Origin of the sequence: Aeromonas veronii bv. veronii, assembly GCF_000820225.1 — a bacterium.
Taxonomy (GTDB): Bacteria; Pseudomonadota; Gammaproteobacteria; order Enterobacterales; family Aeromonadaceae; genus Aeromonas; species Aeromonas veronii.
This window is the reverse complement of the sequence record NZ_CDDK01000018.1, coordinates 1-230686: the sequence shown is the minus strand read 5'-3', so window position 1 is coordinate 230686 and position 230686 is coordinate 1. Positions and strand designations below refer to the sequence as shown.

Here is a 230686-nt window from a genome sequence, read left to right as displayed (position 1 = left end):
CGCGCCAGCGCCTTCCCGGCGGAAGATCCCATGAACCTCAAGACTCCGGCCGACCTGATGCCGCTCTACCTCTACCTGATGGGGTCGGACAGCCGCGGCAAAACCGGCCAGACCTTTGTGGCTCAGCCAAAATAAACAGGCGGCTCAGCCCAAATAAATCAATAAAATACCCAGAGTGTTGTGCGGCAGGGGTTAAATTGAATAGGGAGCACAGGCTCCCTGTTCGAACCACTGACCATCCTATCTCCAATCAGGTTGAACTATGTTTCGTCCCAAGAGCACGTTTGAGCAATGGCGGATCTTTCAGGCGGTGGTCGACTGCGGCGGCTACGCCCAGGCGGCCGAGGCGCTGAACAAGAGCCAGTCCTCCCTCAATCATGCGGTTGCGAAGTTGCAGCAAAGTCTGGGGGTGCCCTTGCTGGAGGTGCGCGGCCGCAAGGCGGTGCTGACACCGGCGGGCGAGATCTTCCTCAAGCGGGCCCGTCAGTTGAGCCAGCAGGTGGAGGAGCTGGAGAATCTGGCCAACAACCTGGAGCGGCAGTGGGAGCCGCAGATCAACCTCTATGTCTCGGCGCTGCAGCCAAGGGATCGCCTCTATCGGGCCTTGGCCAGCTTCTACCCCCGCAGCCGGGGTTGCCGGGTCAACCTGCACGAACGCATTCACTGCCACTTCAACGCCCTGCAACCGGGGGATCTGATGCTCTCCGAGCACCTGCCCGGCGATCGCACCGGCCTGTTGCTGGACGAGGTGTGCCTGCTGCCCCTCTGCGCCGCCAGCCATCCGCTGGCGCAAGAGGAGGGGCCCATCCGCAGCGATGTGCTGACCAGCCACAACCAGATCAGCCTTCATCCCCCCATTCACCGTTCGGTGGACTGGAACGATGCGGATGACACCGGCTGGAAGGCAACCCACTACCACGAAGTGCTCGCCATGCTGCGCCTTGGCCTCGGCTATGCCTGGCTGCCGCGCCATCTGGTAGAGCGGGAGCTGGCGGAAGGGTCACTCATACAGCTGGATCTGGAGAGCGGCAACGAGCGCCACCTCTACACCTATCTGCTGACCCTCTCCCCCGAATCTCTCGGCCCTGCGACCGAGCTGCTGCTGCGCTGCCTGCGCAACGAATATCAGGGCGAATCATCGCAGCTCCCGCACGCCCAGCCCAGGCACGACAAATAACAGCCAGATCCCCCGTCAGACGTTGGGCACCCGCCAGCTGGCGGCCAGTGCCACCAGTGCCAATCCCAGCGCCACCATAAAGACCCCGTGGAAACTCCACACCTCCGCCACCACACCGGCGATGGCCCCCGCCATGATGGAGCCGGTGCGGATGCTGTTGGCAAACAGGGTGGTCGCCACCCCAGCTCGCCCCGGCATCAGATCCTGAAAGTAGGACATGCCGATCCCCGCCACGATACCGATGAAGATGGCGTTGAACAGCTGCAAGGCGATCAGGGCGTATTGGTCGGTGAGGGTCACCAGACCGGTGTAAAAGGCCGCGCCAGCCAGCACCGCCAGCAACATCATGGGGCGCTTGCCAAAGCGAGCCGTGTAATAACCAGCCAGCAGCATGAAGGGGATCTCCAGCGCAGCTGCCGTGCCCATCAGGATACCGGCAAGCTTCTCATCCATCCCGAGCTCTCGGGTGATGTAAAGCGGCATATTGATGAGGTACATGCTGTTGCAGGTCCACATCAGGGTTGAGGCGATAAAGAGTGCCCGCACCGCCGGATCCCGCCAGCTGCTGACCCGCTCTGTCTCTTCAGCCATCTTGGGCAAAGGCAGAGAGGGGAGCCAGCGCCACACCACCAGAGCGCAGAGCAGGTAGGCCAGTGCCGAGGCCAGGTACATCAGCTCGAAACCGTAGCCGATGGCCAGCGCGAAGGCGATGGGCGGGCCGATGACCCAGGCCAGCGAAAACTGGGCCCGCATCACCGAGCTGAACATATCCGCCCGCCGGTTGCGGCTGTCGGAGTACTCCCGCGCCAGCGCAAACAGCTGGGGGCTGGCAGTGGCCGCCAGCGCCGCCAGCATCACCCCCAGACTCGCCAGCAGCCAGTAGTTGCGGTTCCAGGCAAACAGCAAGGAGAGCGCCACCCCGGCAAAGCAGCAGCGCAGGATCAGTCGCTTGCGATCCCCCTTGTTGTCGGAGCGATGGCCCAACCACTGACTGACCAGAATGCCCACTACCGCATTGATGGTATAGAAGAGCCCTACCAGAAAGGGGCGCACCTGCACCTCTTCGGCCAGAAACAGACTTAAGGTAGGCACCTGCAGTGCCACCGCGACGCCGGTCATAAAGGTCACGGCAAGAAACGAAAGAGAGACGGGGTCCGGGCGTTTGACCGCCGCTATCGACAAGCTCATAGGGTTACCACTGGTTGGAGGGACGATACGGGCTAACGGGCGGCAGCCGTATGAAAATTCGGCGCCTATCTTATGTCACTATCAAGAGCGGGCTCAAGGATGCATAAGCAGGTGTGCGCCTTGCGAGGGAGGCCGCGACCCCGTAGAGTGAAAGCCCATCCTGCCAGCACAAGGAGTTCGCATGTTTGATTTTGATCAGGAAGTAGACCGCAGTGGCACCATGAGCCTGAAATGGGACAAGTACAAGGGTCAGGATGTGCTGCCCATGTGGGTTGCCGATACCGACTTTGTCTCCCCCCCGTCCGTGATCGAGGCGTTGACCAAACGGGTCGCCCACGGCATTTTCGGCTATTCACGCCCCTCGCCGCGCCTGATCGAACTCATTATCGAACGGATGGCGACCCGCTATGGCTGGGCCATCGAGCCCGAATGGCTGGTGTTCCTGCCCGGCGTGGTGCCGGGGCTCAACCTTGCCTGCAAGGCGTGGAGCCAGCATGGCCGCGGTATCATCACCCCCAAGCCGGTCTACTACCCCTTCCTGCAGGCGCCGGGCTTCAATGATCGTCCCCTGCTCACCGTGCCGATGATTGAAGAGGCGGGTCGTTGGGTGCTGGATCTGGCAGAGCTGGAGCGTCAGGCTCCCGCCGCAGATCTGCTGCTGCTCTGCAACCCCCACAACCCGGGCGGCACCATCTTCACCCGTGACGAGCTGCTGGCCATCGATGCCATCGCCGCGCGCCACAATCTGGTGATCTGCTCCGATGAAATCCACTGCGATCTGCTGCTGGATAAAAACGCCCGCCACATTCCCTACGGCGCCATCAGTGCGCAAGCGGCCGAGCGCTGCGCGGTGATGATGGCCCCGAGCAAGACCTTCAATATCGCCGGTCTCTGCTGCTCCTTCGCCATTATCCCCAACGCCCGTCTGCGCTTCAGGCTGCAACAGGCGATGCGCGGCATCAGCGCAGACGTCAACCTGCTGGGTTTTGTCGCCGCCGAAGCGGCCTATGAGGGTGGCGAACAGTGGCTGACCGAGCAGCTCGACTATCTGGCGGCCAATCTGGCCCTGATCCAGCAGGCGGTTGCCCGCTGGCCCGGCGTCAAGCTGGCCAACCATCAGGCGACGTATCTGGCCTGGATCGATGTGAGCGCCCTTGGCCTTGCCGATCCCATCGCCTTCTTCGAGCAGGCCGGCGTTGGTCTCTCTCCCGGCGCCCAGTTTGGCGACGGTCAGTTCGTGCGGCTCAACTTCGGCTGCACCAGGGCACGGCTGACCGATGCGCTGGCGCGGATGGAGCGGGCAATCCTCAACAACAAGCCCTGATCAGCCAGCAACGGGATGGGCAAGCCCCATCCCTTTTTCCCTGTGTCATTAGCCAGCGGTCAACTCAGTCAACGGTCAATTATGTCTCTACGGATCTTGCATCACCTTCTGCTTCCCCTCTGTGCACTCTCTGCGCTGCTCCCCTTTGGCAGCCAGGCGCTGACTATCGGAACAGGCCCGCTCAATGGGGTCTACTACCCGACCGGTGGCGCCATCTGCCGGGTGCTCAATGCCGGCCATGCCCTGCATGGGGACAGCTGCTCCGTGCAGAGCACCCGTGGCTCGATGGCCAACCTCAAGGCACTCGACGAGGGGGACGTACAGCTGGCACTGGTACAATCCGATGTATTGCACCACGCCCTGCACGGCACCGGTCCCTTCAGTGGGCAGGGGGCCAACCATGAGCTGCGCAGCCTGTTTCGCCTCTATCAGGAGTCGCTGACCCTGCTGGCCGCCCCCAATAGCGGCATCACCACCCTGGCAGATATCGAAGGGAAGCGGGTCTATCCGGGCAACAAGGGCGCCGGTGAGCAGATCACCAGCCAGGCCCTGATGGCAGCCATGGGATGGCAACCCGGGCAGTTTGCTGCCTATCAACTCAAGTCGGACAGCGAACCGCTGGAAGGGCTGTGCGATGGCTCGCTGGATGCCGCGTTTGTGGTAGCCGGTCACCCCAGTCTGGCGGTCGGCGATCTGATCAGCCGCTGCAAGGTGCGCCTCATCCCCATCGAAGGGGAGCAGATCGACAGGCTGCTCAAACAACACCCCTACTACCAGCGCAGCCGCATCGCCGCCAACCTCTATCCGGGGCAGACCACCGCCATCAACAACATCGGGATGAGTGCCGAACTGGTGGCGCTGGCCAGCCTGCCGGACCCCATCGTCCGTACCGTGCGCGATACCCTGCTGGCCCGGGTCAAACAGTTCAGTCGGCTGCATCCTGCCCTGAGCAAGGTGACGCCCGAGCAGTTGCAAGCGCAAACCGAGCTGCCCCTCCATGCGGGAATGTCGGATCAACCGCCAGCTCCCTTGTCACTGACTCCCGAGCAGTTAACAGCGGAACAGCTGACACCGGAGCCGTTAACACCAGCACCATCGACCTCGGAAGCGGTGCCCACGACAGAGCAGGTGAGTGCCGCCGACGGGACGACTGCCCCCCTTGAAGCGCCCTCTGACGCGACCGCCACCAGCAGTGCCGCAGTGGCAACAGAAGCCACAGAGGTTAATCCCTTGCCCGAAGAGGCGCTCGAGGTCACCCCCGAACTCACTGCTACGCCGACCACCGAGGAGGAAAGAGTGGCTCCCTCTGCCGCAGCGTCAACGGTTCCATCACCATCGGCTGCCGTGTCGACTCAGTTGCCACAGAGCGCCTCTGCGGCCACTGCGCCGCAAGAGCAGGCAACCCAGCCTGCCAGCAGCGCGGTGACTGGCGAAACCCTGCAGCAGGATAAAACCGACACGCCTCCCGCCCCTGCCACCAGCGCAGCCACACCGCCGCAGCACTGAGTGGTCAGCACCCACAAACGCATCAGGGCAGCCTCGGCTGCCCTGATTGTTTACGCGCGTTCAATAGTGACAATTGATGGCGGCGCAGTCACCCCGATAGGCCTGCTCACCTTGCCGCCCCGCTACGGCTCCATCACCCGGGTCAGATAGGGGTTGGGCTTCTGGATCTCCTCCTCCACCCAGTGCAGCAACTGCTTGATGGCCCGCGACAACACCTGATTCTGGCGCACCACATAACCCAGACTGGTACCGGGAAAGTCGCCGAGGCTGGTGACCGGCGCGGTGAGGTTGAGGCGCGGATGCAGGGAGAAGTCCGGCACGATGGCGACACCAAAGCCCGCCTCGGCCCAATCCAGCTGGGCGTCCACGCTGCCCACCTCCATGATGCGACAGGGGGGCAAGGCCAGCAGCGGCAGGGACGGGTCGATCAGCGCCCGGGTGCGGGTGTCGTGACCGAGCAGGATCAGGGTCGGCTCGTCGAGGGGGTCGCTCTCTCCCGCCACCGCCCGTGCCTGCCAGCGGGCAAGGCCGTGGCCCAGCGCGCACCAGGTTACCTGTTGCAGCTCGGTATAGAAGAGCGGCTCGCTGCGCTTTTGCGCCATCACGAAACCCAGATCCGCCTTGCCCGCCTTGACCAGCTCGGCCGCCTGATCCGAAGTGGTGTTGAACAGGGTAAGGTCGATGCCGGGGAACTCCCGCTTGAAGCGCTGGAACGGCTGGATCAGCAGCAGGCGGGAGATGATGTCGCTGGCGGCGATGGCCAGCGTCCCCTGACTCAGCTGGTTGAGGGCATTGAGATCGGACTGGCAGAGCTGCAACTCGGCAATGGTGCGCTCGGCGCTTTGCAGCAGCCGCTCCCCCGCCTGCGTCAGGCGAAACGGGCTGCGCTCGATCAGCCGCACCCGGGTCGCCTGCTCCAGCCGCTTGATATGCAGGCTGACATTGGGCTGGGTCATGTGCAGCTCGGTGGCGGTCTGGCCAAAATGTTGCAATCGGGCCAGGGTGACAAAGGTTTGCAGCCAGTGAATATCCAGCATAAGAGTCCCTCAACCCGCGAGGTGCGGGGCTTGCCAGGCAAAATCGGACGGTTTGCCGTTTAATTGGCCATAATTATATGGTTCTCTTATCGGAATTATAAAGATAATTAATTTTTCTAATCCGCATCAGGCTCCTAGGATGGACGCCTAACGTCTTAGGAGAAAGAGTCATGTCGTCTATCGTAGTCGTAGGTGCTAACTGGGGTGATGAAGGCAAAGGCCGCATCGTGGATTATCTGGCAGGTCAAGCTGGCGCCAGCATTCGCTTCCAGGGCGGCAACAACGCTGGCCACACCGTGGTCAACGACCTTGGCACCTTCAAGCTGCACCAGGTTCCGAGTGGCGTATTCAACCCGGATTGCCTGGTTGTCCTCGGCCCGGGCATGGTGATCAGCCCCGAGAAACTGACCGTCGAGCTCGACGAAGTCAAAGCCTCCGGCGTGACTCCGAAGCTGGCCATCTCTGACCGCGCAACCCTCTGCCTGCCGCTGCACGCGCTGGAAGATACCCTAGAAGAGCAACGTCTGGGTGATGGCGCCTATGGCTCCACCCGTCAGGGCATCGCCCCTGCCTACGGCGATCGCGTCATGAAGAAAGCGATCCTGGTCGGCTGGCTGAAACAGCCGGACGTACTGGTCGAGCGCATCCAGTTCATGCTGGACTGGAAACTGCCGCAGATGAAGGCTATCTACCCCTCCTTCGAATTCACCCAGACTGCCCAGGAGATGGCCGACTGGCTGCTGGAAGTCTCTGCACCCTGGATCGACGCCGTGTGCAACGTCAGCATGCCGCTCAAAGCGCTGCAGGCCGAAGGCAAGACCCTGCTGTTCGAAGCCCAGCTGGGCGCTGGCCGTGACCTGATCTACGGCGAATACCCCTGGGTGACCTCCTCCCACGTATCTGGCGCCTACGCCGGTATCGGTGGCGGTCTGCCGGGTCTGCGTCCGGAGCGCGTCATCGCTGTGGCCAAGGCATTCAGCTCCTCTGTCGGTACCGGCACCCTGCTGACCGCCATGGAGAACCAGGACGAGTTCCGCAAGATCACCAACGAGTTCGGCGCCACCACTGGCCGTCCCCGTGATGTCGGTTACTTCGATGCCGTCGCCACAAAGAACGGTGTCGAGCTGCAAGCCGCCACCGAAGTGGCACTGACCAAGCTGGACTGCCTGACCGGTCTGCCGGATCTGAAGATCTGCGTGGCTTACGAAGGTGCCCACACCGAAAACCCGATTTGGCCGCAAACCGCTGCCCTGAAGCCGGTTTACGAGCAGATGGAAAGCTGGAGCGAAGACATCACCGGTTGCCGCACTTTCGAAGAGCTGCCGCGCGCTGCCCAGCAGTACGTGCTGCGTATCGAAGAGCTGCTCGGCGTACCGGTTCCGATGGTTTCCGTCGGCCCGGGCCGTGACGAGATGATCCTGCGCTAAGCCGCATTTCTCATCGTCAAACAAAAAACCGGCATCCCTGATGCCGGTTTTTTTATGGCTGCCGTTTACCTTCTTGCCATAAAACCACCAAAAGGCTCAATTAACTCACCAATCGACCTCACATTGAGCCGTTCTGCAACAACATTCTACCCTGCCCTCGTTAAAGTGAATCCGTTACCACACGAGGAGTCACCCGATGAAATTGCTCAAACAGAGTGCCCTGTTGCCACTGCTCTGCCTGACGGCCATGCCAGCCTTTGCCATGACCCTGAAGAGCACAGATATTCACGAAGGCCAGTTGATGGACAAACAGTTCAGCTTCAACGGCTTTGGCTGCAGCGGCGACAACCACTCGCCCCAACTTAGCTGGCAGGATCTGCCGGCAGGCACCAAGAGTGTTGCCATTACCGCCTATGACCCCGATGCCCCTACCGGCAGCGGTTGGTGGCACTGGCTGGTGGTTAACCTGCCTGCAACCCAGAGCGAACTGGCCAGCAATGCCTCAGGCAAGCTCAAGCAGGGATTGGAGATCCGCACCGACTTTGGCAGCCAGGGTTACGGCGGCCCCTGCCCGCCCGCAGGTCACGGCATGCACCGCTATCAGTTCACCGCCTGGGCCCTGCCCCATGATCTAGAGGTAAAGGCCGATACCCCGCCGGCTATGGTAGGCTACATGCTCAATAGCATGGCGCTCGGCAAAGCCACCCTGACCGCCACCTTCGTCACCCCCTAGGAGCCAACCGGATGAGCACTCCCCTGCTGCAACAGAGCCACTATCTCGGGATCCGCCGGCAGCCCCTTCACCGGGTGCTCATCTACGCCCCGACCCTCATCTGGGTCACCCAGGGGAGCAAGCAACTGTGGTGGCGCGAGCGGCGTCTGTCATTTGACAGGGAGCACTGGCTGCTGATCCCGGCAGGCCACCAGCTCACCTTCGTCAATCAGCCGGAGCAGGGCAAATTTCGCTCCCACGCCATCACGCTGCTGACTCCACCACCGCAGGAGTGGCTGGCCGAGTCAGCCCCTTCCCACGCCGATCTGGAGGAACCCGCCGTCAAGGTCACCCCCGGGCTCGCCTTCTGCTTTGAGCTCATCAGCACCATGGCCGAACGGGGACTGAGCGAGGCGACCCAGGCCGAACTGCTTCGCGGCTTCTATGCCGAGCTGCGGGCCGCCAACGCCCTCGGGTTGCTCTTTCCCGCCAGCACCATGACCCTCGCAGAGCGGCTGGCCCGATACCTGGCGGTGGAACCCGGCATCGACCACACCCTGGAGGCGGTGGCCCCCCACTTCTCCATGAGCCGCGCCTCCATGGTGCGCAAGCTGGCCGCCGAAGGTCGCAGCTTTCGCCAGTTGCTGGCTCAGGTACGCATGAGCCACGCCCTCAACCTGTTGCAGCAGGGCCTGACCCCGCTGGAGGTCGCCCTCGCCTGCGGTTATGACTCCCCCAGCCGTTTTGCCGCCCGCTTCAAACAGGAGTTCGGCCTGACGCCCCACCAATACCTGCACACCTGCCCTGCCAGATTGGCGAGCAATGGCAAGTAAAATATTACTTAAATCCAATCTTATGTAACCTGATGTAACCCGGTGTTCCCGCTCACATTGCCGCCTCTTCAGAGTGTGATCTCGCGCCAACGCTCCCTTTTCTCTTGCCATACAATGGCTACCGAACACCTTTTCACTAAAAATAAGCGTAAAAAATCTTCCTTTTAACCTACATAAACGGAATTGGAGCGAGAAATGTTTCGTAAAACTTTACTCTCGGTAGCCCTAGGCTCCGCCCTGTTCGGACTGACTGCCTGCAACGATAACCAGACAGAGAGCAGCACAGTCGCCAAACCGGAGCAGGCCATCCAGTACAAGGACGTGATCGACCGTCGGGGAACACCGACCCAATTCCGCGACTTTGACAGCTACTCCAACCTCAAATACAACCCGCTGCTCGATCTGGGGGCCTGGCACGGTTTCCTGCTGCCTGCCAGCGACAAAGAGTGGGGGGGCTTTACCGGCCCCATGGTCATCTCGGAGGAGTACAGCCTCTTCTTTGCCAGCGAGCTGGACAAGCTCACCCTGAGCGATGCGAGCGGCCGCCCGTTCCCGCTCACCAGCGCCCGCAAGCAGGAGGTGTACGCCATTCCCGGAGCGCTGGTGCAACGCTTCGAGTTCGAGCCCTTTACGCTGGAGCTGGAGCTGCGTTATGGCGATGCCCGCACCGCTCTTATCCGCACCCGACTCATCAATCAGACCGATGCACCGCTCACCCTCAACCTCAACTGGCAGGGCGAGTTGCTCAATCAATGGGATGCCAAAGATACGATTGCCAGCAAATATCCAGGCTGGACTCGCACCATCAGCGAGAGCGACAAAGGAATCGAATTCCAGTTCGGCAAACTGCGCAGCACCTGGAACATCATGCAGAGCGGCAGCGCCCGCTATCGCATCGACCGCACCCTGCCAAGTCGCACCACCCTCGACCAGAAGACACTGGGCTACCAAAGTGACGCCAGCATTACTCTGGCCGCCAAGGGGAGCGAGGATATCTACACCCTGCAGAGCTATCTCCACTCCGAAGATGACGCCAGCCGCCATCAGCAGAGCCGTCAGGCCCTGCTGGCCAACCCGGCCAGCTATTTTGCCGACTCCATCCGCCGCTGGGAGGGCTACCTTGCCAAGGGTCTCTCCAATCAGGGGATCCCCGAGTCGGAGCGTCGCATCGCCGTCAAGGCGATGGAGACCCTCAACGGCAACTGGCGCTCCCCGGCTGGCGCCATCCTCCACGACGGGGTGACCCCCTCCAATACCGCCCGCTGGTTCGACGGCGTCTGGGCCTGGGACAGCTGGAAGCACGCCTATGCCATGGCACACTTCAACCCGGAGGTCGCCAAGAACAACGTGCGCGCCATGTATGACTATCAGGTGCAGCCGGATGATCCGGTGCGACCGCAGGATGCGGGCATGGTGATCGATGCCGTCTTCTACAACAAGCTGGCGGATCGCGGTGGCGATGGCGGCAACTGGAACGAGCGCGATACCAAGCCGCCCCTCTCCGCCTGGGCCATCTGGGAAATCTACAGCGCCACCAAGGACAAGGCCTTTATCGCCGAGATGTATCCCAAGCTGCAGGCCTACCACGACTGGTGGTACCGCGCGCGGGACAACAACCGCAACGGCATCATCGAATATGGCGCCACCAAGCATGTGGAGCACAACGACGAGTACGGCAATATCACCTTCATGGTGCAGTACTCCAACGGTATTCCCGCCGGGCTGGATCTCTCCAGCTGTACCAGTGAGGGGGATGGCTGGTATGCCTGCGCCGGAATGCCGCTCTATCAACAGGTGTTGAACGTGGGCGGTTACAGCGACATGGATATCGGTGCCCAGCACGGCGCCGGTTGGGAGTCCGGCATGGACAACGCCGCCCGCTTCGGCTTTATCGAACCGGGCCAGCTGCAACGCTATGCCGACAAGACTTATGGCGGAGATTTGGCCAAGGCACGTCAGGACTGGAACGTCACCTTCTTTGAAAACCATCAGGACAATGGCGATTTGATCGGCTTCTCCATCGATCAGGAGTCAGTGGAGCTCAACGCCTTCCTCGCCAAAGAGAAACGCATTCTGGCAGACATGGCCGACCTGCTTGGCAAGCCGGACGACGCGAGCCGCTACCGCGATGGCGCGACCCAGCTGGCTGGTTACATCAACAGCTGCATGTTCGATGAGGCATCAGGCTTCTATTACGATCGTCAGATTGCTCAGGGGGATGTTGCTGACGGCAACGGCTGCGTCGGCAAATTGCTGACCGCCCGCGGCCGTGGCCCGGAAGGGTGGAGCCCGCTCTGGGCAGAAGTCGCCGACAAGGAGAAAGCGGCACGGGTGCGCGAGGTGATGCTCAACGCTCAGGAGTTCAACACAAAGATCCCGCTGGGCACAGCCGCACTCACCAACCCGGCCTACGACCCCAATATCTACTGGCGCGGCCGGGTATGGCTCGATCAGTTCTACTTCGGGGTGAAGGGGCTGGAGAACTACGGCTACCGCAGCGATGCCGAGGCTCTGGTCAACAAGCTGTTCAACAACGCAGAGGGCTTGGCGGGCAGCGGCCCCATCCGCGAAAACTACAATCCGGAGACCGGCGCCATGCAGGGGGCCAGCAACTTCAGCTGGAGCTCGGCCCACCTCTACATGCTCTATCGCAACTTCCTGAAACCACAGGCGTAAGCTTGCTCCACCATGCAAAAGGCCTCCGGATGGAGGCCTTTCTGTTTTCACTCAAGTTGCACTCACACAATACCTGCCACGCTGCGGGTACGGGCTCGTCTTAGCCGGTCGTGAGCGGCAGAGAGAGGCGTTTAGCCAGTGCCTGGAAGTGCTGGCTCACCTCAGCCCCGAACAGGGGGTCGCCAATGGCGCGATTCTGCCAGTTTTGCTCCAGATGACGCCAGTCATCCTCGGTCAGGGAGTCACGCAGATGGGGGAAGATCACCCCCTCTTCATAGTTCATGTGTGCCTCTTGCAGCTCCACGAAGCGTTCCAGCTTGGTGGTGAACTGATCGAGGGGGATCACCGCATCCATCAGGATCATCTCCACCATCTCCTTGAGATCGGCCCCGGCCTCCAGCAGCTTGACGTGCTCCTCCTGCAGGCGGTTGGCGACCTCACCCTCCACCACCCGATATTTCAGGTAGTAGTCATAGATGAGGTCTTCCTTGGGATGGTGGTACTTGTCAGAGACCTCCCGCAGGTAGTCGATGACATCGCGCACCAGAAAATAGCTGATGGGCTCTTCGGCACGGATGGCTGCCAGCTTGTGCTTGAGCAGCTCCAAAAGTCGGGCGATGTTGAGATGGTCCTTGTGCAGACTGGATAACATGGGCACTCCTTGGCTCTGAATTAATCTTATGTCCCTGAGTATACGGTCATTTGTCGCCCGAACTTTGCACTCAATCAAGTGGGATGCAGACAGATTTCCACTCTATCGGACTCTTGCCCTGTTGTTCCAGCAAGCGATTGGTCTCGCTAAAGTGACCGCAACCGATGAAACCGCGGTGGGCAGAGAGTGGGCTCGGGTGCGGCGCGGTCAGCACATAGTGGCGCTGGCGGTCGATGAAACGTCCCTTCTTCTGGGCGTGGGCGCCCCACAGCAGGAACACCACGCCCTGACAGCTGGCATTGATCTGCTCGATGACCCGATCGGTAAAGGTCTCCCATCCCAGATGGGCGTGGGAATGGGCCTGACCGGCCTGCACCGTCAGCACTGTGTTGAGCAGCAAGACACCTTGTTTGGCCCAGGATTCGAGAAAGCCGTGATTGGGTGTGACGAAACCTGGCAGGTCACGCTGCATCTCTTTATAGATGTTGACCAGTGAGGGGGGCGTACGCACGCCGGGCAGAACGGAGAAGCAGAGCCCGTGCGCCTGATTGGGGCCGTGGTAGGGGTCCTGGCCCAGGATCACCACCTTGACCTGATCCAGCTCGGTCAGCTTGAAGGCATTGAACACATCGGTGGCTGGCGGGTAGATCACCTTGCCCGCTTCCCGCTCGGCTCTGACGGTTGCCAGCGTACTCTTGAAATAGTCCTGCTCTTTCTCAGAGCCAATCACATCACTCCAGGTCAGCACCCCGGCCTCCTCACTTGATACGGCGAAGGGCTCAGGATAGGGGGCCAGCCCGCAAGACGCAACCGTGGCTCACGCTTTCCAGAGCCTGGCGAGGCACCCCGAGCGCTCCAGCTTGCGCAGGCCGGTATTGAACAGCAGCATCAGAGGGCGCGCCTCGGGATCGGCCTTGCGCATCAGCAGGTATCCAGGTTGCGACCAGATGGGGTCGGCCGCACCGGTCAGTGACAGCGATTGGGGATGACGAACGAGCGCCTGCTGGAACAGAGTCTGTGCCACCTGCTCATCCATCACCAGATAGTGGATCCGCCCGTCAAGCAGCTTGCCCATACTCTCCTCATCGGAATCTGACCACTCGAGGGTGAGCCCGGCTTGGCGGGCGGCAAAACCATCGCCATAGAAATAGCCACGGGTCACCCCGACCGGCTCGTGTTTCAGCTCACCCAGATTGACCGCGGGCGTACCGGTCAGCGTCATCAGGCGAGTGGTGAAATGGCCGAGCGAGGCGGAGAGATAGAAAAGCTGCTCGCGGGAGCGAAACCAGGGCATGGTGACCACATAGCGCCCCTCCAGAGTCAGTCGGTAAGCCTCGGCCCAAGAATAGAAGTGAAAGCTGACATCTAGCCCCTCCTCGGCAAAGGCCTGGCGCACCACCTCACAGAGAAAGCCCTGATTGGGCTGCGCCTCACTGATATAAGGTGGCCACTCGCCCACAGCAATACGCACCGTCTCGGCCCGTACCGCAACACTGCTTGCCCAGCAACAGAACAGGGCGAGCCATGCCCACTTTCGCCACCCATTATTCACCCGGCACTCTCCTCGTTTTTTTCTGAGTGTAGCCAACCCCTCAATTAACCTCAGAAAAAGCCGAAAAGATGTAGTTAAATTACTAGATTAACGAGATAAAAGATGCATAATTTGGATATCTTACAAAATCAGAAAAATGACCTATTTTTGATTCAACTCAAGAATTTAATCCCATTGAAATGGCGTTTTGTCGGATTTTCTTGATCCAGATCAATTTTGGTAATATTACCACCATGGTATATATGACCCCATCAAAGAAAAGGTGTAAGGCAAGGGCCCTTTAAGTCATCGCCATCGACGGTAGCTTAAATACATCAGGGTAATTTCCTTACAGTTGGATTCGCGTTCCCATTGAGGAGTCATACCATGATCAAAGGCATTCAAATCACCCAGGCCGCCAACACCGCTCTGCTGAACTCTTTCTGGCTGCTGGACGAAGAGAAGCAACAAGCTCGCTGCATCTGCGTCAAAGGCGATGCTTTCGCTGCCGATCAAGAAGTGCAACTGGCTGACCTGGGTCAGTTCGAATACCGCGAACTGCCGGTTCAGGCTGAACCTGCTGTTGAAGGTGGCCAGCACCTGAACGTCAACGTGCTGCGTCGCGAAACTCTGGAAGATGCTATCGAAAACCCGGAGAAGTACCCGCAGCTGACCATCCGTGTATCTGGCTACGCAGTGCGTTTCAACGCCCTGACCCCGGAACAGCAGCGTGACGTGGTTACCCGTACTTTCACCCAGAGCCTGTAATCAGCGCCCTGCAGTGAGGAGCTGATACTTGCGGTATCAGCACAAAAAAACGGCCTATCGGCCGTTTTTTTTATTGCCCCCGCACCAGCCAACGCGGTCGTGCGGGGGCAAACAGCGCTTACGCCCTGTCCGCTTCCAGTTGCCCGACCTTGCCGCCGAGCACTGCATCCATTTTCTTCTCGTCCAGCTGCTTGCAGTATTTGGCGACCACCACAGTGGCAACCCCGTTACCGATCAGGTTGGTCAACGCCCGCGCTTCGGACATAAAACGGTCGATCCCCAGGATCAGCGCCAAACCAGCCAGTGGCAGATGGCCCACCGCCGAAATAGTCGCCGCCAGCACGATAAAGCCACTACCGGTCACCCCTGCCGCCCCTTTCGAGGAGATCAGCAGTACCACCAGCAGGGTGATCTGTTGGAACAGATCGAGCGGCGTATTGGTAGCTTGGGCGATAAAAATCGCCGCCATAGTCAGATAGATGGAGGTGCCATCCAGGTTAAAGGAGTACCCAGTCGGAATGACCAGCCCCACCACCGATTTCTGGCAACCCAGCTTCTCCATCTTATCCAGCATCCGCGGCAGTACCGACTCTGAAGAGGAGGTCCCCAGCACGATCAGCAGCTCCTCGCGAATGTAGGAGATGAAACGCAGGATGCTAAAACCTGAGGCTTTAGCGATGCTGCCCAGCACAATGAAGATAAAGAAGAGGCAGGTGAGATAGAAGCAGGCAATAAGCTGGCCCAGCTGTACCAGTGAACCTACTCCATATTTGCCGATGGTAAATGCCATTGCCCCGAATGCACCGACCGGCGCCAGTCTCATTATCATATTGATAATGCCAAATATGACTTTGGAGAAACTGTCGATGACGCCGAAAATAACCTGTCCCTTTTCACCGATATGATGCAGGGAGAAGCCGAACAGCACCGCAAACAGTAACACCTGCAAGATATTACCGCTGGCAAAGGCACCGATCACACTGCCCGGAATAATATCCAGCAAAAAGGCGATAATGCCCTGGGACTTGGCCTGCTCCGCATAGGCGGAGATGGCGCTGGCATCCAGCGCAGCCGGATCGACGTTCATACCGGCACCCGGTTGCAGCAGGTTGACCACGCACAGCCCGATGATCAAGGCGATGGTGCTGACCACCTCGAAGTAGAGCAAAGCAATGGCGCCGGTCTTGCCGACCGCCTTCATGCTCTCCATCCCGGCAATGCCGGTAACCACGGTACAGAAAATAACGGGGGCGATGATCATCTTGATCAATTTGACGAAGCCATCACCGAGGGGCTTCATATCGGCGCCCAGTTCCGGATAGACATGCCCCAGAAATACCCCGAGGGTAATCGCGAGCAATACCTGAAAATAGAGGCTGCTAAATAGTTTCTTTCGCATTATTAACGTCCTGTTAATTTAATTGCACATTGTTATGGCAGCAATAAACATGCAGATAGCCGGACGAGATATCTGCGTACCTCACCCGATCCATGCTGTTTCTGCATTACTACGGGGACCACTTTACATGTAATAAAAAACAATTAAGAGACATCAATCACACAACAAAATTAACACCATTAACACCACAGCAACCAACAATTGTTTGCTCGTAGATTAATTTGAGTCTTCAACTAAATATGGCAGATATAAAAATACCCCGCATTGCGGGGCATTTTCATCAGGCATGACAGCGTCGGGATCAGGCCGAGGTATCGAGAGGTTCGAAGCCCTTGATCAGGTCATCGATGGCCTTCATCTGTTTGAGGAAGCCTTCCAGCTTCTCCAGCGGCAGGGCACTCGGGCCATCACAACGGGCAATCTTCGGATCCGGGTGGGATTCGATAAAGAGACCGGCCAGACCGACTGCCATACCGGCGCGCGCCAGCTCGGTCACCTGCTCGCGACGACCACCGGAGGCCGCCCCCAGCGGATCACGGCACTGCAGGGAGTGGGTCACGTCAAAGATCACCGGATAGCCACCGGTGCTCTTCTTCATCACGCCCAGACCCAGCATGTCCACCACCAGGTTGTCGTAGCCGAAGTTGGCACCGCGCTCGCACAGGATCAGCTGGTCGTTGCCGCACTCCTCGAACTTGTCGGTGATGTTCTTCATCTGGCTTGGGCTCAGGAACTGCGGCTTCTTGATGTTGATAACGTTGCCGGTGCGGGCCATGGCTTCCACCAGATCGGTCTGGCGTGCCAGGAAAGCGGGCAGCTGGATAACGTCAACCACCTCGGCGACCGGCTTGGCCTGATGGGGTTCGTGCAGATCGGAGATGACCGGCATGCCGAAAGTCGCTTTCAGCTCCTGGAAAATCTTCATCCCCTCTTCCAGACCCGGACCGCGGTAGGAGTGGATGGAGGAGCGGTTGGCCTTGTCCCAGCTCGCCTTGAAGACAAACGGGATGCCCAGCTTGCTGGTCACTTCCACGTACTTCTCGCACACCGCCATCGCCATGTCGCGGGATTCCAGCACATTCATGCCGCCAAACAGCACGAACGGTTTGTCATTGGCAACGTCGATCTGGTTGATCTTGATATTCTTCTGTTCCATCTAAGACATCCTTAATAAAAGGGCCTGAAGCCAAGTTACTCCGTTGCAGCCGAGCGAAGCGGCCTTGATATTCTTCTGTTTCAGTTTCAAGCCGCCCTTAATGGAGGGGCTTGGGGCTCAGATCCAGCGCGGCCAACTGCACTTTCAGCACATCGGCCACCGGATCGTCCGGGCATTGTTCAATAAAATATTCAAAATCGTCGGCGGCCTGGCGCGGGCAATCGAGCTGCTCGTAGATAAAGCCGCGATCCCGCGTCTCCAGCGGATCGCCGGGCTTCATCCGCAACAACAGCTCGCTGCAACGCAGCGCCTCGGGCATGCGGTCTTCCCGCAGCAGGGCCCCCTTGCTGACGTTGAGCAGCCGTTCGATGATCTCCCACTGGCCGGAGGGCTGCAGGTAGTCGGGAGTGAGGGTCGCCAAGTCCCCCAACGCACCGCGCAGCAGCAGCTCGATGCGGGCCAGACTCAGCTCGTCGCCGGTAAAGGGGTCGACATAGACCTCCCCCTCGCCACCGGCAAAGCTCACCAGGAAGTGGCCGGGGAAGCAGATCCCCTCTACATCGAGCCCGAGCTTGCGCCCAAGCTGGATAATGAGAATACCGAGGCTGACCGGGATCCCCTTGCGCTGAACCAGCACCTGATTGAGATCGCAGTTGTTGGCAGAGAAATAATCCTGCCAGTCGCCATGAAAACCGAGGCTGTGGTAGAAGCCTTGCAGCAACTGCTGGCGCACCTCGTCGCAGGTGCCCTCTTCGATCTGCTCGTCCAGCCACTCGTCCAGCAGGTTCAACTCGCGCATCCCCTCCTCGACCGAGCCATAAATCTCGTCGCTGACTGACAACGCCAGCTCGGTGATGTCGTGGGCTTCGAAATCGGTCCATTCGTCTATGTGTAACATTCTCTTCATGCCTTAGCCGAACACACTCGTCTGTTTGAGCACTGCCAACTTGGCAATAAAGTAGATCCAGCCGAGCGCCCCCAGAAAGGAGCACCAGCGCACCAGATTGCTTTTGGCCAGCCGCAGCGCCATCGCCGCCAGAAATACCAGCACCAGAATGGCCATCAGCTTCTCGCTGAGCCAGGGCGTTCCGTTATTGAGCGGGTTGAGATCCAGCACCATGCAGAGCAATACGCCGGAGAGCACCACCAGACCGTTGAGCCAGCCGCTGACCTTCATCACCGGCGCGCTATAGGCTCGGCCAGTGGCGGTCTGTACCCAGTAGAAGCGGAGCATAAACATCAGCACGGCCCCGGCAATCAGGGTGAGGTGCAGGTGTTTGAGCACAAAAACCATATTCAATCCTTGCATGGGGGCGCACAGGCAACCCGCCGTGTAACAGTGAGGAACCGTCAGCGCAGCGGGCAGAGGCCCAGCGTCACCCTGTCGTTATCCCCGTAATCACGCACCGTGGCTACCTCGCGGTAGCCGCCATCACGCAGCAACTGACGCACCGCCTCCCCCTGATCCCAGCCATGCTCCAGCAGCAACCAGCCATCGGCCAGCAGATAAGCGGGGGCATGGGCCACGATGTGGCGGATATCAGCCAGCCCGGCGTCATCGGCAACCAGCGCCGAGCGGGGTTCAAAGCGCACGTCACCCTGCTCGAGATGGGGATCGGCGCCATCAATATAGGGGGGATTGGAGACAATCACCGCAAATCGTGGCGTTTCGTCGCGATCCGGCTCGCCAAGGGGCTCGAACCAGCTGCCGTCGCGCACCTCGATGGGTAACCCCAGCGCGACGCTGTTCTCGCGGGCCAGCGCCGCGGCATCGGCCATCCGATCCACCGCCCACACATCGATTTCGGGCCGCTCGGACTTGAGCGCCAGCGCGATGGCGCCGGTGCCGGTGCCCAGATCCAGCACGGCGCACGGCCCCTGCGGGATTCTGGTCAGCGCCTGCTCGACCAGCACCTCGGTATCGGGGCGCGGGATCAGGGTCGCCGGGCTCACTTTCAGCGGCAGCGACCAGAACTCCCGCTCGCCCACCAGATGGGCGATGGGTTCGCCATTGAGACGACGGGCCAGCCACCCCTGCAGGGTGGCCTGCTGGGCGGCATCCAGCTCATGTTCGGGCCAGGTCATCAGATAGCTGCGACGACACCCGAGCAGATGACAGAGCAGTACATCGGCATCGGCGCGGGGGGACTCCCCCTCAGCCAGCACGGTCATGATATGGGCGCGGGCCTGCTGGATCTGCATCAGTGCCACTCAACCTTACGGGCACCACACTTAATGCGAGCTTGCCGGATCACCATTTGCATCAGTTGTTCTCGGCCAGCGAGGCGAGCTGATCGGCCTGATACTCCTGCACCAGCGGGGTGATGACGCAGTCCAGATCCCCTTCCAAAATTTCGGAGAGGCGATAGAGGGTCAGGTTGATGCGATGCTCGGAGAGGCGGCCCTGCGGGTAGTTGTAGGTACGGATGCGCTCGGAGCGATCACCGGAGCCCACCAGATTGCGGCGGGTGCTCTGCTCGGCGGCGCGGTGGCGCTCATCCTCGGCCGCTTGCAGGCGGGCGGAGAGCACCGACATCGCCTTGGCGCGGTTCTTGTGCTGGGAGCGCTCGTCCTGACACTCCACCACCAGACCGGTCGGCAGGTGGGTGATGCGAATGGCCGAGTCGGTCTTGTTGACGTGCTGACCGCCGGCACCGGAGGCGCGGAAGGTATCGATCTTCAAGTCGGAAGGGTTGATCTCTATCTGCTCGGCTTCCGGCACTTCCGGCAGCACGGCGACGGTACAGGCGGAGGTGTGCACCCGGCCCTGAGACTCGGTCTCCGGCACCCGCTGTACCCGGTGACCACCGGATTCAAACTTGAGGCGGCCATAGACGCGCTCGCCGTCGATCTTGGCGATCACCTCCTTGTAGCCACCATATTCACCGTCATTGCAGCTGACGATGGAGACGCGCCAGCCCTGACGCTCGGCAAACCGTGAATACATGCGGAACAGGTCACCGGCAAAGATGGCCGCTTCGTCGCCACCGGCACCGGCGCGGATCTCCAGATAGCAATTGTTGTCATCCTTGGGATCCTTGGGCAGCAACATCAGTTGCAGCTCCTGCTCCAGCGCCTCCAGATTGGCCTTGGCGAGCGGCAGCTCCTCCTGCGCCATCTCGCGCAGGTCGGCATCATCCTCCTCCAGCATCATCTGGGTGGTCTCAAGATCATCCTGAGCCTGACGGTAACGCTGGAAGGCGTGAACGATATCTTCCAGCTGGGCATATTCGCGGGTCAGGGCGCGGTAGCGATCCTGATCCGAGACCACGTCTGGCTCGCCGAGCATGGCCTGTACTTCTTCGTGGCGCTCGATGAGGCCTTCCAGCTTTCTGATCAGTGACGGATTCATAACTCTTGCATTCTCAATGGAGGACGGGACAACCGGCAGGTTGCCCGAAAATTATGGCTCTTGTGACAACCCCAGCGCCTGCCGCAAGCGGGAGAGCTCGCTCTGATCCCCCTGGGAGGCAGCCTGACGCAATGCTTGGGTCGGCGCGTGGATCAATTTGTTGGTGAGGCGATGGGCCATCGCCTTGAGCGCCTGTTCGGCACTCTCGCCCTGCGCCAATGCCAGCAGGGCCCGTTGCAACTCTTCATCAGCCACTTGCTGTGACTGATGGCGGTAATCGCGAATGAGGTCGACCGAGCTCTGGCCGCGATACCAGCCCATAAACTCGTCGCGCTCTTCCTGCACGATCACTTCCGCCTGTGCGGCAGCCCGTTTACGGGTTTCGAGGTTCTGCTCGATGATCCCCTGCAAATCATCCACCGTGTAGAGATAGGCATCGGAGAGCTCATCGACTTCGGCTTCGATGTCGCGCGGCACGGCAATATCCACCAGAAACATGGGTTTGAAGCGGCGGGCCTTCAGCGCGCGCTCCACCATCCCCTTGCCGATGATGGGCAGGGGGCTGGCGGTCGAGCTGATGACAATATCCGCTTCGTGCAGATAGTCGGGGATCTCTTCGAGCGTCATCACCTGGGCGCCGAATTCGGCCGCAAGGGTCTGGGCGCGCTGCAGGGTGCGGTTGGCCACCATCATCTTGGTGACGTTCTGCTCGCGCAGATGACGGGCCACCAGTTCAATGGTTTCGCCAGCACCGACCAGCAGCACCTTGGTCTGGGAGAGATCGGAGAAGATCCGCCGACCCAGGCTGACGGCGGCAAAGGCCACCGACACGGCACTGGCGCCAATCTCGGTATCGGTACGCACCCGTTTGGCCACCGAGAAGGATTTCTGGAACAGCCGCTCCAGCGCCCCCTTCACCGACTCCGCCTGCTGGGCATGGGCGTAGGATTGCTTGATCTGCCCCAGGATCTGCGGCTCCCCCAACACCAGCGAGTCGAGCCCGCACGCCACCCGCATCAGGTGGCGCACCGCCTCTTCATCGTGATGCTGATAGATGGCAGTGACCAGTTCGGCCGCGTCCAGCCCGTGGAACTGTTGCAGCCAGCACAGCACTTGTTCCTGCCGCTCCTCCTCCAGATTGCAATAGAGTTCGGTCCGGTTGCAGGTGGAGACGATCACCGCCTCGCTGACACCGGGTTGGCTCACCAGCTCACGCAAGGCGCGATCAATGCAGTCCGGGCCAAAGGCGACCCGTTCCCGCAAGGCGACACTGGCGGTGTTGTGGTTGATTCCGAGGGCAAGCAAACTCATGAGTGGGCGACGATCATTTCATACGCTGGGTGCAAAGGCTGCCAATTGTACGAGAAAGGGTAAGTCTTTAAAAGCAATACGGCCGCCCCGTATACTGTGGCAAATTCCTCTCTCTGGAGCCGTCTCTTGCTGCTACGTATTTTTACCCTCACCTGCCTGCTGTTGCTGGCCGGTTGTGCCACCACCCAGCCCCAGCGTGACCAGGTGAACTGGAACCAGGAGCGGACCCGCCTCGAGCAGCTGACCCACTGGCAGCTATCCGGCAAGATGGCCATCATCACGCCACAGCAAAAGGGCAGCGCCCGTCTCAACTGGCAGCAGGATGGGGAGGATTATCGCCTCAACCTCACCAGCCTGATCGGCACCAGCATTCTGGAGCTCTCCCGCAGCAAGGGGGAGATCACCCTGCTCGACAGCGACGGCAATCGCCACCAGAGCCAGGATGCCGAAGCGCTCATCTATCAACTGACTGGCTGGAATATTCCGGTTGCGGGATTGCCAGAGTGGATCAAGGGGCTGCCAGGTCAGGCGGAGTTTGAACTCAACCCCGACAGCAGTCTGGCCAGCGTGCGCGACGGCCAGTGGCAGATCGTCTATGGCGATTATCGGGATCAGGATGGCTACCGCCTGCCGCACCAGCTGACCATGACCGGCCAGAACAGCCGCCTCAAGCTTCAGATCAACCAATGGACTCTTGCACGTTAATGGCTTCCACACGCTGGCCGGCACCGGCCAAACTCAACCTGTTTTTACACGTCAATGGCCGTCGTCCCGATGGCTATCACGAGCTGCAGACCCTGTTTATCTTCCTCAACCACAGCGACTGGCTCGAGTTCGAGGTGATACCGAATAGCGACACACTCACCCTGAACCCGGCCATTCCCGGGGTGCCGGATGAGCAGAATCTGATTATCCGGGCGGCGCGGCTGCTGCAGGCAACCCTGCCGAGCCCGCAAGGTGCCCATATCCGGCTGGAGAAAGTGCTGCCCATGGGGGGCGGCATTGGCGGCGGTTCATCCGATGCAGCGACCACGCTGGTAGCGCTTAACCACCTCTGGCAAGCGGGTTTGAGTGAAGATGAACTGGCAGCGCTTGGCGTCCAGTTGGGGGCCGATGTGCCGGTGTTTGTCCGTGGCAAGGCGGCCTTTGCCGAAGGAGTGGGCGAGCGGCTGCAACCGGTCGAACTGCCCGATGCCTGGTATCTGGTTCTCAAGCCCGATTGCCATGTGGCGACCGCGGCCGTATTCCAGGATCCGGACCTGCCGAGAGCCACGCCGAAAATGGCGCTGGACAACCTGCTGGAAGGCGAGTGGAAAAACGATTGCGAATCACTGGTGAAAAAGCGCCACCCCGAGGTTGCCAATGCGCTCGGCTGGTTGCTAGAATACGCGCCGTCAAGAATGACGGGCACAGGAGCCTGCGTCTTTGCTCAATTTGAAGACGAAGTGACTGCTCGGGAAGTGTTGGCCTGCGTGCCGAAGGGACTTGATGGGTTTGTCGCCAAGGGCGAGAACATATCACCTCTCTTCTCCACATTGCAACAGTTCAAATGATTGGGGTATCGCCAAGCGGTAAGGCAGCGGGTTTTGATCTCGCCATTCCTAGGTTCGAATCCTAGTACCCCAGCCAATTCCCAAGTAGCAATGATGCGTTGTGATTAACGTGGCCGGTTTTGCACTCGGCCACGGATTCGGGTTACCGGTATCATCACAATCATTGGGCAGCAGACACCTTGTACGTTATCTTGATAAATCGTTTGCCCCAAAACGATAGGGTCTGATTTCAGACTCCCCCACATACTGGATGCAACCCCGAGGTTTCAAACCGTGCCTGACATGAAGCTGTTTGCTGGTAACGCAACGCCGGAACTAGCCCAGAAGATCGCAGATCGCCTGTTTATCAAACTCGGCAATGCTGCCGTAGGTCGCTTTAGCGACGGCGAGATCAGCGTACAGATCAATGAGAATGTACGTGGTGGCGATATCTTCATCATTCAATCCACCTGTGCCCCGACCAACGACAATTTGATGGAATTGATCGTCATGGTGGATGCTCTGCGTCGTGCTTCAGCTGGCCGTATCACTGCCGTTATCCCCTACTTTGGTTATGCCCGTCAGGACCGTCGCGTCCGCTCCGCCCGTGTACCCATCACCGCCAAGGTTGTCGCTGACTTCCTCTCCAGCGTCGGTGTGGATCGCGTGCTGACCGTTGACCTGCATGCCGAGCAAATTCAAGGTTTCTTCGACGTTCCGGTAGACAACGTGTTCGGTAGCCCAGTGCTGCTGGAAGACATGAAGTCCAAGAACCTCGAGTCTCCTGTCGTTGTCTCCCCGGACATAGGTGGCGTCGTGCGTGCCCGCGCCATCGCCAAGCTGCTGGATGACACCGACATCGCCATCATCGACAAGCGCCGTCCCCGCCCGAACGTCTCCCAGGTCATGCACCTGATAGGTGACGTTGCCGGCCGCGACTGCATCATCGTTGATGACATGATCGACACCGGCGGCACCCTGTGCAAAGCCGCAGAGGCCCTGAAAGAGCGCGGTGCCAAGCGTGTATTCGCTTACGCCACTCACCCGGTCTTCTCCGGTTCTGCCGTCGAGAACATCAAGAACTCCGTGATCGATGAACTGATCATTACCGACTCCATCCCGCTCACTGCGGAGATGAAAGCGGTAGGCAAGGTCAAGCAGCTGACGCTGTCAACTGTACTGGCCGAAGCCATTCGTCGCATCAGCAACGAAGAGTCCATCTCTGCCATGTTTGAGCATTGATAGATTCAGCAATAACGAAAACCGCCATCAGGCGGTTTTCGTCTTTCTGGACCTTCTCTTTCCAACTTTCTGCTATCTGGTACGACCCTGCCCCCGGCAGGCTTAAGGATTTACCCATGAATTGCTTGCGTCCCCTCCTGCTCGCGACCCTCACCTCCGCCCTGTTCGCCTGTCAGCCCGCCAAAGAGAACCCGCCCTTCGTGCTGACCCTGGCTCACATGAACGACACCCACTCCCAGTTTGATCCGGTCAATGCCGAGATCAAAGGGCAGATCTTTGCCCAGCAGGGGGAGACGGACACCCTCTATACCCGCTTTGGCGGTTATCCGCGCCTGCTGACCATGGCGAAAGCCTATCAGGCCGATGCGCTGGCCAAGAACCAGCCCTTGCTGCTGCTGCACGGCGGTGATGCCTGGCAGGGCAGCGGCTACTTCAAACTCAACGAGGGGATGGCCAACGCCGAGTTGCTGAGCCAGTTCGGCCTCGATGCCATGGCGCTGGGCAACCACGAGTTCGATCTGGATAACCAGAAGCTGGCCCGCTTCATCGAGGGGGTCAACTTCCCGGTGCTGGCCGCCAACCTCGACACCAAGGCCGATCCGGCCCTTAGCAAGGCTGACAACCTCAAGCCCTTCGTGGTCTACGCCTTTGACGGCAACCAGAAGAGCCCAGTCACCGATCTCGACAACCTGCCACAAGGCAAACAGCTGGTCGCCGTCATCGGTCTGGTGCTGGAAGACATGGGCAACATAGCCCCCAACGTCGGCAAGCTGCGCTTTGGCAAGGAGGTCGCCTCGGCTCAGGCCACGGTCGACATGCTGCAAGCCAAGGGGATCCACCAGATCGTGGCGCTGACCCACATCGGCAACGAGCGGGATCTGGCACTGGCGGCCAAGGTAAACGGCATCGATGCCATCGTCGGCGGCCACTCCCACAGCCTGCTCGGCGATTTTCGCAATATTGGCTGGGGCAAGACCGGCGACTACGCCAAGCTGGTGACCAATCCGGATGGCATCGGCAAAACCTGCGTGGTGCAGGCAGGCTCCTACGCCCAGGCCATCGGTCTGGCACAGGTGACCTTTGACAGCCAGGGTCAGGTGACCGACTGCCAGGGCCACAATAGCCTGCTGGCCAGCCGCGACTTCTTCGCCGATGCGGCGCGCAAGCAGGCGCTCGACGACGCCCGCAGCAAAGAGGCAAGCCAGTTTGTCGACAACCAGCCCAATATGGTGACCGTGGATGAAGATCCGCGCCTGCGCGGCATCATCGACAGCCACTACAAACCGGCGCTGGAGCAAGCCTACGGCCCGGTGATCGGCACCATCCCCGAGCAGCTGCAAAATGCCCGTCGCCCCGGCGACAACGGCAGCGACAGCCACGGCTCAGATGTAGCGCCGCTGGTTGCCGAAGGGGAGTTCTACTGGGCCAATACCCCAGCAGTGCAAGCCCTGACCGGCGGCCCGGTCGATTTTTCTTTGGTTGCGGTGGGCGGCGTGCGCGCCGACCTGCCCGCTGGCGAATGGCGCGAGGGGGATAGTGCCCTCACCCTGCTGCCGTTCAAGAACCAGCTCTCGGTGCTGACCCTGACTGGCGCCGAGGTGCGAGCCCTCTTGACCGAGACCATCACCGCGACCCTGCCCGCCAGCGCCCATGCCGGCAAGTTCCCCTATGGCGGCCACCTGCGTTACACCTTCAAGGAGACCGACGCAGGCAAAGCGGGTACTCTGACCCAATTGCAGCGCAAGACCGCAAGCGGCGAGTGGCAAGATCTGGTGGATAGCCAGCGCTATCGGGTGGTGATGAACGCCTACAGCGCCAACGGCAACGATGGCTGGCAAGCACTGGCCAATGCCCAGCGTCAGAAGAGCGAGCGGGTCGATATCGCCAGCGTCAACGGCAAGCTGACCGCCTTCCCGGTGCTGAAGGTGGCACAAAACGGCGAGCTGCTGAGCGCCGTCTATGCCCCGGGCCAGCCCCTCGATTGCAAGGCCAGCGGCATGGATTGCGGCACTGATGCAGCGTCTTTCGTGGAATATGTCCGCGATGCCCGTCCCACCCTGACCGCACTGGATGAAGAGACCGTCACCCTGCTGCGTACCAAATAACGACCGTAGTCAACCGGGCACAATCCATCGGTAAACTGAAACGGGCCTCTTGCAAGAGGCCCGTTTGCCCACCGTTAGCCACCCATTGGCCGCAATAATGCTGCAAATCCCGCCATAACATGCGCATTGGTTGAGTGATCGCCACTCGGCGGCTAGAATATTGCGTCCTATTGCCCTGGGTAGTGTGCCCACGGCAGCTGCGAGTGAAGACATCAAGCGTGACAAGCGAAATCAAACTGATCGTCGGACTGGGCAACCCCGGCCCGGAATATGCCAAGACCCGCCACAATGCGGGCGCCTGGTATGTGGAGCAACTGGCCCGCTGGCACAATGTCAGCCTGCGTGAAGAACCCAAGTTCTTCGGCCATACTGCCCGCATCCTGGTCGAGGGGCAGGATGTGCGGCTGCTCATCCCGAACACCTATATGAACCTCTCTGGCAAGGCGGTGGCCGCACTGGCGCGTTTTTATCAGATTGAGCCGGAAGCGATTCTGGTGGCCCATGACGAACTGGATCTGCCGCCTGGCATCGCCAAGTTCAAGCAGGGTGGTGGTCACGGTGGCCATAACGGCCTCAAGGACATCATCGCCAAGATGGGCAACAACAATAACTTCTTCCGGCTGCGTCTCGGGATCGGCCATCCCGGCAGCAAAGAGCTGGTGGCTGGCTTCGTCCTGACCAAGGCCCCCAGCAGTGAACAGAACCTGATCGACGCCGCGCTTGACGAGTCCCTGCGCGCCACCGACATCCTGTTCAAACAAGATATGACCAAGGCCATGAATCGCTTGCACAGCTTCAAGGCGGAAAAGGGTTAGGTCGGTTTGACCCTGTACGGGCATTGTGCCGGTACATGAGCAACGACCAGAACAAGCATGACATGGGCCGCCTGCGGGCGACCCCCAACAGCATCCATCAAGTAAGGTAACAATCCATGGGTTTTAAATGCGGTATCGTGGGCCTGCCCAATGTAGGCAAATCCACCCTGTTCAACGCGCTGACCAAGGCCGGTATCGAAGCCGCCAACTTCCCGTTCTGCACCATCGAGCCGAACACAGGTGTGGTGCCGATGCCGGATCCTCGCCTCGATCAGCTGGCTGCCATCATCAATCCGCAGCGTGTTGTGCCGACCACCATGGAATTTGTGGATATCGCCGGTCTGGTTGCCGGTGCCTCCAAGGGTGAAGGTCTGGGTAACCAGTTCCTGGCCAACATCCGTGAAACCGAAGCGATCGGCCACGTTGTGCGCTGCTTCGATGACGAGAACATCATTCACGTTGCCGGCAAGGTCTCTCCCGCTGACGATATCGAAGTGATCAACACCGAGCTGGCCCTGTCGGACCTGGACGCCTGCGAGCGCGCCATTCACCGTCAGTCCAAGCGCGCCAAAGGCGGCGACAAGGATGCCAAGCTGGAAGTGGAAGTGCTTGAGAAGATCAAGGTCGCACTGGAAAACGGCCAGATGATCCGCGGCATGAAGCTGGATAAAGAAGAGCTGGCCGCGGTCAGCCACCTCAACTTCCTGACCCTGAAACCCACCATGTATATCGCCAACGTGGCGGAAGATGGCTTCGAGAACAATCCCTATCTGGACAAGGTGCGTGAAATCGCCGCCGCCGAGAACGCGGTCGTGGTCGTGGTCTGCTGCGCCATCGAAGCAGACATCGCTGAGCTGGACGACGAAGATCGCGCCGAGTTCATGGCAGACCTTGGCATCGAAGAGCCGGGCCTGAACCGCGTTATCCGCTCCGGCTACCAGCTGCTCAACCTGCAGACCTACTTCACCGCCGGTGTGAAAGAGGTGCGCGCCTGGACTATTCCGGTCGGTGCTACTGCCCCGCAAGCGGCTGGCAAGATCCACACTGACTTTGAAAAAGGCTTTATTCGCGCCCAAACCATCGCCTTTGAAGACTTTATCAACTACAAGGGTGAGCAAGGCGCCAAGGAAGCGGGCAAGATGCGCGCTGAAGGGAAAGATTACATCGTCAAAGATGGCGATATCATGAATTTCCTGTTCAACGTCTAATCCCATGACAGGCCAGCATTTGCTGGCCTGTTTTTTATCTGCCATTGCCCGGGCAATAATGGCAATGTCTTAAAAAAAAGCAGATTGTTGGGCTTTTGCGCAACAGAGACCAATAACTGGTCAAACGCACTCAAATTGCGTTTTTCTGGCAAAAAAAGGGTTGACGCCCCAGAGCCAGATACGCATAATTCGGCCCGCACGGTGACGAGGTAACGACTCACCGGAAGCAAGGTTGGCTATGTAGCTCAGTTGGTTAGAGCATCGCACTCATAATGCGGGGGTCACAGGTTCGAATCCCGTCATAGCCACCATCTCTAGTTGGGGTATCGCCAAGCGGTAAGGCAGCGGGTTTTGATCTCGCCATCCCTAGGTTCGAATCCTAGTACCCCAGCCATTTTTAAAAGTTCTTTGCCAGTCTCGCGACTGTTGAGGAACGCTGTTGGGGTATCGCCAAGCGGTAAGGCAGCGGGTTTTGATCTCGCCATCCCTAGGTTCGAATCCTAGTACCCCAGCCATTTTTGAAAGGTGTTTGATAGTTTCTGTCAGGCATCACTGTTGGGGTATCGCCAAGCGGTAAGGCAGCGGGTTTTGATCTCGCCATCCCTAGGTTCGAATCCTAGTACCCCAGCCATTTTTCTGTTCTCTTCCACATCAGTGGTTGATAACAAACGGCTATGTAGCTCAGTTGGTTAGAGCATCGCACTCATAATGCGGGGGTCACAGGTTCGAATCCCGTCATAGCCACCATTATTTCTGTTGGGGTATCGCCAAGCGGTAAGGCAGCGGGTTTTGATCTCGCCATCCCTAGGTTCGAATCCTAGTACCCCAGCCATTTTTCTGTTCTCTTCCACATCAGTGGTCGATAACAAACGGCTATGTAGCTCAGTTGGTTAGAGCATCGCACTCATAATGCGGGGGTCACAGGTTCGAATCCCGTCATAGCCACCATTAATATTGCGGAAGTGGCGAAATTGGTAGACGCACCAGATTTAGGTTCTGGCGCCCTAGGCGTGAGAGTTCGAGTCTCTCCTTCCGCACCATTAATAGCAGTACCAAACAGACCAGCTCACGCTGGTTTTTTTGTATCTGAAATTTGCCTCTCCCCAGTTTTTCTCTCGCGCCTCTATTAACCCAGCTCCACGTTAATTCAGGTTCACGATACTCTTCACTGATTCCGATCACGCCTTGCCACTCTTGTCTCCCGGCCACAAAAAAGCGGCCGCAGGCCGCTGGTGCACACATTCATCATCCCGGTTATCAGAACGGGAAGAACCAGGGGATCGCTACCACGCTGACCGCCATCACCAACAGGGTGAATGGCACCCCGATACGGATAAAATCGGCAAACTTGTAGTTGCCCGGCCCTAGCACCAGAGTATTCACCGGTGACGAGACCGGCGTCATAAAGGCAGCCGAGGCGGCGATGGCAATGGTCATGGCAAACGGATAGGGCGAGACACCCATCTGCTGGGCCGTGCCCAGCGCAATAGGCGCCATCAATACCGCCGTCGCCGTGTTGGAGATAAAGAGCCCGATCACCGCGCAGAGGGCAAACAGGCTGGCCAGCATGACCCGCGGCCCCATCTCCCCTACCGCATTGATCAGACCACCGACGATCAGATCCACCCCGCCGGTTTTTTGCAACGCCAGCGCAAAGGGGAGCATGCCTACGATGAGGATCAGGGTCGGCCAGTGGATCGACTTGTAGGCACTCTCCATATCGATGCAGCGAAACTTGCCCATCAGCAGACAGGCGATCAGCGCCGCAATCACGTTGGGCACCGGATCGGTCACCATCAGCAGGATCATCACGCCAAGACAAAAGAGGGCATGGATCGCCTGGCTGCGGGCGGGGGCCATCTCGTCCACCTCGGCCGGCAGCCCCATCAGCAGAAAGTCGCGGCTATGGGTCTGCAACTGTCTGATGTGGCTCCAGTTCCCTACCACCAGCAGGGTATCCCCCATCTGCAGCGGCTCATCCACCAGCTTGCCTGCCAGTGCCTCACCGTCGCGGCGCAGCCCCACCACGCTCAGACCATAGCTGGAGCGGAAGGTCACCTCACGCACGCTTTTACCCAGCAGCTTGGACTCGGGGATCAGCGACACCTCGGCCATCCCCACCTCCCGCGCCTGATCGGAGAAGTATTCGCCGCGCAGGATCATCGGCTCAAGGCGCGCCTCGCTGCAAAACTCACGAATGTCGATCTCGGGATCGGACATATCGATCAGCAGCACATCCCTGGCCTGAAATTCACTGATCCCCGAGACCGGCACCATCACCCGACGAAACTTGCGCCAGCGCTCTACCCCGATAACGTGGGCGCCATAGCGGGCGCGCAGTTGCAACTCATCCAGGGTATGGCCAATCAGCGGTGAATCGGGCCGCAGCGCCAACCGGCGAGCCCGGCCGGTAAGTCGATAGTCGCGAATAAGGTCGCGAAAGGTGCGCCGTCCGCTCTGTTTGCCTTTGCCCTCTTCCCCCTCGCCCACCAAGGAGCCACGCACCAGCAGCATGTAGACAATCCCGCACAGCAGGATCAGGGTGCCGAGCGGTGTGAAGCTGAAAAAGGTGAAGCCGTGAATGCCATGGCGCATCAGTTCACTGTTGACCACCATGTTGGGCGGTGTAGCCACCAGCGTCATCATACCGCTGATAAGGCCGGCAAAGCCGAGGGGCATCATCAGGCGACCAGCCGGGATCCCCATCCGGTTCGCCACGCTCAGCACCACCGGGATAAAGATGGCCACCACTCCGGTGCTGCTCATCACCGCCCCCAGACTCGCCACCGCTACCATCAGCAACACCAGCAGCTTGGTCTCGCTGCTGCCCGCCACCTTCACCAACGCATCCCCCACCTGATAGGCGATACCCGTGCGCACCAACCCCTCCCCGACAACAAACAGGGCGGCTATCAGAATGACGTTGGGATCGCTAAAGCCCGCCAGCGCCTCCGGCAGGGTGAGGGTGCCGCTCAGCACAAACAAGATGACCACACCAAGGGCGACCACGTCCATGCGCACCTTGTTGGTCATAAAGAGATAGATGGCGCCAGCCAGCAGACAGAGCACCCAGACAAGCTCGGAATTCAATGCAACCTCCTTTTATCACGTGATTCTCCTCCCGGAGAGTGGACTCTATCAGACCACAGCCACGGCGCTATCATCTTGCTACATATCAATAAAGTCCGGCCCACCGGGGCCCCATAACTCATCACTGCTGGAATAACCGGGCAGCAGTGGCGATTTCTTTGATATGGGCCAAGTACGGGGCGGACAAAAGTCCTGCCCCTCCTCCCCCTCACCCCTTAAAATGGCGCCCTCGCATACTAACCCTCATGCCCAAGGATCAGAAAATGAGCATATTCGAGCTGTTCAGCATCAATAACACGCTAGTGACCATACCGCTGGGTGGCGGCTATGCCATGTCATGGATTGAAGCCATCGGCACCCTGTTCGGGCTGGCCTGCATCTGGTTCGCCAGTCAGGAGAAGACCATCAACTACCTGTTTGGCCTGATCAACGTCAGCCTGTTTGCCATCATCTTCTTCCAGATCCAGCTCTACGGACTGTTGATGCTGCAGCTGTTCTTCTTCTGCGCCAACGTCTACGGCTGGTACGCCTGGACCCGCCCGGCCAACGATCAGGGGGATACTCTGCAGATCCGCTGGCTCAGCAGATCCAAACTGATGGTGACCGCCGCCGTGAGCGTGCTGGCCATCGCTCTGCTGACCCGCTATATCGACCCGGTCTTCGCCACCCTGGCACGCACCTCGGTCTCCCTGCTCAACCTGTTTGGTGCCAACCTTGCCATCCCCGAGCCCTCCCCCGATGCCTTCCCGTTCTGGGATGCCAGCATGACGGTGCTCTCGGTCGTCGCTCAGATCCTGATGACCCGCAAATACGTGGAGAACTGGATCCTCTGGGTCGTCATCAACATCATCAGCATCGGTGTCTATGCCGCGCAGGGCGTCTACGCCATGTCGCTGGAGTACCTGATCCTGCTGTTCATCGCCGCCAACGGCACCCGCCTCTGGGTGATTGCCGCCAAGCGCCAGCCACAAGGTCTGTAAGCCATGAGTCTGTTACCCCATCTGCAGTGCCACCCCGACCAGATTGCCGAGCGGGTGGTGCTGTGCGGCGACCCGGCCCGGGTCGATCGCATCGCCAGCCAGCTCGAACAGTGTGAAGTGCTGGGGCAAAACCGGGAGTTTCGCCTCATCAACGGCCGCTATCAGGGGCTACCCATCACGGTCTGCAGCACCGGCATTGGCGGCGCCTCGGCCATCATCGCGCTGGAGGAGCTGGTGCAAGCCGGTGCTCGCTCGCTCATTCGGGTCGGCTCCGCCGGTGCCCTGCAACACGACATCGGCCTTGGCGACCTTATCGTGGTGGAAGGGGCGGTTCGCAATGAGGGGGCCTCACAGGCCTATCTGCCCGCCGAGTACCCCGCCTGCGCCGACATCTGGCTGCAAGCGGCCCTGCTCAACCATGTGGCAACCGGCAGCCAGCCTCATTGGCACGGGCTGGTGCGCTCCCACGACAGCTTCTATCGGGATGACGAGCAAGAGGTGTGCCGCTACTGGCATGCCCGTGGCGTGCTCGGCGCTGACATGGAGACAGCCTCCCTGCTGACCGTGGGGCGCCTGCGCAAGGTGCGGGTCGCCGCCGTGCTCTGCAACGTGGTGCTGTTCGAGCAGGATGTGCAACAAGGGGTGGCGGATTACGCCAGCGCCGAACAGGCGATGATGGCCGGTGAGCAGCACGCCATCGCCGCCGCCCTCTACGCCCTGGTGCAATAAACCGTAAACCGTTAACTGCGGCACATCCGCTACCGTGCGGGCTGGTATCCGGCCCGCACTCTTGCTAGCCTCATGGCCCTCGTCATCCGGTGCGACAGGCAAGTCATGCAGCAACAGCCCTACCCCCTCGGCCGTTTTCACGCCGAACTCCAGCAGCTTGAACCCCGCTTTGCCGCGGCGCTCGACGCCTGCACCCTGTTTCTGCGCCGTTACCTGCCGGGCGAATTGATCATGCGCCAGGGGGAGCAGAGCGAGCAGCTCTATCTGGTCGAACATGGTCGGGTCTCCCTCAATAGCACCGTCCACTCGGGCCGCATCTTCCAGCTCGGCGAGATTGAGTGTCACAGCCAGATCTTCGGCGAGATGGAGTTCTTCAGCGCCACCCCGGTGCAGTGGAACGTGGTGGCCGAGACCGAGCTGGATGCCCGGGTCATCTGCGCCGACAAGCTGGCCCAGCGGCTGCTGACCGAACCCGAGTTGACCCTCTTTTTCGCCGCCGCACTCGCCAGCGACTATCTCGATACGCTGGAGATCACCACCAGCCGCCTGCTCCACCCCATCGCCTACAACATCGCCTATGAGCTGTGGCGTGAGCGCCAGCGCACTCCGATGCTGGGGTCACGCAAGCGGGCCCATGAGGCGGCGCGCTTCGGCACTACAGAGCGGGTTTACCGCCGCGCCCTCAAGGAGCTGGTCGAGCAGGGCATAGTCGCCGACAGCAGCGACGGCCCTGTTATCGCCGATCTGGCCAAACTGCGCGCCTATCTCGATCTTTGATTTCCATTCATCCCATTTCGATTCACCCAGTCAGGAGTCACCATGTCTGCCCATCCCTATCCCGAATTCACCTTCTTCAGCCGCTTCGTTGCCGACATTCAGGCGGGCCGCAAGACCATCACCATCCGCGACGAGAGCGAAGCCAACTGGCAACCCGGCCAGCGGCTGGCGCTGTTCACCAACCCGGAGCGCCAGCCCTTTGGCACCATAGAGGTGCTCTCGGTCAAGGCGGTCGCCTTCGATGAACTGAACGACGAGCACGCCCGTCAGGAGAACATGACCCTCCCCAAGCTCAAACAGGTGATCCGCGATATCTACCCCGCTCTGCCGCCGCTCTATGTGATTGAATTCCAGCTGATTGAAGCCTGATTTTGTGAGCTGCCTCAGCTAACGCCGGTTGCGCTTTCTGGCTAAAAGCGCAAAATAACTGTTTTTATATACAGTCATTAGTGCGTTATGGAAACACAACTTGAACCGGCCATTGCGGCCATGGTGACAGAGTTCATTGCCGCAGGCCGCCCCAAGGCGAGCAGCCTGAGCTGGCAGGAGCGGCGTGAAGGCTATCTTGCTTCAGCCATATTGGGTGGTGAACAGGAGGAGGTTGGCGCTGCCGAAGAGTGGCAAAACGGCCATTATTCCGTTCGCCTTTATCAGCCAGCGTCCACCTCAAGTGCAAGCCGTCCGGCCCTGATCTACTTTCATGGCGGCTGTTTTGTCAGCGGTGAGTTCGACACTCACGACCGCCAGATGCGGATGCTGTGCAATCGCGCCGAGGCACTGGTGTTCGCGGTACATACCCGCCTTGCCCCTGAACACACCTATCCTGCAGCACATGACGATGCACTGGCAGCCACGCTCGCCATCATGGCCGATGTGGAGAAATGGCATGGGGATCCGGCAAGGATTGCCCTTGCGGGCGACAGTGCTGGCGGCCACCTAGCCCTGATCACCACCTTGCGACTCAAGGAGCGAGGCGCCCCCTTGCCCGCAGCCCAACTGCTCATCTATCCGATGCTCGATGCTGCTGGCGACAGTGACAGCTATCGGCAGCTAGGGGATGACTACCTCATCACCCGCGACATGCTGTTAAGCGGTTTTCACGCCTATCTGGGGGAGCAGCCCTTCACTCACCCCGAAGCCAGCCCGCTCCACCATCCCGCCCTGTCAGGATTGCCGTCGACCCATATCGTAACGGCGGAATATGATCCGCTGCGCGATGAGGGGGAAGCCTTCTATCGCAAACTGCTGCAAGCCGGGGTCACGGCAACCTGTCAGCGGCAACTGGGCGTTATACACGGCTTCTTCCAACTGGCCGGAGTCAGCCCCGCGGCGCGTCAGCTCATTGAACAGCTCTCACTGCTTATCAGGAGACTCTGATTTGGCCTTTGCCGAGCGATGTGTTAATAGTGTCCTCTTTTGAATCAGGGAGGTGACCCGAGTGTTTGAGATAGCGAGCCTGAAAGAGGGGATGATGCACGGGGTCGAGCTGTTCCAGCTGCTGCTGGAGATCATCTCCATCGCCTGTGTGGTGATAGGGCTTGGCAAAACCCTCTGGCTAGCGGCGCGGGTGCGGGATCACCAGCCCGGATTTCCGCGCATTCGCCTCTGCTTTGGCAGCTGGCTCATTCTGGCGCTGGAGTTTCAGCTCGCCGCCGATATCCTGGCCACCACGGTCGCACCGAGCAAGGAGGAGCTGATCCGCCTCGCCATCATCGCGGTGATCCGCACCTTCCTGAACTACTTCCTCGGCAAGGAGCTGGAGGCACAAGCGGAACACCAGCAGGAGCAGCGCAGCGAGCAGACCAAGGCTGCTCAATAACCAGTATTCCTGCATAACATCATCGCTGAGTGCCGTGCCATCCCGACCACCTACGTGGCTCGGGATGGCCCAGTTGTGACCCTTCCCTCACTTTTGGCAATCAGCCAACTATGGAACCCTTTTCAAGGTTTCCCCTGCCCTGTTGAGGGCCAGATCATCTGGGTAAGATAGGAATAACTCCCCCCCAACCGGCCAAGCTGATGAACCCGCAACCCCTCCACACGCCCGATATCGACCTCGAGAGCTGCGTCATCTACCAGATCTACCCCATGAGCTTTCAGGACAGCGATGGCGACGGCATGGGCGATATCAACGGCATCCGTCAGCGCCTCGGTTATCTGGCCACCCTGGGGGTCGATATGCTGTGGCTCACCCCCATCTATCGCTCCCCCAAGCGGGACAACGGCTACGACGTGGCGGACTACCGTGCCATCGACCCCGCCTTCGGCACCCTGACCGAGATGGAGCAGCTGATAGCCGAAGCGGCCGCTCACGGCATCGGCATCATGATGGATATCGTCGCCAACCACACCTCCACCGAACACGAGTGGTTTATGAAGGCGCTGGCCGGCGATCCTCGTTATCAGGGTTATTACGTATTCCGGGATCAAGCCTTTGTCGATGCCCACCCGGTCACCTCGATCTTTGGCGGCAGCGGCTGGCAGTATGTGCCGGAGCTTGATCGCTACTACCTGCACAACTTCGACGCGAGTCAGGCCGATCTGGACTGGGACAACCCGGCGGTGCGCGCCGAGATGGCAGCGGTGATCAACTTCTGGCTGGGCAAAGGGATCAAAGGATTTCGCTTCGATGTGATCGATATGGTGAGCAAGGAGTGGGACCGGCTGGCCATGAGCAACGGCCCGCACCTGCACGACTATATCCGCGAGCTCAATGCCGCCAGCTTCGGCGGCAAGGGGATCATCACGGTGGGGGAGACCTGGGGGGCCGATCTCGCCCATATGCAGAACTATTCGAACCACGACGGCAGCGAGTTCAGCATGGTGTTCAACTTCGAGCATCTGGGGCTGGGCAGTGACAAGTGGTCATCCCGCTTCGATCCCCTCGCCTTCAAACAAGCCATGGCCCGCCACCAGCAAGGGCTGCACGGTCAGGGCTGGAACAGCCTGTTTCTCGGCAACCACGACCTGCCCCGCGCCGTCTCCCGCTTTGGCGATGACAGGCCAGAGTGGCGGGAAACCAGCGCCAAGCTCTGGGCCATGGTGCTGCATATGATGCAGGGCACTCCCTTCATCTATCAGGGGGAGGAGCTCGCCATGACCAACCGCCACTGGCAGCCGGGCGAGCTGCGCGATGTGGAGGCGCTCAACTACCGCTCCAGCCACTCAGGGCTGGATCCTGCCGAGCTGAGTCGGCGGCTCGATGCCATCGGCCGCGACAACGCCCGCACCCCGATGCAGTGGAACGGCGGCCTCCACGCCGGTTTCAGCACCACCACGCCCTGGATTGCCCTCAATGCCAACCACGTCGAGATAAATGCTGACGAACAGCTGACACGCCCCGACTCGCCGTTTCACTGCTATCGCCAGCTCATCGCCCTGCGCAAGGCCCACCCTGTCATTCGCTACGGCAATTTCGAGCTGCTGGATGGGGACGACCTCGAGCGCATCAGCTATCGCCGCCACTGGCAGGATCCGGCCAGCGGAGAGCGGCACACCCTGCTGCTGCTCGCCAATCTCACGGCGAACCCCTTGCCGATGCCCCACTTCGACAAGGTGGCAGATGAGATGCGGTTGCTGCTGGCCAATTACCCAGGCGAACCGCTGCCACTCTTCGCCCCTTATCAGTGCGCCATCTGGCTGCAAGTGGATCAGGGTTAACCCCGTGCTGACGGGCCATACCAATGGCCCGTCAGCCACCTCCCGTCGGCTGTCAGCAGAAAATCACGTCCCCACGCGACAGGATTAAATTAACCACTATTACTGACTTATTAATTGATTATTTATCCCGTTTGATACGCTCTCATTGCCCCTCTTACTATGCCTGCGACCTATCCATTGCCGATGCAACTATCGGCCTTCAAACTGGCATAGCAAAGTGGAAAACAGATGATCACCACAGACGGGAATAACGCAGTCGCCTCGGTGGCGTACCGCACCAGCGAAGTCATCGCCATCTACCCCATCACCCCCAGCTCGGCCATGGCCGAGCAGTCGTCGGCCTGGTCGAGCGAGCGGGGCAAGAATCTCTGGGGGGATGTGCCCCGGGTTGTCGAGATGCAGTCGGAAGGGGGCGCCATTGCCGCCGTCCACGGCGCCCTGCAGACCGGCGCGCTGGCGACCTCGTTTACCTCGTCGCAGGGTTTGCTGCTGATGATCCCCAACCTCTACAAGCTGGCGGGTCAGCTCATCCCCTTTGTGCTGCATGTGGCGGCACGCACCGTGGCGACCCACGCGCTATCGATCTTTGGCGATCACTCGGACGTGATGGCGGTGCGCCAGACCGGCTGCGCCATGCTCTGTGCCAGCAATGTGCAGGAGGCGCAGGACTTTGCCCTGATTTCTCAAGTGGCCAGCCTCAACAGCCGCCTCCCCTTTATTCACTTCTTCGACGGCTTTCGTACCTCTCACGAGATCGCCAAGATAGCACCGCTCGCTGACGACACCCTGCGTGCCCTGCTGCCCGCAGATGCCATCCGTGCTCATCGTGACCGGGCGCTCACTCCCGACAAACCGGTCATTCGCGGCACCGCCGCCAACCCGGACACCTACTTCCAGTGCCGGGAGGCGAGCAATCCCTGGTATGACGCCGCCTATGGCCATGTGAGCGAAGCGATGCAGGCCTTTGGCGAGCAGACCGGCCGCTACTACCGGCCGTTTGAATATGTCGGCCACCCGCAGGCGGAGCGGATAGTGGTGCTGATGGGCTCGGCCATCGGCACCTGTGAAGAGGTGATCGAACGCCTGCTTGCCCAAGGGGAGAAGGTGGGGCTGGTGAAGGTGCGGCTGTTCCGTCCCTTCTCAGCCGGGCACCTGTTGGCCGCGATTCCCGAGAGTGCCCGCACCATCGCCGTGCTGGATCGCACCAAGGAGCCGGGCGCACAGGCCGAGCCCCTCTATCTCGACGTGATGACAGCGCTGGCCGAAGCGGTCAGCCGGGGCGAGCGGGCAAGCCTGCCGCGGGTGATCGGCGGTCGCTACGGCCTCTCCTCCAAGGAGTTCGGCCCCGCCTGCGCGCTGGCGGTGTTTGCCGAACTGGCGCAAGAGAACCCGCGCCCGCGCTTTACCGTCGGTATATTCGATGACATCACAGGTCTCTCGCTACCGCTGGCCGCGCTGGATTCGCAAACCCCCATCCACAGCCAGCAACACAAGCTGGAGGCGCTCTTCTACGGCCTTGGCAGCGATGGCACCGTCTCGGCGGCCAAGAACAGCATCAAGATCCTCGGCAACCACACCGGCCTCTATCCGCAGGGCTATTTCGTCTACGACTCCAAAAAGGCGGGCGGCCTCACCGTCTCTCACCTGCGGGTGGGCGAGCGGCCGCTGCAATCGGCCTATCTGGTGGAAGAGGCGGACTTTATCGGCTGCCATCAGTGGCAGTTTGTCGACAAGTACCATATGGCAGAGCGCTTGAAAGCGGGTGGCATCTTCCTGCTCAACACCCCCTACAGCGAAGCGGAGATCTGGCAGCGCCTCCCCAGCGAGGTACAGCACGCCCTGCGCGAGAAAGAGGCGCGCTTCTACATCATCAACGCCGCCAAAATTGCCCGCGACTGCCAGCTCGGCAACCGCATCAATACCGTGATGCAGATGGCCTTCTTCCAGCTCAGCGCCATCATTCCCCCCGCAGAGGCGACCAGCCTGCTGAAGCAGGCCATCGCCACCAGCTATGGTAGCAAGGGACAAGCGCTGGTCGAACGCAACTGGCAGGCACTGGAGGCAACCTGCGCCGCCCTGACCCGGGTGCCACTTGGCGAGCTGGATCCCGCCAGCCGCCCCCGCCCGCCGGTGGTTTCGGCCAAGGCCCCCGACTTTGTCCAGACCGTCACCGCCGCCATGCTGGCGGGACTGGGGGACAGCCTGCCGGTCTCCGCCTTCCCGCCGGATGGCACCTGGCCGGTCGGCACCACCCGCTGGGAGAAGCGCAATATCGCCAAGGAGATCCCCATCTGGGAGGCGGAGCTCTGCACCCAGTGCAACTACTGTGTCGCCGCCTGTCCCCACTCGGCCATTCGCGCCAAGGTGGTAGAACCGGATGCGCTGGCCGCTGCCCCCGCCACCCTGGATGCGCTGGATGTGAAATCCCGCGACATGCGCGGCCAGCAGTATGTGCTGCAGGTGGCGCCGGAGGATTGCACCGGCTGCAATCTCTGCGTCGAGGTGTGCCCGGCCAAGGATCGCAGCAACCCGGATCGCAAGGCGATCAATATGGCTTCACGCCTCGATCACCTCGACGAGCAGAAGGCCAACTACGACTTCTTCCTCGACCTGCCAGAGCGCAGCGCCGAGCAGCTGGAACGCATCGACATCCGCACCTCCCAGCTCATCTCGCCGCTATTTGAATACTCGGGCGCCTGCTCCGGCTGTGGCGAGACTCCCTATATCAAGTTGCTGACCCAGCTCTATGGCGATCGGCTACTGATTGCCAACGCCACCGGCTGCTCGTCCATTTATGGCGGCAACCTGCCTACCACCCCTTACACCACCAACGCCGACGGGCGCGGCCCAGCCTGGGCCAACTCGCTGTTTGAAGACAACGCCGAGTTCGGACTGGGCTTCCGTCTTACCGTCGATCAGCACAGGGAGCGGGTGCGCCGTCTGCTGGCGAGCCTGGTCGACACCATCCCGGCAGCGCTGCGCGAGGCGCTCGGCGATACCACCCTGCCGGTTTCCGAGCAGCGGGCCCATATCCAGCAGTTGCGAGCGCTGCTGCAGGGGAGCCAGACCCCGGCAGCCCAAGAGCTGGCTCGCGATGCGGACTATCTGGTGGAAAAATCGGTCTGGCTCATCGGCGGCGATGGCTGGGCCTACGACATCGGCTTTGGCGGGCTCGACCATGTGCTGAGTCTGGGGGAGAACATCAATGTGCTGGTGCTCGACACCCAGTGCTACTCCAACACCGGCGGCCAGCAGTCGAAGGCGACGCCACTCGGTGCCATTACCAAGTTTGGCGAGCAGGGCAAACGCAAGGCGCGCAAGGATCTCGGGGCCAGCGTGATGATGTATGGCCACGTCTATGTGGCGCAGATCTCCCTCGGCGCCCAGATGAACCAGACGGTGAAGGCAATTCAGGAGGCGGAAGCCTACCCGGGCCCCTCGCTCATCATCGCCTACAGCCCCTGCGAGGAGCATGGCTACGACATGGCCGAGAGCCACGAGCAGATGAAACAGCTGACCGCCACCGGCTTCTGGCCGCTCTACCGCTTCGATCCACGCCGCGCTGACGAGGGCAAACTGCCGCTGGCACTCGACTCGCGGGCACCCAATGCCTCGCTGGCCGAGACCTTGCGCCACGAGCCCCGCTTCCAGCGGCTGGAGCGCCAGCTGCCGGAGGTAGCCTGCCAACTCTATGAAGAGGCCGAACAGGAGGCGAATCGCAGATTCGCCTGGCTGAGCCAGCTGGCAGGCAAGGAGAGTCCGGCGCAGGAGTAACTCGCGCATGGCTTGATGGCAGCAGCCACTCTGTTCGCCAAATAACAATCAGGGCTCCCCGCGGGGAGCCCTGATGCTATCTATAGTGAGCCAATGTTAGCGCAGGCCAAATCAGGCGCTGATGGAGGCCAGCTCGTGGCGCTTCAACGCCAGCAGGGTGATGAGCAGCGCCACCGTGGCGATCAATGCCATGCCGATATAGGTCGCGCTGAAGCCCGGGGCCAGCAGATCGGGGGCAAGTCGGCTCAGATCGCCATCGCTGCCGGCTGGCAGGCGGAAATGAAACAGCATGGAGCAGATGGCCACGCCGACGGCACCGCCGAGCTCCCTCCCGAAGTTGAACAGCGACATGCCGATACCGCGATCCTGCCGTGGCAGGGCATTTTGCACTACTACCGAGAGGGCGGGCAGCACCAGACCGAGACCAATACCGGCAAACCCGAGCGCCAGCTTGACCCAGGCATCGAAGTGGATCTGCCACAGAGCCACCGCGGCCAGCGCAAACCCCACCGCAACAAAGCTCTTGTAGTGACCGGTACGGCCAATCAGCTTGCCACCGACAAAAGCGCCAGCGGTGATGCAGATCATGAAGATGACCATGATGGCACCGCTCTCGCTGGCACTCATCCCCTTCTGCCACTGCATCTGCAACGGCAGATATACCAGCACGGCAAACATCAGCAACTGGGATAGCATCACCAGCAGCACGCTCACCAGATAGCCGGGCAGCCGGGCCAGATGGGCAGGCAATATGGGGTCGTGGGCACGCCGCTCAATCAGAACGAGCAGCAGCAGTGCAACGCCCAGCGCCGCCGAAAGCCAGAGTGCGGGCAGCGCCGCCTCCGGCGAGAGCAGCAACAGGGTGAGCGTGGTGACGGTAATCAGCAGACCCGCCCCCTTCCAGTCGAAGCGACTGTGGCGACGTACGTTGAGCTGCTTGAGGTTGCGGTTGATGAGAAAGACCGCCAGCGCCCCGAGCGGCAGATTGATCCAGAAGATCCAGCGCCAGCTGAGCTGCTCGGTGAAATAACCGCCGAGCAAGGGGCCAGCGATGCTGGAGACCGCATAGACCGCCGAGATGTAGCCCTGATACTTGCCCACCTCCCGCGGTGGAATGGTGTCGGCAATCACGGTAAACGCGAGGGCAATCAGGCCGCCGCCTCCCAGCCCTTGCAGCACCCGGGCTGCCAGCAAGGTCGGCAGATCCTGGGAGAGCGCACAGGCCACCGAGCCCGCCAGAAACAGGCCGATACCGATATTGAGCATCCGCACCCGGCCAAAGAGATCGCTCAGCTTGCCGTAGAGGGGCAGCACGGCGGTAGCCGCCAGCAGGTAGGCGGTGACCACCCAGGTGAGGGCGGCCCCAGCGTGCAGCTCGGCGCCAATCATGGGCAGCGGGGTGGTGACTATGCTCTTTTCCAGTGAACCGAGCGCAATCACCAGCGCCACACTGGAGAAGATGGTTTTGGGGGATATTTTCGAGGTCATAAGCGGACTCGCTGATCTGATATGCCAAAGTATCCGGCAATGAACGGATTATTGTCTCACAAATCAGCAAGAGATAGAAAAAACGGCGGCCACAATATGCCCAACCATGAGGCCGATCCCACAAAACGCCGACCGTTTCTGCTAGCCTGCTCTATTTGATTCGAGGAGCCCCCATGAGCGAGCGTGAGCAGTACGGGTTTGATCACTACGATGCCCTGATTTTCGATATGGATGGCACTTTGGTAGATTCCATGCCCCTTCATCTGGATGCTTGGGAGCTTACCTGCGCCGAATTCGGCATCCCCTTCGAGCGGGAGCAGCTCTATCAATACGGCGGTATACCCACCCGCAAGATCATCGCCATGCTGGCCGAGCAGCAGGGGCTGACGGTGGATGTCGAGGCCTTTACCCGTCGCAAGATTGCCCTCTATATGGAACATATCGACAAGGCCAGCGTCTTTCCCAAGATGTGGGAGCTGGTCAGGCACTATCACGGCAAGGTGAAGATGGGGATTGGCACAGGATCACCGCGCAGCCAGGCGGACGCTATCCTGAAAAGCTCCGGACTCGACGCCTATATCTCGGTAGTAGTAAGTGCCGATGATGTCACCAACCACAAACCGCACCCCGACACCTTTTTGCGGGTGGCCGAGCTGCTCGGCGCCAATCCGACAAACTGTCTGGTGTTTGAAGATACCCGGATCGGGCTTGAGGCGGGCAAGGCGGCAGGGATGGATACCGTGCTGGTTATCGAAGGTGACCTGCACCCGCGCTAAACGGCTCAGGGGCAAGCAGGCAAACCGATAAAATGGTGCCATCACAGTGGCACCATTTTTTATTCATGTGAGCTTGGCGGCAGCGTCAGTGCCCGGACAGAGTTGCGATCGCAGCCGGAATAGTCGCAACCGTCAGACAAAGGGCGTTGGCGTTGGCCTCATCCTGTAGCGCCTGATGAGTGCGAAGCAGCTCAAGGGCTTCGGCCGGGGTATCTGCAAAGGTGGGGGCGGCGATGGCGGCAAATCCCTGTTCGACCAGTTGACGACGCTCATCGCTATAGCTGGGTGCATTGGCATCTAGATAGGTAAGCGCCTGACCCTGCTTGAAAAAGTGATAGTTAGGCATCGATTGGCCCCGCAAAAATAAAGCGCCATTCTACTCCTTTTTGCTCCGCCGCCAGCGTCAATCTGTGTCGTCTCAAGTGATCTCGTTCACATTTTTATCAACAAATTCTCACCTATTAGGCGCCGTCCAAATCCCCTCTTCACGCGGCGTCAGACAACACCCGATACCGTCACTCTGCGCCAAACAAAACGCCTCCACAAAGGAGGCGTTGCGACTGAAACAGGGTGGCTCCCGTTACATGGCATTCGTCGATTCAAAGATCTTGTCCGCCGAGGCCTCGACAAAGCCCGGATAGAGCACGCCATCGGCCTGCGGATAGCGCAGGGCAAACTCGTAGAAGCAGCTCGGGATGGTACGCACCCCATCGCTGAACGGAACCTCGGCTTTGTCCGCCATGGTGGAGGATTGCTCCAGCATCACCTGCGGATCCCCCTTCACCTCGCCACCCACACTGTTGAGGACAAAACCCGCAGCCTTCAGCGCCGCATTGACCTGATGGATGGTGTCGAAATCCTTCAACTTGTTGATATTGACCGTGAAGTGGTTGGCACGATAACCCCAGGCTGCCATCCAGGCCGCGTACTCGCTCTCCGCCAGCAGAGTCTGATAATCGGCATAGGAGACCTGCCAGGGGGCACCGGTGTAGAGAAATGCCGGGGTATCGGTCAGATGATCGGGCACCTGATCGGCCAGCTTGTGGATGATGGCCTGCGCCGCTAGGGAGAGTTCTTCCACCTTCAGCTCGCTGATAAACACCTTGGGAGCGTCCGGATCCTGATGCTCGAAGTGCTTGGCGTAGAGCTTCTTGGCCTTGAAAACGTACTCGCCCTTCTGCTCGTAACCGAGCGCCAGAAAGTGGGCGGCCAGCTTCTCCAGCCCCAGCTTGGGCAGGTTGTAGGTACGAAACGCCACGTGATCGTTGACGATGGGCTCGCCGCCACCCAGCAGGGTGTGCACCTTGAGGGCGCTCGGGGTCACCTTGATGTAGTTGTCCCACAGATGGCTGAACAGGGTGTCGATATCCTTTTGCATCTCTCTTTCCTTTGATTGCGGGTACAGATGGGGGCACCGCTGGATGCCCCGTGTCGTTATTAGAAGCGCAGGCCGGGCGACAGTTGATCCGGCATGGCGGCCTTGCTGTCTTCAACGGAGACGACTGGGGATATGACACAGTAGTCGGCGGCGTTGAGCCATCTCTGCTGCATTGGCATCCCCATTTTCTCTTAAAACGTCAAGCCGGGAGACAGCTGCTCCGGCATGGCTGCTTTGCTGTCTTCGACAGAGGCAACCGGATACGCACAGTAGTCAGCAGCGTAGTAGGCGCTCGCCCTGTGGTTGCCGGAAGCGCCGATACCACCAAACGGCGCGGCACTGGAGGCACCGGTGATAGGCTTGTTCCAGTTGACGATACCGGCGCGGATCCGCTTGAAGAAGTGATTCCAGTCCGCCTCATTGTCACCCAGTAGACCGGCCGAGAGACCGTAGCGGGTGGCGTTGCCCTGATCGATGGCGGCATCGAAATCGTCATAGCGAATGAGTTGCAGCAGCGGGCCGAAGTACTCTTCGTCAGGCAGCGCGCTCACTGAGGTCACGTCGATAATGCCCGGGGAGACAAAGCCTGTGCCCGCTTCCAGGTGCTTGAGGGTAAGCAGGCTCTCGCCACCGAGGCGCTGCAGGTTGGCTTGCGCCTCGACCATGCCCAGTGCAGCCTTCTCGCTTATCATCGAGCCCATGAACGGCTGCTCGGCGGCGTCATAGAGGCCGACCTTGATCTGGCTGACCACCTCGACCAGTCGATTGACCAGGGCATCGCCCCGCTCGCCGCGCTCGACAAACAGGCGGCGGGAGCAGGTGCAGCGCTGACCGGAAGTGATGAACGCCGACTGGACGATGGCATGCACAGCGCCGTCGATGTCGCTCACGTCTTTCACGATCAGCGGGTTGTTGCCGCCCATCTCCAGCGCCAGAATTTTGCCCGGCTGGCCGGCAAACTGCTGATGGAGGAAATGACCGGTGCGGGAGGAGCCGGTAAAGAAGAGACCGTCGATATCGGGGTTGCCAGCCAGCGCCTTGCCAGTCTCGACCTCCCCTTGCACCAGATTGAGCACTCCCTTGGGCAATCCGGCCTCCTGCCACACCTTGACCATGGTCTCGGCCACCATGGGGGTCAGCTCGGAGGGTTTGAACACCACGGCGTTACCCGCGATCAGTGCAGGTACGATATGGCCGTTGGGCAGATGACCCGGGAAGTTGTAAGGGCCGAACACCGCCACCACACCGTGGGGCTTGTGACGGACAAACGCCTTGGCGCCCGGCATGGCATTTTCAACGGTGCCGGTGCGCTCGTCGTGCGCACGAATGGAGATGGCAATCTTGCCCTGCATGGCGGCCACTTCGGTGCGGGTCTCCCACAGCGGTTTGCCTGTTTCGCGGGCGATAGTCAGGGCCAGCGCCTCTTTCTGCTCGCCGAGCAGGTCGGCATAACGACGCACTATGGTCAGACGATCCTCAAGGCTAATGTCCGCCCAGTGGTAGAAGGCGGCACGGGCGGCCTTGACAGCGGCATCCACTTGCGCCGCACTGGCGGCAGCCCCCTGCCAGATCACCTCGTTCTTGGCCGGATCCCGTGACTCGAACGGCTTGCCTTCACCGGCAAGCCACTGACCGTCGATAAATTGCACTAACTGGCTCATCCATTCACTCCCTGTCGCTGGCAGGCAGCCTCGGCTGCCTGTCTGATAATCGGTTTGCTTGTCCTGTTTGTCTCAGTCGAGGTCGACCACCCGCACCATGTCGCCATCCTGCACCTTGAGTGCCGCCGCCATCTTGGGCGGAATGATGGCTTCGTGCTTGTCGAGATCGACCCGGATATTGCCGTAGCAGGCGCGGTAATGCTCGAAACGGCTGTTGCAGATAAGGTGGGTCTTGCCACCGATGGGCTCGCCCACCAGCACTCGCAGCTTCTTGCTGCGGCGCACGCTGCGGATATTCTTCACGTCGCACTCGACGGTGGGGCCCGCATCGAAGATATCGACGTAGCCACGGTTCACGAAGCCCTCGTCCTGTAGCATCTTGATGGCCGGGCGGGTCTTCTCGTGGGTCTGACCGATAACGGCCCGCGCCTCTTTGCTCAGCAAATTGACGTAGATGGGATACTTGGGCATCAACTCGGCGATAAAGCGCTTCTTGCCGATGCCGGTCAGATAGTCGACGGTGGGAAAATCCATCGAGAAGAAATGAGTCTGCAGCCACTCATAGAAGGGGCTGTGACCGTTGGCATCGGAGACGCCGCGCATCTCGGCGAAGACGGTCTCGTCAAACAGCTCGGGGTGCTCGGCCATAAACAGAAAACGGTGCTTGGAGAGCAGGCGGCCGTTGAGCCCCTCGCGGGCACATTCGCGCAAGAACAGGGTGCAGAGCTCGGAGTTGCCGGTGTAGTCGTTGGAGAGGGTCAGGGTTTCTACGACGTTGTAGATGCCGAGCTTGGGAGAAGAGTGCACCACCTTGCCGATGTGGTAGTTGTAAAACGGCTGGGAGAGGCCAACCGCGGCATCGATGGCACAGGTGCCGACCATCTCGCCGGTCTCCAGATCCTCGGCCACGAAGAAGTAGAGGCAGTCCCCCTTGCCGGCGGGCTTGTCGGAAAAAGTCTGGGTAGAGGCGTCAATCTTGCGCTGCAGCAGCTCATCGTTGACGGGCAACGAGGTCATGCCGGTGCCGGACTCGATGGCGCAGGTCTTGAGCCCGGCAAAATCTTTTTGCTCGATGGGACGGATAACCAACATAAATGACAACTCCCTTTCATTGACGACAGGTGGGGTCCCGGCTCCTGCCGGGAGAGCTCCCCACCTCAATTTGGAATCAGGCGTTAACCACCTGGGCAACCGCCTTCTCGAAGCGGGCCAACCCTTCCTTGATGTCCGCTTCCGGGATCACCAGTGAAGGGGCAAAACGAACCACGTTGGTACCGGCCACCAGTGCCATCAGCCCCTGATCGATGGAGGCCAGCAGGAAGTCACGGGAACGTCCCTTGTACTCTTCGCTCAGGGCCGCGCCCAGCAGCAGACCCTTGCCGCGGATCTCGCTAAAGCAGTGGTATTTGGCATTGATGGCTTCAAGGCCATCGCGGAACAGCTGTTCGCGCTGCTTGATGCCAGCCAGCACCTCCGGAGTATTGATCACATCGATCACCGCCTCGGCGACCGCACAGGCCAGCGGGTTGCCGCCGTAGGTAGAGCCGTGAGTGCCCACTTTCAGGTAAGAGGCGATTTCGTTGGTAGTCAGCATGGCGCCGATGGGGAAACCGCCACCCAGCGCCTTGGCGCTGGTGAGGATGTCCGGCGTGACGCCCAGACCCATATAGGCATAGAGATCACCGGTCCGGCCAACCCCTGACTGCACTTCGTCATACACCAGCAGGGCATTGTGTTTGTCGCACAGCTCGCGCACCCCTTTGGCAAACTCGTCGGTAGGACGAATGATGCCCCCCTCCCCTTGCAGCGGCTCCATCACCACGGCGCAGGTGTTGTCGGAGATCACCTCGGCCAGCGCCGCCAGATCGTTGTAGGGTACGTGGGTAATGTCACCGGGCTTGGGACCGAAGCCATCGGAGTAGACTGCCTGGCCACCGACGCTGACGGTAAAGAAGGTACGACCGTGGAAACCCTGATTGAAGGCGATGATCTGGGTCTTCTGCTCGCCAAACTTCTCGATGGCGTAGCGGCGAGCCAGCTTGAGAGCGGCTTCGTTTGCTTCGGCGCCGGAGTTGCAGAAGTAGACCTTGTCCGCGAAGGTGGCGGCAACCAGCTTCCTGGCCAGACGCAGGGCCGGCTCGTTGGTCATGACGTTGGAGAGGTGCCACAGCTTCTCGCCCTGGGTTTTCAGGGCCTCGACCAGCTTGGGATGACAGTGACCCAAACCGTTGACGGCGATGCCACCGGCGAAGTCGACATACTCGCGCCCTTCCTGATCCCAGACACGTGACCCTTCACCACGCACCGGGATGATCTTGGCGGGCGCATAGTTGGGAACCATCACTTCATCAAACACTTCACGTGTCACTGCCAACAACTCTGACATATAGCTCTCCTTCGATTCGGCGACAGAATAATCCACCGCCCAAAAGTTAAATCCGTGTAAACGTGACGGGATTATCACAGAAATAAAGTAAAAAGTCTGTAACAAGACGGCCTATAAGGAACAATGTTCGATTGCTCTTGAGATTTTAGGCAACCGCATTGCATAACGACTCAGGGGGACTTGGCAAGAGATAATTTGGGCAGGAGAGGGGGTGAATAAAGTGTCAGGGAAATTTTTTTTGCCTTCTCTCGAACTTGAGAAGGCGATCACAACTTTTTATGAACGCGCCAGAAAGTTGGCCAGCAACTGATGGCCCTGCTCGCTCAAAATGCTCTCCGGATGGAACTGAACACCCTCGACAGGGAGCGTCTTGTGGCGCAGCCCCATGATCTCGTCAAACGAGCCATCGGCATGCTCGCTCCAGGCGGTGATGTCGAAGCAATCGGGCAGCGTGTCGCGCTCCACCACCAAGGAGTGGTAACGAGTCACCCGCAGCGGGTTGTTGAGCCCCTTGAACACCCCCTCATGGCGATGGCGGATGAGCGAGGTTTTGCCGTGCATTACCTGACGGGCACGGACTACGCGGGCACCGAAGGCCTGCGCCAGCGACTGATGACCGAGACAAACGCCGAGAATGGGCAGCTTGCCAGCAAAGTGGCTGATGGCATCGAGAGAGATCCCCGCCTCATTGGGCGTACAGGGACCGGGAGAGATCACCAGAAAACGGGGAGAGAGCTGCGCTATGGCATCAAGCGTCAGTTCATCATTGCGCTTGACCACAACCTCTTGTCCCAGGGCGCCGAAATATTGCACCAGGTTCCAGGTAAAAGAGTCGTAGTTATCGATCAACAACAGCATGAGATAACCAACAGCGGAGAATTAACGATCGAGATAACGACCCTGTTCCATTTCCCGTTCACGCTGACACTCGGCCAGATAGATGGCGGCAGCAACGGCAGGGGTTTTATGGTGCTTGTCGATGGCATTGGAGACCATCAACTGCAGGGTATTGAGGTTTTTCGCCTTGCGAAATTTACGTAGCCAGTGACCTTTGTCACTCAGCTCTTCAGCAGAAATAGTTGGTTGAACAGGCATGCTTTCTCTTGGGGATATTACCCAGGTTGAAATAAAGAAATTAAACAAAATAGCCGGGCAGAAAATAAAGAAAGCCAGGCAAATACCCAGCTCTCTTCTACTACACCTTCCCAGTATGTCAGGCTCGAGGAACGAAGCCGACTACATCATATACGCTGGTCAGGGTTTTTTCAGCTCTTTCGCGCGCCTTTTGTGCGCCTTCTGCCAGAATCGCGATCAGATGGGCCTCATCCTGACGCAACTCGTGGAAACGGGCCTGGATTGGTTCCAGCAGCGCAACCACGGCTTCGGCGGTTTCGGTCTTGAGGTGACCGTACATCTTGCCTTCGAAGTGCAGCTCCAGCTCGGGGATGGAGCGACCCGTCACCCCGGACATCAGGGTCAGCAGGTTGGAGACACCCGGTTTGTTTTCCGGGTCAAAACGCACCACCGCCGGCTCGTCGGAATCGGTCACCGCACGCTTGATCTTCTTGACGATCTGCTTTGGATCTTCCAGCAGGCCGATGAAGTTGGCCTCGTTGTCATCCGACTTGGACATCTTCTTGGTCGGATCCTGCAGGCTCATCACCCGTGCCCCTTCGGTCGGAATGAAGGGCTCCGGCATGGTGAACACGTCACCATAGAGGTTGTTGAAACGGGTGCAGATGTCGCGGGTCAGCTCCAGATGCTGCTTCTGGTCGTTGCCGACCGGTACCTGATTGGCCTGATAGAGCAGAATATCAGCGGCCATCAGCACCGGATAGCCGAACAGGCCGACGTTGACGTTGTTCTCGAAACGGGCGGACTTGTCCTTGAACTGGGTCATGCGCGACAACTCACCCATCTGGGTATAGCAGTTGAGGATCCAGCCCAGCTCGGCGTGCTGCGGCACGTGAGACTGGATGAAGACGGTGCTCTTCTTGGGATCGATACCGACCGCCAGATAGAGGGCGGCTGCGTCCAGACAAGCCTTGCGCAGGGCAGCCGGGTCCTGACGAGTGGTGATGGCGTGCAGGTCGACGATGCAGTAGAGGCAGTCGAACTCATCTTGCATGTTGACCCACTGACGCAGGGCCCCCATGTAGTTGCCGATGGTCAGTTGACCGGAGGGTTGCGCTCCGCTCAATACGATTGGTTTAGTCATGAGAGTGTTAATCCTTGTTATTCAGCCAGCCCAGCTGCGCTATTAGACCAAAAGTGCATCGAGCTGGGCAAACTGCTCGAATACCCAGTCTGGATGGGAGTCGGCGATGGGGCGGCCATAGTTGTAGCCGTATGTAAGACCCACCACCTTCATGCCAGCCGCCTTGGCCGCCAGCACGTCATTTTCTGAGTCGCCCACCATCAGGGTGCGAGCCGGGCTCACCCCCAACTCCTGGCAAGCGTGCAGCAAGGGCTCCGGGCTCGGCTTCTTGACCGGCACGCAGTTGCCGCCAAGCCAGAGTTCGAAACAATCGCTGATGCCAAGGGCATCGAGGATGGGAGCCACGAAGTCGCTCGGCTTGTTGGTGACGATCGCCTGCTTGTAGCCCAGGGTTTGCAAGCGACGCAGACTCTGCGCCACCCCGTCATACATCGCCAGCCCTTGAAGCAAGCAGGCGTTGTAGTGCTGGAAAAAGATCGGGCGGGCCTTGGCAAACAGCTCGGGATCGGCCTCGCGATAGGCGAGCGCCCGCTGGATCAGCTTGTCGGCACCATTGCCGACCCAGGTACGGATAACCGCTTCATCAGCTTGTTCCAGACCCAGATCAGCCAGAGTCAGATTGACCGCCAGCGCCAGCTGGGCGGCACTGTCAATCAGGGTGCCGTCCAGATCGAACAGCACCAAATCAAATGCGCGCTCAGCGTGTGACATGAGCCAGCTCCGCACGCATCTTGTCGATCACCGCCTTGTAGTCAGGCTGGCTGAAAATGGCAGAGCCGGCGACAAACATGTCGGCACCCGCTTCGGCGATCTCGCGAATGTTGTCGACCTTCACCCCACCATCGATCTCGAGACGGATATCGCGGCCACTCTCGTCGATCAGACGACGCACCTGACGCAGCTTGTCGAGGGTTCCGGGGATGAAGCTCTGGCCACCGAAGCCCGGGTTGACCGACATCAGCAGGATCACGTCCAGCTTGTCCATCACATACTCGAGGCAGGAGAGCGAGGTAGCCGGATTCAGCACCAGACCCGCCTGGCAGCCCATCTCCTTGATGAGGCCCAAAGAGCGATCAACGTGATCGGACGCTTCCGGATGGAAGGTGATGAGGGAAGCACCGGCCTTGGCAAAATCAGGAATGATGCGATCCACCGGCTTGACCATCAGGTGCACGTCGATGGGGGCCTCGATACCGTAGTCACGCAGCGCCTGACAGACCATGGGGCCAATGGTCAGGTTGGGGACATAGTGGTTGTCCATCACGTCGAAGTGAACCACGTCGGCACCGGCAGCCAGTACCTTGGCTACATCGTCACCCAGACGGGCAAAATCGGCAGAGAGGATCGAGGGGGCAATCAGAAAGTCTTTCATCAGCATCATCCATTGGCAGCCAGGGAGAAAAAGCGGCGCAATTTTAACGTAAAAGGCGGGCGAAAACGACTCGAATGCGGGGTAAATGGGGCAATCGCCTCCCCTCCCCCAACCACCCGGGTTTTGGGGCATCGGCACGGGCCCAGGCGCGCCCATAAAAAACGGCGCCCCTGGGCGCCGCATGGTCTGTTACGTCAGTGGCAGTAGTTCACTGTCGCTGGGATAGTAGCCCTGCTCCGGTTCGATTCCGGGCGGATAGAGCGCCAACAATTCGGCCACCTTGTTGCGGGTGCCGCCGTTGCGACTGATGGTGCGCTTGACCAGGATCTCGTCGAGGCGAGCACCGCGATAAAGCTCACGAGTCAGCTCGATATCGTGGTTGCTGATCAGCACCGGCACCCCTTTGTGAGCGGCTGTGTGACGTGCCAGTCGCGCCAGGATCGCCTGATCATCCAGGGTAAACCCGCCGGAGGCATAGGTGGTGAAGCTCGCCGTAGTGGAGAGCGGCGCATAGGGTGGATCACAATAGATAACCCAATCCTCTTCGGCACGCTTGATGGCGTCGGCGTAGCTCTCGCAGATAAAGGTCGCCTTCTGCGCCTTTTCGGCAAAGGCCCACAGCTCTTTTTCCGGGAAATAGGGTTTCTTGTAGGAGCCGAACGGCACGTTGAAGCCGCCCTTCTTGTTGTAGCGGCACAGTCCGTTGAAACCGTGACGGTTGAGAAACAGGAACAAGAGTGCCCGCTCGAAGGTGGTCTCGGTCTGATTGAACTGGGTACGCAGCCGGTAATAGGCCGCCTTGTGGTTGTGCTCTGCCACAAACAGCTTGCGCGCCTCGGCAATGAAACTGTCCGGCGTCAGCTTGAGGTGGTTGTACAGGCAGATCAGATCCGGATTGATGTCGTTGAGCACATACGCGTCGTAGTCGGTGTTGAGAAACACAGACCCGGCCCCGACGAAGGGCTCCAGCAACACACGCCCGGCCGGCAGGCGCTCGGCAATCTCTTCAACCAGGGAGTATTTTCCCCCGGCCCATTTTAAAAAAGCGCGTGTTTTTTTCATGGAAATCCGGTGTGTAAGAAGGCAAGACCCAAAAAGGGGGACGATTCTACCCCCTTATCCGGTATCAAGGCTATTGCTTCAGCTCTTTTTGTACCTGTGCAAACGACTTGGGCCAGGGCTGGCCTTTCAGCAAGGCTGGCGGAAGCTTGCGAATGGCACTCTTGGCCTGGGTCAGACCGGCATAATCCCCTTGCAGCACCACATACCAGGGGCTGCCACGGAATTTGGTCTGATAGACCCAGACCTTACCCGCCAAACCATGCTCGGCAACAAATTGATCCACCGCCTTGGTGTTGCTCGCCCCCATCAGCTGAACGCTGTAGTGGTTGCGCGGCTTCTTGTTCAAGGTGGCGACCGGTGTCAGGGCCACTTTGGGTGCTGGCGCGGCAACCGGCTCGCTGTTGGCGGTTTTGGTGGTGGCCGCAGGCGTTGCGGTTGTCACCGGATTCTGTGCCTTGGCGGTACTGGCTGGCGCCGTGGTTGCGATTGCACCACTGGGGGCTGTGCCACTCGGGTTCTTGCCGGTCAGCTCGTCCACCACGTCAGTAGGCAGAGCGCCGCTCACCTTGGGTTCGGTCATCAGCTTTTGCACGACCTCGTCAGAGATCACCACCCGACGCCCTTCGTAATTGGTTGATTCGGTGGTCACGGTTTCGCTCTCTACCGACTTGGGCAGCACTTTCGCCTCCGGCTGCCAATCCTTCACAACCCCGTTGGGATTGCTGGCTGCATCGCTGTTTTGCGCGCCTTGTGCAGCGGCATCGGTATTCGAACCGCCTGCGGTGAGGGGATCGCCTCCCGCTACCGGGATCGGCAATGCCGTGTTCTGCGCCGGATCCTGCAGCGCCGGTTTGCTTTCATTGTCAAACAGCGCAGGCAGCAGGTAGCTCAAAGCCAGCAGGCCGCCAGCGACCAGCGCGATAGCGGTGGCAATCTTCTTGACAGGCAGCTCCGCCTGACGCTTCTTGGGCCTTCTGTCGGTCATGATATCCTCCAGTAACTGCATGATGGTGGACGGATGTCCGTTCGCCGTTTTCAGGATCTCCTCCACTTGCTGCTTGGGCAAGAGGGTCGCCGGGATCTTGAGCTCTTTGGCTTTTTCATACAAGAAGATGCGCTGCTCGGGCGGGCTCAGGGGCGGCACTTCCAGCTCAAGGGCTGGCATGGCACGCCCTTTGAGCTGCGGCCGTTGGGTACGACACCAGACGTCACTGCCCGAGACAATAATGGCCAGCTGATGGGGCGCCGCCAGGGTATCGTTATGACGTATGATCGCCCACAACTCTCCCAACATCTCGGCCGGCAACTGGTCGGCCCGCTCTATCAGTAGCAACAGGGTGGCTGGCTTGCTCCCCTCCAGCATGCGAAAGAAGCTCTCCGCCAGCGCATCCTGTGGATTGAACAGCGGGCGCGCCACCACCTGTGGCAGCAACAGCTGGCGCACATCCACCATCTTCATGGCAGGCGTACCAATCAGGCTTACCACCCGCACTTTTTCCGGCAACACGCCGAGCAGGGATTCGCACAGCGTACCGCGACCACAACCGGGTTTACCGGAGAGAAAAATGAAAGGGTGATTGAATTCGATCAGATGCAGCAGCCGGTCAACCAGCTGCCGCTGGGAAGGAAGTTTTAGCAGTTTATTCGTCACGACCAGACTCGATCACCGCCAGCAACTCGGCATCGGACACATCCCCCACCACCTGCGCATGGCCGATACCAACCGGCAACACCAGACGCAGCTTGCCTTCCAGCACCTTCTTGTCACGGCGCATATGGCGAATAAAGGCGGAGAAATCCATCTCGGCAGGCGCATGAATGGGCAAATTGGCGGCCAGCAGCAGAGCGCGCACTCGCGCAACGTCCGCTTCACTCATATCGCCACGGGCCTGCGCAGTCCAGGCTGCCAGCATGGTGCCAGCGGATACCGCTTCACCATGCAGCCAGTTGCCATACCCCTGCTCGGCCTCGATGGCATGACCAAAGGTGTGACCCAGATTGAGCAGCGCACGGACGCCGTGCTCGGTCTCATCTTGACCGACCACATCGGCTTTGATCTCGCAGCAGCGTTTGATGGCGTAGGCCAGCGCGGCAGGTTCCAGCTGTTGCAGACGCACCATGTTCTGCTCCAGCCAGCTGAAGAAATCAGCATCCCAAATGATGCCGTACTTGATCACCTCGGCCATCCCTGCGGCAAATTCGCGGGCGGGCAAGGTACTCAGACATTCGGTATCGATAACAACTTGTTTGGGCTGATAAAAAGCCCCAATCATGTTCTTGCCGAGGGGGTGGTTGACCGCGGTTTTACCGCCGACAGAGGAGTCAACCTGGGAGAGCAGAGTGGTCGGGATCTGGATAAAAGGAATGCCACGTTGATAGCTTGCTGCCGCAAAGCCCACCACATCCCCGATCACGCCGCCCCCCAGAGCGATCAGTGTCGTATCGCGCCCATGGTTGGTTTCAAGCAGAGCAGACATGATCTGCTCAAAGGTCGCCAGGTTCTTGTACGCCTCGCCGTCAGGCAGGATCAGGTGTTCAACCTGAAAACCCGACAGCAGAGCGGTTACCTGTTCAAGATAAAGCGGAGCAACGACCGTGTTGGTCACTATCATCACCCGCTTGCCCTTGATGGTCGATACCAGCGCCTCGGGGCGCTGCAACAACCCGGCAGCTATCTCGATGGGATAGCTGCGTTCACCCAGTTCGACCTTCAACCGTTCCATGGACGTCCTCTAGATTACATACCGATCAGCTTTACAATTTGATTGGCAACGATTTTTGCGCTCTGGTCATCGGTGTGCACAACAAAGTCGGCAACCTCTTCATACAGGGCATTGCGCTCTTGTGCCAGACGTTCCAGCACTTCGCGTGCCGGTTCTTCGGTCTGTAGCAGAGGGCGGCGTTTGTCTCGTTGTGTGCGCGCCAGCTGCTTTTCGATAGTGGTTTCGAGGTAGACCACGATGCCACGAGCAGACAACTTGTTGCGGGTTTCGCGACTCTTGATGGCACCGCCACCCGTCGCCAGCACGATACCCTGCTGCTCTGACAATTCGCCGATCACCTTCTCTTCGCGAATCCGGAAACCTTCTTCGCCTTCAACATCGAACACCCAGCCGATATCAGCACCACTGCGGCGCTCAATCTCATGATCTGAGTCGAAAAACTCCATATGCAGTTGTTCTGCCAGATGTCTACCTATGGTGCTCTTGCCCGCACCCATGGGACCTATCAGGAAAATATTGCGTTTCTCAGCCATGTCTTTTCGTTAGTAATTACAAACTGTACGACCCCGATAAATACTGGATCGGGGTACCTATGAACCTTATCTTGCGATGGATCAGGAGGGGGATTATCTCAATAGATATCGGGACTGGCAACCGCAGCCCTTACGCCCCAGCCTCATTGGGGCGTAAGGTTATATGTGTTTTACCTTCACATGTAAAGCATTCAGAAGGCGTCGGTGACTATCTTGGGCGTCACGAAAATCAGCAACTCCCGCTTTTTGTTCTCGCTGGTGGTCTTGCGGAACAAAGCCCCCAATCCGGGAATGTCACCCAGCAGCGGCACCTTGGTCACATCGCTCTTGATGGTCTGCTGATAGATGCCACCCAGTACCAGCGTCTCACCATTGTTCACCAGTACCTGAGTGGTGATGGACTGGGCGTTGATGGAAACCGCATCACCGGTACCGGTCGGTACCGTTTCACCCTTGGTATCCTGGGTCACGGTCAGGTCGAGAATCACCCGATTGTCAGGGGTGATCTGCGGAGTAACCTTCAGGCTCAATACCGCCTTCTTGAAGGTAACCGAGGTAGCGCCACTGGAAGAGGACTCCACATAGGGGATCTCGGTACCCTGCTCGATCAGCGCCGGTTTCTGGTTCGCAGTGGTCACGCGCGGACTGGCGATAATCTCGGCCTTACTCTCTTTTTCCAGCGCCGACAACTCGAGATCCAGCAAGGTGCCATCAGCCAAACGGGCAACCTGGAAGGCCAAAGTACCGGCCGCATTGGTCACCGGCAGGTTGACGTTCAACCGATCGTCTGCTGTCGGTCTGGTAATTGTCGAGCCACCATTGTTGTTACCAGAGCCATCATTCCCCGCTATGGAACCGGACGTACTGTTGCCATGACCATCGTTTTTGGTCACTCCCCACCGCACCCCGAGCGCTTCATCAAAGCCGTCGTCAATGGTCACCATCCGCGCCTCGATAACCACCTGCTTGACCGGAATATCGAGGATATCGAGCATCCGTTTGATGCTGCTGATGACATCGGCGGTATCCTTAACCACCAGCACGTTGGTTCGCTCGTCAACGCTCACCGCACCACGGGGTGACAGCAACTTGGTACTTTCGGAAGAGAGCAGGGCAGCCACTTCCGAGGCCTTGGCATAGTTTATCTGCAGATATTCGGTATAGAGCTGCGCCAAATCAGCGACCTGATTGCGGCTCTCAAGTTGCTGCTTCTCGCGCGTTGCGATCTCTTCTGCAGGCGCTACCAGCAAGATGTTGTTATCCAACCGCTTATCCAGACCCCGAACCTTCAAAATAATGTCGAGCGCCTGCTCCCACGGCACCCCATCCAGACGCAGGGTAATATTGCCCGCCACCGAATCAGTAGTTACCAAGTTAAGGTTGTTGAAATCTGCGATCAGCTGCAACACGGTACGGACTGGAATATCCTGGAAGTTCAATGAGATGGGCTTGCCCTGATACTGCTTGGATGCCGTGGCCGTCGTCCGCTTTTTCACCTCGATAATGAAGAGCTTGTCTGCCTGATCGTAACGGTAATCAAACTGACCATTGATCGACAGTTCAAACAGGGTATCGCTCCCCTGCCGGGAGACTTCAACCTGAGAGACCGGCGTTGCAAAATCCTGCACGTTGATCAGATTAAGCAAACCATCCGGTACCCGAGTGCCATGAAACTTGGCCAGTACGGTCTGACCGCGGCTGCTCACATCAACAGCGGCCGAGCTGTTATCCAGCGTGACCAGGAACTCCCCCTGGCCATCTTTGCCACGACGAAAATCCACACCGGTAACCGAGTTGAAATAGGCGCCGCCCCCACTACTTTGATAGTTGTTGAGCACCGGCTTGCTGGCAGGCTGTGTTGCTACCGGCGTTGTCACGGGCGCAACAGGCATAGACCGAGCGACGACCTGAGGATTGAGCAGCGCCGAAGGAGAGGGTGTGGCCACCATCGCAGAGGGCGCTGGCACAGGAGTAGCCGAGGTTGCGGGTGCAATCAGGGCGCTCTCACCATTGATGAGCCCGGAAGAGGCCCCCTCGCCCAATGACACCAGTAATTTGTTCCCCTGTTGCTGCACCTGATAGGGAGCAAGCTGATCGAGTGCGATCTTGATATCCAGACCTGCGCCCTTACCCTCAACCTTGATATTATCTACCCCCAGGCGCTGGATCGGCAGCGGGTTCACTTTCAGCGCCCCTACCGCACCGGGAACATGCAACAACAGCTGATTGGGTTGGTAAGAGAGACGATCGGTAAAGCCCGTGACCGGCTCACTGAAACTGAGCTCCACCAGCAATTGATCGGCCAGCAGCGGATTGACCTTGATCTCCTGCAGGGTTGCCACTGCCCACGCCTGACTGAGGGCGCTGGCGCAAAACAGCAAAGCCACTTTGGATACACTCTCTATTGTTGTTCTCATTGCTGTTCGTCCCTGATTATTGTTTTTCTTGCACATTGGCCATTGCCAACTGGGTTTCTCTTGTTACCCAGCACCCCTTCCCGTCCGGAATGGTTTCCAGCAAATCCACGGCAGTGTCAGTGATCTTGATGACCCGGCCCTGATCAAGCCCCATATACTGGTTGAGCCCGACCCGCATCGATTTGCCATCCGGGGTGCTGATCAAGGCCCACAACTGACCCGCCTTACCCAAAGAGCCATGCATCGACAGACTGGCCAGCGAATAATTTTCCAGCACCTCTTTCTCACGCTCCATCAGGGTCTGTGCACAATCAGGCTGGGCCTTGGCAGTACTTGTACTTCCGACCGTCGCCTCAGGCTGGGGAACCATGAAGGGGCTGCGCAACTCGCGTTGCTGGTAGTGCATAGGGGCAAAAGGCTTCAGCTCGGGCAAGGGCTCGATAGGTATGGGTGGCCTTGCTTTGGTCTGGGCGACATAGCTATCCATATCCTCCTGGCCACCACAGGCCGCCAGCAAGAGAGCAGGCAACAACCAGCAGATGCGTCTCATTGTTTCGGCTCCACTGTTTTACCGTTGTACTTGTAGGTCTTAGCCAGCATCGACATCGAAATCAGCTCCCCTTCATCCTTGCTCTGACCCAGAGTGAAGGAGTCAAGAATGACGATACGGGGCAAAGCGGCCATGTCAGCGGTGAACTTGCCAATTTGATGGTAAGTGCCCACGACTTCGATACGCATCGGTAGCTCTGTCGAAAACTCGTGCTTGACCTCAGGTTCCCAGTTGATCCGGTTCAATTTCAATCCGTTGTCGGTAGCAATAAAGCTGATATCGTCCAGCAGCCCGGCGACCTCATGGGTATTGGGCAACTGCTTGAGCTGGGTATCAACCAGTTGCTCAAGCTGAACCATTTGCGCCTTGTATGCCCCCAGGTTGGCAGCCAGCATCGCCTTGCTTTCAAACTGGGCTTTCAGTTCGGTCTCCTTCCCCGCTTCCTGAGTCAAACTGGTCAGTGAGTTGGCAATCACGTAGTAGTAGATGGCGCCACCGGTCAACACGCAGCAGAAAAAGATGAAGACCCCTTTTGCCCATTTTGGCCAGCTTGCTATGTCATTGATATCCAGCTCGTTGAGTTGCTGAAGATTCATTGTTGCTCCTTGGCCACATTCCCTGCAGCCGCAGCATTGTTGGCGATCAGGAACATCATGGAAAACTGGCTCAATGACACTGGCGCAACATCAGCCGCAAAAATAGTGCTTATCTTTGCCTGACCCAACCAACCGGAACCATCAATACGCCGCATCATGCTGGCAACCCGACCATAGGCTTCGGTCTTGCCATTTACATCAATAATATTGTTCTGCATCGAGAGGGTGTTCAGGTAAACCCCGTTGGGCACCAGTGAAGGCAGCTGATTGAAGAGGCGGACGGGCACATTGCGTCGCATCTGCAACTGCTCGATGAGCTGCATCCGATCGATCAATTCCTTGCGACGCTCTTTGAGCAGACGGATCTCCCCCAGTTGGGCATCCAGAATAGTCATCTCCTGAACCAGCCGCTGGTTGCGCTGCTGCTGGGCGACGATCTGGCGATCAACCAGCCAGTTGGCAAAAAATCCCAGCGCGACCGTGGCCAGCACAAAAATCCCCAGCAAGGCCCCGAACTGTTTCTTTTGGCGCTGGGCTCGGGCTTCACGCCAGGGTAGAAGGTTTATATTTGACATGGTGTGAAACTCCTCAGAGCCAACCCGAATGCCGTCATATATTTAGCACCATGTACCAGCTCGGCCTCCCCTTTCGGTTTGCCAAACAGAGCGAACAGATCCGGGTGCAACACCTCGCAATTGACCTCTTCTTTTACCTGCACCAACAAACCGGGTAGCAGACTGCCTCCCCCCGTCAGCACCAGTTTTGCGATGTCACGATAACCGGATGAACTGCAAAAGAGCTGGATATTGCGCCGCACTTGCTGCAACAGCGAGTTGATGTGGGGCATCAGCACATCCAGCTCATGGTCAACAGGCAAGGTACCTTTGGTTTTAGCTTGCTCAGCCTCATCCAGCGTCATGCCATAAAAGGAGGAGAGCGCCTGGCTGTACTGATCGCCGCCGAAGTTTTGCAAGCGGGAGTAGATCACCTCTCCCTTGACCAGCGCCGCAAAGGTCATGGCACTGGCACCGATATCTATCACCCCGATCGGCCGTTCACTCTCCTGCAATTCGGGCAGACAGGCCACCACGGCACGGCCCAGCGCATGGGCGCCCACATCCACCACCTTGACGGCAATACCGGCTTCGGCAAGGGCGCTGACCCGGCCGTTGACACTCTCGGTGCGGGCTGCGCTCAGCAGCACATCTTGACGATCTTCGCTATTGTTGGTGCTCAGCACCTCAAAATCGAGACTCACTTCATCGAGAGGGAAGGGAATGATCTGCTCGGCCTCCAGCTGCACCTGATTCTCCAGCTCCTTGTCACTGAGGCGGGCATCAATCTGGATCACCTTGGTTATCACGTTGGAGCCGGTCACCGCAGTGGCGGCATAGTCGCTGTGAGCTGGGATCAGGCGCTTGAGGGTCTTGAGAGATTGGCTGACGCGCTCGATATCCTGCAATTGATAGTCAACCAGCGTCCCTTTCGGGGTGGCAATATCGGCGACAGATTCGAGATGAAGCTTGCCGGGTCGGCCACTGAGGGTAACGGCCTTGATGGTCTGGCTGCCAAAATCAATGCCCACCAGAGGGAGGAGGGATCCCTTGTTAAAAAGCCCAAACATATACACATCCATGCGTTATTTGGTTTTATTCCTGAACAGAGTGTAGGACACCCGATCAGAGGAGTGCTTCACTCATCCTAAATGCTCTAACTATCAATGTCATAAAGTTTATGCCGAAAAGTGACCCATCTCGCTTTCTTCATGGCAAGTGGCCCTCCTTGGTAATTGCTCCCTGTAGTGCTAACCTCTCGCATCCTTTTGAGGTGGGTGGCTCGCCACAGGAAAACCTCGAATTCCCGATGGCAAAAGGGCTATACTCTGCGCCCGTTGGCTAATTTTAAGACGATTGGTAGTTCTTCCATGCTGAAATGGCTCGTTCGCCTGTTTATTGTCATGATGCTGGGTGCAGTGCTGGGTGTTGCCAGCCTCATCGGTATCTACTTCTATATCAAACCCCAACTGCCCGATGTCACCGCACTGCGTGACGTCAAGCTGGCAACCCCGATGCGGGTTTACAGCCGGGATGGGGAGTTGATCGCCCAATATGGCGAAATTCGTCGCATTCCGCTGCGTCTGGACGAAATTCCGCAACCCATGATCGATGCCGTACTGGCGACCGAAGATGCACGTTTCTATGAGCACCCGGGCATTGACCCGATTGGTATCATTCGAGCTGCATCCGTCTGGGCTGTCTCCGGCCATGCCCGTCAGGGTGCCAGTACCATCACCCAGCAGGTTGCCCGCAACTTCTTCCTGAGCAATGAGAAGACCATCATCCGCAAGATCAAGGAGGTCTTCCTGGCCTGGCGGATCGAGCAGAATCTCTCAAAAGACGAGATCCTCGAACTCTACCTCAATAAAATCCCCCTCGGTTATCGCTCCTTCGGGATCGGTGCGGCGGCACAGGTTTACTTTGGTAAAGAGGTCAAGGATCTGGGACTGGACGAGATCGCCATCATTGCCGGTCTGCCGAAAGCCCCCTCCATGCTCAACCCCATCCGCTCCCCCGAGCGCGCCTTTGCGCGCCGCAACGTCGTGCTGGGCCGGATGCTGGAAACTGGCAAGATAACCCAGGCTCAGTTTGACGAAGCGTCCAAGATGCCGATCAAGGCCCGTTTTCACGGCGCCGAAGTGACCCTGCACGCCCCCTATCTGGGGGAAATGGTGCGCCAGAAGATGGTCGAGCAGTTCGGTGAAGATGCCTATACCATGGGCCTGCACGTCTACACGACCGTCTCTGCCGAACGTCAGCGGGCGGCAAGACAGGCGCTGCTGGATGGCGTCTTTGCCTATGATATGCGCCACGGCTATCGTGGCCCGACGGATCAGTTGTGGAAGGCAGGCGAGACAGCCTGGGATTACGAGCAGATTGTCGCTCACCTTGGCAAGCAGCCCACTTATGATCCGCTGATGGCGGCGGTCGTGACCAAGCTCGGTGATCGCAGCGCCACGCTGGTACTGAAGAATGGCAAGGAAGCAGAGCTCGGCTGGAACGGCATTAAATGGGCCCGCTCCTTTATTACCGACGACCGTCAGAGCTATGCCCCGAAATCGGCGCGCGATGTGCTGAAAGTCGGCGCCCAGATCTGGGTGCGGGAAGAGGGCGAAGAGTTGCTGCTGGCCCAAATCCCGGACGTCAACGCCGCGCTGGTTGCCATGAACCCGAAAAATGGGGCACTGGAAGCGCTGGTCGGTGGTTTCAGCTTCGAACTCTCCAAATTCAACCGGGTCGATCAGGCGCGTCGCCAGATCGGTTCCAATATCAAGCCTTTCCTCTATGCGACCGCGCTGGAGCACGGCTATACCCTGGCGTCGCTCATCAACGATGCGCCGATCAACCAGTGGGATCCGTCAAAAGGGCCCATGTGGCAGCCCAAGAACTCCCCGGCCGTTTATGATGGTCCCACTCCGCTGCGTCTGGGACTGGCCAAGTCCAAGAACGTGATGTCGGTTCGACTGATGCGCGCCATCGGTCTGGATACCTATATCGACGGTCTGACCCGCTTTGGCTTCCCCCGCGACTTCATCTCTCCCCATGAGTCGCTGGCGCTGGGCGCTGCCGAATTCACCCCCCTCGAAGTGGTACGTGGTTACTCGGTACTGGCCAACGGTGGCTTCCTGGTGACCCCATACTTCATCGACAAAGTGACCGACAGTCTGGAGAACACCCTCTATCAGGCCAATCCTGCTATTGCTTGCACCACCTGCGAACAGCAGGCCGCACCCGAGCAGAGCACACTGCCGGAGCCAACTGTTGATGGAGCCGCACAAGATGGCACGCAGACCCCTCTCGCGCCTATCATCGCCCCGCATACCATCAGTGCCCAGAGTGCGTTCCTGATCACCGACACCCTGAGCACAGCCATCTGGGGTGGCAACGGCTGGCGTGGTACAGGCTGGCGTGCAGCCCGCGACCTGAAACGTCACGATATCTCCGGTAAAACCGGTACAACCAACGAATCGCGGGATGCCTGGTTCTCCGGCTACACCCCGGACATCGTTGCCACCTCCTGGATCGGTTTTGACAACCACCAGCGTGGCCTTGGCCGTGCCGAGTTTGGTGGCGGCGCCGCGCAGCCTATCTGGATCGACTTCATGAAAGTCGCCCTCAAAAAGTTGCCGGAGCACAAAATGCCCGTTCCCGAAGGGATCATGACTGTGAAGATTGATAGCGAAACCGGCCTGCTGGCAACCAGTGGCGGCACCGACGAATACTTCAAGGAAGGGACCGAGCCGACCCGCTACGCAGCACCGAGCTCGGATGGCAATCAGGTCTACGGCGGTGACAACCCCGATGTTGAAGGGCCTGTCTCAACCGACGATATCTTCTAAGCTGCTCTTGCGGCAGAAGCAAAACCGGCAGCCTTGGCTGCCGGTTTTTTTATTGGGCCAACTGCTTGCTCATCAGCGTGGCAATCGAGGCGGCCAGCTCGTTGAAACAGGGGCGACGCACCGAGTAGTGGCGATAGAGCAGCGAGATGGTACGCCCCGGCACAGGGTCAACCACAGGTCGATAGCTCACCCCGCCCTCATCATGATCGGCAGGTACGGCCAACTTTGGCACCAAAGTCATGCCGCTACCGGCGGCCACCATGTTGCGCAGTGTCTCGAGACTGGTGCCCTTGAAGCGTTGATCCTCACCTATCCCGCCGGCGAAACAGAATCCCATCGCCTGATCCCGCAAACAGTGGCCATCGGCCAGCATCAGCAATTTCTTTCCCTTGAGATTGCCGAGTGGCACCTGCCTGGCCTGTGCTTCGGGGTGATGGCAAGGCACAGCCAACCACATCGGCTCATGATAGAGCTGGATTGAACCAAACCCCTCCATCCCCGGCATCTCGGCCAGAATGACGCAATCCAGCTCCCCCTCTTCCAACCGCTTGAGCAGGGTTTGGGTCTGCTCCTCATAGAGGTAGAACTCCAGCTGGGGAAAACGCTCACGCAGGGTCTGGATAATGCGGGGCAACAGGTAGGGGCCCACGGTCGGAATAAAACCGATATGGATCTCCCCGGACATCGGCTCGGAGAAGTGCTGACCGATGCTCTTGAGCTCGCGCACCTCCTTGAGCACCCGACGCGCCTGATGGGCCATGGCATCGCCAGCCGGAGTAAACAGCACCTTGCGCGAGGTACGTTCGATCAGAATGACCCCGAGTTCATCCTCCAGCTTGCGCAGCTGGCCGCTCAGGGTGGGTTGACTGACAAAGCAGCGTTCAGCGGCTTTGCGAAAATGTTTTTCCTCATCCAGCGCCACCAGATATTCGAGATCGCGAAGATTCATACAGCAAGAGTCCTGCCTGGAAAATGGGCCATCAGCATGCACAATATCGTCCGGCGGGACAAGTCATCCGCTCGCGGTGAACCTCTCTGGCTACCTCTCCAAAACAGAAAAGCCCGATCACCTTGCGGTAATCGGGCTGTTTGACTCGCCGAGGGATTACACCCTGAAACGGCGCACCATATCCTGCAACTGGGTTGCCAGATGGTTCAGCTCATTGCACGCCTGAGCCATCTGGGTGGCACCGGCGGCCACCTCTTCGGAAGCATGGCTGATATTGACCACGTTGCGGTTGAGCTCCTCGCTCACCGCCCCCTGCTCTTCGGTGGCTGTCGCAATCTGGATGTTCATGTGGGAGATACTGCTGACCGAGCCACTGATCTGGGAGATGGACTCGCCCGCTTCCCGCGCGGTAGCAACCGTGGTGTTCATCAGCTCCTGACTCTGTTGCATGGTACTGCCCGCCTGCTCGGCACGCTGCTGCAACTCGGCAATGATGGTATTGATCTGGGAGGTGGAGTCTTGGGTGCGCTTGGCCAGAGTACGCACCTCATCCGCCACCACAGCAAACCCCCGCCCTTGCTCACCGGCACGAGCCGCTTCAATCGCCGCATTCAATGCCAGCAGGTTGGTCTGTTCGGCAATGCCGCGGATCACCTCCAGCACCATACCGATATTGCGGCTGTCATCGCCCAGTTGGCGGATCACTACCGCAGTGCTCTCGATAGCACCGGCGACCCGTTCGATGCGCAGAATGGAGTCATTCACCGTTTGCGCACCAAGTTCGGCCGTCTCACTGGCCGAGGTGGCAGCACTGGCCGCATCGCTGGTGTTGCGAGAGACCTCCTGCACCGTAGCCTGCATCTCGTTCATCGCCGTTGCCAGCTGATTCAACTCATGTTGCTGAGCATTCATGTTGTTGGCTGACTGGCTGGCAACAGAGCTGATCTCCTCCGCGGCGGAACTCAGTTGCACCACAGAGCCCGACACTTCACTCACCAGAGTGCGCAGATTGGTCTGCATTTCACCAAACCCTTTGGCAAGGGTTCCCAGTTCATCATTGTTGAACTGCTGCATATCGATGCGGGAGGTGAGATCACCAGAGGAGACCCGCCGGGTCTGTTCCAGCAACGCCATCACCGGATTGCGGATCTGACCGGTCAGCAGCCAGGCAATTGCCACAACAAAACCCAGCGTCACCAGACTGACAATGACGCTCATGGTTCTGGCACTGCTGTAGAGCGCCTCCACATCTTTTGTCATCTGGGCCGCAATCTCGTTATTGATTTCCCGCAGGCGGAAGGATTTTGCTCCCACCTCCTCCAGCGCGACCCGGGTTTCGTTTTTGCGCAGACTTCTGACTCGCTCCAGATCGCCAGCAGCGAAGGCGCTCAACAGTTGGTCATGCACCGCAAAATACTTGGCCCCCGCCGCAACCACCTGCTCATAAACCTGTTTCTCTTCACCTGTAGTGAAAGCTAAAGCACCGTATTTTTGGGCTGCTTGCTCAAATTCCTGCCTGGCCTTATTGAAGGTCAGGGTGCGATCGCTTACCTCTTGATCATCCTTGTTCAGACCACCGATGACCTGGGCCAGCTCTGAGCGGCGCGCATCCAGAATGGCAACATGCATCTGGCTGGCATAGCGGGTTGACGGCAGCAGGTTGTCAGTGATGGTTTCGGTATCACCATAGAGCTTTGCCAACTGGCTGATGGAAAACCAGGCCAAGCCCAGTACCAGCAGTGCCAGGATGGCAAATCCGGCACTCAGTTTCTGGCCGATAGACATGTTTTTGAACATATGAGGGCTTCCTTGAAATGAGTCTGCACTCCCGCAACATCCGCCGGGAATGGTCACATAGAGCATAGTCTGCAAGCAGAAAGTCGAAGGCTTTCATATCGCTTCTGCATACAGGAATATCGGCCCGTTCACTTCACTTCTAAAGAGACCTTGTCCGTTCACATTCTAATAACTATTCCATCAACTCAAGAAGATGCTGACGCAACCCGGCAGGATCGCCCAAAAAGTCCGCCACTCGAACAGCACTCACCTTACCGTTGTGCATCAACCCAAGGGTGGGATAACCCTGACCGCCCAGCCATTTCATCCAGCCCTGGCTATCTGCCAGATGTTGCAGCAAGGGGGCCTGCAGATAAGCTTGTTGGAATTCCTCGGCTGAAATCCCCTGCTCTGCCGCCAGCGTGGCGAGAAATGCCGGCTCACCAATCCAGATCCCGTCCCGATAGTGGGATTGCTGGATCCGGTGCAACATGGCCAACCCATTCCCCCCCAAGGCCGTGACGGCCAAAACCGCACGGATCGGCGGCTCGGAGTCCAGCAGACAGCCTTCCCGCAGCAGCAGTTCGTTAAAGTAGCGTTCGCCAAAATGCTGGCCGGTCAGCGCTTCGATCCGCTGATCATGGGGGCGCACATAATCACGCAATGCCTCGCCCATCGGCTGACGGCGACTACCCAGCCATAGACCGCCCGCATGCAGCTCGATCTTGAGTCCGGCAATAGTTGCTGCCGCCTGCAACAGGGGGGCGGCACCGTAGCACCAGCCACAGAGGGGGTCATAGACATAATGGAGGGTGGTTTGTTGTTCGCTCATCTTCATTCTCACTTCGATCTCGGATAAAAAACCGGGCCCTTAGGCCCGGTAAAAAAACACAGGGAAAGCAGGCTCAGTGGCTTACCACTTCATCTCGCCGGTATTGACCTTGGCACCGATGGCCAGACCATCGTCAACCGGCAGTGCCGGATAGGCCTTCTTCAGAGCCTCAATCAGCTCACCGGAGTTTTTCGCCTTGGCCAGCTCCTGTTCGAAACGCTCTACATAGTCACGGGTAAAGCTCACAGCAGCAGTGCCTTTGGGAGCCGTGCCCAGGAAGTGGCCCGGTACCACGCGCTCGGGTTTCAGGGCCAGCAGGTTGTCCAGCGCCTTGACCCAGTTGCTGCGAGCCGCCTTGGTCTGGCTGTCCGCCATCCAGACATGCACCCCGTGGTAAACCGGCACACCACCAAAAGCAGTCTTGATGGAAGGGGCCCAGAGGTAGGCATTCGGGGTATTCATCTCTTTGATTTCAATCTTCTCGCCATCCAGCGTCAGGTGGCTGGCGGTCATCACTTGCGGCACGGTCAGGCTCTTCGGTGCACCCTTCCCGAGGATCGGGCTCCAGTAGCTCAGCTTGGCATCCTTGGTCTGGTTGATATGGTCAACCACATGCTGGTCGGCCAGCACTTTGACATCCGGGAACGCCGCCATGACTGGCTCCAGACCGAAGTAGAAGTCGGGGTCACCGGCACTGATATAGACAGTGGTCAGCTTCTTGCCGCTCTTCTTGATCATGTCGACCAGCGCCTGACCATTTTGCACGTCGAACTGGGCATCAATCAGGATGGCCTCTTTGTCACCGGTCACCAGTGAGGAGGAGACCGGGAAGATCGCCTTCTCGCCAGGGTTGTAGACGGTCACGCTCAGGGGGGCGGCCAGTACGGCGCCACTCAACAGGGTGGTCGCCAGAGTCAGGTTGCGGATCAGGGTGTTGTTCATCATCTATTCCTCATTAAGTATTCGGGGGTTCATTTGATGGACACAGTGTATTGGATCACTTAAGGTGCAAATACAGCATAAAAAGCGCATCACTGTTGCACATATCGAACATATAGAGAGCCGTACATGGATCGACTGACCGCCTTGCGGGTCTTTGTCAGCGTAGTCGAACAAGGGAGCCTGAGCGGCGCCGGAGAGAAACTGGATATGTCGCGCGCCATGGTGTCGCGCTATCTGGCCGAGCTGGAGAGCTGGATGGGCGCCCGCCTGCTGCACCGCACCACCCGTCGTTTGAGCCTGACAGGGCCAGGAGAGGAGGCGCTGAACCGGGCCCGCGCCATGCTGGCGCTCGGCGAAGAGATGGAGCAGATCGCCGTGAAGGGGGATGACGCCCCCAAGGGACAACTGCGGATCACCAGCAGCTACTCCCTGTCAGAAGCCTTGCTGGTCGGGGCTGCCAACGACTATCTGGCGCAATACCCGGGGACGGCCATCGACATTCTGCTGCTCGACAGAACCGTCAATCTGGTGGAGGAGCGGATCGATCTGGCGGTGCGCATCACCAACGACCTCGACCCCAATCTGGTGGCACGTCGTCTCGGCACCTGCCACTCGGTAGTCTGTGCCAGCCCGGCCTATCTGGCCCGTCATCCGATGCCACACAAGGTGCAGGATTTGGCGCTGCACAACTGCCTCACCTACACCTACTTTGGCAAGAGCCTGTGGGAGTTCAATGGACCGGACGGTCCCGAGTCAGTGCCGGTCAGCGGTAACCTGAGCGCCAATATCTCCAGCCTGCTGCTGGAAGCAACGCTGGAAGGCGCAGGGATCAGCCTGCAACCCCGCTACTCGGCACAACCCTATCTGGAGCACGGGGAACTGGTGCCCCTGCTGACCGACTGGCAGCCCAAGCGTCTCGGCGTCTACGGGGTGTATGCCACCCGCAAGCAGATGTCGCCGCTACTGCGCAGCTTCCTCGATTTTCTGCTGGCCCGCATGGCGGCGGATCCCATCTGGCAGGAGTAAGCACTCCGCACACCCAAACATAACGAAGGGGCCGCTGCGGGCCCCTTCTTCACTCTGATCCCTTGATCAGGCTTCAAATCCGAATGGTTCTGAGTGCGGCGCTTCCGGCTGCGCACTCTCGTCCAGGAAAATATCCCGATAAGCCACATAGATGGAGTAGTTGAGCGCCGGGATCACCACCAGCAGACCTACCAGCAACAGCACAGCGCCAAACATCAACAACATGGCTGAGAGCAGCCCCCACCAGAAGAAGGGAAAAATATTGCGCCAGCAGCCGAAGAAGCTCAGCCGTACCGCCTGAATGATGCCGATATCGTGGTGGTAGATCAGCGCAGGAGCAAAGGTGACACCCATCAGCACGGGAATGATGAGCAGCATCCCCACCAGCAATACCAGCAGCAGTTGTTGCAACTGGCTGGCTGAGACCACCATGCTCTCGGGATCCTGCGTCAGCAGCGGGAGCAGCCCCCACATGGAGAGCAGACCGAGACAGACGAGGCCAACCAGGCTGAACAGCAGCAACACCAGCAGACCGCCTAGCATCAGCGGGGTCAGCTTGTGGCGAAAACCGGCGAAGAGATCGGCAAACTGCAGCGGCTCCCCCCGATAACCCCGAGCGGCGACCGCCACCCAACCCGCGCCCCACACCATGTAGAGCAGCTGGGAGATAAGGCCACCCGCCGGCAGTTGCTCCAGCAGCATGCCCACCATAAACCAGACCAGCACCATGGCTACGCTGACCCCCATCCCCTTGTTGAAGATATCGAACCCGCTGCGAACCCAGAGCCAGCCACGACCTGTCGTGTACCGGGCCGGTGTAGTGCGCAAAGGGGGTAATCCGTTCATATCGTCTCCTCGGAGTGTCGGTGGCATCAGTGCCGGAAGCCGATTCTAGAGCCAGGGCGGGGGCGACTCAATGGCGAAGCGGCCCGACCACGACATAAAACCTGACGCAGCTATGCACAAAAGGGGCGTCAGCCATGCCTCGCCTCTGGCTGCCCCGACTATAACGAGGCACAATCTGCCCCCTTCCCCAGCCGTGCCTGTCGTGGCCTACGTGTCGTGATCACCCTTTAGTGATCGATGAATGCCGGACAGGGGGTTGTCATCCCGCCATCCCGGGCGCTTTAACATCGAGTGGTATCGTCATGAGAGTTGTTTGTTGTCTGTTGTTGTTACTGGCCAGCCAGTCAGCCCTGGCCGAGGGTTTTATCAGTCGCCTGCTCAACCATCCGGTGCCGGGTGGCGTTGCGGTGATCCCTCTTGGCGCATCTGCCACTGCACCCACGGCCCGCTATCACGACAAACCCGTGCTGGTGGTGCGCGAAGACAACCAGTGGATCGCCATCGTCGGCATCTCTCTGAAAAGCACGCCCGGCGCCCAGCAACTGACCACAGGTGATGGCCGTACTCTCGACTTCACCGTCACCCCCAAGCACTACCGCGAGCAGCACATCAAGCTCAAGAACAGCCGTCAGGTCAATCCGCTCGCCGAAGATATGACCCGTATCAACCGCGAGCTGGCGGAGCAGACCCGGGCTTACCAGACCTTCAGCCCCAACCAGCCGAGCAACCTGATGTTCGACAAGCCGGTCAACGGCCCCCTCTCCAGCCCGTTTGGCCTGCGTCGCTTCTTCAATGGCGAGGAGCGCAACCCCCACTCCGGCCTCGACTTCGCCGTGGGCGCCGGCACCCCGATCAAGTCCCCCGCAGCTGGCAAGGTGATCCTGATCGGCAACTACTTCTTCAACGGCAATACCGTCTTTGTCGACCACGGTCAGGGGCTCATCAGCATGTTCTGCCACATGTCGAAGATCGATGTGAAGCTCGGCCAGAGCCTGCCGCGGGGCGGCATCGTCGGGCGAGTCGGTTCGACCGGTCGCGCCACCGGCCCCCATATGCACTGGAACGTCAGCCTCAACGACACCCGGGTCGATCCCGCCATCTTTATCGGTGCCTTCAAGCCCTGAATCGGCAGAGCCCGTTAACAAAACATCCTCTAACAAAACAGGCAGCCCATGGCTGCCTGTCTGCTAACTGCACCTCGAACCTGATTACCTATCCGGCCAGCGCGTGGGCGCCGGACTCCCGACGCATCGCCCGCCACATCACCAACACCAGCAATGAGCTGCACGTTGGCAATGCAAGCCAGACCCCGGGCACGCCCCACAGGGTCGAGAATCCCCACAAGAAACCGCCGATCAGCACCAGCTTGCCACCGGTGAGCAGGGAGGCGATGCGGGCCCGATTGATGGCCTGGAAGTAGGTGGCCCCCACCAGCAGCAAGCCCTCCATCGGCAGCCCCCAGAAGTAGAGCCAGATCCCGAGGCTCGCCACCGGCAGCAGGGTAGCGTTGTCCCCAGCAAACAGATAGACCGCCGCCTCCGGCCACAGATAAAGCGGGAACATGGCGCACAGGGCGATCCCCAACGTCACTCCGAGTGCCAGATTGCGGATCCGCAGCACCCGCCGCCAGTGACCGGCGCCCGCGTTAAAGCTGGCGATGGGCTGGATACCCATGGCGATCCCCTCGAACATCAGATAGAAGAAGGCCTCGGTGTAACTGATCACCCCGTAGGCCGCCACATGCAGCGAAGTGCCGACCGCCAGCAACGCCTTGTTGTGCAGTGCCAGCACCACAGAGAGATAGAGGTACATCAGAAAACTGGAGATCCCGAGGCGCACCGTTTCCCCCATCAGCCGCAGATCAGGGCGCAAGGTGTCCCAGCTTATCCGCAGCTGGCTGCGCGGCGTGAAGAAGTGCCACAGGCAGGCGAGGCCCGTCACTGCCTGGGAGAGCATGGTGGCCGTCGCCACCCCGGCCAGTCCAAACGGAAACACTACCATCAGCAGATAGTCGAGCAGCACGTTGAGCAGCCCCCCGACCACCATGATGAGGGTGACAAAGCCGGGGCGGCCATCGTTGCGCAGCAGGGAGCTGAACGCCATCGACAGCACTGCAAAGACGCCCAACCAAGCATAAGCCTGCAGGTAGGAGAGCCCGGCGGTGAAGATCTCCCCCTCCGCCCCCATCCAGGCCAGCATGGGCTCGCCATAGCGGATCCCGATAAAACTGAGCAGTGCCGAGGCCAGCAACACCATCACCAGGGCATTGCCGACGATATGGCGGGCTTTGGCCGGGTTGCCCTGCCCCAGATAGAAGGAGACCAGCGACGAGGCCCCCATGCCGATCAGCGCCCCCACCGCATAGAGCACGGCGCAGATGGGATAAGCCAGCATCAGACCGGCCATGCCATCCTGACCCAGCACATGGCCAACGAAGATGCCATCAATGGTGACATAGATGCCGGTGATCAGCATGGCCGCCACGGTCGGGGTTACGTAACGCCAGAAAAGGCGAGATAGCGGGGCTGTGCCCAGATCAACAGCTGACATATTCGACTCGGTGGAGAGAAAGCGGCCGGGATCATAGCGAAACGGCAGCACGACTTCCTGTTATTTGTGTTATGAATCATTAATATAGACTGCTTTACCCGCCTCCCTGCCCTGTTTTAGGCTAGGGCCACCTCTTCTGAACGGAAACGAGCCTCATGTTGCAACGCCTGCTCACCCTCTTGCTGCTCTCCCTTATCTTGTTGCCGCCAGCCGTGCGCGCCGACGATGCCATTGCCCAGGCCGAATCCCTGTTGCAGAGCGTGCCCAAGAGCGATACCCCGGAAAACCAGAAGCTGCGGGAGAGCTATCAGCAGGCGCTGCAATTTGCCAGAGAGGCCGAGCGCTACCGGGAACAGAGCAAAGCCTATCAGCAGATCCTCATCGATTACCCCAAGGAGTCGGCACGCCTCAAGGAGAGCCTGCACAATTATCAGCCCGCCGCTCGCCCGCCGCTGGCGAGCCTCAAGGAGGAGGCGCTGCGCCAGGCCATTGGCCTGAGCAGCAACCGCCAGCTTAACCTGCGCAAGGAGCGGCAGGGGGTGATGGACAGCCTCAACCAGCTGGAGAGCACCGGTCAGGAGTATCACCTGCGGGTGGACGATCTGCGCAAACAGCTGCAACTGACCCGCAGCCAGCTGGAGCGACTGAGCTTCAGCAGCGAATCGGATCGCCAGCAGGAGGCACAACTGCTGCTGACCAGAATGAAAGAGCAGAGCCTCTCCGACCGGATCCAGATGCTGGAGCTGGAGCAGCTCTCGGCCCAGCAGCGCAACGATCTCGGCAAGCTGAAGCTGCAGGAGCTCAATCTGGCCATCGCCGACGAGGATGAGTGGCAAGCCAGCCTGCTGACCCAGCAGAACCAGCTGCGGCGGGAGAAGACCGAGCAGGCGCTGGAGGAGAGCGAAAGGCTGCGCAAGCAACTCACCACCGACATGCCGCTGCTGCTGGAGCAGCAACAGCAGAATCAGGCGCTCTCCATCCAGCTCGGCACACTGGAAGATCAGATTGAGCGGGTGCAGGACGAGCAGCGCAGCGTCGACAAGAATCTGTTTGAACTGAATGAGCTGGTCAACTCGGTACGCGAGCAGCTGGAGTGGTTGCAGATCAGTAATGCCTACGGCGAGAACCTGCGCAGCAAACTCTCCGATCTGCCCCCCCAGTTCCCCCTCGACAAGCTGGAGTCCGCCATCGTCAGCGCCCGCATGGCCAAGTACCAGTACGAGAGCGAGCAGGATGGGCTCAAGGATACCCGCCAGCTGCGCGACAAGTTGATGGCCGAAGAGGAGGTGACGCTGGATCGGCCGCAGCAAGCGGTGCTCGACAACCTGCTCAAGGCCCGGCGCCAGCTGCTGACCCGGCTCAACGACGCCTCCGACACCCTCATTCAGGAGCAGACCCGCCTCAAACTGCTCTACAGCCGTCAGAACAGCAAGATCGACGAGATCCGTGAAATAAGCGCCAGCCACCTGTTCTGGATGCCGGATGTGCGCCCCTTTACCCCACAGGTGATGCTCGGTATTCCTGCCGCGCTGACGCTGGCCTTCAACCCTGACAACTGGTTGCAACTGCCCTATGCCATCGCCGAGAACAGCCCGCTGAGTCTCACGCTGGCCGGTATTGGGCTGCTGGTGCTGGCCTGGAGCTGGTTCAAACTGGCCCGTCACCTGAGCCTCTATTGCGACCATATTGCGCCACGGATCGGCAAGGTAACCCAGGACAAATTCAGCCTCACCAGCCGCTTGCTGCTGCGCTCCCTGCTTGCCGCCCTCCCCTTGCCCGCCATGGTGCTGATGGTGCGCGGCCTGCTCGAAGGGGCCTGGCAATACCCGTTTGCGGTGGCGGTGGCGCGCGGTCTTGGCGAGATCTGGTTTCTGCTGCTGGCGCTGGTGATGGCCCGCCATCTGACGCTGGAGCGGGGGATTTTGATCCACCACTTCCGCTGGCCTCGGGAACAGGTGCAAAAGGTGTGGGGGCAGTTTCGCACCCTGCTGCTGGTGCTGATCCCGAGTTTCTTCGTGCAGGGGATGGCCAACAGCTATCAGGAGCACGCCTTTTACGACTCCCTCGGCCGGATGGCCTTCATGATCGGTGCACTCTGGCTGCTGCTCTTCTTTGCCCGCCTCAACCGGGAGCGGCTGCCACTCACCTGGGGCCAGACCGACATGACCAAGCCCCATCTGCTGCACCACTTCATCTGGAACAGCCTGATGCTGGCGCCGCTGCTGGCGGTGATTGGCGCCCTGTTTGGCTACTTCTATACCTCGCGCACCCTGCTGCGCCAGCTGGAGCTTAGCCTGCTGATGGGGCTGGGTTGCCTGCTGGTCTACTATCTGGCCAGACGCTGGATGCTGATCCAGCGCCGCCGCCTCGCCTTCGAACGCGCCAAGAGCAAGCGGGCCGAGATCCTGGCCCAGCGCGGCCGGGAAGAGGGGCATGACGAGCTCAGCTCCGAGACCCCGGACGTGGTGGAAGAGACTGAGCTGGATCTCGATACCATCAGCGCCCAGTCGCTGGGGCTGGTGCGCACCCTGCTGATGCTGGGCTTTACCATGCTGGTGGTAGTGCAATGGTCGGATCTCAACTCCGCCTTCAGCTTCCTCAGCAATATCGAGGTGTGGCAGGTGAGCAGCAAGATTGGCGGCATCGAGCAGCTCTCGGCCATCACCTTGCAGGATCTGATGCTGACCGCCTTCGTCTTCATTCTGACCGTGGTGACTGCCCGCAACCTGCCGGGGCTGATGGAGCTGACTCTGCTGCAGCACCTCAGCCTCTCACCAGGTACCGGCTTTGCCCTCACGACCACCAGCAAGTATCTGGTGATCCTGATCGGTGCCCTCACCGGCTTCTCCATGCTCGGCATCGACTGGTCGAAGACCCAGTGGCTGGTCGCCGCCCTCTCGGTGGGGCTGGGTTTCGGTCTGCAGGAGATCTTCGCCAACTTTGTCTCCGGCCTCATTATCCTGTTTGAGAAGCCAATCCGGCTCGGTGACACCGTCACCATTCGCGATCTCACCGGCACCGTCACCAAGATCAAGACCCGGGCCACCACCATAGTGGATTGGGATCGCAAGGAGATCATCGTGCCCAACAAGGCCTTCATCACCGAACAGTTCATCAACTGGTCGCTCTCCGATGCCATCACCCGGGTCAAACTGCGGATCCGGATCGGCCTGACCCGGAATCCGAAACTGGTGCAGCGCATTCTGGAAGAGTCCATCCAGGCATCGACCCTGGTATTGGAGACGCCGACGCCAGAGGTGTTCCTGATCGAATTCACCGACTCGGCACTGATCTACGAGATCCGCCTCTACGTCAACAACATGGATCACCGGATGCCCATCACCCACGAGGTTCACTCGCTGGTGCTGGAGAAGATGCAGCAGCAGGGACTTACCCTGCCCCATCAACAGATCGACATTCACCTGAGCCGCGGCTGATCCGCGAGGTAAAAGGAGCAGAACATGCAGATTATTGCCCACCGTGGCGCCAGCGGCCTGGCCCCCGAAAACACTCTCAAGGCGATGGCCAAAGCGCTGGAGCTGGGAGCATCAGCCATCGAGATCGACGTGCAGGCGGCCGATGGCGAGTTGTGGGTCTTCCACGACCGGCGGCTGGAGCGCTGCACCAATGGCAAGGGGGTGCTGACCGAGCAATCCCGCTCCTATCTGGAGCAGCTCGATGCCGGTGAGGGAGAGGTGATCCCGACCCTGTGGCAGGTGATGGAGATCATCGCCGGACGCTGCGAGCTGCACATCGAACTCAAAGGCACCCATACCGCCGATGCGGTGACAGCCCTGACCCGACGGGCAGAGGCCGAGCTGGGCTTTACTCCCGGCCAGTGGGTGGTCTCCTCCTTCCATCACCCGGAGCTGGCCCGATTTGCCGCCTCGCGGCCCGATATCCGGCTCGGTGCCCTGACCGCCAACCTGCCGCTCAACCTGGCGCAGTTTGCCGACGAGCTGGGGGCCTGGTCACTCAACTGCGACGTGGATTTTGTGGATCAATCTCTGGTTGTAGATGCACATCGCCGGGGGCTCAAAGTTCTGGTTTATACCGTTGATTATCCAGAAGATTATGAAACGCTCTCTAGCATGGGGGTCGATGGAATCTTCACCAATCGACCAGATCGTTTTCTGACACAGTGAGGGGGCGATACGCGCATGGATAACCACTGATTTAGGCACTAACTTTAAATAGCTGACCGGGATACAAAGAGTTCAACTTCAGCCGATAAACAGAGGCTCATAACAATAACTAGATTCCACACACACTTCAGACTGACGCTCACAAGGATGTAACTATGAACTTATCCATTAAAAACAAGCTTGTTCTGGCTATCGGGGTCATCATTTTGGTGATCACCTGCCTGCAGGTCTGGTACAACACCTCGCAACTGCGCAGCGAGACCCAGCGACTGGTCTGGAACATCATCGACGAAAGCTCCATGGCCAACGTCAAGGGGATCTCCCGCTGGGTCGACTCCCGGATCAGCATGGTCAGCACTACCAAGGAAGCATTCGCCAAAGAAGACGAGCCCATCAGTCATCTGGCCCAGTCCATGAATGCCGGTGGCTTCGATCTGGTCTATGCCGGTACCGCAGACGGCAAGATGATCCAGAGCAAACCAACCGACCTGCCTGCCGGTTATGACCCCCGTCAACGCCCCTGGTACAAGGACGCGGCCGCCGCAGGCAAGCTGGTCATTACAGCCCCCTATGCCGACATCTCCACCGGCCAGCTGATTGTTACCATTGCCGAGCCGTTCCAGCGTGGCAATACCCAGGGGGTCATCGCCGGTGACGTCTCCATCAGCTCACTGATCTCGGACATTCTGGCGGTCACCACCGAGGGCACCTACGCCATGCTGGTGGACAGCAATGGCACCATCATCGCGCACCCCGATGCCTCCCTGAGCCTGAAATCCGCCACCGCTCTGGCACCGGAGCTGACTGCGGCCTACATCAATCAGGTCGCCCATGACGGCATGATCAACGAGCTGGTGATCAGCGGCAAGAAAGAGGTCTACGACTTCAATGCCATTCCCAATACCAACTGGTATTACGGCATGATGGTGGATGAAGAGATCGCCTACCAGTCGGTACGCCGCATGGTTACCTCCTCCCTCATTCAGGGGCTTATCACCATACTGATCGTGGCAGGCTTCTCCTATGTCGCCATCAACAGCTCGCTGGCCCCTCTGAAAACCCTGGGCGAAGCGATTGCCGATCTCTCCCGTGGCAACGGCGATCTGACCCGCCGCATCAAGATTGAACGTGAGGATGAAGTAGGCGCGGTTGCCAAACACGTCAACACCTTCATCGAGCGGATCCATGTGATGGTGCAGGATATCTCCAACTCCTCCGGCCAGCTCAACCAGCAGGCCAAGTCCTCCCACAGCATGGCGGAAAAAGCCAATCAGGGGCTGGCACGCCAGCAAAACGAGATCTCCCAGATCGCCACTGCGGTACACGAGATGTCAGCCACCGCAGTCGAGGTCGCCAGCAACGCCGAGCAGACCGCCGAAGCGGCCCGCAGCTCCTCCAGCAGCTGCGAGCATGGCAAGCAGGTGATCGCCCGCAACCAGCGCTCCATCACCGATCTGGCCACCCAGGTGGAACAGGCCTCCAACATCATTCAGGAGCTGGAGAAAAACGCTCAGGAGATCAACACCATCCTCTCCACCATTCAGGGCATCGCCGAGCAGACCAACCTGCTGGCACTCAACGCCGCCATCGAAGCGGCACGTGCCGGTGAACAGGGCCGCGGCTTTGCAGTGGTAGCCGACGAGGTGCGCGTCCTGTCACAGCGTACCCACAGCTCCACCGTCGAGATCCGCAATATGATCGAAACCCTGCAACGCAATACCCAGGGAGCGGTCAGTACCATGCACGAAGGCCAGCTGCTGGCCCAGAACAGCGTGGATGATGCCAACAACGCCACCCATGCGCTGGAACAGATCACCACCTCGATCAACCAGATCTCCGACATGGCGACCCAGATCTCCAGCGCGGCTGAAGAGCAGCGGGCCGTCACCGACGAAGTAAGTCGCAACATTCAGGCAGTGAAAGATGTCTCGGACGAACTGGCAGTGGATGCAGACAGCTCACGCCATCTCTCTGAACAACTTAAAAATATTTCGGGTGAACTGAGCAATCAGGTCGGCATGTTCCGCATTTGAGCATGAGCAAAAGGGGCCGTACAGGCCCCTTTTATTTTTCTAAATAGCGCTTAATTTTCAGTGAGTAATCTCACATTACCCGCCAAATACCCCGCCTTGAAATCCTTGTAATTCGTCTGGAATTATCAGATCACCGCCGTGGTCACTGCAGCATTTCGGATTACCTATTTCTATCCGAATAGATAAATGCCAATAATTCTCATTAAAAAATTACAATAAAAAACTTAAAATTTTTTTCGCGAGTACCTAAAAAGAGAGGTGATTCGCATTTTATTGAAAGAAAACTACGTACAATCCAGAAGTTAAAGTGCTCGTAGCTAGGTGTTCAACTGCTCAGTAACACCAAAAAATGACGATAATAACGACATTTTCATCCAGGGATTTGGGTGTTTTATAGAAAAATAACCAATAAAAAGGGAATAAAACCTAGCAGTTTGACTTGCATCAAGCCTGAATTTTTTTCATAGAGCAAAATCGTGCCCAGCAAATCTATCCCTAAGGAGGCAGATGTGGATATTATCAAGACCGATGTGGCCATCATCGGTGCTGGCGGTACCGGCTTACGCGCCGCTATCGCTATAGCCGAATCACAGCCAGACCTGGACATCGCCCTGATTTCCAAGGTTTACCCGATGCGCAGCCACACTGTTGCTGCCGAAGGCGGCGCCGCCGGTGTCGTCCGTGATGACGACTCCCTCGAAAACCACTTCAACGACACCGTCTCCGGTGGTGACTGGCTGTGCGAGCAGGACGTAGTGGAATACTTCGTCAACAACGCGACCAAAGAGATGATCCAGCTGGAGCACTGGGGTTGCCCCTGGAGCCGCAAGCCGGATGGCAAAGCCAACGTGCGTCCGTTTGGTGGCATGAAGGTTCCCCGTACCTGGTTCGCCGCAGACAAGTCCGGTTTCCATATTCTGCACACCCTGTTCCAGACCTCCGTCAAATACCCGAGCATCAAGCGCTTCGACGAGCATTTCTGCCTTGATCTGATCGTGGACGACGGCCGTGTCCAGGGCGTACTGACCTTCGACATCCAGAACGGTATCACCCGCTTCATCCAGGCCAAATCCGTGATCGTGGCAACCGGCGGCGCTGGCCGTGTCTATCGCTACAACACCAACGGTGGCATCGTCACCGGCGACGGCATGGCACTGGCCTACCGTCACGGCGTACCGCTGCGTGATATGGAATTCGTCCAGTATCACCCGACCGGTCTGCCGGGCACCGGCATCCTGATGACCGAAGGTTGTCGTGGTGAGGGGGGCGTCCTGCTGAACAAGGATGGCTACCGCTACCTGCAAGACTACGGCTTGGGCCCGGAAACCCCGATCGGCCAGCCGAAGAGCAAATACATGGAGCTGGGTCCGCGCGACCGCGTTTCCCAGGCATTCTGGCAAGAGCAGCAGAAAGGCCGCGTCATTCAGGGCCCGATGGGCGATGTGGTTCACCTTGACCTGCGTCACCTTGGCGAGAAGTACCTGAAAGAGCGTCTGCCGTTCATCTGTGAACTGGCCAAAGCCTACGTCAACGTGGATCCGGCCAAAGAGCCTATCCCGGTACGTCCGACTGCCCACTACACCATGGGTGGTATCGAGACTGACAACAAGTGTGCCACCCGTCTGCCCGGCCTCTACGCCGCGGGCGAATGTGCCTCCGTCGGTCTGCACGGTGCCAACCGTCTGGGTTCCAACTCCCTGTCCGAGATCGTGGTATTCGGCAAGCTGGCAGGTGAGCAGGCAGGTGAATTTGCCAAGACTCAGAAGCATGGCAATACCGAAGCGCTGGCCGCCAAGGCCGAGGCGCTCATCAAGCAGCACCTCTCCCTGATGGACGTAGACGGTACTGAAAACCCGGCAGACATCCGCAACGAACTGGGCATGTCCATGGAAGCCGGTGTCGGTATCTACCGTACCGAAGAGCTGATGCAGGGCACCATCGACAAGATCAACGAGCTGAAAGCCCGTTACAAGAAGGTCAAGATCAACGACAAGTCCTCTGTCTTCAACACCGATCTGCTGTACGCCATCGAACTGGGCTACATGCTGGACGTGGCTGAAGCCATGGCGCACTCCGCCATCAATCGTAAAGAGTCCCGCGGTTCCCACCAGCGTCTGGATGGTTACGAAGAGCGCGATGACGTGAACTTCCTCAAGCACACGCTCTCGTTCTACAAAAATGGCGAAACGCCCTCCATCGATTACTCCGATGTGAAGATCACTAAGTCCCAGCCGGCAAAACGCGTGTACGGCTCCGAGGGTGAGAAACAAGACGAGGCTAAGAAGAATGGCTGAGATGATTGAAATTGAGATCCTGCGCTACCGTCCGGAACAGGATAACGAGCCCTGGATGCAAACCTTCCAGGTGCCATACCAGAGAGAGATGTCTCTGCTGGACGCCCTGCAGTACATCAAGGATCACCTGGACTCTACCCTGAGCTTCCGCTGGTCCTGCCGAATGGCGATCTGCGGCTCCTGCGGCATGATGGTCAACGGTGTGCCCAAGCTGGGTTGCAAGGCGTTCCTGCGCGACTATCTGCCGGGCAAGATGACCGTCGAGCCGCTCAACAACTTCCCGATCGAGCGCGATCTGGTGGTCGACATGTCCGACTTCATCGAGAAGCTGGAGAGCATCAAGCCGTACATCATCCCGAGCGAGCCGCGCAGCCTGTGTGATGGCGAGTACATCCAGACTCCGGCCCAGATGGCGCAGTACAAGCAGTTCTCCCAGTGCATCAACTGTGGTCTCTGCTACGCGGCCTGCCCGCAGTACGGTATCAACAAGAAGTTCACCGGTCCGGCGGCACTGGCTCTGGCCTATCGCTACAACGTCGACAACCGTGATGCCGGCGCCAAAGAGCGTATGCGCATCATCAGCCAGGACGAAGGCGTCTGGGGCTGTACCTTCGTGGGCTACTGCTCCGAAGTGTGCCCGAAAGGCGTCGATCCGGCGGCGGCCATCCAGCTTGGCAAGGTCGAAAGCGCCAAGGACTACATGATCGCCATGTTCAAGCCAGATTGAGAGCAGGATTGAGACCATGAACAACACTGATAGCAAACGTAAACCTTACGTCCGCGAAATGAAGAAAGACTGGTGGCTGAAGAACGCCTTCTACACCGGTTACATGATCCGTGAAGGCACCAGTATCTTCGTCTCCATCTACGCCGTTGTGCTGATGTGGGGCCTGATGCGCCTGGTTCAGGGTCAGGAAGCGTTCAACGGCTGGCTGGAATCCCTGCAAAGCCCGATCGCCATCCTGTTCCATGTCGTCGCTCTGGCGGCATGCCTGTTCCATGCCAAAACCTGGTTCGCCCTGGCGCCGAAAGCCATGCGCATCTTCCGTGGTGAAGACCTGGTACCGGAGAAGCCGATCGTTCTCGCCCAGTATGTGGCGCTGGCGGTGGTGTCCCTGCTTGTCCTGATCATCGTGGCCTGAGGAGAAAACAATGAGACGTTCTGACGAACCAATTTACTGGGGTCTGTTTGGTGCGGGTGGCATGGTCGTTGCCATGCTGCTGCCGGTCATTGTCCTCATCACCGGTCTGCTGGTGCCCATGGGCATCATGGATGTGGAAACCATGAGCTATGACCGCGTGCACGCGTTCGCCAGCTCCTGGTGGGGTGCCTGCATCCTGCTGGTGATCATCGCCCTGCCAGTCTGGCACGGCATGCACCGTATCTACCACGGTCTGCACGATCTGGGGATCCACACCACCAAGCTGCACCACTATGTGTTCTATGGCTTTGCCTTCCTGGTATCTGCCATTAGCGTCGGCTTGCTGATGGTGCTGGTACTCCAGTAATCACATCTGACTGACTGACTGATTGATTGATTGAGCAAACCGGGCCTCGTGCCCGGTTTTTTTTTGCCCCGCTATCCCGCCCCTGCTTTTTATTCACTCAAACAATTCGATAAAAACCAGATTATCGTCCAATCATATGGCGATCACAGTCACATAACCCCAATACATTCGTCATTTGTAGCAAACCATTTTGACCACCATCAATTTAGTGACATCCATATCAATTATAATTATTCAGATTAAATAATTATTCATATGGAGCTAGCTAATGACAGACAAAACACGCTCGGTGAGCATAGGCAGTTACCTGGCACTGGCCTTCGCCGTGGTCTTCTTCTCCGGACTGTTGCAATCCGGCGAGTGGTACGGGGTATTCGATTTCACCACGCTGAACGGTTCGTTCGGTACCATGGTCCAGAGCGTCAGCGAGAATGGTGACGGCATCAAGACCGCCATGACCGACATGCGCGGCAAAGGGGGCAACGGGGCGAGAGACGGCTTTCTGTTCGCCCTGACCCTGATCCCCACCGTGATGTTTGCTCTCGGTATGATCAATGTGCTGGAACACTACGGCGCGCTGGAAGCGGCCCGCAAGTTACTGACCCCGCTGCTGCGTCCGCTGATGGGGATCCCGGGCAATACAGGTCTGGCACTGATCGCCTCCCTGCAGAGTACCGATGCCGGTGCCGCCATGACTCGTCAGCTCAAGGATGAAGGGCTCATCACCAAGCGTGAAACCGACGTGTTCACCATGTTCCAGTTCTCCGCAGGTGCCACCATCGTCAACTTCTTCTCCTCCGGCGCCGTACTGTTCACCCTGACGCTGGCAGATGGCAGCCCGGCGGTCAGCTCCTCCATCGGTCTGGCTGTCATCGTGATGTTCGCCTTCAAATTTGTCGGGGCCAACCTGTTCCGGGTCTACCTCAATATGAGCGAAGGCAAGCAGACCGATAACAACACCCAGCAGACTCTCAACACTCAGGAGCAAGCCAAATGAGCCAGGCCAACATCAAGAAACCCATCGTCACCGATATCTTCGTCGAAGGGGCCAAGAAGGGCTGGGTCATCGCCACCACCTCCACCGTACCCAACGTACTGATGGCCTTCGTCATCATCAAGGCGCTGCAGATCACCGGCGCGCTGGATGCTATGGGCGCCATCTTCTCCCCCGTCATGGCCATCTTCGGGTTGCCCGGTGAGGCGGCAGCCGTGCTGATCGGCGCCTGGATGTCGATGGGCGGTGCAGTCGGTGTGGTCATCACCCTGTTCGATCAGGGGATCCTCAACGGCACTCACATCGCCATTCTGGCGCCAGCCATCTACCTGATGGGCTCCCAGGTGCAGTACATGGGCCGCATCCTCGGCTGTATCGGCACCGAAGGGCGTTACATCCCCATCATGGTCGCCATCTCGGTACTCAACGCCTTCGGCGCCATGCTGGTGATGAACATCCTTCTCTGACCCGAACCTGATAGTGGAGCAAGCAATGACTTTTTCTCTGGATCAATATCTGGCCGAACTGGCCCCGCTGATCAATCTGGATTGCGGATCCCTCCACCAGCCGGGCATTGCGGCAGTGGCCGACCTGATGGCTGCCAAATATGAGGCCATGGGCGGCTGGCAGATCAAGCGGGTCGACTGTGGCGCCGCCGGGGTGGGGCTGGAGATCCGCAACCAGCCTGATGCGGCGCAGATCGATGTAATGCTGATCGGCCATATGGATACCGTCTTCCCCCTCGGCACCGCCGCCGCCCGCCCAATGAGCATCGATGGTGAGCGCGCTTACGGCCCCGGTGTCTCCGACATGAAATCCGGCCTGCTCAACATCGTCTATGCCCTGCGTGAACTGCCCCGCGAGGTGCGCGATCGCCTGAGCATCTGCGTCTGCATGAACCCGGACGAGGAGATTGGCTCCCTGCACTCCAGCGACTGGCTGGCAACGGTGGCCAAACAGGCAAAACAGGTGCTGGTGGCCGAAGCGGCCCGCGCCGATGGCTCGCTGGTCAAGGCGCGCAAGGGGATGGCCCGTTATCGCATCGACTTCACCGGCAAGGCGGCTCACGCGGGCAACGAACCGCAGAAGGGGCGCAGCGCCATCACCGAGCTGGGCCACTGGATCCTGGCCATCAACGCCCTGACCAACTTCGAGAGCGGCACCACCCTCAACATCGGCATTGTCGAGGGGGGCAACGGCGCCAACATAGTGCCGGCACATGCCAGCGCCGTGGTGGATGTCCGTTTCTGGGACAATCAGGAGTACCACCAGATCAACGATCATCTGCTGACCCTGGCCGAGCGGCCCCATCTGGACGGTGTCACCATCCAGCTGACCCGCGAGGCCCACAAACCGGCCATGGTGCCGTCAGAGGGCACCCAGGCACTGATACAGCTGGTGGAGGAGTGTGGCGCCGAACTGGGACTGCCAATCAGCTGGCAGGAGGTGGGGGGCGGCTCCGATGCCAACCTGACCGCCGCCCTCGGCATCCCCACTCTGGATGGTCTGGGCCCTATCGGTGCCGGTTTCCACAGTGACGAGGAGTATCTGGATCTGGCCAGCATTGCCCCGCGCATCGAGCTGCTGGTGAAGGTACTGACCCGTCTGGCAGCCTGACAAGCTCTCACGTAGAAAAGGGCCAGCCGGTTTGCACCGGCTGGCCCTCTGTTTATCTGCTCCCCCTGAATGACAGCAACCCTTCGCTATTACTCCATCGGTGGCAAGAAGCGGCGCATCACCTCATCCGTATGCCCCCCTTCCTGAAATGCCACCAGCGACTGATTGAGGATGTTCACCAGCTGGTGACCGCGGGGGGAGCCCTTGCTCACCAGCAGATAGAATCCCTTGCGGCTGGGCAGGGCGAGATTGAGCAACCCGCTCTCGCTGCGGTAGATGCCAAGGCTGATGCCTGCCACCATAGGTTCGATTTCGCTCGGCAGAAAGTCGCAGCGATCCCGTTCCAGCATATCGAGCGCCTGCTGCAACTGTTTGACCCGGCGTGGCTCCTGCGCAAGCCCGTAGGGGGTGTAGTTGTAGCCAATCACCCCGCACACCCGGGAACGATTGACCGTCTGCAGATCTGGCGGTTCAGGGTAGCGGCGCTTGAGATAGAAGAAACCGAGGTGGGTGTAATAGAGGGGAACGCTGTAGAAGGCAAACTCGGCCCGCTCCGGCTTGTAGCTGGCATCCCAGGTCAGCTCGCACAGACCATTCTGGCGATAATCCGCCAGCTCCTGCTGCACCCGCGCCCAAGGCAGATAGCGGATCTGGTGCGAGAGCCCGCTCTGTTGCAGGGCATCGAGCACCAGCGTCGTCGCCGAACCTGTCAGGCGGCTGGTATCGGGCACCCCGTCCTTGCGCTCCCAGTAGGTAAAGGGGGCCCACTCGTTGCCCTCCCCCAGACAGATCTTCACTGGCGGCTCTTTCCCCCATAGCGCGGGGGACAAGATGGCCATCGCCAATCCCGCCCACCATGTTGCCACTCGTCTCATCTCCCGCTCCCGGACTGTTTATCCCTCTTGCAGCTTAGCCCAGAAGGGATAGAGCTCACTTTGCAGGGGCGCTTTCATGCCACAACGCCAGCAAATTGGCCGGAATGGCACCATAACGAAGCTGCGGCGTCTGGTGCCAGTCAGCCAGCTTTTGCAGGGCTTTCGCCAGATCCTGTGCAAGCGTGCGGGTCACTCTCACACCAGCTTCCAGATAGAGGCTCTTGATCTCGAAGATCCCCTGCTGGCGATGGGCCTTGGCATCCATCCTGCCCACCAGCTTGCCACGATGCAGCAAGGGCAACACGAAGTAACCGTACTGACGCTTGGGGGCCGGGGTATAGCACTCGATGCGATAGTCAAAATTGAACAATTCACTGGCCCGTTTGCGATCCCACACCAGCGGGTCGAACGGCGACAAGGCGGTAGTATGGGTTGCCTTGAGACGGCCTTCCTCTGCCTGCACCAGCTCATCAGCCAGCGAGGCATGCACAAAGGCGCCGTGCTGCCATCCCTCGACACGTACCGGCAGCAGCTCCCCCTCGTCCGCCAGCTGATGGAGCAGGGCGTCATATTTGCCGCGCCGCAGCCGATAGTAGTCAGCGACCCAGCCAGTTTTGATCAGCCCCAATGCCCGGCAACTAGCGCACACCATATCCCGCTGCGCCTGCTCGACGCTCGGCAGATCCCGCTCGTCACGCCACTCGGGGATGACCCGCTCGGCCAGGTCATAGACCCGCTGAAAGTTGCGCCGCTCCCGCACCATCAGCTGACCGGTGGTAAACAATACCTCCAGATGGCGCTTCTCCGGTTTCCAGTCCCACCAGCCGTTCCCCTTGCCGGTTGTGCGTTCAAAGTCGGCTGCCCGCACCGGGCCGTGCTGGCGAATGCGCTCGATAAGCAAGTCGATCTCCTGCTGATGGGTGGCAAGCCAGTTGGCTGAAAACTTCCAGCCCATGGCGACGGGGTCGAGCATCCGGTGGCGCAGCAATCGGTAATCTTCGCGGGGCACAAAGCAGGCCTCGTGGGCCCAATATTCGAAGATCTCGCCGTCGGCCAGCAACTGCTCCAGCCAGCGAGGTTCATACTGGCCAAGGCGGCTAAAGAGCACCAGATAGGGGCTGCGCGCTACCACCGAGATGGTATCGATCTGAAGCAGCGCCATGCGGCGGATGGTAGCCAGCAGATCGGCCGGGGTCGCCTTGCTGCGACGGGGGGCGAGCAGCCCTTGCGCCGCCAGTTGCAGATGACGGGCATCTTGCAGTGACAAATGGGTAATCGACATCAACAACCGCTCCCTGGTATCTGACCATCGCGCGCCCGGCAGATGGCCAACAAAACCGGGGGAGGTCCCACGCTGGCATGCCTCCCCACCCTTTTTTGCCTGCGCCGCTATGAGTGGACCGGGGGCAAGACCAGCTGATTCACCACCAGCATGATCTCTTGATAAGTGGCCTCGACCGTCTCGGGGGTCGGCTCCAGAATCAGGTCATCGGCATAGCCGTTGATGAGGGCGGTGATCTGACGCGCCAGTCGCCGGGCATCGTCCGCCACAAACTCGCCGCTGTCGATCCCCTTTTGCAGGATCTGCTCCAGCACCTCGCGCCACGCCAGAATGATTTTGCGGTAGCTCTCGGCAAATACCGGGTCGCGCAGTGACTCGTTCCAGGCATCCAGATAGATGGCCCAGGAGGCATCCTGACTGGTCGGCAGGTTGTCCCGCACAAAGAGCGGCAACGCTTCGCGGGCCGGCAGCGGTAACAGCCACTCCCGCTGCTCGGCGATCTCCTGATAGGTGAAACGCTCCACGGCGCAGAGGCAGAGCTCCTTCCAATCCTTGAAATAGTGGTAGACGTGACTGCGCGCCAGACCGGTGCGCTCGGCAATATCACGGGTTGACGATGCCGCCATCCCCTTCTCTCGAAACAGGGCCAGTACGGCCTCGATGATCATCTCTTTGCGCTGTTCTGCTGATGGGCGTGCCATCTGACCTCCTGCAATATCCATCGTTCTGCTTGACTTTGAGCAGTCGCTCAAACAAACTTTGAGCACTCGCTCAAAATTAGCGTTTCCGACATCTTAGGAGATAACCCATGACAACACCAACCACTTCGGCAGCCAGTTGCGACGAGCAGGCCACGCCGTTGCCACACTCGGTCGGTCGTTCGCTGGGGGCGATTGCGCGGGCCAATCCCCTCAAGCTGGCGGGCACCTTCTCGCTGGTGGCCCTCGAAAACATCCTGCTGGTGGTCTATCCCCTGTTCGCCGGCTTTGCCATCGACGCCATCGTCAAGGGCCAGTGGCTGCAGGCCTCAAGCTACGCCCTCATCGTACTGCTGTTCTGGCTCATCGGCGCCCTGCGCCGGGCAGTCGATACCCGCACCTTTACCCATATCTATGCGGCACTGGCGGTGCCGGTGATCCTGACCCAGCGCCAGCAGCAGGAGGGGCAATCTACCATAGTGGCGCGGGTCACCCTGGCGCGGGAGTTTGTCGACTTCTTCGAGAAACATATCCCGATCCTGGCCACCAGCCTGATCTCCATCGTCGGGGCGGCCGTGATGCTGATGGTGATCGAGTTCTGGGTCGGCATCGCCTGCATGGGGATATTGCTGCTGTTCGGCCTGCTGCTGCCCGGCTTTTCGCGCAAGAACCAGCTGCTGCACGAGCGGCTCAACGATCGGCTGGAACACGAGGTCAAACTGGTCACCCATGCCCAATCAGCCAGCCTCTCCCGCCACTACCGCGCGCTGGCCTGGCTCCGCATCAGGATTTCGGATCGGGAGGCACTCGCCTTTCTGGCGGTCGGCATCAGCGCCTCCCTGCTGTTCCTGCTGGCCATCACCATGCTGATGGCCCAGCCCCAGGTCTCGGCAGGCCATGTCTATGCTGTGATGACCTACCTCTGGAACTTTGTCACCAGCCTGGATGAGGGGCCCGGTCTTGCCGATCAGCTGGCCCGGCTGAGAGACATAGGCCGCCGGGTCAATACCGCCCAACCCGATGAAATGATTTGATATTTTGTATCTGTAACCGGAGTAGAAGATGAATCCGACCACCCTTTGCCAACGAGCGTTGACCATGTGCATCAGCTGTTTTTTCCTCGCCGCCTGCGGCCCCAAGATGAGCGACTTTGAGCCCAACACCAGCTACTGGTTCAAGGAGAAACCGGCAGAGGAGAGCGCCCCGCTGGCGCAAGACCTGAAGGTGGATATCGCCATCATAGGTGGCGGCTACAGCGGCCTCTCCAGCGCCTGGCATCTGGCCAAAGCCAATCCGTCGCTCAAGATCGCCATCTTCGAAGCCAAGCAGGTGGGCAGTGGTGCCTCGGGCCGCAACGGCGGCATGGTGTTGCCGGGCTCCGAGGTGATGGACCTCTACGAAGAGGGGGATGCGAGCAAGCGTCACTACGATCTCACCGTCGCCAGCATGCGCAAGCTGCAGGCGCTGGTGGCCTCAACCGGCGTCGAGGCCAACCTCAAGCTCGATGGCTATGTGGAGGCGATCCTCGATGAGGAGGATATAGCCGAGTACCGCGACTATGTGAAAACCGCCAATCGCCTCGGCATCCCGCTCCTGTACTGGAACGCCGATACCACAGAGGAAAAACTCGGCACCGATCGCTACGTGGGGGCGGTCTACGACCCCAATGGCGGTCAGGTACACGCCATGAAACTGGTCAATGCCCTGTGCAAGGCGGTGGAGCAGGCGGGCGTTACCATCTACGAACAGAGCCCGGTAATGGGGATCAAGGAGGGCAAGCAGATCGAGCTAAATGTAGCCGACAAGTACAAGGTGACCGCCGACAGCATAGTGCTGGCGACCAATGGCTATACCTCAAAACTTGGCTACTTCAGCAGCCGGGTCTTTCCGGTACACGCCCAGAGCGCCGTCACCGAGCCGCTCACCAAAAAGCAGCTGGCCGCCATCCAGTGGCAGAGTCGGGTGCCCTACTACGACCCCCGCAACATCCTGTTCCATCTGGTATTGACCCCGGATAACCGCATCGTCATCGGTGGTGGCAATGCCGAGTACGTCTTCAACGACGGCCTCAACTACAAGGGCGATCTCAATCGGGTCAGCGAGATGATGATGACCGAGCTGGTGACCCTCTATCCGGCCCTCAAGGGGATCAAATTTGAACAGGTGTGGGACGGGGTACTCGGCATGACCGGCGACAGCACCGAAGCAGTGGGGGTAATGGGGGATCACAAGAACATCTACTACGCCCTCGGCTACAACGGCCACGGCATCAACCTCTCCTTCCTGTTTGGCGATATTGTGGCCAGCCTCTATCAGGGCAAGGAGCACCCCTGGTTCAACCACGCCGAGCAGACCCTGCCGATGTGGCTGCCGCCAGAGCCGTTCAAGTCAATCGGCGTCAAATCTGCCTTGATGTACTACCAGTGGCAGGACAAGGGCTACAAGGAGTAATGCCGGGCGAATCCGACGAGTAACAGACAAAGGCACGCCTCAGGGCGTGCCTTTCTGCAATACCGCCACATCGGCGTGGGGGAAACTGAGTTCGGCTTGCCAGCGAGCGGCCAACACCTGAAACGATGCCTCGGCAAAGAAGATTATGTGGGTCGGGTCGTGGCGATAGCGCCAGCTTTTAAACCGCTCGTCACTGAGTACCCGCTGGGTCTGCAACACCAACAGGCCACCAGGCTTGAGGCAATCCCACAACTGCGCCAGCACCGTGCGCGGCTCGGCGATATGCTCTATCACCTCGGTACTGGTGATGAAGTCATACTGACGCGTCAGCAACTCGGGAAAGTCGGCATAGAACTTGTCATATCCAACCATGTCGTAACCCGCCTCACGCCCCATCGCCACCAGCGCTGGGCCCGGGCCACAGCCAAAATCGAGGCCACTGGCAGGAGTTGGCACCCGACTCAGTACCTCACCAAATGCCCGCATCAGAAAGGTGCGATAACGGGGATCATCAACCTGGTTGTCGTGACCGTCATAGACCGCCTTCTCCGCAGCCTCATCCAGATGATCCGCCTCATCCAGCCAGACCAGCTCGCACGCGAGGCAGCGATGATAGCGCTTGCCAGCCACCGGCAGGGGATAACTGCGATGGCTGGCACACAGGGGGCAGCTGACGGTGGATGACATGGCGGTTCCTCTTGGGGGCTTCCTGTTGGATAACAGCGGCGCAGATTGCCTGCCCGCAGCCTCGCTGACAACTTTTTTTGCTCCTTAAGGGTTTCTTAAGTTTGCCCTTTTACTCTCAAACCATCGCAAGAGAAGGAGTCACCCATGACCATCGAGATCCAGGCCCCCTACCGATTGCTGCTAGCCAAGTCCCCGCAGCAGGTCATGGCGCTGCAAACCTATATCCAGGCCGCCTACACCCTCGAGTTCAACGCCCGCATCCCCCATTTTCTCCCCTGTCTGCTGGGGCTCTATCGGGCGGACGGGACGCTGGTCGGCGCCTGTGGTCTCAATCATGCCAATGAGGGGGCTCTCTATCTGGAACAGTATCTGGAGCAACCCATCGAGGCCGCCATCAACACCCGCCTCGGGGTCTATCCGGCACGCAACCGCATTATCGAAGTGGGCAATCTGGCCTGCAGCGAGCCGGGCAATGCCCGACTGATGTTCGCGGCCCTGTGTCGTCTGCTGTGTGAAAACGCCCTCGACTACGTGGTCTTTACCGGCACTGCCAAGCTGCGCAACAGCTTTGCCCGCCTGCAACTCAATCCGGTGGAGCTGGCTCCCGCCCAGGCCCATCAGGTGGGAGCCGACGCCGACGCCTGGGGTGAGTACTACCGTTGCCAACCCAAGGTGATGGTGGGCGACATAAATCAGGGGCGCGAGGTGCTGGCCCAGAGCAGCCTGCTGCTCAATCTGCTGGCCCCCATGCCAACCCTGTTTGACGATGCTGGCGAGAGCAGTGATAACCAGACCCATCAAAAAAGGTGCGCCCAATGAGCCTGTTCGACGCCATCGCCAAACATGCCCACGAGGATCCGCAATCCCCTGCGCTGCTGAACAGCCAGCAGCGTCTCGATTACCAGACCCTGTGGCAACAGATCCAGCGCCTGGCCAGCCAGCTGCAACAGCTCGACATCAGCCGTCTGGCGCTGCAACTGGACAACGGCCTGCCCTGGGCGCTGCTGGATCTCGCCTGCACCCGTGCCGGTATCGTGGTCATTCCGGTGCCCCACTTCTTCAGTCAGGCCCAGCAGGCCTGGTTGCTGGAGAGCAGCGGCGCCGATGCGCTGGTGGGCCCACATCATCAGGGGTGGCATGCCGCCGAGCCGCTCTCGCTGATCACCGGCGAGCTGCCGCTCTGGCGCTATATCCCGGCCAATCGACCGGCGCTGCCCAAGGGCACTGCCAAGATCACCTACACCTCCGGCACCACGGGCCAGCCCAAGGGCGTCTGCCTGTCACTGACCCAGATGATGGCGGTAAGCCATGCGCTGGCCGAGCGTGTCGCGCCAGCCAAGGTGGAAAAACACCTGACCCTGCTGCCGCTGGCCACCCTGCTTGAGAACATCACCGGCCTCTATGTGCCGCTGCTGACCGGCGCCTGCAGCCGCATTCCGTCCCTCGGGGAGCTCGGTTTCACCGGATCCAGTTCGCTCAATCCAGCCATGCTGGGGGAGGCCCTGCTGCGCTGGCCGACCCACAGTCTGGTGCTGGTCCCCGAACTGCTGCGCCTGCTGCTGGCGCTCTGCACCAGCACCCCGACGCTGGCCCAGCAGCTCAAGAGCCTGCGCTTTATTGCCGTCGGTGGCGGCAAGGTAGCACCCGACCTGATCAAACATGCCCGCCAGCTCGGCCTGCCGGTATACGAAGGGTATGGCCTCTCGGAGTGTGGCTCCGTTGTGGCGCTCAACAGCCCGGATGCTGACAAGCTCGGCAGCGTCGGCCGCCCCCTGCCCCACTGTCAGGTCACCATCGCCAGCGACGGCGAAATTATGGTGAGCGGCAGTGCCATGCTGGGCTATCTCGGCAGCAACGAACCAACTCCCGAACAGATCGCCACAGGCGAACCTTCTGCCATGCAGATCGCCACAGGCGATCAGGGCCACCTCGATGAAGAAGGCTACCTCCATATCACCGGGCGCAAGAAGAATGTCCAGATCACCGCCTTTGGCCGCAACTTCTCGCCAGAGTGGGTGGAGGCCGAGGCCCAGCTCTGCCCCGCCATCGCCCGCATCGTGGTGTTTGGCGATGGTCAGCCTGCCAACGTGGCGCTGATCCAGCCCCTTCCGGGCAAAGAGGCGGATCTGCCCCGCCAGATCGCCGGTCTGAACCAGCGGCTGCCCGATTATGCCCGCCTGCACCACTGGTTGCCGGTGGTACTCGACCAGCATCCCGGGCTGCTGACCGCCAACGGGCGCCCCCGTCGCAGCGAGATTTACCAACACTTTTCCCGGCAAATCAGCCAATGCCTTACAGGAGAATCGTCATGAGCTTCTATCAGACTCTGCAACAAGCCACTGCTCAGGAGCGTGAGCATCTGTTCAACGCCCCCATTATCGAAGCCTGTCGCCGTGGCGATATCAGCCGTGACACCTATCTCGCCTTTCTGGCGCAGGCTTACTACCACGTGCGCCACACAGTTCCGCTGCTGATGGCAACTGGCGGCAAGCTGGGTCAGGAGTACGAGTGGGTGCGCGGCGCCATTGCCGAGTACATCGACGAGGAGTATGGCCATCAGGAGTGGATCCTCAACGATATCCGCGCCTGTGGCGGTGATGCCGAGGCGGTGCGCCACGGCCAGCCGGGGCTGCCCATCGAGCTGATGGTCGCCTTCCTCTACGACCAGATCCAGCGCGGCAACCCCATGGGCTTCTTCGGCATGGTACAGGTGCTGGAAGGCACCAGCGTGGCCATCGCCCTCACCGTCGCCGACCAGCTGAAAAAGGGTCTCGGCCTGCCACCCCAGGCGATGAGTTACCTGAGCTCCCACGGCGCCCTGGATCAGGAGCACCTCAAGTTTTTTGAATCCTTGATGGATAAGGTCGAGAGCCCGGCAGATCAGGCCGCCATCATCCACGGGGCCAAGGTGGTCTATCGCCTCTACGGCGAGATGCTCTACAACCTCACCGCCACGCCGTAAGTCGGCAGCAGACAGCAAAAAGGGAACCCACACCATGAACCTTGAAGGGAAACTCGTGCTGCTCACCGGCGCCAGCGGTGGCATAGGTGAGGAGCTGGCGCAGGAGCTGGCCGCCCAGGGGGCACACCTGCTGCTGCACGGTCGTCGCGGTCCGGCACTGGAGCGGCTGTGCAAGTCACTGCCTCATCCCGAGCGCCATCAGGTGGTGCTCGCCGACCTCGGCTCTGCGCAGGAGCGGGCCAAGCTGTTGCAACACCCTGCGCTGGAGGATGGGATCGACATCCTGATCAACAACGCTGGCTGCAACCAGTTTGCCTGGCTGGAAGATCAGAGCTTCGAGCAGGTGGAGCGCCAGCTGCTGCTCAATATCGAGGCGCCCATCCAGCTCACCCGTGCCCTGCTGCCAACCATGCGCAAGCCGGGGATCATCATGAACATGGGGTCGAGCCTGGGCAGCATCGGCTACCCCGGTTACAGCGTCTACTGCGCCAGCAAATTTGCCCTGCGCGGCTTTAGCGAAGCGCTGGGACGGGAGCTGGAGGGGAGCGGCATCAAGGTGCTGCACTTTGCCCCCCGCGCCACCCGCACCAAGCTCAATTCTGAGGCCGCTTACGAGATGAATGCAGCGCTCGGCACCCAGACCGACAGCCCGCAGGAGGTGGCCGAAGAGGCGGTCATCGCCCTGTGCAACGAAACCCGCCGCAGCTGGCTCGGCTGGCCGGAAAAACTGTTCGTGCGGCTCAATGCCCTGCTGCCCAGCATCGTCGACAAGGCGCTGGCCAGACAGCTGCCGATCATCAAACGTTATGCCCGTCATCTTCAGCCAGGGACGGCTGATGCCGGCGCCAACAGTGCGCCACAACCAGACTTGTCCCGCCCGATCCCGACCAAGAAGGAGCATTAATATGAACTTTTTCCGTCAATCAGTGACCTCTTGTGCCATCGCCATCCTGCTGGGATCCACCTCAGTCATGGCCGCGGATGATGCCCTCATCCCCATCCAGCAACAGTGGGCCGTCTGCCAGTATCAACAGAGCGGCAAGGCGAAAGAGAGCTGCCTCGAAACCTTGAGCACCCAAGCCGAAGCGGCCAGCGCCAAGGAGCCTTTTCGCGCCGATCTGCTGATCTGGTCGGCCATCGTCAAGAGCACCTGGGCGGGGGCCAAAGGGGGGCTGGGGGCACTGGCTCTGGTGAAAGAGGCCAAGGCCAAGCTGGAGCTGGCACTCAAACAGGATCCCAAGGCGCTGGACGGCTCCGCCTATACCAGTCTGGGCTCCCTCTACTATCAGGTGCCCGGCTGGCCGGTCGGCTTTGGCGATGACGAGAAGGCGGAGCAACTGCTCAAGCAGGCGCTGGCCATCAATCCGGATGGCATCGACCCCAACTTCTTCTACGGTGACTTCCTGCTGGATCAGGGTCGCAAGGCCGAGGCCAAAACCTACCTCGACAAGGCGCTGGCCGCCCCGGCCCGCCCGGGTCGCGAAGTGGCCGACGAAGGGCGCAGAATGGAGATCCGCGATCGGCTGGCCAAGCTATAAAACCCTGATGGATCAAAGAACTATTTAAACTCTGCCCACCAGCTTGCATACTGGTGGGCAGGGTTGTTTATGCCACGGCACGCCCTGGCGCTGAGCCAGATCGCCACACCCAACAAACAGGGAGAAAAGAATGCGGATCCTGCTGGTGGAAGATGATGTGATGCTGGGGGATGGCATGCAGGATGCACTGCGCCATAGCGGCTACACGGTGGACTGGCTGCAACAGGGGTTGCCCGCTCTGGCAGCCCTCAAGAGCGACGAATTCGCCGCCCTGATCCTCGATCTCAACCTGCCCGACATCGATGGCCTCAGCCTGCTGCGCAAGTTGCGGCGTGAAGGACACCAACTGCCTGTGCTGATCCTCACCGCCCGCGATGCGCTGGACGATCGGGTGGTCGGTCTCGATGCCGGCTCCGACGACTACATGGTCAAGCCCTTCGCCCTGCAGGAGCTCAACGCCCGCCTGCGCGCCCTGGTTCGTCGCAGCAAGGGGCAGGCTCAGGCGGTACTGGAGTATGGCGACATCCTCATCTATCCCGAATCCCAGCAGGTCACCTATCAGGGGGAGGCGGTCAAACTCACCCCCCACGAATACAAGTTGCTGCAGGAGCTGATCAGCCAGAGCGGCCGGGTGCTGAGCAAGGATCAGCTGCAACAGAGTCTCTACGGCTGGGATGAAGGCGCCGAGAGCAACGCGGTAGAGGTGCATATCCACCATCTGCGCAAGAAGTTCTACAGCGACCTCATCCGCAACATTCGCGGGGTCGGCTACATCATTCCCCAGCTCGAACAGCCAAGCCGGACACCCGCACGATGAAACGCCCCCGCTCCATTCGCCGCTTTCTACTCACCGGTATCCTGACGCTGGTGAGTCTGAGCCTCACCATCAGCGCCTTTATCGGCTACATGGAGGCGAGCCACGAAATGGAGGAGCTGTTTGATGCCCGCCTCGCCCAGTCTGCCCGCATCACCAACCAACTGCTGGCCCGCTATATGGCCCAGCAGGGGCAACTGCCCGCCAACGGCACCGTCTATCAGGAGTGGGAGGCGCAGAACCCAGATGAGTGGCAAAAAGACCCCAGCCTCAACCTGACCGGCGAGGATCGGGAGATCACCCCCTACGGCCACGAGTTCGAACGCAATCTCTACTTCCAGCTGCTCGATGAAAAGGGCGGCTTGCTGCTGCGCGCCCCCAGCGCCCCGGATCAGCCGCTGGTCACCCTGGCCATCGGCTTTGACACGGTCGAAAAAGATAATCACCAATGGCGCACCTTCACCCTCTACAACCAGCAGGAGCAGACCTGGCTGGTGGTGGCAGAGCGGGACGACGAGCGCAGCGAACTGGCCAGCAAGATGGCCACCCTCACCATGCTGCCGCTGCTGATCACCCTGCCCTTTCTGCTGGCCCTGCTCTGGTGGCTCATCACCCGCGGGCTGGCCCCCCTTCGTCAGCTGGCCCAGGCCATCAGCGAACGTCACCCCGCCAACCTGAGCCCCCTCAGCCTCAAGATAAGCGCGCAGGAGCTGACGCCCCTCACCAACGAGATCAACCGGCTGATGCAGGCGCTGGCGGAGACCATAGAGCGGGAGAAACAGTTTACCAACGAGGCGGCCCACGAGCTGCGCACCCCGCTGGCGGTGCTGCGGATCCACAGTGAAAATGCCCTGGCTGCCGAAGATGAAGTGAGCCGCCAGCAATCCCTGCACAAGATGCTGCAGGCCCTCGACCGCAGCGATCGGCTGATCCGCCAACTGCTGACCCAGGCCCGTATCGACAACCAACAGGGGCTGGTATTGACCGAGCTGGAGGTGGGCCACCTGCTGCAAGGCACCCTGGCAACGCTTGCTCCCATCGCGCTCAAGAAGGATCAGCAGCTGTCGCTGGAGTGTGAATTGCCGCTGCTGGTGATGGGGCAGGCCACCCTGCTCGAGCTGCTGTTCAGCAATCTCATCGACAATGCGCTGCGCTATACCCAGCCGGAGGGCGAGATCAGGGTGCGGGTTCAGCAAGAAGGCAACCGGGTGAGGGTCGATGTGAGCGACAACGGCCCCGGCATTCCCGCCAGTGCCTTGCCCCGGCTGTATGAACGCTTCTTTCGGGTCAATCCCCAGCAGGGGGATGGCGTCGGCCTTGGCATGGCCATCGTCTCGCGCATCGCCCAGCTGCACGGCGCCGACCTCGATGTCCACAACCGGCCGGAAGGGGGGCTGGAGGTGAAAGTGTTACTCCCGCTGCCGCCGGCAAGATAAGCGATAAGTAAAGAGCCCGCGATGCGGGCTCTTTACTTTCAATGACAATCTGGCTGCACGGTAAAGGTTCGACTGGAATCCACCGGGCCCAGCTCGGCCAGCAGACGTCGGCCCAGCAGCACCGGATAGATCATCTTGCTGCGATCCCGCAGGGTAAACCACTCCTCATACACCTTGTCCCCCAGACAGATGGACATGGTCACCGTTGGTCGCAGCTCCATACCGCCCGCCCCGCGCACCGTCACGCTGCGCTCGACCCGCCGTTCGAACTGCTGTTTGACCAGCTTGCCGCTGTCGGCATCGGTCACCACCAGCATGAAGCGCACCCAGGGCTTGCCACCCCGTTTGAATCTGGTGATGGCGCGTGCATCGAGGGAAGAGGTGAGCGCACCGGTGTCGAGTTTCATCTTCACCGCCACGCCGGTGGGCAAAATAAGTCCCTTCTCGATCCAGCCATAGCTGGTCGGGGTCTCAGCCAGCGCACTGCCACACAGTGCCAGCATCAGGGTGATCCCCACCATCATCTTGCCCATTTTACTGCCCTGCCTTGTCAATCCTGCGCCCAGATCTATCACAGTCCCATTGTGGGTCAATCCGATTTATTTCAGCTACTTGGATAATATCTGGCGGGTCAGGAGAGAGACGACAAAGAGTGGCCGAACGGCGGCCCAAGCGGGCAGGAATATCGAAGGAGAGCAAGGCACCGAACGGTGCTGGATGAAACTGGTGGTTAACCTCAGGTTGTGACGCCAAAGGCTACCACAAGGATTTACAAATTATCAGTCTTGTTCTGAAGGGATTTTTGCCTACACTGTTGTAAACCGGAGGGCCTGAAAACCACCGGTTTTTTTGCGCCTGCCGAAAATTTGCCACTGCAAAAGTGACTTTCAACAAGGCTCAATAAGGAATTTGTAATGCGTATCGAAGAAGACTTGAAGCTCGGTTTCAAGGATGTCCTGTTCCGCCCCAAGCGCTCTACTCTCAAGAGCCGTTCCCAAGTAAGCCTGACCCGTCAGTTCACCTTCAAACACACTCAGACCCAATGGCAAGGCGTACCCGTCATCGCCGCCAACATGGATACCGTCGGCAGCTTCGCCATGGCGCGCACGCTGGCCGGTTTCGAGATGATGACCGCGGTACACAAGCACTACAGCCTTGAGCAGTGGCAAGCTTTCGTCAACGAGACCGACCCGGCGCTGCTGGGCCATGTGATGGTCTCCACCGGCACCTCGGCTGAAGATTTCGCCAAGACCCGCCAGATCCTCGCCATGTCCGAAGCGCTGCGCTTCATCTGTGTCGATGTGGCCAACGGCTACTCCGAACACTTCGTCGAGTTCGTGCGCAAAATTCGTGAAGCCTGCCCCAACCACGTCATTCTGGCGGGCAACGTGGTGACCGGCGAGATGGTCGAAGAGCTGATCCTCTCCGGCGCCGACATCGTCAAGGTCGGCATCGGCCCGGGCTCGGTCTGCACCACACGCGTCAAGACCGGCGTCGGCTATCCGCAACTCTCCGCCATCATCGAGTGTGCCGATGCGGCCCACGGCCTCGGCGGCCAGATCGTCGGTGACGGCGGCTGCACCTGCCCGGGCGACGTCGCCAAAGCCTTCGGCGGCGGCGCCGACTTCGTGATGCTGGGCGGCATGCTGGCAGCCCACGAGGAGTGCGGTGGCGAGATCGTCGATGTAGACGGTGAGCCTTTCATGAAGTTCTACGGCATGAGTTCCTCCAGCGCCATGGACAAGCACGCCGGCGGCGTCGCGGAATACCGTGCCTCCGAGGGTAAAACCGTACTGCTGCCCTACCGCGGTCCGGTCGAGAACGCCGTGCGCGACATTCTGGGCGGCGTGCGCTCCACCTGTACCTACGTGGGCGCCAGCCAGCTGAAAGAGCTCACCAAGCGCACCACCTTTATCCGGGTGCGTGAGCAAGAGAACAACGTCTACGGCAAAGAGTAACCAGCCACAGACCGCCGTCACGCGCTGACGGTTAGAAGCCAGTCAACCGGTGTGCTACCCTGCGCACCGGTTTTTTTGCATCTGGGATCCCGCGCCATGACAACCCCCCTGCCCCCGTTTGACTGGGACATCTTCTGTTGCGTCGTCGACAACTTCGGCGACATCGGCGTCACCTGGCGACTCGCCCGCCAGCTAAAGCGGGAGGGGAATATTGCGGCACATGGCGATGAGGTTCAGGTGCGGCTCTGGGTGGATGACCTGGCAAGTTTCGCCCGCATCTGTCCAGGTCTCGACCCGGCGCAGGATGGCCAGTGGGTCGATGGCATCTATATCCAGCACTGGCATGAGACCCTGCCGAGCGACATGACCCCGGCCAGGGTGGTGATCGAGGCCTTTGCCTGCGAGCTGCCCGCCCCCTTCATAGAGCTGATGACGAGCCAACCCAGCCCCCCATGCTGGATCAATCTGGAGTACCTCTCGGCGGAGAGCTGGGTAGAGGATTGCCACGGCCTCGCCTCGCCCCAGCGGGTTGGCAATAAAAGCCTCAACAAATACTTCTTCTTCCCGGGCTTTACCGCTAAAACCGGCGGCCTTTTGTGCGAACGCGACCTCATCGCCGAACGGGAGCAGTGGCAGCAAGATGATGCGGGACTGGCAGCCTACTGGGCCAGTCTCGATTTGCCGCCAAAACAAGAGAACGAGCTGCGGGTCAGCCTCTTTACCTACGAGAGCGATGCGCTGAAGAGCCTGGTCGAGCGCTGGTGCCAGAGCGCCACGCCCGTCACCCTGCTGCTGCCGCTGGGGCGCTCTCTCAACGATGTGCTCACCGGTGCCGGTCTGACTGATGCCATCCCTGCGGCCAAAGCGGAGGATCTGCTCCACTCGGGCAACCTCACCATCAAGCTGCTGCCGATGACCGATCAGGCCGGTTACGATCGACTGCTCTGGAGCTGCGATCTCAATCTGGTGCGTGGGGAGGACTCCTTCGTGCGGGCCCAGTGGGCAGCTCGTCCTTTCCTCTGGCATATCTACCAGCAGGAGGAGGAGGCCCATCTGGTCAAGCTGGAGCAGTTCCTCGACCACTATCTTGCTGATCTGCCTGCCGATTGCGCCCAATGGCTGCGCAGCTTCAATCTGGCTCTCAACCGTGGTGAAGATTGCCGCGAACTCTGGGCACAATGGCCGCAATACAGCGCGATTTGGCAGCAACATGGGCGACTCTGGTCACAGAAGCTGCTCCGGGATGGGGATCTCGTCACGAGGTTGGTGAAATTTCTGGAAAGCCGTATATAATCTGGCAGTTTTTATCCGTCCGTTTCACGAACAGGAATTTTTTACATGAAAACCGCTCAGGAAATCCGCGCTGGTAACGTAGTCATGATCGGCACCGAGCCGATGGTGGTCCAGAAGGCTGAATTCAACAAATCCGGCCGTAACTCCGCCGTGGTCAAAATGAAGCTGAAAGGCCTGCTGAACGGCAGCGCCACCGAGACTGTCTTCAAGGCCGACGACAAGCTGGACGTTGTTCAGCTGGAGCGTAAAGAGTGCACCTACTCCTACTTCTCCGACCCCCTGTATGTCTTTATGGACACCGAGTACAACCAGTACGACGTAGAGAAAGACAACCTGGGTGACGTGCTGAACTACCTGGTAGACGGCATGGAAGATCTGTGTGAAGTGACTTTCTACAACGAGAAAGCCATCTCCGTAGAACTGCCGACCACCATCGTGCGCGAAGTTGAGTACACCGAACCGGCTGCCCGTGGCGACACCTCAGGTAAAGTGACCAAGCCTGCCCGTCTGAAAGGCACTACCTACGAGCTGGCTGTTGCCGCTTTCGTAGAGATCGGTGACAAGATCGAAATCGATACCCGCACCGGTGAATTCAAGCGTCGCGTCAACTAATTGACCGCTTTGAATTGATTGCAAAAAAGCGAGCCACCGGCTCGCTTTTTTATTGCTTGCGAGTTGCCATCGCACCACCCGCCTTCAGAAAATCCCGCCGCCGCCGCTAACCCAGATAACCGGGGGAGCACACTATGGCCAGATTATCCTTATCACTGCTGTTATTGACCTTGCTGGCTGGCCATGGGGCAGAGGCGAGCGAGGTTGCGCCCCCCGTTGCCGAACCTATGCCCCTCGACCACTGGCAAGCGAGCGACTGGAAAGGGTTGCCCGATGCCACCCAAATCGACAAGCAGACGGTGCTGTTCGCCAAACACGACAGTGAAAACTATCTGGGGCTCGCCATTTTACTGCCCGACTGGCAGCGCAGCGGCCAGCTCTGGCAACTGACTCGCGCCCTCGGCCGACTGGGCTTTGATACCCTGCTGCTGCTGCCATCCCCCCAACAGACCGAACTGGACCCAGCCGCCGAGAAAAAAGCGAAAAACAGCGATGCATTTCGCAAGCAGTTTGCCGAGCGGATCAGCAAGCTGGCCGATGCCAAGCTGCAGGAAGGGGGCTTCAAGCTGATCCTGGCGCAAGGTACCGGCGCCGCCTGGACTGCCAACCTCATCGCTAGCGAACAGTTGCCCGCCCCCGATGCACTGGTGCTGCTCGATGGTTTCTTCCCCAATCAGCAGAGCAACCAGACCCTGGCCAAACAGGTGGCTCAGGCGGCCATCCCCACCCTGGACCTCTATCAGGAGGATGGCGGTCGCTGGCCACTGCTGGCCGCCGAGGCCCGTAAAAGCGAGAGCCGGCGCAGCAACAAGCTCAACTATCGCCCCTACGCCCTGATGGAGCTGGAGGAGACCCCCACCCGCATTCAGGGCTGGCTCAACCATCTGGGCTGGCTCTAAACCAGCCGTCACCGTGGCGCAATAAAGCGCGCGCCAGCTCACATCTGCCGGATAAAGCCCAACCCTGCCACGGCGACGATCTGGCCCTGACCGCATCCTCTTTGGCATCATGGCCCCTCGACACCAGAAAAATGGCAGGAAGGTCCATGCAGCAAATCGTATTTCTCGACAGCGATACCCTGGATGCGGGCATCACCCTGCATCACCCCGACTTCCCCCACCACTGGCAGAGCTATCCCAGCACAGCCCCGGAACAGGTGGTCGAGCGGCTGAAAGATGCCAGTATCGCCATCATCAACAAAGTACGGATCGGCGCCGCCGAACTGGCCCAGCTGCCGGAGCTCAAACTCATCGCCCTGGCCGCAACCGGCAGTGACAACGTGGATCTGGAAGCGTGCCGCGCCGCCAACGTCGGGGTGTGCAATATCCGCAACTACTCGGGCCCCTCGGTGCCGGAGCACGCTATGGCGCTGATGCTGGCCCTGTCGCGCAACCTCTTCTGCTGGCGCCAGTCGCTGCTGGAGGGGCGCTGGCAACAGAGCGGCCAGTTCTGCTTTTTCGACCACAACATCATGGATCTGCACGGCAAGCAGCTTGGCATCATCGGCAAAGGGACGCTCGGTCAGGCGCTCGGCGAGCGGGCCAAAGGGATGGGGATGACGGTACGCTATGCCCAGAGCCAGGTCGGCGCCAGTCACGACGAGGATCGCTTGCCCCTCGACGAGTTGCTGCAAAGCTCGGACGTCATCAGCCTGCACTGCCCGCTCACCCCCTACACCCGCAACCTGATTGGCGAGCGGGAGCTGGATCTGATGAAACCGGGCGCCCTGCTGATCAACGTCGGCCGTGGCGGGCTGGTGGATGAGGAGGCGCTGCTGCAAGCGCTGGCCAACGGCCGCCTCGGTGGCGCCGGTTTCGATGTGGCGAGCGTCGAACCCCCGCCCCCCGACCATCCCTTGATGAAGGCGCTGCAATACCCTCACTTCATTCTGACCCCTCATGTGGCCTGGGCCAGCGAAGAGTCGATGCAGCGACTGGCCGACCAGCTTATCGACAACATCAACGCCTTTGCCGCCGGTCGCCGCCAGCACCGGCTGGTGTAACCGCACGAGCGAGTCACCACACAATGCACAACGGGACCAACAGGCCCCGTTTTGCATCTTCCGCACTCACTGCACACGCATCAATCGTCGTCATGCCATCTGTGCTTCTTATGCTTTTTGTACTTCTTGTGGTGCTTGTGATGGTGATGATCGTCGTCATCATCGTAATAGCGATCCTGGCTCTTGTGGCCATCGCCCGTCTTGGCACCGATGGCCGAACCGCTCGCCCCGCCGACCCCGGCGCCGATCAGCTGCCCGGTATCACCACCGACACTCTTGCCGATGGCGGCACCGCCCAGCGCCCCCACCGCGCCGCCAAGGGCCGCTTCATTCTTGTTGCCCTTGTTGGCCGTCGCAGCCCCACCGGCAGCACCGCCCAACGCAGCCCCCACCAACGCACCGGTATCGCCACCCAGCTCCTTGCCGATCATGGTGCCCGCCACACCACCTGCGCCGCCACCCAGAATGGTATTGAGGGTCTCGGAGGCGTGTACGGTCGTGCTGCCAGCCAGCAAGGCGCCCAGCAGTGCCAGTGCGCGAAGAGCACGCGAATTCATCTCCATGGGTACTCCTGTCCAATCTGATTAATTTCCTCTGCACTATACAAACCGGCAGGCAGCAAACCAGTGGGTGACTAGCGGCAAGTAGATCCTCACTTGAAACCCAGCAATAGGCGTGACCGGCAAGCCCGAATTCAATCACTTGAATAACCACAAGAAAATTTCCATTTCACAGAAATGGCGTGTCCCTCGGCAGGGGCGGGAGGCTGTCGCAGCCCCACCCCAACTACTGGCGATCGGACAGCTCCTGTCACCTCCGCAGGGTTGGGTGGCGCAATCTCAGCTGGGCTGGCAGTTCAGCGCGCCTCAACCCCGTTCACTGGGGAGCAACTGGATCGCCTATGTGCGAGGTGTTAACCCTCAGTTGAAAGTGTCACCACTGCATGTAAACGCCCGGAAGATAATCGGGTGGTATAGTCTATAGCTTGAACAACAAGGGATGGCTGGCTACAAGGCTGGCGCCCGGTGACTATCAAGCAAAGGAGATGTTATGAGCAGTCCGTTTATCGAACAGATCAAAGCACGTCGTACCATCTATGCCCTGGGCGACCAGGTGTCCCACACGCCGGAGCAGCTGACGGCCCTGATCCAGGATGCCATCAGGCACAGCCCCTCCTCCTTCAACTCCCAGAGCTCCCGTGCCGTCATCCTGTTTGGCGCCCAGCACCACAAGCTGTGGGATATCGTCAAAGCCGAGCTGAAAAAAATTGTGCCGCCGGAGGCCTACGCCCAGAGTGAGGCCAAGGTAGATGGCAGCTTCCGCGCAGGCTTTGGTACCGTGCTGTTCTTCGAAGACACCGACGTCATCAAGGATCTGCAGCAAAAATTCGCCCTCTACGCCGACAACTTCCCCATCTGGTCGGAACATGCCACCGGCATCGCCCAGTTTGCGGTCTGGACGACGCTGGCGCAGGAGAAAGTCGGTGCCTCCCTGCAGCACTACAACCCGCTGATCGACGAGGCGGTACGCAAGGAGTGGAACCTGCCCGCCAGCTGGCTGCTGCGTGCCCAGATGCCCTTTGGCAGTATCAAGCAACCGGCCGGTGACAAAACCTTTATCGACGATGCCACCCGTTTCCGCGTTTTCAAATAACCGTTGAGAAAGCAAAACGCCCCCGCATCTCGGGGGCGTTTTTATTGCGGCATACAGTGTTGATGGCGATGGTTCATACCGCAATCTGCGGTCGTAATACGCTCTACCGCTCAGGCGGGCAGCGTCACCAGCAGGGATGTCTCTCCAATCTCCACCTTCACCTCGCGCCAGTCGCGGATCACCGCCACCACCGCCGGATTGAGCGGCGCATCGCCCCCTACCTGCACCACGGTGCAACCTGCGCGCAGGGCGCTCTCGATACCGGCCGGGGCATCCTCGAACACCAAGCAACGATCGGGCGAGACGCCAAGCCGTTCAGCCCCCAGCAGATAGGGTTCGGGATCTGGTTTGCCATTGATCACTGCTTCGGCCCCCACCAGTACGTGGGGCAGCGGCAAACCGGCACAACTCAGGCGATGGCGAGCAACCCGCTGGCTGGCGGAGGTCACGATGGCCCAACGCTCTGGCGGCAAGCGGCGCAGCAACTCGCCAGCCCCAAAGATGGCGTCGCCACCGGTATGCAGCATCTCCAGCTCGTCGAGGCGCGCGGCCTCCCGCTCCACATCCAGCTGCGGGGCCAACGCCCGGATTACCTCACGTGAGCGCATACCGTGGCACATAGCCAACACCGGCTCTGGGGCAAGCTGATGATGCTGGCACCAGAGCCGCCACACCTTCTCCACATCGCCGGTCGAGCAGACCAGGGTGCCATCCATATCGAGCAGCAGGGCGGATACCGACAGGGTGATCGTGTTGATGCCAGCACTCATACAGGCATTCATACAGGCTCTCATACAGACACCCCGGCCAGCTCGGGCAGAGAGCCAGAGAGCGCATCGGCAAAGGCTTGCTGCTGGGCGGCACGTTCATAACAGGCGAGCGCCTGTTCGGCGCTGCCTGCCCACACCTGCAGCGGGCCGACCACAAACCCCTGTTGCAACAGGCTGGCGAGCAGCTCCCCCGTCTCCGGGGCCGCCAACGGCTGAGCCAGCACCAGCTTGCCCTTGATCAAAAAAAGATAACGTTGAGTGGACATGATATGGCTCCTTGTTCCGGTTCAGAGGAGGGCGATTCCCCCCTTGCCGAGCCATTAGAACAAGGCGATTAGATAATTTATAATCAATAAATCGCCACTTTGGATAACCAATTGGAATGAAATTCGACTTGAGGCAACTGCAGGCGTTTGTGACGCTGGCCGACACCGCCAACTACCGGGAAGCTGCCAGCCGCCTCTTTATCACCCAGCCGGCCCTCACCAAGCAGATCCAGGGGCTGGAGCAGACGCTGGGCTGCACCCTGTTCAAACGGGGCCGCCACGGCGCCGAGCTGACGGCGCTCGGCGCCCAGCTGCTCACTCAGGCAAGCGCACTGGTCAAACACGGCAGGGAGTTTGAACGTCACGCGCTGGCGGTGGCGAGTGGCGTGGCCGGTCGGCTCAAGATTGGGTTTGGCCTGTCGAGTTTCGCGCTGGCCCCTGCGCTGGTGGCCCGCTTCAAGCAGCAGGTCACGGACGTGATGGTCCATCTGCAGGATATGCCCTCCGCCATCCAGCAGGAGCAGCTGCTCTCCGGCCAGTTGCAGCTTGGCTTTATGCGCAGACCTCAGATGCCGCAGTTGCAGGAACACAGACTGCTGATCGACCGGCTGGTGCTGGCGGTGCCGACACGGATGACCGAGCCAGACCCGGCCGCATTCGACGTCCAGCAGGCACTGACCAGTCAACCCCTGTTGCAGATGGTGGGCCACCGCTGCCCTGGGCTCAGCCAGCAGATCGCCGGTTTTCTCGGCGCCAATCGGCTGACCGGCATGGTCCAGGAGGCCGAGGATATCCAGACGCTGGTGGCATTGGTCGCGGCGGGCATAGGCAACGCCATCCTGCCGCGCAGCGTCAGCTTTATCGCAGGGCCCGATGTCACCCTCTATCCCCTCTCTGGTCCCAGCTCCGAGTGGGAGGTCAGCATGGTATGGAATCCGGACTTTGCCGACCCCATCAGGGATCACTTCGTCAGGCAGGTGATCGCCAGCCATCCCCTGCCGGTGTCGGCCACGCCCGAGCGCTGAAACCAACGCTCGCTGGTAGCTAACATCGTGCCACGTCAAAACAGTGCGCCCCCATCAAGGGGGCGCATGCAGGACAAAAGCGGCAATGCGGCTCAACAGCTGGCGCAGTGACTACGGTTTTTACCCGCCCCCTTGGCGCAATAAAGCGCCGCATCGGCCGCAGCCAGCAACGCCCCTTCCCCCTCCACCAGTTGCTCTGCCGTGTAGGTAGCAATGCCAATGCTGGCGCTAAGTTGAATATTATTTGCCACCACGATGTCGAGATCGTTGATGGCCTGACGGATCTCCTCTCCAATCCGCTGGGCCGCATCTCGATCGGTATTGCCGAGGATCAGGGCAAATTCGTCACCACCAAAACGGCAGGGCAGATCCGCAGGACGCTGGCAGAAAGATTGCAGAAGATGGCCCACCAGCTGGAGGGAGCCATCCCCCATCTGATGACCAAGATGGTCATTGCACGCCTTGAAGTTATCCAGATCCAGCATGATGAGGGAGAGCGGGGTATGTTCACGCATGCTGCGCCGCCACTCGTTATGCAAAAAGCTGTTGAATAGCCGCCGATTGGCCAGTCCGGTCAAGGGATCATGTTGGGAGAGGCTGGCAACTTCCAGCTCCAGCAGCTTGCGCTCGGTGATATTGATATGGGCGATGGAAAAATATTCGGCATCAAGCCCGGGTACCGGCGCTACTCGCATCATAAACCAGCGCTGGGTGTCGGGGCTGTGGCAGGGGTATTCCAGATAGAACTTCTCCTGTTGATGACGGATAACCCGAAGGATCCCCTCCACGGCAGCCAATCCAGAGGGCTCGGCTTCAGCGTCACAAGCCCCCATGTAATTGACCCCAATCCAGTTATATCCCTTGGGCATGCCGTTTTGCTCGGCAAACAGATCCCAGGCGAGATTGGTGTAATGGATCACGCCATCCCGATCTATCACCGATATCTGGTCTTCCAGCGAATCCAGCAGCGCAGCCAGATGATGGGCTCGCTCGGCGAAGTAACTCTGCCGCGTCTGTATATCATCCGCCATGGTGGCCATCCTGTGGCAAAAGTGGCATACCGCCATCTATTAACAATTAAGTCAGCAGATAGAGTAAAGCACCCCATTCCCACTTAGCCAACTGAGACCAAATTTCACCATCGAACACCATCCGGCAAGGTTTCAAGCCAGCTGGGACACCTTGATGATCTCGGCGATGCGACCCAGCATCCGCAGCGAGGTGTGATGCTCGGTAGCATCCGCCGCCGCGCAGGCATCCTCCAGAATGGTGATGGCGTAGTCGCGATCGTGACCATCCCGCGCTGCCGCCTGAATGGCCCAGCTGGTGCTCACCCCGCACAGATAGAGGTGGTCGATGTGATTGGCCCGCAGCGCAGGCTCCAGCGCCGTGCCATAGAAGGGACTGACCCTAGGCTTGGTCAGCACCAGATCGCCGGGCTGCACATCCAGATCAGGATGAAAGTCGGTGCCGCTGTCAGCCAAAGAGAGCGCCCCCAACTGGTGAGCGCGACCAAACATGGGAGACCCCTTGGGTTGCAGCTGATAGCCGCCGTCAAAGCCCACCTTGATCAGCACTACCAGCCAGCCGTTGGCGCGGGCATGGGCCAGCGCCTGATTGGCATGCGCGATGGCATCCTGCTCCAGCACATGGGCTGCGGAGGCGGCGATGCGCCCGTCGGGGTGGGCGATGTCGTTGATAAAATCGATAACCAGCAGTGCCTTGTTCATCACCTTTGCTCCTTCGCGCATTCTGCCCGTGCTATCTGGTTTCTACCTGTCAAACCAGCCCCAGTGCATAGCGCAGCGCCATCTCCTTCAATGGGCCTGCCTTGTCCGCCAGATTGAGGGCCAGATTGCGGGCCAGCTTGAGGGGGCCAATCTCGTTGCTGAACACCCCGTAGAAGAGATCCATCCCCGACTGCATCAGCAGGTTGTCAGGACGACGGCGCCGCTCGTAACGCTCGGCCAACGCCAGTTGATGCCAGTCGGCGCCAGCTCCTTGCAGCAGATCAGCCCAACAGGCCACATCCTTGAAGCCGAGGTTGACCCCCTGCCCCGCCAGCGGGTTGATGGTGTGGGCAGCATCGCCAAGCAACACCACCCGACCGGCGTGATAGTCGTTGGCGTGGCGGCGCACCAGCGGGAAGCTCCCCTTGCCGGTGACGGTGAACCCGCCGAGCCGACTCGGGAAGTGGCGGCGCACTTCGGCGGCAAGCCCTTCGTTGCTCATGGCCGCCAGCGCCCGGATCCGAGCCGGGCTGTCATACCACACCAGAGAGCCGTGCTGGCCTGGTAGTGGCAGGAAGGCGCGCGGACCGCTCGGGGTGAACTGCTGCCAGGTGATATCTTCCTGCGCAAAGTCGGTGTCGATATTGATCAGCATGCAGTGCTGGCGGTACTCGAAGCGCGATACACCGATACCCGCCAGCTTGCGGGTGTGGGATTCGGCACCGTCACAGGCCAGCACCCAGCGGGCCGCCAGCTCGGTGCCATCATCCAGAGTCAGCACAGCTTCATCTGCACTCTGGCGCAGGCTGGTCACCACCGCCGGGGTGTGGGTCTGGATGGTGGGAAAATCCTCCATCCGTTTGAGCAGGGCGAGCTGCACCAGCCGGTTTTCGATGATGTAGCCGAGCTGGGGCAGACCGAGATCGGCGGAATTGAAGCGGGTGGCAAAACCGTCCAGCTCCCAGGTCTCCAGTCGGCGGTAGGGGCAGAGTCGCATCTGCTGCAGATGGTGCCAGGCACCGGCCTGCTCCAGCAGCGCCACCGAGGCCTGACTGATGGCAGAGACCCGCAGATCCAGCGGCTGCTCCGGCGCGTAATGCTCCGGCAGTTGGGTCTCGATGACCCGCACCGAGAGACCCTGAGCCGCCAGCAGACAGGCGGTGGCGGCGCCCACCATGCCAGCGCCGACGATGGCGATATCACACTGTTCCATACATTTATTCCTGAAAGGGTGCGTCCGGCGACAGCGCCCGGACGTGAACCGGATGGCAGCATGATAGCGCAAGGGCGGCTGATAAACAGTGAGACAAACGGGGAATTGCTGCGTCAAATCAAGGAGAAAGCTTATTGAGCTTGCTGGCAACAGGTATCGGGTGAGCACCATTGCCAGCTGGATATTAGCTAGGCAGTATCCAGATTGCGGAGTAAAATGCGCGGTCCTTTGACCATGCCGATTTCAAAACAAGTCAAGAGAAGCAATGAGCAAGAAACTTCACATTAAAACCTGGGGTTGCCAGATGAACGAGTATGACTCGTCCAAAATGGCCGACCTGTTGGATGCCAGCAATGGCTACACCCTTACCGAAGAGCCCGAAGAGGCAGATGTCTTGCTGCTCAATACCTGCTCCATCCGCGAAAAGGCGCAGGAGAAGGTGTTCCACCAGCTGGGACGCTGGAAAAAGCTCAAGGCCAACAAACCCGGTCTGGTGATCGGCGTGGGTGGCTGCGTTGCCTCTCAGGAGGGCGATGCCATCCGCCAGCGCGCTCCCTATGTGGATATCGTGTTCGGCCCGCAGACCCTGCATCGCCTGCCCGCAATGATCAAGGAAGTGCAAGAGGGCCGTGGTGCCCAGGTTGATATCGCCTTCCCCGAGATCGAAAAATTCGACAGCCTGCCCGAACCGCGCGCCGAAGGGGCCACCGCGTTCGTCTCCATCATGGAAGGCTGCTCCAAATACTGTACTTACTGCGTGGTGCCCTACACCCGCGGTGAAGAGGTGAGCCGACCGCTGGACGACGTGCTCTACGAAATCGCCCAGCTCGCCCAGCAGGGCGTGCGCGAAGTGAACCTGCTCGGCCAGAACGTCAACGCCTACCGCGGCCCGACCTTTGATGGCGGCATCTGCACCTTCGCCGAGTTGCTGCGTCTGGTGGCCGCCATCGACGGTATCGATCGCATTCGCTACACCACCAGCCACCCGATCGAATTCACCGACGACATCATCGAAGTCTACAAAGATACCCCGGAAGTGGTCAGCTTCCTGCACCTGCCGGTGCAAAGCGGCTCTGATCGCATCCTGACCATGATGAAGCGCCCGCACACCATCCTGGAGTACAAATCCAAGATCCGGCGCCTGCGTGCCGCCCGTCCCGACATCACCATCAGCTCCGACTTCATCGTTGGCTTCCCGAATGAGACGGACGAAGACTTTGAAGCGACCATGAAGCTGATCGAGGATGTGGGTTTCGATATGAGCTTCAGCTTCATCTTCAGCCCGCGCCCGGGCACCCCGGCCGCCGACATGCCCGACGATGTCGATATGGAAGTGAAAAAAGCCCGTCTGGCCCGCCTGCAGCACGTCATCAACAACCAGGCGATGCAGATTGGCCGTGCCATGCTGGGCACCACCCAGCGCATCCTGGTGGAAGGGCCCTCCAAGCTCGACCCGATGCAGCTGTGTGGCCGCACCGAGAACAACCGGGTGGTCAACTTCGAAGGCCAGCACACCCTGATCGGCGGCTTTGCCGACGTGGAGATCACCGAGGTGCGTCCCAACTCCCTGCGCGGCAAGTTCATCCGCGGCGAGAGCGAGATGAACCTGCGGATCGCCACCGCCCCGAGCGAAATCCTGGCCCGTCGCCCGGATAACGTACCGGACGAGCTGGGCGTTGCCGCCTTCACTCCCCATTAATCCCCTCCTCCCCATTCGCCCAGCGGATGGGGAGCGCCTTGAGACGAGGATATTTTGAGCCGACACATCTCGACCCTGAATCTGCATCTGGAGCCCGCCGACAACCAGCGCCTTGCCAGCCTGTGCGGCCCCTTCGATGACAATATCAAGCAGCTGGAGCGCCGCCTCGGCGTCGAGATCAGCTACCGTGACAGCCACTTCCAGCTGGTGGGCAAACCGGCCCAGCTGGATGCCGCCGCCGTCATCCTCAAGCACCTCTATGTGGAAACCCAGCCCCTCAAGGGTGGCAAGGTGACCGACATCACCCCCGACATGGTCCATCTGGCCATTCAGGAGTCGCGGGTGCTGGAGCAGGATGACGAACCGGCGCCGAGCATCCCATATGGCAAGGAGGTGACGGTCAAGACCAAGCGCGGTCTCATCAAACCACGCAGCCCAAATCAGGCCCAGTACATTGCCAATATCGTGCGCCACGACATCTGCTTCGGCATAGGCCCGGCCGGTACCGGCAAGACCTATCTGGCGGTCGCAGCGGCGGTGGATGCGCTGGAGCGTCAGGAAATTCGCCGCATTCTGCTGACCCGTCCGGCGGTGGAAGCGGGTGAGAAGCTGGGCTTCCTGCCTGGCGATCTCTCCCAGAAGGTGGATCCTTACCTGCGCCCGCTCTACGACGCCCTGTTCGAGATGCTGGGCTTTGAGCGGGTCGAGAAGCTGATGGAGCGCAACATCATCGAAGTGGCGCCGCTCGCCTATATGCGCGGAAGAACCCTCAATGACGCCTTTATCATTCTTGATGAGGCCCAGAACACCACCACCGAGCAGATGAAGATGTTCCTCACCCGCATCGGCTTCAACTCCAAGGCAGTGGTCACCGGCGACATCACCCAGGTAGACCTGCCGCGCAACGCCAAATCCGGCCTGCGCCACGCGCTGGAAGTGCTGCCAGGGGTCGATGGTCTGTCGTTCAACTTCTTCGAGTCCAAAGACGTGGTTCGCCACCCGGTGGTGGCCCGCATCGTGCAGGCCTATGAGGCGTTCGACGCCAAACAGGCAGCCGAGAAGGTGGCCGGCCAAACAAACTCCAGCAAAGAGAGCGAGCAATGAGCGTAACCCTGGATCTGCAGCTGGCCAGTGCCAGCACTGACGGCCTGCCCACCGAAGCCCAGCTGCAAGGCTGGCTCGACGGCACCATTCTCGGCTTCCAGCAGGAGGCAGAAGTGACGGTGCGCATCGTCGACGAGGCGGAGAGCAACGAGCTCAACCTCACCTATCGCGGCAAGGACAAGCCCACCAACGTGCTCTCCTTCCCGTTCGAGGCGCCACCCGGTCTGGAGCTGCCGCTGCTCGGCGATCTGGTGATCTGCCGTCAGGTGGTAGAGCGCGAGGCCGAGGAGCAGGGCAAGCCCCTCATGGCCCACTGGGCCCACATGGTTGTGCACGGCAGTCTGCATCTGCTAGGTTATGACCATATCGAGGATGAGGAAGCCGAAGAGATGGAAGCGCTTGAGCGCGACATCATGCAGGAGCTCGGTTTTGCCGATCCTTATCTGAACGACGAAGAGTAAAACGCCGGACGGTCATCGACTTGAAACAGCAGATGGCCATCCTTATATAACCCGAACTATTTCAAGTGTGTTCATACGAGTAACCAAGAGAGAAAATGACCGACGATCACCCTAGTACCGGCTCGCCGAAGAAAACCTGGCTCGACAAACTCAGCCAACTCTTCCAGGGCGAGCCAAAAGACCGCAATGATTTGGTAGACGTGATAGCCGATGCCGAAGAGCGCGACCTCATCGATCAGGACACCAAGGACATGATCGAGGGGGTGCTGGAGATCGCCGATCTTCGCGTGCGCGATATCATGATCCCCCGCTCCCAGATGGTGACCATCGAGAAGTCCCAACCGGTGGATGCAATCCTGCCGGTGATCATCGAGTCCGGTCACTCCCGCTTCCCGGTGATCAACGAGGACAAGGATCATGTGGAGGGCATTCTGCTCGCCAAGGATCTGCTCCCCTTCGGGTTTGGCGGCCATCACGCCAGCGAGCCGCTACAGCTCGAGAAAATCTTGCGCCCCACGGTGATCGTGCCGGAAAGCAAACGGGTTGACCGTCTGCTCAAGGAGTTCCGTGAAGAGCGCTACCACATGGCCATCGTGGTCGACGAATTTGGTGGCGTCTCCGGTCTGGTGACCATCGAAGACATACTGGAACTGATCGTTGGCGAGATTGACGACGAGTTTGACGACATCGAGGATGAGCCGGACGAAATCCGCCGCCTCAGCAAGCGGGTCTTCTCCATCAGCGCCCTGACCGAGATCGAGGATTTCAACGACTTCTTCGGCACCAAATTCAGCGATGAAGAGGTGGATACGGTGGGTGGTCTGGTAATGCACGCCTTCAGCCACCTGCCCAAGAAGGGCGAGGAGATCGAGCTGGACGGCTACCTGTTCAAGGTGATGCATGCCGACCGGCGTCGTCTGCAGCAGCTGCAGGTGAAGATCCCCGAGCACCACGCGGCGGCGCAATCCGAGCCACAATAGGCAGATCCGCTCGATGTGTGAAACAACGCCCCGACCTCGGGGCGTTGTGCTCTCTGCCACCGGCATCGAGGCTCGCCGTTGTCCCGCTTACAGGTTAAGATACCGGCCATTCGACCCCAGTTGCACACCAAGACGAGCACCATCGCCCGTGAGATTATCCCCTGTTACTTCCAAAATTCTGTTAAGCCTCAGTGCGTTGGCCTCTGGTGCCATCGCCGTGCTGGCCTTCTCCCCCTTCGGCTACTGGCCGCTGGTGATCCCCTCCCTGCTTGGCCTCTACGCCCTGCTGGACAAAGCCACGCCGAAACAGGCCGCCTGGCGCGGTTTTGGCTACGCCATGGGACTCTTTTTGCCGGGGCTGTGGTGGATCCATGTCAGCATGACCGAGTTTGGCGGCATCCCGCTGCCGGTCGCCTTTGTGCTGCTGGCCGGGCTCTCCGCCTATCTGGCCCTCTACCCGACGCTCGCCTGCTGGATCTTTGCCCGCTTCTTTGGCGGCCGTCACTGGAGCCGCTGGCTGCTCGCCTTCCCGGCCCTTTGGTTAGTGGCTGACTGGCTGCGCGGCTGGGTGATGACCGGCTTCCCCTGGCTCTGGTTTGGCTACAGCCAGATCGACGGCCCGCTCAAGGGATTTGCTCCCATTCTCGGGGTACAGGGCATCACCCTAGCACTGCTATTCTCCGCCTCCGCCATTTGGCTGGTGTGGAAGTCCCGCTCGCCACTGTGGCTGGCGGTGCCCGCCCTGCTGGCTGCCGGCGCTCATGGCCTGATGCAGCTCAACTGGGTGACCCGTGGCGAACCGGTCAAGGTGGCACTGGTGCAGGGCAATATCGCCCAGTCCCTCAAGTGGGATCCGGAGGCGCTGGCCCCCACGGTGCGCACCTATCAGGACTTGAGCCGCGAGAATCAGGATGCCGACATCATCGTCTGGCCGGAATCGGCGATCCCGGCCATCGAGAAGGCGATGGGCCCCTATCTGGAGAATCTGGACAAGGCGATGAAGGTGAACGATACCGGCCTGCTGGCGGGGATTATTCACTACGACGAGCAGCAACAGCGCTTCTACAATACCGTGCTCGGCATGGGGGTGCAGGATGCGGATGGCAAGGAGTCCTACTTCTACAACCACTCCAACCGCTACAACAAATACCACCTGCTGCCCATCGGCGAGTTCGTGCCGTTTGAAGATCTGCTGCGCCCCATCGCCCCCTTCTTCAACCTGCCGATGTCCTCCTTCAGCCGGGGTGACGAAGTGCAGCCAAACCTGATCGCCAAAGGGCTCAAGTTTGCCGCCGCCATCTGCTACGAGATCATCTTCCCGGAAGAGGTGCGCCGCAACGTCAATACCGATACCGACTTCCTGCTGACCGTCTCCAACGACGCCTGGTTCGGCACCAGTATCGGCCCCTGGCAGCATATGGAGATCGCCCGGATGCGCGCGCTGGAGCTGGCTCGTCCGCTGCTGCGGGACACCAACACCGGTATCACTATCGTGACCGAGATCGATGGCAGCATCATCGGCCAGATCCCGCAGTTTGAAGCGGGTGTGCTGCGCAGCGAGGTGCGTCCCGCCCACGGCGAGACCCCCTACATGCGCTTTGGCAGCTGGCCCCTCTATGGCCTGACCGTGCTGCTGCTGGGTCTGGCCCTGGCGCTGCGCCCCAAGGCTCACCCCTGGGCCCGTGAGCTGTAATGGCCATCCGCAATCCCTGATAAACAACGAGGCGCCCACAGGCGCCTCATTTTTTTACGACAAATTATCACGCATCTTTTTGCAGGCAGCAGATCACATAGCCGTAACTGCCCAGATATTGGCGGTGGATGGCTACTTCCCGGCTCAAGTCCTGCCAGGCGGCACTCTCCCCCAGCTCGTCTCGATAGCGCACCAGATTGACCTCAATAGGGTCCAGATAGTTGTTCCAGGCGCTCATCGGCAACGGAGTGTGTGACAGGCAGCGGTAGCCTGCCGCTTGTACCGTCTCAAGCAGGCCCGCCAGCGTCTGCATGGCGGGGTAATCCTGCTGCCAGAATGCCAACGCCTCCTCGGGCGGGTTATCGGTCAGCCAGACCGCATCACTCAGCACGATGCAAGCCTGTGGGCTCGCGAGCAGCGGACGCCACGCCTTCAGCGCATGGCAACCCCCATCACGTAAGCGCTCCCCTCTGCCCAGATGAGGTCGGCCGGGGCCAGATCGTCCGGCAGTGCCGCCATGTTGGCGCAGAGGGTGGAGACATGCTCAAAGCCCGCTGCACGGGCGGAGTGCGCCACGGCGGCCAGTGCATCCTCTTCCAGATCGATGGCCACAATGTCGGCATCGGTCACCTGAGCCAGCGCCATGGTCGAGGCACCGCGCCCGCAACCCATGTCGAGGATCCGGCGCGGCCGGATGGGCAAGGCGGCAAACTGCTGTTGGGTGAAGGCGCGATCCCCCGGCCCCCAGTAACTCATGCCATCCAGCAGCTGGATAAAGTCCTTGATGTAACGCTCATGTTCATTCATGTCTTTGCTCAACCATTGCAAGTGGTAGCGATCTTTCTCGCTAAAACCCTGTTTCATCACCCACGCGAAGTAGGCCTCCGGTGCCTCGCGCTGCAGTTGCAGCTGCCAGGCCTTGAATTCCTCACCGGAGCGCGGGCGCACCCCTGCCAGACCCGCCAACAGATCCCGGGCGCGCTGCATCCGCGCCAGCTCCTCATCCAGCTCCCTGACCCGGGCCTGCAATGCCGCTTGATCTATCTCGCCAGCCAGACAGGCGAGGCACTGCTTGAGGCTGAGACCACCTGCCTGCAGGGCCTGCACCATCTGCAGTCGTTGCAGATCCCCCTCGTCATAGTGGCGATAGCCGTTGGCGGCCCGGGTACCGGCAATCACCCCCAGCTTCTCGTAATAGAGCAGGGTGGAGCGGGCGAGGCCGCAGCGGCGGGCCAGTTCGGATATTTTCATGGCAATCACTCACGGTGCGGGCCCTCAGGTGACCCGATAGAGACGAGCTTAAACTGTAAAGCTATAGACAGGTCAACGCCCTTTTCCAGAAAACCGCCAACAAAAACGGCCACCCGAGGGTGGCCGTTGTCAGCGATAGGGCTGCGATGCTCTTGACTCAGAGACCGGCTGCCTCCAGATGCTCCACCAGCAGCTGCACGCTGCGGTTGCCGCGCCACTCGTTGACGTCAAGCCGGTAGACAAGCCGCACCCGCTTGACCGTGGCATCGGGCCAGCGCTTGAGATCGACGCCAAAGGCGATGGCATCCACCGCGTGACCGGAATCGGTTGTCAGCATCATCTTGAGGTGCTTCTCCCCCACCAGCCGCTGCTGAACCAGCACGAACTCGCCGTCGAACAGCGGCTCGGGGAAGGCCTGACCCCAGGGGCCGGAGGCGCGAATAAGCTCCGCCAGCTCGAGGTTGAGCTCGTCTGGCAACAACTCGCCATCGGTGAGCAACACCCCGGTCAAAAGCTCCGGTGTCACCAGCTCACTAATGACCGCCTCAAAGGCCCGACCGAACGCCTCGATATTGGCCTTGGGCAGGGTCAACCCCGCCGCCATGGCGTGGCCGCCAAACTTGCCCATTAGGCCCGGATGGCGGGTATCGAGCAGTTCCAGCGCATCGCGCAGGTGCACGCCGGGGATGGAGCGGCCGGAGCCCTTGAGCTCGGTCTCGCTGCTCTCGGCAAAGGCAATGACCGGGCGGTAGTACTTCTCCTTCACCTTGGAGGCCACCAGCCCCACTACTCCCTGATGCCACTCGTTGCGGTGCAGCACTATGCCCGACGGCACCTCGCCATCGCGAAACCGGACCTGCTCCAGGGTGGCGAGGGCCTCCTGCTGCATCCCCTGCTCGATCTCCTTGCGCTCCTGATTGAGGCTGTCCATCTCGGCCGCAAGCTGGCGCGCCAAATTGAGATCATCGCAGAGCAGACAGGCGACCCCGAGGGACATATCATCGAGACGGCCCACCGCGTTGAGGCGCGGCCCCAGCGCAAAGCCGAGATCGGCGGCGGTGAGGCGGCGACCATCGCGGCCCGACACATCCACTAGCGCCTGAATGCCGGGGCGACAGCGGCCAGCCCGGATCCGCTGCAACCCCTGATGGACCAAAATGCGGTTGTTGCCATCGAGCGCCACCACGTCGGCGACCGTGCCGAGGGCCACCAGATCGAGGTAATCCGCCACATTGGGGGCGCGCAACCCTTGCCGTTCGAACCAGCCGAGCTGACGCAGATGGGTGTTGAGGGCCGCCATCAGGTAGAAGGCTACCCCCACCCCGGCCAGCGACTTGGAGGGGAAATCGCAACCATGCTGGTTCGGGTTGACGATGGCATCGGCGTCAGGCAGCTCCTGACCCGGCAAATGGTGATCGGTAACCAGTACCTGCATGCCAGCCGCCTTGGCTGCCGCCACCCCGGCGATGCTGGAGATGCCGTTATCCACCGTGATCAGAAACTCGGCGCCACGGGCTACCGCCAGCTCGACAATCTCGGGGGTGAGGCCGTAGCCAAACTCGAAGCGGTTGGGCACCAGAAAATCGATGTGGCGACCGCCCATGGCGCGCAGGGCCAGCACACACAGCGCCGAACTGGTGGCACCATCGCAGTCGAAGTCGCCGACGATAAGGATCCGTTTCTGGGCAGTCAGAGCCTCCGCCAGCAGCGGCACCGCCTGTTCCATGCCATAGAGGCGCTGGGGCGGCAACAGCTGGCTGGCGCTGCGCTCCAGCAGAGCGGGATCCTCTACGCCACGGCTGGCGAAGATTTGGCGAAGCAGGGGATGCAGGGTGGCAGGCAGATGGGAATCATCAACTCGCGGACGACGACGGATTTGCAGGGACATCAATATGATCCAGTATCTTGAGCAGCTGTTCGGGGCTCTGATACCCGCGCACCAGATCCCCATCGGAGGAGACCCAGGCCGGCAGTACCTTGACCCCCAACCATTGGCTCAGGCCAATATTTTGGATAAGGGTCTCACTACATGCCGTTTGAGGCAAATAGGCTTTTAACGGATCATTTTGCAGCAGGGGATCGCTGCACCAGTCGGCGGCCCGTTCGGCGTGATCAATCACCGGATAGAGAGCCACGCTCACCCCGGATGCCTGCAGGTGTTGCAAGGTGCCGGAGAGCTGACGGCGTTTGGCGTCCTGCTCGCCGAGAAACAGCGCGACCCGGTGACGCTCATCCCGAGCCTTGAGCACAATGGGGGCATGAGCCACCTGCGCCAAACCAAGTCGGCGCTGCTCGCGCATACCCGAGATGGTCAGGTTCTTCATGTCGCGGGTCATATCCAGCATGACCCCCTGCACCACATAATCCCCTTTGGCATCGCTGTAGAGCACCCCCTGTGAGGTGCCCAGCATATACAACCCCGCGATCGGGGTCGGTTCAACCAGATAGACGGGGACCCCCAGCCGGGCTGTGATGGTCTGTTTCAAGGCTTGGGTATCCATCCCCGCTCTGGCAGCAAATGTGCACAAAAGCATCATTCCCAGTAGTAAATACTTCACTTGTTTACTCACGTGGTATGAATGAATCGACCCAGCAAACTACAGCAGCACAGCTCATCATTCAACCAACTACTTACCAAAAAATTAATATCACTTTGTACCAAAAAAATGGCTCCCCCCGATTGCCAAGGACTCATAACGCCCGCAAGCTAGTCAGGACGACAGGAACAACGCGGCTTAGCCTCTGTTTTTCCTGACAAGTGTTCGCCCTTTGGCAAGGGTAATCAACGCGCTATCTTGTTTAATTTCGGAGGAAATAATGAGTCTGATTCAAGAGTTCAAAGCCTTTGCCGCCCGCGGCAACGTCATCGATATGGCGGTCGGTATCATCATTGGTGCCGCCTTCGGCAAAATTGTCTCCTCTTTTGTCGGTGACGTGATCATGCCGCCCATCGGCCTGATCCTGGGCGGCGTGGACTTCAGCGACCTGGCGGTTACCCTGAAGGCCGCAGAAGGTACAACACCCGCCGTGGTCATCGCCTATGGCAAGTTCATCCAGACCATCATCGACTTTCTGATCATCTCTTTTGCCATCTTCATGGGACTGAAGGCCATCAACACCCTGAAGAAGAAGCAGGAAGAGGAAGCTGCCGCCCCGGCAGGCCCGACCAAAGATCAGGAGCTGCTGACCGAGATCCGTGATCTGCTGAAATCTCAACAGGAGCGTTAAGCCGACTCCCCAGACTGGTGTGTATGTGTGTCACGATGCCCATGGGCTATGGTTAGATGGCGTAAAGTTATATAGGCGTCGTGACTATGCAAACCTCCACTGCTGCAAACTCCAATCACAGCTTTATTCTCCGTTTTCTTTTGCTGCTTGCGCTGCCACTTGTTTTGACCACATTGGGTAGTGCGTACCTTTTTTCTGTTATGCAGAAAAACACCTTGCTAAGCACCGCCAGATTTTTTAACGATAGTACTGCGCAGCAATGGGATAACTCACTCTCTTCGGTTGAGAGGCAAATAAATATCATCATTGCCGACATTACTGAGAATAATGGAGATCTTCCCCCGGAATTAAAACAACGTTATCGCGACATTTGGCAATACCTTCTTTACCCTGATGGCCCAATAAAAACCGTTTACTACATGCTTCAGGATAACAAGCATATCAATTTCTCTCTTCACCCTACCCCGATTGAGTTCAAAGAGTCGGAACGTCCATGGTACCGCAATGCTATCGAGCATCCCGGCATAAATATCTGGAGTTCCCCTTACATTGACGCGATTGAAAAAATGCCGGTCGTCACCCTTTCCCATGCTGTTTTTAATAACCAGGGGGAATTTCTTGGCGTGATTGGCATCGACCTGAACTTGAAAGTATTTTCAGCACGTATAGGGCGGATTCTGGAGAGTAGTAACAATGTTGTATATATGCTCTTTGACCGAGGCAGTAAGATGATTGTGGCTCACAGCGACCCTCAGGAAAACGGCAGTCGACTTGACCAACCATGGATTTCTGAATTGAAAGGCAGGAATGGTACCTTAATGAGTAAAAATGGTGATCTCATTTCATATCACGCCCTTCACAACAACCCATCGTGGCTGGTTATTACTGTATTTCCATTCAAGAGCGATATTTTGATTGGTGAGATACTGCCTACTATATTTATCACTCTGGTATTATCATTATCGATATTCACACTGGTTGCTATTATTTTCAGGCAACGTCTGGAGCATACAATCAGCACATTGGTACAAGTTGTTAGACAATTGCGTATCACCCCTCCTGGGCAACAGATTATTATCCCCAAGCTGGCTGGCATAGAGGAGCTGGAGGATGAAATCGTGCTGATTTCAGACAAAATGCAGGCCGAAACAGAAAAATCGCTGCGTGATGCATTAACCGGCTTGTACAACCGCCGTTATCTGGAAGAGGCGCTCGCCACTCTACATAAAGAAAATAGCCAATATATATTGGCTATTATCGACATTGATAACTTCAAAAAAATAAATGATACCTATGGTCATCCCATCGGTGATGCCGTTTTGAAACGCACCGCTCAGCTCGGTAGCCAATTGCTGGAGGAACAGGCAACCCTGTGCCGCTTTGGGGGGGAAGAGCTGGTCGCCATTTTTGAACAGACGGATATTGCCAGTGCACAGCAGTTGATGGAGCAGTGGCGTATCAGCATGGGGCAACAGGATTGGCGTGAAAAGGGCTTAAGCGTCTCCTTTAGCGGTGGCATTACCGAATCCCTGAATGATGCCCCAGACAGTGTGATTGCCCGCGCCGATGCAGCCCTGTATCAGGCTAAACAAGCGGGCAAAAATCGCCTGCAACGGGCTTAAGCGCGGGGGTGGTGCTCACCGTGCAGCGCCTTGAGTCGCTCGTTGGCCACATGGGTGTAGATTTGGGTGGTGGAGAGATCCGCATGGCCCAGCAGCATCTGCACCACCCGCAAGTCGGCGCCGTGGTTGAGCAGATGGGTGGCGAAGGCGTGGCGCAAGGTATGGGGGGACAGCTCACCGTTGATCCCGGCCCGCAGGGCATAGAGCTTGATGCGATGCCAGAAGGTCTGGCGAGTCATCATACGGGCCTGCTTGGAGGGAAACACCACATCCGAGCTGGTGCCCCCCAGCAGCAGGGTGCGCGCCTCCCGATAGTAACGCTCCAACCAGTGCATCGCCTCCTCGCCCATCGGCACCAGCCGCTCCTTATTGCCCTTGCCGACCACCCGCACCAAACCCTGACGTAAACTGACATGCTCGGCGGTGAGCCCCACTAGCTCGGAAACCCGCAAGCCGGTGGCGTAGAGCAGCTCCAGCATCGCCTTGTCCCGCAACTCCAGCGGGTCATCCACCAGCGGCGCACTCAAGAGTGCCTCCACTTCCGTTTCGCTTAAATCGGAGGGGAGTTTTTTCGGCAGCTTGGGCCCCTCCAGCAGCACGGTCGGATCGTCGCTGCGCAGCTTCTCACGGTTGAGATACTGGTAAAAGCGGCGCAGGGCCGACAGGAAGCGGGCGGTGCTGCTGGCCGCAAACTGGTGATCGACCCGCCAGGCGAGGTAGTGCTGGATCTCGTCCATCCCCGCCAGCAGCAGCGAGCTCCCCTGCTCGTCGAGCCAGAGGGAGAACTTCTCCAGATCGCTGCGATAGGAGCTGACCGTGTTGTCAGACAATCCCCGCTCCAGCCAGAGGGCGTCGAGGAAGGGTTCAATCAGGGGATGGGGGTCGGGTTTGCTCATGGTGCGCTGCAATCAGGGGATCGATGGCCCATTGTAACGCGCCAACTCCTTGGAAAGACAAGGCACTTTCATTGGAAAGATAAGGCACGTTTGCCACACCCCTTGCCGGGCGGTGAAGGTCGAATGGCAATCTGCTAGACTGGCGCCCTCCCCTTACGTTACCCATCGTGTTGCCAACATGGCGCAGCCCACACGAGCATGCGAGAACGCGCCAAAAGCAAGCGAGAAAGCGCCAACAGAGAGTAGAGCGATGAAGATTGGTCTGTTTTACGGTTCCACCACCTGCTACACCGAGATGGCTGCCGAGAAGATCCGCGCCCTCATCGGCCCCGAGCTGGTGGATATTCACAATATCAAGGATGTCTCCCTGCGCCGGATGGAGGATTACGAGATCCTGATCCTCGGCATCTCCACCTGGGATTTTGGCGAACTGCAGGAGGACTGGGAGTCCCGCTGGGAAGATATCGCCGACCTCCATCTGGAGGGACGCATCGTGGCCCTGTTTGGCCTCGGCGATCAGCTCGGTTATGGCGAATGGTTCCAGGACGCCCTCGGCATGCTGCACGATCAGCTAGTGCCAAAAGGGGTCAAGCTGGTGGGCTACTGGCCCAACGAAGGGTACGAATTCGATGCCTCCAAGGCACTGATCGACGATGGTCGTCACTTCGTCGGGCTGGCGCTGGACGATGCCAACCAATATGACCAGACCGATCCGCGCATCGAGCAGTGGGTCGAGCAGATCCTGAGCGAAATCCACGCCCTGCTCTGATCTTTCCCACGTTTTGGCAAAACGATCCTGAGCGCCTGGCCCTGGCCGCCGGGCGCAGTTATCGCACCGATTTTCTCAATCGGTATCATCGCATGACGCTATAGCGACTTTTTTGTGCTGGTCTGCAACAATGGACTCGACATCCCATAACAATCAGAGCCGGATGTCGGAAGCAAACGGACAGACCAGAAAAGGATATTCTATGACCCCATTCTCCCTGTTGGCCCCCGCTATTGCCCGTGACGTGCTCGATCACGCGCTGGCACTGGGTGCCGATTTTGCCGAGCTGTTTGTGGAGCGCAAGCGCCGCAGCCAGCTCAGCCTGCTCTCCAGCCAGATAGAGAACATCAGCGGCGGCCTCGATTTCGGCATCGGTGTACGCCTCTGTTACGGCCACAAGGTGCTCTACGGCTACACCAATCTGGCCAGCCGCGACGAGCTGCTGCGCATCGTCACCCTGCTGGCGGCCAAAGACCGCCGCGACCCTGTGGTGACCGCCACCGCCTTCGATTTCACCCGCCTGAGCGATCGCAACCCGGTGGCCCTGCCCTTGTCGGCAGACAAGCTGCTGGAGCAGAAGATCGCCTATCTGCACGCCATGGATGCGGCGGCCCGCGCCGAGAGCGACAAGGTGAGCCAGTTCTCCGGCAACGTGCTGGGCTGGGAGCAGGAGGTGGAAATCTTCAACAGCGAAGGGCTGCAAGTGGCCGATCGCCGCCACTACAACCGCATCATGGCCCAGACCATCGCCATGGAAGGGAGCGAGCAGAGCGTCGGTTACGAGGCCCCCGGCGCCCTGATGGGGTGGGAGCATGCCGATCGCATCGATCCGCGCGAGCTGGCGCTCACTGCCACCCGTCAGGCACTGGTGAAACTGGGCGCGGTTCCCTGCCCGAGCGGCACCCTGCCGGTCATCATGGAGAACGGCTTTGGCGGCGTCATCTTCCACGAAGCGTGCGGTCATCTGCTGGAGACCACCTCGGTGGCCAAGAAGGCGTCTGTGTTCCACGACAAGATGGGCCAGCTTATCGCCAATCCGGTGGTCAATGCGGTGGACGAGGGACTGCAAGGCAACGCCTGGGGCTCCATCAACGTCGATGACGAGGGGATGGCGACCCAGCATACCCAGCTCATCAAGGATGGCGTCCTGACCGGTTTTCTGGTGGACAGAATGGGAGCCCTCAAAACAGGCTACGCACGCACCGGCTCCGGGCGGCGCGAATCCTACAAGTACGCCCCCACCTCGCGCATGCGCAACACCTATATCGAACCGGGCAACCACAGCCTCGACGATATGCTGGCCACCGTCGAACATGGCATCTACGCCAAGAAGATGGGGGGCGGCTCGGTACAGCCCGGCACCGGCGAGTTCAACTTCAATGTGCAGGAGGCCTACCTCATCGAGCACGGCAAGATCACCAAACCGCTCAAGTCGGCCACCCTGATCGGCACCGGCCCGCAGGTGCTGAAAGAGATCTCCATGGTGGGCCGCAATCTGGCGCTAGCTGCTGGCATGTGCGGCTCGGTCTCAGGCTCGGTCCCCACCTCGGTGGGCCAGCCGGCGCTAAAAGTAGACAATATTCTGGTGGGAGGGAACGCCTGATGAGCACCATCGACATGAATCAACTGCTCACCCGCCTGCTGGATAAAGTGGCCGACCTCGGAGCCGAGGCAGACATCATCGCCAATCAGGAGAGAGCCTTCTCCCTCAAGGCAGACAAGGGCGAGCTGGGTGAATACAAGGTCACCAGCAGCCAGCAGCTCGGCATTCGCCTGATCAAAGAGGGTCGGGTCGGCATCGCCTACTCGGAATCCCTCGATGAGCTGGCGCTGGATGCCATGCTGCAGGATGCGCTCGATGCCAGCCGCTTTGCCAAGGTGGATGCGGATCAGCGCATCTCGGTGGCCAATAGCCGGATCACCACAGATTGCGCCGAGATCAACCAGCCCGATACCACGCCGGTTGAGGAGAAGATCGCTCTGGCCCTGCGCCTCGAATCAGACATGCTGGCCATGCCCTATGTGAGCGGCGCCCCCTACAACAGCTTCTTCGAAGGGGAGAGCCAGCTCTGGCTCGCCAACAGTCAGGGCACCCTCTGCCAGCACGGCGAGTTCAGCGTCGGCTGCTACACCTCGGCGCTGGTGGAACGGGATGGCCGCCAGTCGATGCACTCGCAGGGGCAGTATGGCCGTCGCTTCGACGAGCTGGATAGCCAGGCCCTGATCGAGCAGATCTACGCCATCACCGATGGTCTGCTGCCCGGTGAAGCGGTACCGAGCGGTCGCTACAGCGTCATCTTTAGCACCAACTGCTTCGCCAGCCTGTTTGGCTGCTTTCAGGGCGTGCTATCAGGCAAGTGGGCCCAGCAGGGGATCAACCCCTGGCGCAGCAAGGTCGGCCAGAGCGTGGCGTCACGCTGGCTTACTCTGGAGAGCCGGGTCTATATGCCTGGCGGCATGAACATCAAGGCGTTTGATGGCGAGGGAGCGGCCAGCTCGGATCTGCTGCTGATTGGCGAAGGGGAGCTGAAAACCCTGCTCCACAACAGCGCCACCGCCCGCCACTTTGGCGTCGCCAGCAACGGCTCGGCCGCTCGCGGTGCCCGCAGCGCCCTCGATGTGACCGCTCGCCACCTGGTGTTTGGCGCGGGCCCCCATAGCGAAGCGGAGGTGCAGAGCGGCGACTATCTGGAGCTGGTCAAGCTGGATGGCCTGCACTCCGGTGCCGATGCGGTGAGCGGCGACTTCTCCTTTGGCGCGTCGGGCTTCCTCTGCCGCGATGGGGTACGACTGCAGCCGGTGCGCGGCATCACGGTAGCGGGCAACTTCTACCGCCTGCTGGGCGAGCTGGAAGCGGTCGGTGACACCCTGCACCACAACGACAGCAAGGGCTTCTACGCCCCGCAGATCCGTTTTGGCGGCCTCTCCGTCGCGGGCAAGTAAACGCCCCGACGAAATCTGCAAGCAAGAAAAAGGCGCCTGATGGCGCCTTTTTGCTCGTTATCTCGTCCGCCTTGATGGCATGACTCAGGGCGAGAGCGGCTCGCGATGATACTCGGCGCAGCCGCACTCGGGGCAGGTATCGAGCTGTTGTGGGTGCAGCACGGTATGGCGCCAGCCACACTGGTCGCACACCATGACCCCGAGCCCCACCCAGTCACCCGCTTCGTAAACACCCTTATGCTCCAGCTCGTCGGCCAGCTCGCGCCACTCCACCTGGGCGCGGTCGGTCACATCCGCCAGCCAGGACCAGGCGGTGTCTTTGAGGGCCAGCATAAAGGCAGACTCTTCCACCTGCGCACTATCGTCATGGCGCCCCTCGTCATAGTTGCCCAGATCCCGCTTCACGTACTCGGCGATGAGCGCCAGTTCGTCCTGAGTCAGGTCGCTAGCCGCCTCCAGATAGGCCTGCACCTTGGCAATCATCCGGTTGAGGCGCTCCCCCTGGAACTCTTCAGTCTCTTGCCACTGTTTTTGCAGCTCGGCAATGAAGGCTTCGTACCCTTTTTGACGTTTGTCCATGGCTCTAACTCCTCTACTAAACCCTGATCTGGCCCGGCTTAAGGCCCAAGGGACGCTGGCGGTTGTTGCCGCCGCAGGATATGGGTATTCTATTGCGATTTCCCAGCTGATTTATCTATTCATTTCACAGATCCGGATGTCACCAATGCAAGAGCAATACGTTCCCCAATCAATCGAACCAGCAGTGCAAAAGCACTGGGATGCCAAGAAAACCTTCAAGGCCGTGGAGAAGGTAGACAAGGAGAAGTTCTACTGCCTGTCCATGTTCCCCTATCCGTCTGGTCGACTACACATGGGGCACGTTCGTAACTACACCATAGGTGATGTGATCTCCCGTTATCAACGCCTCAATGGCAAGAACGTGCTGCAACCCATAGGTTGGGATGCATTCGGTCTGCCGGCCGAGAACGCAGCGATCAAAAACAATACCGCGCCGGCGCCCTGGACCTACGAAAACATCGAATACATGAAGAACCAGCTGAAGATGCTGGGTCTGGGTTATGACTGGGATCGTGAAATCGCCACCTGCAAACCGGATTACTACCGCTGGGAGCAGTGGTTCTTCACCAAGCTCTACGAGAAGGGTCTGGTCTACAAGAAGACCTCTTCCGTCAACTGGTGCCCGAACGACATGACAGTGCTGGCCAACGAACAGGTGGTCGACAACTGCTGCTGGCGCTGTGACACTCCGGTGGAGCAGAAAGAGATCCCCCAGTGGTTCATCAAGATCACCGACTACGCCGAAGAGCTGCTCAGCGACATCGACAATCTGGAAGGCTGGCCGGAGATGGTCAAGACCATGCAGCGCAACTGGATTGGCCGCTCCGAAGGGGTCAACATCAGCTTCACCATCGAGGGTCAGGCTGAGCAGCTGGAGGTCTACACCACCCGTCCGGACACCTTCATGGGCGTCACCTATGTCGGTATCGCCGCCGGTCACCCGCTGGCGCTGCAAGCAGCCCAGAACAATCCTGAGCTGGCCGCCTTTATCGAAGAGTGCAAGAACACCAAGGTAGCCGAAGCAGAACTGGCCACCATGGAGAAGAAGGGCATGGCCACCGGCCTCTATGCCATTCACCCGCTGGATGGCCGCAAGGTACCGGTCTGGGTCGCCAACTTCGTGCTGATGAACTACGGCACCGGCGCCGTGATGGCGGTTCCGGCCCACGATCAGCGTGACTTCGAGTTCGCCACCAAATATGGCCTCGACATCAAGGCGGTGATCAAGCCGGTTGAAGGCGACGTCGACGTGAGCGAAGCGGCTTACACCGAGAAGGGCGTGCTGTTCAACTCCGGCGAGTTCGACGGTCTCGACTTCCAGGGCGCCTTCGATGCCATCGCCAGCAAGCTGGAAGGGCTGGGCAAGGGCAAGCGCACCGTCAACTACCGCCTGCGTGACTGGGGCGTCTCCCGTCAGCGTTACTGGGGCGCCCCCATCCCGATGCTGACTCTGGCTGACGGCACAGTGGTGCCGACGCCGGAAGACCAACTGCCGGTGCTGCTGCCGGAAGATGTGGTGATGGATGGTATCCAGAGCCCGATCAAAGCTGATGCCGAGTGGGCCAAGACCACCTACAACGGTCAGGAAGCGTTCCGCGAGACCGATACCTTCGACACCTTTATGGAGTCCTCCTGGTACTACGCGCGCTACTGCTCCCCGGACTACGACAAGGGCATGCTGGATCCGGCGGCTGCCAACCACTGGCTGCCGGTGGATCAGTACATCGGCGGTATCGAGCACGCCTGTATGCACCTGCTCTACGCCCGCTTCTTCCACAAGCTGCTGCGTGACGCTGGCCTCGTGAACAGCGACGAGCCGTTCAAGCGCCTGCTCTGCCAGGGCATGGTGCTGGCCGACGCCTTCTACTACAAAGACGAGAAGGGCGGCAACGTCTGGGTCAGCCCGACTGACGTCAAGGTAGAGCGTGACGAGAAGGGTCGCATCACCAAGGCCATCGACAACGAAGGTCGTGAGGTAATGCACTCCGGCATGACCAAGATGTCCAAGTCCAAGAACAACGGCATCGACCCGCAGCTGATGGTCGAGCGTTACGGCGCCGATACCGTCCGTCTGTTCATGATGTTCGCCTCTCCGGCCGAGATGACCCTGGAGTGGTCCGACTCCGGCGTAGAGGGTGCCCAGCGCTTCCTGCGTCGCCTGTGGCGCGTCACCTTCGAGCACGTTTCCGGTGGCTCCGTTGCCGCACTCGATGTAGCTGCTCTCACCAACGAGCAGAAAGCGGTACGCCGTGAACTGCACAAGACCATCGCCAAGGTGAGTGATGACGTGGGTCGCCGTCAGACCTTCAACACCGCCATCGCCGCCATCATGGAGCTGATGAACAATCTGGCCAAGCTCGGCAACGACGAGCAGGACCGCGCCCTGATGCAGGAAGCGCTGGAAGCCGTGGTAGTCATGCTCTACCCCATCACTCCGCACATCGGCTTCGAGCTGTGGAAGATGCTGGGCAAGGGCGACGACATCGATCACGCAGCCTGGCCGGTGGCCGATGAAGCGGCCATGGTCGAGACCGAGAAGCTGGTGGTGGTACAGATCAACGGTAAGATGCGCGGAAAACTGACCGTGCCGGCCGAGATCAGCCAGGCCGACGTCGAGAAGCTGGCGATGGCTGATGCCTCCGTGCAGAAGTTCACCGACGGGCTGACCGTGCGCAAGGTGATCTATGTACCTGGCAAGCTGCTCAATATTGTCGCTAACTGAGCGGTTGCCAACTGATGTCATACCATTTGGCGACCTTGGCTGACTGTGTGGCCACTCATGGGTAACGACGTACCGGCCCATGACAGCTCAACATTGTCGCTAACTAATTGGCTGCCAACTGATCATTGCCAATCTGTGACAGCAAACGGATGATAACGGCGGGCCCTGCGCCCGCCGCTTTCCCTTAATGCAAAGAGGATTTTCTATGGGCACCATCTTCACCCGCTGGATGGCCATCGTGCTGGCTGGTCTGCTGCTGCAAGGCTGCGGCTTTCACATGCGCGGCAACGGCATTCCGAGCGAGCTGATGACCATGAAGGTCGTGGGCGACAACAAGAGCGACTTCTACCGGATGGTTACTACCCGTCTGAAGGCCTCTGGCGTGACCCTGGCCGACAAGGAGGGCATTCCGGTGCTCACTCTGGGCGGCGTAGGCAGCACCAGTCAGGTTGCCTCGGTCAACGCGCTGGGGACGGACACCGAATATGTGCTGGGCTTTGGTACCCAGTTCACCATCTCGGTACCGGGCAAGCCGACTCAGGTCTTCCCCATCAACTTCAACCGCAGCTTCCTCAACAAGCCGGATGCAGCGCTCGCCTCCTCCCGTGAGCAGGAGCAGCTCAACCGCGAAATGCAGGAGCAGGCGGCCAATCAGGTGATCCGGCAGTTGAGTCAGGTCAGCTTCTGATGCGAGTACTTTGATGAGAGTCTACCCTGAGCAATTTGGTGACCACCTCAAAGCAGGGCTTCGGCCCTGCTATCTCGTTTTTGGCGACGAGCCCCTGTTGCGACTGGAGGCCATCGATGCCATCCGTCAGGTCGCCCGCAAGCAGGGTTTCGATGAGCGCCACACCTTCGTCGTGGAACAGGGGCTGGACTGGAATCAGGTCTACGATGCCTGTCAGGCCATGAGCCTCTTCTCCGCCCGCCAGATCATCGAGCTGGAGCTGCCCGCCAAGGTTGACAAGGATCTCGCTGCCCGCATCAGCGAAATTGGCAAGCAGCTTCATCCCGACCTGCTGCTGGTACTGAGTGGCGGTCGCCTCAACCAGACCCAGATGAAGGCAGCCTGGTTCGACAAGCTCTACCAGATTGGCACCTATGTGCCGGTCAACCATCCGGAGCCCAAGTTCTTCCCGCGCTGGATGAGCGCCCGTTTTGCGCGTTTCGGCCTCAAGGCGCTGCCGGATGCCATCAACTTCATGTGCCACTCCTACGAGGGCAACCTGCTGGCCGCCAGCCAGGAGATCGAGAAGCTGACCCTGCTCTCGCCGCCCCAGCCCATCAGCGTCACCTATCTGCAAGAGACCATTATCCGCCACGCCCACTTCACCCCGTTCCAGCTGGTCGATACCCTGCTGGAGGGCAAGGTGAACCGGGCCCAGCGCATTCTGGCCGCCCTGCGGGCCGAAGGCACCGAGCCGGGGATGCTGGCCTGGACCCTCTGCCGCGAGCTGGAGCAGCTGACCGAGCTGTCGTTGGCGATGCGCAACGGCCAGCCGCTGGGTGAGCACTTCAGCCGCCTGCGCATCTGGCAGAGCCGCCAGCAGCTCATTCAGCAAGCACTGACCCGCCTGCCGTTTGCCAAGTTGCAGCAACTGTGGCAACTGATGGCCCAGCTGGACGACGCCCAGCGCCGCTTCGATACCGAACAGGCCTGGCTGATGTTGCAGACCATTGCCCTCGGCTTTCGTGATGGCACCCCGCTGCCGCTGGTGATGGAGAGCAGCCCGTGCTGAAGGCGCCCATTGGCCTGCTGGGGGGCACGTTCGATCCTATCCATATCGGCCATCTGCGCCCGGCCATCGAGGCGCGCGATGCCCTCGGGCTGGCCGAGATGCGGCTGATCCCGAACCATATCCCGCCCCACCGTGCCAATCCGTTCTGCTCGAGCGAACAGCGCCTTGCCATGGTCAAGCTGGCGGCGGCGGAGAACCGGGACTTTGTGGTGGATGAGCGGGAGCTGCAACGGGACAAGCCCTCTTACACCATCGATACCCTGATCGCGCTGCGTCATGAACTACCCGATACGCCGCTCTGTTTTCTGATGGGTATGGATTCCCTGCTGAGCTTGCCAAGCTGGCACCGCTGGCAGGAGCTGCTCGACCATGCCCATCTGGTGGTGAGCGTACGGCCGGGCTGGCAACCGGATTATCCGGCCGAGGTGGCGCAGTTGCTGGCGCGCCATCACACCACTGATGCCAACGCGCTGCATCTGCGTCTGGCCGGTCATATCTGGCTGGCGGACAACCAGCCCATCGAACTGTCAGCCACCCGACTGCGGGCCTTGCTGGATGGGGGGCAAGACACCCGCTACCTCTTGCCCGAGTCGGTTGCGCACTATATTGATCAACAGGGGCTCTACCGCGCCAACCGCCGCTAGCCCCTGTCGTAATCCCGCCCCGCCCGATGGGAAACGGGAGTGACCATGATATAATCCGCCGCCCTGACGCAAACGCTGCGCGCCGGAATACAGGAGATACTCATTGCAAGGCCAAGAATTGCATGCCTTTATCATCGACAAGATCGATGACATGAAAGGCCGCGACATCATCACCCTCGATGTACGCGGCAAATCCAGCATTACTGACACCATGATCATCTGTTCCGGCAACTCCAGTCGTCACGTCAGCGCCATTGCCCACCATCTGGCCAGCGAGGCCCGCCACGCGGGTCTGGATCTGCTGAGCGTGGAAGGGCAACTGAGCGGTGAATGGGTGCTGGTAGATATGGGCTCGGTGATCGTGCATGTGATGCAGGATGAACACCGTGACTTCTACCAACTGGAAAAGCTGTGGAGCGGTGCCGCTCAAATGAATACGCAATAAGAGCACAAGTGTAACGACCATGAAGATCCAGTTGATTGCGGTGGGCACCAAGATGCCCGCCTGGGTAGAGCATGGCTTCGAAGAGTATCGTCGCCGCTTCCCCAAAGACATGCCGTTTGAACTCGTCGAGATCGGCGCAGGCAAACGGGGCAAAAATGCCGACATTCCCCGCATCCTGCAGAAGGAAGGGGAAGCCATGCTGGCGGCTGCGGGGCGCTCGCGCATCGTCACCCTCGATATTCCGGGCAAGCCCTGGACCACGGAGCAGTTGGCGACCCAGCTGGAGGCGTGGAAACTCGATGGCCGCGATGTGGCCCTGCTGGTAGGCGGGCCGGAAGGCTTGTCACCCGAGTGCAAGGCTGCCGCCGAACAGAGCTGGTCACTGTCACCGCTCACCCTGCCCCATCCGCTGGTGCGGGTGCTGGTGGCAGAGAGCCTCTATCGGGCCTGGAGCATCACCACCAATCATCCGTATCATAGAGAGTGAGCCATGCGTCTCTGGAGTCTCACCTCTCATATTCACCCCTATCACAGAGAGTGAACAATGCAGTTCCTGCTCTTATTGCCCCCAAGGGTCTTGAGGTAAAGGCATGCTGAAACAACGCATCGAAATGCGCGATCACAGTGCCGAGGGCAATCTGTTCTTCCGGCGCACCCTGGTAGCCTACATCGGCATCGTCGTGCTGATGCTGGTGCTGCTGGGCAATCTCTATTATCTGCAGGTCGAGTCCTACGACACCTACCAGACTCGCTCCAACTCCAACCGTATCCGCGTGGTACCGGTGGCGCCGCCACGGGGCCTCATCTATGACACCAACGGTGTGCTGCTGGCAGAAAATCGCCCGGTCTACAGTCTGGAAATCGTGCCGGAAGAGACCAAGGATCTCGAAAAAACCGCCGACCAGCTGATCACCCTGCTGGGTCTGCCAGAGGGCACCAAGGAGAAGTTCCTCGCCGAAGTGAAGCGCCAGCGCCGCTTCAAGCCGGTCCCCCTCTACGAGAAACTGACCGAATATCAGGTAGCCCTCTTCTCGGTCAACCAGCATAACTACCCGGGCGCCAGCATCGAGGCCTACCTCAAGCGCTACTACCCGTTTGGTGACACCCTCACCCATGCTTTGGGATATGTGGCCAAGATCAACACCCGTGACGTGGAGCGCCTCGAGAAGGAAGAAAAACTCGCCAACTACGCGGCCACCAAGGATATCGGCAAGCAGGGGGTGGAGAAGTATTACGAGGATGAGCTGCACGGCGTGGCGGGCTATCAGGAGGTCGAGGTGAACAACCGCGGCCGGATTGTCCGCACCCTCAAGTTCCAGCCACCTATTCCCGGCAAGGATATCTACCTCAATATCGACGTCCGGATGCAGCTCAAGGCCCAGCAACTGCTGGCTGGCCAGCGCGGTGCCATCGTGATGATGGACCCGAAAACCGGCGCCATCCTGGCCCTGGAGTCGAGCCCGAGCTATGACCCCAACCTGTTCGTGACCGGTATCTCCAGCGCCAACTACTCGGCGCTGCTCAACGATCCGGCGCGGCCGCTGGTCAACCGCACCACCCAGGGCATTTATGCCCCTGCCTCTACCGTCAAGCCCATGATGTCCATCATGGGTCTCAACGAGGGGGCCATCACCCCGGGCTACCGCTATTTCGGCGGCCCGAGCTTCTCCATTCCCGGTACCACCAAGAAGTTTCGCGACTGGCGCCGCTGGGGTCATGGCTGGCTCGACGTCTATCGCGCCATCGAGGTCTCGGCAGATACCTACTTCTACGATCTCGCCTATCGGGTCGGCATCGACAAGATCCACAGCTATATGACCAAGTTCGGCTTCGGTCAGTACACCGGGGTCGATCTTTATGAAGAGACCAAAGGAGTCATGCCGTCCCGTGACTGGAAGATGGCCCGTTGGCGCCAGCCCTGGTATCAGGGTGACACCATCTCTGTCGGTATCGGTCAGGGCTACTGGAGCGCCACCCCGCTCCAACTGGCCAAGGCGATCAGCATCCTGACCCAGAATGGTCACGACGTCACCCCGCACCTGCTCAAGAGCACAGCCTCCCAGGCGGGGGTGGTCGATGCCCCCATCAACCCCAATATCGCCCTCAAGCTCAAGAACGACAGCTTCTGGAAAGTGGCGCAGGAGGGGATGTGGCGAGTCAACCATGGCAGTGAAGGCAGTGGCCGTCACTCGTTTGCCAAGGCGCCTTACTCCTCAGGCGGCAAATCGGGCACAGCCCAGGTAGTCGGTTTGAAGGAAAATCAGGTTTACAACATCAAGACGGTCAAGGCGGAGCATCGCGATAACGCTTTGTTCGTTGCTTATGCCCCCTTCGAGGCGCCAAAAGCGGTGGTAGCTCTGGTACTGGAAAACTCCATCGGAGGTGGCGGTGGCCGTGCTGCATCGCCCATTGCACGCCAGATGCTGGATGCCTATCTGCTGCCCCCGGATCCGCAACTGCCACCGGCACCGGAAAAGCCGTCCCAACCGAGTGAGGTCGCTCCCAATGAGTAATTCTGCCCGCCAGCAGAGCATCTGGTACAAGCTGCATATCGACTTGCCCCTGCTGCTCGGTCTGCTGGCCGTGATGACCCTCTCCATGGTGGTGCTCTACTCCGCCTCCGGTCAGGATATGGACTCCATCGTGCGCCAGCTGGTGCGCGGCGGTCTCGCCTTTGCTCTGATGATCGGCCTGGCCCAGTTGCCCCCCTCCCTCTACGCCCGCTGGTCGGTGCCGCTGTTCGCCGTGGTGGTGCTGATGCTGATTGCGGTAGACGTGTTCGGCCACATCGGCAAGGGGGCCCAGCGCTGGCTCGATCTGGGCTTTATGAAGTTCCAGCCCTCCGAGGTGATGAAGCTCTCCATGCCCATCATGGTGGCCGCCTGGCTCAGTCGCCACTCGCTGCCACCCAAGTTCAGCCATGTGGTGATCGCCCTCATCATGGTGCTGCTGCCCACCCTGCTGATCGCCGCCCAGCCTGACCTTGGTACCTCCATTCTGGTGGCCGCCTCCGGCTTCTTTGTCATCTTCCTGGCGGGGCTCAGCTGGTGGCTGATCGGCTTGGCGGTCCTGCTGATGCTGGCCTTTATGCCGGTGCTCTGGTTCTTCCTGATGCACGACTACCAGCGCCAGCGAGTGCTGATGCTGCTCGACCCGGAGAAGGACCCGCTCGGTCGCGGCTATCACATCATCCAGTCCAAGATTGCAATCGGCTCCGGCGGCGTCTTTGGCAAGGGGTGGCTGCAAGGGACCCAGTCCCAGCTGGAGTTTTTACCAGAACGGCATACCGACTTTATCTTCGCGGTATTCAGCGAGGAGTTCGGTCTGGTGGGGGTTGCCCTGCTGCTGGTGCTCTACCTCTACGTCATCAGCCGCTGCCTGTTTATCTCGATGCAGGCCCAGAACAGCTTCGAGCGACTGCTGGGCGGCGCCATCACCCTCACCTTCTTCGTCTATGTGTTCGTCAACATGGGCATGGTGAGCGGCATCTTGCCGGTGGTAGGGGTGCCCCTGCCGCTGGTGAGCTATGGCGGCACTTCCATGGTGACCCTGATGGCTGGATTCGGTATCCTGATGTCCATCCAGACTCATAGAAGACTGCTCGCCTGATGAGACGGGTTGGATTGCTGCTCTCGCTCGCCACCACGATGGCGACCGCCGCCGTGTCGCCGGATCGGTTGGCCCTGCTCGCCGACCAGCAGCAGGTGCCGCTGGCGGAGCTGCAGGCCGCGGTCGCCCGCGCCCAGTTGCGCCAAGAGGTGCTCGACACCATCAGCAAGCCGTGGGAGGCCAAACCCTGGCATCGCTACCGGCCGCTGTTTGTTACCCCGGAGCGCATCCGTGACGGCCAGCAGTTCTGGCAGCAACATGCCGAGACACTGGCTCGCGCGGAGCAGACCTATCGGGTGCCCGCCTCGCTCATCGTGGCTATCATCGGGGTAGAAACCTTCTACGGTCGCCAGATGGGCCGTCATCCGGTGCTCGATAGCCTCTACACCCTGGGGTTCCACTACCCGGAGCGCAGCGACTTCTTTGCCAAGGAGTTTGCCCAGCTGGTGGTGCTGGCCAAAGAGGAAGGGTGGCAACTCGATACCCTCAAGGGCTCCTATGCCGGCGCCATGGGGATGGGGCAGTTCATGCCCTCCAGCTATCGCCACTACGCCGTCGATTTTGACGGGGATGGCAAGCGGGATCTGTTTGCCAACCCGGTCGATGCCATCGGCAGCGTGGCCAACTATTTTGCCAGCCACCAGTGGCGCTGGGGCGAATCCGTGGTGGAACCGGCCCAGATCGGGTTGATGGCGGTCGAACCTCTACTCAGGCCTGAGCCCGAGCTAACACAACAGTGGTCAGAACTGGCGGCGGCAGGGATTGAGCTCGCCACGCCGCTGGCCCCACAGACGCCGGTCAAGTTGCTGGCGTTTGCCCAAGCCGATGGACCGGAATACTGGGTCGCACGGCATAACTTTTATGTGATCACCCGTTACAATCGCAGCCCACTCTATGCGATGGCGGTGTATCAACTTAGCCAAGCCATTCAGGAAGCGTATGCATCTTCGTCACAAACTCCTCCCGCTCAGCCTGAGCTTGTTGCTGGCCGCCTGTAGCAGCCAGCCGGAACAGAGCGCCCCCGTCGAGCCGCAAGCACCGGTCAGCAAGCCACCCGTTATCGAGATCCCGCAAGCCACCGGCGCCATTCCGCGCCCCGAGCCCCTGAGTGCCAGCGGCAACCGGGACTACTGGATCGGCAAGCAGAAGCACGAGGTGTGGCGCGACATCAAACACTACAGCGAAGAGGGCACCGCCAGCTGGCTGTCGCCAGATCTGGACGGCCAGAAGACCGCTAACGGCGATGTGCTGGACAGCAAGCTGTTCAGTGCCGCCCACCGCAACCTGCCCATCCCGAGCTATGTGCGGGTCACCAATCTGGACAACGGGCTGGAGACCATAGTGCGGGTCAACGATCGCGGCCCGTTCAACAGCCCGCGCCTGATCGACCTCTCCTACGCAGCGGCCAAGCAGCTGGAGATGGTCGATAGCGGTGAGGCCCGAGTACGGCTGGAGCTGATCAGCGACACCCCGGATCAGATGGTGATCATGGAGCCGATGAAGCCCATCGAGATGACCCCGACCACTCCGGCTGCGGCCTCCAACACGCTGTCGCAAGATGGCTTCCTGGGTGAACCGACCGCGCTTGCGATGGCCACTCCCGCCGCCGATCCGGCTCCTGTCAAGGCACCCGCCGCCAAGCCCGCCAAAGCGGTGCCTGTCAAACCAGCGTCAGCCAAGGCTGCAGCGCCCGCCAGCAGTGGTGATGGCAAGATGATCCAGGTACTGGCCAGCGGCTCCCGGGATCGGGCCGAGGCGATGGGCAAGGTGATGACCCAGCGTTACGGCGTACCCTACCGAATCGATGCCCATGGCGCCATTTTCCGGGTGCTGATTGGCCCGGTCGCCGCCGACCAGCAGGCAAGTGTGCTGGAAAAAGTACGTCAGGGCGGGCTGGAACAGGCCTTTATCGTGCCCTGATCGCCCCCTTTTGCTGCGGATGTGACTAACCGCTTACTCACTGTCATCACGTCGTTTTATGGCGTGATGACAGGGAGTGATGGATAAAAAACCAGTTCTGATCGCCATCTCGGGCTATAACCTGCGGGCGCATCTGGTATAGTTAGGCCCGCATTTTATCCCCATCTGGCTCGCAGGAATTTCAAGATGTCCAAATTTGCCCGTTCAGTTCTTCTGGCCTCACTGATCAGCGTAACCGCCCAGGCCAATACGCCGGTGCCGACACCGACCCCGAATGCCATGCCCATGGTGGTTCCCGCCGCGCCGGAGATCTCCGCCAAGGCCCATATTCTGATCGACTACTACTCAGGTCAGGTGCTGGCCGAGCAGAACGCCGAAGAACGTCTGCCGCCCGCCAGTCTGACCAAGATGATGACCTCCTACATCATCGGCCAGGAGCTGCTGAAGGGGAACATCAAGCGCACCGACATGGTGACCATCAGCCAGAACGCCTGGTCCAAGAACTACTCTGACTCCTCCAAGATGTTTATCGAGGTGGGCAAGCAGGTCTCCGTCGATGATCTCAACAAGGGCATCATCATCCAGTCCGGCAACGATGCCTGCGTCGCCATGGCCGAATTCCTGGCGGGCAGCACCGACTCCTTCGCCAGCCTGATGAACAGCTGGGCCGCCAAGCTCGGCATGAATGACAGCCACTTCATGAACCCGCACGGTCTGGATGCGGAAGGTCACTACAGTACCGCTCACGACATGGCCCGTCTGGGTCAGGCGCTGATCCGCGACCTGCCGGAGGAGTACAAGATCTACTCCCAGAAATCCTTCGTGTTCAACGGCATCACCCAGCACAACCGCAACCGCCTGCTGTGGGATCAATCCCTGCAAGTGGATGGCATCAAGACCGGCCACGTCAGCCAGGTCGGCTATAACCTGGTCTCCTCTGCCACCAACAACGAAGGCATGCGCCTGATCGCCGTGGTACTGGGCGCCAGCAGCGAAGCCTCCCGCGCCGCCGAGAGCAAAAAACTGCTCACCTACGGCTTCCGCTTCTTCCAGAGCCTGACCCCGTACAAGGCAGGCACCGAGCTGGTCACCCAGAAGATCTGGATGGGCGACAAACCGGAAGTGAAACTGGGCGTCGACAAAGATGTCTCCGTGCTGGTCACCCGCGGTCAGGGCAACAACCTGAAGGCTGATTTCCAGCTCGACAGCGAGCTGAAAGCGCCGCTGGCCAAGGGTCAGCGCGTCGGTACCGTGTTCCTGAAGCAGGGCGACAAAGAGATCAAGCAGGTGCCGCTGGTCGCCCTGGAAGAGGTGCAGGAAGGTGGCTTGATGAGCCGTCTGTGGGACTATCTGGTACTGCTGGTCACCAGCTGGTTCAAGTAATCCAACGCACAATCCTCACCAAACAGCGGCGCCAACAGGCGCCGCTGCTGTCTGTGACGGACAAAGGCAGTGAATAACCCTGTAAACTGCAGGTTCCGCCTTACCCTGATTTGTGGTAAAAAGCAGCACTTCCATCCTTGTCTGACCGATCCTGGCCTTGATCCCGGTCCGGGCAGCGCCCATATAGTTATGAGCCGTGCCCATATAGACTTGAAATGGCGGCCTCCACGGGCCATCGGCCACTAGCCATCCAAGATGAAGTCATCCCGGTGATGACGCAAAAGGTGAGTAAATGAATACCAAGTTTGATGAACTGCTGGAGTTTCCCTGCAAATTCCCGTTCAAGGTACTCGGCGTTGCCGACCCGGCACTGCCGGAAATGGTGGTTGAAGTGCTGCAGCAGCACGCCCCCGGCACCTATAGCCCGACAGTCCAGCCCAGCTCCAAGGGCAACTACCACTCGGTCCGCGTGACCGTGACTGCCCAGAGCAAAGAGCACATCGAAGCGATGTACCACGCCCTTGGCAAGATCGAGCTGGTGAAATACGTACTGTAATTTCTCTCTCGCCCCGTTCTGCGGGGCGACTGTTTTTGGCCGCAGCACGCCGCGAGGACGCCATGTCATCCCAGATCCCCGCCCAGTCCAGCCTGATTGTCAGGCAGCTGGGTCGCCGCCCCTACCAGCCGGTATGGGACGCCATGAAAGCCTTCACCGACAACCGCACCAGCGACACCCCGGACGAGTTCTGGGTGGTCGAGCACGATCCCGTCTACACCCAGGGTCAGGCCGGCAAGGCCGAACACCTGCTCAATCCGGGCAATATCCCGGTGGTGCAGAGCGATCGAGGCGGTCAGGTGACCTATCACGGCCCGGGCCAGCTGGTGCTCTACGTACTGGTGGATGTCCGCCGCTGCAAATTCTCGGTTCGCGAGCTGGTGACCGCGCTGGAGACAGCCATCATCAACACCCTCGCCAAAAGCGATATCCAGGCCTATGCCAAGGCCGATGCCCCCGGGGTCTATGTGAAAAATGACCTTGGCATGGAGGCAAAACTGGCCTCGCTGGGTCTGCGCATCCGCAAGGGGTGCTCGTTCCACGGGCTGGCCCTCAACATCAACATGGACATGACCCCCTTCCTGCACATCAATCCGTGCGGCTATGCGGGCATGGCCATGACCCAGACCAGCGCCCTGGGCGGCCCGCAGAGCGTGGCCGAGGCGCAATCCATTCTGGTGACCGAGCTGGCTCGCCTGATTGGCTATCAAACAATAACAAACACCGAGAGTGAATCATGAGCAAACCCGTTCGTATGGAGCCGGGCGTCAAGCTGCGCGATGGCGACAAGATGGCCCTGATCCCGGTGAAATTCATGCCGGATCCCAACGAAGAACTCCTTCGCAAGCCGGACTGGATGCGGATCAAGCTGCCCCCCTCCAGCCAGAAGATCGAACACATCAAGAGCACCTTGCGCAAAAACAAGCTGCACTCGGTCTGTGAAGAGGCCTCCTGCCCCAATCTGGCGGAGTGCTTCAACCACGGCACCGCCACCTTCATGATCATGGGCGCCATCTGCACCCGCCGCTGCCCCTTCTGCGACGTGGCCCACGGCCGCCCGCTGGCACTCGATCCGGAAGAGCCGAAGAAGCTGGCGCTGACCATCAAGGAGATGAACCTCAAGTATGTGGTGATCACCTCGGTGGACCGCGACGATCTACGCGACGGCGGTGCTCAGCACTTCGCCGACTGCATTCGCGAGATCCGCGAGCACAGCCCGCAGACCCGCATCGAGATCCTGACTCCGGATTTCCGTGGCCGGATGGAGCAGGCGCTGGAGGTGTTCCGCGAGACCCCGCCGGACGTCTTCAACCACAACCTGGAAACCGCGCCGCGCATGTATCGCGTCGCCCGCCCGGGTGCCGACTACAAGTGGTCACTGGAGCTGCTGCGCCGCATCAAGGAGATGCACCCCAACGTTCCGACCAAATCCGGTCTGATGATGGGTCTTGGCGAGACCAACGAAGAGATCGTCGAGGTGCTCAAGGATCTGCGCGCCCACGGCGTCAACATGCTGACCCTGGGTCAGTATCTGCAGCCGAGCCGCCACCACCTGCCGGTCAAGCGCTACGTGCCGCCCGCAGAGTTTGACGAGCTGAAAGATGTCGCTATGGAGCTGGGCTTTACCCACGCCGCCTGCGGTCCTTTCGTTCGCTCCTCCTACCATGCTGATCTGCAAGCCAAGGGCGAAGAGGTCAAATGATCTCGCACGACAGAGTGGCCAAGTAACCGCCACCCTCACAATGAAAAAGAGCGCCTATTGGCGCTCTTTTTGTTGGTGTCACTGACCGTTGCGGCTTGATGTACTCAGTAGCCGTGGTCGAAAATCCCCTGCTGATGCCAGCGTTGCAGCTGGGCCAGCACCCGGGTCTCCCGCGCCGTCCACTGGGGACAGGGCCCCGCCAGCTGGGTCTTGTTGGTTTGCAGCGCTTCGTCGAGGGCAAACCAGCCGGGCACGAAGCCAAGTCGGATCTCGTAGGGCTGCGGCTGCGGGGCCACCAGCTGATCGCCAATCCGGCACAAGTAGTAGAGCGAGCGGATGCAGTAGGCATCGAACCCCGGCTCGCGGGCGGCGCGATATTCACGGGTCTCGCCAAGCAGGCCCCCCAATTCCCGCAGCTCGGCACCGCACTCCTCCAGCAACTCGCGAGCGAGCGCCACACGGTGGCTCTCCCCCGCTTCAATACCGCCCCCGGGGAACATCAGATCGCCGTTGACCCGGGAATGCACCAGCAGCAGCTCGCCGCCACGAGGCACCACGGCACGCACCGTGAGGCGCTCCAAGGTGCGGCCATCGGTACGTACCTCGCCATGAATGAAAGAGAGATCGAACGGATTGGGCCAGCAGCTGGCCGGGGAGAACGTCGTCATCACTGCCTCAGGGCCGGTAGTTGCCATGCTTTAGCTGCTCGACAATTTCGGCAGCCCGCACATCGTAACCATCCTGCTCTGTCTTGCTCAGGGTGTGGTAGATGCCAAAACGTTTGGCTGAGACCTCGGGGCTATCCTGAAACGATTCGCTCACCTTGCCCCACAGATAGGCCAGCCCATACTGTTTCTGGCCCATATAGAGGGTGCTGAGGGAGGTGAATATGCGGCTGTTCACCTTATCCCCCTCCTGATAGAGGGAGAGGCCGTGCTGCAGGGTGGCGATGGCCTTTTCGGGGTCGCTCTTGGCGTAGATACCGCCGAGCGCCAGTTGCAGCTCGGGTTCATCCAGCGCTTTGGAGCCTTCCAGCGCCATAAACTGCTGGCGAGCCAGCTCGTTGGTGTTGTTGGTCCAGTGCCAGAGCAGCAGGTAGGGATCTTGCGAATTGCGGGTCGCGGCATCGAGCTGGGCCAACTGATCCCCGGCCGCCAGCATGCCCTCGACCCTTGGACTCTTCTGCTCGCGGGCATTCTTGTATTCAATGCTGGTGGAGCGCTCGGCACATTTGAGATAGCGCTCAAGGTTGCGCATCAGCTCGTACTTGCGCCGATCCGTCCCCTCTTCCTTGAGATAGAAGCGACTGCGGATCACATCGGTACGCTCGTAGCGACACCAGCCATCGTCCACCAGATCCTGGCAGAGCTCGGGATGATTGCCACAGATGTTGTGGATCCGGTCGTCATTGCAGCCAGCCACGGCAAGGCCGACTGAAAGCATGATGAAGGTCTGTCGCAGGGGGAAATTGGCCATGGTTCACATCTTGTTGGTAACGCGGGTTGGTAACAACTGGCGCCTTTACGGGCCACCTCCGGCTAGCAAACCGGTTACATATCCATTACAATACGCGCGCCATATAAGGCCGCGATTGCAGAATAATATAACGAAATATACACCCCTACACTGATCTGCATTCGACGAATTTTCTATTTACACCAACAACGTGAAATAAAGGATCTGGTCAATGACCCACGAGCACTACTTGCAAGCGTGGCAGGAGAGCCAGGAGCTCGCCGAAGCCATGCAGCCCTTGATTGGTCGCCTCTACCGACAACAAGGGGTCGAGATCACCCTCTACGGCCGCCCGCTGCAAAACGCCTCCACCATCGATATCCTCAAGGCCCACCGGGTCGTCCGCCGCCACCAGGGCGCGCCCCTCCCCATCCAGCAAAGCTTCCCCCTGCTTCAGGCCATCGTTGCCCTCAAACCCACCGCCGCCGAGGTTGACCTTGGCAAGCTGGCAGTCGGCTACTGGCAGGATCATCAGGATGAAGCGGGGATCGAGGACTATCTGCAAGCGCGACTGGCACCGGCCCTTGGCCGCAACCAGATGCCGCAGCCAACCGACGTGGTGCTCTACGGCTTTGGCCGTATCGGCCGCCTGCTGGCCCGCCTGCTGATCGAGCGCACCGGCGCTGCCAATCCGCTGCGTCTGCGCGCCATCGTGGTACGCGGTGGTCGCGACGGGGATCTGGAAAAACGCGCCAGCCTGCTGCGCCGCGACTCGGTGCATGGCCCCTTCAACGGCTCCATCGAGGTGGATGTGGAGCGCAGCGCCATCATCGCCAACGGCACCTTCATTCAGGTGATCTACGCCAATAGCCCGGCCGACATCGACTACACCGCTTACGGTATTCACGATGCGCTGATCGTCGACAACACCGGCGTCTGGCGTGACGAGGCAGGCCTCTCCGAGCACTTGAAGGCGCGCGGTGCCGGCAAGGTGCTGCTGACCGCCCCCGGCAAAGGGGAGATGAAAAACGTGGTGTTCGGGGTCAACCATGAGGTGATAGGCCCGGGTGACAGGATCATCTCCGCCGCCTCCTGTACCACCAACGCCATCACCCCGGTGCTCAAGGTGATGCAGGAGCGGTTCGGCATCCGCCACGGCCACGTGGAGACGGTTCACTCCTACACCAACGATCAGAACCTCATCGACAACTATCACAAGGGGGAGCGCCGCGGTCGCAGTGCCGCCCTCAATATGGTGATGACCAGCACCGGTGCCGCCAAGGCGGTGGCCAAGGCGCTGCCCGAGCTCAAGGGCAAGCTGACCGGCAACGCCATCCGGGTGCCGACCCCCAACGTCTCGCTGGCGATTATCAATCTTTCGCTGGAGCAGGCCACCGATCGGGAGAGCCTCAACGCCTATCTGCAGCAGATGGCGCTAAGCTCGGCCCTGCACCGCCAGATCGACTTCAGCGCCAGCACCGAGCTGGTCTCCTCCGATATGGTGGGTTCCCGTTATGCGGGCATCGTCGACTCCCAGGCGACCATCGCCGAGGGGGATCACTGCGTGCTCTACGTATGGTATGACAACGAGTTCGGGTACAGTTGTCAGGTAGTGCGGGTGATGGAGCAGATGGCTGGCGTAGTCCGCCAGGATCTGCCGGCATAGACCGATAGGGTCTACCTGCATGGCCCATCAGATCCCGCTGTTTATGGCTCAATAGTTCAAGGAGAGGCCGGATGTCGTTTCAACAGGGTGAGTTTTTACAAGCTATCAGGCAGATGCCCGAAGAGGTGTATGAGCGGCTCAAAACCGCTGTCGAGCTGGGCAAGTGGCCCGATGGCAAGCACCTCACCGACGAGCAGAAGGCCACCTCCCTGCAAGCCGTGATGGCCTGGCAGGCGATGCATCTCGACAACCCGGAGCATATGAACATCGGCCGTGACGGCGAGATCGTGATGAAGAGCAAGAGCGAGCTCAAGCGTCAGTATCGCGACGAGGAAGAGATAGTGCGGGTCGACCTTAACCATTGAACCTGACCCGGCAGGCCGCTCGCAGCGGCCACAGCAAAGAGGGGAGCCATGATGGCTCCCCTCTTTTTCCACTCTCGCCATGGTAGGGAGGTCAGAAGCTGTTCACGACCTGTAGCGAGAAGACGTCAGCAAGGTGAAGAGCAGCGCAGGAACCGGAGTGTATAGATATACGTGAGGATTCCGAGCAGCACATGAGCCTTGATCACGGCTTCGCAGTAAGGTCGCGGACAGTTTCTCAGGGAGTCAGCTCCCCGCGCAGCGACTGCTGCATCAGCTCGCGAATGCGGTGGGATGGCAAGTCCTGGCTCAGCAGGAAGTGCAGCTTGGTGAGTGCAGCTTCGGCGGTCATGTCAAAGCCCGAGATCACCCCGGCCCGCGACAGGGCGTTGCCGGTGGCATAGCCCCCCATATTGACCTTGCCGTGCAGGCACTGGCTCAGGTTGACGATGATGACGCCACGGGCCGAGGCCTCGGAGAGCAGTGCCAGCATGGCCGGGTTCTGCGGCGCATTGCCGACCCCGAACGACAGCAGGATCAGCGCCTTCACCGGTTGTTGCAGGATATTGGCGATCACCTCGCTGGAGATCCCCGGATAGAGGGTCACCACGCCGATGGGCTGGGGGGTGATGTCGTGCAGCACCAGCGGCCGCTCGGAGGGCACGCCCAGCTCGCCCGCTTCCAGCGAGATGGCGATCCCGGCATTGAGCAGCGGCGGATAGTTGGGGGAGTCGAAAGCGTGGAAGCCGTCGGCGTGCACCTTCTTGCTGCGGTTGCCGCGATAGAGCTGGTTGTTGAAGAACAGCGTCACCTCGTGGATCGGGTAGTTGGCCGCGATATAGAGGGCGTTGAGCAGATTCTGCTGACCGTCGGAGCGCAACTCGGCGAGCGGGATCTGGGAACCGGTGATGATAACCGGCTTGTGCAGATCTTCCAGCATGAAAGAGAGCGCCGAGGCGGTGAACGACATGGTGTCGGTACCGTGCAAAATGACAAAACCGTCGTACTTGTCGTAGTTGTCGCGAATATCCTCGGCGATGCGCTGCCAATCCGCCGGGGTCATGTCGGAGGAATCGATGAGAGGGGCATATTCGTGGATATGGTAATCCGGCATCTCGGGGCGGTGGAACTCGGGCATCCGCGCCAGACAGTCTTCCATAAAGCCCGCCATCGGCACGTAGCCGTGATCGGAACGCTGCATCCCAATGGTGCCGCCTGTGTAGGCAATGTAGATAGACTTCTTCACACCCTCTCCTCTTGATGAAGTGAACACCGCCGGAACATGAACCATGTCGGGGTGAACCACAATGTCAACGCCCGCCAGCGCCTCTGCGTGCAGCGGAAACCGGCGAATTATAGAGACTGGCGCCCCAAATGACAGCCGTTCCATGCACCCTTTTCGGCTTTTCTGCCCTCTACCCACATAGTGTTAAATATCACAATAAACCACTAAAACGAGCATTAATACGACAAAGATGGAATTAAACGATGCTTTTTGCTACAATCCGCCGGATTTTACTAAAATCTCATCTGGATGCCTGAGCATTTCAGGCCCGCACAAGCCCCATCTTTCCTGGGGCGGGGAGATGTTTCCCCTTCTTTGCTGGCACATAAGCCACACTGTTTTCATCCCGGCTGAATCTGTAAGTCTTTTGCTATGAAAGACACAGCCAATCAACATGGGAGTACTGAATGTTACAACTTGATTCCTACGCAACGCTGGTCGCTGCCACTCTGGTATTGCTGCTTGGCCGGGTGTTGGTTACCCGAGTCGGGCTGCTGCGTACCTTCAACATCCCCAAACCGGTAGCCGGCGGCCTGGTGGTCGCGCTGGTACTGCTGCTGCTGCGCTCCACCCTGCAGATGGAGCTGCAATTTGATACCAGCCTGCAAACCCCGCTGATGCTGGCCTTCTTCGCCTCCATCGGTCTCTCCGCCGATCTCGCCAGCCTGAAACGCGGCGGCAAGGCGGTGGTTACCTTCCTGATGGTGGTCACCGGCCTGCTGCTGGTGCAGAACAGTCTGGGTGTCGGTCTGGCTACCCTGCTCGGTCTGGATCCCCACATGGGGCTGCTGGCCGGCTCCATCACTCTCTCCGGCGGCCACGGCACCGGAGCGGCCTGGAGTGCCACCTTCTCCGAGAAGTACGGCGTGCAATCCGCCGCTGAGCTCGCCATCGCCTGTGCCACATTCGGTCTGGTGCTGGGCGGCCTGATTGGCGGCCCGGTGGCTCGCTATCTGGTGAAGAAAGTGCAGGTGCCCGGTGAGGAGCACAATCAGGATGAGGCCCCCCAGGGCTTCGAAATGCCGGATATGGAGCGCCCCCTCACCACTTTCAGCGTTATCGAAACGCTGGCGCTGATCGCCATCAGCCTCAAGGGCGGCGAGCTGCTCTCTGCTTCCCTCAAAGGGGGCGCCTTCGAGCTGCCGATCTTCGTCTGCGTGCTGTTTGTCGGCGTGCTGCTGCGCAACGTCCTGACCCTGCTGAACTGGCATGAAGTGAGCGATCGCGAGGTCTCCCTGCTGGGCAACGTCAGCCTGTCGCTGTTCCTCGCCATGGCACTGATGAGCCTGAAACTGTGGGATCTGGCCAGCCTGGCGCTGCCCATCTTCATCCTGCTGGCCGCCCAGACCGTGGCGATGGCGCTCTACGCCATCTTCGTCACCTTCCGGGTGATGGGCAAAAATTACGATGCGGCCGTGCTGGCGGCAGGTCACTGCGGCTTTGGCCTGGGGGCCACCCCAACCGCGATTGCCAACATGCAGGCCATCACCCAGCGCTTCGGTCCCTCCCACCTGGCGTTTCTGGTGGTGCCCATGGTGGGCGCCTTCTTTATCGACATCATCAACGCCATGGTGATCAAGCTGTTTATGGCGATGCCATTCCTGTAATTCCCTTTCCGTCAGACGTATATGATCAGAGCCCACCTTTCGGTGGGCTCTTTGCTTGCTCTCTACTCGCCAGCTGACGCAGGCAGAGCCGGGGCTCGTATCCGCCACCAGGGTGACCCGCTAGCAACCCGGACTACCCGGAATCCCCACATCCCGCACTCCCCCGAACAACAAAAAGCCCCGCGCTCGACAGAGGACGGGGCTTGATTATGTCAGCCGGAACGGGCCGGGACGTGCACCTTACAGGATAAAGGTCGACACCTGCTGGTTCAGGTCAGCAGCACGCCCTTTGAGGCTGTGGGCCTGATCCAGATCGCGCATGGCGGCGGCGGTGATCTCGTCACTCACATCCTTGATGGCGGTGGTGTTCTGGGTGATCTCGCCGGTCACCTGGGTCTGCTCCTCGGCGGCAGTGGCGATCTGACCCGCCATGTCGGAGATGAGGGAGATGGCGCTGGTGATCTCTTCCAGTGCGCGTACCGCCTGATCGGCATCCTGCACGCTGTTGTCCGCCAGCCCCTGACTGGTCTGCATCAGGCTCACCGCACGGGCAGTGGTCTGTTGCAGGGTCTCGATGGTGGACTGGATCTGCTGGGTGGAGTCCTGGGTACGGCGCGACAGCACCCGCACCTCGTCAGCGACCACCGCAAAACCACGGCCCTGCTCACCGGCACGGGCCGCTTCAATGGCTGCGTTCAGCGCCAGCAGGTTGGTCTGCTCGGCAATGCCCTGAATGGTGGAGAGGATGCTGGTGATCGCCTGCGCGTGGCGGCTCAGCTCGCCGATCACCTCGGTCGCCTGCCCCACCTCTTCGGCCAGACCATTGATGGACTGGCGGGTCTTGTTGACCAGCATCTTGCCCTGCTCACTGCTCTGGGCAGATTGCTGGGCAGCGGCGGCGGTGTTCTCGGCGTTGCCGGCGATCTCCATGGTGGCACTCGCCATCTCGGTGACCGCCGTGGCGACCATGGTCACCTCCTGCTGCTGACGCTGCAACTCGTCCACCGCGGCCTGGTTGGTCACCAGACTACGCTCGGCATCGGCGTTCAATTCGTTGGCCAGCTGGCGGATATTGCCGATCAGCTGATGCTGACTGCCGACGAAACGGTTGAAGCTGTTGGCCAGTTGGCCCACTTCGTCGTTGGCGTCGATCTTGATGCGCTGGGTCAGATCACCGTTACCATCGGCAATGCGGGCCAACGCCTGGGAGACCTTGGTGAGCGGGCCAAGCAGCATGCTGACCAGCCAGGAGATAGCGAGGATGCTACCCACCAGCACCAGCAGCGCCATCCCCAGCTGGGTCATCAGCAGGGAGGAGAGCGGCGCTTCCAGCGCGGCCTTGTCCAGCACCAGCACCAGCTCCCAATCCGTGTCGGGGATATCAGCCGCCCACAGCAGCTTGTCGCGACCTTCATTGTCAAAATAAGCTGGCACCAGCTCCTTGCTTGACTTGCTCTGCTCGATCAGCGCGTTGGTCAGATCGTTGTCGATCTCGCTGGCCGGTTTCATCGCCTTGGCAGCATCCTTGTAGGCGATGATGGTGCCATCCTTGTGCATCATGATGGCGAAACCGTCGGCAGGCAGCTGCATCTTGGTCACGTCTTCCACCAGCGAGGCGATGGAGAGGTCACCACCGACTACCCCGCCAGAAACCGGCTGGGCCAGGGTCACCACCATGATGTTGTAAGCCACGTCGAGATAGGGTTTGGTGACAATCAGGCCACCTTTGCTCATCGCCTCCTGATACCAGCCACGAGAGCGCGGGTCGTAGCCATCGCGGTTGATGGAGGGATCGGAGTCATTCATCTTGCCGCTGCTCTCACCGAAATAGGTGAGCTGGAAACGGCCGGAAACTTGTGCCTGTTGCAAGGCATTGAGGGGTTCGGCACCGGCCTTGTTGCCGAGCGCCTGGATCACGTCGCGACGGGCGGCGAGCCAGTCGCTGACACGCTCGGCCTGCTGGGTACCCAGCCGTTGCAACTGCTCCTGGCTGCCTTGCAGCAACAGGGACTTCTGGCTGCTATAGCTCTGCCAGGAGAGCAACAAAATCACCAACGAAAGGGCGATCACCACTGACAACAGTATCTTCTGCTTGAGTGACAGGTTTTTCATCATGTGTTCTTCTTATTGAGGTGAGGAGCGGGTTTTTCCCTAAATTGCACAACACTACACGTAGTCATTAGCGACCCGAATGGCCAAAACTGAACCTGAAAATGGGTCGGCGGGCGATATTTTCTACCGAGGTGGAGAAAAGTGCACCAGAAATTGACGGCATGAGCCGCACAAGCCAAGGCAACCCTGTTTATTCCTTCCACAATTGGCTAGAATATCCCGTTTTTAAATCACATCGACCCTGAGAGTTTTCACGATGTTCGAAGTTAATCCCGTATTAAATAAACTTAAGGAGCTGTCTGAGCGGACCGAGCTTCTTAGGGGGTACCTTTGACTATGACGCCAAGAAAGAGCGTCTAGAAGAGGTCAACGCCGAGCTGGAACAGCCGGACGTATGGAATGAACCCGAGCGCGCACAGGCGCTGGGCAAAGAGCGCGTCGCGCTGGAAAACGTGGTCGGCACCATCGACACCCTGACCCAGGGTGTCGATGACGTCGAGATGCTGGTGAGCCTGGCCGTCGAAGGGGAAGACGAAGAGACCTTCAACGAAGCCATCGCCGAATCCGAACAACTGGAAGCCAAGCTGGTGGATCTCGAATTCCGCCGCATGTTCTCCGGTCAGCACGACGGCTCCGACTGCTATATCGATATTCAATCCGGCTCCGGTGGTACCGAAGCACAGGATTGGGCCAACATGGTACTGCGCATGTACCTGCGCTGGGGCGATGCCCACGGCTACAAGCCCGAGCTGATTGAATGCTCCGAAGGCGACGTGGCCGGCATCAAATCCGCCACCATCAAGTTCACCGGCGAATATGCGTTCGGCTGGCTGCGTACCGAAACCGGCGTACACCGTCTGGTTCGCAAGTCTCCGTTCGATTCCGGTGGCCGCCGTCACACCTCTTTCTGTTCTGTGTTCGTCTACCCCGAGATCGATGACGATATCGATATCGAGATCAACCCGGCGGATCTGCGGATCGACGTCTACCGTGCCTCCGGTGCCGGTGGTCAGCACGTTAACCGAACCGAATCCGCGGTGCGTATTACCCACGTTCCGACCGGTGTCGTGGTACAGTGCCAGAACGACCGTTCCCAGCACAAAAACAAAGACCAGTGTATGAAGCAGCTGAAAGCCAAGCTCTACGAGCTGGAAATTCAGAAGCAGAACGCTGAGAAACAAGCCCTGGAAGAGACCAAGTCTGATATCGGTTGGGGCAGCCAGATCCGTTCCTATGTGCTGGATGACTCCCGTATCAAGGATCTGCGCACCGGCGTCGAAACCCGTAATACCCAATCGGTGCTCGACGGTGACTTGGACAAGTTTATCGAAGCCAGCCTGAAATCAGGTCTGTAAACAAGCAGGAATCACCATGTCTGAACAAACCATCACTCCGGAAGTCGACCAAACTCTCGAACTCAACAACGAGATGACCGAGCGTCGTTCCAAGCTGGCCGCCCTGCGCGCCCAGGGTAATCCTTTCCCCAACGACTTCCGTCGCGACAGCCTCTCTGGCGATCTGCACGCAGAGTTCGACGACAAAAGCGCCGAGGAGCTGACGAGCCTGGGTAAACGGGTGAAGATTGCCGGTCGCATCATGACCCGCCGGATCATGGGCAAGGCTTCTTTCGCCACCCTGCAGGACATGGCCGGCAAGATCCAGGTCTACGTTACCCGTGACGACCTGCCGGAAGGTTTCTACAACGAGCAGTTCAAGAAGTGGGATCTGGGCGACATCGTGGGTGTCGAAGGTACCCTGTTCAAGACCCAGACCGGTGAGCTCTCCGTTCACGTTTCCGATATCCGCCTGCTGACCAAGGCGCTGCGTCCGCTGCCCGAGAAGCACAAAGGCCTGACCGACCAGGAAGCTCGCTGCCGCCAGCGCTACCTGGATCTGATCGCCAACGAAGAGTCCCGCAAGACCTTCATGATCCGCACCCAGGTGGTTGCCGGTATCCGCAAGTTCTTCAACGAAAAGCGCTTCATGGAAGTGGAAACCCCGATGATGCAAGTCATCCCGGGTGGTGCCTCCGCGCGTCCGTTCGTCACTCACCACAATGCGCTGGACATCGACATGTACCTGCGTATCGCTCCGGAGCTCTATCTGAAGCGTCTGGTGGTCGGTGGTTTCGAGCGTGTCTACGAGATCAACCGCAACTTCCGTAACGAAGGTATCTCGGTTCGTCACAACCCCGAGTTCACCATGATCGAGTTCTACATGGCCTACGCCGACTACATCGATCTGATGGACCTGACCGAAGAGCTGCTGCGCACCCTGGCACAGGACATTCTGGGCGACACCAAGATCCGTTACGCCAAAGAGGGCGAAGAGGGTCTGACCATCGATTTCGGTCAGCCGTTCCAGCGCCTCACCATGGTCGAGTCCATCCTGAAGTTCAACCCGGACGTAACTCTGGACGATCTGGCTACCCTCGAGAGCGCCAAGGCCGTTGCCAAGCGTCTGCACATCGAGCTGATGAAGGGCTGGGAGCTGGGCCACGTGATCACCGCGATCTTCGAAGAGACCGTGGAGCACATGCTGCTGCAACCGACCTTCATCACCGAGTACCCGGCCGCCGTTTCTCCGCTGGCTCGCCGCAACGACGTGAACCCGGACGTAACCGACCGCTTCGAATTCTTCATCGGTGGCCGCGAGCTGGCCAACGGCTTCTCCGAGCTGAACGATGCAGAAGACCAGGCCAAGCGCTTCCAGGATCAGGTTGATCAGAAAGAAGCCGGCGACGACGAAGCCATGTTCTACGACGCCGACTTCGTCACCGCGCTGGAACACGGCCTGCCGCCGACTGCCGGTCAGGGTATCGGTATCGACCGTCTGGTGATGCTGTTCACCAACAGCCACACCATCCGTGACGTCATTCTGTTCCCGGCCCTGCGTCCGCAGAAATAAAGCCCACAGAAGTCAGCTACATCCCTTGGGTCAATCCCAAGCGTGATAGCCCATAAAAACGCCCCGCAACAGCGGGGCGTTTTTTATAATGCTCACAACAATTGACGAATGCTTACCGCTTATGAGGCTGGCGGTAGCAGCCACTCTCCCTGCCACAAGGTGACGGCCTGACCGGCCATCAGTACCCTCTCCTCCTGCAGTTCAAGCCGCAACTCACCACCACGGGCCGAAATCTGACGGGCCCGCAGTTGCCGTTTACCAAGCCGTTCGGCCCAGAAGGGCACCAGAGCGCAGTGGTTGGAACCAGTAACCGGATCCTCATCGACGCCCACCCAAGGGGCGAAATAGCGGGAGACAAAGTCATGGTTCGGGTCGTTTGAGGGCGCCGTCACTATCACCCCCCGTCCCGGCAAAGCACGCAGAGCATGAAAATCAGGCGAAAGCGTACGGATCTCCTCTTCACTTGCCAGCTCCAGCAAGAACTTGGCTCCGGCCGCTAGGGTTTGTCTTGGTTGGCAGCCGAGCGCGGCAGCATAGGCTAGGTCCAGAGTCAGTGGAGCCAATGCGATACGTGGAAAATCGAGCCAAATCCACTCATCTTCGCACTGGGCCAGCAGCTCACCACTACGGGTCTCGAAGCGGATAGTCTCGTGTGCAGCTACCGCCCCTGTCTGCCACAACACATGAGCAGCCGCCAAGGTGCCATGACCGCAGAGATCAACCTCGACTTTCGGCGTGAACCAGCGCAACTGATAATGGGCTCTGCCAAGTTGTACCAGAAAGGCTGTCTCGGAGAGGTTGAACTCGGCCGCCATCGCCAGCTGGCTGGCATCCGGCAGGGCGGGTCCCAATACAACCACTGCGGGGTTGCCACCAAGGGGCTGCCGACTGAACGCATTGACATGAAACAATCTGATATTGGACATGGCACTTCCTGTGTTATCAAGTGGCTCTCATTTAACGCCCTTTATACCACGCCCCTCTTTTGCTGCGGGAACAGGCGTACCTCTGCCCCTTTAATGCATTAATAGAATAAAGAAGACATTTTTATTCTTTGTTGTTATCCAACACGCCCTTTAATCTGGCCAAAAATCAGACCATGGAAGACGCGTGTGATGCAATTGAAGGATTCCCCATTCAACCTCTCCCCCCTCTCTGACGAGCAGCAACGTCAGTTGGGTCAGGTACTCTCGACCCTCAATACCCAGCAACTGGCCTGGGTGAGCGGATATCTCTACGGCCTCTCCCAGACCGGTCAGCAGAGCGTTGCAGCCAGCGCCGCCGTGGCTGCGCCCAGCGGCAGCCTGACCATTCTCTACGGCTCCCAGACCGGCAACGCCAAAGGGGTCGCCACTGCCATCAAGGCGCAGGCCGAGGCCCGCGGTCTACCGGTCACCCTAGCGTCGATGGCCGACTACAAACCCAAGCAGCTCAAGAAAGAGAGCCATCTGCTGGTGGTAGTGAGCACTTACGGGGAGGGTGAACCGCCGGAGAGCGCCGTCGATCTGTTCGAGCAGCTTAAAAAAGGCAAGATTGGCAAGCTGGACGGCCTCAAGTTCGCGGTGCTGGGGCTGGGTGACAGCTCCTACGAATTTTTCTGCCAGACCGGCAAAGATTTCGACGACTTCCTCGCCAAAGCAGGGGCTGAGCGCATTTATGAGCTCGCCAGCCTCGATGTGGATTATCAGGATGCGGCCAAGAGTTGGGGCGAGCAGGCACTCAACGCCATTGCCACGACCCTCTCTACCGGTGTGGCCAGCAGCAGCGTAGCCAACGCGGTGCAGCAGGCGGTTGGCCACAGCCAATACAGCAAGGAGAACCCCTTCCCTGCCCACCTGTCGGTCAATCAGAAGATCACCGGCCGGGATTCCACCAAGGATATCCGCCATATCGAGATCAATCTGGCCAACTCCGGCATCACCTATCAACCGGGTGATGCCCTCGGCGTCTGGTTCGACAATGACGCCGAACTGGTGGGCGAAGTGCTGGCCCTGACCGGCCTCTCCGGTGATGAAGCCACGGCCCACGGCACCTTGCGCGCTGCCCTGACCAGTCACTTCGAACTGACCCGGCTGCACGGCGGCTTTATCACAGGACTCGCTGACATATCGGACAACGCAGCGCTGAAAGATCTGGCTGGCGACAAGGCCCAGGTCAATGCACTGGTCGCCTCTGCCCAAGTGGTGGATGTACTGAAACGCTTCCCGACCGCACTCACTACCGAGCAGCTGGTCAGCCTGCTGCGCCCCCTCACCCCGCGCCTCTACTCCATCGCCTCTGCCCAAAGCGAAGTGGAAGAGGAGGTACACCTGACCGTCGGCGTGGTGCGTTACCCGCAGGAAGATGGCACTGTGCGCTCTGGCGCCGCCTCCTCCTATCTGGCAGACCGGCTCATTGAGGATGGTGAGGTGCGGGTATTCATCGAGCACAACGACAACTTCCGCCTGCCCGCCAATCCCGACACCCCCGTCATCATGGTGGGGCCGGGCACCGGCATCGCCCCGTTCCGCGCATTTATGCAGGAGCGGGAAGCCATCGGGGCCTCGGGCAAAAACTGGCTCTTCTTCGGCAACCCCCACTTTACCCAGGATTTCCTCTATCAGGTGGAGTGGCAGCGTTATGTGAAATCGGGGCTACTGTCGAAGATCTCGCTAGCCTTCAGCCGGGATCAGGCCAACAAGATTTATGTGCAGGACCGTCTGCGCGAGGCAGGGCTTGAGCTCTACCAGTGGCTGGAAGCAGGCGCTCACTTCTATGTGTGTGGCGACGCCAACAAGATGGCCAAGGATGTACAGGAGGCCCTGCTGGATGTAATTGCCGAACACGGTCACAAGAGTCGTGAGGAAGCAGAAGAGTATTTGAGCGAATTGCGTCGTGCCAAACGTTATCAAAGGGATGTCTATTGATGAGCAAACAACCTCTTTCTCACCAAAAAGCGGGACCGGTCGAAGGGCCGCTGGCCGACAACGAGCGCCTCAAGCGCGAGAGCAATTTTCTGCGCGGCACCATAGAGCAAGATCTACAGGACCCGCTCACCGGCGGCTTCAACGGCGACAACTTCCAGCTGATCCGCTTTCACGGCATGTACCAGCAGGATGACCGCGACATCCGCCCGGAGCGCGCCGCCCAGAAGCTGGAGCCGCTGCACAACGTCATGCTGCGTGCCCGCCTGCCCGGTGGGATCATCACCCCGGCCCAGTGGCAGATCATCGACAAGTTCGCCGAAGAGCACAGCCTCTACGGCAGCATCCGCCTGACCACCCGTCAGACCTTCCAGTTCCACGGGGTATTGAAGCGCGACATCAAGCTGATGCACCAGACCCTCAACAGCACCGGCATCGATTCCATCGCCACCGCCGGCGATGTGAATCGCAACGTGCTCTGCACCAGCAACCCGGTGGAATCCGAGCTGCATCAGGAGGCCTACGAGTGGGCCAAGAAGATCTCCGAACACCTGCTGCCCAAGACCCGCGCCTACGTGGAGATCTGGCTGGACGGTGAAAAACTGGGGCAGGATGAGGAACCGATCCTGGGTTCCAACTACCTGCCGCGCAAATTCAAGACGACCGTGGTGATCCCGCCTCACAACGACGTGGATATCCACGCCAACGATCTTAACTTCGTGGCCATTGCCGAGAACGGCAAGCTGGTGGGCTTCAACGTGCTGGTGGGCGGCGGGCTGGCCATGACCCACGGCGATACCACCACCTATCCGCGCAAGGCGAGCGACTTTGGCTTTATTCCGCTCTCTCACGTGCTGGAGGTGGCGGCCGCCGTCGTCAGCACCCAGCGCGACTGGGGTAACCGGGTCAACCGCAAGAACGCCAAGACCAAGTACACCCTTGAACGGGTTGGCGTCGAAGCCTTCAAGGCCGAGGTGGAGAGCCGCGCCGGCATCCAGTTCGGGCCGGTTCGTCCCTATGAGTTCACCAGCCGTGGCGATCGCTTCGGTTGGGTCGAGGGGATCGACGGCAAACACCACCTCACCCTCTTTATCGAGAATGGCCGCCTGCTGGACTTCCCGGGCAAGCCGCTCAAAACTGGCATGCTGGAGATCGCCAAGGTGCATCAGGGGGATTTTCGCCTGACCGCCAACCAGAACCTGATCATCGCCGGGGTACCTGCCAGCGAGAAAGCCCGTATCGAAGGGCTGGCGCGCCAATACGGCCTGCTGGATGACGGAGTAAGCGAGCAGCGCAAGCAGTCCATGGCTTGTGTGGCCCTGCCCACCTGCCCGCTGGCGATGGCTGAAGCGGAGCGCATGCTGCCGGCGTTTGTCACCGACATCGAAGGGCTGCTGGCCAAACATGGGCTGGCGGATGACGCCATCATTTTCCGGGTCACCGGTTGCCCCAACGGCTGCGGCCGCGCCATGCTGGCGGAAGTGGGTCTGGTGGGCAAGGCGCCGGGTCGCTACAACCTGCATCTGGGTGGCAATCTGGAGGGGACCCGCATTCCGCGCCTCTATCAGGAGAACATCACCGAGCAGCAGATTTTGGCCGAACTCGACGCGTTGATCGGCCGCTGGGCCACCGAGCGAAAGCAGGGTGAGTGCTTCGGCGACTTCGTGATCCGGGTTGGGGTGATTGCGCCCGTTATCGATTCTGCGAGGGACTTCTATGCCGCTTAATGTCACTGAAGATGGCCGCCTTGACCTGCAGGCGCTGCTAGCCCTCGGCCGTGAGGAGCAAGTCGAGGCGCTGGCGCCCCTCAACCGGGAGCTGGATACCATGAGTGCCTCCGAGCGGGTGCGCTGGGCCCTGGCCAATCTGCCGGGGGAGCATGTGCTCTCATCCAGTTTCGGCATTCAGGCGGCGCTGATGCTCCATCTGGTAAGTCGCGAACGGGCCGACGTGCCCGTGGTGCTGACCGATACCGGTTATCTGTTCCCCGAGACTTACCGTTTCATCGACGAGCTGACCGAGCGCCTCGCGCTCAACTTGAAGACCTACCGGGCCGAGCTCAGTCAGGCCTGGCAGGAGGCGCGATTTGGCCTCTTATGGGAGCAGGGGGTGGAGGGGATCACCCGCTACAACCAGCTCAACAAGGTGGAGCCGATGGACCGCGCCCTGCGCGAGCAGGGGGCCCAGACCTGGTTCTCCGGCCTGCGCCGGGAGCAGTCCGGCAGCCGTGGCAAGCTGCCGGTGCTGGGCATCCAGCGCGGCCGCTTCAAGTTCCTGCCGGTGATCGACTGGAGCAACAAGGATGTCTTCTACTACTTCAAGGAGTTCGACCTCCCCTACCACCCGCTGTGGGAGCAGGGCTACCTGTCGGTGGGCGATGTCCACACCACCGCCAAGTGGGAGCCGGGCATGAGCGAGGAGCAGACCCGCTTCTTCGGCCTCAAGCGCGAGTGCGGTTTGCACGAGGAAAATGGCGAGAACGACGGCTCAGGCATCTAATCCCGTCTTGAAAACCCAACAGAACAACAAGGGCATCCGAAGATGCCCTTGTTGTTATTTGCCCATTAGCATTCGTCCGTCAGCGGCGCTGCCAGGTCTCGAAGCTATAGGGGTGCGGGTTCTTCTCATCGGCAGGGTGGCTCTCGCACGCAATGCGTTGCCACTGGCCATCATCAAAAGCGGGGAAACGGGTATCCCCCTCCACCGCCAGATCGATGCGGGTCAGGTAGAGACAATCCGCGCTCGGCAACATCTCGGCATAGAGATGACCACCACCGATCACCATCAACTCCTCCACCAAGCTGCCTGCCAACAGCGCCAGCGCCGCCTCGACGGAGCCCACCACCTCAATGCCCTCGGCCTGATAGTCGGGATTGCGGCTGATCACCAGATTGCGCCGTCCGGGCAGCGGTCGACCGATGGATTCGAAGGTCTTGCGCCCCATCAATACCGGTTTACCGAGGGTGACACGCTTGAAGTGAGCCAGATCGGCAGGCAGATGCCAGGGCATCTGGTTGTCCTTGCCGATCACCCTGTCGTGGGCCATGGCGGCAATCATGGAAATCTTCATGGGGCCTCTCACCGTCTGTCAGATTATGGGGCGGTTACGGTACACGACCAGAGAGGGGATCGCCAAACCGAAACTGAGGGCACCGACGATAAAGAGCGCCTTGAGGCCGTTCTCCACCGCACTCTGGATCAACTCCATGGTCACACCGTTGATGTTGAGCTCCACCACCGCAATCATGGTCTTGAAGGCATAACTCCCCGGGATCATCGGAATGATGGAGGCAACGCTGAACACCGGACGCGGCGCCAGCAGACGGCGCGACCAGTAGACGCAGACAAAGCCGACCGTGGTCGCCGCCGCCAGCGTCGCCCACTCGATGGGCATGCCATAGTGGATCAGCAGGGTACGCAGACTGTGGGCCAGCGCGCCGCCCATGGCGCAATACTTCAGCATCCGTGGTGGCACGTTGAACAGCATGGCAAACCCCACCGCCGGAATGGAGGACCAGAAAGCATCCTTGGCCAGTAGCCAGAGCAAATCCATCATACTTTCCACCCCCAGATCCCCGTGACCGACATGGCCAGAATGATGCCGATCGCAGCGCTGATGGTCAGCAGGGTCGCTGTCCCCCAGCGGGCCAGCCCCATGTTGAAGTAGCCCTTCACCATGTCTGAGACCGCATTGATCAGCGGAAAGCCCGGCACCAGCAGCAGCACGCTGGCCGCCATGGCGAGATAGGGCTGGTCACCCCAGTTAAAAAAGGTGGCGCTGGAGGAGAGCAAAGTAGCAATAAAGCCGGTGGCGGCAAAGTTGATGAGCGGGCTATGGTGATGGCGGGCCATCAGCTGGCGCACCCGCATCGCCACGGCAGACGAGAAACAGGTCACCAGGAAGATGGGCCAGTCACCGCCAAACAGCAGGCTAAAGGCACCACAGGAGAGCCCCACCATGGGGACCACCAGCCAGGGGTGATAGTGGAAAGGGACGATGGCCTCGAGGCGCTGGCGCACTTCACGGGCACCGATCAGCTCTTTTTCCGCCATGATGCAGATCCGCTGGATCTCGCACACCACCTGCATGTTGATGCCATGTTCACGCACCCGCCGGGTAGTAGTAACACAGCCCCCCTGATAGAGGCTGGTGAGCACGATGGCACTGGAAGAGATGGCCATTTCGACACTCTCCAGCCCCAGCGCCATCCCCAGCCGCACCGTGGTCTGCTCGATGATCCGGCTCTCCGCCCCGAACTGGGCCAACATCTGACCCACCTTGACGATAATGCGGGTGATCTCTGTCTGTTGCTCCCGCGACAACACCCGTCTTGGTGTGATACTTCTCATAATCCCTTCGAGTCGTAGCAATAAAAATTTCGGCCATATTAGCCTAACTTTTACTGTTATTCATCCACCCCTATCACAACCTGACTAATAAGTTATTACAAGAAGGAGAAAAGAGATTACATCACAAATACATTACGACTAACATTAAAAACCATAACAATCAGGTCGCCAGCAATTCCCTTTATTATGGCCTCACTGATTTGGCTGAAATATTAACCAATAGGGTTATTACAGATTATTTACGACGTCGATAGTCCGCCAGACGGATTATTTTACCACTGCCATCGCTTTCAGGCGGAGGGTCCCCCTGTTCCCTGAACTGGCTCATTTCGCTGCGCATCACATAAAAGGATTCCCGCATCATGTTGGTAATCCGGATACAGCTATCAAGATTGTTTTTCGCCAGACGGCGCTGACCATCAATCTTGAACTGCAACCCGCGCAGACGGCGCTGCTGATCGGGGCTCGCACGGGCCATCAACTGGTCGATCTGCTGCTCCAGAATCGCATCCAGCCGGGAGGGCTCACTCGCAGCCAACTCCTTCAGGGTGTCAAAATCAGGCAACTCCATATGCCCTCCTTGGCGACTATTGCTGGCAACACACTGCGGTACCACACCATCACGTCCCAGCCATATAAATCTGTATATACGACGCGGCTAAAAAGGGTTCAATCCATCCACTGGCGACTAAACCGGACAATGGTCACTACGAGGGTGTCTATCTATTTTAATTGTGTTTGGAAACAAGCGATTGCTTTTAATTCAGGCGAGATAAAACACTTATACATTTTAGGTTGTGATTTTCTGTTTTTTATTGCAAATAAAAATCCGGGTGGCCTTATTTTGCTTCATTCGACACTTTATTCTTCCCTCACAGACCCGCGTCATCTCCTGACGGTTTAACATATCTCACTGATTATGTTATTTTAATTGCCACTTTTATCGGACATTCAAGAGCAGACCATGAGCAAGGCAAAAATCGGTATCGTCACCGTCAGCGATCGTGCCAGCGCGGGCATCTATGAAGACCTCTCCGGCAAGGCTATCATCGACACCCTGAACGCTTATCTGACCTCGGAGTGGGAACCTGTCTATCAGGTGATCCCCGATGAGCAGGATCAGATTGAAGCGACCCTGATCCGGCTGGCGGATGAGGAGCAGTGTTGTCTCATCGTCACCACAGGCGGCACCGGTCCGGCCAAGCGGGATGTCACGCCGGAAGCGACCGAGGCGGTATGTGATCGCATGATGCCGGGCTTTGGCGAGCTGATGCGGGCCGAATCCCTCAAATTTGTGCCGACCGCCATTCTGTCGCGCCAGACTGCTGGACTGCGCGACGATACCCTGATCGTCAATCTGCCGGGCAAGCCCAAATCAATCCGCGAATGTCTGGATGCAGTCTTCCCCGCCATCCCCTACTGTATCGATTTGATGGAAGGGCCGTATCTCGAGTGCGATGAAACTGTCATCAAGCCGTTTCGGCCGAAAAAATAGCGAACCCGACCATAAAAAATAATGGCGAGCCACGGCTCGCCATTATTTTTAACTCATCTGTCTGCGCAGAAAAACCACATCAATTATTTGCGGCCGAATACTTTTACGCCCGCTTTGCTGCGCTCTGAATTACCGTACACTTCGATTTTTTTCACACAACGGCGCGAGCCCAGTGATTTCCACTCGGTCTCTTTATCACTGCTCATTTCCCGATCGAAACGAATGGTCTTGGTACGATCACCACCATAGGTCACCACCACCCGATCCAGGGTCAAATCACGCTCTGCCTTCACCTTGATATATTTGGTCTGACGGCAAACCACCAAAGGAATTGTCGCACCATGATCACCGGCTCCCAGCAAAATAGTCCGCCCCAGCGTGAACTGATCGTCACCGGCATGGCTGGCTGACGCCACCACCAGCAAGGCACCACCCAGCAAGCTGCGTGCAGAAAAACGGGAATTCCAGATAGACATCAAGGACATAACACCTCCAATAAAAAATGGAGTGTGATGATAAGGGTTAAACCATAACGGAAGCTGTATCACAGCTGAATTTGCTGCGAATGTGCGGGGATCAACAGAGAAAACAGCGCGACTTTTCGGCAAAAAGAGAAGAGCCGCAGATAGCGGCCCTTGCGGCAAGAGAGCGCTTAGCGCTCCATGATTTGGGTCACGTCATCTTTCTTGATCATTACCTCGCGCCCTTCATGATCGTAATAGCGATACATGCCGGTGCTCTCGTCCAGCTTGGGTTTGCTCTCTGTGGTGATCATCTTGCCATCCTTGGTGCTCATGATGTATTGGGAGCTGCATGCCACCAGCCCCAGGGCGCACACCAGGATCATCATCAGTTTTTTCATTGCGGCCTCTTCTGCGATCATCCTCACCACGAGGATGTTTCTTGAAGCCTAGTTCAATCGCACGGCACGGGATGACGCGATGAGCAAAGCGGGATCGCCGTCAATAATCAGCAACTTAGCCTAGTTATCTGGCCGGGTGGCGAGCGCAATGAAAAAGGCCGGACATCTCTGTCCGGCCTCTTCTTTCAAGCGCAAGAACGCAATCATGACTTGGCGGGCTGACGCTCACCGGTCACGGTCGGGTTCTTGGGATCGGAACTCCACTCGTACCAACCGCCGTCGTAGACGCTGATCTGTTTCCAGTCCATCAGCCAGGCGTAGAAGAAAGCCTCGGAGGCGCGCCAGCCGGTACCGCAGTAGAACGCCGCCTGCTGGGTTGGCTCGATATTCCACTGGTCCCACATGGCGAGGATCTCGCGGGCCGGCTTCATGGTGCCGTCCGGGTTGTGGAAGTCGCTCATGCTGTTGGCATCGACCCCGCCGTGACCCCACTTGGCCCCCGGGATATCGCCCTTCGGCTTGATGTAGCTGTAACCTGAGGTGTTGCCGACAAACTCGTCCCAGGTACGCACGCTGACCAGTGCGCTATCGGGCTTCTTGAGCAGCTCTTTCGCCTGACTTAGCGTGGTGTAGTACTCGGGGTGAGCGGGAATGGCCACGCCAAACTCCTTCACCGGCTCATATTTGTTGGGCAGACCCGTTTCGGTGCGCAGGTGCTGGATAAACCAGGCATCCAGGCCACCGTCCAGCAGGCGCACATCTTCCACCCCCGCATACATCATCAGGTGCGCAGCACGGGCAGCCGCCATGGTGTTGCGACCATAGAGGATAACGGTGGTGTCGTGACGGATGCCGTTATCCAGCAGCAGCTTCTTGAGCGCTTCGTCAGAGACCTTGTTCCACAGCGGCTCCTCTTCGAGGCTGTTGGTATCGATATATCCGGCCCCCGGGATGTGGCTGATGAGGTAGGCCTTGGGTGAACCCCAATCCACTTCAAACAGCTTCCAGTCTCCCTTGGGCGCCGCCGCAACCGGCTTGCCCTCTTGCAGATCCGCCAACCAGCGCGGATAGACCAGCTGCTGCCAGCGTGCCAGCGACTCGCGCGGTGCGGCTTGCCAACCTTGCAGCTCGAACAGCTGCTTGATCCCCTGCTTGCGCAGCAGACGGGCCACCTCGGCCACTTCGCGGGACGCACCGTAGAGGGCAACCGGACGCTCAGCCTTCAGCCCCTTGATCTCGAGCGCCTTTGGCCACTCTTCATCGCTGTATTTCCACTCGGCAGAGAGGTTCTCGGCGCCCGCCACATGGCCGCCCTGCTTCTCCCCTTCCATCGGCCACCCCTGATAGAAGTAGCTGGCGCGGGTATCCAGGATGACAGCCTGTTTGGCCTTGGCATCGGCCAGCGAGAGCGGTGGCAACTCCCCTGCCACGGCGGGCAGGGCACACCAGAGCAGTAAGGTCGCCAGCGCGGCCTGCAGGAAGCGAAGATGTCGTTTCATGGTGATTTCTCGATTCATAGTGAACAAGGTTAAAAAATGGAGCGACCCAGCCGCTCGGCCAGCAGCTCCAACGCCGCCGTGCCCGCCAGCGAGTTGCCGGCTTTGTTGAGCTCGGGCGACCAGACACAGACGCAGAGCTCACCCGGGATCAGGGCGATGATACCGCCGCCGACACCCGATTTGCCCGGCATGCCGACCCGATAGGCAAAATCGCCCGCCTCATCATAGAGACCGCAGGTGGCGAGCAGGGCGTTGACCTGCTTGGTGGTGCGGGCGGGCAGCAGCGGTACGCTCTCGCCCAGTGGCACACCACGGTTGGCCAGATAGATGAATGCCCGCGCCAGATCGACGCAGCTCATGCGAATGGCACAGGCATTGAAGTAGCTTTGCAGCACCTTGTCCACTTCGTTTTCGAAGTTGCCATAGGCCTTCATCAGATAGGCGATGGCGGCGTTGCGGGCAGAGTGCTGATATTCGGAGCGGGCGACCACCTGATCCGCCATGATGGCCGGATTGCCGGAAAGACGGCGCACCAGCTCGAGGGTACGCTGACGGGGCGCAGTGAGGCGGGTCTCCAGCAGATCGCTCACCACCAGCGCCCCGGCATTGATAAAGGGGTTGCGGGGGATCCCCTGCTCGAACTCGAGCTGTACCAGCGAGTTGAAGGGCTGGCCGGAGGGCTCCTTGCCCACCCGGGCCCAGATCTCCTCCTCCTGATAGAGAGTGAGTGCCAGGGTCAGGCTCAGGGCCTTGGAGATACTCTGGATGGAGAAGGGTTCAAAAGCGTCACCGGCGGTGAACAGCTCACCCTCGACGGTACAGACTGCAATACCAAGCCGATCGGCCGGTACCTGAGCCAGTGCCGGAATGTAGTCGGCCACCTTGCCTTGTCCCAGCAACGGGCGCACCTCTTCAAGGATGCTGGCCAGTAATTCGGATGACAACACCATAAGCAATAAGCGATTCCATGACTAAAACAGCGGTGGAGATCCCATCCCCACTGACAAAAATCCCGCCAGCGGCGGGATTTTTCAGTTACCCACAACAAGGCGCCAGATGCGGCAGCCTTGTATCAGGCCGGTTCACCGTACCAGAGGTCGAACAGCTCGGTAACGACCACGGCTTCCATCCCCTTGCCTTCCAGCCAGGATTTGACGGCGGCGCGGTCTTCTTCGGTACACTTGCCCAGTTGCTGGGTACAGATCATCCCTTCCCAGGCCAGGTGACCGGAGCCGGCAAAAGCCAGTTTACGGGGTTCAACAACCTCATCGATCATCGCATCGACTACCGCATCGATGGTCTCTTCGGCAGTGCCGACCGGGAAGTTGAAACTGATGTCGAAACCCATTTCCTGGAATTCATCGACGCGCAGTTTCTTGCGCAGGCGGCGGCTACGATTGGCCATGATAGCTCCTCAAGTTAGTTGATACGCTAGGTGTGTTGACGTGCCAGCTTAGCTGACACGCTTGAAAATCAGATCCCAAACCCCGTGGCCGAGACGGTGGCCACGTTGTTCAAATTTGGTCAGCGGACGCCAGTCCGGACGGGGCACCCAGTTGCCGGTGGCGGAGGTGTTCTCGTAACCCTCGGCGGCGCTCATCACTTCCAGCATATGCTCGGCATAGTTTTCCCAGTCGGTAGCCATGTGGAACACGCCACCGATGGCCAGCTTCTGGCGAATATCCTGGGCAAACGCAGGCTGTACGATGCGACGCTTGTGGTGACGGCTCTTGTGCCAGGGGTCCGGGAAGAAGAGCTGCAGGCAGGAGAGTGAACCGTTCGGGATCATGTGCTCCAGCACCTCGACCGCATCGTGGCAGATCACCTTCAGATTGGTGACACCCGCTTCCTGAGCGGTACCCAGACAGGCGCCCACGCCCGGGGAATGCACTTCAATGCCGATGAAGTTCTTCTCGGGGGCATTCTTGGCCATCTCCACCAGAGAGGCGCCCATGCCAAAGCCGATCTCCAGCACCACAGGTGCCTCGCGGCCAAACAGCGCGACCAGATCGAGCTGCTTTGGCTCGAAATCGATGCCCATGACCGGCCAGAGCTCTTCCAGGGCCTTCTCCTGCCCTTTGGTCAGGCGGCCTTCGCGACGGACAAAGCTGCGGATCTTGCGCATGAACTTGCCGTCTTCGTTAAATACATCTTGGGTCACAGGCATAATGGTCTCGTTATTTCATCAATCCGGGTAATACATCTTGTGTTCGATCCCGAGCGGGACCGCTCGCGGCTCGGCATTTCATCGACCCGCGAAAACAGGGGAGCGAATTATCCCAAGATAGGCCCAAGGCGCAAGTGTTTCGCGCAACAAATATTCCGGCCATCCACTTCCCTGCCCCCTCACTGGCATCACCATACCGACTAACCGTCCAATATAATCCGCAGCAGAGTCGTTCCAGCCCTTTTTTGGCGATTTTTGTGACAATCATTGCCTCATTTCTGAAATCTGATACAAACGGATAACCTGGCGGTCGAATGGAGCGACCGCCCACATGCCGAGAGAATTGTCTATGCAGCCGTTTTTTGCCCAGCGCTTCGAGAAGGTTGAACCTTCCTTTATCCGTGAAATCCTCAAAGTTGCCGCCAATCCGGAGATCATCTCCTTCGCCGGTGGCCTGCCCAATCCCCACCTGTTTCCGGTCAAGGCGATCGATCAGGCCTGTCAGGATGTGCTGCGCGAACAGGGGGCTGCTGCCCTGCAATATGCGGCGACCGAAGGCTTCGCCCCGCTGCGCCAATATATTGCCGACCGCTATCTGGCCCGCCACGGCATGCAGGTCAATCCGGACAACATCCTGATCACCAGCGGCTCCCAGCAAGCGCTGGATCTGCTGGGCAAGGTGCTGATCGACGAGGGTCAGGATCTCATCATCGAAGAGCCGGGTTACCTTGGCGCTATTCAGGCTTTCTCTGTCTACCAACCCACCTTCAAGCCGATTACTCTCGGCGAAGCCGGGCTGGATCTGGCGGCGCTGGATGCGCTGCTGGCAAGCGGATCCAATGCCAAGCTGCTCTACGGCGTGCCCAACTTCCAGAACCCGAGCGGTGTCTCTTATAGCCGTGCCAACCGCGAGGCACTGGCCGAGCGACTGGTGCGCCACGAGCTGTTGATGGTGGAAGATGATCCCTACGGCGAGCTGCGTTTCGAGGGCGAACATATGCCCCCCATTGCCAAGCTGGCGCCAAACAATACCGTGCTGCTCGGCTCATTCTCCAAGACCGTGGTGCCCGCCTTCCGGCTGGGCTGGATGGTAATGCCGGACTGGCTGCGCAAGAAGGTGACTATCGCCAAGCAGGCGACCGATCTGCACAGCAACGCCTTCAGCCAGCAGGTGCTGCACCGCTTCCTGACCGACAACTCTCTCGACGCTCACCTGGAGAAGATCAAGGAGGTCTATGGTCGCCAGCGTGCCGCCATGGAGGCCGCGCTGGCCCGTCACTGCCCGCCCGGCGTCAGCTACACCCGACCGGAAGGGGGTATGTTCCTCTGGCTGACCCTGCCAGCCCACATCAGTGCCATGGCGCTGTTTGACGAGGCGATCAAGGAGAAGGTGGCCTTCGTACCCGGCGCCCCCTTCTACGTGCGCCCCGAGATCAAGAACACCCTGCGCCTGAGCTTCTCCTGCGTCGATGAAGCGACCATTGAAGAGGGGGTCAAACGCTTGGCCCGCGCCCTCCAGCGCATGCTCTGATCGCCCAAGCCAAACCGTATCAACAAAAAAACCAGCGGCGATCGCTGGTTTTTTTATGCTCCCCATTCAACCGTTCAGCCAAACAGGGTCTTGCAAAACTGCTTCATCGGGATGGGGCGGCTGTAACGATACCCTTGCAGATAGTCAACGTGGCGCGCCCGCAGGTAGTCCGCCTGCGACTGCTTCTCGACCCCCTCCGCGATCAGGATCAATTCAAGTCGCTTCGCCAGATCAATCACGTTTTCAACGATATGGCTGGAGAGTGCATCCGTGCCGATCATCTCCACAAAGCTCCGATCAATCTTGAGTGCATCGACCTGAAACTGTTGCAGATAGGTGAGACTGGAATGACCGGTGCCAAAATCATCGATAGAGATCAACACGCCCAGTTTGCGCAACTCGGCAAACATCTGAGCGGTTGTCTCATCAGCCACCAGCAGTTCACGCTCAGTCAGCTCCAGCCCCAAATCAACGGGATTGTCCTTAAACGCGTCGAGAAAGGCCTTGCAGTCAGCCAACAGGTCGAGATCCTGAAAGTGCTTGGCGCTGATATTGAAGCAAAAATGAAACTTTGCCGGCAGCTTGCGGGCATAAGGGGAGAAGTGGTCGCGCACCTGCGCCATCAACAGGCTGGTCATGGGCACGATAAGCCCGCTATCTTCCGCCAGCGGAATAAAGCGATCCGGCGAGATCATCCCCTGCTTGGGATGCTGCCAGCGCATCAGCACCTCACAGCCACGCCACTGCTCATCCTCACCGGAGACCACCGGCTGCAGGTAGGGGATAAACTCCTCTTCGATCAACGCCCGCTTGAGCTCCTCCGCTGGTGAGCTGCTACGCCCCATCAGCCTGAAGGTGCCGAATCCAATCAGCAGCGCCAGCAGCGGAGAGAGGATCAAGGTATATCTGGAGTAGCGCCATGCGTGACTCCAGTAGTCATGCACCGTGACCCGGGTGACGACCTGATAGGGGAAATCGGCCGACGCGAGGGCAATATAACCCTCTTCTGTCGGAGAGGGCGCAGCCCCGACCTGACCTGAGCCAAACAGAGCCCTCTGCCCCACCACGAGAGCCATCGGGGAGTTCTTGCTGGAGATCTCCAGGGTATTTCGCAGGTAGTAGCCATCTACACCGATCAGCACACTCCCCTTGTCCGTTTCATGACGCAGCACGATCAAGGGGCGATCCGGTGTGACCTCATTGCCAGGCAGCAGTTGCAACCTGCCATCCACATAGCGGTCGGGATTGAAGGGGCCATCGTAGTCACCATAGAGCGAGGTGCAATAGATGTGGCTGCCGACAGCCAGATTGGCGGAACGGACATAAGGCACCGTGGCCACCTGCTCGCGCAGCAGTTGTGCCGCCTCCTTGCACGAGTGACCCAGCATCCCCTTCACATTGATGGCCGCCTGCCGGGCATGGCCGATGGAGCGCTCAAACATCACACGGGCATGCTGCAACCGTGAATCGGCATCACGCTCTGTCTCCGTCACCGTCTGCCAGATAACGGCAACAACCCCCAGCAGCAGGATCCCGCCCCCCATCAGCAGCGCCAACAGAATCCTCGAGTAAAGCTGGCGAAGTTTCAAACGACGAAATGGCATGGCGGCCTCTTTGATGCTCGGATAATGGGTGACAGCCTCGGTGGACAGGCGAAAAGGGTCGCCATAATAGCGATTGTTCAACAAATGTCCACACAACAAAAATCAATCAATTCAAACTATTGTTCAACAATATGTCGTAAGAAGAGGATAGAGTTAACAAACGTCAAACAGAAAACTCCCGAAGCACGTCTCACTTGTTGAAGGGAAGCCACACCATTAAAGTTGAGCAAACGGCAGCAGGAGCATGCAGCGATGAAGATTCTTATTACCGGAGGAACCGGCTTTATCGGCCGCAAGCTGGTTGCCCATCTCAAGGTCAATCACGAGGTCGTGGTATTGAGCAGGCAGGGGAGCCGCGCTTACTCCCTGCTCGGTCACGATATCAAGGTATTGGATAACCTCGACCGGCTCGATGACCTCAATGACGTGGACGCGGTGATCAATCTGGCCGGCGAACCCATCGCCGCCGGACGCTGGAGCGAGTCGCGCAAACAGCTGCTCTGCGATAGCCGCTGGCTACTGACCGAGCAACTGGTGGATCTCATCAAGCTATCCAGCACGCCGCCCAAGGTGCTGATCAACGCCTCCGCCATCGGCTGGTATGGCAGACAGGGCACCGAAACCCTCGATGAGCAGTGCCGCTCTCCCAACGACGAGTTTACCCACCAACTCTGCCAGCAGTGGGAAACCTTGGCGCAGGAGGCCCAGAGCCGCCAAACCCGGGTCTGTATCGTGCGGATCGGGCTGGTGCTTGGCATGGATGGCGGCGCCCTGCCCAAAATGCTCCCCCCCTACCGACTCGGACTCGGCGGCCCCATGGGATCGGGCAGCCAGATGATGAGCTGGATCCATGTGCAGGATCTGGTGCGCGCCATGCTGTTCTTGCTGGATCACAAAGAGTGCAGCGGCATTTTCAACGGCACTGCGCCCCATCCGGTCAGCAACCGGGAGTTTAGCCAGACCCTTGCCACCACGCTGCACCGTCCACACCTCTTTTTCGTCCCGGCGCCGCTGTTGCAACTGGTGATGGGGGAGGCGGCAGATCTGCTGCTGACCGGACAAAAGGTGATACCAGCAAGGCTGCAACAGGCCGGTTTTCACTTCAGCTATCCCGAGCTGCCGAGCGCCCTCACCAATCTGCTGCGTGAGCCCCGCTAACTCACACCCGCTCGCTGCGTCTGCTCGTCAGCACCTCGCATAACAAGCAGCCCGGCCAATGGCCGGGCTGCTTGTTTATTGTGGCTGCGCTATTGCGCCTTGTGTGCATCGGCTCGCGCTGGCGGGATTACAACAACCCCTGCCCCAGACCCCGCAGCCGATCGCTCAGGGTGCCAGCCAGCAGCTGGCGCTGCATCCCCTGCCCCGCCAGCGTCACCAGCAGTGCCCCCAGCGTCGGCAGGCCGAGCCAGATAGCCCAGTGGAACTGCCACTGCCCCTCGAACCACCACCACTGCAGGCCAAAGGAGCAGAGCTCCACCACCATGGCGGCACAGAGCCCCGCCAGCGCACCACTGGCCACCAGCTCCCAACGCAGCATCTTTTTCAGCAGGTCGCTGCTGGCGCCCAAGGTACGCATCAGCAACAGCTCGCGCCGACGCTGGGCCATGCTGGCCTGGGTCTGGGTCAGCAGCACCAGCAGCGCGGCCACTGTCACCAGCCCCAGCATCAGTGCCAGCGCCCTACTCACCTGCTCCGATACCTGAGTGAGCCGCGCAATCAGGTCATCCACATCGATAAGACTCACCGTGGGGTGACGGCGGATCAACTCCACCTCGGCAGTGCGCCCCGCTTCGGGCAGCCGGTAGCTGCCAAGCCAGGTTCGGGAGAAGGGTGCCAGCAGATCCTCGGAGAAGATCATGTAGAAGTTGGGGCGCATGTTGTCCCACTTGATGCTGCGCAGACTGGTGACCCTGGCGCCAAAGCTGCGCCCCTCGATGGTAAAGGCGAGCATGTCCCCCAGCTTGATATCGAGCCGCTTGGCCAACTCGCTATCCACCGACACCTCGCCGGGCCCGGCAAGCCATTTCCCGGCCACCAGCTTGTTGTCGATGGGCAGGGTTGCCGTGGTAGTAAAGTTGAGCTCCCGATCGACCCCCTCGCGGCCACTACTGGCCCCCTCGCCCACCGCCTCACCGGCGATATGGGTCAGCCTGCCGCGCACCATGGGGTAAAAGTCGGAAGTGGTGGCCCCGGCAGCCGCCAGTTCGCTCAGGATCCCCTCCCGCTCGTTCTCGGCCACATTGACCAAAAAACGGTTGGGCGCATCGACGGGGAGACGTGCTGAAAACTCATCCAGCAGATCGACCCGGGCCGCCCATAGCAAGCCAAACAGCATCAGCGCCAGCGCAAAGCCCGCCAGCTGAAACAGGCCGCTGCTGCGCTCGCGCGACAGGTGGGCCAGCGCCAGCCGCAAGGCATGAGGCCCGCTCACTCTCGCTCCCAGCCGCAACATCAGCGCCGCCAGCAGGGCCAGCAGCCCCATCAGCAAGCCCATGCCCCCCACCAGCCCCAGCGCCAGCCGCACATCGGCGGTAAAGCCCCAGACCAGCGCAAACAGCCCGAACAGGCCGACCGGCAGGGCCAGCCAGGGGGGAATACCCGCCTCCAGCTCCCGGCGCAATACCCGCAGCGGCGGCACCTTCAGCAGACGCAAGAAGGGCACAAAAGCGAGCAGCAGGGTGATAAAGAGCGCTACCGCCACCCCCAACGCAAAGGGGCGCCAGGAGGGGGGTGGCAGATCCGGCGGCAGCAGGTCCCCCAGCAGTTGCAAGGTGATCCACTGCATGGCTGTGCCCGCCACCAGACCCAGCAACGCACCGATCAGCGTCAGCGATAGCAGCAGGGTTCCCATCAGTTGCCAGAGCGAGCGACGAGATGCCCCCAGCGTCTTGAGCAGCGCCACCATATTGGTCTGGCGCTCGGCAAAGTGGCGCACCGCAATACCCATCGCCAACGCCCCCAGCAACACCCCGCTTAGCGAGGCAAGCCGAAAGAAACGTTCTGCATTGGCCAGCGAGCGGCCCACTTGGGATTCGCTGTCATCCGGTTTGATCCACTTCTGTCCGGCCTGCAATTGCGGCAGCAGCCATTGCTCGTAACGGGCCAGCGCCTCTCTCGGCCCCTTGAACAGATAGCGCCACTGCTGGCGGCTGCCGGGAAGCAGGGCGCCGGTCGCCTCGATATCGGCTGTGTGGATCAGCGCCCGCGGCGCCAGCAGGAAGGGGCTGAAGCCCTGATCCGGCTCTTCGCCAAGCAGGCCTGCCACCTTGAGCACCGTATTGCCCACCTCCAGCTCATCCCCCGTTTTGGCCTTGAGCAGCTGCATCACCCGGGCGGAGAGCCAGATCTCGCCGGGAGCCGGGGCGCGGGCAGGTTCCAGAGTGAGCTTGCCGTAGAAGGGAAAACCATCGGGCACGGCCCGAATGGAGGCAAGCTGCAGCGCATCACCGTGAAACAGCATGCTGTTGAAGCTGACGGTGGTCTGCACCGCCAAGCCATCCTGTTTCGCTCGTTCCAGCCAACCATCCGGCAGGGCGGCGGCGGTGCGCAGCACCCGATCCGCTCCGATAAAGTCGCGGCCCGACGCCTTGAGTCCGGCATCGAGCCGATCCGCCACCAATGCCACACTCAAGACACACGCCACGCTAAGCGCAAGCGCCAGCACAAACCAGCGCAGCTCGCCGCTGAAACCTTCCCGGCGCAGCAGTCGCCATCCCAATCGCCACTGCATCATCCCTTGCATCTCCCGCCTGACCCGCAGCTCACCCCGTTACACCACATCATGGGCCACCTCGCGCTCCAGCCGACCCGCCGTCATGACCACTTGCCGCTGACAGCGTTCGGCCAGCTGATGGTCATGGGTTACCACCACTAGCGTGGTGCCGTGCTTGCGATTGAGTTCAAACAGCAGCTCGATCACCTTCTCGCCGGTCTTGCTGTCGAGGTTGCCGGTCGGCTCGTCCGCCAACAGCAGGCTGGGACGGGTCATAAAGGCGCGAGCAATGGCCACCCGCTGCTGCTCACCGCCGGAGAGCCGTGGCGGCAGATGGTGCAACCGCTCGCCAAGCCCGACTGCCGCCAACAGCTCGCGGGCCCTTGGTTCGCAATCCCGCTCCCCGCGCAGCTCGGCGGGCAGCATCACATTCTCGAGCGCCGTCATGGTCGGGAGCAGCAGGAACGACTGGAACACAAAGCCGATCTGTTCGGCGCGCAATCGGGCCCGCCCCTCCTCATCCAGCTCACCGAGAGATTTGCCGAGGATCTCGATGTCTCCCTGACTCGGCAGATCGAGCCCGGCCAGCAGCCCCAGCAGGGTGGACTTGCCGGAGCCGGAGGCGCCGACCAGTGCCACCGTCTCGCCGCTATTGACTTGCAGATCGATCCCTTCAAGGATGGTGAGGCTTTCCTGGCCGAGGCGAACCGATTTGCCGAGGCCCTTGACGACAATAATGGGGGTTGAACTCATGCTCTGTATCCTTTGTTCCAATCCCTTGATGACAATCCATAGCGGGAGTTGAATTGATGGTGCGTATTCTGTTTGCCTTGTTCGTTGGCCTTGGCAGCCTGCTTTCATCGGCTCAGGCCCAGACCCTGTTGGTGCTGGGAGACAGCCTGAGCGCCGGCTATCAGATGCAGGTTGAGCAGAGCTGGCCCGCCCTGCTCAACCAGAAATGGCAGGAGGAGGGGGGCAAACACACCCTGCTCAATGCCAGCATCAGCGGTGAAACGACCCAAGGGGCGCTGGCCCGTCTGCCCGCTCTGCTGAAGGAGCACAAGCCGGACTGGCTGCTGATCGAACTGGGGGGCAACGATGGCCTGCGCGGCTTCGCACCGACCATTACCCGCCAGAATCTGGCCAGCATGATCGCGCTCGCCAAGGAGCAGCAGACCCGTGTGGTGTTGACCCAAATCCAGCTGCCCCGCAACTACGGTGCCCGCTATCTGCGCCAGTTCGAACAGATCTTTCCCGAGTTGGCCCAGGCTAACGATCTGCCGCTGCTGCCCTTCTTTATGGATGATATTGCGCTGCGCCCTGAACTTATGATGAACGATGGTATTCATCCCACCCCGGCGGCCCAGCCACAAATCCGCGATAAAGTCGCCCGCTTTATGGAGCCGCTGCTCAGCCAATAAGCCCGCCGTCTATCACCAATATCCCATAACAAAATATCCCGCCAAAATCGGATGCTTTGAATGGTCGACGATCTCTGCGTGGCACCTTGATTCAACCAATCCATCGCCAATACCCAATAACAACACATCCCGCCGAAGCGGGATGTGTTGTTATTGATTTAGCATAACCGGCAGGCAACTTCTCAGCTTTCCAGCACCTGACGCAGCCGCTCCTGGGCCACCCCCACCAGCAAGTCGGGCTGGAATTTGGAGATAAAGCGGTCGCACCCCACCTTCTTGACCATGGCTTCGTTGAAGTTGCCGCTCAGGGAGGTGTTGAGGGTGATAAAGAGGTCAGACATGCGCGGATCGCTGCGCACCTCGTGGGTCAGGCGGTAGCCGTCCATCTCCGGCATTTCGGCATCGGTGATCATCAGCAGGATCTCGTCGGTCACCTTCTTGCCAGCATCGCACCACCCCTTGAGCAGGGTCAGCGCCTGCAAACCATCCTGACACTCGATCACCTCAAGCCCAAGCTGGCCCAGGGTCTCGCGCACCAGATTGCGGGCGGTGCTGGAGTCATCGACGATCAGCACTTTGCGGCCATGCATCTCGGGCAGGATCTCCCGGTCCAGCACCTCCTCGGAGATGCGGATGTCATAGGTGATGATCTCCGCCAGCACCTTCTCCACATCGATGATCTCGACGATCTGATCCACTCCATCTTCGGGAATGCGGGTGATGGCAGTGAGGTAGTTGGCGCGCCCGGCGGAGCGCGGCGGTGGCAGTATGTCCTTCCAGGTCATGTTGACGATGTTGGCCACCTGCCCCACCAGAAAGCCCTGAATGGTGCGGTTGTACTCGGTGATGATGAGGTTGGATTCACTGTCGATGGGCATGGGGCGCATACCGATGGCGCTGCGCAGGTTGATCACCGGGATCGAGGTACCGCGGATATTGGCCACCCCACTGATATTGTGATGGGAGCCCGGCATCTTGCTCAGATGGGGCAACTTGACCACTTCCCGTACCTTGAAGACGTTGATGGCGAACATCTGACGGGTGCCGAGACGAAACATCAACAACTCGAGGCGGTTTTCCCCCACCAGTTGAGTTCGTTGATCAACGGAATCCAATATACTCGCCATACGCTGATATCCATCTGATTATTAATCGACTCTATTATAGAGGCTGCCCGCCAGGAAAGGCAGGCGCATTTTCAACCAGAGCGACCAACCAGACAAAAAAAGTGAGGCCGAAGCCTCACTTATCTCATTGATTTTAAAATCAATAGCTACAGACAGACTTCCAGCTGCCATCGGTTGCCTTGGGCTCGCTGCTGGTCCACCAGTTCGCCTGCCACACTACCTTGTTATGGGTGATGCGATCGCCGCCATTGGCATGATCCCCCTGCGGCCAGCTCGGATAGGCCTTGTAGGCCGCCGGATTGACGTTCTGGCTGCTGCAGCTGGTACCCGGATTCTCGCCGCCACCCGAGCCCAGCACGGCCTCCGGCAGGGTCGGGAACTCGGCCTTGAGACCAATGGTCTGGCTGCCGCTGATGATGCGCATACCGCTCGGCACGCCAGCGGCGGGCAGGTAGTAAGTCATGGCGACTTCAATCTCGGCCCCCGGCGCCAGAGTCTGCCAACCCGGCAGGTTCATGGCGACCTTGTGGAAGTCCTTCTCGTTGGCAATGCCTTCCGAATTGTCGTTGCCACCGCTCTCCACCACTTTCAGCCCCATGCCACTCTGATCCGTGATGGTGTCAGAGGTGGACGTGGGCACCAGAAACTCGATGCGCGCGCCGCCTGGAATGGTCTGGGTCGACTTGTTGACCAGCTTGAGTTTCGGGTTGATCGGGTAGTTGGAGTCCCCTTCCTTGAAGCCGGAGAGGCTGACCTGGATGTCGAGCTGGGCGCTCGGCGCGGCCAGATCGTTTTGCTTGGTATTGTACGGAGTTGCCTTGGCAAACTTCTCGTAAGCCAGGGTGGTCAGGGTGCTGCCTATGCCGTACTCGTTCTTGGCCGGATCGAAGGCGTAGTCACCCGCCATCTCCCAGAACATCACGCCACCCAGACCGCGCTTGATGATGTAGTCGAGCTTGTGGCCCATGGACTCTTCATCTTCGGTTGAGAGGAACACCTTCTTCTCTTCGTTCCACAGCCAGGGGGCGTGGGCCTTGTCATCGTAGTAACGCACATACTTGCCCTGTATCACGTGAGCCGGATTGTTGGGATCCAGACCCCAGGCCGTGCCGTAGCTGGGCAGAGTCGTGATGCCGAGGCTGGCCGCATTCTCCAGGTTCTTGGCATGCCACATGGGCACGGCGCCACCGCCGATCTCTTTGCCGTTCTTGTCGAGATCATGCCAGATGTTGTCGATGCCGACCGCCCCGTTGCCGCACGGAATGGTGCTGCCACCTGTGCCCGGCTGGCACTCGTTCTGACTCGGCAGGGCTGCCTTGCCACCCAACCCATGACTGCCACCGCTCACCCCCTGCCAACCGCGGGTGTAATAGGGCACGCCAACGTTGATCTTGCCAGCCACCAGCGCACCGCGGAAGTAGTGAGCAGACCAGGCGGCGTTGAGGTAACCGATACCGCCAAACTGGGTCTGGGTATAGACGCCCCAGTGGGAGAGCTCGGGGTCGGCATTGTTGTCGAACAGGGCCGCGTTGTGACCGACAAAGTGGTTCCAGGCGCCGTGGAAGTCATAGGTCATCAGGTTGACGTAGTCGAGGTACTGGGTGACCTGGAAGTTCTCCATCCCGCGCAGCAGATAGGCAGAAGCCGGTGAGGCGATGGTCAGCATATACTTGCGGCCATCTTCGTTACCGGCGTTGTCGAGCCGCGCCCGCAAGGTCTTCATCAGCACCTCGTAATTGGCAAACAGCTTGGCCCGGCACTGGTTGGAGAGCGGGAAGTCGTTGGGGTTGCCCGCATCCTTCATTGAGGTGGGGTATTCGTAGTCGATATCGACCCCGTCAAAACCGTACTGGCGGATAAAGCTCACCGCCGAGTCAGCCAGGGTGTTGATACCGGCAGTATTGACCGAGCAGTCACCCTTGGTAGTGGCAGTGTAGAAACCGCGCGTATCGGCCCAGCCCCCGACCGAGATCAGGGTCTTCACGTCCGGATACTGCTTCTTGTACTTCGACAGCAGGTTGAAGTGGCCCTTGTAGGCAAATTCAGGATCCATCTCGGCACCCGGCACGCCATCCCAGGTCATCTTGGTGGCTGCATCGTCCACCTTGATGGTGTGGCTCTGCTCATCCACCGCCGCGAAGGCGTAGTTGATGTGGGTGATCTTGTTCCATGGAATATCGCTCACCAGATAGGCGGGCAGGCCGTTCTTTCCGGTGCGCCAGGAGGTGAAGTAGCCGATGACACGGCGGGCATGGTCATCCCCCATGCACTCGTAGCCATCCGGGCGATAGACCTGGCGAATGTCACAAGAGAGGTTACCACCGGTGGGCGGCAGCGCGGCCTCCTCGACATTGACGGTCACCGCCGCCGACTCACCGCTCAGATTGGTCTTGTCTGTGGCCACCAGCTTGAGGGCGGCACTCCCTTTGGCATCCGGTGTCCAGTTCACCTGCCAGGGGGCAGTGGTATCTTCGCCCACCTTCTTGCCGTCGACATAGAGCTCGACTTTGGCCACATCGTTGTTGGCATCGGTGACGTTACCGCTCACCGCCACACTGCGACCCAGCGTCACCTTGGCGCCATTGGCCGGGCTGCTGATGCTCGCCTTGGGCGCCTCTGGCGCGACCACGGCGGCGACGTTGAAGCTCGAATCCGCCTCGCTCAGCACCTTGCCATCTTTATCCAGCGCCCGTGCCTTGAGGGTATGGGCCCCCACTCCGGCGGCGCTCCAGCTGGCACTCCAGGGCGAGGCGCTCGCCGTGGCGACCAGCTTGCCGTCGACAAGATATTCCACCCGGGCCAAGGCCGTTACCGGGCCGCTCAAGGTCACCGCCAGCGCCACGCTTGCTCCTTCATTAAAACTGGAACCGGTAGCCGGTGAGCTGACGGCTACGCCGAGCGCCGGAGGGGGCACCTCGCCACCATAGGGCTTCCAGGCATCTGCCCAGACCACACCGACACCCGGCTCATAGTGATAGGGGGATGCCCCGCACCAGCCTGAATAGGGAAATTCTTTGCACTCGTAGAGGGCACCGACGTTGCTGACGATATCGCCAGCCTTGTAGGCAGTACCGGATTTATAGGCGGGATAAGCGGCCTGAGCCCAGGCGGGCGCAGCCGCAAGGGCGACCAGCATGGCAAGCCTGCTGGGTCTGAAGAGCTGTTGCATATTGTTATCTTCCTTGTTTTGTCTTGGCATTGGTAACCAAGGCAAAGAACAATCGCAACCTGCATGATGGGCGCAGACAACGGGCAATGGACCTGCCACAAAAACCACCCCTCACCCAGGGAAACCCCGCTATCTGGATCCACGATCGAGACCGGAAGCATTGCGCCCCGACATCACTGCCGGTTTGCCCTTTACCTGGGTTCCGTGAGGAACGAACCCAGTATAGGAAGGCGACAAGATCCCCTCAATCTTTATTCTCAAAGAGAATTATCCCCTGCCACGAAAGCGTCATGATCTCAGGGTTAAAATTGATTGAATTATCAAAAAAATCATATCGTTACTGGGATCATAAAAACGCTTTCCCGCACCTTCCCAGATTCATTTAATGTGCGTTGGCTCACTGGTATGACATGCCAGAAATGTGACAATGCGCGCCCTTGGTCAACGAGCCAAGGCTATGGAATCACTGGCAAAAATAAAAAAGGAACACCTATGAAAGGTACTCGTACCCTGCTGTCGCTGGCCGTGGGGCTGGCACTTGCATCCTCAGGCGCCCATGCGGCATTTGTCTGCCCGTCCGATCCGGCTCAACTCACCCCCATCCCGACCATTCAGGGCACAGGCTCCGCCAGCGCGCTGGCCACCCAGACCGTGACCGACAAGAACGGCAATGTGACCGGTAAAATCAGCACGGGCACCTTCAACGTTCGCGGTATCGTGACGACGCTGGGCCAAAGCCTGACCAAGGGGTTCTATCTGACCGACCCGGTGGGCGATGGCAATCCGGCCACCTCTGATGGCATCTTTGTCTATCTGAACGACAAGGACTTCGCGACCAAATATAAAGACGTCAAACCGGGGAGCAAAGTCTGTCTGGAAGCACAGGTGCAAGAATTTTACGGCGGCACCCAGCTGACCCCGTTAGTCGACAAGGCCACCAAAAAAGCCCACTTGCAAGTCACCGCACAAGGGCTGAATGTGCCGACCAGCGTATTGCAGGTCAATGAAGGGGAGACGCTTGCGCAAGCGCTCAATCGCCACGAAGGGATGCGGGTACGTCTCGACAGCAGCAGTGACCTGCACCTGACCCGCAACTATGGCTTTGACTACAAGGTCTATCGCAACAACGTAGAGTTGGCCCACAAAACCCCGCTGATCAAACCGACCCAACTTCATGTTGCCAACAGTGCGGACGCTGTCGCACTAGCCACCAAAAATGGCAGCAACCGTCTGGTAGTCGAGTCTGATTACAAAGCGCCGGATGGCGTACTGCCCTGGTTCCCGAGCTGGGATGCCGATCAGGGATATCTGCGCATCGGTGATCAACTAACCGGGCTGGAGGGGGTGCTCGTATACAACAAGGATGCGTTCCGCCTGGTGGTACCGAGCGATGTCACCCTGACTGCCGGCGCCCTGCTGCGCAACCCTGAAGAGGATCGTCAAGACGCGCCGGCTCGCCTCGCTGGCAGCGATCTGCGGATCGGCAGCTTCAACGTGCTCAACTACTTCACCAGCCACTCCAGCATCGGCGGCGCACTCAATATCCTGTGCAAGGATCAGGCGGATGCCGACAACGCCAAAGGTTGCAACCGGGGTGCCAAGAGCCAGCCCGAGTTCGAGAAACAGCGCACCAAGATCATCAATGCCATCACCGCAATGGATGCCGATCTGCTCGGCCTGATGGAGATGGAGAACAACGGCTTCGAGGATAACTCGGCCCTCCACAATCTGGTGACCCGCCTCAACGAACAGCAGAAGGATGCGAGCAAACACTACGCCTATGTGCGTCTGCCGGTCACTGCCCTTACCGATGGCAAGTTCTTCGGCGGAGATGCCATCATGGTGGCGATGCTCTACCGTCCTGCTCTGCTCACCCCCAGCGGAGATGCCAGCGTCATCAAGCTGCCGGAGCAGCGCTACACCACTGGTGGTGTAGCCAAGACAGCTGGTCAGCGCGATTCTCTGGTTCAGACCTTCACCCTCGCCAAGAGCAAGGAGCCGCTGACGCTGGTGGTCAACCACCTCAAATCCAAAGGGTCAGGCTGCTACGAAAATGGCGATGGCAAGACAGAACCGGCCGACCTGCAGGGCAAGTGCACCGAGTTCCGGGTCTCTGCCGCCAAGGTGCTGGGTGAGGCGGTCAGCAAACTGCCGGGCCAGGTGCTGCTGGTGGGCGACTTCAACTCCTACGCCAAGGAAGATCCGATCCGGGTTCTGACCGACTACAACCCGGCCACCAGCGAGCGGAAGATCGTATCGGCCTCTCACACCTTTATCGGTGATCACTCCTATGAACAGCTCGGTCGCGAAGTGACTCGCAGCTACGGCCTGATCGATCTCAACGTCAAATTCAACAAGGAGAAAGCCATCTCCTACAGCTACGACGGGGAGCTGGGCACCCTGGACTACGCCCTCGCCAACCCGGCGCTGGCCAGCAAGGTGGCAGGTGTCGCCGACTGGCACATCAACTCCTTCGAGAGCTCCCTGTTCGAATACGGCAGCCAGTACACCGGCTCCCTGCTCAAGTCTGACAACCCCTTCAGTGCCTCCGACCATGATCCCATCATCGTCGACCTGAGACTGGAGAGCGATGCCACCAAACCGGACTCCTCCTCAGGCGGCGGTGCACTGGGATTCGGCCTGCTGGCCCTGTTGCCACTGGCCTGGCGACGTCGCCGTTAACCACAGGCGAATTTGAATAGTGCAAGCAAAGCCCGCAAGTCTCGCGGGCTTTTTCATTCAGGTCATTGGATTTACAAATGAAAGGCGCGGGCGTATGGAGAAAATAAATGATGGAGAAAACAAAAAGGCCACCGCGATGCGGTGGCCTTTTGCTTCTTGTAAAAAGAATTTGGTGGAGCTACGCGGGATCGAACCGCGGACCTCTTGCATGCCATGCAAGCGCTCTCCCAGCTGAGCTATAACCCCGATTTTTGTGAATGACCGGCAGTCACTCTGAATTTGGTGGAGCTATGCGGGATCGAACCGCAGACCTCCTGCGTGCAAAGCAGGCGCTCTCCCAGCTGAGCTATAGCCCCATAATCGGTACTGAATGAATGGTTCTGGCGGCCATTCATCCTAAATAATGGTGGAGCTATGCGGGATCGAACCGCAGACCTCCTGCGTGCAAAGCAGGCGCTCTCCCAGCTGAGCTATAGCCCCACAAAGGTCGGCTTGGGTGATACACACCACACTGCCCTGGGTATTCAATACAACAATCAAGAATCTGGTGGAGCTACGCGGGATCGAACCGCGGACCTCTTGCATGCCATGCAAGCGCTCTCCCAGCTGAGCTATAACCCCTTTGATTCCAGATTGTTCGAGGAGAATTTGGTGGAGCTACGCGGGATCGAACCGCGGACCTCTTGCATGCCATGCAAGCGCTCTCCCAGCTGAGCTATAACCCCAACTCACCTCGGCGCTGACGAAGTTATCTCCGGCAACGGAGGCGCATGATAGGCATCACCCGCTTTGCTGTCAACCCTAAAATAACCGCGACTGATTCGTTTAGTCAAAATTGCAGCAGTTCGCTGTTTTTACCAGCAAGACGCGTGCTATCTATCTGTTTTATGTCACAAATCAGCTCAAGCACCTATAAAGGAGAGGCCGTGCAGCAAGCCTCTTTCCCCGTGCAACGCCCCCGCTCTCAGGCATCTTTTGCAGGCTGATCATCAGCTTCTCCCCCGTCACCTCGGGAAAGCCTTTCCATAAAGGGCATTGCATTTGAAAACCCTTTCCATGATTTTTGTAAATTTACAACACAGAAAGTTGATCTGGCTCACAAATGACCATAGGATCAAACCGTGACCCAGGTCACACACCATAACCATAAATGACAGAGCGATGAGGTAAACCATGTTTGAGAATCTGGCAGTCCTGTTCCACCTGCGCGGTGCAACCACCAAGAACGGCGTTGTAGAGAAAGATGCCTATGCCCCCTCCACCCGTGAATACTACTTCCGCTACGGCAAGTAATTGCTGAAAGCCTTTCACGGAAAATGTAATAAAAAAACAACACACATCATCACACAGCCCTTTCGAGGCGCTGTCCTGTCCGGGCCAGATGTTCCACGGCCAAACCTGAACTCCACCAAACAAGAATGGGGCCCGCAGGCCCCATCTTTTATTGCTCCAGACTGTGATTACATCAGATAGTGCGCTGGCTAATCGGTAAGCCTTGTAACCCTGAAACGGCTCAGAGCTTGATCCAGGCATCGGCCCAGGCCGTCCCCTTGCCCGGCTCATAGGCCCAGGCGGCACCGGCACACCAGCCGGTGTAGGGGTGCGGTTTACACTCGTAGCTGACACCGCCGTTGCTGACCCGCTCGCCCGCCTTGTAGGGAGTCCCCTCTTTGTAGGCCGGATAGTCAGGTGGCGTTACGCCCCCCTCCTCCCCTTTCACCAGCAGGCTATGGGTAGCGCTACGGCTCAAGCTCCCTTCATCGGTCACCGTCAGTTTGATCTCCAGCTTGGTATCGCTGGCCGGCTTGGGCAGAGTCAACTCCAGAGTGACCTGATCCAGTGCCGGGGCAGAGGCTCCAGCCGGGATAGTCCAGGCATAGGAGAGCGGCTTGCCTTCCGGATCGCTGGAGTGCTGGCCGGAGAGAGTCACCTTGCTGCCACCTTCGGCCTGCGCCGGGCCAGTGATATTGGCCACTGGCGGCAGGTTGGTGCCACCGCCGTTATCCTCGATCACCACCTCCGGATAGAAGTGCTGAACGCAGCGGCTGTAATCCCCTGCCTTGAAGGCGCTGAAGCGGGTCTGGTAGCCCACCAGCTTGCAAGCGTAACTCTTGCCGCCGTTGGGGTTCCCTGCCACATAGCTCCAGTCCTGCTCCCAATAGATGGGCAAGGCACCGGCGCCATTGTCATCAAACACCTTCATATTCTTGCAACCCAGCACCTCGTCGGATGGCACCGCCACTCCGAGGTAGTTGGCAAACTCGCGGTAGTAGTTGATGCGATTCTGGGACTGGGCGTGCTCGACCGGACCGCCGCACTCCACCCCGCCGTTGATGATCTGGGTAGTGACCCCGAAGCCCGGTACCAGACCGTTCTGCTTGTCATGGTCATTCGGCTGCCAGGTACCATCGATGACATGGAGCATGGAGGGCTTGGGCGGCTGCGGATAGGTATAGAAGAACACCGCACTGGCGAGGTTCAGCCAGGTGTCGGCCACCAGATCGGGGCGGTCGAGCAGGGTGCGCACCGTACCGAACATCGCCTCGGAGAAGGGGCCGTAGTTGTAGTTGTAGGAGAGCTGCTTGGCGCCGCGGCCAAAGTAGCTCTTGAACTCGCCATTGTCGAACGTACCGCACGGCCACTGCTGACCCTGCCACACATCGGGGCGGCACTCGGCGTTGTAACCACCGCGCATGGTCTCATTCCATCCCATCTCGCGTACATAGACCAGCGCCTGACGCCACTCGGCCTCCGGGCGCCAGTTTTCATGGCCGCCGGTCTCCTGGGCGAAGTGGGCGAACATGGTTGCCAGGGTCTTGCGGCAAATGGCGTCAGCATCGCGGCCATCACTGTAGTCGCTGCACAGGGCCGGGAACTTGGCCGCCGCCTGCAACAGGCCGCGATAGGTGTACTCGGGGGCGCGCAGCGGGAAGAGGTAGTTGAACTGACCCTCGCTCAGCAGGCTTTCGACCCGCTTGACGTTGCCCGGGTTGTCGGCACGGCCCGGCTGCACCGCCTCGACCACCAGATTGTCCCGGGTAGCGATGGAAGCCTTGACCGCTTCCATCGCCGGGAAGTCGGTCAGCGCCTTCTCTTTGGCATCCAGCTCAGCCTGGCTCATATAGACGGGGGTGGTGCTGCCATCCGGCGGGGTTGGCGTTGGCGGATTGGGCTTGTCATCGCCACCGGTGTCAGGCGGGGCCACTTCCCCTTCGCCGACAAGCTTCCACGGGGTATCCCACTCATTGGCGGCCGCCATGCCGGGAGTCTGACCCGGGTTGACCCACCACTTGGCCTCAAAAACCTGGCCGTTGTAATTGACCTGGCTGCCGCCCGGATAGGATTTGTTGATGTCGTATGCCTCAGCCGCCCACAGGTGGCCGCTCAGCATCATGCCGGCAAGCAGAAGGGTGATGCGGTTTTTTTTCATTATTGTTGCTCTCTATGGTTTTGTGGCAAAAGACAGAGCCCGCCTGAACAGGCTCCGCCATCTTCATCATGGACTCAACCTAGGGGCAGCTTGCCGCCCCGACATCCAGCCAGACATCGTGCTTGCCCGGCTCGTTGCCTTGAGTCCACCACTTGGCCTTCCACTGACGGCCGTTGTGGTTGGTCAGCTCACCGCCGTTGTAGGCAACGGTCGCGCTCCAGCCCAGCTCAACCTGACTCGCCAGCGCCCACTGATCGGCGGCGCGGCTCGGTTCATTGCCCTGAGTCCAGTATTTGGCACGCCATACCAGCTGGTTCTGGCTCACCTTGTCTCCGCCGTTGTAGACCTTGCTGGCCTGCCATGCGGGAACGTTGGCCGCTTCCGGGTCGGTGGTGTTGCAAGAGCCGTCGACCACTGGATCCAGCGTAAGCACGATGCGCCCTTCGCTTTGGTGTACCCCGTCCGAGACGCTCACACTCAGCTCATGCTGCTCGCTGGTAGTGACAGCCGGCGGTAGCAGACGCAGGTTGGCACTGGTCTCGCCTTCTACCTGCCAGCCCATCGGGAAGTGCCAGCGGTAGCTGAGCGCATCGCCCTCGGGATCCCTCGCCTCAGCAGTGATGGTCAGCCACTCACCGCCGATGCCGCCGAGTTGTGCCGGTACGGTTACTACCGGAGGCTGGTTCTCAACCACGCCCTGCTCCAGCAGCCGCCCGTTGACAGTAAAGGAGAGGGTCTGCTGCGGTGGCAACAAGCTCTGCTGTACCAGCGTCTGGCCACGGCACTGGATGGTGGCGCGACCGGGCTCGCTGGCGGTGGGCAGGTTGATGTGGAACTTGTTCATGACACTGCTGGACACTCTGTGATTGGCCAGCCTGAAGCGCTGCAGACCATCGCGGGTCTCCACCTGCAACTGGCAGTCATTGCCGGACAGGGTGTTTCTGTCATCCGGGTAGGTGAAGCCGTAGGCGCCGTGCAGAGCCGGATAGATGTAGCTGCGCAGGGCTCCTTGCGGATCGTAATAGCCCACCAAGGTGGTCACCGGCACGCCGAACTGCTCTGGCTTGCGCGCAACCTTGGTATCGATGGGGGAGACCTCCACCCAGCTCTGGCCATCCGAGGTGAAGCTCTTCTTGAAGCCCCGGTTCACCACAATTTCCTTGCCGTTGATAAAGAGGCGACTGTTGTAACCGGCCCCGTGATCGATGGTCAGACTGCGCCCACGGTTTTCCGCAGAGGCAACTGGCACCCGGATATCGCGGGTCCAGCGACCGTCCCACATGGCGACCCTGACCAAGCCGTAATCCGCCAGCAGGGCACTCAGCCCGGCCTCGTTCAGGGCATCCATGGGAGCCTCGACTTTCTCGATCCCCTCGATTGTGTGCTGATAGGGCTCCATCCTGGCCATCGCACTGTTCCACTTGCTAAAGCCGGTGGCCGAGTTGGCATCGAACACCGCCTTGCTCTCCAGAAAGCGCTGGATGATGGCGGCCGAATTGGGGGTATAGAGGGTGAAACGGTTGGCGCCGGAGAGAGGGCGGCCGCCCGCCATCGCATCGTGGCCAAACTTGCGGCCATCGAACGGTGGCTGGCACTGGCCATCCAGACAGGCATCCTCATTGGTGCGGGTCGGCGAGAAGTTGGGGATGAAACGGTGTTTGTCACTGTCCCAGCCCCAGCTGGAGTTGAGCTGATCGGCACTGCGATGAACCGAGCCGCGGAAACCATCCACATAGTGGCCAAGGCCGAAGTTGTGGCCCACCTCGTGGCTGAACTCGTTGCCCAGCGAATCATCCAGCGTGACGATGCCACCGCCACCGGAACCTCCGTGCACCTGAACGCCATTGGCATACTTGCCGCGACTGTTGTGCGCCGTCAGCTGGGCCACCACAAAGGGATGGCTCCCCTCCCCTTCACCGGCGCTGCTGTTGATGCCGTAGTTGGCATTGTCGATGCCATGGGAGATAAGCTCCTTGCCGATGCGCTGACGCATGGTGCCGCCATGCCAGCCCCCTTCGCTCGGGTCAAAGTCGGTCAGCAGGGTGCCGTTGGGCAGCATCACCTCAGGCAGGGAGAGCGGTGCATACTGACTGACAATCATCCGGCTGGCCGGAATGGTCTGGAAGTATTCGCGATGGGCCTCCTTGTCATTGGCAAAGGCAAAGCGATCCCGTGGCGGGGTGAGCATGCCGATGTCGATGGTGTGCAGCAGCAGCTCGCCGGGGGCGCCGACCTTGATGTCACGCAGTTCACCACTGAGATTGCCCTGACGAACGGAGAGGTTCAGTCCGGGCTGGATCCACTCGGCAGGCAGCTCGCCGCTCCAGGTATCCGCTGCATAGGTGATGCGGTTGTTCTCCAGCTCCCCCTCGCGGAACCACTGCCCATTGGCAAACTTGAACTGCAGGGTCTGGCCACGGGAGACGGTCACCTGTCGCTCACCATAAAAGGCCGTCGAGTTATAACCGGCACTGGAGCGGATCCTCACCATCTTGCCCTCCAGCTCCGGGCTCACGGGCAGGTAGATATCCCGAACCCAGCGGCCGTCGGCAGTCTGGATCTCCACCAGCGCGCGCCCGGTCAGCCGCTCCTTGAGGAAGGCGCCGCTCTTGTCGCTCAGTTTGGCCAACTCAGCACTACTGCTGATGACGGCAGTGGTGCCGCTCTCCGGGATGAAGCTCACTCCGCCTTCGGGAACCCCCGCGAGGTGGTAGACCGTCTCGGGCAGTGCTGATGGCGGCGACAAGGTCAGGGAGCCAAGCAGCTTGCCGCTGCCGTCACGGGCATCCACCGTTATGGGGGTCACCCCGTCGGCCTGGAGTGGTTGCACCAGCAGCAGGCTCTTGCGCAGGCTGGTCAGGATGGGTTGGCGATCCCCCTCTTTGGGATAGGAAGGCAGGATCTGGCTCTGGGCAAACTGCACGCTGGCAGCCAGGCTACCCGCCAGATCGCTTTGCGGTGTCGTGTCATTGAATATCAGGGGCGAGGTGGCGGCAGACAGGGGGCCAGCCGCCAGGGTTGCCATGATGAGGGCAGCGATTCGGGTCACATTTGTGGTCATTGTCAGGTTCTCGTTCATATTGCTACCGGGAATGAGGGGCATGTCGCCATGCCCCGTCATTGGTGAGGAGGCCTCAGTTACAGCTTGCTGCCCCGATATCCAGCCAGACATCGTGCTTGCCCGGCTCATTGCCTTGAGTCCACCACTTGGCCTTCCACTGACGGCCATTGTGGTTGGTGAGATCCCCGCCGTTGTAGGCAACGGCTGCGTTCCAGCCCAGATCAACCTGACTCACCAGCGCCCACTGATCGGCGGCGCGGCTCGGCTCATTACCCTGAGTCCAGTACTTGGCCTGCCATACCAGCTGGTTGTGGCTCACCTTGTCACCGCCGTTGTAGACCTTGCTGGCCTGCCATGCGGGAACGTTGGCTGCTTCCGGATCTGTGGTGTTGCAAGAGCCCCCCTCACCACCTTCGTTGATTGGCGTGACGGTGAGACGGGTGGCCGCGTTGGCATCGAGTGCGCCATCGGAGACGGTCACAGAGAGGTCATAACCGGTTTCGACATCCACCGCCGGGCCGGTGACCACCAGGGTGGCGCTGTTCTGGCCGGTCGCCGTGATACCGGCAGGTACTTGCCACTGGTAGATCAGCTCGTCGCCATTGGGGTCGGATGCCTTGGCGGTGATGGTCACCTGCTTGCCCTCTTCCACCTTGACGCTGGCAGGCAAAGTCACCACCGGAGGCAGGTTGGGCTGCGGCGCCTTGTTGGTCACCACCACCTGATCCCTGGCGGTCAGTTGATGGTCATCGGTCACCGTCAGCTCGAACACCAGATTGATGTCGGCGGACACGGCATCGAGTACAACCCGGGCCTTGGCCTGAGTGGCATCAAGCAGAGCGGCCTGCGGGCCGGAGACCTGCTTCCAGCTGTAGGTCAGAGAGCCTTTTTCCGGATCATAGGAGGCTGAGCCATCCAGCGTCAGGGTAGCCGGGCCGGTCACCGCCACATCGCTGCCTGCGTTAGCCACTGGCGGCTTGTTGGCTGGTGGGGTAACCCCTTCACCGTGACCGAGACCTTCATGCATGGCGTTGAGGATGTCGCCGTTGTCGGCATCGATCTCCCAGGAGAAGAGCCCGCCCAGCTTGTTGGCCAGCACGTATTGGCCTTTCGCCTTGACCGAGCGCTCGTCGTCATAGGTGATCAGCTCGCCGGTGGAGGGCTTGAACAGGGTGGCCGCTTCGGCAGTCTCGTCGTAGTTGTACTCCCAGCCTGCACCCATGTGGCTGTTGACGATGTGGCGATAATCCAGCACGCCATCTTCCCAGGTGCCCTTGATCTTGCCGGTGGCGGTGCCGGTGAAGGGATCGTTGCCCTGATATCCGCTCACCCCTTTCCAGCCGCGACCGTAGGCGGCGGCACCGATCACCAGCTTCCCGGAGTCGACCCCTTGCGCAAGCAGTTGCTGCACCGCTGCATCAGTGTTGTAGCGCTTGTTGGCCGAGCCGTTGGTGGCCTGATAGAGGTTGGCCTGATGACCCAGGGAGGTATTGCTCCAGGCACCGTTGTAGTCGTAACTCATCACGAAGAGGTGGTCCATGTACTGCTGGGCAGCCTTGTAATCCACATCCTCAATCTTGTCGTAACCGGCACCGATGGCGGAAGTGAGCTGATAGGTGCGACCGGTCTCGGCCTCCAGCTCGTCGAGCATGGCGCGCAGATCCTTCATGATCAGCACATAGGTTTCCCCATCTTTGGTCTTGTCCCCCAGATTGGGGTTGGCGCCGTCCCCGCCCGGGAACTCATAGTCGATATCGACACCGTCGAAGAACTTCCAGGTCTGCAGGAACTCTTTGACCGAGGCGACGAACACGTCACGCTTGGCCTTGTCATGCATGAAGAAGAAGGGGTCGGAGAGGGTCCAGCCACCGACTGAGGGGAGGATCTTCAGGTCCGGATAGGCCTGCTTGAGGGCCATCAGATTGCCGAAGTTGCCCTTATAGGGCTCATCCCAGGCGACCAGTGACCCCTGCCCTTTTTGCAGCGCGGCCCAGGGATCGTGAATGGCGACCTGGAAATCCTTGCGCCCGGCACAGGCACGTTGCAGCGCCTGGAAGCTGCCGGCAATCTCTTTGAGGCTGTCGTTGAGGCCATCACCGCCACAAATCGGGGTGAAGCCATAGAGGATATGGGTCAGGTTCTGGGCCGGCAACTTGTCCACGGTGAAGTTGCGATCATAGACCCCCCACTCCACATAGTAGGTACCGACCACCTTGCCGGACTTGTTGACATAGGGTTTGTTATTCTCCTGCAGGGCAGGCTTGAGCGGCGCAAGGTGGCTGCCATCGGTATCGGCGACCACGATCTCTTTGGCATCAGACAGGGTACAGCCATCGCCGTTGCACAGCGCGACCTGCATCTGATAGCGCCCCCCCTTGTGCACCTTGAAGGTGGCTGTGCCAGCGGCGGAAGAGGGACCGGACCACACCTCCTTGCCATCCAGCAGCACCTTGGCACTCTGGCCAATATCGCCGTTCCAGATATTCCAGGTGACGGTCACATCGGCGCCATCCTTCACCTTGACCAGCTCGTTATAAGCGGTCGCGGACTGGCTGACTTCGACGATGGCAAACTTGGTGGGGCCCCAACCGATGGCGGGTTTGCCGGGAGCTGCCGCATAAGCGGCGGAGGAGGCGAGCAGGGTGCCGACCACCATGGCCAGCAGTGCAGGTTTTGGACTTAGCATATTGCTTTCCTTTTCGTTATTGGAAAAACGAAAGGGCAACGCAACACGACAGGTGACACAAAAACGGCCACCCCTTGGCAAAGGCAGCCTGCATTCTACTGTGGTGGCCCCGCTATCCTAGGCCGTCTTGACCCTTAGACCGGAAGCTTTGCGTCCCGACTTTTCAATCGGTTTGCCCTTGTCACAACGTTATTTCTGGCGATAAATAATCGCCGATTGACTGTAGGGTAATTCTGATAAGTAAGCAAATCGGACCATTGCCAGCCCACCAGTTACCAACCCCGACAATTACCCACTTTCAAGAAATTAATGTTTAAAAAACAGCCGGATATGCAGACATAATCTCATCACCTCCAACCAGATACCTCACACCATTTTTTTGATCTGCATCACACCAAGTTGAGAAAAATCAATGAGTAAGAACAATATGCGACAAAAGACCCATCTGTATCGCAACTAATGAATTTATAATCGCCGCTTTGCATGGCCAGCAGGTGTCTTCATGCCCAGCGAATTGCCCTCACGCACCCGGTTATCCAGATACGACAAATTTGTTCGTTTGACGATTTATGCCTTGCCACTGGCCGGGATGATCTGGCTTATCAACAGCCTCAATGGCTGGCAAAGGGCGCCGCTTGCCAGCACCTTGCTAGTCCAGAGCTACCTTATCTGCACCTTCTGGCTCTATCGCCACTACCGCTACCATCTGCACCGCCAGTGGCAGCATCTGAGTGAGGCGCTCAAGATCAACGAAACCACCGCCGAGCTGGCCCGCAACTCGGCGCAATACCAGACCGAAGAGGCCTTTCTGGAGGATCTGCTCAGACGAGCCGTGATGTTGATCCCGGGGGCAGAGATGGGCTGCCTGATCAAGCTGCTGCCGGGCACAGGCATGTTGAGATATGAAGCGGCCATCGGCATGGATTTGGTGAAACTGCGGCGGATCAATCTGCCGCTGGAGCACACCTTTCAGTACAAGCTGACTCAGGGGCGCTGCAACAAAACACTGCTGATCAACGACCTGTCGAAGATAAATGCCACCATGCCCCTGTCCGAACAGGACAGAGAGCTGCTGGTCAACTGCACCGACCTGCCCATCCAGGCCACGCTGGCGACCCCGATCCATATCGATGGTCAGCTCTACGGCATGATCAATATGGACAGCAGCAAACGTAATGCCTTTACCCGCTACGACAGCCACCTGATGGCGATCCTGGCGCGGGATATTCGCCACGCCATCACCATCTATCAGCAGTCCCGCCGCATCTATCAGCTGGCCAATACCGACCAGCTCACCGGGCTCGCCAATCGCCAGCAATTCGAACTCGCTCTGCAAGCACAGCCAGAAGGCACCCTGCTGCTGATCGACATGGACAATCTCAAGCAGCTCAATGACAGCAGTGGCCATTTGGCCGGTGATCAGGCCCTGCGCCTTATCGCAGATGGCATACGCCAGCACTTCGGTCAGGGGGTGATTGCCGCCCGCTTCGGCGGGGATGAGTTTGTGCTGCTCACCACTCTGACACCGACCGAGCTGCAACAGACGATGGCCAGGCTGACGGCCATGCTGGCCAGCGCCTCCCCCACTATCTCGTGCAGTATGGGGATGGCCCCCTATCGCGGCGACTTTGCCGCCGCGTTTGCCAGAGCCGATGCCGACATGTACCAACACAAGCGGCACCACAAAGAGCTGCGGGCGGCACAGATGCCAGCTATCGGGGAGAGCATTAATCACTAGCCCGGAAGGGCTGCTTTGCAGACACAAAAGAGAAGCTGGGTGGGGAAACCGATTGGCAGACCCGCCAGAATGTGGCAAAGCGGGGAGAAAAAACGGGGCATGACCGGCATGCCCCGCCACCATTCAATGCTTATTTACAACTGGCGGCTCCCACATCCTGCCAGACGTCGTGTTTGCCGGGCTCATTGCCCTTGGTCCAGTACTGCGCCTTCCACTGACGGCCGTTATGAGTGGTGAGCTCGCCACCGTTGTAGGCCACATTGGCATCCCAACCCAGTTGCACCTTGCTCACCAGCAGCCACTGATCCGCGGTGCGGCTAGGCTCGTTGCCCTGGGTCCAGTACTTGGCCTGCCACACCAGCTGGTTGTGGCTCACCTTGTCGCCGCTGTTATAGGTGCTTGCCGCTTTCCAGACTGGCCAATTGGCCGCATCCGGATCGGTCGCCGTGCAACCACCGCCGCTGCTGGCCGGTTTGACCGTCAGACGGGTTGCCGCGCTGGCATCCAGCCCGCCGTCGGAGACGGTGACGCTCAGGTCATAGCCGGTATCGCTGGTCACGTTCGGGCCAGTGACCACCAGGGTGGCGCTGTTCTGACCCGTTGCGGTGATGCCTGCTGGCACACTCCACTGATAAGTCAACGGATCACCGTTTGGATCGGAGGCGGTCGCCTTGATGGTCACCTGCTTGCCCGCCTCCACAGAGGCCGTGGCAGGTACACTCACCACCGGCGCCAGATTGGCCTGCGGCGCCTTGTTGGTCACCACCACCTGATCCTTGGCACTCAACTGCTGGTCATCGGTCACTGTCAGCTCAAACACCAGATTGATGTCGGCAGCCACAGCATCCAGCACCAAGCGGGCTTTGGCCTGAGTGGCATCCAGCAGGGCAGCCTGCGGCCCGGAGATCTGCTTCCAGCTATAGGTGAGGGCGCCATTTTCCGGATCGTGGGAGGCAGACCCATCCAGCGTCACCTCAGTCGGGCCGGTCACCTTGAGATCACTGCCTGCGTTGGCCAGCGGCGGCTTGTTGGCTGGCGGCGTGACGCCACTGCCGTGGCCCAGCCCTTCATGCATGGCGTTGAGGATGTCGCCGTTGTCGGCGTCGATCTCCCAGGAGAAGAGGCCACCGAGCTTGTTGGCCAGCACATACTGTCCCTTGGCCTTGACCGAGCGGTCGTTGTCATAGGTGATGAGATCGCCGGTCGACGCCTTGAACAGATAGGGCGCCTCGGCCACCTCGTCATAGCCCTTCTCCCAGCCCGCCCCCATCCGGTTGTTGACGATGTCGCGGTAATCCACCACCCCGTCCTCCCAGGTGCCTTTCACCTTGCCGGTCGCCTTGCCGGTGAAGGGGTTGTTGCCCTGATAACCGCTCACCCCGGTCCAGCCACGGCCATACATGGCGGCACCGACCACCAGCTTGCCTGGTTCAACCCCCTGCGCCAGCAGCTGATTCACCGCCTTGTCGGTGGTGTACTTGGTATCGGGATCCCAGCTCGCCGCATAAAGGTTGGTCTGGTGGCCCAGCTCGGTGTTGCTCCAGGCACCGTTGTAGTCGTAGGTCATCATGAAGATGTGGTCCATGTAGGGCTGGGCCGCCTTGTAGTCCACATCCTGGATCTTGTCGCCCCCCGCACCAATGGCCGAGGTGAGCTCATACTGGCGACCGGTCTCGGCCTCCAGCTCGTCGAGCATGGCCCGCAGCTCCTTCATCAGGGTCACATAGGTGGCACCATCGCTCGGACTACCCAGTTTCGGGTTGGCGCCCTGGCCGCCCGGGTACTCCCAGTCGATATCCACGCCGTCGAAGAACTTCCAGGTCTGCAGGAACTCTTTCACCGAGCCGACGAACACATCGCGCTTGGTTTTATCACCGAGGAAGTAGAAGGGGTCGGAGAGGGTCCAGCCGCCGACCGAGGGGAGGATCTTGAGGTTCGGATAGGCCTGCTTGAGCGCCATCAGGGCACCAAAGTTGCCCTTGTAGGGCTCATCATGGGCGGTGAGGCTGCCTTGCGGCATCTGGATGGCGGCCCAGGGATCGTGCATCGCCACCTTGAAGTCGGCGCGACCGGCACACGCCCGTTGCAGCGCCTGGAAGCTCCCTTCGATCTCCTTGAGGCTGTCGTTGAGGCCATCCCCGCCGCAGATGGGGGTGAAACCATAGAGGATATGGGTCAGGTTCTGGGCCGGGATCTTGTCCACCGTAAACTTGCGGCCATAGACTCCCCACTCCACATAGTAAGTACCGACCACCTTGCCGGACTTGTTGGCGTAGGGCTTGTTGTTCTCCTGCAACGGCGCCTTGAGTGGCGCCAGATGGCTGCCATCGGTATCGGCGACCACGATCGCCTTGGCATCAGAGAGGGTACAGCCATCGGCGTTGCACAGCGCCACCTGCATCTGGTAGCGCCCCCCTTTCTTCACCTTGAATGTGGCGCTGCCCGCCGCGGTGGAGGGGCCGGACCACACCTCCTGACCATTGAGCAGTACCTTGGCACTCTGGCCCAGATCGCCGCTCCAGAGGTTCCAGTTCACCTCCACATCGGCGGCATCCTTTACCTTGACCAGATTGTTGTAGGCAGTGGCCGCCTGATCGACTTCAACGATGGAAAACTTGGTGGGACCCCATCCTATGGTCGGCTTGCCGGGCGCCGCAGCATAAGCGGACGAGGCGCAGCACAGACCGACCGCAAGGGCCAGCATGGTAGGCTTTGGACTTAGCATTTTTTATATTTCCCTATTTCGTTATGTTGGCAACGAAAAGGGCTACGCCCTGACAGGTAACGCAGACGGCAGTGCGGCCTCTTGGCAAAGGTGCACAACAACCTGTGGTGGCCCCGCTATCTCAAGTACGGCTCATCCCTGGACCGGAAGCTTTGCGTCCCGATCTTGCGATCGGTTTGCCCTTCGGTTACTTCATTTGCGATGCAAAAAATCGCATCCCGACTATAGAGTGAGCCAATCCGGTCTGCCACTGTCGGCGTTGAACGACAGTGGCAAGCCAATACTGTAACTGGCGGCGATTGCGCTGGAAGATGAAGAGATCTTCGCCAATAAATCGCTGTTTTCGGCATTCATCCATGACCACGGGCCAGAGGATCATTGCGCGGTTTTGTGAGCCGGTTCACGGCTTGCCGCTCCGGATGCGGCTAGCGCAGCAGCAGGCTGTTCATCAGGGCCCGCAATTTGAGCGGTTTGACCGGTTTGCTGATGTAGCCATACCCCTGCTCGCGGATCTGCGCCTGCAGCTCGCTCTTGCGATCAGCGCTGATGATGATGCCTCCCAGCTCGTCGCCACACACCCGTTGCAGGACAGCGAGCGCCTCCAACCCGGTCTTGCCATCGTCGAGGTGGTAGTCAGAGAGCACCAGTCTCGGCACAAACCCGTCTGCCACCAGCGCCTCGGCTTCGGCCAGATCGACGGCGCAGCGGACCTCGCAGCCCCAACGGCCGAGCAGGGTGCTCATGGCGGTCAGAATGTCCCGCTCGTTGTCGATACAGAGCACGGCTACACCTTCCAGCTGGCTGTCACGCACCACCGGCGCCGCCAGCTGATGGGCCGTGACCGGCCGGGTCGCCAGATTGAGGGTCACCGCAAAGACCGACCCCTTGCCCGGCCAGCTCTGCAATGTGAGCTGATGACCGAGCACCAGCGAGATGCCACGGGCGATGGCAAGCCCCAGACCCAGCCCCTGCTCCTTGGCGGTGCGGGAGTGATCGAGGCGGGAGAACTCGTCAAAAATAGCCTCCTGCTTGTCCTGCGGGATGCCGGGGCCGTTGTCCCACACCTCGATGCGGATCTTCTCCCCCATCCGGCGGCAACCAAGCAGCACCCTGCCGCCCGGGTTGTAGCGAAACGCATTGGTGAGGAAGTTTTGCAGCACCCGGCGCAGCAGCCGCACATCGCTATGCACCGCGTGCTTGCTCTCCACCACCGAGAAGTGGATCCCCCCCGCCTGGGCCAGCACGCCAAACTCCGCCTTGAGGTTGTCGAGCAGATCGCGCAGGGCAAAGTCGAGCTTCTTGGCCTTGAACTTGCCCGCTTCGAGCCGCGAGATATCGAGCAAATCGGTGATGAGATCCTCGGTCGCCCCCAGCGCATCGTCGATATGGCGGGCGATGCGGGCCTGCTCGCCAGCATCGGGCAACATCTCCAGCAGGGAGGAGGTAAACAGCTTGGCGGCATTGAGAGGCTGGGTCAGATCGTGGCTGACCGCTGCCAGAAAACGGCTCTTGGATTGATTGGCCCGCTCCACCTGCTGGTTCACCAGCAATAGTTGGCGGTTGAGTTCGGAGAGCTCACGGGTGCGCTCGGCCACCCGTGCCTCCAGATGTTCGTTCGCTTCGCGCAGCACCCGCTCCGCATCGCGAAACGGCGTGATGTCGGTAAAGGTCATGACGAAACCACCGGCGGGCATGGGGTTGCCCTGCATCTCGATCACCCGCCCGTCCGGGCGCTCCCGCGCCGAGATATGGGCGCTGCCGCGCTTCATAAAGGCAACCCGCCGCGCCACGTGATCCTCGATATCACCGGGGCCACAGAGTCCCTGCTGGGCGTTGTAGCGGATGATCTCCTCGATGGGACGCCCAGCCTGAATAAGCCCCGGCGGATAGTGGAACAGCTCGATGTAGCGGCGGTTCCAGGCCACCAGCCGAAGCTCCCTGTCCACCACCGAGATCCCCTGCCCGATATGCTCGATCGCCCCCTGCAGCAGGCCGCGGTTGAAGCGAAACACGTCGGAGGCCTCATCGACTATGGTGGCGATCTCCTCGAGCTGCATGTTGCGCCCCTGCAGGGCAGAGGCGAGCACCAGCCGCGCCGACGAGGTGCCAAATACCCCCGCCAGCAGCCGCTCGGTATGGGCAATCAGCTCGGCCGAAGCCTGCATCTGGGGCGCCAGGGTGCCACCCCGCTCACCGGCGAAGCGACCAAAGGCGCGCTTGACCCGGCTTGAACCGACGAAACGGGCCGCCAGCATCTCCAGCTCCTTGACCGAGACCCGCGCCTGATAGAGGGCGGCGGTATCGCGGCTCGGCTTGCCGACAAAGTTGGCCGCCTGCAGCCGCTCGCTCACCGCAGGGCGCGACAACAGGGAACCGGCCACATAGCCGAGCAGGTTGAAGAGCAGGCTCAGGAAGATGCACCAGGCCCCCAGGCTCAGCTCGCGAAACGCGGGCCAGTCCGGCGGCGCCAACAGCTCGGCCAGCGGTGAACCGGCCAGCAAGCCACTCTCTACCAGCAGAGTCACGAACCAGAGACTCACCCCAAGGAAGAGACCAAGATAGACCCCCTTGCGATTGCCGTGACGCCAGTAGAGGCCGAGCAGCAGGGCCGGCGCAAACTGGGCCACCGCGCCAAAGGAGAGATAGCCGATGCGCGACAGACTGGTGAGATCGCCGAGCCAGAGGTAGAGCCCCCAAGCCGCCAGCAAGATCAGCAGGATGGCGCCACGGCGCACCTGCAACAGCAGCCGCACCAGCCGCTCGTCGCGCCCCTGCCGCCAGAAGCGGCGCAGCAGCACCGGCAACACCAGATCGTTGCTCACCATGATCGCCAGCGCGATGGTGCAGACGATCACCATGCCGGTGGCCGCCGAGGTGCCGCCGAGAAACGCCAGCATCGCCATGCCATCAAAACCGAGGGCCATCGGCAGGCTGATCACATAGGTGTCTGAGGCCATCTCCGCCCCCACCCACTGCTTGCCCGCCAGCGCCAATGGCCAGATAAAGAGTCCCATCACGAACAGGTAGAGCGGGAATATCCAGCGCGCCCAGTGCAGATCCTGCCCCTGATTGTTCTCCACCACAGTCACATGAAACTGGCGTGGCAGGCAGATGACGGCGCACATCGCCAGCACCGTATAGATGGCAAGCTCCAACAAATTGCCGGGACTCACCGCCACCACCTGCGCAAAGAAGTCGCGGGTCACCTGCTCGTGAGCTTCGCCGGGTTTGCTCAAGATCAGCCAGAGGGCGAAGCCCCCCACCGCGATAAAGGCCAGCAATTTGACCACCGACTCGAAGGCGATGGCCACCACCATCCCCCTGTGATGTTCGGTGGCATCAAGATGGCGGGTGCCGAACAGGATGCTGAACAGCGCCAGCAGCAGGGTGACCCCGAGCGCCAACTCGCTGGTATTGCTGGTCGGGCTGATGCCGCCGCTGTTGACCATCAGCAGATCCAGCCCGGTGACGATGGCTTTCAGTTGCAACACCAGATAGGGGAGGATCCCCATGATGGCGATGAGAGAGATCACCATGGCGAGCCGCTGGGATTTGCCGTAACGGGCGGCGATAAAGTCAGCGATGGAGGTGATGTGCTCGCGCTTGGCCACCAGAATGAGGCGGGCCAGCAGCCGCCAGCCAAACAGAAAGACCAGCATGGGGCCAAGGTAGATGGGTACTGGTGACCAGGGGGATTCACTCGCCTGCCCCACGGTGCCGAAGAAGGTCCAGGAGGTGCAGTAGACCGCCAGCGACAGACTGTAGAGCAGCGGTTGCCCCTTGAGACGGTGCCGTTTGTGCTTGTCTGCCACGAAGGCGATCAGAAACAGCAGCCCCAGATAGGTGAGCGACAATCCGATCAGCAGCCATCCCTGGTGCATCGATAACTCCTTGTCCATGTTGAGTTTTTGTATACAGCCTCGCCAGTCTAGAGAGGCAGCAGCCAAAAGTCATCCCCTTCGGACAGATTGAAATTATCGTTTTTCAATAAGTTTTATCTTGACTGTATATCGCAAAACAATAAACATTGCCGATGTGAATATTGATAAACGATAAACTTTACCTTTCAGATAAAACCATCACAGTGAGGAATGAGATGATCTCCAACAAACTCGAACGCTCGAGCATGCTGATCGAATGGCTGCTACTGTTGGCACTGCTGGCGACCCCTTTGATCACCTTGCTGGAGGTGTGGACCCCCTTCGGTGGCGCCGATTTGCTGCAGGAGAAGCTCAACACCATCTTGAGCCGCCCCGGCATCAATCCTGCCGACTATCCCCTTCACTTCTCCACCCGGCTGCTCGGCACCCTGGTGCAGCTGTTGCCGGATCTGGTCTTTATGATGATGCTCTGGCAACTGCGCCAGCTGTTTCGTGGCTACCGCGCCGGTCTGCTCTTCACCTTCGAGCAGATCCGCCGCTATCGGCAGATCGGACTGCTGCTCTGTACAACCTTCCTGGTCGAATTGATCCTGGCCCCCTTGCTGGATACGGTGCTCACCATGAGAGGCCCGGAAGTACTCGGTACCATAGCGCTGAGTACCTCCGATTTCCGGGTACTGCTGGCGGGACTGATCGTATTGGCGCTGGCACTGGTCATGCGCGAGGCCAAACTGCTGGCCGATGAACAGCAACTGACGGTGTGAGGAACGTATGCCCATTATCATCCGCCTCGATGCCCTGCTGGCAGAGCGCAAAATGACCGCCCGCGAGCTGGCCCAGCGTATCGACATCACCGAGGCCAACCTCTCGATCCTCAAGAATGGCCACGCCAAGGCGGTGCGCTTCTCCACCCTGGAGGCCATCTGCCGTGAACTCAATTGCCAGCCCGGCGATCTGCTGGGCTACGAGCAGGAGCGCTAACCTTCTTATGAGTCGTCATATCACCCTGTTTGCCCTGTGGCTGCTGCCGCTGTGGGCCTGCGCTGGCAATGACGCGAACGGCCCCCGCTACCTTATCGAGCAGGGCGCCAGCGCCAATGTGCTGCAAGTGCGCCTCACCATGCAGGGCAAACCTCCCTTTACCCTGCTCCCCGCTCGTCAGTTGCCGGGCAGTGCCACGCCGGTTTCCCCCGCGCTGGTCTGCCTTGCAGACAACCAGCCGGTTGCCCTCAACCAGCCCTTCTCCTGCAAAGAGGTTGGCTGGCAAATCACGCTCACACCCGCTCCGGCACTGGGTGCAGATGCCTCGGCCCAACAGTCGCTTTTGTTCGCACCCAATCAGTGGCTATTGACCGAGTGGGGTAACTTTGTGCGCCAGATGGGGAGTCGCCAAGGAAAGGTTTGTCTGCCGGATGGCAGCTGCCAACCACTGCCGGATGTCAACCAACCGCCGCTGATCCTGCCGTTTGGTCTGGACACAGTGCCCGTCACCAAGCCGGATCCGCGGCTGGTGCTGAGCCATGACGAGACCGCCAACCAGCTCGATCTGCCGGCCTTACAGCAGCAACTGAATGAGATCATCGACTATCTGGCCTTCCAGCTCGATGTGGATCCGCCCACTCACCCGTGGCAACTGGTGTGGCTGGGGCGGGATGTGGCAACCCGCTCCCTTGGCGGCGCAACTGGGGATCAGGTGTTTGTCGCCAACTACCCCACCGAGGCTGGCAAGCCGACGCCACAGGCCCCCTTGCGCCTGCTGCGCACCTCGGCCCACGAGGCGGTGCATATCCTCAGCGCTCGCCACTCTGCTCCACAACCCACCTGGGTCAACGAGAGCCTCGCCGAGTACCTTGCCATCAAAGCGCTGCGCCGCTTTCGGCTGCATCAAGTCACGGCGGTCAACGAGCTGGCCGAGCGGGGCAAACAGCTGCCCCATAGCGAGAGCGGCCTCTATCGGGCAGCTCGCGAGGTGCTGGCGGGCGATCGCTCCTACTACCCGCTCTTTTACGTCAAGGGGAGCGCCTTCTGGGAAGCGCTGGAGCGGGAGCTGCAACACAATGACGTGACGCTGGCGCAACTGCTGCCCCAACTGGGCTGGCTGCCGGATGGACGCTTTGATGCCGCCTCCAATGAGCTGCTTGCCGGCACCATCGGCTCGGATACCTGGCGCCGTCTCAGCCGCCTCTATCTTGGCGAGCAGCAGTAACGCCGCAAACTGCAACAACGAAAAAGGGAGAGCCGTGGCTCTCCCTTTTGTGAGGTGATGATTCAAATAGACAAATATCAGGCTGGAGCACTCTCCTGCGCAGACGACGCAAAGGGACGCAGCCGCAGGAAGAACACCGGCAAGACCACCAGCACCATCAGGAAGAAGATGCCGCCGCCGAGAGGCTCGAACAGCACGCCGCAGAGTGCCATCAGAGCCGCCACCGTCATGCCGAGGCCAAGGGCCGCATAGAGCGCCTGAGTCGGGATCAACTGCTCGGCCGGTAGCTGACGGGTCATAAAGCGCACCGCCCCCAGATGGCTCATACCGAACGTCACCGAGTGGAGCAATTGCCCCAGCACCAGCACCCACAACTCGGTCGAGGCACCCAGCAATACCCAGCGCACCACACAACCGATGGCACCGGCGATAAAGAGACTCTGGGCGCCAAAGCGTTGCAGGAAACGCTTGTCGGCGGCAAACATACAGATCTCCGCCACCACCCCGAGCGCCCAGAGATAGCCGATGATGGTGCCGCTATATCCTTGCGCCTTCCAGTAGATGGCGCTGAAACCGTAATAAGCGGCGTGGCTCCCCTGCAGCAACGCTGTCAGCAGCAGGAAACGGCGCACCGGTGCGCTGCGCAGGGTTGCCAGCAAGGACGCCTTGGCGCGCTCGCCCTGACTATCCTGTGGCGCCGGATAGAGCGGCAGCCAGCTGAGCAGCAGCATCAGCACCAGCCCCGCCACCATGGTGTGCAAAATCCAGTCACTACCGAAGTTGCCCACCAGCGCCCCTACCAGGGTAGAGGCGACGATAAAGGCAAAAGAGCCGCACAGCCGCACCTTGCCGTAATCGAGGTGCGCCTGCACCACCATGCGGGTCGCCAGCGCCTCTCCCACCGGCATCAGAGTCGGATAGATAAAGTTCGCCAGCAGGGTCAAGCCCACCAGCCACCAGAGGTTATGACTGAGATAGAAGCCGAGAAACGCCAGCAAACTGAGCAGGGAGAGCAACCGGGTAACCGGCAACAGATGGCCCGCCCCCTTGATCTGCCCCATCACCATCAGGTTGCCGGCAAAGCGGATCGCCATCCCCGCCCCCAGCAGCAGACCAATCATCTCGGCGCTGACGCCCACCCCCTCCAGCCAGAGCGACCAGAACGGCAAGTAAGCACCGTAGACAAAATAGAAGGCGCCGAAAAAGAGCGCTAACCAGGAAAACGCGGGCATAGATCCTCTGCAACCGGATGACGGGAGCAGAATGATAACCCATCCGCCCCCGCAGATCCCGATGGAAACCCTGCGCAGAAAACGAAAAAACTTCAATAAAATTGAACTATTACCGAAGAGGTGGGGTCTACCTGGTAACACCTCCTCCTGGTTAGTGTTGCAATCCTTCCACCCGCCCATGGCGGGTTTCTTTTTTAGGCAAACATCTGCTCTGCGCCATCGTCACAACATGGCGGCGACAAAAAAGGGGCCGAAGCCCCTTTGATCATCTGCGTCTGTTGTTTGCTCTTTAGAATACGTATTTGACCCGTGCACTCAGGTTGCGGCCCGGTTCGGTCATCATGCTGTTATCGGAGCCCTCGGCACGACCGGCGATGCGCTCGTAGCTGGTGTACTCCTTGTCAAACAGGTTGAAGACCCCAACGTTGAGCTGCAGGTCGGTCATCGGGTTGAACTGGGCGTACATATCTACCACACCCCAACCGGCGCTCTTCACGTAATCGTTGCCTTTGCTGTCTTTACGGACTTTGTCCATGTCGTCAGCAAAGCGCAGCGCGGTGTTGAAGTTCCATTGGGACTGTTCCAGACGCACACCGATCGAGCCATTGAGCGGGCTCAGGCTGTTGATGTAGTTGCCATCCCCATCCTTGCCTTCGATGTAAGCGAGGTTGCCCCAGACATTGACGATGTCGTTGAGCCAGTAATCCGCCTTGGCTTCGACCCCTTTGGTGGTCGCCTTGCTCAGGTTCTGGTACTGGTAGACGGCGGTGCGCCCCTCTTTGCCCACTTCCACCATCTCGATGAAGTCTTCGAACTTGTTGTAGAAGCTGGCTACTTCATAGCTGAAGCCATTGCTGCTGCCACGCACGCCAAGATCGATGCCGTCGCTGCTCTCCGGATTGAGGTTCGGGTTGGGCTCGATGCGATAGCCGTACGCCTGATGGTTCAGGGTAGAGAAGGCACTGTCATACATGGGGGCCTTGAAACCGTGGCTGTACTGGGCGAACAGGTTGGCCGCCTCGTGGGCCTTGAACACCAGACCCAGCTTGGGTGACAACTCCCCTTCGGAGAACTTGTGCAGCTTGTCGCCTGTGTAGGCCGGATCGTTGTCCGGGGTCATCCGGTAGTAGTCATAACGGGCACCCGGGGTCAGCACCCAGCGCTCGCCAAACTTGATCTCGTCAAAGGCCCACAGGGCACTGCGCTCGCTGGTGGTAGCCGGGAAGCTCAGCTCGTTGTAGCCGACAAAATCACCGGGAGTCGTCGGCCCCTTGTAACGGGTACGTTCGTTGTCGGTGTGCTCGTATTCAGCCCCCCAGGCCAGGCGGTGGTTGGCGACCGCCTTGTGGAACTGCAGCTGGGCGCCGATGTTCTTCTGATCGAACACGTTGTGATCCAGCGAGTTTTTGGTCACATAGGGGTTGCCGGGGCTGACCGGATACTTGGATGAGGCGTACTGATCCAGCGTCTGCTTGGTGCGGGCGAAGTAGACCTTGCTATCCATCCGATCGGCCCAGCCTTGATTGAGCGCGATGCCGTGATCCAGCACCACAGAGAGGTTGTCGGTCTGCTTGTCGGTGATGGGCTGATCAAAGACACGGGCAGTACCGGTACCGACCTTGTTGAGCTTGACCGCATCCGGCTCCTCGCCATCGGTCAGGTAGTCAACGGTCAGCTTGAGGAACTGCTCATCGGAGAGGTTCCACTTGCTCTTGAGCAGCAGGGCGTGGGTACCGATATCGAAGTCGTTCTTGGTGGAGTCGAAATTCTGGGTCACACCGCCATCGCGCCAGGTGTAGCGCAGCAGGTTCTCCACTTCACCAGTGCGTAAGGCGCCGGTAAAGCCCGCCATCTTCTGGTGGCTGCTGGAGGCGTAACCGCTGGTCACATCCAGATAACTATCCTTGCCCTTGAGGAAGTCGCTGGCATCCTTGGTGGTGATGGCAATCACGCCACCCAGCGCATCGGAGCCGTAGGCGGCAGACGCCGGCCCCTTGGCCACTTCTACCTGCTTGATCATGTCGGTATCGAAGTAGCTCTGGCCAACACCGCCCTTGCTGTAAGCATCGTTCTGGCGCACACCGTCGCGCACCACCTTGACCCGGTTTTCCCCCATGCCGCGGATGATAAAGGTCTGCGCATCCCCCTGACCGCCGAGCACGGTCACACCGGGTTCGTAGCGGAACAGGTCGGCGACGTTGGTGACGACCTGCTCTTCAATCTGCTTGGCGGTGATCACCGAGATGGGGCCGGAGACATCTTCCAGTTTTTGCTCCATCCGTGAGCCGCTGACGACCACGACTTCATCCGCCTTCTGGGTGGCAGCAAAGACCTGGGAGGAGAGACCGGCCGCCACAGCGAGGGCAACCAGAGAGAGTGCGTTATGATGGGTCACAGCGAATCCTTATTGAGAACTGTTATCAAACAGGCCGCATATTACCCGGCTCTCGACAAAGATCAACAAGAAACGAAATCATTCTCATTTGTTTTGAACCAAATTGGTTTTACACTGTCGCCCTGTGTTGCCCTTATTCTCTATTAGTCCCCCGAGATGCACCGGCATCCGGGCATATCAGCCGTGAGATCCCATGATTAGACGACTTCCCCTGCTCGCCCTGCCGCTGCTGCTGGCAGCCTGTGCCACCCCAACCCAGCCAACCGTGTCATCACAGTTGCAGACGCTCTATGACTACCGGCTAAGTAGCGAGGGAGATGCAGACCTGACGCTGGAGCAGGCAATCGCGCGAATTGCCGACGCCGACATCATTCTGGTGGGCGAGCTGCACAGCCATCCCGCCGTGCATCTGTTGCAATCGAGCCTGCTGAGCGGGCTCTACACCGCAGGTCAGCAGCACGGTCGGCCATTGGTCCTCTCCATGGAGCAGTTCAGCCGCGCCGATCAGAAGACGCTGGATGCCTATCTGGCGAACCAGATTGGTGAAGCGGCCTTGATCCGCGAAGGCAACGCCTGGCCCAACTATCCGAGCGACTATCGCCCGCTGGTGGAGTTTGCCAAAGCGCACCAGATGCCGGTGATCGCCGCCAACGCCCCCAAGCCGCTGGTGAGCTGTGTCGGTCAGGAGGGGGCTGAGTGGCTCGACAAACTGCCCGCCACACGTCGCAGCCAGCTGGCCCGCCAGCTGACGCTGGGGGATGATCCCTATCGCCAGAAATTTATGGCCTCCATGCACCACGGCGATGCCGACAGCAACGCCCGCCGCTTCGCCGCCCAGACCAGTTGGGATGACACCATGGCCGAGAGCATGGTGGATTATCTCGCCAAGCACCCGGGCCAGCAGATCATGCATATCGCCGGCAATTTCCACGTCGAGGGGGGGCTTGGGCTCGCCAGTCGCATCGCCAGCCGCAATCCTGCCCTCAAGGTAGCGCTGGTCGTGCCCCGTACAGATGAGACCTCTGTTGCAGATCCCGCAGCCGATGTGCAGGTAACCATCATGCCGCTGCCTAAGCGCTGGCAAAACAGTGACGAGATGAAGCAAGATATGGGCGCGCTGCATCAATCCCGCAGTCGTGACTGCAGCCAGTGGCTGCAACCCTAATCTTCCAGGAAACGGCGGGTAAAATATGGATGTGTTACTGATCATCGATGTGCAGCAAGGCTTGTTCAACGAGCCCCGTTACCGCCAGGAGCAGGTGCTGGCCAATATCAATCGGGCTGCGGCCCATGTCAGGCAGCAACAGGGACGGGTCATCTATATCCAGCATGACTCGCCCCCCGGTACCGAATTGGAACCAGGCACCCCGGGTTGGCAGTTGCACAGTGCGCTGCAACCGGCCAAGGGAGAGAGCCGGGTGCGCAAAACGGCCTGTGACAGCTTTCTCGACACCGAGCTCGCCTTCCTGCTGGCCGAGCAGCCGGTCGATCGACTGATCCTCTGTGGCTGCGCCACCGATTTTTGCGTCGATACCACGGTGCGCAGTGCCGCCTCCCATGGGTACGAGGTGCTGGTATTGAGCGATGGTCACACCACCGCCGATCGCCCCCACCTGAGCGCGGCCCAGATCACCGAGCACCATCACTGGATGTGGCGCCACCTCAGCCTGCCGGAGGGGCGCAGTGTGACCCTGCTCACCACCGACGAGCTGCTGGCAGTAACACCCGCCCTGCAGCCGTGCTAATCTGCGAGCCTCGCCTCGTTTCTCACTGGAGTCTGTCGTGCGCCTGTTGTCTGCCACCCTGTTGTTGATTGTTCCCCTGCTGTCGGCCTGCTCCAGCTTGCCCGGCCAGAAGTATGACGGGCCGGAACCCCTGTTTCTGACGCACATCAACGAGGAGGGGAGCAAGCGGTTCACCTTTGAAGCCGCACCCAACGACACCTTGCCGCGCGGCCTCTCGGCGGCCCAGAGCCAGCGGTTGCTGGAGCAGCGGGAGGCGTTGCAGGAGAACCTGCTGACCGAGACCCTGGCGACCAAGCAGTATTGCCGCCAGGGCTACATCGTACTGAGCCAGACCTCCTGGAAGGTGCGGGGAGAGTGCAACGAAACGGCAACCGATGCCGATCGTCGCGCCTTTCCCAACAAGGCCAGCTGGCAGGATTGAAAAGACCGGATGAGATAATGCAATAAAAACGGGCAGCCCAGTGGCTGCCCGTTTTGTTATGACGGCTGTCGTGGTCGACAGGGATCGTCAGACCGGCGCATCGGCCGGGCTGGTGAGCTCGGCACCGTTGTCGATGCGCTTGTGCCCTTCCACCAGATGGACGAAATCCACCAGCTCGTCACCGGAGACCGCGAACGCCTGGCCGAAGCCCTTGACGAACAGCCCCTGCTCCGGCTTGAGGCGGAACAGTTTGAAATCCTTGAGGTTGGAGAGACCCTTGATGATCTCGCCAAAACGACCTTCCAGTGCCGCCACCGCCTTGCTCCAGCGGGCGTCGTCACGGGCCACCACTTCAGCCACCGCATCGAAGGTCAGGCGCTTGCGGGCAAACAGCTCGCGGGCACCACTCTCATCCTCGATCAGCATCAGGGATACTCGCGGCACCTGTTGCAGGTTACGGGCGTGGCGAGCGATCTCGGAGATCAGCACATAGTAGCCATCTTCCTGCAGCACGAACGGGGCATAGCTGGCGTTGGGATTGCCTTCACCATCGACGGTGGCGAGCTGCAGGGTACGGCAACTGTCGCGAAACTCGCGGATCTCCGGTTGCAGGCGGTTCTGCAGACGCTCCTGACGTTCACTCATGCTTTGACTTCCTCTTGAGAGTTGTGGCGCAACGCCATGAAACGGGTGACCTGATCGGCCAGCAGCTGGCGTTTCTCGTCGCGACCCAGATAGACCTTGAAAATGCAGCGGCCGGAGTGACCGAAGAACTGGAAGGAGTGCCCCTCCTTGCCCATGAACAGCTTGCTGACCAGCGCAATCCCCGCCACGTTGTCGAGCTTGAGGTGACCATGCAGCTCACCGTCGCGGCCCATCAGGTTGTAGTAGCCGCGTGCGTCCTTGCCTTTCGGGAAGGGAGCTTTTACCTCGAAGATGGAACCTTCTGATTCGACGATGGTGGTCACCGGGCCCCAGTCGGCCAGATCTTCCAGCAGACCTTGTGCGCGATCGGCGGGCAGCAGGGTCACCAGCTCGGCGGGCAGATGGCGAACCACCTCCCATTCGCTGATGGCAAGCTGGGCCGCCAGGGTGGACGGATGAGCGCCGGGATCCTGCTCCAGCAGCGCGTGAATGCGTTGTGCAATGCTCATGTTTTCTCCCTCTGCGGGACCATGTTGTCCCGCTGTTTATCATGGCGGCTACTCTAATAAAGCACCGAAACCAATGCAATTGATAATTGCTATCATTATCAGTGCATTTTTTCCAAAGCCTTGATATTCTCGGCGGCACACCCGTTTCATTCACCCCTTCGGAGGTTAGCATGGGCCGTCGTCTTGCCCTCGCCATCACCCTGCTCTGCAGTTCACTCTCTCCCTTCTCTGCCGTTGCCGCCGACGGACAGAAAGAGCGTATCGTCAGTATCGGCCCGGCCACTACAGAACTCATTCTGGCACTTGGCGGTGAATCGAGCCTGATCGCCACCGATGTCAGCAGTCCCTTGCCAAAAGGGCTGCCCAAGGTGGGTTATCACCGGGCTCTGGCCGCCGAAGGGATCCTGAGCCTCTCCCCCACCCGACTGGTGGGCAGTGACGAGATGGGGCCGGCCCCGACCCTGGATCAGCTGCGCCGTGCCGGGGTCAAGGTGGAGGTGCTGGATACCGCGCCGACTCTCGCCAACCTCAACCAGCGTATCGACACCCTCTCCAGCCTGCTGGGCGACAAAGCCGCTGGCGATCGCCTGAAGGCAGAGATCCAGGCCCAGACCGCTCAGCTGGCGGCGCAAGCCAAACAGAACAAACCGTTCAAGGTCGCCTTCCTGCTGCTGCACAAGGGGCAACCCACCAGCATCGCCGGGGGGGACACCACTGCCAGCGCGCTGATCTCGCTGGCGGGCGGCATCAATCCGGTCGCCGAGTTGCGCAACTACAAGCCGGTATCTGCCGAATCCCTCATCGAGATGCAGCCCGATCTGGTGCTGGTCAGCGGTCGTGACTGGCAGCAATATGCCGATCCGGCCAAGGTGCTGGCAGAAGTGCCCGCCCTGGCGGCTACCCCGGCAGGCAAGCGCAACGCCATTCACGCCATCGACGGCCACGCCCTGCAAGGGGGCCTGAGCCTCAACTCCCTGCAACAGGCGAACCAGATCGCCCAGTGGATCAAGCAGGGGTCATGATGCGGTTACCCCTCTCCTGGCTGCTGGCCTTCACCACGGCCGCACTGGCACTGTTGCTGCTCGGTTCGCTGGCAACCGGCCCCATGACCCTCACCCTGGGCGAGAGTCTGCGGGCGCTGTTTGCCGGGCAGGAGAGCGGGATAGAGTCGCACAAGCTGCTGATCGTGCAGGAAATTCGCCTGCCTCGTACCCTGCTCTGCATCGCAGTGGGGGGGATCCTCGGGCTATGTGGCGCCGTGATGCAGGGACTGTTTCGCAACCCCCTGGCTGACCCCGGCATCATAGGTGTCTCCGGCGGTGCTGCGCTTGGGGCTGCACTCGCCATCGTGCTGCTTGCCCCCCTCGGCCAGCAGCTGCAAGCCACCATCGGGGTTGGTCTGCTGCCGCTGCTCGCCTTTCTCGGCGGCGCGCTCACCACCACCCTGGTCTATCTGCTCGGCACCCGTGAGGGGGGCACCTCGGTCACCGTCATGCTGCTGGCCGGGGTCGCCATCACGGCGCTCTCCGGTGCAGTGATCGGCCTGCTCACCTATCTGGCGGACGATCAGATGCTGCGCAACCTGAGCCTGTGGCAGATGGGAACGCTGGCGGCAGGCAAACCGGCCGATGTGGCGCTGGCCCTGCTCACCCTGGCGGCCCTGCTGTGGCTCTTTATGCGCGATGCCAATCCCCTCAACGCCCTGCTGCTGGGTGAAGGAGAAGCCCGTCATCTTGGGATCAATGTGCAATCCCTCAAACGTCGCCTGATTCTGCTCACCGCAGCGGGCGTCGGGGTGGCGGTGGCGGTATCGGGGATGATCGGCTTCGTCGGGCTGGTGGTGCCCCATCTGGTGCGCCTGCTGGCAGGCCCCAACCATGTCAGGTTGCTGCCGCTCTCGGCCCTGCTTGGCGCCGCCCTGCTGCTGGCAGCCGATATGCTGGCACGCACCCTGCTGGCCCCGGCCGAACTGCCGGTGGGCATCATCACCGCCCTGCTCGGCGCCCCCTTCTTCATCTGGCTGCTGGTAAAAGGCCGCCGCGCCCTGTGATACGGACTGTTATGCAACCACTCTCATCCTCACTCTCCTCCCCCCTGTTAACCTGCACCCGCCTCAGCCTGCGCCGTGGCCAGCGCCAGATCCTGGATGGGCTCGATCTTAGTCTCGAGAGCGGTACCCTCACCGCGCTGCTCGGCCCCAACGGGGCGGGCAAGAGCTCACTGCTCAAGTGCCTGACCGGCGAGCTGGAATATGAGGGTTCCATCACCCTGTTTGGCGCGGATCGCCAGCAGTGGGACAGCAGCCAGCTTGCCCACCGGCTCGGGGTATTGCCGCAAAGCTCCTCCCTCAACTTCCCCTTTCTCTGCGAGGAAGTGGTCGCCATGGGGCGCTTGCCCCACAGTGAACCGGCGGCGCGGCGTGACGAGATAGTAGCGGCGGCCATGACCCATGCCGGGGTCGAGCATCTGGCCAAGCGGCTCTATCCCGGGCTCTCCGGCGGCGAGCGGCAGCGGGTGCAGTTTGCCCGGGTGCTGGCGCAGATCTGGCAGGCCCCCTCCCCGACCGAGCAAGCCGAGCAACCCCGCTTGCTGCTGCTCGACGAACCCACCTCGGCGCTGGATCTGAAATACCAGCATCAGCTGCTCACCATGGCGCGCGCCCTCGCCAGCCGCAATACAGCTGTGCTGGTGGTGCTGCACGACCTCAATCTGGCGGCGCGCTATGCCGATCGGCTGGTGATGCTGGAACGGGGCAAGCTGATGGCCGATGGCACACCTGCCGAGGTGCTCACCCCTGAGCTCATCGCCCGTCTCTATGACTATCCGGCACAGGTGATCCACCACCCCGAGAGCGGCCTGCCGATGGTGGTGTGACAAATTCAGAGTGCGGTAACGGCAGGAAGCGCGCTATTCATCCCGGAAACTGCAGCGTATAAACCGGTTTTTCACACCCCATATCGCCCTGCTAACATTCATCATCGCCAGATATGTGGTGTGAATATCCTCACACTTTGCTCAGGCAAAACCCCCGCAGCATCACCGTCTACTTATAATGACGCCGCCTCACAGAAGGCATAACTCATTGATGCTACGGAATAATTACAATGAATAATATCAACAAGACCCTACTGGCTGCCGCTATTTCCCTCGGGATGCTGGCTGGCTGCAACAGCGACAACGACTCAAAGGCAGCTGATCCCATGGTTCGTTTTGCCACCTTCAACCTCTCTTTTGACCGCACGGCCGCCGGTATGCTGACCGGTGAGCTGGCGCTGACCCGCACCGAGCAGGATGCCCTGCTGGCCCGCCTCGCCGAAGGGAGCCTGAGCGGCGCCACTGAAACCAAAGCCAAGAACGTGCAGCAGATCCGCAACGTGGCGGAGATCATCCAGCGCACCCGCCCGGATGTGTTCCTGCTCAACGAGTTCGACAACGACGGCAAAGGCGAGAGCACCGCCGATCTGAAAGCCTTCAACGACAACTATCTGGCCCACGCCCAGCATGCCGAAGTGACCGCCATCAGCTATCCGGTGATGCAGAACTTCGCCACCAACACCGGCCTGATGAGCGGTTATGACCTCAATCTGGATGGCAAGGTCAACAGCGGCCCCGACGATGCCTGGGGCTTTGGCAACTACCACGGCCAGTACGCCTTTGCGGTGATGTCCAAATACCCCATCGACACCAAGCAGATCCGCACCTTCCAGAACTTCAAGTGGAAGGATATGCCGGGCGAGCAGAACCCCATCATCGATGACTGCAACAATCCCAAGGTCAAGATCCCGGCCAGCCGCCAGTGTGGTGATGCCTGGTATTCAGACGCAGCCTGGCAGCAGTACCCGCTCTCTTCCAAGAACCATGCCGATGTGCCGGTACGCATCAAGACCGAGAAAGGGGAAGAGGTGATCCACTTCCTGATCTCCCACCCGACCCCGCCGATCTTTGCCAACGCGGCGCGTCACACCGTCAAGCACAACCGCGCCGAGATCGCTTTCTGGAATGACTACGTCAAGGGTCTCAACTACATGACCGATGACAAGGGCACCAAGGGTGGACTGGCCAAAAACGCCAAGTTCGTTATCGCGGGTGATCTCAACGCCGATCCGCTCACCGGTGACGGTGACCTGACCGCCATTCAGGATCTGCTAAACAACCCGCTGATGAATCAGGCCATCACCAATGGCACCCTGATCCCGGTAAGCGAAGGGGGCCCGGAGTGTGTCAGCAAGGGGACCGACTGCAAACGCAACCTCAATCGCCCCAACCCGGAACGCATCACCAACTCCAGCGTGCTGCAGCTGGATCACGTCATCCCCTCCGCCAACCTCAACGCGGTCAAGAGCGGCGTCTTCTGGCCTGCCAGCTTCGAGGCCGGTTATCACCTGGTCTATGATGCGAAACTCGGCATCGCCAAGGGAGTCAGTTCGGATCACCGCATGGTGTGGGTCGATCTCAAACTCGACTAACTATGCCATGACCCCGCTGCGGCGGGGTCTTTTATTGGCAATGGGTGGCGAGTTGACCACGGCCCATTAATCCACCGCTTGGCATTGAGTTATCCATCCATAACTCCTCCATGGCCGTTGAATGGGCCTCGCGATCACAGAACCGCCGCGCCAATGGTGGTAGCATGCCTCCTCTTGCCATCCGGCCGCACGGCGGCTCCGGTGGCCCTCCCTCCTCCGCTTTCACTTTTTGAGGACGTATCTGATGGAACTACTTCTGCTTAGCAACGGTAAAGCCAACGAATTTCCGGGTCTGCTCGGCTGGGCCCGCGATCGGGTTCAAAGCCTGCTCGCGCGCAAACAGGTCAAGCGCATCATGCTCATCCCCTACGCGGTGATCCGCAGCGACTGGGATGCCCGCGCCAACGAACTTACCGAGAGCCTCGGGATCGAGACCATCAGCATTCATCACTTCGATGATCCGGTCGAGGCCGTCAATCAGGCCGATGCCATCTTTATCAGTGGCGGCAACACCTGGCGCCTCAACCAGATGTTGCATGAAAACGGCCTGATCGTGCCGATCCAGCGTGCCGTGCGCGAACGGGGCGTCCCCTATGTAGGCTGGAGCGCCGGTTGCAACGTGGCGACCCCGAGCATCCGCACCACCAACGACATGCCGGTCTGCAACGCCGCCGTGCTGCCCGCGCTGGGCCTGTTCCCGCTGCAGATCAACCCGCACTATCTGGATGCCAGCATCAGCGGCCACATGGGTGAAACCCGCGACGAGCGTCTGGCCGAGTTCTGCGCCATCAACCCGAGCGAATATGTGGTGGCTCTGCGCGAAGCGAGCCTGCTGCAGATCAGCGGCGATACCGTTGAGTACTGGAGCGCCCGCGAGCAGGACTTCAAGATCTTCAAACATGGCCAGGAGCCGCAAGCCTTTATGGACGCCGCCCCGCTGGCCGAGCTGACCCCCTTCAAGGTCGTCTGAGCCAAGCAGAGCGCTTCACTACTGGCAGGCGGATAGCTCGCGAAATCGTAAAAACAAAAGAGGGATGGCTCAATGCCATCCCTCTTTTTATCGTCATCTTTCAGCTGGTTGCAGCCTGATTACTCACCCTGCAGGGTCACCAGCACCTTGCGGGCACCGCCATCGACACGATGCTCGCCAAGCCAGATCCCCTGCCAGGTGCCGAGCGCCAACTGACCATCACGAACTGGCAGCAGCAGGCTCACCCCGAGCAGGGAGGATTTGATATGGGCGGGCATGTCATCCGCCCCCTCATAGGTGTGGCGATAGTAGGGGGCATCCTCCGGCGCCAGCCGGTGCAGATGGGCCTCCATATCGCTGCGCACGCTGGGGTCGCAATTCTCGTTGAGGGTGAGCGAGGCGGAGGTGTGTTGCAGTAGCAGGTGGACCATGCCGATCCGGTAATCCGCCAGCATCGGCAGCTTGGCCACCAGCTCGTCGGTCACCAGATGAAAGCCCCGCGAACGGGGCTTCAGAGTCAGCAGGCACTGCTGCCACATCAGACGTACTCCATAAAGACGCGGGAGGTGAGTTTGGTGATGAGCTCGTAGGGGATAGTGCCAATCTCGTCGGCCACCCGCTCCACCGGCAGCCCCTCGCCCCACAGCACCGCCTCGTCGCCGGGCTTGTCGGTCGCGCCTGGGCCCAGATCGACGGTGCTCATATCCATGGAGACACGCCCCACCAGCGGCACGATGCGGCCGTTGATCAGCACGGAAGTGCCATTGGGCGCCATGCGCGGATAGCCGTCACCGTAGCCGATGGCGATCACCCCGAGCCGAGTATCGCGATCCGACACCCAGTTGGCGCCATAACCCACCGGCTCGCCCGCCTTGTGATCCCGCACCGCAATCAGCTGGGTCTTCAAAGTCATCACCGGCTGCAGGTCATAATCGGCCGCTATCGTGTTGGGGAAGGGCGAGACGCCATAGAGGATGACACCGGGGCGAACCCAGTCGCAGTGGGAGTCTGGCCAGGCCAGAATGCCCGCCGAGTTGGCCATGGCACGCTCGCCCGCCAGCGGTGCGGTCAACTTGCTGAACAAATCGATCTGCTCGCGGGTAGTGGGCTGCTCCAGCTCATCGGAGCGGCTGAAGTGGGTCATGATGTTGAACGGCTGCACCACGTTCTTGCACTTGCCGAGTCGTTCGATAAAGGCGGGCATCTCGTCGGCACGCACCCCGAGGCGGTGCATGCCGGTGTCAAGCTTGAGCCAGGCCACCACGGGCGCTGGCAGCTCAACCTGCTCCAGCGCTTCGAGCTGCTCCCAGGTGTGAACCGCCGTCTGCAGATTGTTGGCCGCCAGCACCGGCAGATCGTCGGCGGAGAAGAAGCCCTCCAGCAGCACAATGGGTTTGACCACGGCGCAGGAGCGCAGCATCAGCGCCTCTTCGATACGGGCCACCGCATAGGCATCCGCATCCACCAGGGTGCGGGCGACCGGCAGCAGTCCATGGCCATAGGCGTTGGCCTTGACCACAGCGATGATCTTGCAAGCGGGAGCGTGGCGCTTGACCACGGCGAGGTTGTGGCGCAAGGCCGCAGTATTGATTTGGGCAGTAGCCGCTTTCATGGTTTTCCCTTACGAGGGCACAAATGGTCTCCCCCTCATCGGGCCGAAGACCGCCACTCACTTATCGTCGTCGAAGGCCGGACCGGCATAATTGTCGAACCGGGAAAACAGGCCCTGAGCAGCAGCCAATGACTGGCTATCGATCAGGGCAATCGTGGTAATGGCGAAACCGCCATCACCTTGGGTTTACATCAATAATCGTCGTCAAACGCCGGACCGGCATAGTTGTCGAACCGGGAGAACTGACCCTGGAAGGTGAGGCGCACTCTTCCGATAGGGCCGTTACGCTGCTTGCCGATGATGATCTCGGCAATCCCCTTGTCCGGGCTGTCATCGTGATAAACCTCATCACGATAGATAAACATGATCAAATCCGCATCCTGCTCAATGGAGCCCGATTCACGAAGATCCGAGTTGACCGGGCGCTTGTCGGCCCGCTGTTCCAGACTTCGGTTCAGCTGGGAGAGCGCCACCACAGGGCACTGCAGCTCTTTCGCCAAGGCCTTGAGGGAGCGGGAGATCTCGCCGATCTCCAGGGTCCGGTTGTCAGAGAGCGCCGGCACCCGCATCAGCTGCAGGTAGTCCACCATGATCATGGATAGGCCACCATGCTCGCGTGCCACCCGACGGGCACGGGAGCGCACATCGGTCGGAGTGAGGCCGGAGGCGTCATCGATATACATCTTGCCCTTCTCCAGCAGCAATCCCATGGTGGAGGAGAGGCGTGCCCAATCCTCGTCGTCGAGCTGACCGGTACGCACCTTGGTCTGATCGATGCGACCGACCGAGGCGAGCATACGCATGATGATCTGCTCGGAGGGCATCTCCAGCGAGAAGATAAGCACCGGCTTGTCGGCGGTGAGGGCCGCATGCTCGCACAGGTTCATGGCAAAGGTGGTCTTGCCCATGGAGGGACGGGCCGCCACGATGATCAAGTCCGAGCGCTGCAAACCGGCGGTCATCTTGTCGAGATCGTTGTAACCGCTCGATACCCCGGTCACCCCGTTGTGGGGGGTCTTGAACAGCTCTTCAATCTTGTCGACGGTCTGCTCGAGGATGAGCTTGAGGGGCTGGGGCCCCTCGTTGGCGCTGGTGCGCTGCTCGGCAATCTTGAATACCTTGCTCTCGGCAAGATCCAGCAGATCGCCAGAAGTACGGCCCTGTGGCTCGTAGCCCGCTTCGACGATCTCGTTGGCGACCGAGATCATCTCCCGCACCACAGCTCGCTCGCGCACGATTTCGGCGTAGGCGTTGATGTTGGCGGCACTCGGGGTGTTCTTGGCGATCTCCACCAGATAGGCGAAGCCACCCGCCTCTTCCAGCTGTTCGGAGCGTTCCAGCTCCTCCTGCAGGGTGATGAGGTCGATGGGGTTGCCCGCGTTGGAGAGGCGGGTCATGGCCTGGAAGATCAACCGGTGCGGACGGCTGTAGAAATCCTGATCGATAACCCGTTCGGCAACCCGATCCCAGGCATCGTTATCCAGCATCAGGCCGCCCAGTACGGACTGTTCGGCCTCAAAAGAGTGGGGAGGAACTTTCAGCTGTTGTGTCTTGGCGTCTTTTTTCGCCGTCACTTGCTCTGCCATACACATAAAAACCGCAGCGGGAAGGGGACGGGAATTTTACAAAAGAAAGCCAACTACGGCGAGCCCTATCTGGCGGCTCATACCATCATAAAGGGCCAAACCAGAGTCTGCTCTACCTTGACCATTTTGATTTTGCTTCGCATTTTGCGCTCCTTGCGACTCAATCTTCTGCTTTTCATCCGGTTTACTCCTCTTGTTTGACGCCGCATCGCGGCAACCTCGTTCATGAATAATTCATGCCAGAGGTGATATTGATGAATACAAGCTGCGACACAATTAGGGACAGGCAGCCTGCCATGCGCCTTGCTGAGCTTGCCAAAGCGGAGCATGCCCCACCCACAGACGAGAGTGAAAAGAGTCAAAATGAAAAAGATGCTGACCCTGTTTGCCGTGATCCTGGCCATTGGCCTGGGGGCACCTCACGCCGAAGCCAAAAAATTTGGCGGCGGCAAATCCTTTGGTAAAAGTTACAAAACTGCGCCGGCCCAGCCTGCGGCCAAACCGGTCGACAACAAGAACCCGACACTGAATGCCCAGACTCCACCGAAAAAGAGCGGCATGATGGGTGGCCTGCTGGGCGGCCTGCTGGCTGGCGGCCTGTTTGCCTACCTGCTGGGCAGCGGTGCCTTTGAAGGTCTGCAAGGAATGGACTTCCTGCTGATCGCCCTGCTGGCGCTGGGGGCAGTCTTCCTGATCCGTACCCTGCGCAAGGGCAAAGTCGCGACGCCACAGCCACAACAGGCGGCCTATGCGGGCTATCAGCCACCGCAATCCGCGGCCCCGCAGCAGTTTGAGCAGAGCAACAGCGCACCGCAAGCCACCGGCTTTGCCGACAGCGACGTGCCGTTCCGCCTGCCGCCAGGCTTTGACATGAACAGCTTCCTGGCCGGTGCCCGTGATCACTATCGCACCCTGCAAGAGGCATGGAACAAGAACGATCTGGAAAAAGTGCGCGAATACGTCAGCCCCGAGCTGTTTGAACAGCTCAAAGCCGAGCGCGCCGAACTGACTGGCGACCAGCATACGGAAGTAATGTACGTCGATACCCAGCTGGTACGCGCCGACTACGGCAGCGACTGGGCTCAGGTGAGCGTGCGCTTTAGCGGCCGCTACATGGACCGTCAGGAGCAGGTCGAAGAAGACATCAAAGAGGTGTGGCACCTCGAACGCGATCTGGCCAAGAACAACGCCCCTTGGCATATCGTCGGTATCGAGCAGCTGTAAGGCTTCGCGCCTATCAGTTAGTCACTAGGCAATAGCCAGTCAGTTAAGCCTGACTGGCTATTTTTTTATGGGGCACAACGAGACCAAATAGAGACTGACGCTGGCTCGTTATAGCTGTTGGAACATGAAGTAACTTGGTCATATTGTGCTGATGAAGACACCGATTTGATGACTCGTTTGCAGATGGCGTTTGCGCTCCGCACAAAAGCCCCATCGCGGAACCGAGAGGGAATAATGCTGAGCATTAACCAAAAATAAGCGGCCCTGTTAGCTTGGGAAAAGCCGCGAGCCTATTTGACAGACATAAAAAATCCGAAGCCAGAACAACCGGCTTCGGATTTCATCATCCAAGGAGGAGCAATTAATGAGCATTAATTGCTCGGTATGGCTCCTACGGCAGATTTTTTATCATCGGCATGGCCGTGATCAGTGGTGATGGCCCTTGCCACCACAACCGCCGCCACCGCAGCAGCCGCCGTGACCATGGTCGTCACCGTGGTCATGGCCATGATCGTGACCGTGGCCAGCACCGCCGCAGCAACCACCCTGGCCGTGATCTTCATCGTGGTCGTGACCATGACCGCCACAGCAGCCGCCGTGATCATGGTCATGACCGTGATCGTGACCGCAACCACCGGCACCGTGAACGTGGCCATGGGCCAGCTCTTCGGCAGTGGCGGCACGCACGTCCTTGATCTCGACCTTGAAGCCCAGGGTTACGCCAGCCAGCGGATGGTTGCCATCCACCTTGACGAACTCTTCGGACACTTCAACCACGGTCACAGGACGGTGACCATCGTCGGTTTCAGCCACAAAAGTATCCCCTTCGGAGACTTCCATGCCGTCGAACAGCTCGCCCGGTACTTCTTGTACCAGTGTCTCGTCATATTCGCCGTAGGCCTGGCTCGGTGCCAGAGTCACTTCGAAGGCTTCACCTACCGCGCGACCTTCCAGCTCGGCTTCCAGGCCTGAGACCAGGTAACGGGTGCCGTGCAGATAGACCAGCGGCTCTTTGCCGACAGTGCTGTCGATGACTTCACCGTGCTCATCGGTGACTGTGTATTCCAGCGTAACCACGCTCAGAGGAGCTACTTTCATGTCAGGATCCTGCGGATAGAAAAAAACGGGCTCAGAATACCCTAAAAAGCGGGCCGCGCATATGCCGTGCGGCGCCACTGAGTGACGAAAAAAACGGCAACAGCGTCAGCAAGGAGACCCGCATTCCACCCGCCGTTGCCTTATCAGGGGCGAAACACCCCGATCACCTCTTCCGCCTCGCGAGTCTGCTTGTCGACCTCGGCAGGCGTTTGTACCTGGGTATCGCCACAGGCGACACAAGTCACCTTCTCGACTCCATGCTCCAGATACAGCATCATGTTGTCCAACTTGCCGCACGCCGGGCAGACAGCACCGGCAATGAAGCGTTTTTTACGTCTGGTTTCCATATTTGTTACCTCCAGGCAGCATCATATCAGGGTTTTTACATGCATCACGCCATCGAGTATCACCATTTTTCCTGCCAGGACCTGCACGCCGGCAACCGCAAACGAACTCCGGTCGGGCAGCTGTTGCGGATCACCCGGGGCGCTGCGCTGCTGAGACTGGGCCAAAATGAGCTGTTGCTTCCGGCAGGCAGCAGCTTCTGGCTCTGCGCCGATGCCCTTGCGGCCTTCAGCCCCCTCAGCGGTTGCGATTTCGATCAGCTGAGCGTCTCTTTGCGCGTGGCTCAGCCGCAGCAGGCTGGCTGGCTGCAGGCCACGCCCCTGCTCGATGCCCTGCTCGACTCGCTGGCTCTGTGGCAACGTCCAAAAGAGTGGCAAGGGGCCTACGGTCAGCGACTGCAGGTGATCCTGGATGAGCTGCAACAGTGCGCCATCAGCCAGCAGGGTCACGGTGAGCTGCAAGCCTGCTGGCAAGCGCTGGCCAATGGCCAGCCTGAGTCTCTGCAACAGTGGGCACAACAAGCCGATACGCCGGTGGAAGGGAGTGAATTGCAACAACAGTGGCAACTGCTGCAGGCGCTCAGATTGCTCAAGGGCGGCAGCAAACCCGCGCAGGTGGCCAGCAAGCTGGGTTATGCCGATGAGGCCGCGTTGCAAGCGGCCTGCCAGCAATGGGGCGTTGGCGAGGATGGCGATCAATAACCGGACGCCGATGGAATACGCCAACGAAATTGGCTGAATGAGTCCAGTTTTTTGCCAGATGGTCGTTAACAAGGAAGGGCCATTCCCCCCGTAATCCTTTATGCTAGAGGCCTGAAGTGACTGCCAACGTTTCGACCAACAGGACATCTGCCATGACGAGCAAAGCCAATCAATCACAGGGCATGTTGCTGTTTCACCTTTCAGCCAAACAATCCTTTGCCATCGGTACCCTCAAGGTGAAGGAGATAGTGCCCTACACCCAGCTGACGGCAATGCCGCACTCGCACCCGACCGTGTTGGGGGCTGCCAATATGCGCGGCTCCACCATTCCGGTGATCGACATGGCGATGGCGGTGGGCTATCGCCCCATCAGCAAGGAAGAGATGCCCCACTGCTTCATCATCATTACCGATTGCCGCCGCACTCTGGTGGGTTTTCTGGTACGCGGTATCGACAAGATCACCGAGTGCAACTGGCGCGATATTGAATCGCCACCCGCCTCCCTCGGTCACAATGTGTTCGTAACCGGTGTGACCCGAGTCAATGACCAGCTGATCCAGCTGCTGGATGTGGAGCTGATCCTCTCCCGGGTCTATCCGGATGATCCGAGCCACCTCTATCCGGTGCTGACCGATGTGCAGCGGGAGCGGATAAAGCCGATGCGGATCCTGCTGGTCGATGACTCCTCGGTCGCCCGCCGTCAGCTGATGGCCGCCCTCGACTACATCAATATCCCCTATGAGGTCTGCACCAATGGCAAGGATGCTCTGACCCTGATGCAGACGCGGGCGAGCCAGAAGACCCCAATCGACATTCTGGTGAGCGATATCGAGATGCCGGGGCTTGATGGCTACGAGCTGGCCTTCGAGGTACAGAGCGACAGCAAACTGGCGGGGGCCTACATCATCCTGCACACCTCGCTCTCCAGCGAGATCAGTGTGGAGCGGGCCCATCAGGTGGGAGCCCATGAGGCGCTGACCAAGTTCGAAGCCAATGAGCTGATCCAGGCCATGCTGCGCGGTGCCGAGCATCACGATCACCTGCTGAAATAAGCCAATGACTGGCGGGAGGAACACGCCTCCCGTCCTCCTTATCTTCGACCCAGACCGACTGACCCCATGCTGACCGAGAGCCACTTCCACGCCCCCTGGTGGGCACGCAATCCTCATCTGCAGACCATATTGCCCAAATGGCTGCGCCGCCCCCCTGCCCGTTTTGTGGCGGAGCGGTTTGAACTGCAGGATGGGGACTTTGTCGACCTCGCCTGGAGCGGGGAAGTCAGCCTTGATGAACGGCCGCTGATAGTGGTGTTTCACGGGCTGGAGGGGAGCATTCACTCCCACTATGCCAAGGGATTGTTCGCCCATCTGCAGCAAGAGGGCAGAGAGGCTGTGCTGATGCACTTTCGCGGTTGCAGTGGCGAGCCCAATCGCCACCTGCAGGCCTATCACTCCGGCGCCATCGGTGATGCGCAGGAGCTGATTACCGAGCTGAGCCAGCGCTTCCCGAGCAAACCGCTGATCGCCATCGGCTTTTCACTGGGTGGCAATATGCTGGTCAATCTGCTGGCGCGGGGCTGTCCTGCGGCATTGAAAGCAGCGGTGGTGGTCTCGGCCCCGCTGCAACTGGCAAGCTGTGCCGAGCGGGTCAATCAGGGCTTCTCGAAGGTCTATCAGAACTATCTGCTGCGCACCATGCGCCGCAATTTGCTTAGCAAGATTAGCCAGCAGCAGAAAGCGAGTGAACGCTGGCAACCTCGACAAGTGGAGCAGATTGCCACCCTGCGCGATTTTGACGAGCTGGTCACCGCGCCGCTGCACGGCTTTCACAGCGCCAGCCAATACTACCAGAGCTGCTCGGGACTACCGTTGCTGGCTCAAATCCCCATCCCTACCCTTATCCTGCACGCCGCCGACGATCCCTTTATGTCACACGCGGTCATTCCCCGGCCGGAGCAACTCTCGCCCACGGTGCGCTATGAGTTGAGCCAGCGTGGCGGCCATGTCGGCTTTCTGCACGGCACGCCCTGGCGGCCACGGTTTTGGCTGGATGAACGGATCAGTCGCTGGATTGCCGAACAGAGTCACTCCGCAACACAGAACTGATTGCGTCCCAACGCCTTGGCCCGATAGAGCGCCTGATCGGCCCGCTCCAGCAACTGGCTCGCCCCTTCGCCGGAGACATTGCTGGCAATCCCCTGACTCACCGTCACCCAGGGGGCAACCTCGGACGCCAGATGTTCCAGCCGCAGGCTGGCCAAGCCATCTTGCAGCCGCTGCGCCACGCTGGCCGCCGCCTGACGGTCGGTATTGGGCAGCAGTAGCATAAATTCCTCCCCACCATAGCGGGCAACCAGATCAGATGGCGTGCGTACCGCACGGTTGAGCGCTTGTGCCACCTCCTTGAGACACATATCCCCCACCTGATGGCCATAGTGGTCGTTGAAGCGCTTGAAATAGTCCACATCGATCAGAATGAGCGATAGCGGAGCGCCGCTCTCCTGGCTATGGGCCAATGCGCGATCCAACTCGATATTGAAATGCCGCCGGTTGGCGACACCAGTCAGAGGATCTTGCTTGGCGAGCTGATCAAGTTGGCGCAGCAGCGTCAGATTTTCATGCTCCCGCATGATCGCCAACTCAAACCAGCGGTGCAGCATGCGACGGCCGACCTCCAACACCACCAGACCACAACCCAACCCCAACATGTATAACTGCGGAAAATCTACTCGCAGGTAAAGCTCATTCCATATCCCTAACAGCAATGAGCCGAACACGAATCCGTACAATACCTTCCACGAAGGATAGAAAGCGATCATCGCGGCTAACAGGTTGAGGCGCATGATGCCATTTGAAAAACCGAGCCCGCCTCGCAGCTCGACCTGCCCCAACGTATAAAGATGAACAGCCCACACACAGCCCCAGACAAGGGTGACCAGCGAGGCAGCCCTCAGCCAGGCCCTGTCATTGAGATAATCGCAGAACAACCCGATGACAGGCAGCAGCAACAGCGCCACCATGACAAAGCCCAACTCACTCTGAAAACGCCATGGAAGAGCGCTATCACTGGCCAGACCGGCCTGTCGATAAACCTCGTAGCGTATCGCAAGAAACAGCACCATCAACCATTGCAATAACCAGAACCACACCATACCGCGTGCAATCGCTTGCCGGCGCGCCTGATCAAGGTGGGCAACCAGCGTTGGCGGGGTACTCAGTTGCGCAGCAGACAGCATGCAAGGACTCCAAAGAAAATAAAAAGGTTGCACTGACGGGATTCAACACAACAATAGCCTGACGATCACCTCTTTTGCTGTGAGACCTTTAAATGATCATTCCCTGGCAAGAACTGGACGGCGACACCCTGACCAACCTGATCGAACACTTTGTGTTGCAGGAAGGAACCGAATATGGAGAGCAGGATGTCCCGCTTGGCGTCAAAGTCGATGCAGTGAGAGAACAATTACAGCAAGGCAAAGCTGTCATCGTCTATAGCGAGCTGCACGAATCGGTGAATATAGTGATGAAAGACCGCTTCATCGAGCAGTCTTGACCCAACCGCAATCCGGACCTTATAACGGAATTCCCAAGGAAGAGAGAATCCCATGTCGGCCAAGCACCCCATTATTGCCGTTACCGGTTCGTCCGGAGCCGGCACCTCCACCTCCACCAACGCCTTTCGCTCCATGTTCCATCAACTGGGATATACCGCGGCGGTGGTGGAAGGTGACAGTTTTCACCGCTACACCCGACCGGAAATGGATGTAGCGATCCGCAAGGCGCGCGAACAGGGGCGTCATATCAGCTATTTTGGCCCTGAGGCCAATGACTTCGGGCTGCTGGAGAGCTTTTTTCAGGGCTATGGGCAGGATGGCAATGGCCAGTATCGCCGCTACCTGCACAGCTTTGACGAGGCGGTGCCCTTCAACCAGATGCCCGGCACCTTTACCCCCTGGCAGCATCTGCCCAGCAATACCGATCTGCTGTTTTATGAAGGGCTGCACGGCGGTGTGGTCACCGAGGATCACAATGTGGCGCGCCACGTGGATTTTCTGATAGGCGTAGTGCCCATCGTCAACCTGGAGTGGATCCAGAAGCTGATCCGCGATACCTCGGAGCGAGGGCATTCCCGCGAGGCGGTAACCGACTCCATCGTTCGCTCCATGGATGACTACATCAACTTCATCACCCCGCAGTTCTCGCGCACCCATATCAACTTCCAGCGAGTACCGACGGTGGATACCTCCAACCCCTTCAGCGCCAAGGTGATCCCGAGTCTGGACGAGAGTATGCTGGTGATCCGGTTTCGCGGTATCAAGCAGGTGGATTTCCCCTACCTGCTGTCGATGATCGATGGTTCATTCATGTCGCGGATGAACACCATAGTGGTGCCGGGTGGCAAGATGGGCTTTGCGATGGAGCTGATCCTGCGCCCGCTCATCCAGCAATTGATCGAAACCGGCAAAATAACCTGATTCAAAGGAGTTCACGATGCGGCTTGCTTATCTCTCTGTGGCACTGCTCGCCCTGCTTGGCGGTTGCAGCAGCGGGCCGGCGGCCCCCACGCTGGAGTCCGGCACCATGCTGGTTCGCCCGATGGGCAACTGGACCTATGGTGCAACCCCGCGCTACGCCCTGGCCGAACAGTATCAATTTGCCGGTGAGTTGGCGGAAGGGTGGCTGGAGCCAATGCAGCAGGCGGTAAGCCGGGAGCTCAATGGCAAGGGATGGCAAAGCGCACCGCTCGACGAGGCGGATCTGTGGGTCGCCATCGGCGTCGCGGGCGGCAAGGATATGAGTGACGGCGAGATTTTCGCCCGTCTTGGCATGACGCCCGGGGTATATGCCTCGGCCAACCAGCGCAAAGGGTCGCTGGCCATCGTGCTGCTCGATCGCAAAACCCAGAAAGCGGTCTGGAGCAGCATCATCCAGCTGACCAGCGATGTGAGCATTGCAGACAGCCAGCGTCAGGCACTCAGCCAGCAGCTCGCGGCCGAGCTGCTCAATCGCGTCCCCACCAACTAGCGCTTGTTTAGTGATAACGGATGGATAGAAAAACGGCTTGCTTCCCGGCAAGCCGTTTTTTGTGGTCTCAACCTATTGACCCAATCCGGCCTAGGCCAGACCCGGGCACAAAGCTGCACACCTTCAGCTATCTGTGGTCACTTATTTAAGCGTACAGGTCAGCAGTGTGACCCCTTTCTGGGTGAGAAGAGCTTGTTTCTCCTGATTCCAGAAGGTGGTCAGGCCGTCAGAATATTTGGCGCCAGACTCTGACTCCACACGCGCCAGCTTGTGATAAACCCCGGCATAGGGGAACTGCACCATGTCGGCCTGAGCATCATAGGTAACGGCCAGCATCTCTTCGCCACACTGGTATTGGCTGTATTGATAGTGGGTAGGTTGCGGGCTGCTGCACGCCGCCAGGCCCAAAAGGGGAAGCAGAGCGATCAATTTTTTCATTGCACTTTCCTTATGTAATGGCTTTATGTCATGGCCTTGTGCAGTGGCCTTACGTAACGGCCTTATGCCAGGGTACCAACGAAACTATCGTTATCAAGCTTCAACAATTTGATAACTATGGGTAATTTGTACCGCTTTTTCCAACATCAGGGAAACAGAACAGTATTTTTCCATCGACAGATCGACCGCTCTGGCCACCTGTTTCTCTGCCAATCCCTTGCCTGTCACCACGAAGTGCAGATTAATCTTCTCGAAAACCCGGGGCACGCTATCGACCCGTTCGCCACTGACATCGACATGGCATGCGGTCACCGACTGGCGCGCTTTTTCGAGGATGGAAACCACATCAATGGAGCTGCAGCCACCGAGCGCCAGCAGGATCATCTCCATCGGGCTGGCCCCCTCACCGGGGTTGGCACCATCCAGGATCACCTTGTGACCGGATTCACTCTCACCCACAAACTTCATCCCTTCCACCCAGCTGACCTTGGCTTTCATCTCGCACTCTCTCCTGTTAATCATGATGATGGATCCCTAGCATAACCCAGTCGCTTATCTCTGCCGAACAGGGGGAGTTGGGATGGAAATAGATCAAAATCAACATCTCCGACCTCTATCTTCCCTAGAATGGCCGGAGCGGCGCAGCAGGCATTACTCAAAGGGCTCTGTCAAAAGCCCGCAAAGCCTTGTCAGCACAGGCAAAGGCTCTTATCCTACTGCGACCAATACAAGGAATGGCAAGATTGGCAGCTTGCCCGGACGCACAAGTCCATAAAAAGACACTACAGAGGAATTCTCATGGTCATTGGCAAACCGCAAAGCGATCCCACCCTGGAATGGTTCTTGTCGCACTGCCACATTCATAAGTATCCCGCCAAGAGCACCCTGATCCATGCGGGTGAAAAAGCGGAGACCCTCTACTACATCGTCAAGGGCACTGTGGCCGTCTTGATCAAGGACGATGAGGGCAAAGAGATGATCCTCTCCTATCTGAACCAGGGCGATTTCCTGGGCGAGATGGGGATGTTCGAGGAGAACGAGAATCCCGAGCGCTCCGCCTGGGTTCGCGCCAAAGGCTCTTGCGAAGTGGCAGAGATCTCCTACAAGAAGTTCCGCCAGCTGATCCAGGTCAACCCGGACATTCTGATGCGCCTCTCTGGCCAGATGGCCAAGCGCCTGCAACACACCAGCCAGAAAGTGGGTAACCTCGCCTTCCTGGATGTGACCGGCCGGATCGCCCAGACCCTGCTCAACCTGGCCAAACAGCCGGATGCCATGACCCACCCGGATGGCATGCAGATCAAGATCACCCGTCAGGAGATCGGCCAGATCGTCGGCTGCTCTCGTGAAACCGTGGGCCGCATCCTGAAGATGCTGGAAGAGCAGGAGCTCATCTCTGCTCACGGCAAGACCATTGTGGTATTTGGCACTCGCTGATGACCCGTCCGCAGGCCTGACTGAGGCCTTGGGATAAAAAAGGCTGCTACGGCAGCCTTTTTTGATCCTCTCCCCTATAATCCCGAACGCCCTTCACTGTTCCGGCATTCGCCCAGAGAGTTACTATGCACCTTCAATGTCCCCGCTGCCGCAGTCCGCTCCATCTTCATGAAGCCTCCCAGGGACGCTATTGCGACAACAAGCATCACTTCGATCCGGCACCGGAAGGTTATCTGGATCTCATCCCCGGCAAGAAAAACCCCAAAGACAGCGACAGCCGTGCCCTGATGCGCGCCAAGCACCATTTCCTGGAAGCCGGCCACCAATTGCCGCTGGTTGAGGCCATGGCCGGCCTGCTCGCTCCGCTGGCCCCACAAGAGCTGATCCATCTTGGGTGCGGTGAAGGCTACTACTGCCGCGCGCTGGCAGAGCGCCTGCCCGGCTGGCAGTTTGCCGGGGTTGATATCGCCAAGAACACCATCTTTGCCGCCAAAAAAGCGCAGCCGGACGGCCAGTTTGTCATTGCCGATCCCGCTCGCGCGCCGTTGCAACCGGGCTCTGCTCAGGTGCTGCTGGTCAACGATCTCAAGGTCAAGACTGAACAGCTGGTCAGCTGGCTGGCCCCCGGTGGCTATCTGCTCTATCTGCAGCCGGGTCCCCGTCATCAGTGGCAATTGCGGGTCAGCCTCAATCCGGTGAGCATGGAACACCCTCTCAGCTGGCCAACCCTCGGCGGCCTCAATCCGATGGCTCAACAGCGCTGCCAGTTCAGCCTCACCATGGATCAGGCCATGCGCAGCTTTATTCTGGAGACCAGCCGTCTTGGCTGGCGGGCAACCGGTGAGCAGCGTCACGCTTTCGCTCAACAGGGCCCGAATGAACTGGAACAGGATCTGCTGCTGACCCTGTGGCAAAAGCCCATCTGATCACTGGGGGGGAGCCTTGCAAGGCTCCC

The 230686-nt window shown here is 59.8% G+C and carries 201 protein-coding genes, 14 tRNA genes, 2 pseudogenes and 3 riboswitches (1 of these 220 cut by a window edge); of the genes and pseudogenes, 120 read left to right on the top strand and 97 right to left on the bottom strand.

Features of this window, described 5'->3' with window-relative positions; genetic code table 11:
• Together BN1139_RS07310 and BN1139_RS07305 are read left to right on the top strand one after the other, a co-directional pair.
• Positions 1–135 carry the end of a YciK family oxidoreductase gene (locus BN1139_RS07310; protein ID WP_005353861.1) on the top strand. Its footprint begins 621 nt before the window's first position, so 135 of the gene's 756 nt are visible here — the last part of the coding sequence; its start codon lies beyond the left edge, outside the window; its stop codon occupies positions 133–135.
• Between the two features lie 127 nt (positions 136–262).
• Positions 263–1177, top strand: coding sequence for a LysR family transcriptional regulator (locus tag BN1139_RS07305; protein WP_005353862.1), 915 nt, complete (start codon positions 263–265; stop codon positions 1175–1177).
• A 15-nt stretch (positions 1178–1192) separates the two neighbouring features.
• On the opposite strand, the gene BN1139_RS07300 is transcribed toward BN1139_RS07305, so the two are convergent.
• Positions 1193–2365, bottom strand: coding sequence for an MFS transporter (locus tag BN1139_RS07300; RefSeq protein ID WP_005334914.1), 1173 nt, complete (start codon positions 2363–2365; stop codon positions 1193–1195).
• 181 nt (positions 2366–2546) lie between these two features.
• Between BN1139_RS07300 and BN1139_RS07295 the strand changes: the two genes are divergently transcribed.
• Together BN1139_RS07295 and BN1139_RS07290 are read left to right on the top strand one after the other, a co-directional pair.
• The gene (locus BN1139_RS07295) at positions 2547–3689 is read left to right on the top strand and encodes a MalY/PatB family protein (protein ID WP_005353864.1); all 1143 of its coding nucleotides are present in this window, start codon (positions 2547–2549) and stop codon (positions 3687–3689) included.
• Between the two features lie 81 nt (positions 3690–3770).
• Positions 3771–5195 carry a TAXI family TRAP transporter solute-binding subunit gene (locus BN1139_RS07290; RefSeq protein ID WP_005353866.1) on the top strand — a complete coding sequence of 475 codons (1425 nt, stop codon included), beginning with the start codon at positions 3771–3773 and terminating at the stop codon, positions 5193–5195.
• A 122-nt stretch (positions 5196–5317) separates the two neighbouring features.
• On the opposite strand, the gene BN1139_RS07285 is transcribed toward BN1139_RS07290, so the two are convergent.
• On the bottom strand, positions 5318–6232 hold the full coding sequence (locus BN1139_RS07285; protein WP_005353868.1) for a LysR family transcriptional regulator: 915 nt from the start codon (positions 6230–6232) through the stop codon (positions 5318–5320).
• A 170-nt stretch (positions 6233–6402) separates the two neighbouring features.
• Between BN1139_RS07285 and BN1139_RS07280 the strand changes: the two genes are divergently transcribed.
• The 4 genes from BN1139_RS07280 (at position 6403) to ygjK (ending at position 11880) form a co-directional block, all read left to right on the top strand.
• Entirely contained in the window at positions 6403–7659 is a 1257-nt protein-coding gene (locus BN1139_RS07280; protein ID WP_005353870.1) for an adenylosuccinate synthetase, read from the top strand.
• Between the two features lie 196 nt (positions 7660–7855).
• Positions 7856–8392, top strand: a complete 537-nt coding sequence (locus tag BN1139_RS07275) for a YbhB/YbcL family Raf kinase inhibitor-like protein (protein WP_005353872.1) — start codon at positions 7856–7858, stop codon at positions 8390–8392.
• Between the two features lie 11 nt (positions 8393–8403).
• On the top strand, positions 8404–9204 hold the full coding sequence (locus BN1139_RS07270) for a helix-turn-helix transcriptional regulator (protein ID WP_005353874.1): 801 nt from the start codon (positions 8404–8406) through the stop codon (positions 9202–9204).
• 195 nt (positions 9205–9399) lie between these two features.
• Positions 9400–11880, top strand: a complete 2481-nt coding sequence (ygjK, locus tag BN1139_RS07265; RefSeq protein WP_005353876.1) for an alpha-glucosidase — start codon at positions 9400–9402, stop codon at positions 11878–11880.
• Positions 11881–11980: 100 nt separating this feature from the next.
• On the opposite strand, the gene BN1139_RS07260 is transcribed toward ygjK, so the two are convergent.
• From BN1139_RS07260 to BN1139_RS07250, 3 genes are all read right to left on the bottom strand, one after another.
• Entirely contained in the window at positions 11981–12532 is a 552-nt protein-coding gene (locus BN1139_RS07260) for a hemerythrin domain-containing protein (RefSeq protein WP_005353878.1), read from the bottom strand.
• A 70-nt stretch (positions 12533–12602) separates the two neighbouring features.
• The gene (ung, locus tag BN1139_RS07255) at positions 12603–13280 is read right to left on the bottom strand and encodes a uracil-DNA glycosylase (protein WP_005353881.1); all 678 of its coding nucleotides are present in this window, start codon (positions 13278–13280) and stop codon (positions 12603–12605) included.
• 69 nt (positions 13281–13349) lie between these two features.
• Positions 13350–14084: a substrate-binding periplasmic protein gene (locus BN1139_RS07250; RefSeq protein WP_005353883.1), complete on the bottom strand. Its 735-nt coding sequence runs from the start codon at positions 14082–14084 to the stop codon at positions 13350–13352.
• Positions 14085–14450: 366 nt separating this feature from the next.
• On the opposite strand from BN1139_RS07250, the gene grcA reads away from it, so the two are divergent.
• A complete protein-coding gene (grcA, locus tag BN1139_RS07245) occupies positions 14451–14831 on the top strand; it encodes an autonomous glycyl radical cofactor GrcA (RefSeq protein WP_005334936.1) in 381 nt (126 codons plus the stop codon).
• A 118-nt stretch (positions 14832–14949) separates the two neighbouring features.
• Here the strand turns inward: grcA and BN1139_RS07240 are convergent, their stop codons facing one another.
• From BN1139_RS07240 to hemA, 7 genes are all read right to left on the bottom strand, one after another.
• Positions 14950–16230: a dicarboxylate/amino acid:cation symporter gene (locus BN1139_RS07240; RefSeq protein WP_005353887.1), complete on the bottom strand. Its 1281-nt coding sequence runs from the start codon at positions 16228–16230 to the stop codon at positions 14950–14952.
• 301 nt (positions 16231–16531) lie between these two features.
• Entirely contained in the window at positions 16532–17386 is an 855-nt protein-coding gene (gene kdsA, locus BN1139_RS07235) for a 3-deoxy-8-phosphooctulonate synthase (protein ID WP_005334937.1), read from the bottom strand.
• 97 nt (positions 17387–17483) lie between these two features.
• Positions 17484–18284 carry a SirB1 family protein gene (locus BN1139_RS07230; protein WP_005334938.1) on the bottom strand — a complete coding sequence of 267 codons (801 nt, stop codon included), beginning with the start codon at positions 18282–18284 and terminating at the stop codon, positions 17484–17486.
• 12 nt (positions 18285–18296) lie between these two features.
• Positions 18297–18680 (bottom strand): SirB2 family protein, encoded by a 384-nt coding sequence (locus BN1139_RS07225; protein WP_005334939.1) that lies wholly within the window; start codon positions 18678–18680, stop codon positions 18297–18299.
• A 56-nt stretch (positions 18681–18736) separates the two neighbouring features.
• The gene (prmC, locus tag BN1139_RS07220) at positions 18737–19588 is read right to left on the bottom strand and encodes a peptide chain release factor N(5)-glutamine methyltransferase (protein ID WP_005353893.1); all 852 of its coding nucleotides are present in this window, start codon (positions 19586–19588) and stop codon (positions 18737–18739) included.
• A gap of 61 nt (positions 19589–19649) precedes the next feature.
• Positions 19650–20738 (bottom strand): peptide chain release factor 1, encoded by a 1089-nt coding sequence (gene prfA / locus BN1139_RS07215; RefSeq protein WP_005353897.1) that lies wholly within the window; start codon positions 20736–20738, stop codon positions 19650–19652.
• A 51-nt stretch (positions 20739–20789) separates the two neighbouring features.
• A complete protein-coding gene (gene hemA, locus BN1139_RS07210; RefSeq protein WP_005353904.1) occupies positions 20790–22049 on the bottom strand; it encodes a glutamyl-tRNA reductase in 1260 nt (419 codons plus the stop codon).
• A 126-nt stretch (positions 22050–22175) separates the two neighbouring features.
• Between hemA and lolB the strand changes: the two genes are divergently transcribed.
• The 15 genes and pseudogenes from lolB to BN1139_RS07135 all read left to right on the top strand — a co-directional run bounded on the left by lolB (position 22176) and on the right by BN1139_RS07135 (position 29991).
• Complete coding sequence (gene lolB, locus BN1139_RS07205; RefSeq protein ID WP_005353907.1) at positions 22176–22754, top strand: lipoprotein insertase outer membrane protein LolB; 579 nt, start codon at positions 22176–22178, stop codon at positions 22752–22754.
• Positions 22754–23624 (top strand): annotated as a pseudogene (gene ispE, locus BN1139_RS07200) (4-(cytidine 5'-diphospho)-2-C-methyl-D-erythritol kinase). The gene lolB and the pseudogene ispE overlap by 1 nt, the downstream one beginning before the upstream one ends.
• A tRNA-Gln gene (locus BN1139_RS07195) sits at positions 23604–23678 on the top strand. The pseudogene ispE and the gene BN1139_RS07195 overlap by 21 nt, the downstream one beginning before the upstream one ends.
• Positions 23679–23875: 197 nt before the next feature.
• The gene (locus tag BN1139_RS07190; RefSeq protein ID WP_005343846.1) at positions 23876–24823 is read left to right on the top strand and encodes a ribose-phosphate pyrophosphokinase; all 948 of its coding nucleotides are present in this window, start codon (positions 23876–23878) and stop codon (positions 24821–24823) included.
• Positions 24824–24939: 116 nt separating this feature from the next.
• Positions 24940–26928, top strand: coding sequence for a bifunctional metallophosphatase/5'-nucleotidase (locus tag BN1139_RS07185; protein WP_005353914.1), 1989 nt, complete (start codon positions 24940–24942; stop codon positions 26926–26928).
• Positions 26929–27146: 218 nt separating this feature from the next.
• Positions 27147–27743, top strand: coding sequence for an aminoacyl-tRNA hydrolase (gene pth / locus BN1139_RS07180; RefSeq protein WP_005353917.1), 597 nt, complete (start codon positions 27147–27149; stop codon positions 27741–27743).
• A gap of 116 nt (positions 27744–27859) precedes the next feature.
• The gene (gene ychF / locus BN1139_RS07175) at positions 27860–28951 is read left to right on the top strand and encodes a redox-regulated ATPase YchF (RefSeq protein ID WP_005353921.1); all 1092 of its coding nucleotides are present in this window, start codon (positions 27860–27862) and stop codon (positions 28949–28951) included.
• A gap of 234 nt (positions 28952–29185) precedes the next feature.
• A tRNA-Met gene (locus tag BN1139_RS07170) sits at positions 29186–29262 on the top strand.
• A gap of 8 nt (positions 29263–29270) precedes the next feature.
• Positions 29271–29345, top strand: a tRNA-Gln gene (locus BN1139_RS07165).
• A gap of 46 nt (positions 29346–29391) precedes the next feature.
• Positions 29392–29466, top strand: a tRNA-Gln gene (locus BN1139_RS07160).
• A gap of 41 nt (positions 29467–29507) precedes the next feature.
• A tRNA-Gln gene (locus tag BN1139_RS07155) sits at positions 29508–29582 on the top strand.
• Between the two features lie 39 nt (positions 29583–29621).
• Positions 29622–29698, top strand: a tRNA-Met gene (locus BN1139_RS07150).
• Positions 29699–29708: 10 nt separating this feature from the next.
• A tRNA-Gln gene (locus BN1139_RS07145) sits at positions 29709–29783 on the top strand.
• Between the two features lie 39 nt (positions 29784–29822).
• Positions 29823–29899, top strand: a tRNA-Met gene (locus BN1139_RS07140).
• A gap of 8 nt (positions 29900–29907) precedes the next feature.
• Positions 29908–29991: transfer RNA gene (locus BN1139_RS07135), tRNA-Leu, on the top strand.
• A gap of 217 nt (positions 29992–30208) precedes the next feature.
• On the opposite strand, the gene BN1139_RS07130 is transcribed toward BN1139_RS07135, so the two are convergent.
• A complete protein-coding gene (locus BN1139_RS07130; protein WP_005353923.1) occupies positions 30209–32041 on the bottom strand; it encodes an SLC13 family permease in 1833 nt (610 codons plus the stop codon).
• Positions 32042–32304: 263 nt separating this feature from the next.
• Between BN1139_RS07130 and pnuC the strand changes: the two genes are divergently transcribed.
• The 8 genes from pnuC to nifJ all read left to right on the top strand — a co-directional run bounded on the left by pnuC (position 32305) and on the right by nifJ (position 41961).
• Positions 32305–33021, top strand: a complete 717-nt coding sequence (pnuC, locus tag BN1139_RS07125) for a nicotinamide riboside transporter PnuC (RefSeq protein WP_005353925.1) — start codon at positions 32305–32307, stop codon at positions 33019–33021.
• Positions 33022–33024: 3 nt separating this feature from the next.
• A complete protein-coding gene (locus BN1139_RS07120) occupies positions 33025–33750 on the top strand; it encodes a nucleoside phosphorylase (RefSeq protein ID WP_005353938.1) in 726 nt (241 codons plus the stop codon).
• A 105-nt stretch (positions 33751–33855) separates the two neighbouring features.
• Positions 33856–34527, top strand: a complete 672-nt coding sequence (locus tag BN1139_RS07115) for a Crp/Fnr family transcriptional regulator (protein WP_005353942.1) — start codon at positions 33856–33858, stop codon at positions 34525–34527.
• A 42-nt stretch (positions 34528–34569) separates the two neighbouring features.
• Positions 34570–34896, top strand: a complete 327-nt coding sequence (yqfB, locus tag BN1139_RS07110) for a N(4)-acetylcytidine aminohydrolase (RefSeq protein ID WP_005353945.1) — start codon at positions 34570–34572, stop codon at positions 34894–34896.
• Between the two features lie 87 nt (positions 34897–34983).
• The gene (locus tag BN1139_RS07105) at positions 34984–35904 is read left to right on the top strand and encodes an alpha/beta hydrolase (RefSeq protein ID WP_005353949.1); all 921 of its coding nucleotides are present in this window, start codon (positions 34984–34986) and stop codon (positions 35902–35904) included.
• Between the two features lie 61 nt (positions 35905–35965).
• The gene (locus BN1139_RS07100; RefSeq protein WP_005353951.1) at positions 35966–36346 is read left to right on the top strand and encodes a DUF1622 domain-containing protein; all 381 of its coding nucleotides are present in this window, start codon (positions 35966–35968) and stop codon (positions 36344–36346) included.
• Positions 36347–36546: 200 nt separating this feature from the next.
• Positions 36547–38187 (top strand): alpha-glucosidase, encoded by a 1641-nt coding sequence (locus BN1139_RS07095; RefSeq protein WP_005353954.1) that lies wholly within the window; start codon positions 36547–36549, stop codon positions 38185–38187.
• A 228-nt stretch (positions 38188–38415) separates the two neighbouring features.
• Complete coding sequence (nifJ, locus tag BN1139_RS07090; RefSeq protein WP_005353955.1) at positions 38416–41961, top strand: pyruvate:ferredoxin (flavodoxin) oxidoreductase; 3546 nt, start codon at positions 38416–38418, stop codon at positions 41959–41961.
• Positions 41962–42072: 111 nt separating this feature from the next.
• On the opposite strand, the gene BN1139_RS07085 is transcribed toward nifJ, so the two are convergent.
• Entirely contained in the window at positions 42073–43449 is a 1377-nt protein-coding gene (locus BN1139_RS07085; RefSeq protein ID WP_005353957.1) for an MDR family MFS transporter, read from the bottom strand.
• Positions 43450–43622: 173 nt separating this feature from the next.
• On the opposite strand from BN1139_RS07085, the gene BN1139_RS07080 reads away from it, so the two are divergent.
• A complete protein-coding gene (locus tag BN1139_RS07080) occupies positions 43623–44225 on the top strand; it encodes an HAD family hydrolase (protein WP_005353959.1) in 603 nt (200 codons plus the stop codon).
• Between the two features lie 85 nt (positions 44226–44310).
• On the opposite strand, the gene BN1139_RS07075 is transcribed toward BN1139_RS07080, so the two are convergent.
• The 19 genes from BN1139_RS07075 to tapM all read right to left on the bottom strand — a co-directional run bounded on the left by BN1139_RS07075 (position 44311) and on the right by tapM (position 62745).
• Entirely contained in the window at positions 44311–44571 is a 261-nt protein-coding gene (locus BN1139_RS07075) for a hypothetical protein (RefSeq protein WP_005353961.1), read from the bottom strand.
• 234 nt (positions 44572–44805) lie between these two features.
• The gene (locus BN1139_RS07070) at positions 44806–45603 is read right to left on the bottom strand and encodes a DUF1338 domain-containing protein (RefSeq protein ID WP_005353977.1); all 798 of its coding nucleotides are present in this window, start codon (positions 45601–45603) and stop codon (positions 44806–44808) included.
• 191 nt (positions 45604–45794) lie between these two features.
• Positions 45795–47264 carry a succinylglutamate-semialdehyde dehydrogenase gene (gene astD, locus BN1139_RS07065; RefSeq protein ID WP_005353982.1) on the bottom strand — a complete coding sequence of 490 codons (1470 nt, stop codon included), beginning with the start codon at positions 47262–47264 and terminating at the stop codon, positions 45795–45797.
• Between the two features lie 72 nt (positions 47265–47336).
• Positions 47337–48356, bottom strand: coding sequence for an arginine N-succinyltransferase (astA, locus tag BN1139_RS07060; protein WP_005334994.1), 1020 nt, complete (start codon positions 48354–48356; stop codon positions 47337–47339).
• 76 nt (positions 48357–48432) lie between these two features.
• The gene (locus tag BN1139_RS07055) at positions 48433–49650 is read right to left on the bottom strand and encodes an aspartate aminotransferase family protein (protein WP_005353984.1); all 1218 of its coding nucleotides are present in this window, start codon (positions 49648–49650) and stop codon (positions 48433–48435) included.
• Between the two features lie 276 nt (positions 49651–49926).
• Positions 49927–50508, bottom strand: a complete 582-nt coding sequence (locus tag BN1139_RS07050) for an aminodeoxychorismate synthase component II (protein WP_005353985.1) — start codon at positions 50506–50508, stop codon at positions 49927–49929.
• Positions 50509–50529: 21 nt separating this feature from the next.
• Complete coding sequence (locus tag BN1139_RS07045; protein WP_005334997.1) at positions 50530–50745, bottom strand: hypothetical protein; 216 nt, start codon at positions 50743–50745, stop codon at positions 50530–50532.
• A gap of 118 nt (positions 50746–50863) precedes the next feature.
• Positions 50864–51868: a tryptophan--tRNA ligase gene (trpS, locus tag BN1139_RS07040; RefSeq protein WP_005353986.1), complete on the bottom strand. Its 1005-nt coding sequence runs from the start codon at positions 51866–51868 to the stop codon at positions 50864–50866.
• 42 nt (positions 51869–51910) lie between these two features.
• A complete protein-coding gene (locus BN1139_RS07035) occupies positions 51911–52579 on the bottom strand; it encodes a phosphoglycolate phosphatase (RefSeq protein ID WP_005353990.1) in 669 nt (222 codons plus the stop codon).
• Positions 52566–53240, bottom strand: a complete 675-nt coding sequence (gene rpe, locus BN1139_RS07030) for a ribulose-phosphate 3-epimerase (RefSeq protein WP_005335006.1) — start codon at positions 53238–53240, stop codon at positions 52566–52568. The genes BN1139_RS07035 and rpe overlap by 14 nt, the downstream gene beginning before the upstream one ends.
• Before the next feature lie 189 nt (positions 53241–53429).
• On the bottom strand, positions 53430–54302 hold the full coding sequence (locus BN1139_RS07025; protein WP_005335008.1) for a Dam family site-specific DNA-(adenine-N6)-methyltransferase: 873 nt from the start codon (positions 54300–54302) through the stop codon (positions 53430–53432).
• Positions 54303–54372: 70 nt separating this feature from the next.
• Complete coding sequence (locus BN1139_RS07020; protein WP_005353991.1) at positions 54373–55953, bottom strand: SPOR domain-containing protein; 1581 nt, start codon at positions 55951–55953, stop codon at positions 54373–54375.
• Positions 55943–57025: a 3-dehydroquinate synthase gene (gene aroB, locus BN1139_RS07015; RefSeq protein WP_005353993.1), complete on the bottom strand. Its 1083-nt coding sequence runs from the start codon at positions 57023–57025 to the stop codon at positions 55943–55945. The genes BN1139_RS07020 and aroB overlap by 11 nt, the downstream gene beginning before the upstream one ends.
• Positions 57026–57039: 14 nt before the next feature.
• Entirely contained in the window at positions 57040–57558 is a 519-nt protein-coding gene (aroK, locus tag BN1139_RS07010; protein WP_005335014.1) for a shikimate kinase AroK, read from the bottom strand.
• A 191-nt stretch (positions 57559–57749) separates the two neighbouring features.
• Positions 57750–59975 (bottom strand): type IV pilus secretin PilQ family protein, encoded by a 2226-nt coding sequence (gene pilQ, locus BN1139_RS07005; protein ID WP_005353994.1) that lies wholly within the window; start codon positions 59973–59975, stop codon positions 57750–57752.
• A 16-nt stretch (positions 59976–59991) separates the two neighbouring features.
• Complete coding sequence (locus tag BN1139_RS07000; RefSeq protein WP_005353995.1) at positions 59992–60525, bottom strand: pilus assembly protein PilP; 534 nt, start codon at positions 60523–60525, stop codon at positions 59992–59994.
• Positions 60522–61121, bottom strand: a complete 600-nt coding sequence (gene tapO, locus BN1139_RS06995) for a PilO family type IV pilus biogenesis protein TapO (RefSeq protein ID WP_005353996.1) — start codon at positions 61119–61121, stop codon at positions 60522–60524. The genes BN1139_RS07000 and tapO overlap by 4 nt, the downstream gene beginning before the upstream one ends.
• Positions 61118–61696, bottom strand: a complete 579-nt coding sequence (gene tapN, locus BN1139_RS06990) for a PilN family type IV pilus biogenesis protein TapN (RefSeq protein WP_005353997.1) — start codon at positions 61694–61696, stop codon at positions 61118–61120. The genes tapO and tapN overlap by 4 nt, the downstream gene beginning before the upstream one ends.
• The gene (gene tapM, locus BN1139_RS06985; RefSeq protein WP_005353998.1) at positions 61684–62745 is read right to left on the bottom strand and encodes a PilM family type IVa pilus assembly protein TapM; all 1062 of its coding nucleotides are present in this window, start codon (positions 62743–62745) and stop codon (positions 61684–61686) included. The genes tapN and tapM overlap by 13 nt, the downstream gene beginning before the upstream one ends.
• A gap of 300 nt (positions 62746–63045) precedes the next feature.
• Here tapM and BN1139_RS06980 point away from each other — a divergent pair, with 300 nt between their 5' ends.
• Entirely contained in the window at positions 63046–65517 is a 2472-nt protein-coding gene (locus tag BN1139_RS06980; protein ID WP_005354002.1) for a penicillin-binding protein 1A, read from the top strand.
• A 49-nt stretch (positions 65518–65566) separates the two neighbouring features.
• On the opposite strand, the gene oxyR is transcribed toward BN1139_RS06980, so the two are convergent.
• From oxyR to BN1139_RS06960, 4 genes are all read right to left on the bottom strand, one after another.
• Positions 65567–66466, bottom strand: coding sequence for a DNA-binding transcriptional regulator OxyR (gene oxyR / locus BN1139_RS06975; RefSeq protein WP_005354003.1), 900 nt, complete (start codon positions 66464–66466; stop codon positions 65567–65569).
• A 156-nt stretch (positions 66467–66622) separates the two neighbouring features.
• On the bottom strand, positions 66623–68263 hold the full coding sequence (locus BN1139_RS06970; protein ID WP_005354004.1) for a methyl-accepting chemotaxis protein: 1641 nt from the start codon (positions 68261–68263) through the stop codon (positions 66623–66625).
• A 172-nt stretch (positions 68264–68435) separates the two neighbouring features.
• Positions 68436–69080: a DsbA family protein gene (locus BN1139_RS06965; protein ID WP_013723531.1), complete on the bottom strand. Its 645-nt coding sequence runs from the start codon at positions 69078–69080 to the stop codon at positions 68436–68438.
• A 75-nt stretch (positions 69081–69155) separates the two neighbouring features.
• Positions 69156–70016 carry a Vmh family MBL fold metallo-hydrolase gene (locus BN1139_RS06960; protein ID WP_005354006.1) on the bottom strand — a complete coding sequence of 287 codons (861 nt, stop codon included), beginning with the start codon at positions 70014–70016 and terminating at the stop codon, positions 69156–69158.
• A gap of 126 nt (positions 70017–70142) precedes the next feature.
• On the opposite strand from BN1139_RS06960, the gene BN1139_RS06955 reads away from it, so the two are divergent.
• The gene (locus BN1139_RS06955; RefSeq protein WP_005354007.1) at positions 70143–71042 is read left to right on the top strand and encodes a LysR family transcriptional regulator; all 900 of its coding nucleotides are present in this window, start codon (positions 70143–70145) and stop codon (positions 71040–71042) included.
• A gap of 66 nt (positions 71043–71108) precedes the next feature.
• On the opposite strand, the gene BN1139_RS06950 is transcribed toward BN1139_RS06955, so the two are convergent.
• Positions 71109–71888, bottom strand: coding sequence for a BPSS1780 family membrane protein (locus BN1139_RS06950; RefSeq protein WP_005354009.1), 780 nt, complete (start codon positions 71886–71888; stop codon positions 71109–71111).
• A gap of 302 nt (positions 71889–72190) precedes the next feature.
• Between BN1139_RS06950 and BN1139_RS06945 the strand changes: the two genes are divergently transcribed.
• Positions 72191–73012: a peptidoglycan DD-metalloendopeptidase family protein gene (locus tag BN1139_RS06945; RefSeq protein ID WP_005354012.1), complete on the top strand. Its 822-nt coding sequence runs from the start codon at positions 72191–72193 to the stop codon at positions 73010–73012.
• A gap of 88 nt (positions 73013–73100) precedes the next feature.
• Here BN1139_RS06945 and BN1139_RS06940 read toward each other — a convergent pair whose 3' ends face one another.
• Complete coding sequence (locus BN1139_RS06940) at positions 73101–74438, bottom strand: MATE family efflux transporter (protein WP_041202800.1); 1338 nt, start codon at positions 74436–74438, stop codon at positions 73101–73103.
• 155 nt (positions 74439–74593) lie between these two features.
• Here BN1139_RS06940 and mscM point away from each other — a divergent pair, with 155 nt between their 5' ends.
• The 10 genes from mscM to BN1139_RS06890 all read left to right on the top strand — a co-directional run bounded on the left by mscM (position 74594) and on the right by BN1139_RS06890 (position 87030).
• Positions 74594–77875 carry a miniconductance mechanosensitive channel MscM gene (gene mscM, locus BN1139_RS06935; protein ID WP_005354015.1) on the top strand — a complete coding sequence of 1094 codons (3282 nt, stop codon included), beginning with the start codon at positions 74594–74596 and terminating at the stop codon, positions 77873–77875.
• 24 nt (positions 77876–77899) lie between these two features.
• Positions 77900–78583, top strand: coding sequence for a glycerophosphodiester phosphodiesterase (locus BN1139_RS06930; RefSeq protein WP_005354017.1), 684 nt, complete (start codon positions 77900–77902; stop codon positions 78581–78583).
• A gap of 155 nt (positions 78584–78738) precedes the next feature.
• Positions 78739–80616, top strand: coding sequence for a methyl-accepting chemotaxis protein (locus BN1139_RS06925; RefSeq protein WP_005354019.1), 1878 nt, complete (start codon positions 78739–78741; stop codon positions 80614–80616).
• A 509-nt stretch (positions 80617–81125) separates the two neighbouring features.
• Positions 81126–82910, top strand: coding sequence for a fumarate reductase (quinol) flavoprotein subunit (gene frdA, locus BN1139_RS06920; RefSeq protein ID WP_005335056.1), 1785 nt, complete (start codon positions 81126–81128; stop codon positions 82908–82910).
• Positions 82903–83637: a succinate dehydrogenase/fumarate reductase iron-sulfur subunit gene (locus BN1139_RS06915; RefSeq protein ID WP_005335057.1), complete on the top strand. Its 735-nt coding sequence runs from the start codon at positions 82903–82905 to the stop codon at positions 83635–83637. Before frdA ends, BN1139_RS06915 begins: the two co-directional genes overlap by 8 nt.
• A 16-nt stretch (positions 83638–83653) precedes the next feature.
• Positions 83654–84052 (top strand): fumarate reductase subunit C, encoded by a 399-nt coding sequence (locus BN1139_RS06910; protein WP_005335058.1) that lies wholly within the window; start codon positions 83654–83656, stop codon positions 84050–84052.
• Positions 84053–84062: 10 nt separating this feature from the next.
• The gene (frdD, locus tag BN1139_RS06905) at positions 84063–84419 is read left to right on the top strand and encodes a fumarate reductase subunit FrdD (RefSeq protein ID WP_005335059.1); all 357 of its coding nucleotides are present in this window, start codon (positions 84063–84065) and stop codon (positions 84417–84419) included.
• Between the two features lie 268 nt (positions 84420–84687).
• The gene (locus tag BN1139_RS06900) at positions 84688–85416 is read left to right on the top strand and encodes a nucleoside recognition domain-containing protein (protein ID WP_005335061.1); all 729 of its coding nucleotides are present in this window, start codon (positions 84688–84690) and stop codon (positions 85414–85416) included.
• A complete protein-coding gene (locus tag BN1139_RS06895; protein WP_005335063.1) occupies positions 85413–85880 on the top strand; it encodes a YjiG family protein in 468 nt (155 codons plus the stop codon). Before BN1139_RS06900 ends, BN1139_RS06895 begins: the two co-directional genes overlap by 4 nt.
• A gap of 25 nt (positions 85881–85905) precedes the next feature.
• Positions 85906–87030 (top strand): M20 family metallopeptidase, encoded by a 1125-nt coding sequence (locus tag BN1139_RS06890; protein ID WP_005354021.1) that lies wholly within the window; start codon positions 85906–85908, stop codon positions 87028–87030.
• Positions 87031–87119: 89 nt separating this feature from the next.
• Here BN1139_RS06890 and BN1139_RS06885 read toward each other — a convergent pair whose 3' ends face one another.
• From BN1139_RS06885 to BN1139_RS06875, 3 genes are all read right to left on the bottom strand, one after another.
• A complete protein-coding gene (locus BN1139_RS06885) occupies positions 87120–87869 on the bottom strand; it encodes a substrate-binding periplasmic protein (RefSeq protein WP_085942001.1) in 750 nt (249 codons plus the stop codon).
• 91 nt (positions 87870–87960) lie between these two features.
• The gene (locus BN1139_RS06880; RefSeq protein ID WP_005354033.1) at positions 87961–89187 is read right to left on the bottom strand and encodes a winged helix-turn-helix domain-containing protein; all 1227 of its coding nucleotides are present in this window, start codon (positions 89185–89187) and stop codon (positions 87961–87963) included.
• Between the two features lie 107 nt (positions 89188–89294).
• Positions 89295–89888, bottom strand: coding sequence for a TetR/AcrR family transcriptional regulator (locus tag BN1139_RS06875; RefSeq protein WP_005354035.1), 594 nt, complete (start codon positions 89886–89888; stop codon positions 89295–89297).
• A 107-nt stretch (positions 89889–89995) separates the two neighbouring features.
• On the opposite strand from BN1139_RS06875, the gene BN1139_RS06870 reads away from it, so the two are divergent.
• Both BN1139_RS06870 and BN1139_RS06865 read left to right on the top strand, forming a co-directional pair.
• Positions 89996–90919 carry an ABC transporter six-transmembrane domain-containing protein gene (locus BN1139_RS06870; RefSeq protein WP_005354036.1) on the top strand — a complete coding sequence of 308 codons (924 nt, stop codon included), beginning with the start codon at positions 89996–89998 and terminating at the stop codon, positions 90917–90919.
• A gap of 28 nt (positions 90920–90947) precedes the next feature.
• The gene (locus tag BN1139_RS06865) at positions 90948–92336 is read left to right on the top strand and encodes an NAD(P)/FAD-dependent oxidoreductase (RefSeq protein WP_005354037.1); all 1389 of its coding nucleotides are present in this window, start codon (positions 90948–90950) and stop codon (positions 92334–92336) included.
• 39 nt (positions 92337–92375) lie between these two features.
• Here BN1139_RS06865 and BN1139_RS06860 read toward each other — a convergent pair whose 3' ends face one another.
• Positions 92376–93023, bottom strand: coding sequence for a class I SAM-dependent methyltransferase (locus BN1139_RS06860; protein ID WP_005354038.1), 648 nt, complete (start codon positions 93021–93023; stop codon positions 92376–92378).
• Positions 93024–93167: 144 nt separating this feature from the next.
• Here BN1139_RS06860 and BN1139_RS06855 point away from each other — a divergent pair, with 144 nt between their 5' ends.
• From BN1139_RS06855 to BN1139_RS06825, 7 genes are all read left to right on the top strand, one after another.
• Positions 93168–93842 carry a thermostable hemolysin gene (locus tag BN1139_RS06855; protein WP_005354039.1) on the top strand — a complete coding sequence of 225 codons (675 nt, stop codon included), beginning with the start codon at positions 93168–93170 and terminating at the stop codon, positions 93840–93842.
• Entirely contained in the window at positions 93839–95335 is a 1497-nt protein-coding gene (locus BN1139_RS06850) for an AMP-dependent synthetase/ligase (RefSeq protein ID WP_005354040.1), read from the top strand. Before BN1139_RS06855 ends, BN1139_RS06850 begins: the two co-directional genes overlap by 4 nt.
• Positions 95332–95985 (top strand): iron-containing redox enzyme family protein, encoded by a 654-nt coding sequence (locus BN1139_RS06845; RefSeq protein WP_005354042.1) that lies wholly within the window; start codon positions 95332–95334, stop codon positions 95983–95985. Before BN1139_RS06850 ends, BN1139_RS06845 begins: the two co-directional genes overlap by 4 nt.
• Before the next feature lie 34 nt (positions 95986–96019).
• Entirely contained in the window at positions 96020–96889 is an 870-nt protein-coding gene (locus BN1139_RS06840; protein WP_005354045.1) for an SDR family oxidoreductase, read from the top strand.
• Position 96890: 1 nt separating this feature from the next.
• Positions 96891–97523 carry a tetratricopeptide repeat protein gene (locus BN1139_RS06835; RefSeq protein WP_005354049.1) on the top strand — a complete coding sequence of 211 codons (633 nt, stop codon included), beginning with the start codon at positions 96891–96893 and terminating at the stop codon, positions 97521–97523.
• A gap of 130 nt (positions 97524–97653) precedes the next feature.
• On the top strand, positions 97654–98340 hold the full coding sequence (locus tag BN1139_RS06830) for a response regulator (protein WP_005335091.1): 687 nt from the start codon (positions 97654–97656) through the stop codon (positions 98338–98340).
• The gene (locus BN1139_RS06825) at positions 98337–99773 is read left to right on the top strand and encodes an ATP-binding protein (protein WP_005354053.1); all 1437 of its coding nucleotides are present in this window, start codon (positions 98337–98339) and stop codon (positions 99771–99773) included. Before BN1139_RS06830 ends, BN1139_RS06825 begins: the two co-directional genes overlap by 4 nt.
• A gap of 38 nt (positions 99774–99811) precedes the next feature.
• Here BN1139_RS06825 and rloA3 read toward each other — a convergent pair whose 3' ends face one another.
• A complete protein-coding gene (rloA3, locus tag BN1139_RS06820) occupies positions 99812–100306 on the bottom strand; it encodes a retropepsin-like aspartic peptidase RloA3 (RefSeq protein WP_005354055.1) in 495 nt (164 codons plus the stop codon).
• A gap of 381 nt (positions 100307–100687) precedes the next feature.
• Between rloA3 and BN1139_RS06815 the strand changes: the two genes are divergently transcribed.
• From BN1139_RS06815 to BN1139_RS06795, 5 genes are all read left to right on the top strand, one after another.
• The gene (locus BN1139_RS06815; protein ID WP_005348017.1) at positions 100688–101731 is read left to right on the top strand and encodes a GMP reductase; all 1044 of its coding nucleotides are present in this window, start codon (positions 100688–100690) and stop codon (positions 101729–101731) included.
• Positions 101732–101827: 96 nt separating this feature from the next.
• Positions 101828–103024, top strand: a complete 1197-nt coding sequence (earP, locus tag BN1139_RS06810; protein WP_005354058.1) for an elongation factor P maturation arginine rhamnosyltransferase EarP — start codon at positions 101828–101830, stop codon at positions 103022–103024.
• Between the two features lie 45 nt (positions 103025–103069).
• Entirely contained in the window at positions 103070–103636 is a 567-nt protein-coding gene (gene efp, locus BN1139_RS06805; RefSeq protein ID WP_005335100.1) for an elongation factor P, read from the top strand.
• Between the two features lie 134 nt (positions 103637–103770).
• Complete coding sequence (locus BN1139_RS06800; RefSeq protein WP_005354060.1) at positions 103771–104535, top strand: DUF3530 family protein; 765 nt, start codon at positions 103771–103773, stop codon at positions 104533–104535.
• Positions 104536–104681: 146 nt separating this feature from the next.
• Positions 104682–105638 (top strand): D-2-hydroxyacid dehydrogenase, encoded by a 957-nt coding sequence (locus BN1139_RS06795; RefSeq protein WP_005354062.1) that lies wholly within the window; start codon positions 104682–104684, stop codon positions 105636–105638.
• Positions 105639–105718: 80 nt separating this feature from the next.
• On the opposite strand, the gene BN1139_RS06790 is transcribed toward BN1139_RS06795, so the two are convergent.
• Positions 105719–106201 carry a YMGG-like glycine zipper-containing protein gene (locus BN1139_RS06790; RefSeq protein ID WP_005354064.1) on the bottom strand — a complete coding sequence of 161 codons (483 nt, stop codon included), beginning with the start codon at positions 106199–106201 and terminating at the stop codon, positions 105719–105721.
• Positions 106202–106688: 487 nt separating this feature from the next.
• Between BN1139_RS06790 and BN1139_RS06785 the strand changes: the two genes are divergently transcribed.
• Positions 106689–107291 carry a nitroreductase family protein gene (locus BN1139_RS06785; protein ID WP_005348028.1) on the top strand — a complete coding sequence of 201 codons (603 nt, stop codon included), beginning with the start codon at positions 106689–106691 and terminating at the stop codon, positions 107289–107291.
• A gap of 110 nt (positions 107292–107401) precedes the next feature.
• Here BN1139_RS06785 and BN1139_RS06780 read toward each other — a convergent pair whose 3' ends face one another.
• Both BN1139_RS06780 and BN1139_RS06775 read right to left on the bottom strand, forming a co-directional pair.
• Positions 107402–108085 (bottom strand): HAD-IA family hydrolase, encoded by a 684-nt coding sequence (locus tag BN1139_RS06780; RefSeq protein ID WP_005354067.1) that lies wholly within the window; start codon positions 108083–108085, stop codon positions 107402–107404.
• Entirely contained in the window at positions 108082–108327 is a 246-nt protein-coding gene (locus tag BN1139_RS06775; RefSeq protein ID WP_005354070.1) for a hypothetical protein, read from the bottom strand. Before BN1139_RS06775 ends, BN1139_RS06780 begins: the two co-directional genes overlap by 4 nt.
• A gap of 116 nt (positions 108328–108443) precedes the next feature.
• On the opposite strand from BN1139_RS06775, the gene BN1139_RS06770 reads away from it, so the two are divergent.
• Positions 108444–109352 carry a LysR family transcriptional regulator gene (locus BN1139_RS06770; protein ID WP_005354074.1) on the top strand — a complete coding sequence of 303 codons (909 nt, stop codon included), beginning with the start codon at positions 108444–108446 and terminating at the stop codon, positions 109350–109352.
• A gap of 92 nt (positions 109353–109444) precedes the next feature.
• Here the strand turns inward: BN1139_RS06770 and BN1139_RS06765 are convergent, their stop codons facing one another.
• The 3 genes from BN1139_RS06765 to BN1139_RS06755 form a co-directional block, all read right to left on the bottom strand.
• Entirely contained in the window at positions 109445–110383 is a 939-nt protein-coding gene (locus BN1139_RS06765; RefSeq protein WP_005354077.1) for a sensor domain-containing diguanylate cyclase, read from the bottom strand.
• A gap of 132 nt (positions 110384–110515) precedes the next feature.
• Positions 110516–111082: a cysteine hydrolase family protein gene (locus tag BN1139_RS06760; RefSeq protein ID WP_005354080.1), complete on the bottom strand. Its 567-nt coding sequence runs from the start codon at positions 111080–111082 to the stop codon at positions 110516–110518.
• A 49-nt stretch (positions 111083–111131) separates the two neighbouring features.
• Positions 111132–112295 (bottom strand): FAD-dependent oxidoreductase, encoded by a 1164-nt coding sequence (locus BN1139_RS06755; RefSeq protein WP_005354084.1) that lies wholly within the window; start codon positions 112293–112295, stop codon positions 111132–111134.
• A gap of 265 nt (positions 112296–112560) precedes the next feature.
• Here BN1139_RS06755 and miaB point away from each other — a divergent pair, with 265 nt between their 5' ends.
• From miaB to lnt, 5 genes are all read left to right on the top strand, one after another.
• Positions 112561–113994 (top strand): tRNA (N6-isopentenyl adenosine(37)-C2)-methylthiotransferase MiaB, encoded by a 1434-nt coding sequence (gene miaB, locus BN1139_RS06750; protein WP_005335132.1) that lies wholly within the window; start codon positions 112561–112563, stop codon positions 113992–113994.
• Positions 113995–114048: 54 nt separating this feature from the next.
• Positions 114049–115098, top strand: coding sequence for a PhoH family protein (locus tag BN1139_RS06745; RefSeq protein WP_005354086.1), 1050 nt, complete (start codon positions 114049–114051; stop codon positions 115096–115098).
• A complete protein-coding gene (gene ybeY / locus BN1139_RS06740; RefSeq protein ID WP_005354089.1) occupies positions 115095–115559 on the top strand; it encodes an rRNA maturation RNase YbeY in 465 nt (154 codons plus the stop codon). The genes BN1139_RS06745 and ybeY overlap by 4 nt, the downstream gene beginning before the upstream one ends.
• 95 nt (positions 115560–115654) lie before the next feature.
• Positions 115655–116539, top strand: coding sequence for a CNNM family magnesium/cobalt transport protein CorC (gene corC, locus BN1139_RS06735; protein WP_005354092.1), 885 nt, complete (start codon positions 115655–115657; stop codon positions 116537–116539).
• Between the two features lie 148 nt (positions 116540–116687).
• Complete coding sequence (gene lnt, locus BN1139_RS06730; RefSeq protein WP_005354095.1) at positions 116688–118232, top strand: apolipoprotein N-acyltransferase; 1545 nt, start codon at positions 116688–116690, stop codon at positions 118230–118232.
• Positions 118233–118299: 67 nt separating this feature from the next.
• On the opposite strand, the pseudogene BN1139_RS06725 reads toward lnt, so the two are convergent.
• The 3 genes and pseudogenes from BN1139_RS06725 to BN1139_RS06715 form a co-directional block, all read right to left on the bottom strand.
• Positions 118300–119483: pseudogene (locus BN1139_RS06725) on the bottom strand (MerR family transcriptional regulator).
• Between the two features lie 157 nt (positions 119484–119640).
• Positions 119641–121371: a single-stranded-DNA-specific exonuclease RecJ gene (gene recJ, locus BN1139_RS06720; protein WP_005354101.1), complete on the bottom strand. Its 1731-nt coding sequence runs from the start codon at positions 121369–121371 to the stop codon at positions 119641–119643.
• Positions 121337–121984 (bottom strand): disulfide isomerase DsbC N-terminal domain-containing protein, encoded by a 648-nt coding sequence (locus BN1139_RS06715; RefSeq protein WP_005335146.1) that lies wholly within the window; start codon positions 121982–121984, stop codon positions 121337–121339. Before BN1139_RS06715 ends, recJ begins: the two co-directional genes overlap by 35 nt.
• Before the next feature lie 316 nt (positions 121985–122300).
• Between BN1139_RS06715 and mscL the strand changes: the two genes are divergently transcribed.
• Both mscL and BN1139_RS06705 read left to right on the top strand, forming a co-directional pair.
• A complete protein-coding gene (gene mscL, locus BN1139_RS06710; RefSeq protein WP_005354103.1) occupies positions 122301–122711 on the top strand; it encodes a large-conductance mechanosensitive channel protein MscL in 411 nt (136 codons plus the stop codon).
• An 86-nt stretch (positions 122712–122797) separates the two neighbouring features.
• Positions 122798–124333 (top strand): sensor domain-containing diguanylate cyclase, encoded by a 1536-nt coding sequence (locus tag BN1139_RS06705; protein ID WP_005354105.1) that lies wholly within the window; start codon positions 122798–122800, stop codon positions 124331–124333.
• Here the strand turns inward: BN1139_RS06705 and xerD are convergent.
• Complete coding sequence (xerD, locus tag BN1139_RS06700) at positions 124330–125229, bottom strand: site-specific tyrosine recombinase XerD (protein ID WP_005354107.1); 900 nt, start codon at positions 125227–125229, stop codon at positions 124330–124332. The genes BN1139_RS06705 and xerD overlap by 4 nt on opposite strands.
• 250 nt (positions 125230–125479) lie before the next feature.
• On the opposite strand from xerD, the gene fldB reads away from it, so the two are divergent.
• The 3 genes from fldB to BN1139_RS06685 all read left to right on the top strand — a co-directional run bounded on the left by fldB (position 125480) and on the right by BN1139_RS06685 (position 128941).
• A complete protein-coding gene (gene fldB / locus BN1139_RS06695; protein ID WP_005335151.1) occupies positions 125480–125998 on the top strand; it encodes a flavodoxin FldB in 519 nt (172 codons plus the stop codon).
• Positions 125999–126200: 202 nt separating this feature from the next.
• Positions 126201–127601, top strand: a complete 1401-nt coding sequence (locus BN1139_RS06690; RefSeq protein ID WP_005354111.1) for a TldD/PmbA family protein — start codon at positions 126201–126203, stop codon at positions 127599–127601.
• Entirely contained in the window at positions 127601–128941 is a 1341-nt protein-coding gene (locus BN1139_RS06685; RefSeq protein ID WP_005354115.1) for a TldD/PmbA family protein, read from the top strand. The genes BN1139_RS06690 and BN1139_RS06685 overlap by 1 nt, the downstream gene beginning before the upstream one ends.
• Before the next feature lie 84 nt (positions 128942–129025).
• Here the strand turns inward: BN1139_RS06685 and BN1139_RS06680 are convergent, their stop codons facing one another.
• On the bottom strand, positions 129026–129520 hold the full coding sequence (locus BN1139_RS06680; RefSeq protein WP_005335155.1) for a zinc ribbon-containing protein: 495 nt from the start codon (positions 129518–129520) through the stop codon (positions 129026–129028).
• A gap of 145 nt (positions 129521–129665) precedes the next feature.
• Here BN1139_RS06680 and leuS point away from each other — a divergent pair, with 145 nt between their 5' ends.
• The 14 genes from leuS to lipA all read left to right on the top strand — a co-directional run bounded on the left by leuS (position 129666) and on the right by lipA (position 144240).
• Positions 129666–132242, top strand: a complete 2577-nt coding sequence (gene leuS, locus BN1139_RS06675) for a leucine--tRNA ligase (protein ID WP_005354116.1) — start codon at positions 129666–129668, stop codon at positions 132240–132242.
• A gap of 205 nt (positions 132243–132447) precedes the next feature.
• The gene (locus BN1139_RS06670) at positions 132448–132930 is read left to right on the top strand and encodes an LPS-assembly lipoprotein LptE (RefSeq protein WP_005335160.1); all 483 of its coding nucleotides are present in this window, start codon (positions 132448–132450) and stop codon (positions 132928–132930) included.
• Positions 132931–132943: 13 nt separating this feature from the next.
• Positions 132944–133981: a DNA polymerase III subunit delta gene (gene holA / locus BN1139_RS06665; RefSeq protein WP_005354117.1), complete on the top strand. Its 1038-nt coding sequence runs from the start codon at positions 132944–132946 to the stop codon at positions 133979–133981.
• A complete protein-coding gene (gene nadD, locus BN1139_RS06660; protein ID WP_005354118.1) occupies positions 133975–134625 on the top strand; it encodes a nicotinate-nucleotide adenylyltransferase in 651 nt (216 codons plus the stop codon). The genes holA and nadD overlap by 7 nt, the downstream gene beginning before the upstream one ends.
• A gap of 103 nt (positions 134626–134728) precedes the next feature.
• On the top strand, positions 134729–135070 hold the full coding sequence (gene rsfS / locus BN1139_RS06655) for a ribosome silencing factor (protein WP_005335165.1): 342 nt from the start codon (positions 134729–134731) through the stop codon (positions 135068–135070).
• A 19-nt stretch (positions 135071–135089) separates the two neighbouring features.
• Positions 135090–135557, top strand: coding sequence for a 23S rRNA (pseudouridine(1915)-N(3))-methyltransferase RlmH (rlmH, locus tag BN1139_RS06650; protein WP_005335166.1), 468 nt, complete (start codon positions 135090–135092; stop codon positions 135555–135557).
• Positions 135558–135660: 103 nt separating this feature from the next.
• The gene (mrdA, locus tag BN1139_RS06645) at positions 135661–137583 is read left to right on the top strand and encodes a penicillin-binding protein 2 (protein WP_005354119.1); all 1923 of its coding nucleotides are present in this window, start codon (positions 135661–135663) and stop codon (positions 137581–137583) included.
• Complete coding sequence (rodA, locus tag BN1139_RS06640; protein ID WP_005335170.1) at positions 137576–138679, top strand: rod shape-determining protein RodA; 1104 nt, start codon at positions 137576–137578, stop codon at positions 138677–138679. The genes mrdA and rodA overlap by 8 nt, the downstream gene beginning before the upstream one ends.
• Positions 138679–139677 carry a lytic murein transglycosylase B gene (gene mltB / locus BN1139_RS06635; RefSeq protein ID WP_005354120.1) on the top strand — a complete coding sequence of 333 codons (999 nt, stop codon included), beginning with the start codon at positions 138679–138681 and terminating at the stop codon, positions 139675–139677. Before rodA ends, mltB begins: the two co-directional genes overlap by 1 nt.
• Positions 139619–140599, top strand: coding sequence for a septal ring lytic transglycosylase RlpA family protein (locus BN1139_RS06630; protein ID WP_005335174.1), 981 nt, complete (start codon positions 139619–139621; stop codon positions 140597–140599). Before mltB ends, BN1139_RS06630 begins: the two co-directional genes overlap by 59 nt.
• 186 nt (positions 140600–140785) lie before the next feature.
• Positions 140786–141982 carry a D-alanyl-D-alanine carboxypeptidase family protein gene (locus BN1139_RS06625; protein WP_005335176.1) on the top strand — a complete coding sequence of 399 codons (1197 nt, stop codon included), beginning with the start codon at positions 140786–140788 and terminating at the stop codon, positions 141980–141982.
• Between the two features lie 292 nt (positions 141983–142274).
• Positions 142275–142538, top strand: coding sequence for a DUF493 family protein YbeD (gene ybeD / locus BN1139_RS06620; RefSeq protein ID WP_005335178.1), 264 nt, complete (start codon positions 142275–142277; stop codon positions 142536–142538).
• A 62-nt stretch (positions 142539–142600) separates the two neighbouring features.
• Entirely contained in the window at positions 142601–143278 is a 678-nt protein-coding gene (gene lipB / locus BN1139_RS06615; protein ID WP_005354124.1) for a lipoyl(octanoyl) transferase LipB, read from the top strand.
• Complete coding sequence (gene lipA, locus BN1139_RS06610) at positions 143275–144240, top strand: lipoyl synthase (protein ID WP_005354127.1); 966 nt, start codon at positions 143275–143277, stop codon at positions 144238–144240. The genes lipB and lipA overlap by 4 nt, the downstream gene beginning before the upstream one ends.
• 104 nt (positions 144241–144344) lie before the next feature.
• Here lipA and BN1139_RS06605 read toward each other — a convergent pair whose 3' ends face one another.
• Together BN1139_RS06605 and BN1139_RS06600 are read right to left on the bottom strand one after the other, a co-directional pair.
• Entirely contained in the window at positions 144345–144908 is a 564-nt protein-coding gene (locus BN1139_RS06605; RefSeq protein ID WP_005354130.1) for an NUDIX domain-containing protein, read from the bottom strand.
• A gap of 7 nt (positions 144909–144915) precedes the next feature.
• Positions 144916–145716, bottom strand: a complete 801-nt coding sequence (locus BN1139_RS06600; protein WP_005354133.1) for a DUF2989 domain-containing protein — start codon at positions 145714–145716, stop codon at positions 144916–144918.
• 211 nt (positions 145717–145927) lie between these two features.
• Here BN1139_RS06600 and BN1139_RS06595 point away from each other — a divergent pair, with 211 nt between their 5' ends.
• Both BN1139_RS06595 and BN1139_RS06590 read left to right on the top strand, forming a co-directional pair.
• Entirely contained in the window at positions 145928–147361 is a 1434-nt protein-coding gene (locus tag BN1139_RS06595) for a glyceraldehyde-3-phosphate dehydrogenase (protein ID WP_005354136.1), read from the top strand.
• 71 nt (positions 147362–147432) lie between these two features.
• Entirely contained in the window at positions 147433–147726 is a 294-nt protein-coding gene (locus BN1139_RS06590; protein WP_005354139.1) for a YeaC family protein, read from the top strand.
• Positions 147727–147961: 235 nt separating this feature from the next.
• Here BN1139_RS06590 and ansA read toward each other — a convergent pair whose 3' ends face one another.
• Positions 147962–148969 (bottom strand): asparaginase, encoded by a 1008-nt coding sequence (gene ansA, locus BN1139_RS06585; RefSeq protein WP_005354141.1) that lies wholly within the window; start codon positions 148967–148969, stop codon positions 147962–147964.
• A gap of 446 nt (positions 148970–149415) precedes the next feature.
• Between ansA and gltS the strand changes: the two genes are divergently transcribed.
• Positions 149416–150615, top strand: coding sequence for a sodium/glutamate symporter (gltS, locus tag BN1139_RS06580; RefSeq protein WP_005348115.1), 1200 nt, complete (start codon positions 149416–149418; stop codon positions 150613–150615).
• A gap of 240 nt (positions 150616–150855) precedes the next feature.
• On the opposite strand, the gene BN1139_RS06575 is transcribed toward gltS, so the two are convergent.
• Positions 150856–152727, bottom strand: a complete 1872-nt coding sequence (locus BN1139_RS06575) for a methyl-accepting chemotaxis protein (RefSeq protein WP_005354147.1) — start codon at positions 152725–152727, stop codon at positions 150856–150858.
• 256 nt (positions 152728–152983) lie between these two features.
• On the opposite strand from BN1139_RS06575, the gene prfB reads away from it, so the two are divergent.
• Positions 152984–154082, top strand: a protein-coding gene (gene prfB / locus BN1139_RS06570) for a peptide chain release factor 2 (protein WP_100645262.1) whose coding sequence is annotated in 2 segments (ribosomal slippage) — positions 152984–153058 and positions 153060–154082 — 1098 coding nt in all. Because the reading frame shifts where the segments join, the coding sequence is not laid out codon by codon here.
• Positions 154083–154098: 16 nt separating this feature from the next.
• Complete coding sequence (gene lysS, locus BN1139_RS06565; protein ID WP_005335201.1) at positions 154099–155634, top strand: lysine--tRNA ligase; 1536 nt, start codon at positions 154099–154101, stop codon at positions 155632–155634.
• Between the two features lie 119 nt (positions 155635–155753).
• Here the strand turns inward: lysS and BN1139_RS06560 are convergent, their stop codons facing one another.
• On the bottom strand, positions 155754–156560 hold the full coding sequence (locus tag BN1139_RS06560; RefSeq protein ID WP_005354150.1) for a PhzF family phenazine biosynthesis protein: 807 nt from the start codon (positions 156558–156560) through the stop codon (positions 155754–155756).
• 189 nt (positions 156561–156749) lie between these two features.
• Between BN1139_RS06560 and BN1139_RS06555 the strand changes: the two genes are divergently transcribed.
• Genes BN1139_RS06555 through BN1139_RS06545 form a run of 3 tightly spaced genes read left to right on the top strand, consistent with a single transcriptional unit; the run spans position 156750 to position 161036 of the window.
• The gene (locus tag BN1139_RS06555; RefSeq protein ID WP_005354153.1) at positions 156750–158540 is read left to right on the top strand and encodes an assimilatory sulfite reductase (NADPH) flavoprotein subunit; all 1791 of its coding nucleotides are present in this window, start codon (positions 156750–156752) and stop codon (positions 158538–158540) included.
• Positions 158540–160264 carry an assimilatory sulfite reductase (NADPH) hemoprotein subunit gene (gene cysI, locus BN1139_RS06550; protein ID WP_005354156.1) on the top strand — a complete coding sequence of 575 codons (1725 nt, stop codon included), beginning with the start codon at positions 158540–158542 and terminating at the stop codon, positions 160262–160264. Before BN1139_RS06555 ends, cysI begins: the two co-directional genes overlap by 1 nt.
• Positions 160254–161036 (top strand): phosphoadenylyl-sulfate reductase, encoded by a 783-nt coding sequence (locus tag BN1139_RS06545; protein WP_005354159.1) that lies wholly within the window; start codon positions 160254–160256, stop codon positions 161034–161036. Before cysI ends, BN1139_RS06545 begins: the two co-directional genes overlap by 11 nt.
• A gap of 79 nt (positions 161037–161115) precedes the next feature.
• On the opposite strand, the gene folA is transcribed toward BN1139_RS06545, so the two are convergent.
• The 4 genes from folA to BN1139_RS06525 all read right to left on the bottom strand — a co-directional run bounded on the left by folA (position 161116) and on the right by BN1139_RS06525 (position 163458).
• Positions 161116–161607: a type 3 dihydrofolate reductase gene (folA, locus tag BN1139_RS06540; protein ID WP_005354163.1), complete on the bottom strand. Its 492-nt coding sequence runs from the start codon at positions 161605–161607 to the stop codon at positions 161116–161118.
• 18 nt (positions 161608–161625) lie between these two features.
• On the bottom strand, positions 161626–162093 hold the full coding sequence (locus BN1139_RS06535) for a threonine/serine exporter family protein (protein WP_026035076.1): 468 nt from the start codon (positions 162091–162093) through the stop codon (positions 161626–161628).
• Complete coding sequence (locus BN1139_RS06530) at positions 162090–162887, bottom strand: threonine/serine exporter family protein (RefSeq protein ID WP_005348133.1); 798 nt, start codon at positions 162885–162887, stop codon at positions 162090–162092. Before BN1139_RS06530 ends, BN1139_RS06535 begins: the two co-directional genes overlap by 4 nt.
• Before the next feature lie 235 nt (positions 162888–163122).
• Positions 163123–163458 (bottom strand): DUF3135 domain-containing protein, encoded by a 336-nt coding sequence (locus BN1139_RS06525; protein WP_005354166.1) that lies wholly within the window; start codon positions 163456–163458, stop codon positions 163123–163125.
• A gap of 393 nt (positions 163459–163851) precedes the next feature.
• Between BN1139_RS06525 and mog the strand changes: the two genes are divergently transcribed.
• A complete protein-coding gene (mog, locus tag BN1139_RS06520; protein ID WP_005354170.1) occupies positions 163852–164382 on the top strand; it encodes a molybdopterin adenylyltransferase in 531 nt (176 codons plus the stop codon).
• Between the two features lie 83 nt (positions 164383–164465).
• Here mog and BN1139_RS06515 read toward each other — a convergent pair whose 3' ends face one another.
• From BN1139_RS06515 to trmB, 6 genes are all read right to left on the bottom strand, one after another.
• A complete protein-coding gene (locus tag BN1139_RS06515; protein ID WP_005335217.1) occupies positions 164466–164867 on the bottom strand; it encodes a DUF2541 family protein in 402 nt (133 codons plus the stop codon).
• 167 nt (positions 164868–165034) lie between these two features.
• Entirely contained in the window at positions 165035–165244 is a 210-nt protein-coding gene (locus BN1139_RS06510; protein ID WP_005335219.1) for a YgdI/YgdR family lipoprotein, read from the bottom strand.
• A 203-nt stretch (positions 165245–165447) separates the two neighbouring features.
• Positions 165448–166743, bottom strand: a complete 1296-nt coding sequence (locus BN1139_RS06505) for a sulfurtransferase (RefSeq protein WP_005354172.1) — start codon at positions 166741–166743, stop codon at positions 165448–165450.
• 29 nt (positions 166744–166772) lie between these two features.
• The gene (gene glsB, locus BN1139_RS06500; protein ID WP_005348151.1) at positions 166773–167693 is read right to left on the bottom strand and encodes a glutaminase B; all 921 of its coding nucleotides are present in this window, start codon (positions 167691–167693) and stop codon (positions 166773–166775) included.
• A gap of 122 nt (positions 167694–167815) precedes the next feature.
• Complete coding sequence (locus BN1139_RS06495) at positions 167816–168148, bottom strand: YggL family protein (RefSeq protein ID WP_005348158.1); 333 nt, start codon at positions 168146–168148, stop codon at positions 167816–167818.
• A gap of 48 nt (positions 168149–168196) precedes the next feature.
• On the bottom strand, positions 168197–168910 hold the full coding sequence (gene trmB, locus BN1139_RS06490; RefSeq protein ID WP_005335228.1) for a tRNA (guanosine(46)-N7)-methyltransferase TrmB: 714 nt from the start codon (positions 168908–168910) through the stop codon (positions 168197–168199).
• Between the two features lie 349 nt (positions 168911–169259).
• Here trmB and BN1139_RS06485 point away from each other — a divergent pair, with 349 nt between their 5' ends.
• Positions 169260–170441 carry an aminotransferase-like domain-containing protein gene (locus BN1139_RS06485; protein ID WP_013723512.1) on the top strand — a complete coding sequence of 394 codons (1182 nt, stop codon included), beginning with the start codon at positions 169260–169262 and terminating at the stop codon, positions 170439–170441.
• A 74-nt stretch (positions 170442–170515) separates the two neighbouring features.
• Here the strand turns inward: BN1139_RS06485 and BN1139_RS06480 are convergent, their stop codons facing one another.
• A complete protein-coding gene (locus BN1139_RS06480; RefSeq protein WP_041915437.1) occupies positions 170516–172045 on the bottom strand; it encodes an EAL domain-containing protein in 1530 nt (509 codons plus the stop codon).
• Between the two features lie 252 nt (positions 172046–172297).
• Between BN1139_RS06480 and BN1139_RS06475 the strand changes: the two genes are divergently transcribed.
• A complete protein-coding gene (locus BN1139_RS06475; protein WP_005354176.1) occupies positions 172298–173203 on the top strand; it encodes a TIGR01777 family oxidoreductase in 906 nt (301 codons plus the stop codon).
• Positions 173204–173330: 127 nt separating this feature from the next.
• Here the strand turns inward: BN1139_RS06475 and BN1139_RS06470 are convergent, their stop codons facing one another.
• Positions 173331–175778, bottom strand: coding sequence for an ABC transporter permease (locus BN1139_RS06470; protein ID WP_005354177.1), 2448 nt, complete (start codon positions 175776–175778; stop codon positions 173331–173333).
• 36 nt (positions 175779–175814) lie between these two features.
• Entirely contained in the window at positions 175815–176510 is a 696-nt protein-coding gene (locus tag BN1139_RS06465; RefSeq protein WP_005354178.1) for an ABC transporter ATP-binding protein, read from the bottom strand.
• Positions 176511–176566: 56 nt separating this feature from the next.
• Here BN1139_RS06465 and BN1139_RS06460 point away from each other — a divergent pair, with 56 nt between their 5' ends.
• Positions 176567–177178 carry an arylesterase gene (locus tag BN1139_RS06460; RefSeq protein WP_005335237.1) on the top strand — a complete coding sequence of 204 codons (612 nt, stop codon included), beginning with the start codon at positions 176567–176569 and terminating at the stop codon, positions 177176–177178.
• Positions 177179–177360: 182 nt separating this feature from the next.
• On the opposite strand, the gene BN1139_RS06455 is transcribed toward BN1139_RS06460, so the two are convergent.
• Together BN1139_RS06455 and BN1139_RS06450 are read right to left on the bottom strand one after the other, a co-directional pair.
• A complete protein-coding gene (locus BN1139_RS06455; protein ID WP_005335238.1) occupies positions 177361–178305 on the bottom strand; it encodes a chemotaxis protein CheV in 945 nt (314 codons plus the stop codon).
• A 139-nt stretch (positions 178306–178444) separates the two neighbouring features.
• Positions 178445–181474: a glycosyl hydrolase family 18 protein gene (locus BN1139_RS06450; RefSeq protein ID WP_005354179.1), complete on the bottom strand. Its 3030-nt coding sequence runs from the start codon at positions 181472–181474 to the stop codon at positions 178445–178447.
• Positions 181475–181590: 116 nt separating this feature from the next.
• Positions 181591–181673: riboswitch (cyclic di-GMP riboswitch) on the bottom strand.
• A gap of 293 nt (positions 181674–181966) precedes the next feature.
• On the opposite strand from BN1139_RS06450, the gene BN1139_RS06445 reads away from it, so the two are divergent.
• A complete protein-coding gene (locus BN1139_RS06445; RefSeq protein WP_013723510.1) occupies positions 181967–184156 on the top strand; it encodes an ExeM/NucH family extracellular endonuclease in 2190 nt (729 codons plus the stop codon).
• A 170-nt stretch (positions 184157–184326) separates the two neighbouring features.
• On the opposite strand, the gene BN1139_RS06440 is transcribed toward BN1139_RS06445, so the two are convergent.
• The 8 genes from BN1139_RS06440 to BN1139_RS06405 all read right to left on the bottom strand — a co-directional run bounded on the left by BN1139_RS06440 (position 184327) and on the right by BN1139_RS06405 (position 193333).
• Positions 184327–184402, bottom strand: a tRNA-Ala gene (locus tag BN1139_RS06440).
• A 34-nt stretch (positions 184403–184436) separates the two neighbouring features.
• Positions 184437–184512, bottom strand: a tRNA-Ala gene (locus tag BN1139_RS06435).
• 48 nt (positions 184513–184560) lie between these two features.
• Positions 184561–184636: transfer RNA gene (locus tag BN1139_RS06430), tRNA-Ala, on the bottom strand.
• A 65-nt stretch (positions 184637–184701) separates the two neighbouring features.
• Positions 184702–184777 (bottom strand) — tRNA-Ala (locus BN1139_RS06425).
• Positions 184778–184805: 28 nt separating this feature from the next.
• Positions 184806–184881 (bottom strand) — tRNA-Ala (locus BN1139_RS06420).
• 788 nt (positions 184882–185669) lie between these two features.
• Entirely contained in the window at positions 185670–187586 is a 1917-nt protein-coding gene (locus tag BN1139_RS06415; protein WP_005354181.1) for a glycoside hydrolase family 19 protein, read from the bottom strand.
• 79 nt (positions 187587–187665) lie between these two features.
• Complete coding sequence (locus tag BN1139_RS06410; protein ID WP_237700561.1) at positions 187666–190647, bottom strand: M66 family metalloprotease; 2982 nt, start codon at positions 190645–190647, stop codon at positions 187666–187668.
• Between the two features lie 73 nt (positions 190648–190720).
• The gene (locus BN1139_RS06405) at positions 190721–193333 is read right to left on the bottom strand and encodes a glycosyl hydrolase family 18 protein (protein ID WP_005354190.1); all 2613 of its coding nucleotides are present in this window, start codon (positions 193331–193333) and stop codon (positions 190721–190723) included.
• A gap of 99 nt (positions 193334–193432) precedes the next feature.
• Positions 193433–193520, bottom strand: a riboswitch (cyclic di-GMP riboswitch).
• 315 nt (positions 193521–193835) lie between these two features.
• Between BN1139_RS06405 and BN1139_RS06400 the strand changes: the two genes are divergently transcribed.
• Entirely contained in the window at positions 193836–195071 is a 1236-nt protein-coding gene (locus tag BN1139_RS06400) for a sensor domain-containing diguanylate cyclase (protein WP_005354192.1), read from the top strand.
• Between the two features lie 130 nt (positions 195072–195201).
• Here BN1139_RS06400 and BN1139_RS06395 read toward each other — a convergent pair whose 3' ends face one another.
• Positions 195202–197796, bottom strand: coding sequence for a glycosyl hydrolase family 18 protein (locus BN1139_RS06395; protein WP_013723508.1), 2595 nt, complete (start codon positions 197794–197796; stop codon positions 195202–195204).
• A gap of 103 nt (positions 197797–197899) precedes the next feature.
• A riboswitch (cyclic di-GMP riboswitch) is annotated at positions 197900–197987 on the bottom strand.
• Between the two features lie 234 nt (positions 197988–198221).
• Positions 198222–201677: a hybrid sensor histidine kinase/response regulator gene (locus tag BN1139_RS06385; RefSeq protein ID WP_005354199.1), complete on the bottom strand. Its 3456-nt coding sequence runs from the start codon at positions 201675–201677 to the stop codon at positions 198222–198224.
• Positions 201678–201892: 215 nt separating this feature from the next.
• On the opposite strand from BN1139_RS06385, the gene BN1139_RS06380 reads away from it, so the two are divergent.
• Genes BN1139_RS06380 through BN1139_RS06370 form a run of 3 tightly spaced genes read left to right on the top strand, consistent with a single transcriptional unit; the run spans position 201893 to position 203883 of the window.
• Positions 201893–202441: a DUF2975 domain-containing protein gene (locus BN1139_RS06380; RefSeq protein ID WP_005354200.1), complete on the top strand. Its 549-nt coding sequence runs from the start codon at positions 201893–201895 to the stop codon at positions 202439–202441.
• Positions 202442–202448: 7 nt separating this feature from the next.
• Entirely contained in the window at positions 202449–202658 is a 210-nt protein-coding gene (locus BN1139_RS06375) for a helix-turn-helix domain-containing protein (RefSeq protein WP_005348179.1), read from the top strand.
• A gap of 7 nt (positions 202659–202665) precedes the next feature.
• Positions 202666–203883 (top strand): hypothetical protein, encoded by a 1218-nt coding sequence (locus BN1139_RS06370; RefSeq protein ID WP_005354202.1) that lies wholly within the window; start codon positions 202666–202668, stop codon positions 203881–203883.
• 77 nt (positions 203884–203960) lie between these two features.
• On the opposite strand, the gene BN1139_RS06365 is transcribed toward BN1139_RS06370, so the two are convergent.
• Both BN1139_RS06365 and BN1139_RS06360 read right to left on the bottom strand, forming a co-directional pair.
• Positions 203961–205115 carry a 3-phenylpropionate MFS transporter gene (locus tag BN1139_RS06365; protein ID WP_005354203.1) on the bottom strand — a complete coding sequence of 385 codons (1155 nt, stop codon included), beginning with the start codon at positions 205113–205115 and terminating at the stop codon, positions 203961–203963.
• Positions 205116–205404: 289 nt separating this feature from the next.
• Positions 205405–207510 (bottom strand): TonB-dependent hemoglobin/transferrin/lactoferrin family receptor, encoded by a 2106-nt coding sequence (locus BN1139_RS06360; protein ID WP_005354204.1) that lies wholly within the window; start codon positions 207508–207510, stop codon positions 205405–205407.
• Between the two features lie 193 nt (positions 207511–207703).
• Here BN1139_RS06360 and BN1139_RS06355 point away from each other — a divergent pair, with 193 nt between their 5' ends.
• From BN1139_RS06355 to BN1139_RS06345, 3 genes are read left to right on the top strand one after another with little or no spacing between them, the layout of a single operon-like run.
• Positions 207704–208675, top strand: coding sequence for a ChaN family lipoprotein (locus BN1139_RS06355; protein WP_005354205.1), 972 nt, complete (start codon positions 207704–207706; stop codon positions 208673–208675).
• A 25-nt stretch (positions 208676–208700) separates the two neighbouring features.
• Entirely contained in the window at positions 208701–209255 is a 555-nt protein-coding gene (locus BN1139_RS06350) for a cysteine hydrolase family protein (protein WP_005348211.1), read from the top strand.
• 37 nt (positions 209256–209292) lie between these two features.
• Positions 209293–209676: a hypothetical protein gene (locus tag BN1139_RS06345; protein ID WP_005335256.1), complete on the top strand. Its 384-nt coding sequence runs from the start codon at positions 209293–209295 to the stop codon at positions 209674–209676.
• 87 nt (positions 209677–209763) lie between these two features.
• On the opposite strand, the gene hutZ is transcribed toward BN1139_RS06345, so the two are convergent.
• Both hutZ and hutX read right to left on the bottom strand, forming a co-directional pair.
• Positions 209764–210321 carry a heme utilization protein HutZ gene (gene hutZ, locus BN1139_RS06340; RefSeq protein WP_005335257.1) on the bottom strand — a complete coding sequence of 186 codons (558 nt, stop codon included), beginning with the start codon at positions 210319–210321 and terminating at the stop codon, positions 209764–209766.
• Entirely contained in the window at positions 210318–210830 is a 513-nt protein-coding gene (gene hutX / locus BN1139_RS06335; protein WP_005362516.1) for a heme utilization cystosolic carrier protein HutX, read from the bottom strand. The genes hutZ and hutX overlap by 4 nt, the downstream gene beginning before the upstream one ends.
• Positions 210831–211000: 170 nt before the next feature.
• On the opposite strand from hutX, the gene BN1139_RS06330 reads away from it, so the two are divergent.
• The 5 genes from BN1139_RS06330 (at position 211001) to pepE (ending at position 216266) form a co-directional block, all read left to right on the top strand.
• A complete protein-coding gene (locus BN1139_RS06330) occupies positions 211001–211852 on the top strand; it encodes a heme/hemin ABC transporter substrate-binding protein (protein WP_013723507.1) in 852 nt (283 codons plus the stop codon).
• On the top strand, positions 211849–212880 hold the full coding sequence (locus tag BN1139_RS06325) for a FecCD family ABC transporter permease (RefSeq protein ID WP_013723506.1): 1032 nt from the start codon (positions 211849–211851) through the stop codon (positions 212878–212880). Before BN1139_RS06330 ends, BN1139_RS06325 begins: the two co-directional genes overlap by 4 nt.
• An 11-nt stretch (positions 212881–212891) precedes the next feature.
• Complete coding sequence (locus BN1139_RS06320; protein ID WP_013723505.1) at positions 212892–213704, top strand: heme ABC transporter ATP-binding protein; 813 nt, start codon at positions 212892–212894, stop codon at positions 213702–213704.
• 230 nt (positions 213705–213934) lie between these two features.
• Positions 213935–215296, top strand: a complete 1362-nt coding sequence (locus tag BN1139_RS06315) for an endonuclease/exonuclease/phosphatase family protein (RefSeq protein ID WP_013723504.1) — start codon at positions 213935–213937, stop codon at positions 215294–215296.
• 244 nt (positions 215297–215540) lie between these two features.
• Positions 215541–216266, top strand: a complete 726-nt coding sequence (gene pepE / locus BN1139_RS06310; protein WP_005354211.1) for a dipeptidase PepE — start codon at positions 215541–215543, stop codon at positions 216264–216266.
• A 119-nt stretch (positions 216267–216385) separates the two neighbouring features.
• Here the strand turns inward: pepE and BN1139_RS06305 are convergent, their stop codons facing one another.
• From BN1139_RS06305 to dnaB, 3 genes are all read right to left on the bottom strand, one after another.
• Complete coding sequence (locus BN1139_RS06305) at positions 216386–216805, bottom strand: secondary thiamine-phosphate synthase enzyme YjbQ (RefSeq protein ID WP_005354212.1); 420 nt, start codon at positions 216803–216805, stop codon at positions 216386–216388.
• Positions 216805–217878 (bottom strand): alanine racemase, encoded by a 1074-nt coding sequence (gene alr, locus BN1139_RS06300; RefSeq protein WP_005354213.1) that lies wholly within the window; start codon positions 217876–217878, stop codon positions 216805–216807. The genes BN1139_RS06305 and alr overlap by 1 nt, the downstream gene beginning before the upstream one ends.
• 191 nt (positions 217879–218069) lie before the next feature.
• Positions 218070–219464 carry a replicative DNA helicase gene (gene dnaB / locus BN1139_RS06295; RefSeq protein ID WP_026035132.1) on the bottom strand — a complete coding sequence of 465 codons (1395 nt, stop codon included), beginning with the start codon at positions 219462–219464 and terminating at the stop codon, positions 218070–218072.
• A 363-nt stretch (positions 219465–219827) separates the two neighbouring features.
• Here dnaB and BN1139_RS06285 point away from each other — a divergent pair, with 363 nt between their 5' ends.
• Complete coding sequence (locus BN1139_RS06285) at positions 219828–220688, top strand: Tim44 domain-containing protein (RefSeq protein WP_005335275.1); 861 nt, start codon at positions 219828–219830, stop codon at positions 220686–220688.
• A gap of 426 nt (positions 220689–221114) precedes the next feature.
• Here BN1139_RS06285 and slyD read toward each other — a convergent pair whose 3' ends face one another.
• Together slyD and BN1139_RS06275 are read right to left on the bottom strand one after the other, a co-directional pair.
• On the bottom strand, positions 221115–221786 hold the full coding sequence (gene slyD / locus BN1139_RS06280; RefSeq protein ID WP_005348264.1) for a peptidylprolyl isomerase: 672 nt from the start codon (positions 221784–221786) through the stop codon (positions 221115–221117).
• A gap of 143 nt (positions 221787–221929) precedes the next feature.
• On the bottom strand, positions 221930–222133 hold the full coding sequence (locus BN1139_RS06275; protein WP_005335287.1) for a YheV family putative zinc ribbon protein: 204 nt from the start codon (positions 222131–222133) through the stop codon (positions 221930–221932).
• Positions 222134–222172: 39 nt separating this feature from the next.
• Between BN1139_RS06275 and BN1139_RS06270 the strand changes: the two genes are divergently transcribed.
• From BN1139_RS06270 to BN1139_RS06260, 3 genes are all read left to right on the top strand, one after another.
• Positions 222173–222832 carry a hypothetical protein gene (locus BN1139_RS06270; protein WP_005354214.1) on the top strand — a complete coding sequence of 220 codons (660 nt, stop codon included), beginning with the start codon at positions 222173–222175 and terminating at the stop codon, positions 222830–222832.
• Between the two features lie 152 nt (positions 222833–222984).
• A complete protein-coding gene (locus tag BN1139_RS06265) occupies positions 222985–223884 on the top strand; it encodes a chemotaxis protein (RefSeq protein ID WP_005354229.1) in 900 nt (299 codons plus the stop codon).
• Positions 223885–223950: 66 nt separating this feature from the next.
• Positions 223951–224937: a hydrolase gene (locus tag BN1139_RS06260; protein ID WP_005354231.1), complete on the top strand. Its 987-nt coding sequence runs from the start codon at positions 223951–223953 to the stop codon at positions 224935–224937.
• Here the strand turns inward: BN1139_RS06260 and BN1139_RS06255 are convergent.
• Positions 224916–226100, bottom strand: coding sequence for a GGDEF domain-containing protein (locus BN1139_RS06255; RefSeq protein ID WP_232297623.1), 1185 nt, complete (start codon positions 226098–226100; stop codon positions 224916–224918). The two genes, BN1139_RS06260 and BN1139_RS06255, sit on opposite strands and share 22 nt — an antisense overlap.
• A 59-nt stretch (positions 226101–226159) precedes the next feature.
• Between BN1139_RS06255 and BN1139_RS06250 the strand changes: the two genes are divergently transcribed.
• From BN1139_RS06250 to BN1139_RS06240, 3 genes are read left to right on the top strand one after another with little or no spacing between them, the layout of a single operon-like run.
• Positions 226160–226384, top strand: a complete 225-nt coding sequence (locus tag BN1139_RS06250; RefSeq protein WP_005335298.1) for a YheU family protein — start codon at positions 226160–226162, stop codon at positions 226382–226384.
• Positions 226385–226436: 52 nt separating this feature from the next.
• Positions 226437–227306, top strand: coding sequence for a phosphoribulokinase (locus BN1139_RS06245; protein ID WP_005335299.1), 870 nt, complete (start codon positions 226437–226439; stop codon positions 227304–227306).
• Positions 227307–227322: 16 nt separating this feature from the next.
• Positions 227323–227856 (top strand): DUF4136 domain-containing protein, encoded by a 534-nt coding sequence (locus BN1139_RS06240; protein WP_005335300.1) that lies wholly within the window; start codon positions 227323–227325, stop codon positions 227854–227856.
• 141 nt (positions 227857–227997) lie between these two features.
• Here the strand turns inward: BN1139_RS06240 and BN1139_RS06235 are convergent, their stop codons facing one another.
• Together BN1139_RS06235 and BN1139_RS06230 are read right to left on the bottom strand one after the other, a co-directional pair.
• The gene (locus BN1139_RS06235; RefSeq protein WP_005354236.1) at positions 227998–228294 is read right to left on the bottom strand and encodes an MliC family protein; all 297 of its coding nucleotides are present in this window, start codon (positions 228292–228294) and stop codon (positions 227998–228000) included.
• A gap of 93 nt (positions 228295–228387) precedes the next feature.
• Positions 228388–228792, bottom strand: a complete 405-nt coding sequence (locus BN1139_RS06230; RefSeq protein ID WP_005354238.1) for an OsmC family protein — start codon at positions 228790–228792, stop codon at positions 228388–228390.
• A gap of 300 nt (positions 228793–229092) precedes the next feature.
• Here BN1139_RS06230 and crp point away from each other — a divergent pair, with 300 nt between their 5' ends.
• Positions 229093–229731 carry a cAMP-activated global transcriptional regulator CRP gene (crp, locus tag BN1139_RS06225; protein WP_005335304.1) on the top strand — a complete coding sequence of 213 codons (639 nt, stop codon included), beginning with the start codon at positions 229093–229095 and terminating at the stop codon, positions 229729–229731.
• Positions 229732–229856: 125 nt separating this feature from the next.
• Entirely contained in the window at positions 229857–230657 is an 801-nt protein-coding gene (locus tag BN1139_RS06220) for a putative RNA methyltransferase (protein WP_005354241.1), read from the top strand.
• Positions 230658–230686 lie beyond the last annotated feature (29 nt).

Excerpts from the sequence above, each read along its gene's own strand:
- BN1139_RS07305 (WP_005353862.1), top strand. The coding sequence starts at position 263 with ATGTTTCGTCCCAAGAGCACGTTTGAGCAATGGCGGATCTTTCAGGCG.
- BN1139_RS07300 (WP_005334914.1), bottom strand. The coding sequence starts at position 2,365 with ATGAGCTTGTCGATAGCGGCGGTCAAACGCCCGGACCCCGTCTCTCTT.
- BN1139_RS07295 (WP_005353864.1), top strand. The coding sequence starts at position 2,547 with ATGTTTGATTTTGATCAGGAAGTAGACCGCAGTGGCACCATGAGCCTG.
- BN1139_RS07290 (WP_005353866.1), top strand. The coding sequence starts at position 3,771 with ATGTCTCTACGGATCTTGCATCACCTTCTGCTTCCCCTCTGTGCACTC.
- BN1139_RS07285 (WP_005353868.1), bottom strand. The coding sequence starts at position 6,232 with ATGCTGGATATTCACTGGCTGCAAACCTTTGTCACCCTGGCCCGATTG.
- BN1139_RS07280 (WP_005353870.1), top strand. The coding sequence starts at position 6,403 with ATGTCGTCTATCGTAGTCGTAGGTGCTAACTGGGGTGATGAAGGCAAA.
- BN1139_RS07275 (WP_005353872.1), top strand. The coding sequence starts at position 7,856 with ATGAAATTGCTCAAACAGAGTGCCCTGTTGCCACTGCTCTGCCTGACG.
- BN1139_RS07270 (WP_005353874.1), top strand. The coding sequence starts at position 8,404 with ATGAGCACTCCCCTGCTGCAACAGAGCCACTATCTCGGGATCCGCCGG.
- ygjK (WP_005353876.1), top strand. The coding sequence starts at position 9,400 with ATGTTTCGTAAAACTTTACTCTCGGTAGCCCTAGGCTCCGCCCTGTTC.
- BN1139_RS07260 (WP_005353878.1), bottom strand. The coding sequence starts at position 12,532 with ATGTTATCCAGTCTGCACAAGGACCATCTCAACATCGCCCGACTTTTG.
- grcA (WP_005334936.1), top strand. The coding sequence starts at position 14,451 with ATGATCAAAGGCATTCAAATCACCCAGGCCGCCAACACCGCTCTGCTG.
- BN1139_RS07240 (WP_005353887.1), bottom strand. The coding sequence starts at position 16,230 with ATGCGAAAGAAACTATTTAGCAGCCTCTATTTTCAGGTATTGCTCGCG.
- kdsA (WP_005334937.1), bottom strand. The coding sequence starts at position 17,386 with ATGGAACAGAAGAATATCAAGATCAACCAGATCGACGTTGCCAATGAC.
- BN1139_RS07230 (WP_005334938.1), bottom strand. The coding sequence starts at position 18,284 with ATGTTACACATAGACGAATGGACCGATTTCGAAGCCCACGACATCACC.
- BN1139_RS07225 (WP_005334939.1), bottom strand. The coding sequence starts at position 18,680 with ATGGTTTTTGTGCTCAAACACCTGCACCTCACCCTGATTGCCGGGGCC.
- prmC (WP_005353893.1), bottom strand. The coding sequence starts at position 19,588 with ATGCAGATCCAGCAGGCCCGCGCCCATATCATGACCGTGCTGGCTGAG.
- prfA (WP_005353897.1), bottom strand. The coding sequence starts at position 20,738 with ATGAATCCGTCACTGATCAGAAAGCTGGAAGGCCTCATCGAGCGCCAC.
- hemA (WP_005353904.1), bottom strand. The coding sequence starts at position 22,049 with ATGAGTTTGCTTGCCCTCGGAATCAACCACAACACCGCCAGTGTCGCC.
- BN1139_RS07185 (WP_005353914.1), top strand. The coding sequence starts at position 24,940 with ATGAATTGCTTGCGTCCCCTCCTGCTCGCGACCCTCACCTCCGCCCTG.
- ychF (WP_005353921.1), top strand. The coding sequence starts at position 27,860 with ATGGGTTTTAAATGCGGTATCGTGGGCCTGCCCAATGTAGGCAAATCC.
- pnuC (WP_005353925.1), top strand. The coding sequence starts at position 32,305 with ATGAGCATATTCGAGCTGTTCAGCATCAATAACACGCTAGTGACCATA.
- BN1139_RS07120 (WP_005353938.1), top strand. The coding sequence starts at position 33,025 with ATGAGTCTGTTACCCCATCTGCAGTGCCACCCCGACCAGATTGCCGAG.
- BN1139_RS07115 (WP_005353942.1), top strand. The coding sequence starts at position 33,856 with ATGCAGCAACAGCCCTACCCCCTCGGCCGTTTTCACGCCGAACTCCAG.
- yqfB (WP_005353945.1), top strand. The coding sequence starts at position 34,570 with ATGTCTGCCCATCCCTATCCCGAATTCACCTTCTTCAGCCGCTTCGTT.
- BN1139_RS07105 (WP_005353949.1), top strand. The coding sequence starts at position 34,984 with ATGGAAACACAACTTGAACCGGCCATTGCGGCCATGGTGACAGAGTTC.
- BN1139_RS07095 (WP_005353954.1), top strand. The coding sequence starts at position 36,547 with ATGAACCCGCAACCCCTCCACACGCCCGATATCGACCTCGAGAGCTGC.
- nifJ (WP_005353955.1), top strand. The coding sequence starts at position 38,416 with ATGATCACCACAGACGGGAATAACGCAGTCGCCTCGGTGGCGTACCGC.
- BN1139_RS07085 (WP_005353957.1), bottom strand. The coding sequence starts at position 43,449 with ATGACCTCGAAAATATCCCCCAAAACCATCTTCTCCAGTGTGGCGCTG.
- BN1139_RS07080 (WP_005353959.1), top strand. The coding sequence starts at position 43,623 with ATGAGCGAGCGTGAGCAGTACGGGTTTGATCACTACGATGCCCTGATT.
- BN1139_RS07075 (WP_005353961.1), bottom strand. The coding sequence starts at position 44,571 with ATGCCTAACTATCACTTTTTCAAGCAGGGTCAGGCGCTTACCTATCTA.
- BN1139_RS07070 (WP_005353977.1), bottom strand. The coding sequence starts at position 45,603 with ATGCAAAAGGATATCGACACCCTGTTCAGCCATCTGTGGGACAACTAC.
- astD (WP_005353982.1), bottom strand. The coding sequence starts at position 47,264 with ATGAGCCAGTTAGTGCAATTTATCGACGGTCAGTGGCTTGCCGGTGAA.
- astA (WP_005334994.1), bottom strand. The coding sequence starts at position 48,356 with ATGTTGGTTATCCGTCCCATCGAGCAAAAAGATTTTGCCGGGCTCAAG.
- BN1139_RS07055 (WP_005353984.1), bottom strand. The coding sequence starts at position 49,650 with ATGTCAGAGTTGTTGGCAGTGACACGTGAAGTGTTTGATGAAGTGATG.
- BN1139_RS07050 (WP_005353985.1), bottom strand. The coding sequence starts at position 50,508 with ATGCTGTTGTTGATCGATAACTACGACTCTTTTACCTGGAACCTGGTG.
- BN1139_RS07045 (WP_005334997.1), bottom strand. The coding sequence starts at position 50,745 with ATGCCTGTTCAACCAACTATTTCTGCTGAAGAGCTGAGTGACAAAGGT.
- trpS (WP_005353986.1), bottom strand. The coding sequence starts at position 51,868 with ATGACTAAACCAATCGTATTGAGCGGAGCGCAACCCTCCGGTCAACTG.
- BN1139_RS07035 (WP_005353990.1), bottom strand. The coding sequence starts at position 52,579 with ATGTCACACGCTGAGCGCGCATTTGATTTGGTGCTGTTCGATCTGGAC.
- rpe (WP_005335006.1), bottom strand. The coding sequence starts at position 53,240 with ATGAAAGACTTTCTGATTGCCCCCTCGATCCTCTCTGCCGATTTTGCC.
- BN1139_RS07025 (WP_005335008.1), bottom strand. The coding sequence starts at position 54,302 with ATGAAAAAAACACGCGCTTTTTTAAAATGGGCCGGGGGAAAATACTCC.
- aroB (WP_005353993.1), bottom strand. The coding sequence starts at position 57,025 with ATGGAACGGTTGAAGGTCGAACTGGGTGAACGCAGCTATCCCATCGAG.
- aroK (WP_005335014.1), bottom strand. The coding sequence starts at position 57,558 with ATGGCTGAGAAACGCAATATTTTCCTGATAGGTCCCATGGGTGCGGGC.
- pilQ (WP_005353994.1), bottom strand. The coding sequence starts at position 59,975 with ATGAGAACAACAATAGAGAGTGTATCCAAAGTGGCTTTGCTGTTTTGC.
- BN1139_RS07000 (WP_005353995.1), bottom strand. The coding sequence starts at position 60,525 with ATGAGACGCATCTGCTGGTTGTTGCCTGCTCTCTTGCTGGCGGCCTGT.
- tapO (WP_005353996.1), bottom strand. The coding sequence starts at position 61,121 with ATGAATCTTCAGCAACTCAACGAGCTGGATATCAATGACATAGCAAGC.
- tapN (WP_005353997.1), bottom strand. The coding sequence starts at position 61,696 with ATGTCAAATATAAACCTTCTACCCTGGCGTGAAGCCCGAGCCCAGCGC.
- tapM (WP_005353998.1), bottom strand. The coding sequence starts at position 62,745 with ATGTTTGGGCTTTTTAACAAGGGATCCCTCCTCCCTCTGGTGGGCATT.
- BN1139_RS06980 (WP_005354002.1), top strand. The coding sequence starts at position 63,046 with ATGCTGAAATGGCTCGTTCGCCTGTTTATTGTCATGATGCTGGGTGCA.
- oxyR (WP_005354003.1), bottom strand. The coding sequence starts at position 66,466 with ATGAATCTTCGCGATCTCGAATATCTGGTGGCGCTGGATGAGGAAAAA.
- BN1139_RS06970 (WP_005354004.1), bottom strand. The coding sequence starts at position 68,263 with ATGTTCAAAAACATGTCTATCGGCCAGAAACTGAGTGCCGGATTTGCC.
- BN1139_RS06965 (WP_013723531.1), bottom strand. The coding sequence starts at position 69,080 with ATGAAGATGAGCGAACAACAAACCACCCTCCATTATGTCTATGACCCC.
- BN1139_RS06960 (WP_005354006.1), bottom strand. The coding sequence starts at position 70,016 with ATGAACAACACCCTGATCCGCAACCTGACTCTGGCGACCACCCTGTTG.
- BN1139_RS06955 (WP_005354007.1), top strand. The coding sequence starts at position 70,143 with ATGGATCGACTGACCGCCTTGCGGGTCTTTGTCAGCGTAGTCGAACAA.
- BN1139_RS06950 (WP_005354009.1), bottom strand. The coding sequence starts at position 71,888 with ATGAACGGATTACCCCCTTTGCGCACTACACCGGCCCGGTACACGACA.
- BN1139_RS06945 (WP_005354012.1), top strand. The coding sequence starts at position 72,191 with ATGAGAGTTGTTTGTTGTCTGTTGTTGTTACTGGCCAGCCAGTCAGCC.
- BN1139_RS06940 (WP_041202800.1), bottom strand. The coding sequence starts at position 74,438 with ATGTCAGCTGTTGATCTGGGCACAGCCCCGCTATCTCGCCTTTTCTGG.
- mscM (WP_005354015.1), top strand. The coding sequence starts at position 74,594 with ATGTTGCAACGCCTGCTCACCCTCTTGCTGCTCTCCCTTATCTTGTTG.
- BN1139_RS06930 (WP_005354017.1), top strand. The coding sequence starts at position 77,900 with ATGCAGATTATTGCCCACCGTGGCGCCAGCGGCCTGGCCCCCGAAAAC.
- BN1139_RS06925 (WP_005354019.1), top strand. The coding sequence starts at position 78,739 with ATGAACTTATCCATTAAAAACAAGCTTGTTCTGGCTATCGGGGTCATC.
- BN1139_RS06915 (WP_005335057.1), top strand. The coding sequence starts at position 82,903 with ATGGCTGAGATGATTGAAATTGAGATCCTGCGCTACCGTCCGGAACAG.
- BN1139_RS06910 (WP_005335058.1), top strand. The coding sequence starts at position 83,654 with ATGAACAACACTGATAGCAAACGTAAACCTTACGTCCGCGAAATGAAG.
- frdD (WP_005335059.1), top strand. The coding sequence starts at position 84,063 with ATGAGACGTTCTGACGAACCAATTTACTGGGGTCTGTTTGGTGCGGGT.
- BN1139_RS06900 (WP_005335061.1), top strand. The coding sequence starts at position 84,688 with ATGACAGACAAAACACGCTCGGTGAGCATAGGCAGTTACCTGGCACTG.
- BN1139_RS06895 (WP_005335063.1), top strand. The coding sequence starts at position 85,413 with ATGAGCCAGGCCAACATCAAGAAACCCATCGTCACCGATATCTTCGTC.
- BN1139_RS06890 (WP_005354021.1), top strand. The coding sequence starts at position 85,906 with ATGACTTTTTCTCTGGATCAATATCTGGCCGAACTGGCCCCGCTGATC.
- BN1139_RS06885 (WP_085942001.1), bottom strand. The coding sequence starts at position 87,869 with ATGGCCATCTTGTCCCCCGCGCTATGGGGGAAAGAGCCGCCAGTGAAG.
- BN1139_RS06880 (WP_005354033.1), bottom strand. The coding sequence starts at position 89,187 with ATGTCGATTACCCATTTGTCACTGCAAGATGCCCGTCATCTGCAACTG.
- BN1139_RS06875 (WP_005354035.1), bottom strand. The coding sequence starts at position 89,888 with ATGGCACGCCCATCAGCAGAACAGCGCAAAGAGATGATCATCGAGGCC.
- BN1139_RS06870 (WP_005354036.1), top strand. The coding sequence starts at position 89,996 with ATGACAACACCAACCACTTCGGCAGCCAGTTGCGACGAGCAGGCCACG.
- BN1139_RS06865 (WP_005354037.1), top strand. The coding sequence starts at position 90,948 with ATGAATCCGACCACCCTTTGCCAACGAGCGTTGACCATGTGCATCAGC.
- BN1139_RS06860 (WP_005354038.1), bottom strand. The coding sequence starts at position 93,023 with ATGTCATCCACCGTCAGCTGCCCCCTGTGTGCCAGCCATCGCAGTTAT.
- BN1139_RS06855 (WP_005354039.1), top strand. The coding sequence starts at position 93,168 with ATGACCATCGAGATCCAGGCCCCCTACCGATTGCTGCTAGCCAAGTCC.
- BN1139_RS06850 (WP_005354040.1), top strand. The coding sequence starts at position 93,839 with ATGAGCCTGTTCGACGCCATCGCCAAACATGCCCACGAGGATCCGCAA.
- BN1139_RS06845 (WP_005354042.1), top strand. The coding sequence starts at position 95,332 with ATGAGCTTCTATCAGACTCTGCAACAAGCCACTGCTCAGGAGCGTGAG.
- BN1139_RS06840 (WP_005354045.1), top strand. The coding sequence starts at position 96,020 with ATGAACCTTGAAGGGAAACTCGTGCTGCTCACCGGCGCCAGCGGTGGC.
- BN1139_RS06835 (WP_005354049.1), top strand. The coding sequence starts at position 96,891 with ATGAACTTTTTCCGTCAATCAGTGACCTCTTGTGCCATCGCCATCCTG.
- BN1139_RS06830 (WP_005335091.1), top strand. The coding sequence starts at position 97,654 with ATGCGGATCCTGCTGGTGGAAGATGATGTGATGCTGGGGGATGGCATG.
- BN1139_RS06825 (WP_005354053.1), top strand. The coding sequence starts at position 98,337 with ATGAAACGCCCCCGCTCCATTCGCCGCTTTCTACTCACCGGTATCCTG.
- rloA3 (WP_005354055.1), bottom strand. The coding sequence starts at position 100,306 with ATGGGCAAGATGATGGTGGGGATCACCCTGATGCTGGCACTGTGTGGC.
- BN1139_RS06815 (WP_005348017.1), top strand. The coding sequence starts at position 100,688 with ATGCGTATCGAAGAAGACTTGAAGCTCGGTTTCAAGGATGTCCTGTTC.
- earP (WP_005354058.1), top strand. The coding sequence starts at position 101,828 with ATGACAACCCCCCTGCCCCCGTTTGACTGGGACATCTTCTGTTGCGTC.
- efp (WP_005335100.1), top strand. The coding sequence starts at position 103,070 with ATGAAAACCGCTCAGGAAATCCGCGCTGGTAACGTAGTCATGATCGGC.
- BN1139_RS06800 (WP_005354060.1), top strand. The coding sequence starts at position 103,771 with ATGGCCAGATTATCCTTATCACTGCTGTTATTGACCTTGCTGGCTGGC.
- BN1139_RS06795 (WP_005354062.1), top strand. The coding sequence starts at position 104,682 with ATGCAGCAAATCGTATTTCTCGACAGCGATACCCTGGATGCGGGCATC.
- BN1139_RS06790 (WP_005354064.1), bottom strand. The coding sequence starts at position 106,201 with ATGGAGATGAATTCGCGTGCTCTTCGCGCACTGGCACTGCTGGGCGCC.
- BN1139_RS06785 (WP_005348028.1), top strand. The coding sequence starts at position 106,689 with ATGAGCAGTCCGTTTATCGAACAGATCAAAGCACGTCGTACCATCTAT.
- BN1139_RS06780 (WP_005354067.1), bottom strand. The coding sequence starts at position 108,085 with ATGAGAGCCTGTATGAATGCCTGTATGAGTGCTGGCATCAACACGATC.
- BN1139_RS06775 (WP_005354070.1), bottom strand. The coding sequence starts at position 108,327 with ATGTCCACTCAACGTTATCTTTTTTTGATCAAGGGCAAGCTGGTGCTG.
- BN1139_RS06770 (WP_005354074.1), top strand. The coding sequence starts at position 108,444 with ATGAAATTCGACTTGAGGCAACTGCAGGCGTTTGTGACGCTGGCCGAC.
- BN1139_RS06765 (WP_005354077.1), bottom strand. The coding sequence starts at position 110,383 with ATGGCGGATGATATACAGACGCGGCAGAGTTACTTCGCCGAGCGAGCC.
- BN1139_RS06760 (WP_005354080.1), bottom strand. The coding sequence starts at position 111,082 with ATGAACAAGGCACTGCTGGTTATCGATTTTATCAACGACATCGCCCAC.
- BN1139_RS06755 (WP_005354084.1), bottom strand. The coding sequence starts at position 112,295 with ATGGAACAGTGTGATATCGCCATCGTCGGCGCTGGCATGGTGGGCGCC.
- miaB (WP_005335132.1), top strand. The coding sequence starts at position 112,561 with ATGAGCAAGAAACTTCACATTAAAACCTGGGGTTGCCAGATGAACGAG.
- ybeY (WP_005354089.1), top strand. The coding sequence starts at position 115,095 with ATGAGCGTAACCCTGGATCTGCAGCTGGCCAGTGCCAGCACTGACGGC.
- corC (WP_005354092.1), top strand. The coding sequence starts at position 115,655 with ATGACCGACGATCACCCTAGTACCGGCTCGCCGAAGAAAACCTGGCTC.
- recJ (WP_005354101.1), bottom strand. The coding sequence starts at position 121,371 with ATGTCCCTGCAAATCCGTCGTCGTCCGCGAGTTGATGATTCCCATCTG.
- BN1139_RS06715 (WP_005335146.1), bottom strand. The coding sequence starts at position 121,984 with ATGGATACCCAAGCCTTGAAACAGACCATCACAGCCCGGCTGGGGGTC.
- mscL (WP_005354103.1), top strand. The coding sequence starts at position 122,301 with ATGAGTCTGATTCAAGAGTTCAAAGCCTTTGCCGCCCGCGGCAACGTC.
- BN1139_RS06705 (WP_005354105.1), top strand. The coding sequence starts at position 122,798 with ATGCAAACCTCCACTGCTGCAAACTCCAATCACAGCTTTATTCTCCGT.
- xerD (WP_005354107.1), bottom strand. The coding sequence starts at position 125,229 with ATGAGCAAACCCGACCCCCATCCCCTGATTGAACCCTTCCTCGACGCC.
- fldB (WP_005335151.1), top strand. The coding sequence starts at position 125,480 with ATGAAGATTGGTCTGTTTTACGGTTCCACCACCTGCTACACCGAGATG.
- BN1139_RS06690 (WP_005354111.1), top strand. The coding sequence starts at position 126,201 with ATGACCCCATTCTCCCTGTTGGCCCCCGCTATTGCCCGTGACGTGCTC.
- BN1139_RS06685 (WP_005354115.1), top strand. The coding sequence starts at position 127,601 with ATGAGCACCATCGACATGAATCAACTGCTCACCCGCCTGCTGGATAAA.
- BN1139_RS06680 (WP_005335155.1), bottom strand. The coding sequence starts at position 129,520 with ATGGACAAACGTCAAAAAGGGTACGAAGCCTTCATTGCCGAGCTGCAA.
- leuS (WP_005354116.1), top strand. The coding sequence starts at position 129,666 with ATGCAAGAGCAATACGTTCCCCAATCAATCGAACCAGCAGTGCAAAAG.
- BN1139_RS06670 (WP_005335160.1), top strand. The coding sequence starts at position 132,448 with ATGGGCACCATCTTCACCCGCTGGATGGCCATCGTGCTGGCTGGTCTG.
- holA (WP_005354117.1), top strand. The coding sequence starts at position 132,944 with ATGAGAGTCTACCCTGAGCAATTTGGTGACCACCTCAAAGCAGGGCTT.
- rlmH (WP_005335166.1), top strand. The coding sequence starts at position 135,090 with ATGAAGATCCAGTTGATTGCGGTGGGCACCAAGATGCCCGCCTGGGTA.
- mrdA (WP_005354119.1), top strand. The coding sequence starts at position 135,661 with ATGCTGAAACAACGCATCGAAATGCGCGATCACAGTGCCGAGGGCAAT.
- rodA (WP_005335170.1), top strand. The coding sequence starts at position 137,576 with ATGAGTAATTCTGCCCGCCAGCAGAGCATCTGGTACAAGCTGCATATC.
- mltB (WP_005354120.1), top strand. The coding sequence starts at position 138,679 with ATGAGACGGGTTGGATTGCTGCTCTCGCTCGCCACCACGATGGCGACC.
- BN1139_RS06630 (WP_005335174.1), top strand. The coding sequence starts at position 139,619 with ATGCATCTTCGTCACAAACTCCTCCCGCTCAGCCTGAGCTTGTTGCTG.
- BN1139_RS06625 (WP_005335176.1), top strand. The coding sequence starts at position 140,786 with ATGTCCAAATTTGCCCGTTCAGTTCTTCTGGCCTCACTGATCAGCGTA.
- ybeD (WP_005335178.1), top strand. The coding sequence starts at position 142,275 with ATGAATACCAAGTTTGATGAACTGCTGGAGTTTCCCTGCAAATTCCCG.
- lipB (WP_005354124.1), top strand. The coding sequence starts at position 142,601 with ATGTCATCCCAGATCCCCGCCCAGTCCAGCCTGATTGTCAGGCAGCTG.
- lipA (WP_005354127.1), top strand. The coding sequence starts at position 143,275 with ATGAGCAAACCCGTTCGTATGGAGCCGGGCGTCAAGCTGCGCGATGGC.
- BN1139_RS06605 (WP_005354130.1), bottom strand. The coding sequence starts at position 144,908 with ATGACGACGTTCTCCCCGGCCAGCTGCTGGCCCAATCCGTTCGATCTC.
- BN1139_RS06600 (WP_005354133.1), bottom strand. The coding sequence starts at position 145,716 with ATGGCCAATTTCCCCCTGCGACAGACCTTCATCATGCTTTCAGTCGGC.
- BN1139_RS06595 (WP_005354136.1), top strand. The coding sequence starts at position 145,928 with ATGACCCACGAGCACTACTTGCAAGCGTGGCAGGAGAGCCAGGAGCTC.
- BN1139_RS06590 (WP_005354139.1), top strand. The coding sequence starts at position 147,433 with ATGTCGTTTCAACAGGGTGAGTTTTTACAAGCTATCAGGCAGATGCCC.
- gltS (WP_005348115.1), top strand. The coding sequence starts at position 149,416 with ATGTTACAACTTGATTCCTACGCAACGCTGGTCGCTGCCACTCTGGTA.
- BN1139_RS06575 (WP_005354147.1), bottom strand. The coding sequence starts at position 152,727 with ATGAAAAACCTGTCACTCAAGCAGAAGATACTGTTGTCAGTGGTGATC.
- lysS (WP_005335201.1), top strand. The coding sequence starts at position 154,099 with ATGTCTGAACAAACCATCACTCCGGAAGTCGACCAAACTCTCGAACTC.
- BN1139_RS06560 (WP_005354150.1), bottom strand. The coding sequence starts at position 156,560 with ATGTCCAATATCAGATTGTTTCATGTCAATGCGTTCAGTCGGCAGCCC.
- BN1139_RS06555 (WP_005354153.1), top strand. The coding sequence starts at position 156,750 with ATGCAATTGAAGGATTCCCCATTCAACCTCTCCCCCCTCTCTGACGAG.
- cysI (WP_005354156.1), top strand. The coding sequence starts at position 158,540 with ATGAGCAAACAACCTCTTTCTCACCAAAAAGCGGGACCGGTCGAAGGG.
- BN1139_RS06545 (WP_005354159.1), top strand. The coding sequence starts at position 160,254 with ATGCCGCTTAATGTCACTGAAGATGGCCGCCTTGACCTGCAGGCGCTG.
- folA (WP_005354163.1), bottom strand. The coding sequence starts at position 161,607 with ATGAAGATTTCCATGATTGCCGCCATGGCCCACGACAGGGTGATCGGC.
- BN1139_RS06535 (WP_026035076.1), bottom strand. The coding sequence starts at position 162,093 with ATGATGGATTTGCTCTGGCTACTGGCCAAGGATGCTTTCTGGTCCTCC.
- BN1139_RS06530 (WP_005348133.1), bottom strand. The coding sequence starts at position 162,887 with ATGAGAAGTATCACACCAAGACGGGTGTTGTCGCGGGAGCAACAGACA.
- BN1139_RS06525 (WP_005354166.1), bottom strand. The coding sequence starts at position 163,458 with ATGGAGTTGCCTGATTTTGACACCCTGAAGGAGTTGGCTGCGAGTGAG.
- mog (WP_005354170.1), top strand. The coding sequence starts at position 163,852 with ATGAGCAAGGCAAAAATCGGTATCGTCACCGTCAGCGATCGTGCCAGC.
- BN1139_RS06515 (WP_005335217.1), bottom strand. The coding sequence starts at position 164,867 with ATGTCCTTGATGTCTATCTGGAATTCCCGTTTTTCTGCACGCAGCTTG.
- BN1139_RS06510 (WP_005335219.1), bottom strand. The coding sequence starts at position 165,244 with ATGAAAAAACTGATGATGATCCTGGTGTGCGCCCTGGGGCTGGTGGCA.
- BN1139_RS06505 (WP_005354172.1), bottom strand. The coding sequence starts at position 166,743 with ATGAAACGACATCTTCGCTTCCTGCAGGCCGCGCTGGCGACCTTACTG.
- glsB (WP_005348151.1), bottom strand. The coding sequence starts at position 167,693 with ATGGTGTTGTCATCCGAATTACTGGCCAGCATCCTTGAAGAGGTGCGC.
- BN1139_RS06495 (WP_005348158.1), bottom strand. The coding sequence starts at position 168,148 with ATGGCCAATCGTAGCCGCCGCCTGCGCAAGAAACTGCGCGTCGATGAA.
- trmB (WP_005335228.1), bottom strand. The coding sequence starts at position 168,910 with ATGCCTGTGACCCAAGATGTATTTAACGAAGACGGCAAGTTCATGCGC.
- BN1139_RS06485 (WP_013723512.1), top strand. The coding sequence starts at position 169,260 with ATGCAGCCGTTTTTTGCCCAGCGCTTCGAGAAGGTTGAACCTTCCTTT.
- BN1139_RS06480 (WP_041915437.1), bottom strand. The coding sequence starts at position 172,045 with ATGCCATTTCGTCGTTTGAAACTTCGCCAGCTTTACTCGAGGATTCTG.
- BN1139_RS06475 (WP_005354176.1), top strand. The coding sequence starts at position 172,298 with ATGAAGATTCTTATTACCGGAGGAACCGGCTTTATCGGCCGCAAGCTG.
- BN1139_RS06470 (WP_005354177.1), bottom strand. The coding sequence starts at position 175,778 with ATGATGCAGTGGCGATTGGGATGGCGACTGCTGCGCCGGGAAGGTTTC.
- BN1139_RS06465 (WP_005354178.1), bottom strand. The coding sequence starts at position 176,510 with ATGAGTTCAACCCCCATTATTGTCGTCAAGGGCCTCGGCAAATCGGTT.
- BN1139_RS06460 (WP_005335237.1), top strand. The coding sequence starts at position 176,567 with ATGGTGCGTATTCTGTTTGCCTTGTTCGTTGGCCTTGGCAGCCTGCTT.
- BN1139_RS06455 (WP_005335238.1), bottom strand. The coding sequence starts at position 178,305 with ATGGCGAGTATATTGGATTCCGTTGATCAACGAACTCAACTGGTGGGG.
- BN1139_RS06450 (WP_005354179.1), bottom strand. The coding sequence starts at position 181,474 with ATGCAACAGCTCTTCAGACCCAGCAGGCTTGCCATGCTGGTCGCCCTT.
- BN1139_RS06445 (WP_013723510.1), top strand. The coding sequence starts at position 181,967 with ATGAAAGGTACTCGTACCCTGCTGTCGCTGGCCGTGGGGCTGGCACTT.
- BN1139_RS06415 (WP_005354181.1), bottom strand. The coding sequence starts at position 187,586 with ATGAAAAAAAACCGCATCACCCTTCTGCTTGCCGGCATGATGCTGAGC.
- BN1139_RS06410 (WP_237700561.1), bottom strand. The coding sequence starts at position 190,647 with ATGACCACAAATGTGACCCGAATCGCTGCCCTCATCATGGCAACCCTG.
- BN1139_RS06405 (WP_005354190.1), bottom strand. The coding sequence starts at position 193,333 with ATGCTAAGTCCAAAACCTGCACTGCTGGCCATGGTGGTCGGCACCCTG.
- BN1139_RS06400 (WP_005354192.1), top strand. The coding sequence starts at position 193,836 with ATGCCCAGCGAATTGCCCTCACGCACCCGGTTATCCAGATACGACAAA.
- BN1139_RS06395 (WP_013723508.1), bottom strand. The coding sequence starts at position 197,796 with ATGCTAAGTCCAAAGCCTACCATGCTGGCCCTTGCGGTCGGTCTGTGC.
- BN1139_RS06385 (WP_005354199.1), bottom strand. The coding sequence starts at position 201,677 with ATGCACCAGGGATGGCTGCTGATCGGATTGTCGCTCACCTATCTGGGG.
- BN1139_RS06380 (WP_005354200.1), top strand. The coding sequence starts at position 201,893 with ATGATCTCCAACAAACTCGAACGCTCGAGCATGCTGATCGAATGGCTG.
- BN1139_RS06375 (WP_005348179.1), top strand. The coding sequence starts at position 202,449 with ATGCCCATTATCATCCGCCTCGATGCCCTGCTGGCAGAGCGCAAAATG.
- BN1139_RS06370 (WP_005354202.1), top strand. The coding sequence starts at position 202,666 with ATGAGTCGTCATATCACCCTGTTTGCCCTGTGGCTGCTGCCGCTGTGG.
- BN1139_RS06365 (WP_005354203.1), bottom strand. The coding sequence starts at position 205,115 with ATGCCCGCGTTTTCCTGGTTAGCGCTCTTTTTCGGCGCCTTCTATTTT.
- BN1139_RS06355 (WP_005354205.1), top strand. The coding sequence starts at position 207,704 with ATGATTAGACGACTTCCCCTGCTCGCCCTGCCGCTGCTGCTGGCAGCC.
- BN1139_RS06350 (WP_005348211.1), top strand. The coding sequence starts at position 208,701 with ATGGATGTGTTACTGATCATCGATGTGCAGCAAGGCTTGTTCAACGAG.
- hutZ (WP_005335257.1), bottom strand. The coding sequence starts at position 210,321 with ATGAGTGAACGTCAGGAGCGTCTGCAGAACCGCCTGCAACCGGAGATC.
- hutX (WP_005362516.1), bottom strand. The coding sequence starts at position 210,830 with ATGAGCATTGCACAACGCATTCACGCGCTGCTGGAGCAGGATCCCGGC.
- BN1139_RS06330 (WP_013723507.1), top strand. The coding sequence starts at position 211,001 with ATGGGCCGTCGTCTTGCCCTCGCCATCACCCTGCTCTGCAGTTCACTC.
- BN1139_RS06325 (WP_013723506.1), top strand. The coding sequence starts at position 211,849 with ATGATGCGGTTACCCCTCTCCTGGCTGCTGGCCTTCACCACGGCCGCA.
- BN1139_RS06320 (WP_013723505.1), top strand. The coding sequence starts at position 212,892 with ATGCAACCACTCTCATCCTCACTCTCCTCCCCCCTGTTAACCTGCACC.
- BN1139_RS06315 (WP_013723504.1), top strand. The coding sequence starts at position 213,935 with ATGAATAATATCAACAAGACCCTACTGGCTGCCGCTATTTCCCTCGGG.
- pepE (WP_005354211.1), top strand. The coding sequence starts at position 215,541 with ATGGAACTACTTCTGCTTAGCAACGGTAAAGCCAACGAATTTCCGGGT.
- BN1139_RS06305 (WP_005354212.1), bottom strand. The coding sequence starts at position 216,805 with ATGTGGCAGCAGTGCCTGCTGACTCTGAAGCCCCGTTCGCGGGGCTTT.
- alr (WP_005354213.1), bottom strand. The coding sequence starts at position 217,878 with ATGAAAGCGGCTACTGCCCAAATCAATACTGCGGCCTTGCGCCACAAC.
- dnaB (WP_026035132.1), bottom strand. The coding sequence starts at position 219,464 with ATGGCAGAGCAAGTGACGGCGAAAAAAGACGCCAAGACACAACAGCTG.
- BN1139_RS06285 (WP_005335275.1), top strand. The coding sequence starts at position 219,828 with ATGAAAAAGATGCTGACCCTGTTTGCCGTGATCCTGGCCATTGGCCTG.
- slyD (WP_005348264.1), bottom strand. The coding sequence starts at position 221,786 with ATGAAAGTAGCTCCTCTGAGCGTGGTTACGCTGGAATACACAGTCACC.
- BN1139_RS06275 (WP_005335287.1), bottom strand. The coding sequence starts at position 222,133 with ATGGAAACCAGACGTAAAAAACGCTTCATTGCCGGTGCTGTCTGCCCG.
- BN1139_RS06270 (WP_005354214.1), top strand. The coding sequence starts at position 222,173 with ATGCATCACGCCATCGAGTATCACCATTTTTCCTGCCAGGACCTGCAC.
- BN1139_RS06265 (WP_005354229.1), top strand. The coding sequence starts at position 222,985 with ATGACGAGCAAAGCCAATCAATCACAGGGCATGTTGCTGTTTCACCTT.
- BN1139_RS06260 (WP_005354231.1), top strand. The coding sequence starts at position 223,951 with ATGCTGACCGAGAGCCACTTCCACGCCCCCTGGTGGGCACGCAATCCT.
- BN1139_RS06250 (WP_005335298.1), top strand. The coding sequence starts at position 226,160 with ATGATCATTCCCTGGCAAGAACTGGACGGCGACACCCTGACCAACCTG.
- BN1139_RS06245 (WP_005335299.1), top strand. The coding sequence starts at position 226,437 with ATGTCGGCCAAGCACCCCATTATTGCCGTTACCGGTTCGTCCGGAGCC.
- BN1139_RS06240 (WP_005335300.1), top strand. The coding sequence starts at position 227,323 with ATGCGGCTTGCTTATCTCTCTGTGGCACTGCTCGCCCTGCTTGGCGGT.
- BN1139_RS06235 (WP_005354236.1), bottom strand. The coding sequence starts at position 228,294 with ATGAAAAAATTGATCGCTCTGCTTCCCCTTTTGGGCCTGGCGGCGTGC.
- BN1139_RS06230 (WP_005354238.1), bottom strand. The coding sequence starts at position 228,792 with ATGAAAGCCAAGGTCAGCTGGGTGGAAGGGATGAAGTTTGTGGGTGAG.
- crp (WP_005335304.1), top strand. The coding sequence starts at position 229,093 with ATGGTCATTGGCAAACCGCAAAGCGATCCCACCCTGGAATGGTTCTTG.
- BN1139_RS06220 (WP_005354241.1), top strand. The coding sequence starts at position 229,857 with ATGCACCTTCAATGTCCCCGCTGCCGCAGTCCGCTCCATCTTCATGAA.